The organism is Hymenobacter canadensis (assembly GCF_027359925.1).
GTDB classification, from domain to species: Bacteria; Bacteroidota; Bacteroidia; order Cytophagales; family Hymenobacteraceae; genus Hymenobacter; species Hymenobacter canadensis.
Genome location: NZ_CP114767.1, coordinates 863,127 through 1,093,812, shown reverse-complemented (window position 1 = coordinate 1,093,812; position 230,686 = coordinate 863,127). Strand labels below are relative to the sequence as shown.

General features: G+C 62.8%; 199 protein-coding genes and 3 tRNA genes (2 of these 202 only partly in view). 97 read left to right on the top strand and 105 right to left on the bottom strand.

Going from position 1 to position 230,686, the window contains the following annotated elements; translation table 11 throughout:
- On the bottom strand, window positions 1-77 hold the beginning of the coding sequence (locus O3303_RS04690; protein ID WP_269560909.1) for a hypothetical protein. 169 nt of this gene lie to the left of the window's left edge; only the first 77 of its 246 coding nucleotides appear in the window; its start codon is at window positions 75-77; the stop codon falls past the left edge of the window.
- A 225-nt stretch (window positions 78-302) separates the two neighbouring features.
- On the opposite strand from O3303_RS04690, the gene O3303_RS04685 reads away from it, so the two are divergent.
- From O3303_RS04685 to O3303_RS04670, 4 genes are all read left to right on the top strand, one after another.
- Window positions 303-1,115, top strand: a complete 813-nt coding sequence (locus O3303_RS04685; RefSeq protein ID WP_269560908.1) for a TapB family protein — start codon at window positions 303-305, stop codon at window positions 1,113-1,115.
- 34 nt (window positions 1,116-1,149) lie between these two features.
- The gene (locus tag O3303_RS04680) at window positions 1,150-1,668 is read left to right on the top strand and encodes a DUF4920 domain-containing protein (RefSeq protein WP_269560907.1); all 519 of its coding nucleotides are present in this window, start codon (window positions 1,150-1,152) and stop codon (window positions 1,666-1,668) included.
- 188 nt (window positions 1,669-1,856) lie between these two features.
- Window positions 1,857-3,995 (top strand): NAD-dependent DNA ligase LigA, encoded by a 2,139-nt coding sequence (gene ligA, locus O3303_RS04675; RefSeq protein WP_269560906.1) that lies wholly within the window; start codon window positions 1,857-1,859, stop codon window positions 3,993-3,995.
- A gap of 80 nt (window positions 3,996-4,075) precedes the next feature.
- Window positions 4,076-4,462 (top strand): rhodanese-like domain-containing protein, encoded by a 387-nt coding sequence (locus O3303_RS04670; RefSeq protein WP_269560905.1) that lies wholly within the window; start codon window positions 4,076-4,078, stop codon window positions 4,460-4,462.
- Window positions 4,463-4,597: 135 nt separating this feature from the next.
- Here O3303_RS04670 and O3303_RS04665 read toward each other — a convergent pair whose 3' ends face one another.
- A complete protein-coding gene (locus O3303_RS04665; protein ID WP_269560904.1) occupies window positions 4,598-5,518 on the bottom strand; it encodes a polysaccharide deacetylase family protein in 921 nt (306 codons plus the stop codon).
- Between the two features lie 123 nt (window positions 5,519-5,641).
- Between O3303_RS04665 and dapA the strand changes: the two genes are divergently transcribed.
- Window positions 5,642-6,508: a 4-hydroxy-tetrahydrodipicolinate synthase gene (gene dapA, locus O3303_RS04660; RefSeq protein WP_269560903.1), complete on the top strand. Its 867-nt coding sequence runs from the start codon at window positions 5,642-5,644 to the stop codon at window positions 6,506-6,508.
- 246 nt (window positions 6,509-6,754) lie between these two features.
- Here dapA and O3303_RS04655 read toward each other — a convergent pair whose 3' ends face one another.
- From O3303_RS04655 to O3303_RS04640, 4 genes are all read right to left on the bottom strand, one after another.
- Window positions 6,755-7,489 carry a (Fe-S)-binding protein gene (locus tag O3303_RS04655; protein ID WP_269560902.1) on the bottom strand — a complete coding sequence of 245 codons (735 nt, stop codon included), beginning with the start codon at window positions 7,487-7,489 and terminating at the stop codon, window positions 6,755-6,757.
- A gap of 143 nt (window positions 7,490-7,632) precedes the next feature.
- A complete protein-coding gene (locus tag O3303_RS04650; RefSeq protein WP_269560901.1) occupies window positions 7,633-8,484 on the bottom strand; it encodes a hydroxymethylglutaryl-CoA lyase in 852 nt (283 codons plus the stop codon).
- 78 nt (window positions 8,485-8,562) lie between these two features.
- Window positions 8,563-9,540, bottom strand: a complete 978-nt coding sequence (locus tag O3303_RS04645; protein WP_269560900.1) for a hypothetical protein — start codon at window positions 9,538-9,540, stop codon at window positions 8,563-8,565.
- A 216-nt stretch (window positions 9,541-9,756) separates the two neighbouring features.
- A complete protein-coding gene (locus O3303_RS04640) occupies window positions 9,757-10,524 on the bottom strand; it encodes a helix-turn-helix domain-containing protein (RefSeq protein ID WP_269560899.1) in 768 nt (255 codons plus the stop codon).
- Window positions 10,525-10,656: 132 nt separating this feature from the next.
- Between O3303_RS04640 and O3303_RS04635 the strand changes: the two genes are divergently transcribed.
- Complete coding sequence (locus tag O3303_RS04635) at window positions 10,657-12,000, top strand: peptidoglycan DD-metalloendopeptidase family protein (protein WP_269560898.1); 1,344 nt, start codon at window positions 10,657-10,659, stop codon at window positions 11,998-12,000.
- Between the two features lie 247 nt (window positions 12,001-12,247).
- Here O3303_RS04635 and O3303_RS04630 read toward each other — a convergent pair whose 3' ends face one another.
- From O3303_RS04630 to O3303_RS04620, 3 genes are all read right to left on the bottom strand, one after another.
- Entirely contained in the window at window positions 12,248-12,847 is a 600-nt protein-coding gene (locus O3303_RS04630; protein WP_269560897.1) for a hypothetical protein, read from the bottom strand.
- Window positions 12,848-13,088: 241 nt separating this feature from the next.
- Window positions 13,089-13,805, bottom strand: a complete 717-nt coding sequence (locus O3303_RS04625) for a hypothetical protein (protein WP_269560896.1) — start codon at window positions 13,803-13,805, stop codon at window positions 13,089-13,091.
- On the bottom strand, window positions 13,802-15,550 hold the full coding sequence (locus tag O3303_RS04620; RefSeq protein WP_269560895.1) for a S8 family serine peptidase: 1,749 nt from the start codon (window positions 15,548-15,550) through the stop codon (window positions 13,802-13,804). The genes O3303_RS04625 and O3303_RS04620 overlap by 4 nt, the downstream gene beginning before the upstream one ends.
- Window positions 15,551-15,864: 314 nt before the next feature.
- On the opposite strand from O3303_RS04620, the gene O3303_RS04615 reads away from it, so the two are divergent.
- Window positions 15,865-16,677: an OmpA/MotB family protein gene (locus O3303_RS04615; RefSeq protein ID WP_269560894.1), complete on the top strand. Its 813-nt coding sequence runs from the start codon at window positions 15,865-15,867 to the stop codon at window positions 16,675-16,677.
- A gap of 115 nt (window positions 16,678-16,792) precedes the next feature.
- Here O3303_RS04615 and O3303_RS04610 read toward each other — a convergent pair whose 3' ends face one another.
- The 4 genes from O3303_RS04610 to O3303_RS04595 form a co-directional block, all read right to left on the bottom strand.
- Window positions 16,793-17,338 (bottom strand): 2'-5' RNA ligase family protein, encoded by a 546-nt coding sequence (locus tag O3303_RS04610; protein WP_269560893.1) that lies wholly within the window; start codon window positions 17,336-17,338, stop codon window positions 16,793-16,795.
- Window positions 17,339-17,458: 120 nt separating this feature from the next.
- Window positions 17,459-18,844 (bottom strand): M20/M25/M40 family metallo-hydrolase, encoded by a 1,386-nt coding sequence (locus O3303_RS04605; protein ID WP_269560892.1) that lies wholly within the window; start codon window positions 18,842-18,844, stop codon window positions 17,459-17,461.
- A 96-nt stretch (window positions 18,845-18,940) separates the two neighbouring features.
- Window positions 18,941-19,513, bottom strand: coding sequence for a phosphoglycerate mutase family protein (locus O3303_RS04600; RefSeq protein ID WP_269560891.1), 573 nt, complete (start codon window positions 19,511-19,513; stop codon window positions 18,941-18,943).
- 32 nt (window positions 19,514-19,545) lie between these two features.
- Window positions 19,546-20,538 (bottom strand): DUF1028 domain-containing protein, encoded by a 993-nt coding sequence (locus O3303_RS04595; protein ID WP_269560890.1) that lies wholly within the window; start codon window positions 20,536-20,538, stop codon window positions 19,546-19,548.
- Between the two features lie 254 nt (window positions 20,539-20,792).
- Here O3303_RS04595 and O3303_RS04590 point away from each other — a divergent pair, with 254 nt between their 5' ends.
- The 4 genes from O3303_RS04590 to O3303_RS04575 all read left to right on the top strand — a co-directional run bounded on the left by O3303_RS04590 (window position 20,793) and on the right by O3303_RS04575 (window position 25,742).
- Window positions 20,793-22,169 (top strand): T9SS type A sorting domain-containing protein, encoded by a 1,377-nt coding sequence (locus O3303_RS04590; RefSeq protein WP_269560889.1) that lies wholly within the window; start codon window positions 20,793-20,795, stop codon window positions 22,167-22,169.
- A gap of 189 nt (window positions 22,170-22,358) precedes the next feature.
- Complete coding sequence (locus tag O3303_RS04585) at window positions 22,359-23,378, top strand: ABC transporter ATP-binding protein (protein WP_269560888.1); 1,020 nt, start codon at window positions 22,359-22,361, stop codon at window positions 23,376-23,378.
- The gene (locus O3303_RS04580) at window positions 23,375-24,943 is read left to right on the top strand and encodes an ABC transporter permease/substrate-binding protein (RefSeq protein ID WP_269560887.1); all 1,569 of its coding nucleotides are present in this window, start codon (window positions 23,375-23,377) and stop codon (window positions 24,941-24,943) included. The genes O3303_RS04585 and O3303_RS04580 overlap by 4 nt, the downstream gene beginning before the upstream one ends.
- A 118-nt stretch (window positions 24,944-25,061) precedes the next feature.
- On the top strand, window positions 25,062-25,742 hold the full coding sequence (locus tag O3303_RS04575; protein WP_269560886.1) for a response regulator transcription factor: 681 nt from the start codon (window positions 25,062-25,064) through the stop codon (window positions 25,740-25,742).
- 69 nt (window positions 25,743-25,811) lie between these two features.
- Here the strand turns inward: O3303_RS04575 and O3303_RS04570 are convergent, their stop codons facing one another.
- Window positions 25,812-26,183: a four helix bundle protein gene (locus tag O3303_RS04570; protein ID WP_269560885.1), complete on the bottom strand. Its 372-nt coding sequence runs from the start codon at window positions 26,181-26,183 to the stop codon at window positions 25,812-25,814.
- Between the two features lie 79 nt (window positions 26,184-26,262).
- Here O3303_RS04570 and O3303_RS04565 point away from each other — a divergent pair, with 79 nt between their 5' ends.
- Together O3303_RS04565 and O3303_RS04560 are read left to right on the top strand one after the other, a co-directional pair.
- Window positions 26,263-27,627: a sensor histidine kinase gene (locus O3303_RS04565; protein WP_269560884.1), complete on the top strand. Its 1,365-nt coding sequence runs from the start codon at window positions 26,263-26,265 to the stop codon at window positions 27,625-27,627.
- Between the two features lie 72 nt (window positions 27,628-27,699).
- Window positions 27,700-27,906, top strand: coding sequence for a hypothetical protein (locus O3303_RS04560; RefSeq protein ID WP_269560883.1), 207 nt, complete (start codon window positions 27,700-27,702; stop codon window positions 27,904-27,906).
- Window positions 27,907-28,078: 172 nt separating this feature from the next.
- On the opposite strand, the gene surE is transcribed toward O3303_RS04560, so the two are convergent.
- Window positions 28,079-28,948: a 5'/3'-nucleotidase SurE gene (gene surE, locus O3303_RS04555; protein ID WP_269560882.1), complete on the bottom strand. Its 870-nt coding sequence runs from the start codon at window positions 28,946-28,948 to the stop codon at window positions 28,079-28,081.
- A 141-nt stretch (window positions 28,949-29,089) separates the two neighbouring features.
- Here surE and O3303_RS04550 point away from each other — a divergent pair, with 141 nt between their 5' ends.
- From O3303_RS04550 to O3303_RS04530, 5 genes are all read left to right on the top strand, one after another.
- Entirely contained in the window at window positions 29,090-29,776 is a 687-nt protein-coding gene (locus O3303_RS04550) for a hypothetical protein (RefSeq protein WP_269560881.1), read from the top strand.
- A gap of 101 nt (window positions 29,777-29,877) precedes the next feature.
- Window positions 29,878-30,312, top strand: a complete 435-nt coding sequence (locus tag O3303_RS04545; protein ID WP_269560880.1) for a DoxX family protein — start codon at window positions 29,878-29,880, stop codon at window positions 30,310-30,312.
- A gap of 131 nt (window positions 30,313-30,443) precedes the next feature.
- Window positions 30,444-32,195, top strand: a complete 1,752-nt coding sequence (locus O3303_RS04540) for a M14 family metallopeptidase (protein ID WP_269560879.1) — start codon at window positions 30,444-30,446, stop codon at window positions 32,193-32,195.
- A 167-nt stretch (window positions 32,196-32,362) separates the two neighbouring features.
- On the top strand, window positions 32,363-33,256 hold the full coding sequence (locus tag O3303_RS04535) for an ABC transporter ATP-binding protein (protein WP_269560878.1): 894 nt from the start codon (window positions 32,363-32,365) through the stop codon (window positions 33,254-33,256).
- Between the two features lie 149 nt (window positions 33,257-33,405).
- The gene (locus O3303_RS04530; RefSeq protein ID WP_269560877.1) at window positions 33,406-34,170 is read left to right on the top strand and encodes an ABC transporter permease; all 765 of its coding nucleotides are present in this window, start codon (window positions 33,406-33,408) and stop codon (window positions 34,168-34,170) included.
- 151 nt (window positions 34,171-34,321) lie between these two features.
- On the opposite strand, the gene O3303_RS04525 is transcribed toward O3303_RS04530, so the two are convergent.
- On the bottom strand, window positions 34,322-35,101 hold the full coding sequence (locus O3303_RS04525; RefSeq protein WP_269560876.1) for a hypothetical protein: 780 nt from the start codon (window positions 35,099-35,101) through the stop codon (window positions 34,322-34,324).
- 187 nt (window positions 35,102-35,288) lie between these two features.
- On the opposite strand from O3303_RS04525, the gene treA reads away from it, so the two are divergent.
- A complete protein-coding gene (treA, locus tag O3303_RS04520; RefSeq protein ID WP_269560875.1) occupies window positions 35,289-36,860 on the top strand; it encodes an alpha,alpha-trehalase TreA in 1,572 nt (523 codons plus the stop codon).
- A gap of 17 nt (window positions 36,861-36,877) precedes the next feature.
- Here treA and O3303_RS04515 read toward each other — a convergent pair whose 3' ends face one another.
- The 10 genes from O3303_RS04515 to O3303_RS04470 form a co-directional block, all read right to left on the bottom strand.
- Window positions 36,878-37,438, bottom strand: a complete 561-nt coding sequence (locus O3303_RS04515) for a cupin domain-containing protein (protein ID WP_269560874.1) — start codon at window positions 37,436-37,438, stop codon at window positions 36,878-36,880.
- A 170-nt stretch (window positions 37,439-37,608) separates the two neighbouring features.
- Window positions 37,609-38,856 carry a bifunctional 3,4-dihydroxy-2-butanone-4-phosphate synthase/GTP cyclohydrolase II gene (locus O3303_RS04510; protein ID WP_434086413.1) on the bottom strand — a complete coding sequence of 416 codons (1,248 nt, stop codon included), beginning with the start codon at window positions 38,854-38,856 and terminating at the stop codon, window positions 37,609-37,611.
- Window positions 38,857-39,195: 339 nt separating this feature from the next.
- The gene (proC, locus tag O3303_RS04505; RefSeq protein ID WP_269560873.1) at window positions 39,196-40,008 is read right to left on the bottom strand and encodes a pyrroline-5-carboxylate reductase; all 813 of its coding nucleotides are present in this window, start codon (window positions 40,006-40,008) and stop codon (window positions 39,196-39,198) included.
- 129 nt (window positions 40,009-40,137) lie between these two features.
- On the bottom strand, window positions 40,138-40,566 hold the full coding sequence (locus O3303_RS04500) for a DUF3592 domain-containing protein (protein WP_269560872.1): 429 nt from the start codon (window positions 40,564-40,566) through the stop codon (window positions 40,138-40,140).
- An 8-nt stretch (window positions 40,567-40,574) separates the two neighbouring features.
- A complete protein-coding gene (locus O3303_RS04495) occupies window positions 40,575-41,741 on the bottom strand; it encodes a glycosyltransferase (protein ID WP_269560871.1) in 1,167 nt (388 codons plus the stop codon).
- An 11-nt stretch (window positions 41,742-41,752) separates the two neighbouring features.
- Entirely contained in the window at window positions 41,753-43,000 is a 1,248-nt protein-coding gene (locus O3303_RS04490; RefSeq protein WP_269560870.1) for a glycosyltransferase family 4 protein, read from the bottom strand.
- A gap of 179 nt (window positions 43,001-43,179) precedes the next feature.
- Window positions 43,180-44,199: a potassium channel family protein gene (locus O3303_RS04485; RefSeq protein WP_269560869.1), complete on the bottom strand. Its 1,020-nt coding sequence runs from the start codon at window positions 44,197-44,199 to the stop codon at window positions 43,180-43,182.
- A gap of 167 nt (window positions 44,200-44,366) precedes the next feature.
- Window positions 44,367-46,466: a DNA primase gene (gene dnaG, locus O3303_RS04480; RefSeq protein ID WP_269560868.1), complete on the bottom strand. Its 2,100-nt coding sequence runs from the start codon at window positions 46,464-46,466 to the stop codon at window positions 44,367-44,369.
- 252 nt (window positions 46,467-46,718) lie between these two features.
- Window positions 46,719-47,732: an LLM class flavin-dependent oxidoreductase gene (locus O3303_RS04475; RefSeq protein ID WP_269560867.1), complete on the bottom strand. Its 1,014-nt coding sequence runs from the start codon at window positions 47,730-47,732 to the stop codon at window positions 46,719-46,721.
- Between the two features lie 256 nt (window positions 47,733-47,988).
- The gene (locus O3303_RS04470; protein WP_269560866.1) at window positions 47,989-49,266 is read right to left on the bottom strand and encodes a hypothetical protein; all 1,278 of its coding nucleotides are present in this window, start codon (window positions 49,264-49,266) and stop codon (window positions 47,989-47,991) included.
- Window positions 49,267-49,395: 129 nt separating this feature from the next.
- Here O3303_RS04470 and O3303_RS04465 point away from each other — a divergent pair, with 129 nt between their 5' ends.
- From O3303_RS04465 to O3303_RS04445, 5 genes are all read left to right on the top strand, one after another.
- Window positions 49,396-50,520, top strand: a complete 1,125-nt coding sequence (locus O3303_RS04465) for a sensor histidine kinase (RefSeq protein ID WP_269560865.1) — start codon at window positions 49,396-49,398, stop codon at window positions 50,518-50,520.
- Entirely contained in the window at window positions 50,501-51,673 is a 1,173-nt protein-coding gene (locus O3303_RS04460) for a sensor histidine kinase (protein WP_269560864.1), read from the top strand. Before O3303_RS04465 ends, O3303_RS04460 begins: the two co-directional genes overlap by 20 nt.
- Window positions 51,670-52,368, top strand: a complete 699-nt coding sequence (locus tag O3303_RS04455) for a LytR/AlgR family response regulator transcription factor (protein WP_269560863.1) — start codon at window positions 51,670-51,672, stop codon at window positions 52,366-52,368. Before O3303_RS04460 ends, O3303_RS04455 begins: the two co-directional genes overlap by 4 nt.
- 392 nt (window positions 52,369-52,760) lie before the next feature.
- Window positions 52,761-53,864: an Mrp/NBP35 family ATP-binding protein gene (locus tag O3303_RS04450; RefSeq protein WP_269560862.1), complete on the top strand. Its 1,104-nt coding sequence runs from the start codon at window positions 52,761-52,763 to the stop codon at window positions 53,862-53,864.
- 227 nt (window positions 53,865-54,091) lie between these two features.
- Window positions 54,092-54,388 (top strand): NifU family protein, encoded by a 297-nt coding sequence (locus tag O3303_RS04445; protein WP_269560861.1) that lies wholly within the window; start codon window positions 54,092-54,094, stop codon window positions 54,386-54,388.
- A 131-nt stretch (window positions 54,389-54,519) separates the two neighbouring features.
- Here the strand turns inward: O3303_RS04445 and O3303_RS04440 are convergent, their stop codons facing one another.
- Window positions 54,520-55,062, bottom strand: coding sequence for a hypothetical protein (locus tag O3303_RS04440; protein ID WP_269560860.1), 543 nt, complete (start codon window positions 55,060-55,062; stop codon window positions 54,520-54,522).
- Window positions 55,063-55,346: 284 nt separating this feature from the next.
- Here O3303_RS04440 and fahA point away from each other — a divergent pair, with 284 nt between their 5' ends.
- Window positions 55,347-56,630, top strand: a complete 1,284-nt coding sequence (gene fahA / locus O3303_RS04435; protein WP_269560859.1) for a fumarylacetoacetase — start codon at window positions 55,347-55,349, stop codon at window positions 56,628-56,630.
- Window positions 56,631-56,788: 158 nt separating this feature from the next.
- On the opposite strand, the gene O3303_RS04430 is transcribed toward fahA, so the two are convergent.
- The 9 genes from O3303_RS04430 to O3303_RS04390 all read right to left on the bottom strand — a co-directional run bounded on the left by O3303_RS04430 (window position 56,789) and on the right by O3303_RS04390 (window position 70,440).
- The gene (locus O3303_RS04430; protein ID WP_350356607.1) at window positions 56,789-58,402 is read right to left on the bottom strand and encodes a glycerol-3-phosphate dehydrogenase/oxidase; all 1,614 of its coding nucleotides are present in this window, start codon (window positions 58,400-58,402) and stop codon (window positions 56,789-56,791) included.
- A 59-nt stretch (window positions 58,403-58,461) separates the two neighbouring features.
- A complete protein-coding gene (gene acs, locus O3303_RS04425; RefSeq protein WP_269560858.1) occupies window positions 58,462-60,387 on the bottom strand; it encodes an acetate--CoA ligase in 1,926 nt (641 codons plus the stop codon).
- A gap of 132 nt (window positions 60,388-60,519) precedes the next feature.
- Window positions 60,520-62,781 carry an AMP-binding protein gene (locus O3303_RS04420; RefSeq protein ID WP_269560857.1) on the bottom strand — a complete coding sequence of 754 codons (2,262 nt, stop codon included), beginning with the start codon at window positions 62,779-62,781 and terminating at the stop codon, window positions 60,520-60,522.
- 65 nt (window positions 62,782-62,846) lie between these two features.
- Window positions 62,847-63,233, bottom strand: a complete 387-nt coding sequence (locus O3303_RS04415) for a response regulator transcription factor (RefSeq protein ID WP_269560856.1) — start codon at window positions 63,231-63,233, stop codon at window positions 62,847-62,849.
- 186 nt (window positions 63,234-63,419) lie between these two features.
- Window positions 63,420-66,170 carry a sensor histidine kinase gene (locus O3303_RS04410; RefSeq protein ID WP_269560855.1) on the bottom strand — a complete coding sequence of 917 codons (2,751 nt, stop codon included), beginning with the start codon at window positions 66,168-66,170 and terminating at the stop codon, window positions 63,420-63,422.
- A gap of 143 nt (window positions 66,171-66,313) precedes the next feature.
- The gene (locus tag O3303_RS04405) at window positions 66,314-66,571 is read right to left on the bottom strand and encodes a hypothetical protein (RefSeq protein WP_269560854.1); all 258 of its coding nucleotides are present in this window, start codon (window positions 66,569-66,571) and stop codon (window positions 66,314-66,316) included.
- Between the two features lie 123 nt (window positions 66,572-66,694).
- Window positions 66,695-68,215, bottom strand: coding sequence for an MFS transporter (locus tag O3303_RS04400; RefSeq protein ID WP_269560853.1), 1,521 nt, complete (start codon window positions 68,213-68,215; stop codon window positions 66,695-66,697).
- Between the two features lie 119 nt (window positions 68,216-68,334).
- Complete coding sequence (locus O3303_RS04395) at window positions 68,335-69,876, bottom strand: hypothetical protein (RefSeq protein WP_269560852.1); 1,542 nt, start codon at window positions 69,874-69,876, stop codon at window positions 68,335-68,337.
- A gap of 141 nt (window positions 69,877-70,017) precedes the next feature.
- Window positions 70,018-70,440: an IS1/IS1595 family N-terminal zinc-binding domain-containing protein gene (locus tag O3303_RS04390; RefSeq protein ID WP_269560851.1), complete on the bottom strand. Its 423-nt coding sequence runs from the start codon at window positions 70,438-70,440 to the stop codon at window positions 70,018-70,020.
- A 102-nt stretch (window positions 70,441-70,542) separates the two neighbouring features.
- On the opposite strand from O3303_RS04390, the gene O3303_RS04385 reads away from it, so the two are divergent.
- Window positions 70,543-71,154: a hypothetical protein gene (locus tag O3303_RS04385; protein WP_269560850.1), complete on the top strand. Its 612-nt coding sequence runs from the start codon at window positions 70,543-70,545 to the stop codon at window positions 71,152-71,154.
- Here the strand turns inward: O3303_RS04385 and O3303_RS04380 are convergent.
- On the bottom strand, window positions 71,143-72,078 hold the full coding sequence (locus O3303_RS04380) for a M28 family peptidase (protein WP_269560849.1): 936 nt from the start codon (window positions 72,076-72,078) through the stop codon (window positions 71,143-71,145). The genes O3303_RS04385 and O3303_RS04380 overlap by 12 nt on opposite strands.
- A 127-nt stretch (window positions 72,079-72,205) precedes the next feature.
- Here O3303_RS04380 and O3303_RS04375 point away from each other — a divergent pair, with 127 nt between their 5' ends.
- Together O3303_RS04375 and O3303_RS04370 are read left to right on the top strand one after the other, a co-directional pair.
- Entirely contained in the window at window positions 72,206-74,302 is a 2,097-nt protein-coding gene (locus O3303_RS04375) for a tetratricopeptide repeat-containing sensor histidine kinase (protein WP_269560848.1), read from the top strand.
- Window positions 74,303-74,488: 186 nt separating this feature from the next.
- Window positions 74,489-75,403 carry a flavin reductase family protein gene (locus tag O3303_RS04370; RefSeq protein ID WP_269560847.1) on the top strand — a complete coding sequence of 305 codons (915 nt, stop codon included), beginning with the start codon at window positions 74,489-74,491 and terminating at the stop codon, window positions 75,401-75,403.
- Between the two features lie 16 nt (window positions 75,404-75,419).
- Here O3303_RS04370 and O3303_RS04365 read toward each other — a convergent pair whose 3' ends face one another.
- The 4 genes from O3303_RS04365 to tsaE form a co-directional block, all read right to left on the bottom strand.
- Window positions 75,420-75,920: a hypothetical protein gene (locus O3303_RS04365; RefSeq protein WP_269560846.1), complete on the bottom strand. Its 501-nt coding sequence runs from the start codon at window positions 75,918-75,920 to the stop codon at window positions 75,420-75,422.
- Window positions 75,917-76,429 (bottom strand): hypothetical protein, encoded by a 513-nt coding sequence (locus O3303_RS04360; protein ID WP_269560845.1) that lies wholly within the window; start codon window positions 76,427-76,429, stop codon window positions 75,917-75,919. Before O3303_RS04360 ends, O3303_RS04365 begins: the two co-directional genes overlap by 4 nt.
- 193 nt (window positions 76,430-76,622) lie before the next feature.
- Window positions 76,623-77,849, bottom strand: coding sequence for an alanine dehydrogenase (locus O3303_RS04355; protein WP_187316535.1), 1,227 nt, complete (start codon window positions 77,847-77,849; stop codon window positions 76,623-76,625).
- An 85-nt stretch (window positions 77,850-77,934) separates the two neighbouring features.
- Window positions 77,935-78,357 carry a tRNA (adenosine(37)-N6)-threonylcarbamoyltransferase complex ATPase subunit type 1 TsaE gene (gene tsaE / locus O3303_RS04350; protein WP_269560844.1) on the bottom strand — a complete coding sequence of 141 codons (423 nt, stop codon included), beginning with the start codon at window positions 78,355-78,357 and terminating at the stop codon, window positions 77,935-77,937.
- A gap of 192 nt (window positions 78,358-78,549) precedes the next feature.
- Here tsaE and O3303_RS04345 point away from each other — a divergent pair, with 192 nt between their 5' ends.
- The 7 genes from O3303_RS04345 (at window position 78,550) to O3303_RS04315 (ending at window position 87,408) form a co-directional block, all read left to right on the top strand.
- Complete coding sequence (locus O3303_RS04345) at window positions 78,550-79,005, top strand: hypothetical protein (RefSeq protein ID WP_269560843.1); 456 nt, start codon at window positions 78,550-78,552, stop codon at window positions 79,003-79,005.
- A gap of 20 nt (window positions 79,006-79,025) precedes the next feature.
- Window positions 79,026-79,862 carry a hypothetical protein gene (locus tag O3303_RS04340; RefSeq protein ID WP_269560842.1) on the top strand — a complete coding sequence of 279 codons (837 nt, stop codon included), beginning with the start codon at window positions 79,026-79,028 and terminating at the stop codon, window positions 79,860-79,862.
- A gap of 64 nt (window positions 79,863-79,926) precedes the next feature.
- The gene (locus O3303_RS04335; protein WP_269560841.1) at window positions 79,927-80,646 is read left to right on the top strand and encodes a response regulator transcription factor; all 720 of its coding nucleotides are present in this window, start codon (window positions 79,927-79,929) and stop codon (window positions 80,644-80,646) included.
- Between the two features lie 236 nt (window positions 80,647-80,882).
- Window positions 80,883-82,370 (top strand): sensor histidine kinase, encoded by a 1,488-nt coding sequence (locus O3303_RS04330; protein ID WP_269560840.1) that lies wholly within the window; start codon window positions 80,883-80,885, stop codon window positions 82,368-82,370.
- A 95-nt stretch (window positions 82,371-82,465) separates the two neighbouring features.
- Window positions 82,466-83,722 (top strand): pyridoxal phosphate-dependent aminotransferase, encoded by a 1,257-nt coding sequence (locus O3303_RS04325; protein WP_269560839.1) that lies wholly within the window; start codon window positions 82,466-82,468, stop codon window positions 83,720-83,722.
- A 408-nt stretch (window positions 83,723-84,130) separates the two neighbouring features.
- Entirely contained in the window at window positions 84,131-86,587 is a 2,457-nt protein-coding gene (locus O3303_RS04320) for a TonB-dependent receptor (protein ID WP_269560838.1), read from the top strand.
- Between the two features lie 101 nt (window positions 86,588-86,688).
- The gene (locus tag O3303_RS04315) at window positions 86,689-87,408 is read left to right on the top strand and encodes a tRNA1(Val) (adenine(37)-N6)-methyltransferase (protein WP_269560837.1); all 720 of its coding nucleotides are present in this window, start codon (window positions 86,689-86,691) and stop codon (window positions 87,406-87,408) included.
- An 8-nt stretch (window positions 87,409-87,416) separates the two neighbouring features.
- On the opposite strand, the gene O3303_RS04310 is transcribed toward O3303_RS04315, so the two are convergent.
- The 5 genes from O3303_RS04310 to O3303_RS04290 form a co-directional block, all read right to left on the bottom strand.
- Entirely contained in the window at window positions 87,417-88,127 is a 711-nt protein-coding gene (locus O3303_RS04310) for an ABC transporter ATP-binding protein (RefSeq protein ID WP_269560836.1), read from the bottom strand.
- A gap of 3 nt (window positions 88,128-88,130) precedes the next feature.
- On the bottom strand, window positions 88,131-89,072 hold the full coding sequence (locus O3303_RS04305) for a hypothetical protein (protein ID WP_269560835.1): 942 nt from the start codon (window positions 89,070-89,072) through the stop codon (window positions 88,131-88,133).
- A 253-nt stretch (window positions 89,073-89,325) separates the two neighbouring features.
- The gene (locus O3303_RS04300; protein WP_269560834.1) at window positions 89,326-90,036 is read right to left on the bottom strand and encodes an IS630 family transposase; all 711 of its coding nucleotides are present in this window, start codon (window positions 90,034-90,036) and stop codon (window positions 89,326-89,328) included.
- 20 nt (window positions 90,037-90,056) lie between these two features.
- A complete protein-coding gene (locus O3303_RS04295; protein ID WP_269560833.1) occupies window positions 90,057-90,314 on the bottom strand; it encodes a helix-turn-helix domain-containing protein in 258 nt (85 codons plus the stop codon).
- A 76-nt stretch (window positions 90,315-90,390) separates the two neighbouring features.
- Complete coding sequence (locus O3303_RS04290) at window positions 90,391-91,749, bottom strand: saccharopine dehydrogenase C-terminal domain-containing protein (RefSeq protein WP_269560832.1); 1,359 nt, start codon at window positions 91,747-91,749, stop codon at window positions 90,391-90,393.
- A gap of 281 nt (window positions 91,750-92,030) precedes the next feature.
- Between O3303_RS04290 and cdd the strand changes: the two genes are divergently transcribed.
- Together cdd and O3303_RS04280 are read left to right on the top strand one after the other, a co-directional pair.
- Complete coding sequence (gene cdd / locus O3303_RS04285; RefSeq protein WP_269560831.1) at window positions 92,031-92,522, top strand: cytidine deaminase; 492 nt, start codon at window positions 92,031-92,033, stop codon at window positions 92,520-92,522.
- A 115-nt stretch (window positions 92,523-92,637) separates the two neighbouring features.
- Window positions 92,638-93,297 (top strand): alpha/beta hydrolase, encoded by a 660-nt coding sequence (locus O3303_RS04280; protein WP_269560830.1) that lies wholly within the window; start codon window positions 92,638-92,640, stop codon window positions 93,295-93,297.
- 72 nt (window positions 93,298-93,369) lie between these two features.
- On the opposite strand, the gene O3303_RS04275 is transcribed toward O3303_RS04280, so the two are convergent.
- The 4 genes from O3303_RS04275 to O3303_RS04260 all read right to left on the bottom strand — a co-directional run bounded on the left by O3303_RS04275 (window position 93,370) and on the right by O3303_RS04260 (window position 98,023).
- Window positions 93,370-94,119: an SDR family NAD(P)-dependent oxidoreductase gene (locus O3303_RS04275; protein ID WP_269560829.1), complete on the bottom strand. Its 750-nt coding sequence runs from the start codon at window positions 94,117-94,119 to the stop codon at window positions 93,370-93,372.
- A gap of 102 nt (window positions 94,120-94,221) precedes the next feature.
- Window positions 94,222-95,046, bottom strand: coding sequence for a type IX secretion/gliding motility protein PorT/SprT (gene porT / locus O3303_RS04270; RefSeq protein WP_269560828.1), 825 nt, complete (start codon window positions 95,044-95,046; stop codon window positions 94,222-94,224).
- Window positions 94,995-95,723, bottom strand: coding sequence for a bifunctional demethylmenaquinone methyltransferase/2-methoxy-6-polyprenyl-1,4-benzoquinol methylase UbiE (gene ubiE / locus O3303_RS04265; RefSeq protein WP_269560827.1), 729 nt, complete (start codon window positions 95,721-95,723; stop codon window positions 94,995-94,997). The genes porT and ubiE overlap by 52 nt, the downstream gene beginning before the upstream one ends.
- Before the next feature lie 128 nt (window positions 95,724-95,851).
- Window positions 95,852-98,023 (bottom strand): OmpA family protein, encoded by a 2,172-nt coding sequence (locus O3303_RS04260; RefSeq protein ID WP_269560826.1) that lies wholly within the window; start codon window positions 98,021-98,023, stop codon window positions 95,852-95,854.
- A gap of 530 nt (window positions 98,024-98,553) precedes the next feature.
- On the opposite strand from O3303_RS04260, the gene yihA reads away from it, so the two are divergent.
- The 3 genes from yihA to O3303_RS04245 all read left to right on the top strand — a co-directional run bounded on the left by yihA (window position 98,554) and on the right by O3303_RS04245 (window position 100,356).
- Window positions 98,554-99,171 (top strand): ribosome biogenesis GTP-binding protein YihA/YsxC, encoded by a 618-nt coding sequence (yihA, locus tag O3303_RS04255; RefSeq protein ID WP_269560825.1) that lies wholly within the window; start codon window positions 98,554-98,556, stop codon window positions 99,169-99,171.
- 78 nt (window positions 99,172-99,249) lie between these two features.
- On the top strand, window positions 99,250-99,735 hold the full coding sequence (locus tag O3303_RS04250; RefSeq protein WP_269560824.1) for an energy transducer TonB: 486 nt from the start codon (window positions 99,250-99,252) through the stop codon (window positions 99,733-99,735).
- 30 nt (window positions 99,736-99,765) lie between these two features.
- Window positions 99,766-100,356: a DUF5606 family protein gene (locus tag O3303_RS04245; RefSeq protein WP_269560823.1), complete on the top strand. Its 591-nt coding sequence runs from the start codon at window positions 99,766-99,768 to the stop codon at window positions 100,354-100,356.
- A gap of 94 nt (window positions 100,357-100,450) precedes the next feature.
- Here O3303_RS04245 and fbp read toward each other — a convergent pair whose 3' ends face one another.
- The gene (fbp, locus tag O3303_RS04240; protein ID WP_269560822.1) at window positions 100,451-101,467 is read right to left on the bottom strand and encodes a class 1 fructose-bisphosphatase; all 1,017 of its coding nucleotides are present in this window, start codon (window positions 101,465-101,467) and stop codon (window positions 100,451-100,453) included.
- Between the two features lie 96 nt (window positions 101,468-101,563).
- Here fbp and O3303_RS04235 point away from each other — a divergent pair, with 96 nt between their 5' ends.
- The 6 genes from O3303_RS04235 to O3303_RS04210 all read left to right on the top strand — a co-directional run bounded on the left by O3303_RS04235 (window position 101,564) and on the right by O3303_RS04210 (window position 107,892).
- On the top strand, window positions 101,564-102,844 hold the full coding sequence (locus O3303_RS04235) for an aspartate kinase (RefSeq protein ID WP_269560821.1): 1,281 nt from the start codon (window positions 101,564-101,566) through the stop codon (window positions 102,842-102,844).
- Window positions 102,845-103,012: 168 nt separating this feature from the next.
- Window positions 103,013-103,462, top strand: coding sequence for a Fur family transcriptional regulator (locus O3303_RS04230; RefSeq protein WP_269560820.1), 450 nt, complete (start codon window positions 103,013-103,015; stop codon window positions 103,460-103,462).
- 185 nt (window positions 103,463-103,647) lie between these two features.
- Window positions 103,648-104,286, top strand: coding sequence for a peroxiredoxin (locus tag O3303_RS04225; protein ID WP_269560819.1), 639 nt, complete (start codon window positions 103,648-103,650; stop codon window positions 104,284-104,286).
- A 196-nt stretch (window positions 104,287-104,482) separates the two neighbouring features.
- Window positions 104,483-105,727, top strand: a complete 1,245-nt coding sequence (locus tag O3303_RS04220) for a 3-deoxy-D-manno-octulosonic acid transferase (protein ID WP_269560818.1) — start codon at window positions 104,483-104,485, stop codon at window positions 105,725-105,727.
- Between the two features lie 155 nt (window positions 105,728-105,882).
- A complete protein-coding gene (gene rsgA, locus O3303_RS04215; RefSeq protein ID WP_269560817.1) occupies window positions 105,883-106,809 on the top strand; it encodes a ribosome small subunit-dependent GTPase A in 927 nt (308 codons plus the stop codon).
- Window positions 106,810-107,007: 198 nt separating this feature from the next.
- Entirely contained in the window at window positions 107,008-107,892 is an 885-nt protein-coding gene (locus O3303_RS04210) for an NAD(P)-dependent oxidoreductase (RefSeq protein WP_269560816.1), read from the top strand.
- Between the two features lie 123 nt (window positions 107,893-108,015).
- Here the strand turns inward: O3303_RS04210 and O3303_RS04205 are convergent, their stop codons facing one another.
- Complete coding sequence (locus tag O3303_RS04205; RefSeq protein ID WP_269560815.1) at window positions 108,016-108,657, bottom strand: fasciclin domain-containing protein; 642 nt, start codon at window positions 108,655-108,657, stop codon at window positions 108,016-108,018.
- A gap of 188 nt (window positions 108,658-108,845) precedes the next feature.
- On the opposite strand from O3303_RS04205, the gene O3303_RS04200 reads away from it, so the two are divergent.
- Window positions 108,846-109,307: a peptidylprolyl isomerase gene (locus O3303_RS04200; RefSeq protein ID WP_269560814.1), complete on the top strand. Its 462-nt coding sequence runs from the start codon at window positions 108,846-108,848 to the stop codon at window positions 109,305-109,307.
- A gap of 81 nt (window positions 109,308-109,388) precedes the next feature.
- On the opposite strand, the gene O3303_RS04195 is transcribed toward O3303_RS04200, so the two are convergent.
- Together O3303_RS04195 and O3303_RS04190 are read right to left on the bottom strand one after the other, a co-directional pair.
- Window positions 109,389-110,945: a sigma 54-interacting transcriptional regulator gene (locus O3303_RS04195; protein WP_269560813.1), complete on the bottom strand. Its 1,557-nt coding sequence runs from the start codon at window positions 110,943-110,945 to the stop codon at window positions 109,389-109,391.
- A 151-nt stretch (window positions 110,946-111,096) separates the two neighbouring features.
- Entirely contained in the window at window positions 111,097-112,203 is a 1,107-nt protein-coding gene (locus tag O3303_RS04190; RefSeq protein ID WP_269560812.1) for a vWA domain-containing protein, read from the bottom strand.
- Between the two features lie 185 nt (window positions 112,204-112,388).
- On the opposite strand from O3303_RS04190, the gene O3303_RS04185 reads away from it, so the two are divergent.
- Window positions 112,389-112,670, top strand: a complete 282-nt coding sequence (locus tag O3303_RS04185) for a DUF427 domain-containing protein (protein ID WP_269560811.1) — start codon at window positions 112,389-112,391, stop codon at window positions 112,668-112,670.
- A 395-nt stretch (window positions 112,671-113,065) separates the two neighbouring features.
- On the top strand, window positions 113,066-113,701 hold the full coding sequence (locus tag O3303_RS04180) for a hypothetical protein (protein ID WP_269560810.1): 636 nt from the start codon (window positions 113,066-113,068) through the stop codon (window positions 113,699-113,701).
- A gap of 200 nt (window positions 113,702-113,901) precedes the next feature.
- Here the strand turns inward: O3303_RS04180 and O3303_RS04175 are convergent, their stop codons facing one another.
- Together O3303_RS04175 and O3303_RS04170 are read right to left on the bottom strand one after the other, a co-directional pair.
- Complete coding sequence (locus O3303_RS04175) at window positions 113,902-114,879, bottom strand: acyl-ACP desaturase (RefSeq protein ID WP_269560809.1); 978 nt, start codon at window positions 114,877-114,879, stop codon at window positions 113,902-113,904.
- Between the two features lie 116 nt (window positions 114,880-114,995).
- The gene (locus O3303_RS04170) at window positions 114,996-116,672 is read right to left on the bottom strand and encodes a hypothetical protein (protein WP_269560808.1); all 1,677 of its coding nucleotides are present in this window, start codon (window positions 116,670-116,672) and stop codon (window positions 114,996-114,998) included.
- Window positions 116,673-116,950: 278 nt separating this feature from the next.
- On the opposite strand from O3303_RS04170, the gene O3303_RS04165 reads away from it, so the two are divergent.
- Entirely contained in the window at window positions 116,951-118,633 is a 1,683-nt protein-coding gene (locus tag O3303_RS04165) for a hypothetical protein (RefSeq protein ID WP_269560807.1), read from the top strand.
- 159 nt (window positions 118,634-118,792) lie between these two features.
- Here the strand turns inward: O3303_RS04165 and O3303_RS04160 are convergent, their stop codons facing one another.
- Window positions 118,793-119,701, bottom strand: coding sequence for a glycosyltransferase family 2 protein (locus tag O3303_RS04160; RefSeq protein WP_269560806.1), 909 nt, complete (start codon window positions 119,699-119,701; stop codon window positions 118,793-118,795).
- Window positions 119,702-119,780: 79 nt separating this feature from the next.
- Window positions 119,781-121,097 (bottom strand): MATE family efflux transporter, encoded by a 1,317-nt coding sequence (locus O3303_RS04155; protein WP_269560805.1) that lies wholly within the window; start codon window positions 121,095-121,097, stop codon window positions 119,781-119,783.
- 73 nt (window positions 121,098-121,170) lie between these two features.
- On the opposite strand from O3303_RS04155, the gene corA reads away from it, so the two are divergent.
- The gene (gene corA, locus O3303_RS04150; RefSeq protein ID WP_269560804.1) at window positions 121,171-122,376 is read left to right on the top strand and encodes a magnesium/cobalt transporter CorA; all 1,206 of its coding nucleotides are present in this window, start codon (window positions 121,171-121,173) and stop codon (window positions 122,374-122,376) included.
- A 167-nt stretch (window positions 122,377-122,543) separates the two neighbouring features.
- On the opposite strand, the gene O3303_RS04145 is transcribed toward corA, so the two are convergent.
- On the bottom strand, window positions 122,544-123,656 hold the full coding sequence (locus O3303_RS04145; protein ID WP_269560803.1) for an AAA family ATPase: 1,113 nt from the start codon (window positions 123,654-123,656) through the stop codon (window positions 122,544-122,546).
- 120 nt (window positions 123,657-123,776) lie between these two features.
- Window positions 123,777-126,521 (bottom strand): hypothetical protein, encoded by a 2,745-nt coding sequence (locus tag O3303_RS04140; RefSeq protein WP_269560802.1) that lies wholly within the window; start codon window positions 126,519-126,521, stop codon window positions 123,777-123,779.
- 212 nt (window positions 126,522-126,733) lie between these two features.
- Here O3303_RS04140 and O3303_RS04135 point away from each other — a divergent pair, with 212 nt between their 5' ends.
- Together O3303_RS04135 and O3303_RS04130 are read left to right on the top strand one after the other, a co-directional pair.
- Window positions 126,734-127,342, top strand: coding sequence for a hypothetical protein (locus tag O3303_RS04135; protein ID WP_269560801.1), 609 nt, complete (start codon window positions 126,734-126,736; stop codon window positions 127,340-127,342).
- A gap of 72 nt (window positions 127,343-127,414) precedes the next feature.
- The gene (locus tag O3303_RS04130; RefSeq protein WP_269560800.1) at window positions 127,415-127,942 is read left to right on the top strand and encodes a hypothetical protein; all 528 of its coding nucleotides are present in this window, start codon (window positions 127,415-127,417) and stop codon (window positions 127,940-127,942) included.
- Window positions 127,943-128,068: 126 nt separating this feature from the next.
- Here the strand turns inward: O3303_RS04130 and O3303_RS04125 are convergent, their stop codons facing one another.
- A complete protein-coding gene (locus tag O3303_RS04125) occupies window positions 128,069-128,635 on the bottom strand; it encodes an FKBP-type peptidyl-prolyl cis-trans isomerase (RefSeq protein ID WP_269560799.1) in 567 nt (188 codons plus the stop codon).
- 247 nt (window positions 128,636-128,882) lie between these two features.
- Between O3303_RS04125 and O3303_RS04120 the strand changes: the two genes are divergently transcribed.
- On the top strand, window positions 128,883-130,340 hold the full coding sequence (locus O3303_RS04120) for an APC family permease (RefSeq protein WP_269560798.1): 1,458 nt from the start codon (window positions 128,883-128,885) through the stop codon (window positions 130,338-130,340).
- Between the two features lie 182 nt (window positions 130,341-130,522).
- On the opposite strand, the gene O3303_RS04115 is transcribed toward O3303_RS04120, so the two are convergent.
- The gene (locus O3303_RS04115; protein WP_269560797.1) at window positions 130,523-131,233 is read right to left on the bottom strand and encodes a carboxypeptidase-like regulatory domain-containing protein; all 711 of its coding nucleotides are present in this window, start codon (window positions 131,231-131,233) and stop codon (window positions 130,523-130,525) included.
- Window positions 131,234-131,508: 275 nt separating this feature from the next.
- Window positions 131,509-131,925 (bottom strand): hypothetical protein, encoded by a 417-nt coding sequence (locus O3303_RS04110; RefSeq protein WP_269560796.1) that lies wholly within the window; start codon window positions 131,923-131,925, stop codon window positions 131,509-131,511.
- 304 nt (window positions 131,926-132,229) lie between these two features.
- Here O3303_RS04110 and O3303_RS04105 point away from each other — a divergent pair, with 304 nt between their 5' ends.
- The 4 genes from O3303_RS04105 (at window position 132,230) to O3303_RS04090 (ending at window position 136,454) form a co-directional block, all read left to right on the top strand.
- Entirely contained in the window at window positions 132,230-133,528 is a 1,299-nt protein-coding gene (locus O3303_RS04105) for an NAD(P)/FAD-dependent oxidoreductase (RefSeq protein WP_269560795.1), read from the top strand.
- A gap of 114 nt (window positions 133,529-133,642) precedes the next feature.
- A complete protein-coding gene (locus O3303_RS04100) occupies window positions 133,643-133,870 on the top strand; it encodes a hypothetical protein (RefSeq protein ID WP_269560794.1) in 228 nt (75 codons plus the stop codon).
- A gap of 50 nt (window positions 133,871-133,920) precedes the next feature.
- Complete coding sequence (locus O3303_RS04095) at window positions 133,921-135,300, top strand: 4Fe-4S binding protein (protein WP_269560793.1); 1,380 nt, start codon at window positions 133,921-133,923, stop codon at window positions 135,298-135,300.
- Window positions 135,301-135,464: 164 nt separating this feature from the next.
- Window positions 135,465-136,454 (top strand): formylglycine-generating enzyme family protein, encoded by a 990-nt coding sequence (locus tag O3303_RS04090; RefSeq protein ID WP_269560792.1) that lies wholly within the window; start codon window positions 135,465-135,467, stop codon window positions 136,452-136,454.
- On the opposite strand, the gene O3303_RS04085 is transcribed toward O3303_RS04090, so the two are convergent.
- The 5 genes from O3303_RS04085 to O3303_RS04065 form a co-directional block, all read right to left on the bottom strand.
- Entirely contained in the window at window positions 136,455-137,318 is an 864-nt protein-coding gene (locus O3303_RS04085; RefSeq protein ID WP_269560791.1) for a hypothetical protein, read from the bottom strand. It lies immediately after the preceding gene.
- 90 nt (window positions 137,319-137,408) lie between these two features.
- Window positions 137,409-138,404: an alpha/beta fold hydrolase gene (locus O3303_RS04080; protein ID WP_269560790.1), complete on the bottom strand. Its 996-nt coding sequence runs from the start codon at window positions 138,402-138,404 to the stop codon at window positions 137,409-137,411.
- Between the two features lie 68 nt (window positions 138,405-138,472).
- Entirely contained in the window at window positions 138,473-139,033 is a 561-nt protein-coding gene (locus O3303_RS04075) for a hypothetical protein (protein ID WP_269560789.1), read from the bottom strand.
- 59 nt (window positions 139,034-139,092) lie between these two features.
- Window positions 139,093-139,830, bottom strand: coding sequence for a GAF domain-containing protein (locus tag O3303_RS04070; protein WP_269560788.1), 738 nt, complete (start codon window positions 139,828-139,830; stop codon window positions 139,093-139,095).
- A gap of 55 nt (window positions 139,831-139,885) precedes the next feature.
- On the bottom strand, window positions 139,886-140,347 hold the full coding sequence (locus tag O3303_RS04065; protein WP_269560787.1) for a peroxiredoxin: 462 nt from the start codon (window positions 140,345-140,347) through the stop codon (window positions 139,886-139,888).
- Between the two features lie 222 nt (window positions 140,348-140,569).
- Here O3303_RS04065 and O3303_RS04060 point away from each other — a divergent pair, with 222 nt between their 5' ends.
- The 3 genes from O3303_RS04060 (at window position 140,570) to O3303_RS04050 (ending at window position 144,337) form a co-directional block, all read left to right on the top strand.
- On the top strand, window positions 140,570-141,259 hold the full coding sequence (locus tag O3303_RS04060) for a glycosyltransferase family 2 protein (RefSeq protein WP_269560786.1): 690 nt from the start codon (window positions 140,570-140,572) through the stop codon (window positions 141,257-141,259).
- A 146-nt stretch (window positions 141,260-141,405) separates the two neighbouring features.
- Window positions 141,406-142,875 carry a cellulose synthase family protein gene (locus O3303_RS04055; RefSeq protein ID WP_269560785.1) on the top strand — a complete coding sequence of 490 codons (1,470 nt, stop codon included), beginning with the start codon at window positions 141,406-141,408 and terminating at the stop codon, window positions 142,873-142,875.
- Window positions 142,876-142,918: 43 nt separating this feature from the next.
- Window positions 142,919-144,337 (top strand): MptA/MptB family glycosyltransferase, encoded by a 1,419-nt coding sequence (locus tag O3303_RS04050; RefSeq protein WP_269560784.1) that lies wholly within the window; start codon window positions 142,919-142,921, stop codon window positions 144,335-144,337.
- A gap of 33 nt (window positions 144,338-144,370) precedes the next feature.
- Here the strand turns inward: O3303_RS04050 and O3303_RS04045 are convergent, their stop codons facing one another.
- From O3303_RS04045 to O3303_RS04015, 7 genes are all read right to left on the bottom strand, one after another.
- Window positions 144,371-145,000 carry a TIGR04282 family arsenosugar biosynthesis glycosyltransferase gene (locus O3303_RS04045; protein WP_269560783.1) on the bottom strand — a complete coding sequence of 210 codons (630 nt, stop codon included), beginning with the start codon at window positions 144,998-145,000 and terminating at the stop codon, window positions 144,371-144,373.
- Between the two features lie 216 nt (window positions 145,001-145,216).
- Entirely contained in the window at window positions 145,217-145,783 is a 567-nt protein-coding gene (locus tag O3303_RS04040) for a rhodanese-like domain-containing protein (protein WP_269560782.1), read from the bottom strand.
- Window positions 145,784-145,825: 42 nt separating this feature from the next.
- Complete coding sequence (gene arsS / locus O3303_RS04035) at window positions 145,826-146,875, bottom strand: arsenosugar biosynthesis radical SAM (seleno)protein ArsS (RefSeq protein ID WP_269560781.1); 1,050 nt, start codon at window positions 146,873-146,875, stop codon at window positions 145,826-145,828.
- A 129-nt stretch (window positions 146,876-147,004) separates the two neighbouring features.
- Window positions 147,005-147,343, bottom strand: a complete 339-nt coding sequence (locus tag O3303_RS04030; protein WP_269560780.1) for an arsenosugar biosynthesis-associated peroxidase-like protein — start codon at window positions 147,341-147,343, stop codon at window positions 147,005-147,007.
- A gap of 57 nt (window positions 147,344-147,400) precedes the next feature.
- Complete coding sequence (locus O3303_RS04025) at window positions 147,401-147,949, bottom strand: heme NO-binding domain-containing protein (RefSeq protein ID WP_269560779.1); 549 nt, start codon at window positions 147,947-147,949, stop codon at window positions 147,401-147,403.
- 127 nt (window positions 147,950-148,076) lie between these two features.
- On the bottom strand, window positions 148,077-149,039 hold the full coding sequence (locus tag O3303_RS04020) for an anti-sigma factor (RefSeq protein WP_269560778.1): 963 nt from the start codon (window positions 149,037-149,039) through the stop codon (window positions 148,077-148,079).
- Between the two features lie 2 nt (window positions 149,040-149,041).
- Complete coding sequence (locus O3303_RS04015; RefSeq protein WP_269560777.1) at window positions 149,042-149,605, bottom strand: RNA polymerase sigma factor; 564 nt, start codon at window positions 149,603-149,605, stop codon at window positions 149,042-149,044.
- Between the two features lie 216 nt (window positions 149,606-149,821).
- On the opposite strand from O3303_RS04015, the gene O3303_RS04010 reads away from it, so the two are divergent.
- On the top strand, window positions 149,822-151,225 hold the full coding sequence (locus O3303_RS04010) for an NAD-dependent succinate-semialdehyde dehydrogenase (RefSeq protein ID WP_269560776.1): 1,404 nt from the start codon (window positions 149,822-149,824) through the stop codon (window positions 151,223-151,225).
- Window positions 151,226-151,350: 125 nt separating this feature from the next.
- Here O3303_RS04010 and O3303_RS04005 read toward each other — a convergent pair whose 3' ends face one another.
- The 4 genes from O3303_RS04005 to O3303_RS03990 all read right to left on the bottom strand — a co-directional run bounded on the left by O3303_RS04005 (window position 151,351) and on the right by O3303_RS03990 (window position 155,262).
- Window positions 151,351-152,118, bottom strand: a complete 768-nt coding sequence (locus O3303_RS04005) for a YdcF family protein (protein WP_269560775.1) — start codon at window positions 152,116-152,118, stop codon at window positions 151,351-151,353.
- Between the two features lie 76 nt (window positions 152,119-152,194).
- A complete protein-coding gene (locus O3303_RS04000; RefSeq protein WP_269560774.1) occupies window positions 152,195-152,719 on the bottom strand; it encodes a GNAT family N-acetyltransferase in 525 nt (174 codons plus the stop codon).
- 247 nt (window positions 152,720-152,966) lie between these two features.
- Window positions 152,967-153,323: a thioredoxin family protein gene (locus O3303_RS03995; protein ID WP_269560773.1), complete on the bottom strand. Its 357-nt coding sequence runs from the start codon at window positions 153,321-153,323 to the stop codon at window positions 152,967-152,969.
- A 166-nt stretch (window positions 153,324-153,489) separates the two neighbouring features.
- Complete coding sequence (locus O3303_RS03990; protein WP_269560772.1) at window positions 153,490-155,262, bottom strand: DUF885 domain-containing protein; 1,773 nt, start codon at window positions 155,260-155,262, stop codon at window positions 153,490-153,492.
- Window positions 155,263-155,559: 297 nt separating this feature from the next.
- Here O3303_RS03990 and O3303_RS03985 point away from each other — a divergent pair, with 297 nt between their 5' ends.
- Entirely contained in the window at window positions 155,560-156,063 is a 504-nt protein-coding gene (locus O3303_RS03985) for a hypothetical protein (protein WP_269560771.1), read from the top strand.
- A gap of 124 nt (window positions 156,064-156,187) precedes the next feature.
- On the opposite strand, the gene O3303_RS03980 is transcribed toward O3303_RS03985, so the two are convergent.
- Entirely contained in the window at window positions 156,188-156,604 is a 417-nt protein-coding gene (locus O3303_RS03980) for a hypothetical protein (protein WP_269560770.1), read from the bottom strand.
- Between the two features lie 202 nt (window positions 156,605-156,806).
- Between O3303_RS03980 and O3303_RS03975 the strand changes: the two genes are divergently transcribed.
- The 3 genes from O3303_RS03975 (at window position 156,807) to O3303_RS03965 (ending at window position 160,958) form a co-directional block, all read left to right on the top strand.
- Window positions 156,807-158,237 (top strand): DNA/RNA non-specific endonuclease, encoded by a 1,431-nt coding sequence (locus tag O3303_RS03975; protein WP_269560769.1) that lies wholly within the window; start codon window positions 156,807-156,809, stop codon window positions 158,235-158,237.
- A 395-nt stretch (window positions 158,238-158,632) separates the two neighbouring features.
- Window positions 158,633-159,805 (top strand): MFS transporter, encoded by a 1,173-nt coding sequence (locus O3303_RS03970; RefSeq protein ID WP_269560768.1) that lies wholly within the window; start codon window positions 158,633-158,635, stop codon window positions 159,803-159,805.
- Window positions 159,806-159,908: 103 nt separating this feature from the next.
- Entirely contained in the window at window positions 159,909-160,958 is a 1,050-nt protein-coding gene (locus O3303_RS03965) for an AI-2E family transporter (protein WP_269560767.1), read from the top strand.
- 3 nt (window positions 160,959-160,961) lie between these two features.
- Here O3303_RS03965 and O3303_RS03960 read toward each other — a convergent pair whose 3' ends face one another.
- The 6 genes from O3303_RS03960 to rsmA all read right to left on the bottom strand — a co-directional run bounded on the left by O3303_RS03960 (window position 160,962) and on the right by rsmA (window position 166,782).
- Window positions 160,962-162,608, bottom strand: a complete 1,647-nt coding sequence (locus O3303_RS03960) for a M28 family peptidase (protein WP_269560766.1) — start codon at window positions 162,606-162,608, stop codon at window positions 160,962-160,964.
- Window positions 162,609-162,749: 141 nt separating this feature from the next.
- Window positions 162,750-163,643, bottom strand: a complete 894-nt coding sequence (locus O3303_RS21910; RefSeq protein WP_350356606.1) for a nuclease A inhibitor family protein — start codon at window positions 163,641-163,643, stop codon at window positions 162,750-162,752.
- A 159-nt stretch (window positions 163,644-163,802) separates the two neighbouring features.
- The gene (gene greA, locus O3303_RS03945) at window positions 163,803-164,276 is read right to left on the bottom strand and encodes a transcription elongation factor GreA (protein ID WP_269560765.1); all 474 of its coding nucleotides are present in this window, start codon (window positions 164,274-164,276) and stop codon (window positions 163,803-163,805) included.
- A 186-nt stretch (window positions 164,277-164,462) separates the two neighbouring features.
- A complete protein-coding gene (locus tag O3303_RS03940) occupies window positions 164,463-165,404 on the bottom strand; it encodes an NAD(P)-dependent oxidoreductase (protein WP_269560764.1) in 942 nt (313 codons plus the stop codon).
- A gap of 159 nt (window positions 165,405-165,563) precedes the next feature.
- Window positions 165,564-165,881: a hypothetical protein gene (locus tag O3303_RS03935; protein ID WP_269560763.1), complete on the bottom strand. Its 318-nt coding sequence runs from the start codon at window positions 165,879-165,881 to the stop codon at window positions 165,564-165,566.
- A 112-nt stretch (window positions 165,882-165,993) separates the two neighbouring features.
- Entirely contained in the window at window positions 165,994-166,782 is a 789-nt protein-coding gene (rsmA, locus tag O3303_RS03930) for a 16S rRNA (adenine(1518)-N(6)/adenine(1519)-N(6))-dimethyltransferase RsmA (RefSeq protein ID WP_269560762.1), read from the bottom strand.
- Between the two features lie 255 nt (window positions 166,783-167,037).
- Between rsmA and O3303_RS03925 the strand changes: the two genes are divergently transcribed.
- From O3303_RS03925 to O3303_RS03875, 11 genes are all read left to right on the top strand, one after another.
- Window positions 167,038-168,486, top strand: a complete 1,449-nt coding sequence (locus O3303_RS03925) for a leucyl aminopeptidase family protein (protein ID WP_269560761.1) — start codon at window positions 167,038-167,040, stop codon at window positions 168,484-168,486.
- A gap of 149 nt (window positions 168,487-168,635) precedes the next feature.
- Window positions 168,636-169,688, top strand: a complete 1,053-nt coding sequence (gene pdxA / locus O3303_RS03920) for a 4-hydroxythreonine-4-phosphate dehydrogenase PdxA (RefSeq protein ID WP_269560760.1) — start codon at window positions 168,636-168,638, stop codon at window positions 169,686-169,688.
- Between the two features lie 178 nt (window positions 169,689-169,866).
- Window positions 169,867-170,235, top strand: a complete 369-nt coding sequence (locus O3303_RS03915) for a helix-turn-helix domain-containing protein (protein ID WP_269560759.1) — start codon at window positions 169,867-169,869, stop codon at window positions 170,233-170,235.
- 78 nt (window positions 170,236-170,313) lie between these two features.
- Window positions 170,314-170,856 carry a YceD family protein gene (locus tag O3303_RS03910; protein ID WP_269560758.1) on the top strand — a complete coding sequence of 181 codons (543 nt, stop codon included), beginning with the start codon at window positions 170,314-170,316 and terminating at the stop codon, window positions 170,854-170,856.
- A 53-nt stretch (window positions 170,857-170,909) separates the two neighbouring features.
- Window positions 170,910-171,137 carry a 50S ribosomal protein L32 gene (gene rpmF, locus O3303_RS03905; RefSeq protein ID WP_269560757.1) on the top strand — a complete coding sequence of 76 codons (228 nt, stop codon included), beginning with the start codon at window positions 170,910-170,912 and terminating at the stop codon, window positions 171,135-171,137.
- Between the two features lie 126 nt (window positions 171,138-171,263).
- On the top strand, window positions 171,264-172,208 hold the full coding sequence (gene plsX, locus O3303_RS03900) for a phosphate acyltransferase PlsX (RefSeq protein ID WP_269560756.1): 945 nt from the start codon (window positions 171,264-171,266) through the stop codon (window positions 172,206-172,208).
- A gap of 57 nt (window positions 172,209-172,265) precedes the next feature.
- Window positions 172,266-173,285, top strand: a complete 1,020-nt coding sequence (locus tag O3303_RS03895) for a beta-ketoacyl-ACP synthase III (protein ID WP_269560755.1) — start codon at window positions 172,266-172,268, stop codon at window positions 173,283-173,285.
- Window positions 173,286-173,475: 190 nt separating this feature from the next.
- Entirely contained in the window at window positions 173,476-174,039 is a 564-nt protein-coding gene (gene efp, locus O3303_RS03890) for an elongation factor P (protein ID WP_269560754.1), read from the top strand.
- 22 nt (window positions 174,040-174,061) lie between these two features.
- Entirely contained in the window at window positions 174,062-174,544 is a 483-nt protein-coding gene (gene accB / locus O3303_RS03885) for an acetyl-CoA carboxylase biotin carboxyl carrier protein (RefSeq protein WP_269560753.1), read from the top strand.
- Between the two features lie 93 nt (window positions 174,545-174,637).
- A complete protein-coding gene (gene accC, locus O3303_RS03880) occupies window positions 174,638-175,984 on the top strand; it encodes an acetyl-CoA carboxylase biotin carboxylase subunit (protein WP_269560752.1) in 1,347 nt (448 codons plus the stop codon).
- Window positions 175,985-176,282: 298 nt separating this feature from the next.
- Window positions 176,283-178,082 carry an alpha-amylase gene (locus O3303_RS03875; protein WP_269560751.1) on the top strand — a complete coding sequence of 600 codons (1,800 nt, stop codon included), beginning with the start codon at window positions 176,283-176,285 and terminating at the stop codon, window positions 178,080-178,082.
- Window positions 178,083-178,152: 70 nt separating this feature from the next.
- Here the strand turns inward: O3303_RS03875 and O3303_RS03870 are convergent, their stop codons facing one another.
- Window positions 178,153-178,728, bottom strand: coding sequence for a DUF3109 family protein (locus tag O3303_RS03870; RefSeq protein ID WP_269560750.1), 576 nt, complete (start codon window positions 178,726-178,728; stop codon window positions 178,153-178,155).
- A gap of 120 nt (window positions 178,729-178,848) precedes the next feature.
- On the bottom strand, window positions 178,849-179,994 hold the full coding sequence (locus O3303_RS03865; protein ID WP_269560749.1) for a glycosyltransferase family 4 protein: 1,146 nt from the start codon (window positions 179,992-179,994) through the stop codon (window positions 178,849-178,851).
- Between the two features lie 509 nt (window positions 179,995-180,503).
- Here O3303_RS03865 and O3303_RS03860 point away from each other — a divergent pair.
- The 4 genes from O3303_RS03860 (at window position 180,504) to O3303_RS03845 (ending at window position 186,153) form a co-directional block, all read left to right on the top strand.
- On the top strand, window positions 180,504-182,768 hold the full coding sequence (locus O3303_RS03860; RefSeq protein ID WP_269560748.1) for an ATP-dependent helicase: 2,265 nt from the start codon (window positions 180,504-180,506) through the stop codon (window positions 182,766-182,768).
- A 136-nt stretch (window positions 182,769-182,904) separates the two neighbouring features.
- Window positions 182,905-183,639: a DUF4290 domain-containing protein gene (locus O3303_RS03855; RefSeq protein WP_269560747.1), complete on the top strand. Its 735-nt coding sequence runs from the start codon at window positions 182,905-182,907 to the stop codon at window positions 183,637-183,639.
- A gap of 111 nt (window positions 183,640-183,750) precedes the next feature.
- Window positions 183,751-185,055 (top strand): UDP-N-acetylglucosamine 1-carboxyvinyltransferase, encoded by a 1,305-nt coding sequence (gene murA / locus O3303_RS03850; protein WP_269560746.1) that lies wholly within the window; start codon window positions 183,751-183,753, stop codon window positions 185,053-185,055.
- A gap of 225 nt (window positions 185,056-185,280) precedes the next feature.
- On the top strand, window positions 185,281-186,153 hold the full coding sequence (locus O3303_RS03845) for a DUF4349 domain-containing protein (RefSeq protein WP_269560745.1): 873 nt from the start codon (window positions 185,281-185,283) through the stop codon (window positions 186,151-186,153).
- Between the two features lie 25 nt (window positions 186,154-186,178).
- Here the strand turns inward: O3303_RS03845 and O3303_RS03840 are convergent, their stop codons facing one another.
- The 9 genes from O3303_RS03840 to O3303_RS03800 form a co-directional block, all read right to left on the bottom strand.
- Window positions 186,179-186,709 carry a GAF domain-containing protein gene (locus O3303_RS03840; RefSeq protein ID WP_269560744.1) on the bottom strand — a complete coding sequence of 177 codons (531 nt, stop codon included), beginning with the start codon at window positions 186,707-186,709 and terminating at the stop codon, window positions 186,179-186,181.
- A gap of 88 nt (window positions 186,710-186,797) precedes the next feature.
- Window positions 186,798-187,136, bottom strand: a complete 339-nt coding sequence (locus tag O3303_RS03835; RefSeq protein WP_269560743.1) for a phage holin family protein — start codon at window positions 187,134-187,136, stop codon at window positions 186,798-186,800.
- 121 nt (window positions 187,137-187,257) lie between these two features.
- On the bottom strand, window positions 187,258-188,352 hold the full coding sequence (locus tag O3303_RS03830) for an agmatinase family protein (RefSeq protein ID WP_269560742.1): 1,095 nt from the start codon (window positions 188,350-188,352) through the stop codon (window positions 187,258-187,260).
- A 107-nt stretch (window positions 188,353-188,459) separates the two neighbouring features.
- A complete protein-coding gene (locus tag O3303_RS03825) occupies window positions 188,460-189,092 on the bottom strand; it encodes a chemotaxis protein CheC (RefSeq protein ID WP_269560741.1) in 633 nt (210 codons plus the stop codon).
- A 65-nt stretch (window positions 189,093-189,157) separates the two neighbouring features.
- Window positions 189,158-190,789 carry a chemotaxis protein CheA gene (locus O3303_RS03820; protein WP_269560740.1) on the bottom strand — a complete coding sequence of 544 codons (1,632 nt, stop codon included), beginning with the start codon at window positions 190,787-190,789 and terminating at the stop codon, window positions 189,158-189,160.
- Window positions 190,790-190,792: 3 nt separating this feature from the next.
- On the bottom strand, window positions 190,793-191,863 hold the full coding sequence (locus O3303_RS03815; RefSeq protein WP_269560739.1) for a CheB methylesterase domain-containing protein: 1,071 nt from the start codon (window positions 191,861-191,863) through the stop codon (window positions 190,793-190,795).
- Window positions 191,864-191,946: 83 nt separating this feature from the next.
- Window positions 191,947-192,318 (bottom strand): response regulator, encoded by a 372-nt coding sequence (locus O3303_RS03810; protein WP_269560738.1) that lies wholly within the window; start codon window positions 192,316-192,318, stop codon window positions 191,947-191,949.
- 79 nt (window positions 192,319-192,397) lie between these two features.
- Window positions 192,398-192,904 (bottom strand): chemotaxis protein CheW, encoded by a 507-nt coding sequence (locus O3303_RS03805; protein WP_269560737.1) that lies wholly within the window; start codon window positions 192,902-192,904, stop codon window positions 192,398-192,400.
- 76 nt (window positions 192,905-192,980) lie between these two features.
- Entirely contained in the window at window positions 192,981-197,405 is a 4,425-nt protein-coding gene (locus tag O3303_RS03800) for a methyl-accepting chemotaxis protein (protein ID WP_269560736.1), read from the bottom strand.
- A 346-nt stretch (window positions 197,406-197,751) separates the two neighbouring features.
- On the opposite strand from O3303_RS03800, the gene topA reads away from it, so the two are divergent.
- From topA to O3303_RS03775, 5 genes are all read left to right on the top strand, one after another.
- Window positions 197,752-200,238, top strand: coding sequence for a type I DNA topoisomerase (topA, locus tag O3303_RS03795; RefSeq protein ID WP_269560735.1), 2,487 nt, complete (start codon window positions 197,752-197,754; stop codon window positions 200,236-200,238).
- A gap of 134 nt (window positions 200,239-200,372) precedes the next feature.
- Window positions 200,373-201,272 (top strand): DUF4846 domain-containing protein, encoded by a 900-nt coding sequence (locus O3303_RS03790; protein WP_269560734.1) that lies wholly within the window; start codon window positions 200,373-200,375, stop codon window positions 201,270-201,272.
- Between the two features lie 181 nt (window positions 201,273-201,453).
- Complete coding sequence (locus tag O3303_RS03785; RefSeq protein ID WP_269560733.1) at window positions 201,454-202,149, top strand: SIR2 family NAD-dependent protein deacylase; 696 nt, start codon at window positions 201,454-201,456, stop codon at window positions 202,147-202,149.
- Between the two features lie 113 nt (window positions 202,150-202,262).
- On the top strand, window positions 202,263-202,814 hold the full coding sequence (locus tag O3303_RS03780; protein ID WP_269560732.1) for a metal-dependent hydrolase: 552 nt from the start codon (window positions 202,263-202,265) through the stop codon (window positions 202,812-202,814).
- A gap of 82 nt (window positions 202,815-202,896) precedes the next feature.
- Entirely contained in the window at window positions 202,897-206,625 is a 3,729-nt protein-coding gene (locus O3303_RS03775) for a BamA/TamA family outer membrane protein (RefSeq protein WP_269560731.1), read from the top strand.
- On the opposite strand, the gene O3303_RS03770 is transcribed toward O3303_RS03775, so the two are convergent.
- Entirely contained in the window at window positions 206,531-207,394 is an 864-nt protein-coding gene (locus O3303_RS03770; protein WP_269560730.1) for a DUF8737 domain-containing protein, read from the bottom strand. The genes O3303_RS03775 and O3303_RS03770 overlap by 95 nt on opposite strands.
- Before the next feature lie 138 nt (window positions 207,395-207,532).
- Here O3303_RS03770 and O3303_RS03765 point away from each other — a divergent pair, with 138 nt between their 5' ends.
- Window positions 207,533-208,531 (top strand): Ppx/GppA phosphatase family protein, encoded by a 999-nt coding sequence (locus O3303_RS03765; RefSeq protein ID WP_269560729.1) that lies wholly within the window; start codon window positions 207,533-207,535, stop codon window positions 208,529-208,531.
- Between the two features lie 168 nt (window positions 208,532-208,699).
- Here O3303_RS03765 and ppk1 read toward each other — a convergent pair whose 3' ends face one another.
- From ppk1 to O3303_RS03730, 7 genes are all read right to left on the bottom strand, one after another.
- Window positions 208,700-211,003 carry a polyphosphate kinase 1 gene (gene ppk1 / locus O3303_RS03760; RefSeq protein ID WP_269560728.1) on the bottom strand — a complete coding sequence of 768 codons (2,304 nt, stop codon included), beginning with the start codon at window positions 211,001-211,003 and terminating at the stop codon, window positions 208,700-208,702.
- 162 nt (window positions 211,004-211,165) lie between these two features.
- The gene (gene gyrB, locus O3303_RS03755; protein WP_269560727.1) at window positions 211,166-213,148 is read right to left on the bottom strand and encodes a DNA topoisomerase (ATP-hydrolyzing) subunit B; all 1,983 of its coding nucleotides are present in this window, start codon (window positions 213,146-213,148) and stop codon (window positions 211,166-211,168) included.
- A gap of 193 nt (window positions 213,149-213,341) precedes the next feature.
- Entirely contained in the window at window positions 213,342-214,673 is a 1,332-nt protein-coding gene (locus O3303_RS03750) for a T9SS type A sorting domain-containing protein (RefSeq protein WP_269560726.1), read from the bottom strand.
- 138 nt (window positions 214,674-214,811) lie between these two features.
- Window positions 214,812-215,504 carry a T9SS type A sorting domain-containing protein gene (locus tag O3303_RS03745; protein ID WP_269560725.1) on the bottom strand — a complete coding sequence of 231 codons (693 nt, stop codon included), beginning with the start codon at window positions 215,502-215,504 and terminating at the stop codon, window positions 214,812-214,814.
- A 1,139-nt stretch (window positions 215,505-216,643) separates the two neighbouring features.
- A tRNA-Arg gene (locus O3303_RS03740) sits at window positions 216,644-216,717 on the bottom strand.
- Between the two features lie 47 nt (window positions 216,718-216,764).
- Window positions 216,765-216,841 (bottom strand) — tRNA-Pro (locus O3303_RS03735).
- Between the two features lie 88 nt (window positions 216,842-216,929).
- Window positions 216,930-217,017 (bottom strand) — tRNA-Ser (locus tag O3303_RS03730).
- Window positions 217,018-217,314: 297 nt separating this feature from the next.
- On the opposite strand from O3303_RS03730, the gene O3303_RS03725 reads away from it, so the two are divergent.
- The 10 genes from O3303_RS03725 to O3303_RS03680 form a co-directional block, all read left to right on the top strand.
- The gene (locus O3303_RS03725; protein ID WP_269560724.1) at window positions 217,315-218,190 is read left to right on the top strand and encodes a VWA domain-containing protein; all 876 of its coding nucleotides are present in this window, start codon (window positions 217,315-217,317) and stop codon (window positions 218,188-218,190) included.
- A 17-nt stretch (window positions 218,191-218,207) separates the two neighbouring features.
- A complete protein-coding gene (locus tag O3303_RS03720) occupies window positions 218,208-219,179 on the top strand; it encodes a tetratricopeptide repeat protein (protein WP_269560723.1) in 972 nt (323 codons plus the stop codon).
- A 113-nt stretch (window positions 219,180-219,292) separates the two neighbouring features.
- Entirely contained in the window at window positions 219,293-220,474 is a 1,182-nt protein-coding gene (locus O3303_RS03715) for an acetyl-CoA C-acyltransferase (RefSeq protein WP_269560722.1), read from the top strand.
- 260 nt (window positions 220,475-220,734) lie between these two features.
- A complete protein-coding gene (locus tag O3303_RS03710) occupies window positions 220,735-222,198 on the top strand; it encodes a toxin-antitoxin system YwqK family antitoxin (RefSeq protein ID WP_269560721.1) in 1,464 nt (487 codons plus the stop codon).
- A 679-nt stretch (window positions 222,199-222,877) separates the two neighbouring features.
- On the top strand, window positions 222,878-225,367 hold the full coding sequence (locus O3303_RS03705) for an outer membrane beta-barrel protein (RefSeq protein WP_269560720.1): 2,490 nt from the start codon (window positions 222,878-222,880) through the stop codon (window positions 225,365-225,367).
- A gap of 135 nt (window positions 225,368-225,502) precedes the next feature.
- Entirely contained in the window at window positions 225,503-225,946 is a 444-nt protein-coding gene (locus O3303_RS03700) for a carboxypeptidase regulatory-like domain-containing protein (RefSeq protein WP_269560719.1), read from the top strand.
- A gap of 194 nt (window positions 225,947-226,140) precedes the next feature.
- Window positions 226,141-226,788, top strand: coding sequence for a DUF2459 domain-containing protein (locus O3303_RS03695; protein ID WP_269560718.1), 648 nt, complete (start codon window positions 226,141-226,143; stop codon window positions 226,786-226,788).
- 49 nt (window positions 226,789-226,837) lie between these two features.
- Entirely contained in the window at window positions 226,838-228,241 is a 1,404-nt protein-coding gene (hisS, locus tag O3303_RS03690) for a histidine--tRNA ligase (protein ID WP_269560717.1), read from the top strand.
- 132 nt (window positions 228,242-228,373) lie between these two features.
- Window positions 228,374-229,873: a histidine ammonia-lyase gene (gene hutH, locus O3303_RS03685; RefSeq protein ID WP_269560716.1), complete on the top strand. Its 1,500-nt coding sequence runs from the start codon at window positions 228,374-228,376 to the stop codon at window positions 229,871-229,873.
- A 107-nt stretch (window positions 229,874-229,980) separates the two neighbouring features.
- On the top strand, window positions 229,981-230,686 hold the 5' portion of the coding sequence (locus O3303_RS03680; protein WP_269560715.1) for a T9SS type B sorting domain-containing protein. Its footprint extends 1,244 nt past the window's final position; only the first 706 of its 1,950 coding nucleotides appear in the window; it begins with the start codon at window positions 229,981-229,983; the stop codon falls past the right edge of the window.

The window sequence follows — 230,686 nt, the reverse complement described above, 5'->3', positions numbered from 1 at the left end:
ACGCCGCCCGAGAGTTTGGACAGCAGCGAAGCGGCCGTATCGGCCCAGGAGGCGGGTTGTTGCGAAGAATCGGGCATGAGAAAGGGTGGTTAGGGGAAGTAGCGGCGCACACGGGCCAGCTCTGCCGGAAAAACGGCGCGGCGGCCCGCAAGTTACATGCCCCTGCCGGATTCGGGGCAATGGTGGAGCAGACAGGCAAACACTATGGCCGCACTTTTGCGTAGGCGGCATGGGCCCTGGCAATCAAAATATGCCGGATTGCGTATGTTGGCCCGTTCCATCCTTTGTTGTTCTGCTGGCTTATGCCCTTTTCCTCTTTCCGTTCGCTGCTGCTGATGCCCGCGCTGGCCGCTGCCGCCTCTTCCGTTTCCGCCCAGACCCCCGACGCCCCCAGCCCCGGCCAGCCATTTGGCCTTGCCGATAACATGGAGCTCGTGTACCGCGTCCTCGATGCCGGCGGCAAGCCACTGGGCGAGGTGCGCCAGCGGGTAGTAGATCTGAAAACCGGGGAGCGGGAAGAAAGCAAAGACCGCAAAGTAGCCGAAAACACCATGCTGCTCAAGAGCGGTTACTACGCCCGCAAAAACACCCTGGACCGCATCCAGGACCTCACCTTCCGCGCCCGCCGCGACACCAGCTTCACCGACGGCATGGGCGAACTCAACAACGACGCCCTGCGCTCCTTCCGCGACCGGAAGCTGGCCTACAGCATCGCGCCGCTGGCCTGGCCCAACCAGCCTACCGTGGGCACCGAGCTGCCCGCCGGCGGCGTCAGCATCCAGGTCAGCAGCTCGGTGGTGAGCATTGCCACCGTCAGCACCATGCTGCAGAAGCGGCGCGTGGTGAGCGGGCCCACGGCCCTCACCACCCCGGCCGGCACGTTTCAGTGCTACAAGGTAGAGGCCGAGCGCGAAGAAGCCACCATCCCAAGGCCCGATATGGCCATGCGCAGCAGCAGCAAGCAAATTGATTTCTACGCCCCCGGCGTGGGCATCGTGCGCACCGAGCGCTACACCAAAACCGGCAAGCTCAGCGAAGTGCGTGAGCTGACGTCGCGCACGGCCGCCTCCACCCAGAACTACGACAAGGTGAAGGTCAAAACAAAAAAGTCGTAATTTCCGGGCCGATACCTTTTCATCGCCCATCCCCATGACCATCAAGCAATTCAGCCTGGCCGCCTCCCTACTGGCGCTGGCCGCCTGCCAGACCAATCCCGCCACCGAAACGGCCACTACCACCGCCGCCCCGGCCACTGCGGTGACCCTCACCGGCCAGACTTATGGCGCGGCCATCACGGCCGATGGCGCCCGGCCGCTTTCGGAGCTGAAGCAGGTGTTGGGCACCCAGGACTCGGCACAGGTGAAGCTGGTAGGCAAGGCCGACGCCGTGTGCCAGGCTAAGGGCTGCTGGCTGACCATGAAAACGCCCGAAGGCCAGGAAATGCGGGTGCGGTTCAAGGATTACGCCTTCTTCGTACCCAAAGACATCAGCGGCAAAACCGTGGTGATAAACGGCTGGGCGCACCGCGAGGTAGTGCCCGTGTCGGACCTGCAGCACTACGCCAAAGATGCCGGCAAGTCAGAGAAGGAAATAGCCGCCATTACCACGCCCGAGGAGCAGCTCAACTTCGAGGCCGACGGCGTACTGGTAGCCGACAAAACGCTGTAGCATAGTCTTCAGCCTGTGCCGGGTAGCCCCCGATTCTTACCCGTTAAAAAGCCCGTTTGATTGATTTCAGGCGGGCTTTTCCTGTGGCAGCAACCCATAAAACCGTAGCTTGCGGCGCAGAAGCCGCTCCGCCCGTAAGCCCTGTCCGGCCCGCGGCACAGGCTGAAGCCTATGCTACATTCTTCCCTATGACCACCGACCTCCAGGCCCGCATTACGGCCCTCACCGAGCGCCTGCACCACCTCAACTACCAGTACTACCAGCGCGACATCAGCGAGATTCCCGACCAGGAGTTCGACCAGCTGCTGGCCGAGCTGGCCGAGCTGGAAAAGCAGCACCCGGAGCTGGCCCACCCCAACTCGCCCACCCAGCGCGTGGGCGGCACCATCACCAAGCAGTTCCCGACGGCCGCGCACCGCTACCCCATGCTCAGCCTCGGCAACACCTACTCCGAGGCCGACCTGCGCGAGTTCGATGAGCGGGTGCAAAAAGGCCTGGAAGGCGCCGACTACGCCTACGTCTGCGAGCTGAAGTTCGACGGCGTGGCCATGAGTCTCACCTACGAGGCCGGCCAGCTCACGCAGGGGGTCACGCGCGGCGACGGCACCCGCGGCGACGTGGTGACCAGCAGCGTGCGCACCATCAAGAACCTGCCGCTGCACCTGCGCACGGCCGGCCCGGCTCAGCCGCCGGAGTTTGAGGTGCGCGGCGAAATATTCATGCCCCTGCCGGTGTTTGCGGAGCTGAACGCCGAGCGCGAGGAAAACGGCGAGGCCCTGCTGGCCAACCCGCGCAACGCCGCCAGCGGTGCCCTCAAGCTCCAGGATTCGGCGCTGGTGGCGGCCCGACGGCTGCGCTTCTACGCCTACTCGTTTCTGATGCCGGGCCGCAGCAGCCTGCCCACGCACAGCGCCTCGCTGGAAGCGTTGAGCGCCTGGGGCCTGCCTGTGTCGGACACGTGGCGGCGGTGCGGCTCCATTGCTGAGGTGCTGGATTTCGTGCACGAGTGGGACAAAAAGCGCTTCACGCTGCCCGTCGCCACCGACGGCATCGTTATCAAGATTGACGATTTCCGGCAACAGGAGCTGCTGGGCTACACGGCCAAAAGCCCGCGCTGGGCCATTGCCTACAAGTACCCGGCGGAAGCGGGCCGCACCCGCCTGCGCGATGTGCAGTACCAGGTGGGCCGCACCGGCGCCGTCACGCCCGTGGCCCTGCTCGACCCCGTGCCGCTGGCCGGCACCGTGGTCAAGCGCGCCTCCATGCACAACGCCAACCAGATTGCGGCCCTCGATATCCGCCTCAACGATATGGTGTTCGTGGAGAAAGGCGGCGAAATCATCCCCAAAATCACCGGCGTAGATTTCACGGCCCGCCCCGAAGACAGCCAGCCAATCGTGTACCCCACGGCCTGCCCTGCCTGCAACACACCCCTGATCCGGCCCGAGGGCGAGGCCCACTTCCGCTGCCCCAACGACCGGGGCTGCCCGCCCCAGCGCAAGGCCAAGCTGGAGCACTACGTGTCGCGCAAGGCGCTGAACATCGACGGACTGGGCGCCGAAACCGTGGGCCGCTTCTTCGACCTGGGCCTCGTGACGGACGCGGCCAGCCTCTACGACCTGCCCGCCAAAGCCGAGGAGCTGGCCCAGCTAGACCGGATGGGCGAGAAATCGGTGCAGCGGCTGCTGGCGGGGCTGGAGCAAAGCAAGCTGGTGCCCTTCGACCAGGTGCTGTTCGGCTTGGGTATTCGGTACGTGGGCGAAACCGTGGCCGAGAAGCTGGCCAACCACTACCGCACCATGGAGGCCCTGATGGTCGCTACGGCCACCGAGCTGGCCGCCGTGCCGGAGGTGGGTGGCGTCATTGCCGAGTCGGCGGCGGCGTGGTTTCAAGAGCCGCAGAACCAGGAGTTGGTGGCGCGGCTGCGGGCGGCGGGCGTGCAGCTAGAACTCACCGGCGAGGCACCGCAAGCCATGAGCAACCGCCTCGAAGGCCTCACGTTCGTGCTGTCGGGCGTGTTTGAGCTGCACTCCCGCGACGAACTGCAGGCCCTGATTGAGGCACACGGCGGCAAAATCACGGGCAGCATCAGCAAGAAGCTCAGCTACCTGGTGGCCGGCGACAAAATGGGCCCGGCCAAGCGCGAAAAAGCCACCGGCTTCAAAGTGCCCATCATCAGCGAAGCCGAGCTGCTGGCCATGCTGCCCGCCGGCCCGGAAGCCACTTCAGCTCCCGCGGAAACTGCCGACGCTGCAGAAGACTCTGCTCCGTCAGCGTCAAACCCAACGCCGATCCAAGGCACCGGAACGCAGACTTCGCTGTTCTAGCCCTGTCGGTGTTCCGTTCATGGGCAGGGCAGCCCAACGGTTTGCCCCGCCTATCCTCTCACGAAATCTTTTCCCTGCTTATGCGTCGTTTCCTTTCCACCCTGGCCCTGGCCAGCCTGCTCTCGGGCAGCGTAGCCCTGGCTCAGGCGCCCGCGCCCCCACCCGACGTAGCGCCAGCCAAAGCCACTAAGCTCATCCGGCGCCATAAAGTGGTGGTGCTGGACGTGCGCACGCCGGCCGAATTCGCCACCGGCCACGTGGCGGGAGCCCGTAACGTCGACTTCAAAGCCGCCGACTTCGCCCAGCAGGTCAGCCAGCTCGACAGCACCCAGACTTATCTGGTGTACTGCGCCAGCGGCAACCGCAGCAACAAAGCCGCCACGCTTATGCGCCAACAGGGCCTGCGCAAAGTGGTAAACGGCGGCTCGCTACCCAGCCTCAAGCAAGCCGGCGCCAAAACCGAGTAGCCTCCGCGCTCAAAATCCCGACAACGCAAAACGCCCCGCCTGCGCAAGCAGACGGGGCGTTTTCACGAAAGCATCAGGAAGCGAACCAGCTACAAAATCCGTGCAATCCGCTAAAATCCGTGCTAATCTGTGATCCTAGAAGGATTGCACGATACTGTTGTGGAGGGTGCGGGCGCTCCAGTAGCCGCTGGCGATGATGCGGCGGATGGTGAACAGCGGGTCCTGCTGGTCGCGCTTTTCGGCCAGCACGAAGGCGGCCACCATGCCGCGCTTCTTCAGCTCCGGAATGGCTTCGGGGTTCCAGAGGCCGAAGGGATAAGCGAAATATTTGATGTCTTTGCCGGTGATTTCCTCCAGCGTTTTGGTGGGCTTCTCGATCTGCGTCACCCAGTCCTCGCCCTGATATTTCTTCACGTTGTGGTGGTCCCAGGTGTGCGAGCCGATGACGTTGCCCTCATCTGAGAGCTGCTTTACCTGCGCCTTGCTCATGTAGCGCGGCCGGCCCAGGCTCACGGTCATGATGAAGTACACGGCCTTGAAGTTGTGCTTGTCCAGCTCGGGCTTGGCCACCGTGAACTGGTCGAGGTCGGTGTCGTCGAAGGTGAGCATGATGGGCTTGCTCGGGAGCTTGGCGCCGGTGGTGAGGTAGGCGTAGAGCTGGTCGGGCAGGATGGTGTGGTAGCCAGAGTCGGCCAGCATCTGAATCTGCTTCTTGAACGCATCGACGGGCACGATGTAGTCTTTGGCGCCTTTCGAGTCCTTGGCACGCCAGTCGCGGATCTGGTGGTAGCACAGGATGGGCACCTGTGGCCGGGCCGTGATGGTGGCGGCATCGGCGATGCTGCCGGCCGGAATGGTGCTGGGGTCCGGAGCGGCGGTGCCGGCTTTGGAAGCCGAGTCTTCGGCGGCCGTGGTGGCGGCGGTGCCGCTCATGGCGGTGCTGGCGGGGGTGCTGGTTTCGGCGGTGGCGGCTGTTTTGGCGTCGTTGCAGGAAGGCAGCGTGAGGGCCGAGGCCAGGGCGGCTGCAGTCAGCAGCACGGAGGGGGTAAGCTTCATGGAAAGGGGAAAGCGGCCGGAGAGCCGGCAAATGCTGTATTTTTGCAAAAGAAGGTCCATCAGAACATCGGCGTACCTTCGCCCCCGACCTCCTACCCTACAAAGCAACAGCTAATTCCTCGCATGGACAAGCTTCACGGCACCGGCGTCGCCCTCGTCACGCCCTTTACTTCTGATACGCACGCCGTGGACTACCCGGCCCTGCGCCGCCTCCTCGATTTCGTCATTGATGGCGGCGTGGAATACCTCGTCATCAACGGCACCACGGCCGAGTCGCCCACCATTTCCGCCGAGGAAAAGGCGGAAATCCTGCGCGTGGCGCGGGAGCACACCGCTGGCCGCGTGCCACTCGTGTACGGCATCGGCGGCAACGATACGGCCGCTACCGAGGCCCTGCTGCGCTCCACCGACCTGACCGGCGTTTCGGCCATCCTGTCGGCCTCGCCCTACTACAACAAGCCCAGCCAGCGCGGCATCATTGCCCACTACGAGCGGCTGGCCGACGCCTCGCCCCTTCCGATTATCCTCTACAACGTGCCCGGCCGCACCGCCTCCAACCTCACGGCGGCCACCACGCTGCACCTAGCCCAGCACCCCAACATCATCGGCATCAAGGAAGCCAGCGGCAACCTGGAGCAGTGCATTGCCATTGCCGCCGCCAAGCCCGCCGACTTCCTGCTGATTTCCGGCGACGACATGATGACGACTTCGCTCATCAGCTTCGGGGCCGTGGGCATCATCTCGGTGCTGGCCAACGCCTTCCCGCGCCGCTTCTCCGACATGACCCGCGCCGCCCTCTCCGGCGACTTCCCGAAGGCCAGCCAGCTGCTGTTCGGCTTCACCGACCTGAATCCGCTGATGTATGAGGAAAGCAACCCCGTCGGCGTGAAGGCAGCCCTGGCCGCGCAAGGCATCTGCGGCGGCGCCGTGCGCCTGCCGCTATTGGAGGCTTCGGAGAGCCTGCTGGAGCGGGTGAAGCAGCTGGTATAGGGACACACCAACCGATAGCAAGCCCCGGAGGGGCGGCACATTGGTAGAAAACCACCTCCCTTGAAAGATCAAAGCCCCAGCGGGGCGGCACCTTGCTTATGCGGCTAAGGTGTCGCCCCGCTGGGGCTTTGGTTTTTGGCTATTGCGTATCTGCTACCAACATATCGCCCCGCTGGGGCTCAACAAACTGCGTGTGCCCACGTCGCCGAAATCTGCGAAATCCTTCTAATCAGCACAATCTGTGATTCACCAGCCACTTGCCAGCACATCAGCAATGTGCATCGTCTTAATCGGCTTCTTTTCGCGGCGGATGTAGGCGTCGAGGTGCATCAGGCAGCTGGTGTCGGTGCTGACGATGTAGTTAGCGCCGGTGGCTAGGGCGTGCTCTACCTTCTGCTCGGCCATGGCCACGGATATGGCCTGGAACTTCACGGCGAAGGTGCCGCCGAAGCCGCAGCAGGTTTCGTTTTCCACCATTTCCAGCCGCTGCAGGCCCGGAATGGCGTCGAGCAAACGGCGCGGGCCTTCCTTGATGCCGCACTCTCGCAAAGCGGAGCAGGAGTCGTGGTAGGTGTAAGTGCCGTTGAGGCGGGCCTGCGGCACCGACTGCACGCCCAGCACATCCACCAGAAACTCGGTCAGCTCGTAAATGCGGCGCTGGGTGCCGTGGTACTGGCTCTGCTCGGGGCTGCCATCGAACAGTTCGGCGTAAGCGTTGCGCACCATGCCCACGCACGAGGCCGAGGGGCTCACGATGTAGCGGCCCGGCTCGTTGGGGAAATCATCGAGAAATTTGCACGCTACCTCGCGGCTTTCGGCCTTGTAGCCGGCGTTGTAGGCCGGCTGGCCGCAGCAGGTCTGGTTGCTGTTGTAGTGCACCTCGCAGCCCACGGCCTCCAGCACCTTCACCATATTCATGGCAGTTTGCGGAAACAGCTGATCTACGAAGCAGGGAATGAAGATGTCGACGGCAGTTGGCATGGCGTGTGGAGGGAAATGGCTGTCATCCTGAGCGGAACGAAGGACCTTCTCACGGCTCAGTTGTCATTGAACGATTTATTCAGCCGTGATAAGGTCCTTCGCTCCGCTCAGGATGACAGGGAACTCAAGATGGCAAAGTTCTGCTAATGCCCCGCAAATATCTCCTGATTCAGCTGCATAGCCTCGGCCAGCGCTTCCGTGTTCAGGTGCAGCTCCTCCCCTTTTTCGGTGGCAAACTCAATCAGGCGCTCGGTGGGCATGTTGCCGGTCAGGGCGTCGGTGGCCATGGGGCAGCCGCCGTAGCCGCCTAAGGCGCCGTCGAAGCGGCGGCAGCCGGCCTCGTAGGCCGCCAGCACATTTTCGCGCCAGGTGGTGGGCGTGGTGTGCAGGTGCGCCCCGAACTCGATGTGCGGGAAGGCCGCCGTCAGCTCCCGGAAGGGCGGCGCGATGGTGGCCGGCGTAGAGGCGCCGATGGTATCCGATAAGGCCACGATGCCCACGCCGAGGGCGTCGAGCTTTTGGGTGAACTCGCCCAAGATTTCCGGGCTCCACGGGTTGCCGTAGGGGTTGCCGAAGCCCATGCTCAGGTACACCACCTGCTGCTGCCCGGTGCGGGCGCACAGCTCCTGCATGCGCGTCACGTCGTCGAACGCCTCGGCAATGCTCTTGTTGGTGTTGCGCTGCTGGAAGGTTTCGGACACCGACAGCGGGAAACCGATGTAGCGGATCTGAGGGTGCTGGGCGGCCGTTTCGGCCCCGCGCAGGTTGGCCACAATGGCCAGCAGCCGCGTGCCCGACTGCGCCAGATTCAGCCCATCCAGCACCTCGGCAGTGTCGGTGAGCTGTGGAATGGCTTTCGGCGACACGAACGAGCCGAAGTCCAGCGTGTCGAAGCCCACGCGCAGCAACGCGTTCAGGTAGGCGGTTTTCTGGGTGGTCGGGATGAAGGTGGGCCAGCCCTGCATGGCGTCGCGGGGGCAGTCGATGAGTTTCATGGGCAGCAAGCTGAGTACAGCGCAAAGGTAGACGCCTGCCCGACAACTGCCCGGTGCGGCCCGCCCGGCCTTGGCGGGCTAAGGGCGCACTACGGCGTAGCGGCCGCCTTTCACATCTAGAATAAGCGTGGTGCCCAGAAACGGCTCGTTGCCCAGCATGCCAGCCATCCCCGAAAAGCGCATCAGCGTCGACTGCATCAGGTTCATGCCCTCGATGTACGTGACGGTGCGCAGCGGAGCCTCTATGGCGCCAAAGCGGATTTGGGCATCCGTGGGGGCGGTATGCACCAGCAGCTTTTTGCCCCAGGAATTGGAGGCCGTGGTGCGGGTGGGGGCGCCCGGCGTGGCCAGCTCCTGCCAGATATTTTGACTGGTGATCAAGGCGTTGGCGCTGGAGCCCGAGTCAAACAGCAGCTGCTGTTGCTTCTGCTGCAGCCCGGCATCAAGCAGCACCCGGCGGTTGGTGAAAGCCAACGGGCCAAATTCGGCGCGGCGCGCCAGGCTGTCCGGTACCTGCTGGTCCAGCGTGAACTGGTTGCGGGCGTAGTCGAGCAGCAGCACGCGGCCCTCCAGCACATCCGTGCCCAGCGTCCCGATGACGTAGGGCGCCAAGGTATCGGCGGGCAGTGCCGGGCGGCCATGGGGCAGCACCAGCGTCCGGCGCATGGCTACCGGCGCGCCGCCCAGGCTGAACCGGAAATTACGCACGGTATCCTGCGGCGCCTGCAGCGCGGCAGTGAGTGCCGGGTAGTGCTGGCGCAGCACTACCAGCTGGTGGGCGTAGAGCACCGTGTAGGGCGCGCCGGTATCCAGTTGCAGGTAGAAAGTGCGTGCGCAATTCGGGAGCCGGACGGGCACCAGCAGCGCCTCGTGCAGCACGGCGGGCTTGGCCGTGGTGTCGGCAGTCCAACGCAGCGGGCCGGTGGCGGGCAGGCCGGTGATGGAAAGCTGGTTGGCGGGCGGCGCAAACTTCTGCTTCATGTAGAAGTAGCCACCCAGGCCGCTCAGCACGAGCAGCAGCACTACGGAAAGCAGGATTTTGACGAGGGTTTTCATGGAGAGGAAGTGGAGGTTGGAAGACGACAGCAAACCTACCCGCTCCCCTCGCCCGGCCGTGCGTCATTTTCCCGCCATTTCCCCGCCATTCACCTCATTTACTTACTATTCAATACATTACCAGTTACCCCAACCCCATCAACACCAGTCTAACGGCGTACTTTTCGGCGGCGGCCCTGCTTCAATTCAGCCCGAAACGCGCCATACAACGCGCCGCTACAGCCGCACCGGATAGATATCCAGCCGCCCCTGCCGCAGGCGGCGGGCGTAGTACCCCACCGTCATCACATTGAGCAGGTACGTCGCGACCATCACCAGCAGGAAGCCGCCCTTGATGGGGGTCCTGTGGAACTGCACCGCCACCACCTGCCCCACGGCCAGCAGCACATAAGCAAAGAAGCAGCCCACCTGCCACAGCACCTGAAAGCCCAGCACCCGCCGGCCAACCTCGGCCGCGTGCGCAATGGTGTGCCGCTGCTTGCGCCACAGCACAAAGGGCACCACCAGATTGAGCAGCGGCAACACCAGAAAGCTAAGCGCGCTCAAATTCAGCAGCTGCAAAAACTCGGGGTCGGCGCGCAGAACGGGCGTGGGGGCCGGCGCAGCCGCCGGCACCACAGTGGCCGTTGTGGGGCCTTGATTGGCAGGCAGCGCGGCTGGAATAGTGGCCAGGTTGGCCGGCGAAGCCACGGGCAGCTTTATGGGCAAGGGTTGCGGCGGCGCGGTAGTTTCGGGCAGCAGCGCAATTAGAGCATCGGCCGGGACTGTGGCCGGAGCGTCTGCAGGTGCGGGAGCGGCCTGCAGCTCTTCCAACGGAACCTGCAAGGCCGCCGCCAGCGCCAGCAGCGTGTGGCCGCGCGGGACGGTATCGCCCTGCTCCACCCGCTGGATGGTGCGCAGGCTCACGCCCGACTGCTCAGCCAGCACTTCCTGGGAGAAACCCCTGCTTTTGCGGATGGCAACGATACGGGCGGCGGAAAACATAGAAGCAAGCGTAGTTGGCCTAAAAACGCCCCAAGTATACTGGTTTCCGCAACCGCAGCAGCCCCGCGCCTACGGGTTTATGGCGAACTACGGCGCCGATTTTGGGGTTGAGCAGGAAACCAATTGTTCTTCATGCCACTCCCCGTTCGTTACGCCTTATTCTTCGTGTCCTTTGTAGTGCTTGCGGCCTGCGGCAAGCAGCAAACGCTGCAGGGCATTTTCCAGAAAACCACTCCTCACGAAGCCTATGCCCGCCAGCTGCGCCAGGCTGGCCTCGCCGAAACGGCCCTGGGCCGCGACTGGCTGGCCGCCGCCGACCGCGCCCTGCGCGACTCGCTGGTGGTGACGCTGCCGTTCCAGGAAACCGGCTATTTCGCTGCCGACCGCGCTACGGCCGCCGCCTTCCGCTACCAGGTGCGCGAGGGCGAAACCGTCCGCATCAGCCTCACGCTCGATAAAAACACCGACGCCCGCGTCTTCCTCGATGCCTTTGAGCTGGACCCCGAGCGCCGCGTTACCCGGCCGCTGGCCTCCGCCGATACCACGGCGCTGGCGTTTAGCTACGTAGCCGAGGACGACCGCCAGCACCTGCTGCGCGTGCAGCCCGAATTGCTGCGCACCGGCCGGTTCACACTGCGCATCCAGCGGGCGCCCAGCCTGAGCTTTCCGGTGCGGGGCAAAAACGACGTGGCCGTGGGCAGCTTCTGGGGCGTCGACCGCGACGGTGGCGCCCGCCGCCACGAAGGCATTGACATCTTCGCCAAGCGTGGCACACCGGCCGTGGCGGCGGCCAACGGCTACATCACTCGCGTCAACGAGACGCCACGCGGCGGCCGCGTGGTGTGGCTGATGGACACCGAGCACAGCCAGCATATCTATTACGCCCACCTTGATAAGCAGCTGGTGCAGCCCGGCCAGCAGGTGCGCATCGGCGATACGCTGGGGCTGGTGGGCAACACCGGTAATGCCCGCACTACCCCGCCGCACCTGCACTTTGGCGTGTACCGCGGCGGCCGCGGCGCCGTCGACCCGTTTCCGTTTGTACGGCGCGCGGATACCGACCCCGCTGCCCCGCGCACCGCCCCCGGCCGCCTCGGCGAGTGGGTACGCGTGCAGGACAAGCGCACCGACCTGCGCCGCGGCCCGCTGGCTAAACAGGCTACCGTGGCCGCCCTGCCCCGCAACACCCCCCTGCTGGTGGTAGGCAGCCAGGCCGACTGGTACCGGGTGCAGCACCCAAATGGCCAGATCGGCTACGTGGCGGCCCGCGCCGTAGTGCCGGCCGCCGCCCTGCGCCGCCTGGCCCTCTCCACAGCCACCGACCTTTACGCCACTCCCGCTGCCGGCGCCGCCACCCTCGACTCGTTGCCGGCTCGCAGTTCGGTGGCCGTGCTGGGCGAGTTTGGGGGCTACCGGCTGGTGCGCAGCGCCGCCGGCCGGCTCGGCTGGCTAGCCAGCGCAAGCATGGGCTCCTGATTTCGCTGCTGGCCGGACACGCGCCTGTTCAGGCGCCGAAACCAGGCAGCAACCACTACCAGGATAGCCGCAGCCGCTTCAGGCGTTGCTCATGGGCAGCACAGCAGCTTGCATCGGTGATTGAATAAGTGGCAGCACCTCAGCTGAACTGAGGCCTGCTTAAGAAGCCTCCCAATGGAGGCCGTCCATAGACAAAAAGCCCCGTTCGGTTTCGAACGGGGCTTTTCATTGCTTGCTGGAACCAGCTCTACTGAGCTACAATCACGGCTTTCTGCAGCTTCTTGGCGTAAGCCAGGCGGCGCTCTTTGCCGTTGGCAATGTAGTCGAAGCCATAGGCCTTGGTGTCGGCTTTCACGGCCTGCCAGCCCTCGGCATCCACTTCGGAGGGCTGGGCAGCGGCGCGGGCTACGGCGGGCTGCGTAAACCGGTCTTCGCGGAAGAAGGAGTTCATGCCCTGCAGGATGGCAATTTCCTTGTCGCGAACAGTGGCCGACTGCGGGTCGTCCATCTCGCGCTGGTCAAGCAAGGCAGTAGCGGGCATCGACTCTTTGCGGAGCGTATCGCCGGTGCTGTTGACGATGATAAGATGGGCCTGCGCGCTCAGGATTTTAGTCCCCTGCAGCTGCAGCACGAAATTATCTTTGGTTTTGGTATTAGAGAAATAATGGGCAGCATTCACCGTGCGCAGCACGGTGCGCTCGTTCACGCGGCCACGAGCCCCTTCGGGCGTGGGCGTGAAGGGCCGATCAGGGTTGCGGGAATTGCCCATCTCCTTCTCCGTGTTGAGGCAGGAAGTAGTCTGGAGCAGGATTCCGGTGCAGACAGCGGCCAGTAAGATTTTTTTCATTTGGTGGTGAGAAACCATTAGCAAGTCTGGTCAGCTACGGGCAAAACTTCCTCACATAGGAGAAGATTCTGAAGGCCGTAGCAAACGAATTCTATATCAAAGTTACGGCTCTGCTGCTATCTACCCAAAAAATAGAACAGGGTTGGGCTGGTTTGCTTTTTTCTTTTTCGGCCAACGCTCCAAACCGGTATCTGAGGTACGTAAAAAGGGTTGCCCCGGATTATTATTCAGGCTCAACACATTACAGCCACCCAATTTCCACCCCTACCGTCCAACGAGGCAGTTCCGGAAATTCCGTCGGCGCATCGGCCGTAAACGTATCGGAGAGGCGGTAACGGGCCACGGCGGCGTAGCGGCCCGTGCCCATCCTCACCCCCACCCCGTAGGGCCACCGGCGCAGGTAGGGCAAGCCTGTTTCAGCGGTGCGCACTTTTTTGGCGCCGCTGCCGGGCCGGTCTTCGGTGCGATGGGCGGTGCTCAGGGCCCAGCCGCCCCAGCCGGTCAGGTCCAGGTAGCGGCCAATGACGTTGCCCCGCGCCCCCACATTCAGGCGCACAAACGTCTCAATATGCGCCTCCGACGTTGCCAGCGACTCGCGGTAGTGCAGCACCGGCGTTGGCAGCATCTTGCCGGCCTCCTGGGCCAGGTCGTAGGTGCGGCGCACAAAGCGCAGGTCGAAACCCGCACTCAGCGGCTCACTCAGCCGGAACTTGTTGCGCAGGCCTACCGCCAGTTCCGCCGAGCTGCCATAGCGCAGCGGCGCCCCGCTCCCGGCCGCCGCGCCAACCACCGGCAGGTAACTGAAGTACAGATGGTTGAAAAACGCCCGATTGGGCCCATACTGCTCATACACGGTGTCTTTGGCGACGGTGGACTGCAACAGCACGCGCTGGGCCTGCCCGTAGCGCGGCCACAAGCCAGCAGCAGCCAGCGTCAGAATCAAACAGAACTGCTTCATAAAACCGGATAGCTGTGCGTGGTGCCCAGATAATACACCCGCACGACGTCGCCGGGCTGCAGCGTGCGGCGCGGAATGCGCAGAATGGCCCGTTGGCTGACTTCCACTACCTCGTAGCGCCGCAGCACGCCGCGGGCATCGGCCACATGCCAGTAGAGGTAGCTGGCGGCGGGCAGAACCACCACTCCTGCCTCTCTAGGCGACGCTGCCTGCGTAGATCCGGCCGGGCGGGGCTCCTCGCGCCCTACACCTGGCACACGCCGGGTATCATCGGGCTGCAGGATGAGCGAGTCGGCGTACAACGGCAGCGGCTGCAGGGCCCCCGGGCGGATATTCACGGCCAGCAAGCTGTCAAGCACCACAAAATCGATGGTGGGCGGCGGGCCGGCGGCGTCCGGCGGGGCTTTCTGCAGCAGCCGGCTGGCCTGCGGCAGGCCGTAGCCATGGGCATAGTCGTAGTATGGGTAGAGCGTGGCCGACTGCTGGAGTCGGGCGAAGAGTTGCATGGCCGTGAGGCCGCGCTGCTGCTGCCAGGCGCAGGCCGCCAGCCCGGCCACCAGCGGGCTGGAAAAGGAAGTCCCATCGACGCGGGCGTAGCGGCCGCCGGGTGAGGCCGTCAGGACCGTACCGAAGGCGGCCACGTTGGGCTTGAGGCGACGGTCGGCGGTGGGGCCGTAGGCGCTGAAGTCGAGGTGGAAACCAGTATCGGGGTCGACGCCGCCCACGGCCAGCACGGAGTCGGCATCGGCAGGAGTGCCTACGGTGCGCCAGTCGTCGTTGTCACCGTCGTTGCCGGCGGCACTCACTACCAGCATGCCTTTGCGGGCGGCCAAGCTGGCGGCCCGCGCCACCAGGCTGCGGCGGCCGTTCATCTGCTCCGGGAAGTAGCGGCGCGCCGTGTAGCCCAGCGAGGAGTTGATGATGTCGGCGCCGTTGCGGTCGGCCCATTCGGCGGCGGCCAGCCAGTCCAGCTCTTCGGCATAAATCTCGCGCTGCATCCGCTCGGTGCGGGCCAGCAGGTAGGTGGCGCCCGTGGCTAGGCCCAGCGGCGTGCCGTCGGGCAGGCGGCCGGCCAGGCAGGCCAGCACCTCGGTGCCGTGGCTGCCGCCGTGGAACACGTCGGGCTTGCGCCGAGCGAAATCATAGGTGGCCGCCACCCTATTTTGCTGAAACAGCTCCTGAAACGCCGCGTGCTTATCGGCGCCGCTAAAGCCCACATCGAATACCGCAATGCGCAGGCCCTGGCCATCGAGGCCGGCCTGGCGCAGGGCATCCGCGCCGAGGCTGCGGGTTTGGCGGCGGGCCAGCTGGCGGTCGGCGGCGTTCAGAGGCCGGTCAGCAGTGATGGAAGCAGGCAGCCGGGCAGCGGCCGGGTAGGCAGCGGGCAGCACCTCGGCCCCGGCCAGCGGTAGCACGCGCCGCACACCCGGCAGGTGGGCCAGCGCGGCCGCCTGCGCCGGCGTAGCGCGGCACGCCACGGCATTAAACCAGCGGCTGACGAGCAGCACCGAATCGGCGTGTTGGCGCACGGCGCGCAGGTAGTCGGGCCGCACCGGGAAGTCGGAGCTGTCGGCGGCGGGCAGGTGCTGGCGCTGGCGGCGGGCCTGCGCGGCGGCCATGAAGTAGGTGGTAGGGCTGAATAGCACGCCGGCTTTGTCGCGCAGCTCCACCCAGTAGCCGGCCGTTGGCGGGCCGGCGGCTGTTTGGGCGAAGCTTGCCGGGGCTGCCCACGGCAGGCTTAGCATCCCACAGAATACCGCGGCGCGCCACGGCAAAAACGTCAACTCAATCATGCAGAAATATCCATCGGGTACAGGCCCCTTCTCCCCTGGCAGGCCGCAAACGCCGGGCGCATCGGCACCCGACACACATGCGGAAGGCTGCTGAAACCGGCAGATTTTGCGCCCGGCCCGGGACCTTGTATACCTGCGGGCAAAGTAACGCAGAATCCGGACGCCACCGGGGCCGCAGGCAACTCCCCTGCCGCCGGAGCCGTTTGAAACCCCGATGGCACGGTTGTGCTGTCCATATCCTTCGCCTTTTTATCCCACTCTTGCCCATGCGTACTTCCCTGATTATGCTGTGCAGTGCCGGTTCTTTGCTGCTCGGCGGCTGCAACGCCAAAGAAATCGCCGCTCTGCAGCAGCAGAACGCCACGCTGACGTCTTCACGCGACCAGCTGCAGGCCCAGAAAACGGCCTTGGAACAGGACAAAGCCCGCAACGAAGAGTCTCTGCGTTCCAGCCTGCTCAACAAAAACCAGCAGGTAAACCAGCTCAACCAGAACCTGAGCGGTGCCGAACAAACCAACACCGCCCTTTCCGCCGACCTGCGCTCTAAGGAGCAGCGCATTGCCGAAATGCAGCGCATCCTGGAGCAGAAAGACGCCGCCGTGAAGGCCCTGCGCCAGAAAGTGGGCGACGCCCTGCTGGGCTTCAATGCCCAGGATCTGCAGGTGAACGTGAAAAACGGCAAAGTCTACGTGTCGCTGTCGGAGCAGCTGCTGTTCAAATCGGGCTCAACGAAAGTGGACCCCAAAGGTCAGGAGGCCCTGAAAAAGCTGGCCACTGCCCTGCAGGGCAACCAGGACGTAAACGTGCTGGTGGAAGGCCACACCGACAATGTGCCCCTGAAAGGCGTGGTGAACGGGGCCAAGGATAACTGGGACCTGAGCGTGCTGCGCGCCACCGAAATCACCCGTATCCTAACCAGCTCCGGCCTGCCCGCCGCCCAGGTGACGCCCTCGGGCCGTAGCGAATACATGCCCGTGGCCAGCAACGACACGCCCGCCAACAAGGCCACCAACCGCCGCACCGAAATCATCCTCACGCCCAAGCTCGACGAGCTGTTTCAGATCCTGGAAGCCAACTAGGATCACGGATTAGCACGGATTTTTTGCGGATTACACGGATTTTGTGGACGGCGCTTTCGCGGTCCGCTACAATTGAAAAGGCCGGGTGCTTCTGTTGGAAGCGCCCGGCCTTTTTCTATACTGGTGATAGTGGGAAGGTAGTGAGGCTGTTCCACTGGCGGCCGTCGTGGCGGAAGAGCTCGAAAGAATTGACCGGGAAAGTGGCCTCGTAGAAGCGGGCCGCGAAATCCTGCTGCAGCTCCGGTACCAGGGCGGGCGGCAGGTCGCGGGTGGCCAGCGTCATGTGGGGTGTGAAGGGGCGCGCCTCGGGGCGGATGGTGGGCAAGTGCTGCCCGCACCAGCGCATCAGCGCCGCCTGCAGCTGCCGCAGGGCCGTGGCTTCCGCTACCTGCACGAACAGCGTACGGTCTGTGAACCAGCCAAAATCCTGCAGGCGCACCTCAAACGCAGTTTGCGTAATAGCGAACCGGTGCAGGCTTTCCGTGGCTGCAGCAGCAAACGGTTCAGGCTGCCGGGTAGGCGGCACCAGCGTAATGTGCGGCGGCAGGCCGATGGCGTTGCGGCTGCCGGTACGCTGGTGCAGCTCCTGCTTCAGGGCCCACACCTGCCCGCGCACCGGCTCCGGCGGCACCAGCGCAATCAGGTAAAGATGCATTTGCATAAGGAGTGAACGTCATGCTGAGCTTGTCGAAGCATCTCTACCGCTTCGTTGCAGTAGTAGTTCAACGAAGCGGTAGAGATGCTTCGGCAAGCTCAGCATGACCTAACTCTACCCTCCTAATTACAACCCATACTTGCTCATCAGGTACACAAGAGCGGCCATGCTGGCGCCCCCGAGCTCCAGCTCGCGGCGGTTTACCTTGTCGAAGGTGTCGGTGGCGGCGTGGTGCAGGTCGAAGTAGCGCTGGGAGTCGCAGTCGAAGCCGATGAGGGCTTTGGCCTGGGTTTTCAACGGGCCGATGTCGGTGCCGGCGTGGCCGGCGTTGAACTCGGCGCTGCCGTAGGGGCGCAGCAGCGGCTGCCACTGCTGCACTTTGCGCACGGTGGCCGCATCAGCCTCAATGTTGAAGCCGCGCGGCGTGAACCCGCCCCCATCCGACTCCATGGCGGCCAGATGCTTTTCGTTGGCGGCCTTAGCCAGCTCGGCGTATTTCTCGCCGCCGCGCACGCCGTTTTCCTCGTTCATAAACAGCACGGCCCGCACGGTGCGCTCGGGTTTCAGGCCCGAGGCCTTCAGCAGGCGCAGCACTTCCATGCTCTGCACGCAGCCCGTGCCGTCGTCGTGGGCGCCCTGGGCTAGGTCCCAGGAGTCGAGGTGGCCACCGACGGTGATGATTTCGTCGGGATACTTCGAGCCTTTCAGCTCGCCGACTACGTTGTAGCTCTTCACGTCGGGCAGGGTCTGGCAGCTCATGTCCAGCTCAAACTGCAGGTTGGGGTCGGCTTTGAGCAGCTGGCTGAGCTGGTCGGCGCCGTTGGTGCTGAGGGCGGCGGCAGGCACCTTGGCCACGGCCTCGTCGTAGCGCATGGTGCCGGTGTGGGGGTAGTCGTCGTGGGTGAGCGTAAGGCTGCGCACCAGCGCCCCGATGGCGCCGCGCTTGGCGGCCTCGGATGCGCCGCTGCGGCGCTGGTCGCCGGCTTCGCCGTAGGCCCGGCCGGTTTCCACGTGTACCGGGTTCATCGGGCGGTTGAAGAACACGAACTTACCTTTCACTTTATCAGCGGGTAACGCGGCCAGCTCGGCCATACTGTGCACCTCCACTATCTGCGCCTTCAGCTTGCCGCCGGTGCCCACCGAGCCACCCAGCGCACACACGTTGAAGTCGAGGCCCTTGCCTTTGGCGCCGGTGGCGCGGCCTTTTTCCTTGGCACCGCGCACCCAGTGCGGCACCATCACCTCCTGCAGGTACACCCGGTCGAGGCCCATCTTCTCCATCTCCTTCTTACCCCACTGCACGGCCTGCTCGGCCTGCGGCGAGCCGCTGAGGCGCCCGCCAATCTTTGTGCACAGCTCGCGCAGGTTTTCGTAGCTCTGCCCCCGCATTAGGGCCTCGTCGTAGAGGCGGCGGATGGCCAGGGAGTCGGTGGCGGGGGCCGTCTGGGCGGCTACCGGGGCGGCAGCCAGCAGCAGGCCGGCCAGGGTGAGGCGGCGGAAAGATGAAATCATAAAGAGCAGAGAAACGAGAGAAACTGGCAGCGCCTGGGGTGGCACAGCGCGGCTAAAGTAGCAGGAAAAGCGGGGCGGGTTGCAGCGGCGCGCCCGTTACTGGCCGGCGCTGCGAACTCCGTAGCGCCGGGCGGTGGCGGTAGCGGCGCGGGTAGAGTCCTTCGGAATATGCACTTCCAGCAGGTAGTCGTACTCGTTGTCGCCGACGGCAGGCACCGGGCGGGGGGCGCCCAGGGCTTCCACAGTTTCGAGGATGGTGTTGGAGTGGCCTACTACCAGCACCGTGCGCCCCTGGTAGTCGCGCCGGATGCTAGCAGCCAAGGCAGGCATCTGTTTGGCATCATAGGGCATGATTTGCTGGTTCTTAAGGGCAGCCAGCGGCTCGGCCGTAGTGCGGGTGCGGCTGGTATTGGTCGAGAAAACCACGTCCAGCGGCGTCTTGCGCAGCGTGTCGCGCAGGGCCTGGGCCCGCTGCTGGCCGGCGGGCGTCAGGGGCGGGTCGGCGAGGCCGGGCGTGAGGTCTTTTTCGGCGTGGCGCACCACGTAGACCGTGGTGTAGGAGGCGTTGGTTGCCTGCGTCTGCTTCGAGGAAGCACAACCGCTGCCGGCCAGCCACAGCGGCAGCAGCCAGAGAAGCAAACGGAAAGCGGCAGGGCGGGAAGTGAGCATAGAAAACGGATTCAGGAAGAACAAGACCGGGCTTATTTGAGGCTAAGAATCTGCTTCATTTCCGCGGCACTCACCGTCAGCAAACCCACTTTGGGCAGCCGCTCAGTGAGCACGCGCCAGTTGGGCTCCTGCCGGAAAATCGGGCCCAGCAGCTTCAAAGCGGCCGGCACCTGCTGCTTGTTGGCTAGGCTGATGGCGTGCCAGTACTGCATTTCCAGGTTGTTGGGGAAGAGCTTCTCGGCGGCCTCATACTCGCGGATGGCGCCGGGCACGTCGTTTTTCTCCACGGCCAGGTCGCCGGCGTTCATGTGCTCGTAGGCGCGGTGCAAACTCAGTAGGCGGCGCAGCTCCTTGAGCGGCTCGGCGGCATCGTCCACGCGCAAATCCACGAGCCGGTCTTCCCAGACGCCCGCGCCCGGCTTGGCCCGCACCACCAGCAGCGCCGCCGACTGCCGCCCGCGTACGTCGCCGCCGGCCGCCTGGGCCGCGTCGAGGGCGGCCAGCATCCGCTCGGGTAAGGGCAGCTTGGTGCCGGCCTCAAATGCCTGCTGCATGGCGGCGGGCACCTTCTCGGTGAGCATCATATTGGCCTGCACCGAAAACTGGGTACCCTGCCGGTGCCCGGCAAAGTCGATGCACTTAGCACCGGTGTGGGTGGCCACGTTGCCTTTGCTGTCCACGATGGCCACCTGCCGCACGTCGCGGCCGTCGTCGGTGCTGAGCAGCTCGTCGAGGGTCTGCTGGGCGGTTTTGCCACTGCGCAGCAACGCCAGCCCGCGCGGCCCAAACGACTTGTTGGTAAACGACTGGGTGGCAATGGCCCCCACCCCGGCCTCGGCCCAGCTCACGCTGGTGCCCACCGAAAACCAGTGGCTCTGCACGGCCACGGCCAGGTCGCCGGTGGCTGGGTCGCGGGCCACGATGCTGTAGGTGTGGGCCAGCGGATCGGTGGTGCGGTACACCTGGGCGGCGGCCGGGCCGGCAAAGCCTGCCAGCAGCAGCAGGGCGCAGAAGAGTCGTTTCATGGGCTAAAGCACGCAAGAAATCCGCCGGGGAGCAATTCGGGCGGGGCACAGAATTTCGGCGGCCACATTACCAAGGCAGCGGCAAGGGTCAAGGCAAACTTATTTTTTATTGGTTTATCACAATTTTATCAATATCTGACAGTAGGTTTGTAGCTGAATGGATGTTGGATTCTGCCCAGCTTCTATTAAGACTTTCACACCCTCTCACTTATATGTCACGGAAAACTATTCTGTTAGCAGCCGCAGCAGCCTGCTTGCTTCAAGCCAATGATGCAACGGCTCAGGCGGTTAACAACGTCACGGAAATCATTACCGACTTCGGCGGCTTTTTCCAGAGCGCCACCACCGCCGTCAACCCCACCTTGCCCGACAACTCGCACGATCTGCTGGCGTTTACGCTCAACGGCACGCGCTATTCCACCGGCGTGGACGATGCCCTGCTGGCAACCCGGGGCCTGACCTTCGTGGCCGGGCAGTATGCGGCCCTGCCGGTCAGCGCCATCGGCACCCCCGTTACCAACACTAAAGTAGCCCTGGGCGCCAGCTTCGACGGCGTGCCGAACGGTGCCAGCAACCCCGTCCCGGCCAACAACATCCCGTTCTATCTGCGCGACGGCCGCAACGGCCTTAACCTGGGCACGGGCACGGCCAACGTGACCGGCACCCTCGATCTGTCCATCAGCGGCCTGACGGCCACCGCCGTCGGCGACGGTATTCCCGATATCCTGGTGACGCAGATTGCCGACCCTTCCAACTCGCAGGACCGCTATCAGTTTCTGGATGCCAACGGCCAGGTGGTAGGCCGGGCCGTGGATGTTGCCTTCAACAGCATTGGGGTGGTGGCCAACTGGACCGCCGACTTTTACGAGGCCTCGCAGAGCCCCATGACCCTGGCGGCCGGCTTTACGCGCACGCCCCGGACGATGCGGCTGTGGTCGGCCGACCTGAGTGCATTTGGTATCACGGCCGCAAACGCAGGCAGTGTCCGTAGCTTCCGGATAGCGCTGAGCGGCAGCAGCGACCTGGCGTTTGTGGCCTACAACAGGCAGACCGCCGACTTCGTGAACCCACCGCTGCCCGTGGTGCTGAGCGCCTTTGAAGGCGAGGCTGCCGCCACCGAAACATTCCTGACCTGGCAGACCGCGCAGGAAGTCAACTCGGCCGCCTTCGAGGTGCAGACCAGCACCGACGGCCGCACCTTCCGGACGGTGGGCCGCGTGCAGGCAGCCGGCGCATCCAGCCAGCGCCGCCAGTACAGCTACCAGCACCCCACCACGCAGGCCGGCGTGCGCTACTACCGGCTCCTGCAGATCGACCAGGATGGCACCAGCACCACCTCGCCGGTGCTGGCCCTTACGGCCGGGCGCAAAACCGGCCAGCCGCTGCAGGTTACGGCCGCCCCGAACCCCTTCGGCAGCCAGCTCGTGCTGACAGTAGCCGGCGCCGAGGCCGGGCAGCCGACGACGGTGGAACTCACGACACTGGCGGGCCGCCGCGTCTATCAGCAGGATTTTCCGGCTTCCGCCGGCCAGCTGCTCACGCTGGAGCTGGCGCAGCTGCCGGCCGGTATGTACTTGGCGCGCGTAACGGTGGCAGGCCAGACGACGGTGCTGAAAGTGGTGAAGCAGTAAGCGGGCCGTAGTCCATTGGTTTATTGAAAGGCTCTCCCGGCGACGGGGGAGCCTTTTATTTGTTTAGCTGATTGTTGGTCGGGGCAGGCAGAATACGCCTGAACATCAACAGCAAAATCATCCTTTTTGGCGGCACAACTGCCGCAGGGCCGGTTGTTGCTGCCGTATCCCTCATTACCTTACCGGCCTATGCCCGATGCCATACCCGCCCTGGCGGTACATAACCTTACCAAGCACTACGGCCCGCACGCCGTGGTGCAGGACGTTTCGTTTGCGCTGGCGCCCGGCGAGACGCTGGTGCTGCTGGGGCCGAGCGGCTGCGGCAAAACCACGCTGCTGCGCATGCTCAACCGCCTAGTGGAGCCCGACAGTGGCACCGTGCACCTAACCGGCCACGATGTGCGCCAGCTGCCGCCCGAACAGCTGCGCCGCGGCATCGGCTACGTGATTCAGCAGGTGGGTTTGCTGCCGCACTACACTGTGGCCGAAAATGTGGGCGTGGTACCGGGGCTGCTGGGCCACGCGCCGGCCGCCATTGCACAGCGCACCCACGAGCTGCTTACACGCCTGCACCTGCCACCGGAGCGCTACGCCACCCAGTATCCGCACCAGCTGTCGGGTGGGCAGCAGCAGCGGGTGGGGCTGGCCCGCGCCCTGGCCGCCGACCCGCCCCTGGTGCTGCTCGACGAACCCTTCGGCGCCCTCGACCAGATTACGCGGGCCGGCATCCGCCGCGAGTTCCGGGAGCTGGAGGAGTTGCGCCGCAAAACCATGGTGCTGGTAACCCACGACGTGCAGGAAGCCTTCGAGCTGGCCGACCGGATTCTGCTGCTGGATGCCGGCCGCGTGCAGCAGCTGGGCACCCCGCGGGAGCTGCTGTTCCAGCCCGCCAACGACTTCGTGCGGCGCTTCTTCGAGGCCGAAAAGCTGAGCCTGCAATTCCGCACGCTACAGCTGCAGGACGTGCTACCCGATTTAGCTTCCGAGTACACAAACACCTCATCTTCAAACCACAAAACCCTGCCACTTACAGCAACCATCCAGGAGGCGCTGGAGGCCCTCAGCACACCCGACCCGACTTCAGGCCCCGCCACCGAGCGGGTACTGCTGACCAAGCCGGAAGTTGATCAAGCACCAGCCGTTCCCTTCAACCTGGCCTCGCTGATGAGTGCTTTCGGGCAGGCCATCCAACGTCTGCAACGGCCATGAATACGCTCCACGAACTCCTGGCTTTCTGGCAGACGCAGGCCGGCAAACTCGGCGAACAGACTCTGCAGCATATCGGCCTGACGGCTGCCTCGCTGCTGCTGGGCGTGCTGGTGGGCGTGCCGCTGGGGCTGTGGCTCACGCGCCGGCCCCGGGTGGCGCCGTGGGTGCTGGGCGTGGCCGGCGTGCTCCAGACCATTCCGAGCATTGCGCTGCTGGGCTTCCTGATTCCGCTGCTGGGCATCGGGCCGGGGCCGGCTATTCTGGCGCTGTTTCTCTATTCGCTGCTGCCCATCATCCGCAATACGGTGGCAGGAGTGCAGGGTGTGCCACCGGCGGTGGTAGACGCCGCGCGCGGGCTGGGCTTCACCGACGGGCAGCTGCTGCGTCGCGTGGAGCTGCCGCTGGCGCTGCCGGTGCTCATGGCCGGCATCCGCACGGCGGCCGTCATCAATGTGGGCGTGGCCACGCTGGCGGCCTACGTGGCGGCGGGCGGCCTCGGCGAGTTCATCTTCGGCGGCATTGCCCTCAACAACCCAGTGATGATTCTGGCCGGCGCCATTCCGGCAGCGGCTTTGGCGCTGGCCTTCGACGCGGCGCTGGGTGGCGTACAACGCCTTTCGGGACGGAAGCTGGTGGGTGTGGGCCGGGCGCTGCTGGTGACGCTGCCGCTGCTGGCGGGCCTCTACCTGCTGCCCCGCGCCACGGGCAAGCTGCTGGCCGGCTTCAGCCCCGAGTTTATCGGCCGGGCCGATGGTCTGCCGGGTTTGCGCCAGGCGTACGGGCTGGGCCGCCTGCCCAGCGTGGTGCTGGCCCCGGCTCTGGTGTACGAAGCCGCCCGCAGCGCCAACGTCGACCTCATCGATGGCTACTCCACCGATGGCCGCATCAAGGCCTACCACCTGCGCGTGCTCCACGACGACCGGCACGTGTTTCCGCCCTACTTCGCGGCCCCCGTGGTGCGGGCCGGGCTCCTCACGGAGCATCCCGAGCTGCGGGCCGTGTTCGGGATGCTGGCCGGCCAGCTCTCCGACTCCGTGATGACCGACCTCAACTACCGCGTCGATTACCTGCACGAGGAGCCGCGGGCGGTGGCGCTGGCGTTTCTGCGGCGGCGTGGGCTGTGGCGGGCACCCCGGCCGCTGGCTGCGGGCGCGCCCGTAGTGAAGTTGGGCTCCAAGATTTTTGCCGAGCAGTACATTCTAGCTGAGATGTACGCCAGCCTGATCCGGGGCAATACCGGGCTGGATGTCAGCACCAAAACCGGGCTCGGCGGCACTACCATCTGCTTCGAGGCGCTGCGCAGCGGCGCCATCGATATGTACCCCGAGTACAGCGGCACCGGCCTACTGGTGCTGCTGCAGCCCCCGCCCGCCACCGTCGATTCCTTGGGGGCCGATGCCGGGGCCGTGTTCGGCTATGTACAGCAGCAGTTCCGGCGGCGCTACCAGCTGGAGTGGCTGGCCCCGCTGGGCTTCAACAACACCTACGCGCTGCTCATGCGCCGGCAGCAGGCACGGGAGTTGGGCATCTCCTCTATTTCGGAGCTGAGCGCGTATCTGAAGTAACGCTAAGCTCCAGCTTGGCGACGAGCGTAGCGAATGTCCGGCACCGTGCCAACGTAGGCTACTTCACGTTCTCTTCACCTCGGCGGCGCGTATGTTGCACCACATTTAGTCCGTTTCTATGCACATTCTGCTTGTTGAAGACGAAAAAGGCCTGCACCAGGAGGTGAAGCAGTTCCTGCTGCAGTCGCAGTACCTCGTTGATTCGGCCTTCACCTACGCCGAGGCTTCCGAGAAAATTTACGTCAACAGCTACGATTTCGTGCTGCTGGACCTGGGCCTGCCCGGCGGCGACGGTCTGGACCTGCTGCGCGAAGCCCGCCAGAACGATAAGCAAGAGGCTTCCTTCATCATCCTCACGGCCCGCGGCGCCCTCGACGACCGAATCAAAGGCCTAGACCTGGGCGCCGACGACTACCTGCCCAAGCCGTTCTCGCTGCTGGAGCTGCAGAGCCGGATGCAGGCCATCACGCGCCGCAAGTTTGGGCTGCGGCGCCAGGAAATTAGCTTCGGCCAAGGCTTCGTGATGGACGTGACGGCCCGGGTTCTGCGCCACGGCGCGCAGGAAGTGCCGCTCACCAAAAAGGAGTTCGACCTGCTGCACTACCTGCTGCTGCACAAAAGCCGCGTGCTCACGCGCCTGCAGCTGGGCGAGCACCTGTGGGGCAATGTGCTGGAAGACGACTCCGATTCCAACTACATCGACGTGCACATCAAGAACATCCGCAAGAAGCTCACGGCCTTCGCCCCCGCCGACTTCCTGGAAACCGTGCGCGGCATTGGGTATAGAGTAACTGAGTAATTGAGTAACTGAGTAGGCTGTTCAAATACAAAAACAGTCTACTCAGTTACTCAACTACCCAGTTACTCACTATTTCTCCGAGGCTGTTTTTCGGGCTTTGGTGAGGACTGCCGTGATTTGGCCGTACTCCAATTCCAGAGCAGCCAACCTGGACTTAGGCACGAGTCCGGCATCTCCCAGCATTTCCAGCCATAACTGCGTTTCGTCTGCCTCTTCAACGCAAATACTGAGCTTGGCAAAGAATTCGGCGGCAGAGCGGCCCCGGCACGCTGCCCGATAGTTGGCGGCCACAGAAGTAGCAGACCGTAACAGCTGCCTGGCCAGCACATCAGCCGGCGCAGTTCTTGGCAATTGCTCAACCACCTGGATAACGCGCAGTGCAGCGGCTTTTGTGCGGTTGCGGAATGCTTCATTGTAGGCCGCTTTTTCTTCCCTGGTCATAGTAGGAATAGCATTTGTGAGTTGGTAAGATACCTATCAACACATTTACTCAGCTACTCTACTACTCAGTTACTCTCCCATGCGCCTCGAAGCCAAGCTGGCCCTATTCAATGCGCTATCCAAGCTGCTGCTGGTGCTGCTGGGGGCACTGGTGATTCCGCCCATCGTGAGCCGGGTGGCCGTGTCGCACACCGACCAGCGCCTGCACGAGAAAAAGCGCGAGGTGCTGGCCCTGATTGCCCGCGACGGCCTGACCGCCTTCGTGCGGCAGGAGCAGAACGAGGCCTACGCCGACTACAACATCCTCAAGCAGGAATACATCAGCCTGACGCCGGAGGCCGGCCAAGCCGCGCCGGTGGCCGTGGAGCGCATCTTTGACGAGCAGCGGCAGGTAGATAATGACGTGGAGGACTTCCGGATTCTGAGCTACCGGTTTGCGGCGCAGGGCCGCCCCTACCGCCTGGAAATTGGCTCGTCGCTGGCTACGGTGGAGCTGCTGGAAGCCACGCTGCGGCAGCTGGCGCTGTGGGTGCTGGTGGTGGGCGCCCTGCTCACCATCGTGACGGACGCGGCCTTTGCGCGCTTTCTGCTGCGCCCCCTCAGCGACCTGATTACGCGCAAGCTGCGCAACGTGCGCCACCCTTCGGCCTTCCCCTTCGCCCCCATCAGCACCAGCACCACCGACTTCCGCCGCCTCGACGACAGCCTCAACGAAATGATGCACCAGGTGCAGTCGGCGTTTGAGAAGGAGCGCGAGTTTATGAGCAACGTGTCGCACGAGCTGCTGACGCCGGTCAGCATCCTGCAGACCCGCTTCGAGAACATGCTGCAGGACCCCGACCTCAGCCATACGCACTCCCTGAAGATTGTAGAATCCCAAAAAACGCTCTACCGCCTGCGCAACACCGTCCGGACGCTACTGCTCATCGCCAACATCGAAAACGAGCAGTACCTGCGCGAGGACTCGGTGAGCATGGCCGCGGTGCTGGCCGAAGTGCTCAACGAGCTCGACGACCGGCTAACCCAGCGCGAGCTGCACCTGCGCACCCAGCTTTCCCCCGACCTGGTGCTGCCCCGCGCCAACCACTCGCTGCTGTTTACGCTGCTGTTCAATCTGCTCAGCAACGCCATCAAGTACAACCGCCAGGGCGGCAGCATCACCGTAACCGGCGCGCTGCTGCCAGGCGGCGGCTACCGCCTGGCCGTGGCCGATACCGGGCCCGGCATTGCCCCCGAAAACTTGCCCCACCTCTTCGACCGGTTCCGGCGCTTCAATGCGGGCGGGGCCGCGTCGCCGGAAGGCTTCGGCCTCGGCCTGCCCATTGCCTTAACCATTGCCACCTTCCACGAGGCCACGCTCACGGCTACCTCGGAGCTGGGCAAAGGCACCACATTTGCCCTGGAATTTGCCGGCAGCTCAGTGGCCAGCCCGGTTGCGGTTTAGCGCCTGACCCTCATACAGTCTTCATGCTGAGCGCACTAGCTTAGAGCTACCACTCGCGCCATCCCTACCCGCATGAGCCCTGCCCTGTTTCGCCACAATTCCCACGTCAGGCCGCTGCTTGGCATTTTGCTTCTCCTGGCCGCCCTCGCCGTGCTGCTCTACCTGCCGGTACTACTGAAGCCCGCCCCGCCGGCCGCCATGGCGCACAACGTGCCACTGGTTGTGCGCCACTCCCCCGGGCCGGTGGTGCGCCACGTAAGGCAAGTGTGGAATAGATAGCCCACAGTACTACTCATTAAAAAAGCCGCGTATCGGCGGCAGATTCTGTTTATGAACCTGCCGCCGATACACGGCTTTGCCCCAGAATAGACCGGCTGGCTGCTACAAACCTGCCGCCGCTACGCGGCTACTGCGCATTCTGGGCAGCTTAACTCAGCTGCTCAGTTACTCCCTACCCCAATCCTTCGGCCGACTCGCCGGGCTCAGGGGTGGCGCTGCCCTGGTGCGGGGCCGGGTGCGTGGGCCCGTCGAATTTCGGGCCCAGCTGCCAGCTGGCGTTCAGGGTGCTGATGGCGTGGTGGGCCGTGAGGTCGAACTGGCAGGGCACCACCGATATGAAGTTGTTGGCCAGCGCCCACTCGTCGGTGTCGTTGCCCTGGTCGAGGTTCACGAACTCCCCGATCAGCCAGTAATACGGGCGCTTGTAGGGGTCGTGGCGCAAATCGAACTCTTCCTGCCACTTGGCGCGGGCCTGGCGGCAGATCCGGATGCCCGCAATCGGCTGCTCTGACTTCTTGGGAATGTTCACGTTCAGGGCCGTACCCTGCGGAATGCCGTGCGCCAGCGCCTCCCGCACAATGTGCTCCACCCAGGCTTCAGTGTGCTCGAAATCGGCGTTGTGGCCGTATTCGCAGAGCGAAAACCCGATGGCCGGCAGCCCTTCGATGGCCGCCTCGATGGCCGCCGACATCGTGCCCGAGTACAGCACGTTCACCGAGGAGTTGGAGCCGTGGTTGATGCCCGACACCACCAGATCGGGCTGGCGGTCTTTCAGCACGTGGTGCTTGGCCAGCTTCACGCAGTCGGCCGGGGTGCCGCTGCACTCGTAGCTCTCGATGCCGGGAAAGATGGTGCTGGGGTCGAGGCGCAGCGAGGTGCCGATGGTGATGGCGTGGCCCATGCCCGACTGCGGCGAGTTGGGCGCCACCACCACTACCTCGCCGATGCGGCGCATGACGCGCACGAGCGTGGCAATGCCGGGAGCCGTGATGCCGTCGTCGTTGGAAATGAGAATCAGGGGTTTACGGGCAGTATCAGACACGATGCAAAGAAGTGTGGTGAACGAAAGGACGCACAAAGGTACATGCTTCCCTACGCGCCGCCCAGGCTCCGTGGCCGACATAGCCGGCAAATTCTCTGGTGAGCTGCTTATCAACTACTGCCCGGGTTCTGTCGTATGCCCATGATGCTGAATCGATTTGCTACTCTGGCCCCAGCTCTGGCTGCGGCCCTGCTTACCACCGTCCTGGCCACCTCCTGCGGCTCCCCCACCGACTCGGGGACGCCCCCCTTCCTGCCCGCCGACGGGACCACCGACCCGGCGGCCCTCAGGCCCGGCGCCACCGGCGTAGCCCAGGAGCCCGGCACCGCTGCTGCCGTTGATAACATTGATCTGCAGTATCTTATCAGCCCGGGCCGCGCCGGCCAGCTGCGCCTGGGAATGCGCGAATCGCAGCTCAAAAAAGTGGTGCCCGCCGAGTTGCTGCGCGCCACCACCTACTCCGACAACGGCCGGGAGCTACCTGCCTACGAAATGCGCGACGCCCAGCGGCCCGATGCCCCAGCCAACATCCTGCACATGATTCCGGACTCGGCCGGCGGCTACCGCCTGCGCCGCATCCGCATCTACGACCCGCAGTACCGCACGGCCGAGGGCATTGGCGTCGGTTCGCCGTTTGGGGCGGCCCGCCAGAACCTGGGCCTGACGCGGGTACGCAACACGCCGGCCGGCTTCGCCGCCGTTTCGGGCGAGGTGAAAACCGCCTGGGTTATCGACCCAAACTCGCTGCCCGATAAGCATCCGGAGGAAATGAGCTCGACGGATATTCCGCCGGCCGCACGCATCACCGGGGTATTACTATACCAGTAGCCGGCAAACCCTGCAGATTGTGATGCTGCGTATTTCTTGTACTTTGCCAACGAAAGCACACTCTTTTCTCTGGCCAAGCATTCAGGAATACCGTTTTTCCTATGACTCTGTTTGAAAACCGCTACCGCACCCACAACCTTGGCCTCTTGCTGCTGCGGGTGGGCATTGGCGTCATGTTCACAATCCATGGCTACCCCAAGCTGGTTGGCGGACCCGAGGCCTGGGCGAAAGTGGGCAGCGTGATGAAGGTGGTGGGGCTGGATTTCGCGCCGGCTTTCTGGGGCTTTCTGGCCGCCGTGGCCGAGGCCGTGGGCGGGCAGCTGCTGGCGTTGGGGTTGTTTTTTCGGGTGGCCTGTGCCCTGCTTTTGGGTACGATGATTATGGCTACGGTGCAGCACCTGAGCGCCGGCGACGGGTTCAGTGGCTACTCGCACGCCTTGGAATCGGCGTTTCTGTTTTTGGGGCTGCTGCTGGCCGGCCCCGGCCACCTCAGCCTCGACCAGGTGCTGTTCCCGGCCCGCCGCCGGCTGTACTAGGGATTGGGGATTGGGGATTAGGGATTAGGGATTAGGGATTAGGGATTAGGGAATATACGGGGCCGTTATGCCCCTTTTTTATCCTAAGCCCCAGGCCCTGGTCCCTAAGCCCTAACGCATACCTTTGCCGCATGCTTTCCTTCCTGCTTTCCGCGCTGCTGCTCACGTCGGCGGCGCCCAAAACCGACTGGCGCACGCCCTACGAGCTGGGCAACGGCAATACCACCACCACCCACGCCGCCTGCATTGCCTACTATCAGCGCCTGGATGCGGCCTATCCCGAAATCACGCTGCGCGAGGCTGGCACCACCGACAGCGGCCGGCCGCTGCACGAGGTAGTGGTGAGCCTCGATGGCGACGCCGACCCGGCCTCGGTGCGGGCCAAAGGGCGGCGCGTAGTGTTTATCCAGAATGGCATTCATCCGGGCGAGCCGGAGGGCATTGATGCGGCCATGATGCTGGCCCGCGACTACGTGCAGCAGCCCAGGCTACGCCGCCAGCTCACGGACATTACGCTGGTTATCATTCCGATATACAACGTGGATGGCTCACTGAACCGCAACTCCACCACCCGCGCCAACCAAAACGGGCCCGAGAGCTACGGCTTCCGCGGCAACGCCCGCAACCTCGACCTGAACCGCGACTATATCAAGCAGGACTCGCGCAACGCCCGCGCCTTTGCGCAGCTGTTTCAGCGCTGGCAGCCCGACGTTTTCGTGGACACCCACACCTCCGACGGCGCCGACTACCAGTACACGATGACGCTCATTGCCACGCAGCAAAGCAAGCTGCATCCGGCCCTGCGCAGCTACCTGAATGGGCAGCTGCTGCCGGCCGTGTACGGCGGCATGGCCAAGCGCAAAACGCCCATGACGCCCTACGTGGACTTTGAGGGCCGCACGCCCGACGCCCGCGGCCTGACGGGCTTTATGGAGTCGCCGCGCTACTCCACGGGCTACACCACGCTGTTCAACACCATCGGCTTCGTCACGGAAACGCACATGCTCAAGGCCTACGCGCCCCGCGTGAAGGCCCAGTATGATTTCTTGGAGCTGCTGGTGCAGGCCGTGGCCCAGCAGAAAGCGGCCTTGGCCCAGGCCCGCGCCGCCGCCCAGCAGCAGACGGCCACCCAAACCACGTTCCCGCTGGCTTGGAAGCTCGACACCACGGCTGCCGACAAGGTGACGTTTCTCGGCTACGAGGGCAAACTGAAGCCCAGCGACATCAGCGGCCAACCCCGCCTCTACTACGACCGCAAGGCCCCGTATTCGCGCCAGATTCCGTACTACAACACGTTTCAGCCTACCGTGCAGGTGCAGCGTCCGGTGGCCTATCTGATTCCACAGGCCTGGGGCGAGGTGCTGGAACGCCTGCGCCTCTCGGGCGTGCAGCTGCGTCGCCTGCGCCAGGACACCACCCTCACGGCCGACGTGTACTATGTGCAGGACTACAAAACCGGCCAGCGCCCCTACGAGGGCCACTACGTGCACACGGCCGTGGAGCTGCGCACCGCGCCGCAGCCCGTAGCCTTCCTGAAAGGCGACTACGTAGCCGACCTCAACCAGCCCGCCGCCCGCTACCTCATCGAAACGCTGGAGCCGCAGGCCACCGACTCATTTTTTGCCTGGGGCTTCTTCGACAGCGTGCTGCAGCAAAAGGAGTATTTCTCGGACTACGTGTTCGAGGATGTGGCCGCCGACCTGCTGCGCCGCGACCCGGCCCTGCGCGAGCGGCTGGAGAAGCTTAAGCAGCAAAACCCCGCCTTTGCCGCCAGCGGCGCTGCCCAGCTTGACTGGGTGTACCGCCAGTCGCCGAACTACGAGAAATCCCACCTGCGCTACCCGGTAGTCCGCTGGATGGGCGGCGCGCTGCCAGTGGAGTAGTCTAGCTGATGAAAGGCCGTCATGCTGAGCTTGTCGAAGCATCTCTACCGCTTCGTTGTGAAACCATTTATTAGTTTGAGGTAGAGATGCTTCGACTGCGGCTGCGCCTTCGCTCAGCATGACGGCCTAAAAGCGTTGTAAATCCCTTTATTACCTGCTTCCCACTCATGCCCATCCTCGAACTCGAAAACCTTTCCAAAACCTACGGCAGCACCACGGCGCTGCGAGGCTTGACGCTGCAGGTGGAGCCGGGCAGCGTGTATGGCCTGCTGGGGCCCAACGGCAGCGGCAAAACCACCACGCTGGGCATTGCGCTGGGCGTGCTGCGGGCCTCGGGCGGGACGGTGCGCTGGTTTGGGCAGCCGCCCACGGCAGCCGGGCGGCGGCGCATCGGGGCGCTGCTGGAAACGCCCAACTTCTTCCCCTACCTCTCGGCCCGCCAGAACCTGCAGCTGGCCGCCGACATCAAGCAGGCCGACCCGCGCAGCGTAGATCAGGCCCTCGATACCGTGGGGCTGGGCACGCGCCAGCACGATGCCTTCCGCGGGTTCTCGCTGGGCATGAAGCAACGGTTGGCGCTGGCCTCCACCCTGCTCGGCAACCCCGAGGTGCTGGTGCTGGATGAGCCCACCAACGGCCTCGATCCGCAAGGCATTGCCGAGGTACGCGGCCTGGTGCAACGCCTGGCGGCGGAAGGCAAAACCATCATTCTGGCCAGCCACCTGCTCGATGAAATAGAGAAAGTATGTACACATGTGGCGGTGCTGCAGCGCGGCGAGCTGCGGGCGGCCGGCCCCGTCGGCAACATCCTGGCCACCGCCGACCGGGTGCTGCTGCGCCCCGAGCCGCGGGCCACAGCGACCGTGCAGCAGGCCCTGGCCGCCCTGCCCTGGGTGTCGGACGTGCGCCCCGAAACCGACGGCCAGTTAAGCGCCGCCCTCGCGCCCGGCCACGGCCCCGCCGACCTCAACCGCGCCCTTTTTGCCCAGAACATTGCCCTAGCCGGCCTGGAGCTGCGCCGCCGCAGCCTGGAAGCCCAGTTTCTGGAGCTGACGAAATAGCTGTGTTGATTTTTGATGGGCTGATTGATGTTAGTTGATTGCTGACGTGTTGCTTGCTGACACTGCAACCTAATCATGTCAACGAACAATCAGCTCAATAACAGTCAGCTACCAGCATCCTAATACATTATAAATCAGCACACCAATACATGCTTTTCCGCGCCGAACTTCGCAAGATTCTCCCCTACCGTACTGTCTGGATCAACCTGCTGGCCTACGCCGTGCTGCTGCTGCTGTTTGTATCGGCAGGCGGCAGCCTGAACGTGAACGGGCAACCGCTGGGCCAGTCACTGTATATGTTTCCGGGGCTGTGGGACAAGCTGGCTTTCGTAGCCAGCTACTTCACCATGCTGCTGGGCATCTTGTTCATCATCCTTATTACCGACGAGTTTCAGTTCCGCACGTTCCGGCAGCAGGTGATTGACGGTAGCTCGGTGGCGGGGCTGCTGCAGAATAAGATAGTCGTTTCTGGGCTGCTGGCGGGCTTTGCGATGGTAGTCGTGCTGGGCATTGGCGCGTACTTCGGGCTGACGCGGGCGGCCGGCACGGTGGCGCAGGCCACGACGGGTTTGCCGGCGGTGCTGCTCTACGGGGTGCAGGTGCTGGGCGTGCTGGCGCTGGCCGCGCTGGTGGCGGTGCTGGTGCGCCGCAGCGGAGCCGCCATCCTACTGTTTCTACTGTATCTGTGGGTGGCTGAGCCGCTGTTGCGACTGTCGCTGCCCAACGAGCTGGACCGCTACCTGCCGGCCAAGATCTTCAACAGCCTCACGCCCATGCCCGGCCAGGAGCTGATGGCCACCGTGACCGGCCCCTCCATGGCCCTGCTGCCCAGCCAGGCGCTGCCGCTGGCCCTGGCATATACGGCCCTGTTTTGGGGCTTGAGCTACCTGCTCCTGCGCAGCCGCGATTTGTAGTGGTTGAGTGAATGAAGTCGTTGAATAGCCCCAGCGGGGCGGCATATCGGTAGAAACCCAGCTAGCCATCAAATACAGAGCCCCAGCGGGGCGACACCTTAGCCGCGCGGTCAAGGTGTCGCCCCGCTGGGGCTCGCATCAGATTAAAAACTCACTCCTTCACCAGCGAGTTGGCGTAGTTCACGATGAAGGCCAGCTCGCGGGCGACGGTGAAACTGAGGCGGTTGTCGCGGGCGTACTGTTCCAGCTGCCGGGCTTGGCCCCGGAATACGGCTAGCAGATCCTTCTTGGGGCTTCGTAACGCAATGATGCTGCCGGTGGGCGTGGCCAGGTAGAAATCGTCCTTCTTCTCGGTGTAGGTGCCGAAGTTGCGGCCGCCGTAGCCGTAGCCGCCGTATGGGCCGTTGTTGACGGTGCGCTCCACCAGCGACTCGCGGCGCAGCAGCATGCGGGGGCCGTTGCTGAGCTGCTCGAAAAACGCCGGCGACGTGAAGTCGCTGTAGTCGTTGCCCCGGTTCCAGCGGAAGGAGCGGAACACCCGCACGCGGTTCAGGTTTTCGGTTTCGGGGCGCAGGCGCGGCACGCCATACACGGGGTTGCCATAGTAGTAGCCGTTGCGGGCATCGAGGAAATTGTCGTAGTAGCCGTTGCCGAGGCGGCTGTCAATCTGCTCGCCTTTCACCGCGAAGCTGTTGACGCTTACCGCCGACAGCGTGGTGAGCGTGCCGTCGGGCTGGGCCATGAGCAGCACGTCCTGGTCGCGGCGCAACGTGACGGGGCCCCGGAGCGTGTCGCCGGAAGTCAGCAGAATGGTGCTACCAGCAAACTCCTGTACCAGGGCCCGCTGGTTTTGCTGCGCCTGCACGGTAGGTCCGGCACCCAACGCCAGGCCCGTCAGCAGCGCATATACAACGGTAGGGAGCTTCATCATATCCGGAGAAAGATAGCCGAAAAAATACAGGGCCGCCGCGTGCTGGCGCGGCTTTTTCCAGCTAACTCTGCCTCTGCCCGGCAGGTTTCGCAGAACAGGACACGGCGCGTCTCTTTCCGGATGGTCCGTCTATTGCCGGGCCGGCAGAACCCGTATCTTGAGGCTCACACCGCTCTTGTTCTACGCCATGCAAAAAGCCCTTCTCACCCTCCTGCTCTGCGGCCTCTCGGCTACCTGGGCCGTGGCCCAGCTGCCGCTCACGCCCCGCCAGCTCTACCCTGGCCTGTTTGAGGCGGTGCAGCAGGGCCGTGTGTACCCCGATAATAAGACGTTCGTGGATATGGTGCCACTGGCGCCGCCGGCCCGCATTCTGGCCGACTACGCCCAGCAGCGCACCCAGCCCGGCTTCAACCTGTCCACCTTCGTAAAGGCCCGCTTCCGGCTGCCGACCTCCGACGCCAGCACCTACCGTAGCAACGTAGCAGCCGGCCTGCGTCCCCACCTCGATACGCTCTGGCGCGTGCTGGAGCGCCGCCCCCAGGATTCGGTGGCCCGGTACTCGTCGCTGCTGCCGCTGCCCAAGCCCTATCTGGTGCCGGGCGGGCGGTTCCGGGAAGTGTACTACTGGGACTCTTATTTCACGATGATCGGGCTGAGTGAGGCCGGCCGCACGCCGCTGGTTCGCAGCATGGCCGACAACTTCGCCTTCCTGGTGAACCGCTACGGCTTCATCCCGAATGGCAACCGCAGCTACTACCTCACCCGCTCGCAGCCGCCCTTTTTCGCCCTGATGGTGCAGCTGCTGGCCCAGCAGCAAACCGACTCGGTGCTGCCGCGCTACCAGCCCGCACTACTGCGCGAATACGCCTACTGGATGGCCGGGGCCGACTCGCTGGCGCCCGGTAAGGCCAGCCGCCGCGCCGTGCGGATGCCCGGCGGTGAGGTGCTCAACCGCTACTGGGACAGCAGCACCGAGCCGCGCGAGGAGTCGTATGCCGAAGACGTGGCCGCGGCGAAAGGCCTGGCCAACCCGCGCCAGTTCTACCGCGACATTCGGGCGGCGGCAGCTTCCGGCTGGGACTTCAGCACCCGCTGGTTTGGGCCCGATGGCAAGCTGACGTCCATCCGCACCACCGAGCTGGTGCCCGTGGACCTAAACTGCCTGTTGCTGACCCTGGAACAGACCCTGGCCCGCTCCTACAAAGCCCAAGGCCAGGCCGCTGCCGCCAAAACCTGGGAGCTGAAAGCCACCAAACGGCAGGCCGCCATTCAGCGCTACTGCTGGAACAAAGCCGCCGGCTGGTACACCGACTACGACCTCACGCAGCGCCGCCCGGCCACCATCCGGACGCTGGCGGGCGTGTTTCCGCTGGCGTTCGGGGTGGCCACCGCGCCGCAGGCCACGCAGGTAGCGGCCGGCCTGAAAGCGGACTTCCTAAAGGATGGCGGCCTGCTCACCACCCTCAACACCAGCGGCCAGCAGTGGGACGCGCCCAATGCCTGGGCGCCGCTGCAGTACCTGGCCATCCAGGGCCTGCGCCGCTACAACCAGCAGCCCCTCGCCGACACCGTCGCTACGCGCTGGGTGCGCCTGAACAGCCGCGTGTTTCAGCAAACCGGCAAACTGCTGGAGAAATACAACGTCCAGGACACCCACCTGCCCGCCGGCGGCGGCGAGTATCCGCTGCAGGATGGCTTCGGCTGGACCAACGGCGTGCTGCTCTACCTGCTGAATCACGCCACTACCAAGCAGCCGTAGGCAGCGGTTTTTCGTAATCAGTCCGGCGTGAGGGCCGGGCCCAGGAAACGCATGCCGTGCTTTTCGCCCAGGGCTCTGCGCGCTTCCGGGCTCTGGTCGGGCATGGCGCTGGCCGTGCGGAAATATTCTTCCATGGTGCCGGCCGGCTGGTGCATCACTATTAAGTGCGCCGTTCCTTCGCTGGTTTTCACGAAGGCGTGCGGCATGTTGCGCGGCACAAACAGCGAGTCGCCTGCCTTGAGGCGCATGGTTTCTTCCCCGGCCTGAAACTTGAACTCGCCGGCTTCCACATAGAACCACTCGTCCAGGTCGGTGTGCAGGTGCAGCTGCGGGCCTACTTTGGCGGGCCGGAGCGTATCGAAAATGACGCACCGGCCCTGCGTGTCGCGGCCGGAAACCTTTACCGTGAACAGGGCATCCAGGAATTTGAAGGGCCGGCTGGTACTGTCGGTTCCGGCCCTGACCAGCAGGCTCCTGCGGGGCGGGGCCGCTGGCCCCTGCGACGGGGCAACAAACGACGAAACAACGGCCAGCCCGGGCGCGGCCAGCGACAGATGCAGGAAGGAACGACGCAACATTACTACAGGACTGATGTACAAAGGATAAGCTATTGATTTTCAAAGTACAATCCCACAAAATCACCCATACATGTGATGCCCCAAGTCGGCAGGCATCAAACAGAAAAACGCCCCGTACAAAATTGTACGGGGCGTTTTCAATAATTCTTGTGCAAGGCCGAATGCCTCTTCTATTCCACGCCTACCGCCGAGTCCATGTCGGGGTGCGGGGTGCGGTCTTTGTGCAGGATGGTGTGGCCCAGCTTGTCGCGCTTGGTGGTGAGGTACCGCTCGTTGTGCTCGTTGGGCTCCACCTCAATTCCTACCGATTCCACGATTTCGAGGCCGTAGCCCATCAGGCCGGTGCGCTTGCGGGGGTTGTTGGAGAGCAGGCGCATCTTCGAGATGCCCAGGTCGCGCAGGATTTGGGCGCCTACGCCGTAGTCGCGCTCATCCATGCCGAAGCCCAGCTCTAAGTTGGCTTCCACGGTGTCGCGGCCCTGCTCCTGCAGCTTGTAGGCGCGCAGCTTGTTGAGCAGACCGATGCCGCGGCCTTCCTGGTTCATGTACACAATTACGCCGCGGCCTTCCCGCTCGATGTGCTGCATGGCCCGGTGCAGCTGTGGGCCACAGTCGCAGCGGCAGCTACCGAAGATGTCGCCCGTGACGCAGGAGCTGTGCACGCGCACCAGCACCGGCTCGTCGCCCGAAATGTCGCCTTTTACCAACGCCAGATGCTGGGCGTTGGTGGTGCGCTGGGTGTAGGCAATCAGGTCGAAGTCGCCGTAGTCGGTGGGCAGCTTCACCGAAATTTCGCGGGTGATGAGGCTCTCCTTGTCGAGGCGGTAGCGGATCAGGTCCTGTACCGAAATCAGCTTGAGGTTCCACTTGGTGGCAATTTCGCGCAACTCGGGCAGGCGGGCCATTTCGCCGTCTTCCTTCAGGATTTCCACCAGCACCCCGGCCGGTTCGAAGCCCGCGAGGCGCGAGAGGTCGATGGCGGCTTCGGTGTGGCCGGCGCGGCGCAGCACGCCTTCCTTGCGGGCTCTCAGCGGGAAAATGTGGCCCGGCTTGCCCAGCTCCTCCGGCTTAGTGTCGGGGTCGATGAGAGCCAGGATGGTCTTGCTGCGGTCGGAGGCCGAAATGCCGGTGGTCACGCCGTTTTTCAGCAAATCGATGCTCACGGTGAACGGCGTGGCGTGCAGGGCCGTGTTGCGGCCCACCATCAGCTCCAGGCCCAGCTCTTCGCAGCGCTGCTCGATGAGCGGGGCGCACACCAGGCCACGGCCGTGGGTGGCCATAAAGTTGATAACCTCAGGGGTGGCGCAACGGGCGGCGCAGATGAAGTCGCCTTCGTTTTCACGGTCTTCGTCGTCAACGACTACTACAACTTTGCCGGCGCGGATGTCGGCAATGGCGTCTTCAATGGAATCAAGCATGAATCGCAGATTTTGCAGATTATTGGGATTTCGCGGATAAAGGTTCGGGTGAGAACCGCGCGATGCTGCTGCTACAACCAGCACCAGTGCCGCGAAGTTACGGAATGAGTTATGGAGTACTGTATAAAGAACGTCATCTAGAGGCGCAGCCGAAGCATCTCGCCAGCGTAGCAGACTTCAATTATTGTTGTTACGCAGTAGCCAATAGCCAGTAGTGCGAACTTTGTAGTTCGCGGCCCCGCGCCGTAACAACTGCCTGAATGGCGCGGGGCGCGGACTACAAAGGTCGCGCTACTGCCTGCTGCGGTGCAGCACTTACTCAGTTACTCAACTACTCAGCTACTCTTTCGCCAGCTCGATGGCACGCTGCTGGGCGGCTTTCATGCCAGCTTTCAGGGTGTCGGCCAGGCCGCCGGCGCGGAATTCGCGCAGGGCGGCTTCTGTGGTGCCGCCCTTGGAGGCTACAGCCGCAATCAGCTCGTCGGGGCTTTTGTCGGAGGAGTTGAGCAGGTGGTAGGCGCCCAGCATGGTTTGCTTTACCAGCAGCCCGGCCACCGACTCAGAGAAGCCCAACTCGCGGCCGGCCTGCATCATAGCCTGCACGATGTAGTAGAAATAGGCTGGGCCGCTGCCGCTCACGGCCGTCACGGCGTCGAGCAGGCTCTCATCTTCCAGAAAAATAGAGCGGCCGGTGGCGTTCAGCAGGTTTTCGACCTGGTGCAGGCGGCTGCGCTCCACTTCCGGCGCCGCCGAAAACCCGGTGATGCCCAGCCCCAGCAGCGCCGGCGTGTTGGGCATGGCGCGCATCACCTGCTGGTGGCCCAGCTCGCGCTGCAGCCGCCCAATGGGAATGCCGGCCATGATGGACACCACCACCTGCGTCGGCTGCAGCACGGCCCGCAGCCCGGCCGCTATTTTGCTGAAATCCTGCGGCTTCACGGCCACCATCACCACGTCATAGGTGCCCACGTGCGCTTCGAGCAGGCCGGTGGGCAGGCCCCGGTGGGTGGCATCGAGCCGCTGGCAATGCGCCGCGTCGCGGCCGAGCAGCAGCAAATCGGCGTGCTCCACGAGGTTGTAGTGCAGAAACGCCTTGGCGAAGGCCATACCCATGTTGCCGCAGCCCAGGATTGCAATGCGAAGAGGAGTCATGGGGTGGTTAGTTGAAAAATATGAATTGAGAAGGTAGAGGCGTTTTGAAGGTGTGCTTAACGCAGCCGGTGGCAATCCAGGCAAAGTAAGCAGGCGCTGACGCACTGCTATACAACCATACAATTTGGTTTATCCAACCTGCGCGAGAAGTTCGTGAATTACATAGCCAACTGCCAAAACCACGCATGTTGCCAGAATAACCAGCCCCAGAACAGGCCCGCCAAACAACGCCATGAAACTATCCACTTCTGCCACGCCAGGTGTCAGCGGATCATGGATGACGCGGACGTACGCTCCGACAAGACCGTTCTCGCCATCGCCCAGTTCTGATACAAACTGCCACTGCTTGCCTTGGTACGAAAAGGCTATTATAGGCCTAAACCATCTGTCGCCCTCCTCGTCAACGCGTTCCACAAACCCTATTATTTCCCCGGTTTTATGTACTCCATAACGTTTCAGGCGGATAGCTCTTTTCAACGATGCCAATGCTTCGTTGAAGCTTCGCAACCACATTCTGCTGAGTAAGACCATCAGCAGTATAATCACCAGCCAGTGCATAACGCGGGCTATTTAAACAACGCCTCCAGCTTGTTGGTGGCGGCTTCCCAGTCGTAGTGCTCCTGCACAAACAGGCGGCCCTGACGGCCTAGCTGGGCGGCGGCGGCGGGGTCGTTGAGCAAGCCGATAATGAGGGCGGCCAGCTCCGGGGCCGACTCGCCTACCAGCAAATCATCGCCGGGGCGGCCGCGTAGGGCGTTGTTGGCCAGCGGCGTCGTCACGCAGGGCCGCTCCATGGCCATGGCTTCCAGCAGCTTGTTCTGCAGGCCGGTGCCCACGCGCATGGGCGCCACAAACACCTGCGTGGCGGCGTAGGCGTCGCGGATATCGGGCAGGCGGCCGCTGACCGTGACGGCGGCCGAGGCCAGGGCCTGCACCCGCGCCGCGGGCGTGGTGCCCGCAATCAGCAGGCGGGCTTCGGGGTGCAGCTGGCGCACCAGGGGCAGGATTTCCTCGGCCAGAAACACGGCAGCATCCACGTTGGGGTGGTAGCTCATGTTGCCGCAGAACAGCAGCTCATGAGTGGGTTGGGTGGCGCGGGGCTGGAAAAACTGCGTGTCGATGCCGTTGAGCACCACCTGAATCCGGGCCCGGTGCGGGTGCTCGATGAGCTGGCGGTCTTGGTCGGAGATGATGGTGTGGTGGCGAAACCAGTCGAAGGCCTTCGCTTCGTAGGTGCGCAGCCGGCGGCCTTCGCGCAGCCAGAGCGGCCGTTGCCAGAGCGGCGCATTCTCGGCCCGGCGCAGCATACCTTTCGAAAACACGTCCATGTAATCGAGCGTCATGGGCAGCTGCGGGGCGTGGGCGCGCAGGTAGTGCGCCATCCGGATCAGCTGGCAATACACGTGCTCGGGCCGAAACTGCCGGATCAGGGCATCGAGGTGGCCCTGGGCCGTGCGGTCGTGGAAGTAGCCCACTTGCAGCGGCAGTCCCTGGGCCAGGGCGCGGGTCATGTTCAGGGCAATGCCGGGGCGGCTGAGGCGGTGTACGTGCAGACCGCCGGTGCACAGCGGCTGCACGGCGGCGTAGTCAGCGGCCGTCACTGGTTCATCAGTCAGCGTAAACAAGCAGACTTCGTGACGCCTGGCCAGGTGGCGCAGCTGATGGAAAGCGCGCAGCTTGTCGCCCTTGTCGAGCGGATACGGAAACCGGGACAGCAGTACGAGAAGCTTCATCGGGGGCAAACTTACGCGGTTTCAGCGCGGCGCTGGCGCACTACGCTGTACAAATCCACAAAGCTTTCCACCACGCGGCGGTTGTCGTAGAGGCGCCGAATGGTGCGGGCGGCCTCCTGCCCGATCAGGTCAGCGGCCAGTTCGCCGGCGTAGTAGCGGCCCAGCACGTCCAGCCAAGCGGCGGGCGTGTCGCGCACCACAATATCGAAGTCGTCTTTCACGTGGATGCCTTCGGCGCCCAGCGTGGTGCTCAGAATGCACTTGCCCTGGGCCATGCCCTCGATGATTTTGATGCGCATGCCGCCGCCGCTCAGCAATGGTACCAGCATGATATCGTACTGCTGCATGAAGGCCGCCGCCGACTCCACGAAGCCGTGCACCGTCACGCCGGGCAGCTGCAGCTCGCGGAAGCGGGCCGGCATCTGCTTGCCGGCCAGGTGCAGCTCCAGGCCGGGGAAACGGGCCGCGGCTTGGGGCCACACTTCGCGCAGAAACCAGTCGAGGCCTTCCTGGTTGGGCAGCCAGTCCAGCGAGCCAATCATGAACAACGTCCGGGGCTTGGGCTGGATGGCGGGGTCAGGCTGGAAGCGGCCGGAATCGACGCCGGCCGGAATGAACACAATCGGCTCTACCCCACCCAGCCGGCGCAGGCGCTGCTGATCGGCTTCGGTAATAGCGGCCACGCCATCGAAACGGTGCAGCATCCATTTCTCGAACTGCTGAAGCCGCTGCGCCAGTTTCTGCAGGTACCATTTCTTGAGCGGATTGCGGGTATTCTCAGCCAGCTGCTTCCAGATGGTGTATTCTACGTTGTGGGCCCGCAACACCACGGGCGGCAGGTGTTTCCAGTTCGATGCGTCGCCGAGCGTACTTTCCACCCAATAGCCGGCGTACCACGCCACAAACGTGCCTTCCATCTGCACCACATCATAAGGCTCCGCAGCCAGCAATTCCGCCAGTTTCGCCTTCGCAGTTTCGCTTACAAACCGCTCCACGTTGTACGGCAGCTCACTGCCGAGCAGATTCCGCAGGGCTTTGATGGGTGACAGGCGCGTGTCAATGTCCACCGTAACCAGGCGGAAGTTAGGCCCGAGATGGTCGAGGGCATCGGCGGGCTGGTAGTGCTTGGGCGTATTCAGGGCCAGCATCGTTACGCGGTGGCCGGCCTGCACAAGGCCCGCAGCTACGCCGTACATGGCAATGGCCCCACCATCGGTGAGCGGAAACGGAACGCGCGGACAAAGCTGCAGAATGTGCACTTAGTGGATTTTGGGGGTGGTGGAATGGTGGGTTGTGGTGGAGTGGTCAAAGGCAACTGTCATCCTGAGCGGAGCGAAGGACCTTATCACGCCTAAACGAAACGTTGTTACCATAATCGTTCAACCATGACAAGGTCCTTCGCTTCGCTCAGGATGACAGATAATCCACCAAACCATATCTACGCCTGAAATTGGCGCACCAGGGAGGCAATCTGCTCGTCGGTGCCCAGGAACAGCATCACATCGCCGGGCTGCGGGATGGTGTCGGCGCTGGGGCTCACCAGCAGCTCGCCGTCGCGGTGCTTGAGGCCGATGACGGTGGCGCCGGTGCGCGAGCGGATATCCAGCTCGCGGATGCTGCGGCCGCGCCATTCGGGGCGCATTTCGTCGGGACGCAGCTCTTCCAGCCGCAGCTTGTTGGGGCCCAGGCCCGAAATCATGTCCAGAAACCGGATTACCTCGGGCCGGATGACGAGGTTGGCCATGTGCGAGCCGCCGATTTCGTCGGGCATCACCACCGAGTCGGCGCCGGCGCGCAGCAGCTTGGCTTCGCTGGTTTTGAGGCTGGCGCGGGCAATGATCTTGATGCCCGGGTTCAGCTCGCGGGCCGTCAGGGTCACGAAGACGTTGTCGGCATCCTTTGGCAGGGCTGTGATGAGGGCCCGGGCCCGGGCAATGCCGGCGGCCAGCAGGGTTTCGTCGGTAGTAGCATCGCCGAAAACGGCCAGAATCTTGCCGCCCAGCGAGTCCACGGTGCTTTTAAGCAGGGCTTCACTCTGTTCCACAATCACTACCTGGGCCCCGCCGTCGTGCAGCTCGTGGTAGGCTTTGCTGCCGTTGCGCCCGAAACCGCAGACGATGATATGGTTGGACACATTGCGGATTTCCTGGTCAGTGCGAAGCATTTGAAAGAGGTTGCGCAGCTCGCCATCAAAGATGTAGGTGGTCAGCACCGACACCAGGTAGGCCACCACGAGCAGGTTGAAGAAGATGTAAATAGAAACAAACAGCCGCCCGTCCGGCGACATCGGATGCAGCTCCCCAAACCCCACCGTGGAGATGGTAATCATGGTCATGTAGAAGGCCTCGGCCAGGGTGAATTTCTCAATCCACATGAACCCCAGGATACCGCTGCCGAAACTGACAATGGTGAGCACCACGGCCAAGAAAAACCGACTCAGGTTAAAGCGGTGCCACATTTTTCAGGTAACAATCAAGAAGTAAACGGTAAGCCCATCTGGCATTCAGCAGGCATTCCCATGCTTATCAGGAGGGCCGCCCGACGCGGGCTGCCGGCGCAGCCCATCTACGCAAGATTGACAGGCAGGCCCAATTTTAAATCTTTAATTCTGAATTTATACTTGACCTACGCCCCGCGCGGAATGACCGTGCCCAGCAGATTGGCCAGCTGGTTGTCCATCTGCTTGAGCAGGTGGATGGTTTGCAGGTTTTCCATCATGCTGGCCTCGTCTACGGGATTACGCAGGGCTTCGAGGCGCACGGCCAGCTCGCGCTCCACGTTCACCTTGTTGAGGCGCAGAATGGCGTTGTCGCAGGCCGTTTGCAAGAGGTCCAGCTCGCGGGGCACATGAATCTGGTGGGTGGTCCAGTTGGGGCTGAGCTCGTACTTTTCAGTGGCCAGCTCGGCCACCACGCTGCGGATATCGGAGCGGCCGTGCTGGATGAGCGTGCGCACCTCAGGCCATCGGCCCTGCTCCAACTCCTGCCGGCACAGCTGCATCATATCGGCATACACGCTGGTTTTGAAAGGCGTATCATCCAGCTGCTGCAGCAGGTACTGGGCCACGGCCACCTCGGGGGCCAGCGGCTGGGCCGAGTAGAGCAGCAGCAGGCGCACCACTTCCCGCTCGCACTGCTCCAGCACGTCGGGCACGGGCTCCAGGTCTTCGCGGGTGAGCCCCTGCAGGTCGCCACCGCCACCCATCAGGTCGTCCGGCGACGCGCCGTACATCAGGGCTTCGGCCTCTTCCTCGGGGCTCATGGGCCGCGGGGCCGGGCGCTGACTGGCCCCGCCACCGGGCACCTGCTGGCTGCCGGAGCTGCCGCCACTATAACCGCTGGCGCTGCCCGCCGCCCCGCTCCCACTGCTGCTCTGGCCGCCGGGCGCCTTTTGGGTGGCGTTGCGCACCAGCTTGTTGTACTCCGTGATGAGCACCTGCTCATCGATGCCGAAGGCCTGCGAGGTCTGCTGCAGGAACACCTGGCGCTTGATGGGGTCGGGCACCTTGGCAATGCTCTGGAGCACCTCGCGAATGGCCTCCGCTTTCTTCACCGGGTCGTGGGCCGCCTCCCGGCTTACCAGGTCGGTTTTGAACTGGATAAAGTCCTGGCTGGCGTCGTCGAGGTGTTCCTTGAAGCGCTGGTCGCCGACTTTGCGGATGTAGCTGTCGGGGTCGTCGCCGTCCGGAAACAGCACCACGCGCACGTTCAGGCCGCCTTCCAGCAGCATGTCAATACCGCGCAGCGAGGCCCGGATGCCGGCCGCGTCGCCGTCGTAGAGCACCGTCACGTTGTCGGTGTAGCGCTTGATGAGGCGGATCTGCCCTTCGGTGAGCGAGGTACCCGACGAGGCCACCACGTTCTTAATCCCGCCTTGGTGCAGACTCAGCACGTCGAGGTAGCCTTCCACCAGGTAGCACAGCTCATTCGAGCGGATGGGCTGCCGGGCCTGGTAGAGCCCGTAGAGCACGTCCGACTTGTGGTAAATCTCCGACTCGGGCGAGTTGAGGTACTTGGCGGTCTTGTCGTTGGGTTTAAGCGTGCGCGCCCCGAAGCCGATGACGCGGCCCGACACGTTGTGAATCGGGAACATCACGCGGCCCCGGAACCGGTCGTAGCGGCGGCCGGTGTCCTGGCCGTTGTCGTCTTCGCGGCGCACCACGAGCCCGGTTTTCTCCAGGTACTTCAGCTCAAACCCCGCCGCCGTGGCCGATTTCAGCAGGTCATCCCACTGGTCGAGGGAGTAGCCCAGCTCGAAGGTTTTGATGGTGGTCTGGTTGAGGCCGCGCTGCTTGAGGTAGCTCCAGCCGATGCTCTGGCCTTCCTCGTTGTCGTTGAGCAGTTTGTGGTAGTGGTCCTTGGCCCAGTTCGAGACGATGAACTGGGAGTCCTTTTCGTTCTGGGCCAGCTGCTGCTCGGGGGTCTTTTCCTCTTCCTGAACGTCGATGCCGTACTTTTTGGCCAGGTACTTCAGGGCCTCCACGTAGCTGGTACCCTCAATGTCCATGATAAACTGCACCACCCCGCCGGCCTTGCCGCACCCAAAGCACTTGTATAGGCCCTTGGCCGGGGCCACCGAGAAGCTCGGCGACTTTTCGTGGTGAAACGGGCAGCAGGCCCACATATTCTGGCCCTTGCGCTTGAGGCTCACGAAGTCGCCCACCACCTCCACAATGTCGGCGTGGTGGATAATCTGGTCGACGGTTTCTTTGGGGATACGGGCCAAGGCGGTGTGGGCAACAGGGGTAGCAGCGAAACAGGACCCCAAAGGTAGGCAGGAACCGCCGCGAAGTGGCAGGGTAAAAGAACGTCATGCTGAGCTTGCCGAAGCATCTCGCGTGCTGACGTTGCCAAATCGTTGAACGGCAACCGCTCCGTAGCCCAGGGTTTAAACCCTGGGCTACGGAGCAACCTCAGCACGCGAGATGCTTCGGCAAGCTCAGCATGACGTTCTATTTAAGCGCACAGACTCCTCCACTTACCCCAGCAGCGGCTTCACCCGCTCGCCCAGCAGCTCAATGGCGCGGAGCAGCTTTTCGGGGGCCAGGTCGGCGTTGTCCATCTGGAAGGTGACGCGGCTCACGCCGCCCAGCGACTCGGCGTGGCGCAGAATCTTGGCCGCTACTTCCTCGGGGTTACCCACCAGCAGCGCACCGCGCGGGCCGCGCTGGGCCTCGAAGTGGCCGGGCGTGACGGGCGGCCAGCCCCGCTCCCGCCCGATGCGGGTGAAGGTGCGGGCGTAGCCGGGGTAATAGTCGGCCACGGCCTGCTCGCTGGTTTCGGCCACGTAGCCCAGGGAGTGCAGGCCCACCTGCAGCTGCTCGGGCGCGAAACCGGCCTTCCGGCCGGCCTCGCGGTACAAATCAACCAGCGGCCGGAAGCGGTGGGTTTCGCCCCCGATGATGGCCACCATCAGCGGCAGCCCCATGGCCCCGGCCCGCACAAACGACTCGGGCGTGCCGCCGACGCCGCGCCAGATGGGCAGCTGCGCCTGCATAGGTCGCGGGTACACAACCTGCCCCGTGAGGGCCGGCCGGAACCGCCCCGACCAGCTCACCTGCTCCTGGTCGCGGATCTGGAGCAGCAGGGCCAGCTTTTCCTCGAACAGGGCGTCGTAGTCGTGCAGGTTCAGGCCGAAGAGCGGAAAGGCTTCGGTGAAGGAGCCGCGGCCCACCACCAGCTCGGCCCGGCCGTTGCTAAGCAGATCGAGGGTAGAAAACTGCTGAAACACCCGCACCGGATCGGCGGCGCTGAGCACGGCCACGGCGCTGCCCAGCCGGATGCGGCTGGTGCGGGCGGCCGCCGCGCCCAGAATCACGGCCGGCGCCGAATCGAGGAACTCGCGACGGTGATGCTCGCCGATGCCGAAGAAATCCAGGCCCACCTGATCGGCCCGCTCGATGCGCTCCAGGAGCTGGCGCAGGGCCGTGGCGTTGTCGGAGGAGGTGCCACCCGTGGGGGCCGCGGCGAAGCTGTCGATACCAAGCTGCATGAGGGGGGGAGTTGTCAGTTGTTAGTTGTCCGTTATCAGGGCTAAAGCTACGTCCTGCCTGGCAACGGGCAACTGGCGGTTCGCAGAACGGTGTAGAGACGCAATAGTTGGAGTCTCGTCGTTGCTGACGTTGGGTAAGTCTGCGCGACCCCAGTCGTTCAACGACAAGACTCCAACTATTGCGTCTCTACATCGTTCACCTGCTCACAACGGCAGTAGCGCGAACCGCAAAGTTCGCGCTACTGCCGTTGTGCTGCTAGATATTGTGGCTGGCCGTGGTTTCGGGGATGATGACCACGTAATCGTAGTTCATGATGGTCGTCATCAGCTCAGAGCTGCTGATTTTCAGCTGGTCGCGGAGCAGGGCGCGGCGCAGGGGGCGCACGTCGAACACCTGCCAGGCGGTGCCGGCGGGCGTGGCGGCCACGAAGGGCCGGACCATGTCGGTATCGGCGTTGGAGTAGGAGGCCACGTTCTTGCTGAAATCGGTGAGGTTGAAGCCGCTGGTCTGGGTACCCTGCTTGCCGATGATGAAGATGTGCAGCGACTTCTGGTCCTGCATTTCGGCCAGGTTCAGGGCCAGGTTGCCCACGTCGTACATGCCGCCGGTGAAGCTGGCCCCGCGCCCCACGTGGCCGGCCCCGAACTTGAAGAGCATCTTGGGCAGCGGCTGGCCCGGCTTCTGGTAGGTCGTTAGTTCGGCCATCAGACTGCGGCGCATCAGGTTCACGCGGTCCTGGTGGCTCTGGAAGCTGGTTTTGGGCTGGATGGCCGTCTGGTTGATGTGGACGCTGGTAATGTACTCCTGCACCATGCGCTGCACTTCTGAGCTTTCCTGGCGGGCCAGGGCTGTCAGGCTATCCAGGGTGGCCGGCGTGTGGCGGTACACCATCAGCTGGCCGGGGTCGGTACTCATCACGGCTTGGTTGTGGGCCTGGTAGGCAGCGCCCCGCTGCCGCAGATACGCCGCCGACTGCTTGTTTTTGGTTTTATCAGCCAGCAGCGCGTAGAAGCGGCCCGGCGCGAAAAAGCCCACCTGCTCCAGCCCTACTAGGGCCGTATTCTGCGCCCGCAACGCCCGGGCCAGCTCAAATTCCTCGGCCCAGCTGTAGAAGGAAAGCCCCATCGGGTACTGCCGCTCAACGGCGGTGGGCAGGCCAGGCTGCGCGGCCAGCCGCGTCAGGTCGCGGGCCTGGTACTTATCGATTTCGGCCACGAATACTTTCGGTTTCAGCACCTGGGCCACGGCCTGGGTGAACTGCGGAATCTGGGCCATGCCGTGGTCTTCGCCCAGCAGCACCACCTGGCTTTTCTCGATGTCCTGCCGCAGCTTGTCCCAGCCCGCCCCGGAAAACTGGGTGCCCTTCTGCTCCAGCGCAAACTGGTATTTGTGGGTGAGGCGGGTCAGCGTGCTGTCCTGGGCCTGGGCGGGCAGGCTGAGCAGGCCGGCCAGCGCCAAGCCGGCGGCCAGGCGCAAACGGCGGGCGGCAGTGGCGGTAGTGAGGCAGAGCGGAAGACGGAAGGGAGCGTACATCAGGGAAGATTTAGTTGGCGAGTGGTAGATTCTGGAACAAAGAAATTGTAGAGCTTTAGGCTTCCGAAGTTTCTTCGACCAAGCGCGGGCCCCACACCACCAAAGCCCGACTTGGGCTGCTGTTTTGCTATGCCAGAATCTGTTTTGCGGGCCACCGGGCGCTGGCCGGCCCCGAGTGCCCGCACCACCACGCTGCTGCTGCAGGCGCTGCTGTGGCTGGTGCTGGCCGGGTTCTACTTCGCCTGGAACAACCGCCCCAACTTCCGCTTCGACGGCCCCATCTGGCCGCTGGTAGGGCTGCAGATGGGCTACGCGGTGCTGCTGTTTAATGCCCTGGTGTACCTGATTATTCCGCGCTGGCTGCTGCGCGGGCATTACGGGCGGGCCCTGGCCAGCGGGGTGGCCGCGCTGTACGGGTTCCAGTTCTGGATGTACGCCGGCACCCGGCTGGCCGAAACGTACGTGCCGCTGTCGGGGGTGCTGCGGCGCACGATGCACGGGTTTTACGTGGAAGGCTTCTGGGCCGGGCTCATCAGCCCCGGTCAGCAGCTGAGCGTGTTTTTCGGGCTGCTGGCCATCTGTTTGTTTCCGGTGCTGATCAGCTTTCTGGCTTACGCGCTGGTGGTGGACCGCCGCCGGCTGCAGCTGGAGCGCAACCACCTGCGCCTGGAGCTGGGCTACCTCAAGTCCCAGATCAACCCGCAGTTTCTGTTCAACACCCTCGGCAGCCTGCACCAGCTCACCCGCACCCGCGACGCCCGGGCCGGTGACGTGGTGCTGCACCTGGCCGACCTGATGCGCTACACGCTCTACGAAACCGATACCGAGCTGGTGCTGCTCAGCCGGGAGCTGGAGTTCCTGGGAGATTACCTGGCCCTGGAACGCCTGCGCCGCCCCGATACCGTGCGCCTCACCCACGAAACCACCGGCACGCCCACCCACCAGCAACTCGCGCCGCTGCTGCTGCACCCGTTCCTGGAGCGCCTCTGCGCCGGCCTCGATGCCGCCGCGCCCGGCACCGCCGCCACCCTGCACAGCACCGTGGCGGTGCAGCCCGAGGCCGTGACGTTTACCCTGACCCGCACCAGCGCCGCGCCCCTCACCTACCGCCCCGACGCGGCCGTGGACGCCGCCCTGCGCCGCCTGGCCCTGCTCTACCCCGGCCGGCACACCGTGGCCCTCACCGAAGACGCCCACCGCGTGCACCTGCGCCTCCACCTGCAACTCCCGCCCGATGCGCCGCTGGCTCGCTGATACCCGCACCCGCGCCAGCCGGTTTTTCGCCACGCCGGGCGGCCGGGTGCTGCGGCACGCGGCCTGGTGGCTGCTGTTTATCGGCTTTGAATATTACGTGTTCCGCGGCTTCGGCCAGACGCCGGTGGTAACCTGGAGCTTCGTGCTGAAGGATGCCGTGGCAGCCATCGGCAGCTACTATTTCTTCTCGGAGGTACTGCTGCCGCGCGTTTTGCTGCGGCGGCGCTGGCTGCTCACGGGGCTGGGGCTGGTGGCCATCTACTACTTCTGGGCGCTGTGCTCCTACGCCTGCTACGCCCTGCTGGACCGCGCTGGCCTGATTTCCGCGGACCTCTACAGCTACGCGCACCGCTTCCTCGACGGCAGCCTGTGGGCCGGGGTGTTTTCGTGGCGCAGCGTGAGCATGGGCCTCAACGATTTTGCCGTGACGGTGGTGCCGCCCATTCTGCTGCGCTTCATCCGGTTTCTGCTCCGCAGCAGCAACCACAGCCTGCGCCTGGAGCGCGAAAACCTGCATCTGGAAGTGAATTTCCTGAAAGCCCAGGTGAACCCGCACTTCCTGTTCAACACCCTCAACAACCTGTATATGATGGTGGTGAAGCAGGATGAGCGCGCGCCCGACATGGTGCAGCACCTCACCCGGCTGCTGCACTACACGGTGTTTGAGTCGGATGCGGCGCTGGTGCCGCTGGCACGGGAGGTGGAGTTTCTGGCGGCCTACCTGCAGCTGGAGCGCCTGCGCTACGGCCAGAAAGTGCGCATCGACTACCAGCAAACCGGCCCGCTGGAGGCCTACCGCGTCACGCCCCTGCTGTTCTTCCCCTTCGTGGAAAACGCCTTCAAGCACGGCGTGGATAGCAGCCTCGATGCTTCCTGGGTGGCCATTTCCCTCACGGCCGCCGATGGCTGGCTGCAGTTCGAGGTCCGCAACAGCTTCAGCCCCGATGCGCCCCGGCGCGAGGTGGGCGGCGTGGGCATTGCCAACGTGCAGAAACGCCTGGCCCTGCACTACGCCCTGCAGGACTACCAACTCCACCTCACCCACGACCCCGACGCCTATACCTACCGCGTAACCCTGGCCCTGCGCCTCGCCCCGGCCGCCGCCGATGTTTCCGCCGCGGCTTCCCTCCTGCCCATCTCCCCAATGCTATGATTAACTGCCTGATTATCGACGACGAGCCCTTTGCCCGCGAGCTGCTTCAGGGCTACATTGCCCAGATGCCCGGCCTGCACCTGGTAGCCAGCTGCGAGCATGTCTTCGAGGCCCTGGAGGTGCTCCAGCAGCAGCGCATCGACCTGCTGTTTTCCGACATCAACATGCCCCAGGTGAACGGGCTGGAGTTCATTCGGTCCCTGCACAACCCGCCCTACGTCATCTTCGTGACGGCCTCGCCCCACCACGCGCTGGAAGGCTACGAGCTCGACGCCCTCGATTACGTGGTGAAGCCCGTGTCGTTTCCGCGCTTTATGAAGGCCGTGAACAAGGCGCTGGCCGTGGTGGGCAGCCGCCCGGCCGCCCCGGTGGCAGCCGCGCCGCAGTTTCTGTTCGTGAAGGAGGGACACTCCCTGCGCCGGGTGCTGTTCGAGGAAATCTACTACATCGAGGGCATGAAGGACTACATCCGCATCGTGCTCAAAAACCAGATGATCATCACCTACCTGCGCATGAGCCGCGTGGAAGACCAGCTGCCACCCAGCCGCTTCATCCGCATCCAGAAGTCCTACATCGTGCGCCTCGACGCCATCCGGGCCATCAGCGGCAACGAAGTTGAGCTCTACGACCTGCCCGAAAAGCTGCCCATCGGTAAGCAGCACAAAGAACCCCTGCTGGCCCAGTTCGGGCTGTAATGGTGTTCCAATAGAACGTCATTCCGAGCAGCACGAGGAATCTCGCGTGCTGATGTTTTGGCCGTGGGAACGGTGTAGAGACGCAATATTTTGCGTCTCGTCGTTGCTGACTCTGGGTTCGTAGGAACGATGTAGAGACGCGACACTTCGCGTCTCGTCGTTGAACGACCGGAACCGCGTCACTTAAACAACGTCAGCAACGACGAGACGCAAAATATTGCGTCTCTACATCGTTCAGACCAGCTCAACGTCAGCACGCGAGATTCCTCGTCGCTGGCTCAATGCGCCACATGCTTGGAATGACGTTCTATGGGAACAATGTTGCGCAACCGCCGCCCCGGTTTCCGGGTTATCTTTGCGCTTTGCATCCGCACTTTCTTCGCTGACTATAAATGGAACCCATTACCAAAGAAGCCGTCCTCAAGGCCCTGAGCTACGTGGAGGAGCCCGACCTGGGCAAGGACCTCGTGACGCTCAACATGATTGAGGACGTGCAGATTGACGGCCGCCGCGTGTCGTTCACCGTCGTGCTCACCACGCCCGCCTGCCCCCTCAAACAGCTCATCCACGACGCCTGTGAGCGGGCCATCCACACCATGGTGGACAAGGACGCCGAAGTGGTGATTGTGATGACCTCGCGTGTGACCACCATGCGCCAGAACCGCGACCTGCTGCCCGGCGTAAAGAACATCATTGCCATTGCTTCGGGCAAGGGCGGCGTGGGCAAAAGCACCGTCACGGCCAACCTGGCCATTGCGCTGGCCAAAACCGGCGCCAAAGTGGGCCTCGTGGATGCCGATATCAGCGGCCCCAGCATGCCCCTCATGTTCGGCGTGATGGACGAGCGGCCCCACGTCTTCCAGGGCCCCGATGGCAAAAACCTCATCCAGCCCATCGTGGCCCACGGCGTGAAGCTGATGAGCATCGGCTTCCTGGCCCCGGCCGAGTCGGCCATTGTGTGGCGCGGCCCGATGGCCTCCTCGGCCCTCAAGCAGTTCATCACGGAAGTGGACTGGGGCGAGCTGGACTACCTGCTGCTCGACATGCCCCCCGGAACGTCCGACATCCACCTCACCATGGTGCAGACGGTGCCCGTCACCGGCTCGCTCATCGTGACCACCCCGCAGAAAGTAGCCCTGGCCGACGCCGAGAAGGGTCTGCAGATGTTCCGCCTGCCGCAAATCAACGTGCCGGTGCTGGGCATCGTGGAGAACATGGCGTGGTTTACGCCCGCCGAGCTGCCCGACAACAAGTACTTCATCTTCGGCGAAGGCGGCGGCAAGTCGCTGGCTGAAAAGCACGAGGTGCCGCTGCTGGGCCAGATTCCGCTGGTGCAGAGCATCCGCGAAAACGGCGACCAGGGCACGCCCGCCATCCTGCAGGAAGGCACGCCGGCCGCCGCCGTATTCGCGCAGCTGGCCGAGGAGCTGGCCCGCCAGGTCAGCATCCGCAACGCCGTAGCGCCGAAAACGAACATCGTAGAGATGAAGTCGTAGCCGAGCCCTAGGCCCCAGGGCTGAAGCCCTGGGCTAATCAGCGGGCTCCTTGTTTTTCGCTGCGTAGCCCAGGGCTTCAGCCCTGGGGCCTGCGTTTCCCCTGAACTTCTCCCCGCTCCGGCCGGTTTACTGTAGCGTCGGATGAATGTTCTACCTTTGCTTTCGTATTGCCGACGCTGGCGGGCTCTTTGCCGCCCAGCCAGCGTAAAACCCGTGAAATCCCCGTTATGACCGTATCGCCCGCCGTGGAAACCCATCCGCTCCTGCCCCGCATCGAACAGGCGCTGGACAGCATCCGGCCCTACCTGGCCGCCGACGGAGGCAACGTGCGCGTGCTGGAAATTACCGACGACATGGTGCTGCGCCTGGAGCTGCTCGGCGCCTGCGGCACCTGTCCCATGTCGCCGATGACGCTGAAAGCCGGCGTGGAGGAATCGGTGAAGAAGGCCGTGCCCGAAATCCGCGCCGTGGAGGCCATCAACGTCACGCCCATGAGTGAGCAGCCCGCCGGCCAGGTCCGGTAGGTTCGTTTCTTAAGTAACACAGCAGCGCCCCGCTCCTGCCGGTTTTTCGGTTGGGGCGGGGCGCTGTGGGTTTTTGGGAATTGGCACGAGTGGGTGTAAACCAATAGTCTACAGTCTGCGTCATCACTTTTTTATTTTGGCACGTTGTGTTTATTAATCACCTCTTCGTTTATATAATCCCTAACGACTTCAAAATTATCTATGGGCTCACCATCATATAAATCGTCATTAAAGTCGTGGTCAACTGTCCTGTCCCAGAAAACACGCTGTTCAACTACTGGAAAATATTTGGGAGTCTCTGTAATCCAAAAATTACCATATCCGCCTGAATAAGCACCTACGGGTTTGAAGTAAGCGTTGAATAGCCGTTCATCAACCGATTGAAAGTAGAAACTTCGGATTTTTAATGTATCCAGTGAATATGGATTGATAGCATTAAGTACTACTAACCCAAATACAATCAGTGAACAGATAATATTACTCCCTCTTAGCACCTGTGTTAAAAACCGGTTATCTGTCTCGTTTTTAAAACCTAATCTTAACGCGAATACAGAAAGCAGAATTGAAAAAATCACATCAGTCCAGAAACCTGTCAGTGAAAAATCGGTAAGTAAAACCGTCAGAAGATAGACTATGAAAAATATTGTCGTGATTATTTGCTTTCTAATTTTCATGTGATTGGATTACAGTGATGGCAATTTATCGTACAGTGGAGCATTTTATCATTTCAACTCTATTATAGCCGTTTTTCGAACCGCGTACCGGTCCGGTGGACTGAGCCCGTCGGGCCGGCTGCCGCGTGCGGAAGTTATTGCGTCGTCGTTCCAGTGTGGCAATATGCGGCGGGAGCTACGACACAAGATAGCGGCTGCCCAGTATTTCAGGCCTTTCACCGCCCGTTAGCCGCATTCCGCCGGCCCCGTTACCTTTACCGCTCCTACCACCAACTATCGACCGAATGGCTAACCCCAACGACCCTTCCCTGCACTCCTGGATTGATATTGCCCCCGGCAGCGACTTTCCCATTCAGAACCTGCCCTTCGGCGTGTTCGAGACGGAGGAGCGCGGGCCGCGGCTGGGCGTGGCCATCGGCGAGTACGTACTGGATCTGTACGCCGTGGCGCAGTTCGGCTTTTTCGAGGACCTGGAGCTGGGCGCGAAGATGCCCAAGGTGTTCCGCCGCCGCTCGCTCAACCAGTTCATTGCCCTGGGCCGGCCAGCGTGGCGGGCCGTGCGCCAGCGCGTCTCGGAGCTGCTGCGCCACGACAGTACCGCGCTGCGCTCGGATGAGGTGATGCGCGAGTGCCTGCTGCGCCAGACGGAGGTGCAAATGCTGCGCCCCGTGAAGTCCCACAACTACACCGATTTTTACAGCAGCATCGAACACGCCACCAACGTGGGCATCATGTTCCGCGACCCGGCCAACGCCCTGCTGCCCAACTGGCGCCATATTCCCATCGGCTACCACGGCCGGGCTAGCAGCATCGTGGTGAGCGGCACCGATATCCGCCGGCCCAACGGCCAGCGCAAGGCCCCCGATGCCGCCGCCCCCACCTTCGGGCCGTCGCAGCAGCTGGATTTCGAGCTGGAAGTAGGCTTCATCGTGGGCCAGGGCACGCAGCTTGGCGACACCGTGCCGATTCAGCACGCCGAGGACCATATCTTCGGGCTGGTGCTGTTCAACGACTGGAGCGCGCGCGACATTCAGAGCTGGGAGTACGTGCCACTGGGGCCATTTCTGGGCAAGAGCTTCGGCAGCAGCATGTCGGCGTGGGTGGTGACGCTGGACGCGCTGGAGCCGTTCCGGGTGGCCGGGCCCGTGCAGGAGCCGGAGCCGCTGCTGTATCTGCGCCAGCTGGACAAGCACAACTTCGACGTGAACCTGGAAGTGGAGCTGCAGCCCGAAAACGGCCCCACCACCACCATTTCGCGCTCCAACTTCGGGCTCATGTACTGGAGCATGGCCCAGCAGCTCACCCACCAGGCCTCCAACGGCTGCAACCTGCAGGTCGGCGACCTGTACGCCTCGGGCACCATCTCGGGCGCCACGCCCGACTCGCTGGGCTCGATGCTGGAGCTGGCCTGGCGCGGCACCCGCCCCCTGCCCCTGGCCGACGGCTCGGAACGCAAGTTCCTGCTCGACGGCGACACTGTGACCATGCGCGGCTACTGCGAAAAAGACGGCCTGCGCATCGGCTTCGGCGAGGTGACGGGCAAAGTGCTGCCGGCCCCGGTGGTGTAGAGACGCAATATTTTGCGTCTCCTCGCGTGCGAATCGTTCAATGCCAAGACGCAAAATATTGCGTCTCTACAGCTGTCCGATTACCCCTCGTGTCAATTTCGACAGTTTCCTAAAGCTCGTTTCCCTCTTTTCATAAGTGGGAAACGAGCTTTTGAATTTTAGCCCTGACTTAGGTACCCAGCCGCCAGCTCCCTGAACTCTGCTATCTGCTGCTGCTCCCAGACTTCGGAATGCCCCAACTCGGTGGCAAGCAGCTGCGCTACGGCTGGCGCTGCCGCTTCGGCCGCGGCGGCATCCAGAAACAGCAGCCGCAGACGCCGGGCCAGCACGTCGGCTACGGTGCGTGCCATTTCGTGGCGGGCGGCCCACACTACTTCTGCCCATACATAGGGGAAGCCGGGCGCTACTAGCGCCGCCCAAGCGGGATTTTCGACCAGCAATTGCTGCAGCGCAGGAGCGTCGGAGCCGTACGCGGCCAGCGCGGTGGCGGGGCCGGACGGCACCGGGCCTGCGCCATGCAGGGGAAGCGCGGCGGTGCGGCAGGGCACTGTGTCCAAGGCTGCGAGCTGTTGGGCGCGGTCCACTACGTCTTCGGCCATCTGGCGGTAGGTGGTCCATTTGCCCCCCGTGATGGTGAGCATGCCAGAAGCCGCTACCAGCAGCTTGTGGCTGCGCGAAATTTCCTTGGTGGCGGCCCCGGCCTGCGCCGACGCGGCCAGCGGGCGCAGGCCGGCCCAAGTGCTGAGCACGTCGCTCAGGTGTGGCGGGCGCGTGAGGTAGCGGCCGGCCGTTTCGAGGATGAAGCGTATTTCTTCGGCCTGGGCGCGGGGCTCGGCGGTGGCCTGCGGCACCAGCGTATCGGTGGTGCCCACCACCACCCGGCCCAGCCACGGCACCGCAAACAGCACCCGGCCGTCGGGCGTCTGCGGAATCATCAGCGCTTCGGGGCCGGGCAGAAAGTCGGCGGGCAGCACCACGTGCACGCCCTGGCTGGGGCGCACCAGTGGCGCGGCGGCGGGCGTGTCGAGGCGCAGCACTTCGTCCACGAACACGCCGGTGGCATTCACCACTACTTTGGCCCGCAGGGCGTAGGCACGGCCGGTTTCCTGGTCGTGGGCAGTGGCGCCGCACACGCGGCCGGCGCTGTCTTTCTGCAGCGCGGTTATGGCCATGTAGTTGAGCACCGTCGCGCCGTGGTCGGCGGCGGTGCGGGCCAGCGTGAGGGCCAGGCGGGCATCGTCGAACTGCCCGTCGAAGTAGCGGACGCCGCCGCGCAGGCCCGAGGGCTGCACGCCCGGCAGGTGTTGAGCAGTTTCGGCAGCGTTCAGCGCCCGGGCCCCACCGATACCGCGGCGCCCGGCCAGCAGGTCGTAGAGCTTCAGGCCCAGCAGGTACCAGGGCCGCTCCCACCACCGGTAGCACGGAATGATGAAGGCCTGCCGGTGCGCCAGGTGGGGCGCGTTGTGCAGCAGCCGGGCCCGCTCGCGCAACGCTTCGCGCACCAACCCTACCTGGCCCTGCGCCAGGTAGCGCACGCCGCCGTGCACCAGCTTGGTGCTGCGGCTGCTGGTGCCCTGGGCAAAATCGGTGCGCTCCAGCAGCAGGGTTCGGTAGCCGCGGCTGGCAGCATCCACGGCCACGCCCAGCCCCGTAGCGCCGCCCCCGATGATGAGCACGTCCCAGACCGGCGATTCGGTGAGCTGGGTTAGGTGAGTTTCGCGCAGAAAGTCGGGCATGGGGCTGGGTGCAGCGTCGGGCGGAAAAGCAGGCAAACAAAATGGAGCAGCCAACTTACGTCAGCTGCTCCACATTTGCCGGGATAAGAAAACCGCTATTTGCGGCCCTCAATAATCTCGTCGACCACGGCCGGGTCGAGCAGCGTGGTGGTGTCGCCGAGGCTGCTGATTTCGCCTTCGGCCACCTTGCGCAGGATGCGGCGCATGATTTTGCCGGAGCGGGTTTTGGGCAGGCCACTCACAATCTGAATCTTGTCGGGCTTGGCGATTTTGCCGATCTGGGCCACGATGGTTTCGATGATGCTGGCCTCGATGTGCGCCTTGTCGGACTCCTTCTCGCAGGCGCCCGAGCGGCAGATGACGTAGGCGTAGATGCCCTGGCCCTTCACGTCGTGGGGGAAAGCCACCACCGCCGACTCGATGACGTTGTGGTTCTGGTTGATGGCGTTTTCGATTTCGGCCGTGCCGAAGCGGTGGCCGCTCACGTTTATCACGTCATCGACGCGGCCGATGATGCGGTAGAGGCCCTGGTCGTCGCGGCGGGCGCCGTCGCCGGTGAAGTAGTAGCCTTTGTAGGGCGCGAAGTAGGTTTGCACGGCCCGGTCATGGTCGCCGTAGGTGGTGCGGATGATGCCGGGCCAGCTGTGCTTGATGGCGAGGTAGCCCTCCTGGTCGTTGCCCTCGATTTCGGTGCCGTCCTGGTTGAGCAGCACGGGCTGGACGCCGGGCAGCGGCAGGCCCGCGTGGGTGGGCTTGCTGGGCGTGATGCCGGCCAGCGCCGAAATCATGATGCCGCCGGTTTCTGTCTGCCACCACGTGTCCACGATGGGGCAGCGCTCCTTGCCCACGTGCTGGAAGTACCAGTACCAGGCTTCCTCGTTGATGGGCTCTCCTACCGAGCCCAGCACCCGCAAGGAGTCGAGGGAGTAGCTGAGCACGTTATCAAGCGGCGCGGCCATGAGGCTGCGGATGGCCGTGGGCGCGGTGTAGAAGATGCTGACCGAATGCTTGTCGATGACTTCCCAGAAGCGGCCGGCGTCGGGGTACGTGGGGATGCCCTCGAACATGAGCGAGGTGCTGCCGGCCAGCAGCGGGCCGTAGAGCAGGTAGGTGTGGCCGGTCACCCAGCCGATGTCGGCGGTGCACCAGTAGATGTCGTTTTCTTCCACCTGAAACACGTTGCGGAACGTGTAGTCGGCCCACACCATGTAGCCGGCGGTGCTGTGCACCACGCCTTTGGGCTTGCCGGTGCTGCCCGAGGTGTAGAGAATGAACAGCGGGTCTTCGGCGTCCATTTCCTCGGCGGGGCAGGTTTTGGCCACGCCCTCGGCTTCCTCGTGGTACCACACGTCGCGGCCGTCCTTCATCTGCACGGGCCAGCCGAGGTGCTCCACCACGATGACGCGGCGCACGCCGGGGCAGGTTTCCAGGGCTTCATCCACCACGCGCTTTACCGGAATCTGCTTGGCACCGCGGTTGAGGCCGTCGGCAGTGAGCACTACCGTGGCCTGGGCGTCGTTCACCCGGTCGGAAATGGCCGTGGCCGAGAAACCAGCAAAGATGACCGAGTGCACCGCCCCGATGCGGGCACAGGCCAGCACCGCAATAGCCAGCTGCGGAATCATGGGCATGTAGATGCACACCCGGTCGCCCTTCTCCACGCCGTTGTTGTGCAGCACGTTGGCAAAGCGGCAGACCTCCTGGTGCAGCTCGCGGTAGGTGAGGCGCAGGTGGCGGGTTTTGGTGTCGTTGGGCTCGTAGATGATGGCCAGCTTGTTGCCGCGGGTGGCCAGGTGCCGGTCGAGGCAATTTTCGGTGATGTTGAGGCGCGCGCCCGAAAACCACTCGTTGTGGCCGGTGACCATGTCGGAGTGCAGTACCTTGTTCCATTTGCGGCGCCAGGTGAAGGGCGCGGCCACATCGGCCCAGAACTGCTCGGGGTCTTCGGTGCTGCGGCGGTAGGCATCGTGGTACTCTTCGAGGGTACGGATGCGGGCGTGTCTGACGGGAGCTTCGGGCATGGTATGGGGGGATGAATGTAGCATAGGCTTTAGCCTGTGCCGGGTAGAGAAAAGGTTGATTTTGCTTCGGGTGAGGCAGAAATTCCGGATTGCCGGACGGCGGACGGCACAGGCTGAAGCCTATGCTACAGTTCAGGCAAACGCCTGCCCTATCTGCCTTCGGCGCAGCACCTCCCGGATTTTGTCGAGAATGGCGGGGTCGTCGATGGTGGACGGGATGGGGCAGTCGTCGCCGTCGGCGAGCTGGCGGAGGGTTTTGCGCAGGATTTTGCCGGAGCGGGTTTTGGGCAACCGCGCCACCACGGCCGCGTGCCGGAAGCAGGCCACCGCCCCGATCTGCTCCCGGATCAGGCGCACCAGCTCCTGCTCCAACTGCGTTTCGGGGAGGCTGTGGCCGTCTTTGAGCACCACCAGCCCCACCGGCACCTGACCGCGCAGCTCGCAGGCAATGCCCAGCACGGCGCACTCGGCCACGGCCGGATGGGCGGCCAGCAGCTCTTCCATCTCGCCGGTGCTCAGGCGGTGGCCGGCCACGTTCATCACGTCATCCACCCGGCCCATGATGTAGAGGTAGCCCTGCTCGTCGCGGTAGCCGCCGTCGCCAGAGAGGTAGTAGCCGGGGAAGGTGTCGAGGTAGCTGCGCTGGAACCGGGCGTCGTCGTGCCAGAGGGTGGGCAGGCAGCCGGGCGGCAGCGGCAGGCGCACCGCCACCAGGCCAGTGGTGCCGCGGGGCACGGGCAGGCCGGCTTCGTCAAGAATCTGCACGTCGTAGCCGGGCACGGGGTGGCCGGCGCTGCCGGCGCGGGGCGCGGGCATATCGGGCAGCCCCACCAGCGTAGCCAGCATCGGCCAGCCCGACTCGGTCTGCCACCAGTGGTCTACCACAGGCACGCCCAGCGTGGCGCCGGCCCAGTCGTAGGTGGCGGGGTCGCACCGCTCGCCGGCCACGAACAGGTGGCGCAGGCTACTCAGGTCGTACTGCCTGGCGAGCTGGCCGGTGGGGTCTTCCTTCTTGATGGCCCGGATGGCGGTGGGCGCCGTGAACAGCACCCGTACCTGATAGTCCTGGATGAGGCGCCAGAACGTGCCGGCGTCGGGCGTGCGCACGGGCTTGCCCTCAAACAGCACCGTGGTGCAGCCGTGTAGCAGCGGCCCATACACGATGTAGCTGTGGCCCACGGCCCAGCCCAGGTCGGAGGCGGCCCAGAAGGTTTCGCCAGGCTCGACGCCGTAGATAGCGCTCATGCTGTACTTAAGGGCCACGGCGTGGCCGCCGTTGTCGCGCACTACGCCTTTGGGCTTGCCGGTAGTGCCGCTGGTGTACAGGATGTAGAGCGGGTCGGTGGCATCGAGCGGCACGGCCGCCACGGGGGCAGCTTGCAGCAGCACCTGATAGTCCACGTCGCGCGGCAGCGGCCCGTCATCCTCCGAAGCACTCGGTTGGTCCTCGGAGGACGTCCGGTTATCCTCCGAGGATGTCGAGTTGTCCTCCGAGGACCTCCGGTTGTCCTCCGAAGCACTCAGTTGGTCCTCCGAGGACGTCTGGTTGTCCTCCGAAGCACTCAGTTGGTCCTCCGAGGACGTCTGGTTGTCCTCCGAAGCACTCAGTTGGTCCTCCGAGGACGTCTGGTTGTCCTCCGAAGCACTCAGTTGGTCCTCCGAGGACGTCTGGTTGTCCTCCGAAGCACTCAGTTGGTCCTCCGAGGACGTCTGGTTGTACTCTGAAGACCTCCGGTTGTCCTTGGAAGTAGACACGTTCATTTCCGCTATGCAGAAGTCGCGCTGCAGCACTACCACGTGGGCTGGTTTGTGGGTGGCTTTGCTGATGGCGGCATCCACGAGCGACTTGTAGGGAATGGGCGTCGTGACTTCCATGCCCGCCGAAGCGCAGACGATAACGCGGGGCTGGGCATCGTCAATGCGCACGGCCAGCTCGTGGGGTGCAAAGCCGCCAAACACCACCGAATGCACCGCGCCCAGGCGGGCGCAAGCCAGCATAGCCACCACCGCCTCGGGCATGTTGGGCATGTAGATGATGACCCGGTCGCCGCGCTGCACGCCCAGCTGGCGCAGGCCGCCGGCAAAGCGGCTGGTGAGGTCCAGCAGCTCGCGGTAGGTGTAGCGGCGCACGGTGCCCGTCACCGGCGAGTCGTAGATGAGGGCCAGCTGGTCGGCGCGGCCGTTTTCCACGTGGTAGTCCAGGCAGAGCCAGCTGGTATTGAGCTGCCCGCCCCGAAACCAGCGGTAGAACCCGGTATCGGGGGCCTGGCTGAGCACCGGCCGGGGCGGCTCCTGGAACCAGTGCAGCTGGCTGGCCTGCGCGGCCCATAAGGCTTCGGAGTCCAAGAGGCTGGCGGCGTGCTCGGCAAGATAAGAGTGAGAAGCAGAGTTCATGGGCGGGAGGCTGGATGGCGGGAGGTCGGCGGGCAGGAGGCGGTTGTATCGGAAGCCTGGGGCGGCTAGCCGCTGCGGGCCAGGGGCAGCAGTTCCCGCACTTTTTCCATGAGCTGGCGGGTGCTGAAGGGCTTGGGCAAGTAGAGGTCGGCGCCGGCGTCATAGCCTTTCTGCACGTCGGCCTCCTTGCTTTTGGCCGACAGCATCACCACGCGGGTGGCGGTGCGGTCGGGGCGCTGGCGCAGGTGGCGGCACACCTGGTAACCGTCCACATCGGGCATCATGATATCGAGCAGCACCACGTCGAAGGCGGTGTGGTCGATGGCCTCCAGGGCTTCGGTGCCGTTGCGGGCAATAGTGACCTGGTAGCCACTCTTGCGCATCAGAAATTCCAGCGACATGACGATGTTGGGCTCATCATCGACAATAAGAATGTGCGGGGCCGTGGGCATGGGGCAGTTGGTTTTCGGAGGATGGGGCAGGTGGAGCGGATGGGGCGGAATTGCGGAAGAACGTCATGCTGAGCTTGTCGAAGCATCTCGCTTGCTGACGTTGGAATGGTAATCTGACGTCAGCACGCGAGATGCTTCGGCTACGGCTGCGCCTTCGCTCAGCATGACGTTCTTTTTTAACAGGTATCATACAACCGGCAGCTCAAACGAGAACCGGGCGCCCTGCTCGGGGGCGCTTTCCACCCAGATGCGGCCAGCGTGCAGCTCCACTATTTTTTTGGTGATGGCCAGCCCCAGCCCCGAGCCCTCGGGCTTGCGCATGGTCTGGTTGCGGGCCTGAAAAAACTTGTCGAAGATGAGCTGGTGAAACGCCGGGTCGATGCCCTTGCCGTTGTCCTGCACCGTGATGCGCAGGCAGTCGGCGGGGGTTTCCACGCTCACCAAAATGCGGCCCTCCCCGTCGGCGCGGCACGATTTGACGGCGTTGGAGAGCAGGTTCACCAGCACCTGCATCAGCCGGTCCCGGTCGCCGGAGAGGGGCGGCAAACCGGGCGGCACGGCCAAATCGAGGTGGATGTGCTTGGCGCGCATGAGCTGGCCAATGGCTTCCAGCGCGTCGGTAATGACGTCGGCCACGTCGACCGGCGCCTTTTCCAGCGTGGCCTTGCCCGACTCGTACTTTTCCAGGTCCAGCACCAGCGTAATCAGGCGGCTCAGGCGCTCCGACTCCTTGGTGATGGTGAGCAGAAACCGGTGCTGCTCTTCTTCCTCCAGGTCGGGGTTGTCGGTCAGGATTTCGGACAGCGCCCGGATGCTGGTGAGCGGCGTGCGCAGCTCATGCGTGACGGTGTAGAGGAACTCGTCTTTGTGCTGATCCAGTTCCTGCAGCTGGTCGTAGGCGGCTTGCAGCTCCTGGGTGAGGCGCTGCAGCTGCCGCTGCTGCTTCTGCAGCTGGCGGTTGGCTTCCAACAGCTGCTGGCTTTCTTTGAGAATACCCACCACGTTGTCGAAGCTGATGTCCTCCACTCCTACCGACGAGCGCAGCAGCAGCCGCGCCGAAGCCGGCCCGATGCTGCCGGCCAGCAGCTTCTCGGCGTAGGCCAGCAAGCGCGGATCGGCCTGAAGTGGCACCACCGCGCCGGCTTCCTCGGGCGCGTGGGCGTCCGGAAACCGTTCCTCGAAGGCCCGCAGCGCCTGGTTGGTGCGCTTCTTCCCGAGGAAGCCGGCCAGCAGCTCCCGCACGTCGGGCAGCGCCGCCACGCCCTGCCAGCCCGCCCGCCCCTCGAAGCCGGCACCATGCCGGAACACGTCCACGAACACGTCGGCCTGGTGCAGCTCCAGGGCCGTGGGCTGCCGCTTTAGCGACACACCTACGTACAGCGCCAGGTTGAAAAACCAGCTCCAGAACAGCCCGTGCGACAGGTAATCGAGGCCTTCGAGGTGGAACAAGGCAAACGGCCGCAGCCAATGCAACCCAAACAGCCCCTCGCGCAGCACGGTGTCGGGCAACAGCTCGGGGCCGACCAGCGTGGGCAGCACCAGCGTGTAGAACCACACCACAAAGCCCGCCAGAATACCAGCCGTGGCGCCCTGCCGGGTGCCGCCCTTCCAATAGAGGCCGCCCAGCACCACCGGCACAAACTGCGCCACCGCCGCAAACGACACCAGCCCAATATTCACCAGCGGCAGCAAATGGCTGACCTCCACGTAGTAGCCGTAGGCCAGCAGCAGCACCAGCACCACGGCCAGCCGGCGGCTGTGCAGCGCCACCTGGCCCAGGTAGGCAAACCAGCGCGGCCCCTCGGCACGAGCGGCCGGCACCCGCACCAGCAGCGGCATCAGCAGGTGGTTGCTCATCATCACGCTCAGCGCAATGGTTTCCACGATAATCATGCTGCTGGCCGCCGACAGCCCGCCCAGGTAGATGAGCAGCGCCAGCCACGGCCGACCCGCCTGCAGCGGCAGGGCCAGCACAAACGTGTCGGCATCGAGCTGGCCGGCCCCGTCGAGCAGGCGCCCTCCAAAGGCCAGGGGCAGCACAAACAGGTTGATGACGATGAGGTAGAGCGGAAACAGCCACATGGCCTTGCGCAGGTGGTCCTCGTTGACATTTTCCACCACGGCCACCTGAAACTGCCGCGGCAGCAGCAGAATGGCCGACATGCTCAGCAGCAGCAGCGTAAGCCACTGGCTGCCGCCGGTGCCGGCACCCTGCAGCGTAAACAGCCGGCTCAGGTCGGGCACTTTGGCAGCCCGCTCAAATACGTCGGCAAAGCCGTCGAACAGGCCGTAGGTGACGAACAGGCCGGCCGCCAGAAACGCCACTAGCTTTACCAGGCTTTCCAGCGCCACGGCCAGCACCATGCCCTCGTGCCGCTCGGTGGCCTCGATGGAGCGTACCCCAAAAATGACGGTGAAAAACGCCAGCGCCACCGTAGTAGCAAACGCCGACGACACTGCCACGCTGCCCGAGGCCTGCAGCGTGCCGCCGCCCCCGGTCAGGATATCAAACGATGCGGCAATGGCCTTGATCTGCAATGAAATGTAGGGCACCACGCCCAGCACACACACCACCGTCACGAGGGCGCCCAGCCAAGCACTTTTGCCGTAGCGCGCCGAGATGAAGTCGGCAATGGACGTGAGGCGCTGCAGCCGGCAGATGCGGATGATTTTGCGCAGCACCAGCCACGCCATCGGGGCCATGAGCGTGGGCCCGAGGTAGATGCCCACGAACTCCAGCCCGAAGTAGGCCGCCCGCCCCACCGAGCCGTAGTACGTCCAGGCCGTGCAGTACACGGCCATGCTCAGGGCGTACACATACGGGTTGCTCACTAGGCTCCGCCGCGCCGAGCCGGCACGCCGCTCCGCCGCATACGCCACCCCAAACAGCAGGGCGAGGTAGCCGAACGAAAAGCCAATGACGAGCCAGGTGGGCATGAGTTGAATGAATAATTAAGAAGTAGAAATTAAGAATTCACGGACGGTCTGGGGAGCGGAAAGATGTTGGCTGGGTGATTGAACCGGGCAGAAAAGCGTCTATAACCCGCTTCTACCAACACGGCCCAGTCAATTCTTACTTCTCAATTTTTACCTGACTTCCCTCGCACCAGCCAACCCGTCAGCGCCACTAGGGCGGCCCAGATCAGCAGCACGTAGAGGTAGAGCCCCGGCACCCCACCGATGCGCGTTTCCCGGTCGAAGGTGCCGAGAAACGGGAAGGTGAGCAGCACCCCGAACAGCACGGCCACAAACAGCAGACGCTGGCCGCGGCGCTGCTCCGGCTGGTCGGGCAACGGGCCGGGCGGTAGGGGCGGCACAGGTTTGGTGGGTGCAGACATCAGGCAGGTCAGAAAGCCGCAGAAAATAGGGTGGCCAATACCGGCTGGCCTGGCCGAAACATACAAAATCCGCCGAACCAACGGCCCGGCGGATTTTATAGGTTTCGGCCGGAAACAGGCAGCCTATTTTACATCGCCGGAGTTTTCCTCCATCAGCTTCACGTTGCGCACGTCCTTCATCAGCGCCTGCCCAATAAACCAGCAGATCAGGGCAATGATAACCGGATAGAGCAGGCCGGCGAAGCTGCTGTAGGTTTTGAACAGCGTGCCTTCGGGCTGGGCCGCGGCGCGCAGCGTGAGGGCCGTGGCAATGAACGGCACGAAGCCCCCGAATACGCCGTTGCCGATGTGGTAGGGCAGCGACAGGCTGGTGTAGCGCACCTTCGTGGGGAACAGCTCCACCAGGTAAGCCGCAATTGGGCCGTAGGCCATCGTCACGAACAGCACCAAGCAGAACGTAAGCACCGTCATGGGCACGAGCTGAGGCGTCAGCGCTTTCATCACAGCTGGCACGGCTTTGCCGGTGGCATCTACGGTGGCGGCCGTTACCTCGGTCAGGGGGCCGGCAAAGGCCTTGAGGCCGTAGAAAATCGGGATGGTGAACAGGGCGCCGCAGAGCAGGCCCATCATGATGATCTTTTTGCGGCCGATCCGGTCGGAGAGGCTGCCGAAGTACACGAAGAACGGCGTGGCAATCAGCAGGGCAATGCACAGCACCAGCGAGGCATCCACGAGGTCGAGCTTGAGCGTGTTCTGCATAAACGAGTAGGCGTAGAACTGGCCGGTGTACCACACCACGCCCTGGCCCATGGTGGCGCCGAACAGCGAAATCAGCACGAGGCGGCGGTTTACGGGGTTCACGAACGACTCGCGCAGCGGGTTGGTGCTGGTTTTGCCCTCAGCCTTGGCCTTGGCAAACAGCGGCGACTCGTGCAGCTTGCGGCGGATGTAGTACGAGGCAATTACCAACAGACCCGACAGCAGGAACGGAATGCGCCAGCCCCACTCCTTGAAAGCATCCTCGCCCATGGTTTTGCGGGTCGTGATGATCACCAGGATGCTCAGGAACAGGCCGGCCGTGGCCGTAATCTGAATAAACGAGGTGTAGTAGCCGCGCTTGTTGTCCGGGGAGTGCTCGGCCACGTAGGTGGTGGCACCGCCGTACTCGCCGCCCAAAGCCAGGCCCTGCAGCAGGCGCAGCAAGGTCACGATGATGGGCGCGGCCACCCCGATTTTGTCGTAGCTCGGAATCAGGCCCGTCACGAACGTGGCGCCGCCCATAATCAGCAGCGTCAGCAGGAACGTGTACTTGCGCCCGATCATGTCGCCGATACGGCCGAAGAATACGGCCCCGAACGGCCGCACCACGAAGCCCGCCCCAAACACGGCCAGCGTGCCCAGAATGGTATCCTCAATCTTGCCCGTCGAGCCGAACAGCACCGGCCCGATAATGGCGGCCAACGAACCAAAAATGTAGAAGTCGTACCACTCAATCACGGTTCCCACTGAAGAGGCCGTGATTACCTGCCAGATCTTGCTGGTCGAAACGTCGTTGTTGTCGTGGCTCACGGCTTCGGCTGTGCCAGCTACGGGAGCAGCCCCGGAATACGCTCCGGAGTCGCGCTGCGGTAGGTTTTGGTTCATGATGGACAGAATGAAGTGGGAAGATGAAGTTGCGGGTGAAAACCACGTCCGGCGCAGAAATCAGCCCGTTTTCCGGGGCCGATTCCTGCATTTCTGGCCGTAAGTGGGAAGGGAGTTTCCTACAGAGCGACTTGCGTCTGGAGCGTGATTTCCGGCTTATAGTTCACGTTGTTCACGTCCGTGAAATCGGGACGGGCGCGGTAGTTGAGCGTGAACTTGGCGTTGTGGCCGTCGATGTAGAAGTTGGCGCCCGCATCGAAGATGTTCACGTTTTTCTGCTCACCGTCAGCCTTGCGCAGGCCTTCGTAGCCGGCCAGCAGGTGCGAGGCGTAAGGCTGCACCCGCAGCTTGGGGCCCAGCAAGCTTTTGGGCAGCAGATAGCCGGCCTGCACGTAGCCTACGTTGCCGGTGCCGGAGTGCGGCACGGCGTTGCCGCGGCGGGCATCCGTGCCCCAGCCGGTGTTGGAGGCCCCGATGAAACGGGTGTGGTTGGGGCCCATGTTGTAGTTGTAGTACACGGCGTAGGCCGTGAAGGCCGTGCCGGTTTCCTTGTTGATCGGCGTATCGAAGAACACGTCGGCCGAGAACAGGGCAATGTCGTGCTTCTTGTTAGGCACCGTGTTGAAGGCGCTGGTACCCGCGGCGTTAGTGGCCGCAATGCCGGCTGCATCCAAAACGCTGCTGGCATCACGCGACACCATGCCATCCTTGTTGTAAAAGAAGCCAGCCCCGATGTTGAATACGCGCTTGGAACCCAAATACGTGCCGACGTTGAACGGCAACAGGTTGGACTCCTGGTCCAGAAACTCCCACGCCACGTAGCCCTGATACACATGGTTCGTGCCCTGTGGATTGTACTGCGCCACGTTGCTGCCGCGGTTTACGGCCGCACTCCCCGTGCCGGTGGTAGCGCCCAAGCCCAGCGGCGTGCTCAGGGCGCCAGTCTGGTTGGTCAGGAATGATTCGTTCACCGAAAACGCATAGTCCAGCTTGCTTACGCGGCCTTTGGCGTACACGCCAATGCCCCGCACAAACTGGTCGATGGCTTCAATGGTAGGCCAGTTGGTGAGCGGCGCGTCCAGCGTGAGGAAGTTGATGGTGCTGGAGCGCGTCATCCGCGACAGGCCATTCTGGTAGTGCATGCCGGCACCCAGGTTCAGGTACTTGTTCACCTTGTATTCCACCACGGCCTCGTGCACAAACAGCTGGGGCTTCTTGCCATCCACGGCCGGCGCCGTACCACCGCTTACCGCCGTCTGGTTGTTGATGCCGATGTGGGTGTACACCAGGAATCGCGGATTCAGCTGCGAAAGCACAATGAAACGCGAGCGGCGCAGGGCAAAATCCACCTGGTCGGATTGCGGCTTGCCAGGAGCCCGCAGCGTGCCGGTGTTGTTCTCGGTATAACGGGCCCACACCTGATGCCAGGTGATGAAACGGATGTATTTGGAGCCGTCGGCCGAGATGTTCACCTTCATGCCCGGCCCGTACGGGGCCGATTCAGTGGGTGGCGGCGGCGTGGCCGCTACTACCGGAGCGGGCGCAGCGGGGGCTGGGGCCGCTGGTGTGCTGCTGGGTGGCGGGGTGGGCGTCACCTGAGCGGAAGCTCCAGCGGCCGAAAGCAGGGCACTCAGCGCCAGTGCGTAACGGTTTTTTTGCATGGTAGAGGTGGTGGGAATGGAAGTGGGAGAAGCGCAGAACCGGCAGCTTGTCCCCTGCCGGGGCCAGACTACACCACCAAGTAGTAGAATCCCTGAACAGAAGCCACTTCGTTGCTATACTTCTGCTAATACCTATAGCTCCTACCCCTGCCGGAACCGTTCCCAGCGGATCATCATGTACTTATCGCCCAGCTCTGTGACCATCAGACCAGCCTCTTTCAGGTTTTCGGGTTTCTGAAAAAACTCCGCCAACTCTTTCTGATTAAGAATTTTGTAGGTTGGATGGTACTCCGTCTGCCGCGGAGCCTTGACGCCGTATTTCTTCACCCAGTTCATTACGCTCACGTGGCTCACGCCCAGCAGCCGCTCTATCTCCCGGTAGCTCACGCCCTCTACATACAGTTGTAACGCCTTAATGACGTAGTATGAATTGGTTTCCTTGCCCGTCTTGGCCACCGAGTAGTGGTAGCCGCAGTTGCGGCACTTATAACGCTGCCTGCCGCCCACAATGCCGCTTTTGGTGGCTTCTTTGGATTCGCACTTGGGGCAATTGAACTGGGACATTACGCGGTGAGTAAGTGGTTACTAAATAGCTATAGCTATTTAGTAAAGATATAGTATTTTAGCAAGTATTGAGCGTTATACGGTGATTTACCTTTGCCAGCCATGAACTACGGACGACATAAGAAGATACGCGGCGGCAAACGCCACCTGAAACGCCTTGTGCGGCTAAGCCAAACCGCGGCGTCACTCTCAGAGCAAAGATTACAACAGTCTGGTTACAACTACAAGTGGCTTGGCCTTGGCGTCTGGCACTGGCACCACCGGCAACCGCCGAAACGGGTACGGCAGCTGGCCGCCCGGCACCTGCTCACCACGTTTCGGGCGTGGCAGCGGCAGCTACAGGCGCAGCCCGAGCCATTCTATCTGGCTATCTGGCTGGTTTGTAGCCCTGAGTTTGCACACAGCTCAAAAGTAGTAGCAGCTATCCAAGGGATGCGGGCGCGGTATCGTGACAGGCTTCAGGAAGCTGACCCAGCGGGTCCTCCGCTGCCGCCAGAATATAGGCAGTTGCCCGGGGCCAATCAGCTGACGTGGCACGCGCACCCCTGGGAAATTCTGGTGGATTCGTTTGATTACCCGGATGGCTGGCCAGCCTGGGCCCTGGCAAAACCGCATTACCTCTGCCAGCCGGAGGATAACGATGAGTACCTCATGGTGCAGACCGGCTGGGTGTGGGTTGGGCAGGCAGCCGCTGACTCACCCCTAGCCACGTAGCAGGGTGGCCAACAGGGCATCCACGGCCAGGGCCAGGCGGCGCATGTCCAGGCGGGCCAGGGTGTCGGTGGGCTGGTGGTAGTGCTTGTTGCGGTAGAAGGCCGTGTCGGTGAGCAGCACGGCGGAGTAGCCGAACTGCCAGTAGTTGAGGTGGTCGGAGAAGTCGATGCCGGGTAGCCACGCCGGGGCCTTGAAGCGCCGCACGGGCAGCGTGGCCAAGCCTTTGTAGCGGCGTGCAAACTGCCGCCCAAACTGCCCGTTCCCGAATTTCTGGGCCACCGTCACGTAGTTGCCGCGGCCGCCATACACCCATTTCAGCGGGCCAAACGGATAGTCCTGGCTGCCTTTTCGGTCGTCGTAATAGCCCAGCATTTCCAAAGCCACCATGCCGCGCACCGGCACGCCGGCCTCGTGCAGCGCCCGGGCGTGCACGTAGCTACCCATCTGCGGCGTCCGGAAAAACGGCGGTTCTTCCAGCGTGTAGGCCACCAGCTCGATGCCGTAGGGCAGCGTGGGCTGGCGCCCCAGCAGCCGGGCCAGCTCCAGCAGCGCCGCCACGCCGGTGCCGTTGTCGTCGGCGCCGGGCTGCTCGCCGCACACATCGTAGTGCGCCCCCACCACCAGCCGCGGCCCGGTAGCAGGCCCGAAGCGGCCGATGACGTTGTAGTAGGTGTTGCCCTGCACCTCGTAGGGCTGGCGCACGGGCTGGGCGCCGGCCGCCTGCAGCTGCTGCTCGATGTAGCGCGCGGCCTGGTTGAGGCTGGGCAGGTGCTGATAGTTGCGCGGCTCGGGGGTGCCGACGAGGGCCACCAGATGCTGCCGCAGCTGGCTGGTATCGGCCGGGGCAGGCACGGCAATGGACTGGGCAGCAGCAGGCAGGGGCAGCAAGGCCGCTAGCACCACCGGTAGAATAGCAGATGGCATAGATGTGGCAATAAGCAGACGACAACTAGGCCGGAAAGATAGCCGACTCGTCGAAATGCGGGTGGTATTCGGCGAGTAGCGGCACGGTGGCGCTTGCCACGCGTTGCGCAGGTGTTTACCTTCACGCATGACTATCTGCCGCTGGCTGCCGTTTTGGGGTATTTTGCTGCTGCTGGCCGGCGCGCCGGCGCGGGCCCAAAGCCCCCAGTCGGCCCCGCTGCGGCGCGCCCTGGCCCAGGCCACCTCAGACACGGCCCGCGTGCTGCTGCTGGCCGACCTGAGCGCCACCTACCGCTACTCCCGCTTCGACTCGGTGCGCTACTTTGCCCGACAGGGGCTGCGGCTGGCACGCCGTATCGGGTTCCGCCGGGGCGAAGGGCGCTGCCTGTCCCGTTTGGGCATTCTGATGGGCGAGCGGGGCAACCTGCCGGCCGCCCTGCGCGTGAACCTGCAGGCTCTGCAGCTCAATGAAGACAGCCACGACTTGGCCGGCACGGCCCGCACGCTCAACCAAACCGGTCTGCTCTACTTCGCCCTCGACGATTTCCGGCCCGCCCTGCGTTACTTTCTCCGCGCCCTGCAGCTGTATGAGCAGAGTGGCAGCACCGACGACTCGCAGCTGATCAGCGTGCTCACCAACCTGGGCGCCAGCTACGAGGGGCTGCATAAGCTGGATTCCACGGCCTACTTCCTCAACCGGGCGCATGCTCTCACCATTGCCCCGCACCCGCGCGGCTGGAGCTGCTGGGGCAACCCGCTACCCTACGTATTGCGCGAAATGGGCCTGCTGCATGCCTCACGCGGGCAAACAGCCCAAGCCATTGTGTACTATCACCGCAGCGCAGCAGCCGCGGTGCCCGAAAACGACCAGCGCAGCCGCAGCCGGGCCTATCAGTACATGGCCGAGCTCTACCGCTCCCGCCAGCAGCCCGATTCCAGCATCTTCTACGCCCGGCAGGCCCTTGCGGTAGGCCAGACGCTGCCCTTCACGCTGGGGATTCTGCGCAACAGCGCCCTACTGGCCAATGCCTTCGAGGCGCAGCGCCGCCCCGACAGCACGCTCAAATACCTGCGCATCATGCTCACGGCCCAGGATAGCCTCTACGACCCGCAGCGCATCAAGCAGCTTGACGCCATCGGCTTTGCCGAGCAGCAGCGCCTGCGCCAGCTGGAAGACGAAAGCGCCCAGCTTAATTCGTCTATTCGGCTGTATCTGCTTTGGGCCGGCCTGGGCATTCTGTCCCTGACAGCCTTGCTGCTGGGGGCATTTGTGTGGCGGCAGCGCCGCGCCAACCACGTGCTGCAGCAGCTCAACCAGCAGGTGACGGAGCACAAAACCCAGCTTACCCAGCAGCGCGACCGGCTGGCCCACATGCTGCAGGATCTGCGGGCGGCCCAAAGCCAGCTGGTGCTGCGCGAGAAAATGGCCACTCTCGGCGAGCTGATGACGGGCGTGGCGCAGGAAATCCAGAATCCGATGAGCACCGTGAAAAACCTGGCTGCCATCAGCGTAGACCTGTGCCAGGAAATTCGGGAAGAGCTGGCAAAGCTGCCGCTGGCTTTTGATGAGCAGCAGGACATTGAGGGTATGTTTGAGAACCTGAGCCGCTACCAGACGCGCATCGTGAAGCAAAGCCAGCGCGCCGACGACATTGTGGCCGGCATGCTGGACTACTCCAGCAGCAGCCCCGCCCAGCGCCAGCCCACCGACCTCAATGTGCTGGCCAACGAATACATGCGCCTCGTTTACCACGACCAGCGCCTGAAAAACCGCCTTTTCAACGCGGCCCTGCTGCCGCGCCTGTGGCCCGAGCTGCCGATGGTGCCGCTCGTGCGCCAGGATGTGGGCCGGGTTCTGGTGAGTTTGTTCACCAACGCTTTCTACGCCGTGCAGCAGCGCCAGCGCCTGGGCCTCGACGATGACTATGTGCCGCAGGTAACGCTCGTCACGGAGCTCATCGGCGACTACGTGGAGGTGCGGGTGCGCGACAATGGCCTGGGGATTTCGGCGGCGGCACAGGCCAACGTGTTTCAGCGCTTTTTTACGACCAAGCCCAGCGGCGAAGGCACGGGCCTGGGTTTGGCCGTCAGCTTCGACATCATCACCCGCGGCCACGGGGGCTCGTTGCGCGTGGAAAGCGTGGAGGGCGAGTACACCGAGTTTATCATGCAGCTGCCCGTGGAAGCCAAGCCGCTACCCATTGCCTGGACCACCCCGGCGTAGCGCGGTTCCGGCAGTAGTGAGCCGGCCGGCCGCTGTAGCGGTTGTCGTTCAGGGGCGCGAACTACAAAGTTCGCGCTATGGTATCCGGCGGCCGCAGTCCGGGGGCTTTGTGGCATATTTGCGGCCCGAACGCGCTGTTTTCCTTCCTCCACCCGTCGGCAGCTATGCCGCCTTCCCTCCTGCCCTATGCCTGCTGCCTTCCGCACCATCGTCCCTTCCGAGCTCAGCCCCACCGACTGGCACCCATTTATGGTGGGCGCCGTGGCCCCGCGCCCGGTGGCCTTCGTGAGCACCGTGGCGACAGATGGCAGCGTGAACCTGAGCCCCTACAGCTTCTTCAACTGCTTCGGCTCCAACCCGCCCATCCTGGCCTTTTCGCCAGCTAACCGCGTGCGCGACAACTCGCAGAAACACACCCTGCAGAACGTGCGCGAGGTGGCCGAGTGCGTGGTGCACATCTGCGACTACGCCATGGTGGAGCAGATGTCGTTGGCCAGCACCGAGTATGCCAAAGGCGTGAATGAGTTCGTGAAAGCCGGCTTCACCGAAGCACCCAGCCAGCTGGTGCGGCCACCGCGCGTGTTGGAAGCCCCGGCCGCCTTCGAGTGCGTGGTAGAGCAGGTGATTGAGCTGGGCCAGAACAACGGCGCCGGCAACCTGGTGCTGTGCCGCGTGGTGCTGGCCCACTTCCGCGAAGACATCATCCTGCCCTCCGGCATCGGCATCGACCCGCGCAAGCTCGACGCCGTGGCCCGCCTCGGCGGCGACTGGTACAGCCGCTCGGCCGAAACGCTGTTCGAGGTGCCCAAGCCTAACCGCCGCCTCGGCATCGGCTTCGACCAGCTGCCGGCCTACCTGCGCGAGTCCACCATCCTGACCGGCAACAACCTGGGCCGCCTCGCCAACATCGAAGCCGAAGCCATGCCCACGCCCGAGCAGGTGCAGGCATTCCGCCAGGATCCAATGGTGAGCTACACCCTCAGCAAGCACGCCGCCGACCAGCCCGAACAGCGCCGCCAGCTGATCCTGCTGGGCCAGAAGCTATTGGAAGAAGGCAATATGGCGGACGCCTGGAAGGTGCTGCTGCTGGCCGCGGAGTAGACGCCGCGCACCAAGATCAGGGCAGCTGCAATTCCGGGCGGCACTGCTGCACTTGCTCCAGCAAGAGGGAGTAAATTTGTCGGTGCTGGCGAAAGGAGCCGTAAAATCTCAGAGAATCGTAATAACCAGGGCGCCAGCGGGTATCGTAGAAGGCTCCGACCCGGCGGGTGGAATCGTAAGAATCGTATGCCAGGTACAGAATCGGCCCGCATTGCCCGGCCTGGAAATCAGTGATGCGGGCCAATTCGGTGCTGCCCACCAGCAGGTAAGGCCCGGTCTGCCGCTCGCCGCGGTAGCTCAGTTCATAGTCCACGGCCGTCGTCCAGTCGAACTCGTTGGCTTGATACAAGGTGAACATCCACCCTTCCGGCCCGGCCGGCAGCCGGCCCACGTAGCGGTAGTCTCCCTCAGTCAATAGCGTGCGGCCCAGCACATACAGCCACGTGCCCACCACGGCCACCAGCTCCAGGCGGGTTAACCAGCGGCGCAGCAGGGTCGGCTGAAGCTTGGGGCTCATCGGGCAATAGGCAGCAACCGGAAATACTTCGTTTTCAGCCGGCGCGTCAGGTATGGTGGCAGCGGAGTTCCCTGCGCGTAGGCTTCGGTTACGCGCTGGTACTGCTGCGGCCCGAACCGACTCAGCCGAAACAGGCCGTAACCGGCCATCAGCCCGCCCATCACCAGGTCGCCGTTAGCCTCCTGCTGTTGGTTCTGGTAATAGTGCTTGTCGGCTTTCTTTACGTTTGACACCGCAAGGGCAGTTTTCTTGACGGCGGCGGTGGCCACAATGCCCGCGCCCGCCTGCAGCCAGCCGCGGGTAGCTCCGGAACGCTGCATGAACAGGTGCTGCACCGCCCGCAAGGTATCCGAACGGTCGTAGCGGGCGGTACTCAGCCCGGAATGGACCACGGGTGCGGCAGCAGGTTCAGCGGCCCTGGGCTCAGCGGCAGCAAGGCTTTGCGCGAAACCAACCGTGCCAGCGGCCAGCCACAGCATGGCAGTAGCCGATAAGTAAAGTCTGGTCATAGGAAATAAGGGAGAAGTAGATCAGCAACATTATAAACCAGCCACCGAAAACAAGCAGCGAAAGCAACAAACAGCTCCGTGCAATATTCGCACCAGGTAGCTCTCAAATGAAAAGAGCCCGCGCTTTAGCGCAGGCCCTCAACTTACCGAATCGTCCACAAAATCCGTGAAAAATCTGTGCTAATCCGTGGTCTTAGTTGCGCACGGCAATCATCAGACCCAGCTCCTTATAGCGCATGTTGAAGCGCTTGGCGATGGTGGCGTTGGTGAGCGAGCCTTTGTAGATATACACGCCACTGCGGAAGTGCTCATTCGTGAACAGCACCTCATTGATGCCGCCGTGCTGGCTGATTTCCTGCAGAATGGGTGTGAAAATGTTGCTCAACGCGTTGGTGGCCGTGCGCGGCACACGGCTCGCAATGTTGGGCACGCAGTAATGAATCACGTCGTACTTGCGGAAGACAGGCTTGCTGTGGCTGGTCATCTCACTGGTTTCGAAGCAGCCGCCCTGGTCGATGCTCACGTCGATGATGACCGAGCCGGGCGCCATGCTGGCCACCATGCTTTCGGGCACCATGAACGGCACGCGCCCTTCTTCGGCGTTGAGAGCCCCAATCACCACATCGGCGCGGCGCAGTTGCTGGCTGAGCGCAAACGTGTCGAGGGTGCTGGTGTAGAGCTGGGTGCCCAGGTTTTGCTTGAGGCGGCGCAGCTTGTAGAGGTGGTTGTCGAATACCTTCACCTCGGCGCCCAGGCCGGTGGCAGCGCGGGCGGCGTACTCGGCCACCGTGCCAGCCCCCAGAATCACGACCTGCGACGGCGGCACGCCCGTGATGCCGCCTAGAATGATGCCCTTGCCCTCGTTGGAGCGCGCCAGGTACTCGGCCGCAATCAGCATGACGGTGGAGCCTGCAATTTCGCTCATGGCGCGCACCACCGGCCGGGCCCCGCTGGGGTCCTTGATCAGCTCGAAGCTGATGGCATTCACCTTCTTGCGGGTGAGGGCCATGACATATTCCGAGGTGAGCGTGCCGAACTGCAGGGCCGAAATCAGGGTCTGGTTGGCGTGCAGGAACTCGATTTCGTCGTGGGTAGGCGGGGCTACTTTCAGGATGAGGTCGGCCTCGTAGACTTCCTTCTGCGAGTAGGCAATGGTGGCACCGGCCTCGGAGTAGTTGTGGTCGGAGTACTTGCTGGGCTCCCCGGCCCCGCTTTCCATGATGATTTCGTGGCCTTCCTCCACCAGATGCTTCACGGCCTCGGGCGTGAGGCAGATGCGGTTTTCCTGCAACGACGTTTCGCGCGGCAACCCGATAAAAAGCTTGCGCTTCCGGGTTTCCACAGCCAGCATGGATTCCTGCGTGAAGTAGGCGCGGCCCGTAGCCAGCGACTCGAATCCGGGGGGTACTGCGTCGGGCATAATGATTTAATTAGTAATTAGTAATGAACAATTAGCAATGATTTTCCGACGGCCGGCCCAGGCCAAACCCTCAAATTTCTCATTATCAATTACTAATTACTAATTCCCTTGATGAGGGTCCGGTGACGGTGAGCGTGATGAGTAGTCGTTCGGGTGGCAGCAGCGCCTCAATGCAGCTGGGCCACTCTATCAGGCAAAGATAGCCGGAATCGAAGTACTCCAACGCCCCAATATCTTCGGCCTCGCCGGGGTGGTTGAGGCGGTAGAAGTCGAAGTGGTAGATGGGCTGATTGCGGGCGTCGCGGTATTCGTTTACCAGCGAAAACGTGGGGCTGCTGACCTCGTCCTCAGGCACGCCCAGGCTGGCGCACAGGGCCTTGATGAACGTGGTTTTGCCGGCCCCCATCTCGCCTTCGAAGCACACGATGGAGTGGCCGCGCAGCGCGTCGCGGACCTGGGCGGCGGCGGCAGGCAGGGCCTCCAGGCCAGATATAGTGAGGTGAAGCATCAAGTCAGTGACAACAAAAGCGAGCCGCAAGTTTACGAAACGGCGCCTTGGTTCGCGGCAGACCGCCTCAGCTGGCCTTCAGCCCGGAGCCTAGCCGGCATATATTCAGCGTTCGTGATACTTCTGTGACGGACAGCGGACTTCTTTGCAGCAGAAGGTTTCGTTTTTCATTCACCAACCCGCACACTCATCATGAAAAAGCCTCTTGCCATCCTGCTGCTGTGCCTGGCGCCGACCCTGTTCAGCGCCTGCTCCAACGACGACCCCGAGCCCCAGACCATTTCCACGCCCGACCCGGTAGGCGCCCTGACGTCATTGAAAACCGGCACCATCACGCCCCAGAACGGCACGCCCACCCGTGGCACGCTGGCGCTGGTGCGCGACGGCCAGAACCAGGAATTCGTGCAGCTCAACATGGATTTCACGTCGGATTTTCATACTGGCACCGTCACGATATACCTAGCCAAGGCCGATACCCGCATCGGGGCGCAGCGCACGGCGGCGGCCACCAACGTGAAGGCCGTGGGCTTCGTCAACAAAAACGGCCAGCAGTTTCTGCGGCTCGATGGCAGCTCGGCCGGCTTCTCGCACATCGTGTTCTACTGCGAAACGGCGGAAATCAATTTCGGCGCCGCACCGCTCCAATGAGTTCTGTGCTCCGAAAATGTGTGCTTTCCGTCTGGGCGACGGGCGTAGCCGTGCTGCTGGCCGCGCCCGTGGCCCGGGCCGGCGGCGGCTGGACCCGCGCGCAGGGCGGTGGCTACGCCAAAATCGGGCTTACCACTGTCAGTACCACCAGCTACCACCCGCTGGGCGGCGGCACCATCGAAACGGCGCGGTTCCGGCAGCAGGTGGCCAGCCTCTACGCCGAGTACGGGCTGACGGACCGCTGGGAAGTGGTGCTCAACACGCCCGTGTACCGGCGGGCCGAGTTCGTGACGGCCACCCCCACTCAGGGCTTCGGCGACGTGCAGCTGGGGGTGCGCTACGGGCTGCTGCGCGGCGCGTGGCCGCTGGCGGTGGGCGTGGCCGTGGAGGCGCCCACAGGCAACGCCGATGCCCGCGGCCGCAACCGCCAGGACCCGCGCCAAACCATTGCGCTGCCCACCGGCGACGGCGAGTGGAACGTGTGGGCCCGGGCGGCGCTGTCGCACAGCCTGGCCCCGCGCCTGCCCGCCTACATCACCCTCGATGCCGGCTACAACCAGCGTACGCGGGGTTTCACCAGCCAGTACACCTACGGGGCCGAGGTGGGCTACCAGCTCGGCCACGCTTGGCTGACGGCCGCCGTGCGCACCCTCGACAACGTGCGCGCCCCCAGCCCTGACCGGCTGGCCAGTATCGGGCTGGGCGAGGGTGTGGCGTATTCCTCTTTTTCGCTGGGGGTGAACTACGCGTTCAGCAAGCACTGGTGGGGCACGCTCAACGCGGCAGGTGGCTTCGGGCGGTTGCGCAACGTGTACACCGGCATCCAGCCCACAGCCGGCGTGGCGTTTGAGTGGTAGCGCCGGGCCCAGCTCGCTGGTTTCGTGTTACTTTCCGGTTGGTTCCCCCGTATTCCCCTGCCTCATGCCCGCCGCCACCCGCGCCCTCATCATCGAAGACGACGCCGACATTGCCAACCTGCTGCGGGTGAACCTGCGCGACATCGACTGCGACTGCGAAATCACGCCCAACGGCCTGGAAGGACTGCGGCAGGCCACCGAAGGCCAGTTCGACGTCATCATTCTCGACATCATGCTGCCCGGCCTCAACGGCATAGAGGTGTGCCGCCGCATCCGGGCCCAGCAGGTGAGCACGCCCATTCTGATGCTGACCAGCAAGGCTGAGGAGCTCGACAAAGTGCTGGCCCTCGACCTGGGGGCCGACGACTACCTGACCAAGCCGTTCAGCGTGCGGGAGTTGCTGGCGCGGGTAAAAGCCCGCCTGCGCCGCTCGGCCCCCGACAAGGAGCCGGGCTTCGCGGGCGGGGCCGCCGGGCGCTTCCGGCAGGGCGGGTTGCTGCTGGATCTGGGGTTGCGCCGCGTCAGTGTCGATGAGCGGGCCGTGGAGCTGACGGCCAAGGAGTTTGACCTGCTGGCGCTGCTACTGCGCCACCCCGGCCGCCCCTATTCGCGCACCCAGCTCCTCGACCAGATCTGGGGCTACTCCTACTCCGGCTACGAGCACACCGTCAACTCGCACATCAACCGCCTGCGCATCAAGATTGAGCGCGACGCCGCCAACCCCGAGTACGTGCTGACGGTGTGGGGCGTGGGCTACAAGCTCAACGACCAGCTGGGCCAGTGATTCAGTATCTTGAAGCGGCTTCGACGTGATAGGTGTGCGTACGCTGAACGGTCCGGTCCGGCGGCTTTTTCAGCCGTCGGGCCGGTTGTCGATAGAACGACCTTCGACAAGACGTTCTCGGCAAACAACATCAGCTGGCGAAGACCCGCCCGACGGCTGAAAAAGCCGCCGGACCGGAGCATCTACTGTTCGAGCCTCAATCAGACCACTCTCCACCACAACCCGCCCCCTGCCTGGTGAAACTTCTGAACCTCAATAGCCTGCAGGGGCGGCTGTCGGTGCTGCTGGGCGCGCTGCTGCTGGCCGTGAGCGGGGTCTACGTGCTGCTGCTGGCCCAAAGCACCGACCAGTATCTGGCCGAGGAACTGCAGCGCAACAACCGCAGCCTGGCTGCCTCCGTGGCCCAGGTGCTCCAGATCGACTCTGCCACCAACGAAATACCGCAGGCCACGCTCCAGCGCACTTTTGGGGCCGCTATGGCCATCAACCCCAGCATCAAGCTCTACCTGGTGGGGCTTGATGGGCAGATTCTCACCTCATCGGCGGCCCCCAACGAGGTGAAGAGCGCGCGCGTGGCCATGCCGCCAGTGCGGGCGTTTCTGGCCGGCCGGCAGCCGCTGCCCATCTTCGGCACCGACCCGCGCCACCCGGCCGTGGCGCGCCCCTTTTCGGTGGTACCCCTCGTGACGCGCACCGGCCGGCTGCACTGCTACCTCTACATCACGCTGGGCGGCGGCCCCGCCCCCGACGCCGCCACCTCGTGGCGGCAGAGCTACATCGTGGGCGGCCTGCTCCGGATGCTGGCGCTGGCCGGCGCGGCCACGCTGGTGCTGGGCGTGCTGCTGATTTCGCTGCTCACCAAAAACCTGCACCGCCTCTCGGCCGCCGTGCGCCGCCTGCACGCCGGCGACTACGCGGCCCGCGTGGAAGGCATCCAACCCGGCGACGAGCTGGCTGAGCTGGCCGAGGCTTTCAACGGCATGGCCGCCCGCACCGAGGAGTCGGTGGCGGCACTGCGCCGCAACGACGAGCTGCGGCGCGAGCTGGTGGCCAACATCAGCCACGACCTGCGCACGCCGCTGGCCAGCATCGAGGGCTACACCGAAACCATCCTGCTCAGGCAGCACCTGCTCACGGAGCCTGAGCGGCAAAGCTACCTGCACACCATCCTTAAGAACACGCAGAGCCTCAAGCGGCTGGTGTCGGAGCTGTTTGAGCTGAGCAAGCTGGAGGCCCGCCAGACGGTGCCGCGCCCCGAGCCGTTTTCCGTGACCGAGCTGGTGCAGGACGTGCTGCTCAAGCTGGAACCCGAAGCCCGGGCCCGCACCATCGCGCTGGAAGCCCACTGGCCCACCGCCGTGCCCTTCGCCTGCGCCGACATCGGCCTCATTGAGCGGGTGCTGCAGAACCTGCTCGACAACGCCCTGCGCTATACGCCCGCCGGCGGCCGGGTGCTCGTGACGGTGGCCGCGCCCGATGCCCAGCAGCGCCTGACGCTGCTCGTCACGGATACCGGCCGCGGCATTGCCCCCCAGGATCTGCCCCACGTCTTCGACCGGTTCTACCGCTCCGACCAGGTGCGCGACAAAACACAGGACGGCCTGGGGCTGGGTTTGGCCATTGCCCGCCGCATCGTGCATCTGCACGGCAGCGAGCTAACCGTGCATAGCCGCGAAGGCGAAGGCACCTGCTTTGCTTTCTCACTGCCGGTGTACGGAGGCTGAGTGGCCCGGCAGGTGGGCGTGGGGCAAATTTGGCCGGGCACGGCGCATTTCCCAACGCGACGGTTCTATATTTGGCCGACCAAAACCTTCTTCCTATGCAAGTTTCGCGCATGGCCGACAGCCTCATCGGCTCCGAAATCATTAAGATCGGCAACGAAGTAAACGACATGATCCGCCGGGGAGAGCAGATCTGCAACCTGACCATCGGCGACTTCGACCCCGCCATTTTCCCGATACCGGCGGCGCTCGAAACCGAAATTACGGCCGCCTACCAGGCCGGGCACACCAACTACCCGCCCGCCAACGGCATGGCCGCCCTGCGCGAAGCCGCCACGGCCTTCACAAAGGAGCGCCTGGGCCTCGACTACTCCCCCAACGACGTGCTGGTGGCCGGCGGCTCGCGCCCGCTCATCTACGCCACCTACCTGGCCCTCGTGGACCCCGGCGACCGGGTGGTGTTTCCGGTGCCCAGCTGGAACAACAACCACTACTGCCACCTCTCGGGCGCCGAGCCGGTGATGGTGGAAACCCTGCCCGAAAATAACTTTATGCCCACGGCCGAGGAGCTGGCCCCGCACCTGGCCGGCGCCACGCTGCTGGCCCTATGCTCGCCGCTGAACCCCACCGGCACCGTTTTCACCCGCGACAACCTGCTGGCCATCTGCGACCTGGTACTGGCCGAAAACCAGCGCCGCCAGCCTAGCGAAAAGCCGCTCTACCTGCTCTACGACCAGATCTACTGGATGCTCACCTTCGGCCAGACCGAGCACTTCGACCCCGTGAACCTGCGCCCCGAGCTGCGCGACTATGTGGTGTACATCGACGGCATCTCGAAGTGCCTAGCCGCCACCGGCGTGCGGGTGGGCTATGCGTTCGGGCCGGCCGTGGTGATTGATAAGATGAAGGCTATTCTTGGGCACGTGGGCGCCTGGGCCCCCAAGGCCGAGCAGGTGGCTACCGCCAAGTTCCTGCCCAACACCCCGGCCGTCGATGGCTTCATCGGCGAGTTTAAGGAGAAGATTCAGCGCAGCCTCGAAACGCTGCACGCAGGCCTGCAGGAGCTGAAAGCCGCCGGCTACCCCGTCGATTCCATGGTGCCGATGGGGGCCATCTACCTCACGGCCCGCCTCGACGTGCTGGGCAAAACCACGCCGGCCGGCCAGGTACTCAGCACCACCAAGGAGCTGACTTCCTACCTGATCAGCGACGCCGGGCTGGCGCTGGTGCCGTTCAGTGCCTTCGGCACCGCTGGCACGGCGCCGTGGTTCCGCATGTCGGTGGGCGGGGCCTCGCTGGAGTCAATTGAGGCGGCCCTGCCCCGCCTGCGGGCTGCCCTGGACGCGCTGCGGTAGCCAGCCGCCGTGTACGATCCGGCGGCGGAGTTACCCTCGTTTTACGGCTGCAGTATTTTGCTTTTATAAAGAATCCCTGGCTGCCGCAGCCGGGGATTCTCTTTTTGGGCCGGCCTCGCCTTTTTGCCTGCTTCAGATTAGTTTATCGTCGTGCCTTCAACTACCTGACAATCACTCGTGCTTGCAAGACTAATCCAATTTCTAGAATATTCAATGAATAGTATTTTTGCCTGAAGGCTGTTTGTCGTTATCTTTCATCGTGAAAAGTGGTCTGGCTTCATGTGTCTGCTTTTTGCCCTTATATCTGCTCTCTATACCATCTGATTGACCTGCCTGATTGGGGCAGGTCAGTTAGCCTGACACACCTATTGCACGCTCCGTTTTTCTCACCCCCCGGAAAGTGCACCCATGAATTCAGTTTTTACCGGCGTTCTGCGCCGGATTTCGCGCCTGCTACCGGCGTTGCTTACCCTTGCGGGGCCGCTGGTGGCCCAGGAGCGGCCGGCACCGATACCGGGTACAGTCCGGACGGCCACCGGCACGCCCGTGGAATATGCCACCGTCGTGCTGCACCGCGCCACCGATTCGGTAGCGCTCAAAACCGAGTTTACGGACGCGGGCGGGCAGTTTGTACTGGCCCCGGCCAGTGTGGGCCAGTACCTGGTGTCGGTGGTGCATGCGGGCTATGCGCAGGCCTGGGTGGGGCCGATTACGGTTACGGACCGGCCGCCGGCCATATTACGCCTCACGCTGGCCGCCAGCCCCACGCAGCAGCTGCGCGGCGTTACCGTGACGGGCCAGAAACCGCCGTTCGAGCGCCGCGCCGACCGCACGATCATCAACGTGGAAAACAGCCCGCTTTCCAGCGGCAGCACCGTGCTTGACGTGCTGGGCCGCGCCCCGGGCGTGACCGTGGACGGCAACGATGAGCTGGCGCTACGGGGCAAGCGGGGCGTGCTGGTGCTGCTCGATGGCAAGCGCGTGCCCATGACGGGCACCGAGCTGGCCAACATGCTACGGGCCCTGCCCGCCGAGCAGGTGAGCACCATGGAGCTGATTCCCAACCCGCCCGCCAAGTACGATGCGCAGGGTACGGCCGGGGTCATCGTCATCAACCTCCGGAAAGACCAGCACCTGGGCACCAACGGCAGCCTGAATGCCAGCTACGGGCGCGGGCGCTACGGCAAACATACCTCGGGCCTGTCGCTGAACCACCGGGGGCCGCACGCCAACCTCTACGCCACCTACGCCTACACCGACCGCCAGAACTTCCAGAACCTGGCCTTTTCGCGGATTTACCGGCCCGAGGGCCAGCCCCAGGCCAGCAGCCAGCAACGCAACGAAATGCGCAACCACCTGGTGTCGCACGCCTGGAAGGCCGGCCTTGACTACACCCTCAGCCCCCGGACCACGCTAGGCGTGATGGTGAGCGGCCTGGCCAGCAAATCGCCTTGGCAGGGCACCAACGAGTCCGCGTTTTTTGATGCACAGGACCAACCGGTGAGCAGCTACACCTCCGACAACTTCCGCAACCTGCGCACGCCCAACGTGGCCGCCAACCTCACGTTGCGCCACACGTTCCGGCCCGACTCGGCGGGCACGGCCGAGCTGACGGCCGATGCTGATATGGCCCGCTACGGCATCCGGCGGGTGCTGGATCTGGTAACAATCTATAGCCTTCCCGCCGGGCAGCCGACCACGGCTCTCACCGGCAACCAGGATGGCACGCTGCACATCCAGAGCGCTAAGGCCGACTATGTGCGGCCGCTGCCACGCGGCCTGCGCCTGGAGCTGGGCCTGAAAGCCAGCCAGGTGCGCGCCGACAACGACGTGGTGTTTTATCGAAACGGCAGCCTCCTTCGGGATGCCACCCAGTCGAACCGCTTCCGCTACGACGAGAGCATCCGGGCGGCTTACCTGACGATGAGCCGCACCCGGCCGGGCCTCACGCTTACAGCCGGCCTGCGCGCCGAGCAAACCGTGGCCACCGGCCGCCAGGACATCGGCAACGAAAACTTCGACCGCCGCTACCTGCAGCTGTTCCCGAACCTGAACCTGAGCCGGACGCTGTCGGAAGCCCATGCGCTGGGCTTCACGCTGAGCCGCCGCCTCGACCGGCCCACCTACACCCAGCTCAACCCCTTCCGGTCTTATGTAGATGCCACCTCGTACCGCGCCGGCAACCCCTACCTGCAGCCCATGACCAGCTACAGCGCCGAGCTGACCCACACCTGGCGCCAGAAATACACCACGGGCCTGAGCTACGCGCGCGGCCACTGGCCCATCGTGCCGGTGTACCTGGCCCAGCCCGGCCCCGAGCGGCTGGTGGCCGCTACCGACGTGAACCTGCAGACCCGTCACTACTACGCCTTCACGCTCACGGCCCCGCTGGCCCCCACCAAATGGTGGCAGCTCTACACCGATATCGAGTTGTTCTACATCTACTTCGATGGCCGCCTAAGCAACACCACCGCCCCGGCGGGGCGGCCGGGAGCCATTGCCAGCGCCAACAGCACCTTCGCGCTGGGCAAGGGCTGGACTGCCGACCTGAACGGCAGCTACCACTCGCGCGAGTGGTACGCCTTCCAGGTGGTAGAGGCGTTTGGGCAGCTCGGCGTGGGCGTGCAGAAAAGCTTGCTCGACGGCCGGGCCACGCTGCGCCTCAACGCCACCGACCTGCTGTATACGGCGCCGATTACGGCTACCTCGCGCTACCAGGTGTTTGAGGAACGCTACCGCGCCAGCCAGGACAGCCGGGCGGCCACGGTGTCGTTTTCGTACCGGTTCGGCAGCAACGAGGTGCCGCCAGCCCGCAAGCGGGCCACGGGGGCCGAGGAGGAAAAGCGCCGCGCCGTCAGCCAATAGTCGCGGGATGCATCAGCGCAATTTTTGCTGAAAAACGCTTGCCAGCGCCGGAATGGCCGACATGCTGCGGATCTTTGCCGGCTGTCTGTTTGCTGTCTGCCGTGGCCAATTCGTATTTTCAGTTCAAAGAGTTCCGGATCGAGCAGGGCGCGTGTGCCATGAAGGTGAGTACCGACGCCTGCGTGCTGGGTGCCGTGGCCCCGGTGGCCGGGGCCCAGCGGCTGCTCGATATCGGCACCGGCACCGGCCTGCTGGCCCTGATGGCGGCTCAGCGCAACGCCACTGCGGCCATTGAGGCCGTTGAGCTGGACCCCACTGCCGCCGCGCAGGCCGCCGCCAATTTCCGGGCCAGCCCCTGGGCGGCCCGGCTCACGCTGCACGCGCTGCCGCTGGCCGGCCTGGCCGCCACCCACCCTGCGCCCTTCGACGGCATCGTCTGCAACCCACCTTTCTTCCGCCACTCCCTCCGCTCGCCCGACGCCCGGCGCACCACCGCCCGCCACACCACAGATGATTCGCTGACTTTTGCGGAGCTGGCGCAGTTCGCAGCCGACTTCCTGACCCCAGCCGGCCACCTCACGGTGCTGCTGCCGCCGCCCGAAATGCAGCACTTCGAGCAGGCCGCCACCGTAGTGGGGCTGTGGCCGGTGGTGCAGCTGGTTGTGCGGCACCGGGCCGGCAGCAAGCCGCTGCGCCACATCACCACGTTTGGGCGCCGGCCTGCCCCGCTCCGGCAGCAGGAACTGCTGATAAAAGCCGCCGATGAGCAGTATTCGCAGGCTTTTCGGGAGTTGCTGGGGCCGTTTTATTTAGCGCTGTAACGCCTGGTTCAAAACTCGCCTTCAGATGGAAGTAGCCGGCGCACTTGGGCCAGCTTATCCTGGTAGAACTCGTCCAGCAGATCGACCTGCACCTGCCCGAATTCGGCGGCGGTATAGCGGCGGCGCACGGTGCCGTCGGCCAGCACGGTCAGCTCGTCGCAGAGCTCGGTGAGGGAGCCCAGCAGGTGCGAGGTCAGCAGAATGCCCACGCCCTGCCCGCGCAGCCGCCGCAGAATTTCCATCAGCAGAAGGTTGGCGTTCAGGTCGAGGCCGTTGAAGGGCTCGTCGAGGATGAGGTAGCGGAAGGGCTGCACCAGCAACGCCAGCAGCGCCAACTTCTTCTTCATGCCGGCCGAATACTCCTCGGCGTACTGGTCCAGGGGCAGCTCCAGCAGCTGGTTCCAGCCGTTGAAATCCACCACATTCCGGCCGCGGGCCTGCAGCGTGAACTCCAGGTATTCGCGGCCGGTGAGGCGCGGATAGAAATACGGCTCGTAGGACAGCAGCCCGGTGTGGGCGCGGATAGGCAGGCCGGTACTTTCCACCACGGTGCCCTGGTAGTCGGCGTGCAGGCCGTAGAGGCAGTGAAGCAGCGTGGTTTTGCCGGCGCCGTTGGCCCCCACCAGGCCGTGCAGGGTGCCGGGTTGCAGCGTCAGGCTCACATCGTGCAGCACCGGCTGGCTCCCGAAGGCTTTGCTCAGGTTGCGAATCTCAATCATGCCTCAGTCTTGTCGGAAATTGGAGAGCCGCTGCCGGCTTTTCCAGAGCAGCCCCGCAAACGCCACCAGCAGCAGCGCCGGAAACACCGGCTGCCCGGCCAGCAGCACCAACGACAGGATGGCGCCCTGGGTGAGGCGTACCAGCAGCGTGTCGGGGTAGAAGGCGTAGCGGGCCAGCACCACCATCGTGAGCAGGGCCGCGCCCCACAGCAGCAGCAGGCCCGCCCCACCTACCCCAGCCGGCCCCAGCGCCAGCATCCCGGCAAACGGCGCAGCCGTGAGCAGCAGGTAAAGCAGCGCCAGTCCCACGCGCCGCCGCAGCCACGCCCCCGGCTGCCGGAGGGCCGGCAGCAGCAGCGTCCAGGGCTCAGGCGTGCCGTAGCACCCGGCCAGCAGCAACAGCCAAACGACCAGCGCCAAAGCCGGCACCTCCGGATACTGCCGCCCCCACGCCGCGCCGGCCAGCAGCAGCGGCCACCACACCGCGGCAGCCGTTTGCCGCAGGCCGCTCACCAGCTCCAGCGCCTCACTCCGCACCAAGCTGCGGCGGCGTTTCTTGCTGTCCTGAGGCCGGGCCGCCGGCAGCCAGGCAGCGGCTACGGCCAACCCCAGCGTCAGGAGCGCCGCAGTCAGCTGCCCAAAGGCCAGCAAAGTAGCAGCAGCCGGCAGGCTCCACAGCCCGTATTCCACGGCCAGCCACGGCCGGAACCGGGGCGCGGTAAGCTGCAGAAACCCCAGGTCGAGGCGGCGGCGGTGCTGGCTGCCAATGAACAGGGCCACTGCCAGCGGCACCAGCCACTGCCCGGCAGCGTGCGGCGCCAGCACCACGAAAGCGCGAGCCACCGACAAAAGCAGAAACGGACCCAGCAGCGCCAGCCGCCACCAGCCCAGCTCGGCCAGCAAGCGGCCGCCTATTCGCAGCCGCAGCCACAGATACCCTTTCAAGCGCGCAGAATTGATTGATCCAGGATAGGGAAGCTACCGGGCACTGCCTGATTCGGCCCGTACCTGCAGCTGCCGGAAAAAGCTGTTGCAGTTGCTTTTCGGCTGGGTGAACGAGGTCGAGGCGCAATATCTTGCATCTCGCCGTTGCTGATGTTGTTTTACCGCACAATCCGGCGTCAGTTGTTCAACGACGAGACTCCAACTATTGCGTCGCTACCTCGCCTATTCCTGCCTGAAAAAAGCTGTTAAGTGGTCATGTGAAAGTAATGCGGTATTGTATGCCAATTCCGTGAATTAGTTGGGTGAGACGTTCGTACAAGTGCGCTTCACTGTCGTAGTCATGGGGCCTGAGCCAGTAGTGCTTGCAGCGGTGCCAAAGCCGTTCGATCTGGTTGAGTTCGGGCGAGTAGGCGGGCAGAAACTGTAGACGCAGCCCGCGCCGGGCCCACGCGCGCAGCCGCGCCTGCACGCTGGCGGCCCGGTGGATGCTGGCGTTGTCGAGCACGAGGATCGTGGGCCGCTCAAGCGTGAAGCTGAACTGCTCGACAGCGGCCACAAACAAGTCGGCTGTGAACGCGCCGGCATAGAGCACGCCAGTGAAGGCCTGGGCCGGGTCGCGCGCCTGCCAGAAGCCCAGCAGCGAGTAGCCACCGGTGGGGCCGCGTTCGGCCGGCACGCCGTGCGCCGGCTGCCCGCGCCGCTGCCAGGCATGTGAGACGGGTGCCTGGCGCGAAAAGCGGCACTCATCCACGTAGACGACGGCCACCCCGCCGCTGGCCTCGACCTGATGCAGCAGGGCCAACTCCTGCTGGAAAAAGCCGAACAGCAGGGCATCGCGCCGGGCCCGCAGGCTCTGACGCAGGCGTTTGTAGCAGAAGCCCAGGCGACGGGCCCAGTAGCAGAGGCGGCTCCGGCTCAGGGCTGGTACGGGCAGGGGGCTGTGCCGGCCCAGCGACTGCGGCACCAGGTGGCCCAGATCAGCCGCTAGTTTTTTTGGGCGGCCGCATCCAGGTGGGGTGGCCGGCCCGAGCGGGCCCCTTCGCGCAGGCCGCTCACGCCCTGGGCTCGCCAGCGTCGCAGCCAGCGGCTGACCGTATCGGCGTCCACAGCAAATAAGGCCGCCAAACGGCTGATGCTCTGGCCTCGGCTGTGGCCCAGCACGGCCTGCGCCCGGCGGCGCATGCGGTAGTGCGGGCCATGGGCGGCTGCCTGTTCCAACGTCAGCACTTCTGGGCTAGTCAAATCAGTAGTAGCTCGCATTCAACAAGATATAACTTTATGCCCAGCCGCATTACTTTCGCCTCACCACTTAGCAAGGCTAACGCGCGGTTTCGTGCTCCTCGAACCGGATGCCGTAGTCGGCCGCCAGCTCCGCCAAGATTGGCTGGTAGAGGTCGGCACCGGTAGGAATCAGCACGCCCCGCGCGGCCACCTCGCCCCGCGCCAGCCGGCGCACGGCCATGCCCAGTGGCAACCCCACGGTTTTGGCCATGGCCGTGTGCGTGGCATCGTCCCCGAGCACCACCAGCGAGCTGGTACGGCCGTAGCGCACGCCCGCTAGCTCAAACTCGAACAGGTGCTGCATCACAATCATGTCGTGGTCGGCGGGCTGCAGCTGCCACTTCTGAGTCAGCAGGCGCTCCAGCAGCTGCGCCGGCGTGCCGTCGGCCAGGCCAACGGGCTGCTCTGTGAACAAGCCCAGCCACTGTAGCCGCTCCATCTCTGGCCCGGCCATCGAAAGGCCCAGGTAGTCGGCACAGTGCATGGCCAGGGCGGTTTCGTTGGCGGCGCGCGGCACCAAAACCGGCAGGTACGACTCCAGCAGCTCGCGCCAGGTCAGGTCGGCGGCGTTACCGAGGCGCACGGCATCGTCGGTAAGGCCCAGGCGCACCAGCGCGTGCCAAGCGGCGCAGTAGCCGGCCCGGCGCAGCGTGCCGCGCAGAATCGTGGGGATGTCATCTAGGCCATACGGCGCACGGTAGCTGAGCGAGTCGCGGTTGGCGTAGCCGTCGAAGTCGCCGTATCCAGGCACCAATATCGACTCAGTGCGGGCAAACAGGTGCTGGTAAGGAATGTAGCGCGGATGACCGTTTTCGAGGTATTTGGCCGTACCCTGGCCGGCCAGCACCACGTTGCGGGGGTTCCACGTGAACTTGTATTTCCACGGATTGTTGCCTTCCGAGTCGGGCGCCAGCAGTCCCCCGCAATACGACTTAAACGAGGTAATGCGGCCACCCCGCTCTCGGATTTCCTCAATCACGGCCATGGCCGACATATGGTCGAGGCCGGGGTCGAGGCCGCACTCCATCAGCAGGGTGCTACCCGCGGCCCGCGCCGCCGCATCCAGCCCCCGGATTTCCTCGCTCACATAGCTGGCCGTGGCCAGATGCCGCCCCAGCTGCACGCACATCCGCGCCACCGGCCCGTGCAGCAGCGCCGGCAACATCGAAATAACAATATCGGCACCACTCACCAGCTCCTGCAGCAGCACCTCATTTTCCAGCGCAAACGGCACTGCGCGGGCGTATTCGGTGTGAGCGGCCAGCACCGGCACCAGGTGGGCCGGGTTGGCATCAGCCACGGTGAGAAACCAGTTTTCGGTGGGCGCGTGGCGCAGCAGGTACTCAATCAGCGAGGAAGCCGAACGGCCGGCTCCGAGCAGGGTAATACGGGTCATGCAGGGGGGATTTGCGGGGAATGCCGGCTGGCTCAGGTAGGTCGGCACAGTAAATGAACAGGCTCAAAACAGGGCCAATTCTAACGAATTCCCGTCAATCGGGGCAGGGCACCGGCCCGGCCGGCCAGGGTGGCGTGGTGCGGCCCGGCCGTCACCGGCCGCCAGCCCCAGCTTTCTCCTACCCCCAACGCCGCTACTCCGCCGGATTTGTAGTACATTCACCGCCCCTTCTTCAGCCGGGGCCGCGAGCCGGTACCGGAATATCTATTTCTGCCTATTTCATGGCCCACCCGCTCCACCTCACCATCCACGTCGAGGTTCTCACCGAAACTGAGCTAACGCCCGCCGAAGCCCTCACCTGGCAGGCTGCCCGCGCCGCCACCGACCAGGCCTACGCGCCTTATTCGCACTTCCACGTCGGCGCTTCCCTCCTGCTCGACGACGGCACCATCTTCCGGGGCACCAATCAGGAAAACGCGGCTTTCCCCTCAGGACTTTGCGCCGAGCGCACCGCCCTGTTCGGGCTGGCCGCCTCCCAGCCCGAGCGGCGCATTCTGGGCATGGCCGTCGCCGCCCGCCCCGCTGCCGGCGACTTCGTGCCGGTGTCGTCGTGCGGAGCCTGCCGCCAGGTGATGGCCGAATACGAGCACCGCCAGAAGCAGGCCATTCCGCTGCTCATGCCCGGCCCCGACGGCAGTATCTACCGCTTCCGCAGCCTCTCCGACCTGCTGCCGTTTGGCTTCAGCGCCGACGACTTACCGACCAAGGGCTGATTCTCTTTCCCCTGTTTAGCCCGCGTATTGCCGCCGTTCGTTCGGCAGGCACCGGCTACTGCTGGGTGCTCTGCCCTGACAAGCGGGCGGGCAGCCTAAACTGATTTTGTGCGCTATGGCCCAGGAACACCATATATCGGTTGCGCGCACGGCGCGCTATTTCCAGTTGGGCGCGCTGACCGCCGCCACCCGGCAGGTGTGGTTTGTGTGCCACGGCTACGGCCAGCTGGCGCAGTATTTTATCCGGCACTTCGCAGCCATCAGCGCCGCCGACCCTACGCTGGTGGTAGTGGCGCCGGAAGGCCTGTCGCGGTTCTATCTGCAGGGCACCGGCGGGCGCGTGGGCGCCACCTGGATGACGCGCGAAGACCGCCTGCTCGAAATCGACGATTACGTAGGCTACCTCAATCAGCTGGCCGCCACTCTACTGCCCCAGGCTTCAGCTGATACCCGGGTAACGGTGCTGGGCTTCTCGCAGGGCGCTGCTACGGTCAGCCGCTGGCTGGCGCGCGCGCCCTTCCGGCCGGCCCGGCTGGTTTTGTGGGCCGGCGCCTTCCCGCCCGACATGGACTTTCAGGCGGCGGGCCGGTTGCTGCGCGGCCTGCCCGTCACGCTGGTCTGCGGCGACGAGGACGAGTTTGTTTCTGCTGCTGACGTGGAGAAGCAGGGCGCATTTCTGCGCGAATTCGGCGTAGAGCCCGAATTTCTGCGCTTCGCCGGCCAGCACACCCTGCACGCCGGCCTGCTGCTGCAACTGGCCTCCCGACAGGTCTAAACGCAACACAGCCCGGCCAATCAGTTGGCCGGGCTGTATTTTTGCAGCACGCTGCAGTGCGTTGGCTTTCGGTTATGATTCCCGCCGAATGGTGGCGGCCGCGCCCTGCGCTGTTGGCAGCAGCAGCACCTCGGCCACGTTTACGTGCGGCGGCCGGGTCACCATGAACTGAATGACTTCGGCCACATCCTGCGCCACCAGCGGCTGAAAGCCCTTGTATACCGACTCGGCGCGGGATTCGTCGCCTTTGAAGCGCACCTTCGAGAAGTCGGTTTCCACCGCACCCGGGTTCACCTCTGCCACCCGGATGTTGTGGGGCAGCAAATCCAGGCGCATGGTTTTGGTCAGCATCGACACGGCGGCTTTGGAGGCGCAGTACACGTTGCCGTTGGCATAGGCCTCAATGCCAGCAATGGAGCCGATATTGATAATATGGCCCACCTGTCGGCGCGTCATGGCGGGCAGCACGGCCCGGCTCACGTAGAGCAGCCCCTTCACATTGCCATCGAGCATAGCGTCCCAGTCGTCCGGGTTGCCGTCCTGAATCGGGGCCAGCCCGTGGGCATTGCCAGCGTTATTGATCAGCACGTCTACCTCGGCAAAGGTCCCGGGCAGGCTGGCCACGGCGGCCTCCACGGCAGCCCGGTCGCGCACATCAAACGTGAGGATGTGCGTGGAGATACCAGCCAGCTCCCGGGCCAGCTCTTCCAGCTTCTCGCGGCGACGCCCGGTAATGATGAGCTGAAATCCGGATTGCGCCAGCGCTACAGCCGTAGCGCGGCCAATGCCCGAGGAAGCCCCGGTGATAAAGGCAGTTTTCATACGTTTTTTAGAAGCAGCAGCCTGTCGAACCGAAAAATGGCTGGCCGCCCCAACAACGCGTTGGGCAGCCAGCCATTATCAGTTCAGCTAAGCTTGTGTGGTTTATTCAAAGTTCAGGTACAGCGTTACGGTGTTGCTGCGCAGGCTCTGTAGGCTGCGGCTGTAGATGTTGTCTACGCCCTGGTGCTGATTGCTAAGCCCGTGCGAGAAGCGCAGCTCAGGCGCGAACTTGAAGAACGGATAGAACAGGTCGAGGCCCACCCCATACTCAATGGCCAGGTCGCTGCTGGCTACCGACAGCTGATTGCGCTCCGGGTCCTTGCGGCGGGTACCTACGTTCACGCTGGGCTTGAGGCCACCCACCACATACACGCGCGTGTTGCGGCGGCGCTCCGAGTGAAACTTCACCAGCAGCGGCAGATCCACCTGCGTAGCCCCCACCTCCTGCGTCACGATTTCCTCCGGATCATTGTCTCTGCTCGGGTCAGGCGTGTAGCCGTCGGGCTTGAATTCAATCTGGCGCGTGATGAAGCTCACGCCCGGCGCAAAGCGCAGGTTCAAGTAGTCATTCAGCCGCGCATCGCCCACAAACCCAACCGAGAAGCCGGGGCTTATCTTGGAGTTTGCCGTCACGCCACGCGAAGTACCGAAGTTAGCAATGTACGCCGGCGACTGCTCGATCTTATAGCTCGAAAAGTTAGGAGCAATATAGAAGCCTGGGTGGAACCACTTATCGTCGTAGCCGGGCAGGTTTTGCACCGTAATGGATTTCACACGGCCACCCTTGCCCCGGCTGGCCGTAGCGCGGCTCTTGTTCTGGGCCATTCCGCTAAGCGGCACGGCCAGAGCCAGCAAACCGGCCAGCGCAAACTGGCCTACTTGAGTGCGGTGTAGATGGAGCTGATACCGAAAGTGAGGGGTTGCCATGCGGGAGAAGTAAAGCCAACCTGCCGCAGAATAGCCAGAAAGTCTGGGCCGTCCGGGAAGGCCTGCACCGATTCGGGCAGGTACGTGTAGGCGGCGCGGTCTTTAGAGATGAGTTTGCCAAATACCGGCAGAATATGCCGGAAGTAAAAATTGTAGGCCTGTTTCATGGGGAAAGCCGTGGGCTTGGAAAACTCCAGTATCACGAGCTTACCGCCCGGCCGCAGCACCCGGCGCATTTCGGCTAGGCCAATGGCCAGGTTTTCGAAGTTGCGTACTCCAAACGAAGCCGTCACGGCATCGAAGTACCCATCAGGAAACGGCAGGTTCTCCGAGTCGCCCAACTCCAGCTGGATACGATTGGTGAGGCCCTTTGCCTCCAGCTTACGCCGCCCAACGGCCAGCATCCCTTCCGAAATATCCACGCCCGTCACCTTCGCATCGGGTGAGGCCGCCCGCAGCGTTTCGATGGCGAAGTCGGCGGTGCCGGTGGCAATATCCAGTATTCGGGCCGGCCGTAGCTGCTTCAACTCGCCCACGGCCTTACGCCGCCAATAAATATCGGTTCCGGCGCTGAGGAAGTGGTTGAGGAAGTCATACTTCCCGGCGATGCTGTTGAACATGTGCGCCACCTGCGATTTTTTGTCAGCGGTGTCGTCTTTGTAGGGTACTACGGCCATAGTTCTGGGGCGAACAACGAGAATTCAAGGGCGAAATTGCCCAAACATAACGTGGGTTCGGCCATTATGTTGAAAAAAAACGGGCCGGACAATTTGCCCGGCCCGTTTTACTAGCTGTTAGAAGCGGCTTAGTCGTTGTCCGTCTTCACTTTGGTCTTTTCACCGGTGGCATCTTTGGTCTTGGCATCGATGGTACCGTCTTTGGTAACCGTCTTGCTCTTCTCATCCGAAGCGCCTTTGGTTTTCACTTTTACTTTGTCGCTGTCCTCGTCCACCTTGGTTTTCACCTTGGTACCGTCAGCCATTTTCACCTTGCTTTTGCCGGGCTGCAGTGGCGTAGAACGCACTGGCGTGCCCGAAGTAGGCGTGGCGGGAGGCGTCATGGTTGGCATGGCTTCACCTTCTTTCAGGATCGTGCGGAACTCCACGCGGCGGTTAAGCTGCATGTTCTCCGGGCTGTCGTTGCCGGCCGCCGGACGACGCTCGCCATAACTTACCGTTACCATGCGGGTTTCGCCTACACCCTGCTTCTTCAGGTAGTTGTAAGCAGCATCAGCGCGGTTCTGGCCCAGCACCATGTTGTACTCGTCGGTATTGCGCGAGTCGCAATGGCCTTCGATGGAGATGTTCACGCCAGGGTTGGCAGCCAGGATAGCGGCAATGTTATTCAGCTCCGTGATGCTCTCAGCGCGTAGCTTGTACTTGTCGGTATCGAAGTAGATGGGCTTCATGGCCACACCGGCTACCATGCTCGTGTCTACATAATCCACGTAGAAGTTTTTCTCAATCACCGTCGAATCGTTGGTCGATACAGGTATTGCGAATTCCTCAGTAGCTACGTTCTGGCCGTCTTTGGAAGCGGCTACTTGGTAAGTACGGCCCGAAAGCACGTTCACCTGATAGTCGCCGGTTTCGGGCTTGGTTACGTCGCGGTAGCTCAGGGCCGTTTTATCAGCCTGTGTGCCGCTAAATACCAGCTCCACACCAGGGATTACCGTTGTGCTGTCGCGCTTGCTGAACACTTTGCCCCGGATGATGGCGTTTTTGATGTAGTTGATGGTGTAGATGTCCTTCTCACCGTAGCCACCGATGCGGTACGACGACAGGTAAGCGTACGAGCCATTCGGGCTCAAACGATAGTACGTGTCATCATCAGGCGTATTCACCGGGTAGCCCATGTTCTCCGGGCGGCCCCACTTGTTTCCTACCGAGTCATAGTCCGACTTGAAGATGTCGTAGCCGCCCATCGTGTTGTGGCCGCGCGAGGCGAAATACAGTGTCCGGCCGTCCTTGCTTACATACGGGCTGTCGTCGTCGTATTTGGTGTTGATGCCGGTTACTGGCTTAGCCGTGCCCCAGTCACCACCCTGTTGGCGGGTTGCGAAGTAGATGTCCAGCGTACCGTCTTCTGAATACTTGCCCGTAGAGAAGTAGATGGTGCGGCCGTCTGGCGTGATGTACGCATCCGACTCAAACGCCTTGGAGTTGATGTTGTCGTTCAACTTCTTGGGCTCCGTCCAGTCAGCACCCGACTTCTCGGCATACATGATGTCGCCGTTCTCGTCGTTGCGGTACATCAGCAGCTTGGTGTCGTTATCGAACACCTGGATGGAAGCGTCGTGGCCTTTGCCGTTCAGCACCGTGCTCAGCGAGCGTGGCTTCTCCCAGTTCTCGTCATCAATACGCGTGGCTTCGTAGATGTTTTCGTAGTACTGGCCGTCAGTAGCGAGGTTCTTGTCCTTTTTGTTTTTCGCGTCCTGCGCAACCGACTGGGCGCTCATATTGTCGGAACGCGAGGTAAAGAGCAGGATTTTATCGTCCTGCGAAATCACCGGGCTGTGCTCCGAATACGGCGTGTTGATAGTCGGACCCAGGTTCTTCACGAAAATATCCTTGGGGCTGTTGAACTGCACCTTGGCGTTTTTCGAATGCTGAATCAGCTGAGCCAACTGAGCTTTGCGGGTATCCTTGGGCTTCAACGTGGCGTTATAGGCCTGATAGTGCGTGATGGCCTCGTCGAAGTTGTAGTTGAGGTGGTCAACGCGACCCAGCCAGTACTCTACGTCCTTCGAAACTTTCGGCTTCAGCTTTTGCGCTTTGTAGATATAGTCGCTGGCCTTCTCCTTGTCGAACGACATGTAGGAGATACCAGCGCGGAACAATGCCAAAGCGTTGTTAGGCTCCTTTGACAGTACCTGCTCATAGTAAGGAATGGAGGCCCGGTAGTTTTCTTGGTCGAATAACTTATTTGCAGTCTTAAGCTGCTGGCGCGTGCTCTGGGCCAGCGCAGGCTGGGCCACGGCAGCGGTAAGAGCTAAGGCGCAAGAGGCTTTCAATAACCTTTTGACTAAGTTGTCCATCTGAGGAGGGGTTTGAGGAATAAGGAGTTGCAAGAGGAGTTAACCCTGGTGCGGAGGCTGCAGGTAGCAGTAGTTTTTCGGTAAGATGCCTCTTATACTGAAAACCTGCCCCAGGGTTAAGTAGGGAACTATTTTTTTCACGCTAAAAAGAGCGGAATTTCTTCTTTACGCTACGTATTTTGGGATTTTTACGGATGCAGGACAGAGCAATTTGCGGGCAAAGATAGAAATTTTATAATACCAACTTAGTCCCATCCAATTCATTAAAATTATTGTATTAGCTCCCAAAAAATATAATTCGAAACCCTGTTTGCGCATTGTGCCAGGCTCTCGAACCGCGCAAATATAGGCCTGCTTTACAAAGAACCTTGAATAGCCTACGAAATTTGCCTTTGCCACGGTTTGTCCGGCCTGGCGGGAGGCAATGTATTTCCGGGCGTACCTTTGCCCGCACACCTGTTGATTTTAGTATGCAAATCCGTGACGCTTCTTTCTTAATGAGCAATACGCGGGTGGACCAGTGTCCACCGCCCACGCTTCCCGAATACGCTTTTATCGGCCGCTCCAACGTGGGAAAATCCTCGCTCATTAATATGCTGATGGAGCGCAAAGGCTTGGCAAAAACCTCTTCCCTGCCGGGTAAAACCCAGCTTATCAACCACTTTCTGGTCAACAAAGAGTGGTATCTGGTCGATTTACCGGGCTATGGCTACGCAAAAGTCAGCAAGGATAGCCGCGTGCAATGGGGCCGGATGATCAATTTCTATCTCCGCCAGCGCGAAAACCTGTCCTGCGTATTTGTGCTGATTGACTCGCGTCATTCGGCGCAGGCCGTGGATCTGGAGTTTATGGAAATGCTGGGCACTGAGGGCATTCCGTTTGTGATGGTGTTCACGAAAGCCGACAAACAATCGGGTAGCCGCACGCACCAGAACGTGACGGAATATATGCGCAAAATGAGTGAATCGTGGGACGAGGTGCCACGGCATTTCGTTACGTCAGCGGAGGAGAAAACCGGCCGCGATGAGGTGCTGGCGTTCATTGAGGACGTGAACCGGCAGATGGCCCAAACGGAGGAGATTGTGTAGATTGGCCCCGTAATTGTCTGCGGGTTGGGCCGGATTGTTCCGGCTCATTTTCCTCTCTTTTTCTTGTTTGTTACGTTCATGAAAAAACTCTCCTTCGCGCTGGCCGTGGGCCTGCTGGCCTGTTCGGTACCGGCTTTGGCGCAGAAAACCAAAGTAAAGGTCAAGACCGACGGACCCGCCCCGGAAACGGTGGCTCCGGAAGCGGAGCCGGCCGCAGCCGCCCCGGCTCACCAGGTAGGCAACGTGAGCAAAACCATTCCGGTAGCCGAGTACTACGAAGGCGGCCAGGATGCCCTGTATGCCTTCATCGAGAAAGAAAAGAAGTATCCCATTCTGGCCCGCCGCAACCGCATTCAGGGTACCTGCATCGTGAGCTTTACGCTGAACACGGACGGGACCATGTCGGGCATCAAACTGGTGAAGAATATTGGCGGCGGCTGCGGCGAAGAAGCCCTACGTGTAGTGCGCCTGCTCCAGTTCAAGAAGCCTGATTACGCCGTGCTGACCAGCCTGCCCATTGTATTTAAGCTGCCAGTTCCCGGCCAAGCCGCCGCAACTGAGTAACTTTGCTTTTTCCAACAACTTTTTACCCCTATGCCCTACGACCTGAAGGAAATTGCCGCTATCAGCGGAATGCCCGGTCTGTACCGCCTCGTGAAGCCCACCCGCGCTGGCGTTATCGTGGAAGCCCTCAATGAGCAGGCGACCCGCTCCGTGGCTTCGGCCCGCAACAAGGTGTCGCTGCTGCAGGAGATTTCCATCTACACCCAGGATTACGACCAGACGGTACCGCTGACGGACGTTTTCGACCGGATTTACCAGAAGCACGGCAGCAGCCTGGCCCTCACCCACAAGTCGGATGACCGGGACCTGACAGCGTTCATGGGCGAAATCATCCCCGATTACGACCGGGACCGGGTGTATATGTCCGACATCAAGAAGCTGGTGCAGTGGTACCACGTAGTTAGCAGCCGCCTGGAGTATCAGGCAGCTGAAGAAGCTACCGAAACGCCGGAAACTGCTGACGCCGACGCATCGGCCGCAACGCCAGCGAAGAAAGCAGCGAAAAAAGCCGACGACGACGCTACTGAAGAAAAGCCGAAGGCCAAGAAGAAAGCCGCTGAGCCCGCTGAAGCTGAAGAAACCGAGAAGCCCGCTAAGAAAAGCCCCAAAAAGAAAGACTAGCTCTTTCTGAAAAGGAATAAAAAAGCCCGTCTGCAGTAGTGCAGACGGGCTTCTTTTTATATGTATGCCAGCTGAATACGGCCGAAGCGGCCGGCTACTCTGCCTGAGCCAGCTCGCGGGCCATAAACTCCTCTGCCTGGTTCACCAGATCGATGGAGCCAATGAACAACGGGCTCCGGTCGTGCATGTCGAGCGGCTCGATTTCCATGGTGCGCATGTATCCATTGCTGGACTTGCCGCCGGCCTGCTCCACAATGAAAGCCAGCGGGTTGCACTCGTACATGAGCCGCAACTTGCCCTTCGGCGACTTCTGGGTGGACGGATAGATATAGATGCCGCCTTTGAGCAGGTTGCGGTGGAAGTCGGCCACTAGCGAGCCGATGTAGCGGGCCGAGAAGCCCTGGTCCTTGCAGTGCGCCACGTAGGCGGCCATGCCGGGCGAGAAGGAAGCCGAGCTGCCTTCGTTTACGGAGTACACACTGCCGGATTTCGGCGACTGAATGTTGGGGTGCGAAAGGAAAAACTCGCCCAGGCTGGGCTCGTAAGTGAAGCCGTTGACGCCGTTGCCGGTGGTGTACACCATCATGGTGCTGGAACCGTAAATCACGTAGCCGGCCGCCACCTGGTGGGTGCCGGACTGCAGGCAGTCGGCCATGGTGCCTTCGGTGCCGGTGGGCGATACCCGCCGGTAGATGCTGAAGATGGTGCCGATAGACACGTTCACATCAATGTTGCTGGAGCCGTCGAGCGGGTCGATGGCCACGATGTACTTGCCCTGCACGTTGCCGGTCTGGATGACTTCCTCGTCTTCCTCACTGATGATGGTGCACACCTCGCCGCCGTTGCGCAGGGCTCGGATGAAGCGGATGTTGGCAATGACGTCGAGCTTCTGCTGGTCTTCGCCCTGCACGTTGCGGTTGCCGTAAGCGCCGGCAATATCGATGAGGCCGGAGCGGTTGATTTCGCGGTTCACGATTTTGGCCGCCAGCGCAATATCGCGCAGCAACTGGCTTAGCTCGCCGGTGGCATATGGAAAATCTTCCTGCTTACGCATGATGAAACGGTCCAGAGTAGTGCCTACGGGCAGCGCCAGCTTGTCGTGTTGATTCATAAAAGCCTGAGAGAATGAACGGATGGGTGGGAAGCCAAAATTAACCTTTTTCGGGCGTAGTGGCACGAATATCCGTTCGGCCCTACATTTGGGCCCATGCAGGAATCTCTCCAGTTGAAAGTCTACAAGTTCGGCGGCGCCTCCGTGAAAGATGCGGCCGCCATCCGCAACCTCGGCCGCATTGTGCAGGAATATGGTGCCGGCGCGCCGCTGCTCATTGTGGTTTCGGCGATGGGCAAAACCACCAATGCACTGGAGGAGATTTTTCAGCTAGCCCACAAGGGCCAGGATTTCAGCGGCCCGCTGGCAGTACTGCGCGAGTTTCATGCGGGCGTAGCCACGGAGCTGGGCGTAGCCGACGAGGCAGCGCCGGCCGGCAGCGCCGCGCCGCTGCTGGCTACCCTATTCGAGCAGCTCGGCGACCGGCTGGCCACGCTCCTGCCCGGCGACTACGACCGGCAGTACGACCAGATTGTAAGTTTTGGGGAGCTGCTGGCGACGTGCATCGTAGCGAAGGCGCTGGGTGCCCAGTGGCTGGACTGCCGCCCTCTGATTCGCACGGACCACACCTGGCGCGAGGGCCGTGTAGACTGGCCCACCACGGAGCGCCACCTGCTGGCCGCCCTGCCCGACCTGCTGGCCCACGGCCCCATCGTGACGCAGGGCTTTGTGGGCGGCACGGCCAGCGGCCAGACCACCACGCTGGGCCGCGAGGGCTCCGACTACACGGCCGCCATCTTCGCCTACTGCCTGCAGGCTAAGTCGGTGACGATCTGGAAGGACGTGGCGGGCTTGCTGAACGCCGACCCTAAGTTTTTCCGGGACACGGTGCGCTACCCCGAAATCAGCTATCAGGAAACCATCGAAATGGCGTACTACGGCGCCAGTGTCATCCACCCCAAAACCATCAAGCCGCTGGCCGTGCGCCGGATTCCGCTGCTGGTAAAGTCGTTTCTGGACCCCAGCGCCGAGGGCACCCGCATCCACGACTGCCGCCACGGGCTGCTGGCGCCGGCCTTTATCCGCAAGGATGGGCAGTGCCTGGTGTCGTTTGAGAGCAAGGACCTCACGTTTATCTCCGAAGAGAATCTGGAGGTGATTTTCGGGGCGCTGGCGCAGGTGCGGCTCAAGATTCATCTGATGCAGAATTCGGCCATCAGCTTCTCGGTTTGCACCGACTTCTCGGCTTACCGCCTCGAAAAGCTGCTGGACTTGCTGCGCAACCAGTTCACCATCCATTACAACACAGGCCTGGAGCTCTACACCATCAAAAACTACGACGCGGCCAGCATCCAGCGCCTCACCGAAGGGCGTGAGCTGCTGCTGGAGCAACGCACGCGCCAGACGTTTCAGGTAGTATGCCGCGGGCAGGCGTAAGGAGTTGTTTGTTGTTCGTTGTCAGTTGTCAGGCAAAATGCACCTGCAGCGTGCGGCTTCTAACAACGAACAACTGACAATTAACAACTCCCTTCCAACGGCCTGACTGAACATTTTTGGGACTGGCGGGCTTATAGCCTTATCTTTGCGGAGAAGCATTCTTATATAGTGACCTTTCATTCCGACCATACGCCGCCCACTCCGGGCCAACTGCGCGACCGGCTGGCCAAAGCTGGCCTGCGGGCTACCCGGCAGCGCCTTACCATTCTGGAGTGCCTGCTGCAGCTGCCTGGGCATCCCACTGCCGAGCAGGTGCATCGACAGGTGGTGGCGCAGGTGCCCAACCTCTCGTTGGGTACCGTGTACAAAGCCCTCGACTCGTTTGTGGAAGTGGGGCTCACGCGCCGCGTGGCGTCGGCCGAAGGCTCTTCCCGCCGCTACGACGCCGACTGCTCAGCCCACCATCACCTGATCTGTACCGACACGCAGGAAATCATGGATTTCCACGATTCGCAGTTGGACACGCTGCTGCAGGAGTTCTTCGCGCAACGTAACATGCCCGGCTTTCAGGCCCATACCTTTTCGCTGCATATCACCGGCGAGAAGGTGGCAGGGTAAGCATCGGCAGGCCGGTAGCTGAACGCCAGCAACTGGCGCTATACAGTGCAAACGACTGATCAGGTTTGCTGAAACCAGCCGGCCACCTGCCTGGCCACTCTTCCCAATTTCTTTTTTTCGACCCGGCTATTTGCTGGCTTCACAACGCTCAATCACCTCATTACCCAACACTTAATCACCCCAAAATGGCAGTTCTCGTAGGCAAGCGTGCCCCTTCTTTCAAAGCTACCGCTGTTATCGACAGCGAATTCGAAGAGGATTTCTCCCTCGACCGTTACCTGGGCAAGAAGCACGTTATCTTCTACTTCTACCCCGCCGACTTCACGTTCGTTTGCCCTACCGAAATCATTGCCTTCCAGGATCGTCTGGCCGACTTTGAGGCCAAGGGTGTAGCCGTGGTGGGCTGCTCGACGGACACGCACTTCTCGCACTTTGCCTGGCTGCAGACGCCGCGCGACAACGGCGGCATCGAAGGCGTAAAGTATCCGCTGGTGGCCGATGCTACCAAAACCATTGCGGCTAACTACGACGTGCTCGGCGGCCACTACGACTACAATGAGGCCGGCGAAATGACCTTCGTCGGCTCGCCCCTCGCCTACCGCGGCCTGTTCCTGATTGATAAGGACGGCATCGTGCGCCACCAGGTAGTAAACGACGGCCCCCTCGGCCGCAGCATCGACGAAGCCATGCGTATGGTGGATGCCCTGCAGTACTTCGAGGTGAAAGGCGAAGTCTGCCCCGCTAACTGGGAAGAAGGCAAAGAGGCTATGTCGGCCACCCGCGAGGGCGTAGCCAACTACCTCGGCAAGCAGGCCAACCACTAGCAATTAATGCTTTGTGCATAGTGCACAGGGCTTTTAAAAGGCTCCGGCGGATACGTCGGAGCCTTTTTTAGTTCGCCTGCAGGCAAAAGCCTATTTTTGCGGACTCTCGTCTGAACGAATGCTCGTTTGGGCTTCTGAACACGCTGCTACCATTTCGTTGTCTAAGCACGAAGCGCCAAGCACTAAGCACTGACAATTGCCTTTTCTCTATTCCATCGTTCTGCGCCTGTATGCGTGGCTGCTGCAGCTGGCAGCACCTTTTGTGCCCAAAGCGGCCCAGTGGGTGCAGGGGCGGCAGGGGCTGCTACCCCGGATTCAGGCGGCTCTGCAGGCCGAAACTGCGCCGCTGGCCTGGTTTCACTGCGCCTCGCTGGGCGAGTTTGAGCAGGGCCGCCCCCTGATGGAGGCTTACGCCGCCCGCTACCCCGGCCACAAAATCGTGCTGACGTTCTTTTCGCCCTCCGGCTACGAGGTGCGCAAAAACTGGCCCGGCGCCCACTACATTTTCTACCTGCCGCTGGACACGGCCGCCAATGCCCGCGCCTTCCTCGACGCGGTGCAGCCGCAGCTGGCCGTCTTCGTGAAGTACGAATTCTGGTATTTCTTTCTGGCCGAGCTGCATCGGCGGCACATTACCACCCTCTGCGTGTCGGCTATTTTCCGGCCCGAGCAGCTGTTTTTCCAACCCTGGGGCGGATTCTTCCGCAAAATCCTGGGCTGCTTCACGCACATCTTCACCCAGAACCAGGCCTCGGCCGAACTGCTGCGCGGCGCCGGCATCCGGCAGGCCAGCGTGGCCGGCGACACCCGCTTCGACACGGTGGTGCGCACCGCCGCGGCCGCGTCCCGGCCGTTGCCGCTGGTAGACGCCTTCACCGACGACTGGGTGCCGGTGTTCATCATTGGCAGCAGCTGGCCCGAAGACCTGCCGGCCCTCACGCCGCTGATGCGCCAGTACGCCCCGCAGATACGCTTCATTGTGGCACCCCACGAAATCAGCGACACTACCCTGCGGCTGGTGGAGGACGTGCTGCCCGGCCAGGTGGTGCGCTACTCCCGGGCCGAGCCCGCCACCGTGGCCCAGGCCCGGGTGCTGCTCATCGACAACGTGGGGCTGCTCAGCCAGCTGTACCGGTTCGGGCATTTTGCCTATGTAGGTGGCGCTTTCGGCAAGGGCCTACACAACACGCTGGAAGCCGCTGCTTTTGGCCTGCCGCTGTTTTTCGGGCCGACCTACCACAAGTTTCAGGAAGCCGAAGATCTGGTGGATCTGGGCTGCGCCTTCCCGGTGACGTCGGCCGAGGAGCTGCTGCGGGCTTTCGGGCTCCTGTTTCACGAGGAAGAGTCGCGCCTGAAAGTGCAGGACCTCAGCCTCGACTATGTGCACGACCACAGCGGCGCCACGCACAAAATCATGCAGTGGCTTGAAAAGAATAGCTAAGCAGCTGTCATTCTGAGCTTGCGAAGGATCTTCCCACGCCTGAACGATAAGAGTATTAGTACCTCGTTCCCGTGCTATAAGGTCCTTCGCAAGCTCAGGATGACAGTATCTTTGTCGTCACTGCACCTAACAATTATTCAAGTCCCTGACCTTTCATGACTGGTACTATCGTAAGATCCACGGGCTCGTGGTATGTGGTGCGCGAAACCGGCACGGGGCAGCTGCACCGCTGCCGGCTGCGGGGCAAGTTCAAAATCAAGGGCCTGAAGGTGAGCAACCCGCTGGCCGTGGGCGACGAGGTGGCCTTCACGGTGGAAGAGCAAACCGAGGGCGCCGGCGTGATTCACCATATCGAGCCGCGCCGCAACTACATCATCCGGCGCTCGGTGCACAAGAGTGAGCACGCCCACATTGTGGCCGCCAACCTCGACCAAGCCATGCTGGTCGTGACGCTGGCCTCGCCGGCTACCTCGTTCGGCTTCATCGACCGGTTTCTGGTGACGGCCGAGGCCTACCGGATTCCCGTGACGCTGCTCTTCAACAAAACCGACCTCTACGACGAAGACCTGACCGATTACCAGCAGCAGATCCTGGACATGTACCAGCGCATCGGCTACCCGGGCATGCGCTGCTCGGCGCACACCGGCGAGGGCGTGGCGGAAATCGACGCCCAGCTCAACGGCAAAACCACGCTACTTTCCGGCCACTCCGGCGTCGGCAAGAGCACGCTCATCAACGTGCTGGTGCCCGATCTGGACCTGAAAACCGCCGAAATCAGCCAGTTTTCCGACAAGGGTGTGCACACCACCACGTTTGCCGAGATGCTGGAAGTGCGCCCCGGCACCTTCCTCATCGACACGCCCGGCATCAAGGAGCTGGGCTTGGTGGATATGAAGGCCGGCGAGCTGGCCCACTATTTCCCCGAGATGCGCGCCCTGCTCAACCAGTGCCGCTACCACAACTGCCAGCACCTGCACGAGCCCGGCTGCGCCGTGCGCGAAGCCGTCGACAAAGGCCGCATTGCCCTGCCCCGCTACGACAGCTACGTGAGCATGCAGCAGGCCGACGACAACCGGAAATAGGTGTCTTTTGGTGATGAGGTGACAAGGCGTAGAACGTAAGAACGTCATGCTGAGCTTGTCGAAGCATCTCGCGTGCTGATGCCTGACTACTATTGCAACATCAGCACGCGAGATGCTCCGACAAGCTCAGCATGACGTTCTTCGTTACCTGTCACCTCAACACCCCATCACCCCATCACCTCATAACTTCATTCTCCTTTGACACAGCATAATGTAGCCTTCCTCGGCCTGGGAAATATGGGCGAGGCCATGGCGAAAAACCTCTTAAAGGCCGGGCATCGCCTCACTGTCTATAACCGCACGGCCAGCAAAGCCGCCGACCTTGAGAAACTAGGCGCCACGGTGGCTGCCACGCCCGCCGCCGCCGTAGCCGACGCGGCCTTCGTGTTCTCCATGGTCACGGATGATGCCGCTCTGCAGGAACTGTGCCTGGGGCCCGATGGGCTGATTGCCGCCCTGCCCGCCGGCGCCGTGCATGCCTCCTGCAGCACCGTGGCCCCCGATACCAACCGCCGCCTGGCCGAAGCCCACGCCCGGCACGGCAGTACCCTCGTGGCCACGCCCGTATTTGGCAAGCCCGATGTGGCCGCTGCGGCCAAGCTCTGGCTGGCTGCTTCCGGCGAAGCCAGCGCCCGCCAACGCCTCGCGCCGCTGCTTGAAGCCCTAGGCCAGGGCGTCCACGATTTCGGCGACGACCCCGGTGCGGCCAGCACCGTCAAGCTCTGCGGCAACTTCATGCTGGGCGCCGCCATTGAGGCCATGGCCGAAGCCTTCACGCTGGCCCAGAAAAGCGGCCTCGACCGGCAGCAGGTGTACGAGTTCTTCACATCTACCCTTTTCAACACGCCCATTTATAAAGGCTACGGCAAGCTGGTGGCCGAGCGCCACTACCAGCCTGTGGGCGCGGCCCCGGCCATTATCCGCAAGGATATGCGCCTGGTGCTGGATGAGTCGCGCACGCACCTGGTGCCCATGCCCTTCGCCAACATCCTCCACGACCACCTCTCCACCACCGTGGCCAAAGGCGAGCAAGGCGACTGGGCTGGCTTCGCCGAGCGCATCACCGACGGCGCCGGGCTATAAGTCCGGACTGGCCCGGCGGAGCAAGTCCTCAAGCCGGCACAACACCAACAAAAAAGACCCAGCCATTTCGGCTGGGTCTTTCTGTATTCATCTGACGCGCTTACAAAGCGCGCCAACAAAATACTACTCCGCCGTCGGCAGCAGTACGCCGTCGATAACGTGCGTCACACCGTTGCTGGAAATAACATCAGCAATGGCCACGTTTACCGGGGCGTCTTTGCCGTTGCTGAGCATCACCTTGCCGTCTTTGGCCATTACGGTCAACTGCTGGCCGTTCACGGTGGTGAGCTTCTGGCCGTCTTTCAGGTCCTGGGCCAGCAGGCGGCCGGCAATTACGTGGTAGGTGAGCACGCCTTTCAGCTTCTCTTTGCTTTCGGGCTTCAGCAGGCCATCAAGGGCGCCAGCGGGCAGCTTGCCAAAGGCATCGTTGGTGGGCGCGAACACCGTGAACGGGCCGGGGCCGCTGAGCGTGCCATCGAGGCCGGCAGCCTGCACCGCCTTCACCAGCGTGGTTACGCTGCTAGCCTGCACGGCATTCTGCACGATGTTCTTGTCGGGCGTCATGGCCACGCCATCCACCATTACGCCTTCAGCGCTGCCCATGCGGGCCGAGTCGCCCATCATGGCCGTCGAATCGACGATGGTGGCCGTGTCGGTGGTGGTGGCAGTTTCGGTAGTGGCGGTATCGCCGCAGCTTGCCAGGGCAAACGAGAGCAGACCGGCCGACAGAACACTCAGGGAAGCAGTGCGCAGGTTCTTCTTCATAAAAAAAGGAAATGGGTTGGTTGGGATGCAACGCCTCCATCCGGAGGGCGCCGTGATGTTGTGCTTACGAAACTGTTGCGGCACTCGGATGTTTATGCGGCAGCCGAATTGGTTACCTTTGCACCTGGTTCCGCAGCCGCGGGGCCAGGCACCACGTACAGGTGCTGCTAACCCTAATTTCCTTCCTTATGAAGACTGCCGAAATCCACACCAACAAGGGCGTGATGAAAGTGGAGTTCTACGAAAAAGATGCTCCCAAGACCGTTAAAAACTTCACCGACCTGGCCCAGCAGGGCTTCTACGACGGCCTGAAGTTCCACCGCGTCATCCCTAACTTCGTGATTCAGGGCGGCTGCCCCAACTCGCGCGATGGCGCCAAAGGCATGGCCGGCACCGGCGGCCCCGGCTACAAAATCGACTGCGAGCTGAACGGCGAGCACCAGTACCACGAGCGCGGCGCCCTGAGCATGGCCCATGCCGGCCGTAACACCGGCGGCAGCCAGTTCTTCATCGTGCACGACCGCCAGAACACCGCCCACCTCGACCGCAACCACACTGTGTTCGGTAAAGTGGTAGAAGGCCTCGACATCATCGAGCAGATTCAGGCCAACGACGAGATTCAGAAAATTGTGGTAACCGAGCAGGCGTAACTTGCCGCTAGCCAAACACAAAAAAGCCCCGCGCACCTTTCGGTACGCGGGGCTTTTTCGTGTCATACCGCTTGCAGGAAGCTACCGTTTCCGGCCGCGCTGGGGCTTTTCGTCTTCGTCGTCCTCGTCGTCATCCTCGCCGAAGCTGGGCATGGTGAACATGCTGCTGAGCAGGTCCTTGAACTGGGCGCCGGCGGTGAGGCGGTTGCGAGAAATCAGGCTGTACTCGCTCAGGCCGTGGAGCAGGAACTCCATCAGGAAGTAGGTGTGCTCGGGCGTCTCGGAGGGGTGCAGCTCCGTCACGATGTCGCGCAGGCCGGGCACCTGGTCCAGCACGGCGCGGTAGTCTTTGGTGCTGGCATCGTGGAGCAGGTCCACGGTGTGGCCGTTGCCGAACCACTCCTGCACCGTTTTGTAGGGCGAGGGGCGGCCTTTGAGCTTCTTGGCCTTGTCGGGGTCGGGGAAGTAGTTCAGGAACAGCGTACGGATGGCTTTGCCCATCAGCTTCTCGGCCACGATGCCGGCTCCCTCCTGCTCGCCTTCGTACACCAGCTCCACCTTGCCCGTCACGGCCGGCACCGCCGAAATGAAGTCACCGAGGCGCACGTAGGTGGTGGCTTCGCCGTTGATGAGGGCGCGGCGCTCAGCCCCGGCCACCACCTGCTCGTAAGCCGAGATGGTGAGGCGGGCCGATACGCCCGACTTGGCATCCACGAACTCCGAGGCGCGGGCCTCCACGGCCACCTGCTCCACGAGGTCGTGAATCACTTCATTGGTGGTCACCATGCCCTTCTGCTCGTCCTTGATACGGGCTTCCTGCTTGGTGATGCGCTTACCGATTTCGATGGATTTCGGGTAGTGCGTGATGATCTGGGCGTCGATGCGGTCCTTGAGGGGCGTCACGATGGAGCCGCGGTTGGTGTAGTCCTCGGGATTGGCCGTGAACACAAACTGCAGGTCCAGCGGCAGCCGCACCTTGAAGCCCCGGATCTGAATGTCGCCTTCCTGCAGGATGTTGAACAGCGACACCTGGATGCGGGCCTGCAAATCGGGCAGCTCGTTGATCACGAAAATGCCCCGGTGCGCCCGTGGAATCAAGCCGAAGTGAATCACCCGCTCATCCGAGTACGGCAGCCGCAGTGTGGCCGCCTTGATGGGGTCGGCGTCGCCGATAAGGTCGGCTACGGATACGTCGGGGGTGGCCAGCTTCTCGGTGTAGCGGTCCTGGCGGCCCATCCACGTCACGGGCGTGTTGTCGCCGTGCTCAGCCAGCAGGTTTTTAGCAAACACCGACAGCGGCTGCAACGGGTCGTCATTCAGCTCGGAACCAGCCACTACCGGCACCCATTCATCGAGCAGGCCGATGAGCAGGCGGGCAATGCGGGTTTTGGCCTGGCCGCGCAAGCCCAGCAGGTTGATGTGGTGGCCGGCCAGAATGGCGCGCTGCAGCTCGGGAATCACGGTTTCCTCGTAGCCGAAGATGCCGGGAAACACGTCCTCTTTGCTTTGGAGTTTCTTGATCAGGTTGTCGCGCAGCTCCTGTTTCACGGAACGCGGCTGGTAGCCGGACTTCTTCAGAGCACCAAGGGTGGTGATTTGCTGGAGCTGGTCGGCGGAGAGAGAATCGTAAGAAGGCATGAAGGGAGAATAGAATGAGCGAATGGATTTGATTTGTCATCCTGAGCTTGCGAAGAACCTTATCACGCTGGAACGAAACTATTCGGTCGTCGTGCTGATGTAATAAGGTCCTTCGCAAGCTCAGGATGACAAGTGCGAGGCCGTTCAGCCGTTACACGTTTTTGCGGCGGTTGCGCTTGTAGTCCTCGAAAATCATGTGGCCCAGGCCCTTGAGCGACGAGTAGTACGCCTTGCCCTGGTTCACCTCCGTGAACTCCTCCACGAAGCGGCGCAAATAGGGGTCGTCGGCAATCATGAACGTGGTGATGGGCACTTTCAGGCGGCGGGCCGAGGCGGCCAGGTTCAGGGTTTTGTTGACCACTTTGCGGTCGAGCCCGAATGAGTTTTTGTAGTAGCCGCCGGCTTCCTTCAGGCAGGTGGGCTTGCCGTCGGTAATCATGAAGATCTGCTTGTTGGGCGTTTTGCGCTTGCGCAGCAGGTCCAGGGCCAGCTCCAGGCCGGCCACGGTGTTGGTGTGGTAGGGGCCCACCTGCAGGTAGGGCAGCTCCTTCACCTCAATCTGCCAGGCGTCGTTGCCGAATACGATGACGTCGAGGAAGTCCTTGGGGTACTTCTGCTTCACCAGCTCGGCCAAGGCCATAGCTACTTTTTTGGCCGGCGTGATGCGGTCCTCGCCGTACAGAATCATGCTGTGCGAGATGTCAATCATGAGCACGGTGCTGGTCTGGCTTTTGTGCTCGTTTTCGCGCACTTCCAGGTCGCCCTCGGTCAGCATGAACTCGTCGCCATCCATGCCGTGGTTGAGTTGGGCATTGCGGATGCTCTCGGTCATGGAAATCTGGTCGAGCGAGTCGCCGAAGCGGAACTCCCGCATATCGGTGCTCTGCTCGTCGCCCTGGCCGGTGTGGGGTGTACGGTGGTTGCCCGGCCCCGATTTCTTGAGCTTGCCGAAGATTTCTTCCAGCGCCGACTTACGGATTTTCTGCTCGCTCTTGGCGGTGATGGTGAACTCGCCTTTTTTCTGCTCGTCCTCATCGATGTAGCCCTTCTTCTTGAGATCCTCGATGAAGTCGCCCATGCCGTAGCCATCCTCGGTGAGGCCGTACTGCTTATCCAGCTCATTGAGCCAGGAAAGCGCCTCGCCCACGTCGCCGCTGGTGATGGTGACCAGCTGCATGAATATCTTAAAAAGGGAGTCGAAGCCTTTCTCAGTCGACTCCTCGGGCACGAAATCCCGAAAACGAAAGCCTGCGGACATAATAATTGGGGGAGTGAGCTCTCAGAACAACAGAAGCCGGTTTTTAGTTGTCGGGGAGTAATTGGGAGTTGTCAGGTAGTGGTTGTCGGGTGTCAGGACTAGATGTTTTACTGACATTACCTGATAATTATCAACTAAAAACCGACAACTACCACCCAGCAACTGACAACTAAAACCCACTCCCCATGAAAGCCATCTGGAACAACACCGTCATTGCCGAAAGCGACGAAACGGTCGTCGTTGAAAACAACCACTATTTTCCAGCCGACTCTATCAAGCGGGAGTTTCTGGAGGAAAGCATTGCGCATACCTCCTGCCCCTGGAAAGGCCGCGCCAGCTATTATTCCCTGCGCGTAAACGGCGAGCTGAACAAAGACGCCGCCTGGTTTTATCCCGAGCCAAAGGAAGCGGCCCAGCAAATCAAGGACCGGGTGGCGTTCTGGAAAGGCGTGCAGGTGCAGCCGTAAGCCTGCGCCGCTAGCGCTGGCCCAATGCGGGTACCGCAAGCCGGGAGTCGATGAAAACCCATATGGGTTGCTCATCGGCTCCCGGCTTTTTCTTATCCCAACTGATTGGCCCCGAAAAATTTGCCTTGGGAAGCATAGCCCTGAGATTCAGGGTAAATCCGGGTGGTTTGTTTGCTTCGTACGCAGTTATATGGCGCTACCTTTCCTGGCATTTGTCCGTTTTTAATTTGTATTTGACCGAGAACACAGTACCTTGCGTATACATTGCGCATTCTTTGCGAAGCCCGCTGGTAATGGCTGACTTGCTTGAACTGCTCTTTTTGCCGGCCTTACGGGGCTGCCTGCCGGTCATCGGACCGGGCCAACCACTGTACCACTCTTCCTAACATTTTTTTATGAAAGCACCCATTTTTGCCCTGCTCGGCACTGCCCTGGTTACTGCCACCGCCTGTGATTCGTCGCGGACGGCAGTGGAAGACACTTCTTCCAGCACTCCTACAGTAGAAAACACGGCTTCTACCGAGCCGGTAAGCTTCACCCGCGAAATCACCCAGGGCGACTCCCGCTTCGAGGTCCGCACCACCGGCGAAAGCGCCCAGCGTCAGCTCACCATTCGCGCCTACCGTGGCTCGGCCCTTTCCGCCGACCCCGTACGCGTTGACATCAACGGAGCCGTGCGCGACGCCGTTTCGGCCGACCTGAACGGCAACGGCAAGCCCGAGCTATACATCTTCACCGACAATGGCTCGGCCAACGGTGGTTTCTACGGCTACGAGTTTGGGGAGCGGGGCTACACGCCCGTAGCTTCGCCCGGCATGATTTCGGGTACCGCTGCCACCGGCTACAGCGGCAAAGACACGTACATGCTGAGCAACGGCATGCTGAGCCGCTCGTTCCCGGTAACTACTGCCACCACTGCATCTGCCGACAGCACCACGCCGGCCGCTACCACCCCCACCAGCCGCACCATCACCTACAAGCTGGGCGCCGATGGCAAGTGGACGATGGGCCAGGTAATGGACGGCCAATAGTAATCACGGATTTTTCCGGATTAGTCGGATGAGTCGGCTTTTGTAGCTGACTTCATCACGTAACCGGAAAGCAAAAAAAGGAGGCTTGCCGAATGGCAAGCCTCCTTTTTTTATATGCTCAGTTGGTTGACATGAAGCCGGATCAGCGCCGACTACGAAATCCGACCAATCCGCTTAATCCGGAAAAATCCGTGATTAGGTTAGTCGATCCACTTGAAGCGGTATTCCAGCTTGGGTACCGACATCCGGTCGGCAACGCGGCGCAGGCGGTTGGGCAGGGCCATAACGTAGTCGCGAGCTTTTTCGGCGGGGCCGGTGAGGCCGGTTACCTCGGCTACTTTCCAGTCGGTGATGAGCGTTTCGAGGATGTCGGTGTAGTCCTGGCTGGTATACACGCCGAGGCGCTGGGCGGCGTCGGTGAAGTGGCCGAAGGTTTTGCCCATTTCGATGCCCATTTCACGCATGTAGTGCGCCGGCATCACAATCTTCTTGCGCATCATGTCTTCGAAAGCCAGCATCATTTCCGAAGGGTCAACTTCGAAAATCTTCTCCACGAACGTCTTGTAGACGCGGGCGTGGCGGTTTTCGTCGCCGGCAATCATGCCGCAGATTTTGGAGAGGCCGTCATCGCCGACTTTGCGGGCCAGCTGGCCCACGCGGCGGTGCGAGAGGTTGGTGGCGGTTTCCTGGTAGCTGGTGTACACGAAAGCGCGGTACGGATCGTGGGCCGTGCCCAGGTCGAAACCGTCGGCAATCAGGTACTGAGTGCTGACCTCGAACTCGCGCATGTTCACGCGGCCGCTCAGGTAGAGGTAGCGGTTGAGCAGGTCGCCGTGGCGGTTTTCCTCGGCGGTCCAGCCGCGGATCCACTGGCCCCAGCCGCTGTTGTGGTCGCGGCCCAGGTCGTCAAGCTGATGAAACCAGGCTTCGTAGTTGGGCAGGGCTTCTTCGGTGATGGTGTCGCCGATGAGCACGGCCAGCAGGTCGTAGCTGAGGCCCTGGGCGCTTTCACGCAGCAGCTTCACTTCATCGAAAAAGGTGTCGCGGCGCGGGTCCGGCAGGTAGTCAGAGGGTTGCCAGCTTTCTTCCACGCTCTTGAGGAAGGTGCCCATGTTTTCGCGCAAAAACGGTTCGAGGTGTTGCAAAACCTCTCCGCGGGAAATGTTAGTAGCAATCATGGTAGTGGGACTAGGCGGTAGGGAAAGAAGGAGAGCGGCTCAAAGGTATATAACCACTACCCGGTATTGCACCGAATAAGTCCAGAACCCCGACTATAAAATTTTGGCCTTTTCGCTTATTCCACTGAATCCACCCATGGTTTGTAGGCCTGCGCTTCGCCGGATTGAGCGTGCCGGGCCTGAATTTCACCCGTTGCACGCCCCAGCGCCACCGGCAGAATTGGTACTAATCGAACACGCGGGCCCGCCAGCACGGCCAGCTGCCGATTGAGGATGGCGGCCGTGGTGGGCATGAGGATCCAAGCTACATCGGGCCGGGCAGCCAGGCGGCGCAGGCTTTCCGGGAAATAGCGCGTGCCCGTGAGCTGCTGCCGCCACGCCGCCTGCGACGGGTGTAGCGTAATCCAGCCCGCCACGGGCAGGTAGCGGGCTGGATTACGCTGCGAAACAGAAGCTATGCCCTCCGTGAACGGCGACCCGGCTTTGTAAGTGGCCTCAAAGGCATCCGATACGATCAGGCGCGGGACGGGCGCTCCGGTTTGCCGCGTGAGATGGGTGAGCTGCTGCCGTAGCAGTTGGTTTTGCTGCCGCTCCTGCCCAAGCACAGCAGCCCGGTGTACGGTTTTGTAGGCGTAGGGCCCGGCCACCAGCGCCAGCACGGCCAGCAGCACCCATGGCGCACGCCGCCCAGCCGTGGGCAGCACCGCCGCCAGATTGCCCAGCAGCCAGATATCTAGCAGGGGCAGCGCGATGCGCGGCGGCAGCTTCAGCGCTGCCGCCAGGGCAAGCAGCAACCCCGCAAACAGCCCCTGCACCAGCCAGAAGCCGCGGGGCCGGCCAGGGGCGGTAGTCAGCAGCCAGCCACTGACGGCCAGCAGCAACAACAGCGGAAAATAGTCGCGCAGGAGTTGCGGCAGCGCCAGCCGGAGCTTGGCGGGCGCTATGGTGCGCAGGAAGTAGCCGGGTGCCGGCAGGGGCGCGGCGCGGGCGTAGAAAGCCTCATTCACGAGCGTGGAATCGGCCAGTAGCCAGTGCTGGGCGGCGGCCAGCCCGAGGCTGTCCGGGGGCGTGAGGGCGGCGGCGGGCTGGTAGAGCTGGAAGTCCAGCAGGTTGGACTTCAGCACGTCGAGGCGGCGGAAGGTGGCGGCGGCGGGGCTCCAGGTCAGGTTCAGCCACAGCGCCCCAGCTACGGCCCAGGTGGCCGCGCCACCCAGTATCGGCAGGGCCCGCCGGCCGCTCAGCCACCACGCGCCCGGCACGGCCGCCAGCAGCCCCAGCACCGCCGCGCTGGGCCGGATCAGCCAACCCAGCCCGAACGCCAGCAGCCCCAGCCACAGCGCGGCGCGGCTGGCGGGGCGCTGGGCGGCCGTCAGCACGCCCACGCCCGCCAGCAGCAGCGGGATTCGCACGTAGTTGAACCAGAAGCCGTGCTCCAACCAGGCCACCAGAAAAAACAGCACCAGCAGCCCCACAATCCAGGGGCCCGGCAGCCGGCCCAGCAGCAGCCGGTCGAGGACGGTGAAGGCGCCTACCGTAGCGGCGTAGAGCAGGCCGTAGAGCAGCAGCGCGTACCAGGGCACGGCGGGCGCCACCTGATAGAGCCAACTCAGCCCCGCACCCAGGCCGTGGAAATACAGGTAAAGGTCGGTGACGGGAACCGCCGCGGTGGTGCCGCGCAGCAGCTGGATGATGGCTGTGTCGTCGTTGGTTTCAAAGTACGCCCCCAGCCCCCACCCCACGGCCAGCAGCAGCAGCGCCGGCAGTAGCACTCGTCGGAATAGCGTGGCAGGCATTGCGGGGTGATGAGGTGATGAGGTGAGTAAAGGTAGCTGTCATCCTGAGCTTGTGAAGGACCTTCCCACGTGAGAACCAACCGGTGTCACGAAATTTCCGAAGAGGTAGGCTGATTTGCTCCAGGGCCAGTTGTACAGCTATGAAAAGGTCTTTCGCAAGCTCAGGATGACAGCGCCCCACTTACCTCATCACTTCATAACCCCATTGTCTTTTCACCTCATCACTTCATGACTTCATCACCTTTTCACCTCATCACTTAATCACCATCTTTGCCGGCGTGAATCACCGCTTGCTTTTCCGCTTTCCCACGCTGGCTCTGGTGCTGGTGCTGGTCGTGACCGTGGCCTTTTTCGGACTGGCCCACGAGGGCCTCTACGACCTCGACGACTACCTCTACGCCCGCTACGCGCAGGCCCTGGCCAGCGGCACCTACTGCCCCCTTCCCGACCCGCAGCACCTGCTCCACGACCCGCTGCAGGAACGCCTGCTGATTTTCGGGCCGGTGGCGGCGCTCTACCGGTTGTTAGGGGTGAACATCATCAGCACCACGCTTTGGCCGTTGCTGTGTACGCTGGGCTGCGCCGGCATTATCTGGCAGCTGTATCGGCGGCGTGAGCCGCTGGTGGCGGCCGGCGCCCTGCTGCTGCTGGGGCTGCACTACTTCACGCTCAACCTGAGTACCTACCTCTACCCCGACAACGTGCTGATGTTCTGGTGCCTGGCCGGGGCGGCGGCGCTGCTGGCGGGACGAAGGGTCGGGCAGCGCCGGCCGGCTGCCTGGGGCGCGGGCTTCGCGGCGCTGAGCTTCGCGGCCCTGCTCAGCAAGGAAACCATCGTGTTTTACCTGCCCTTCTACCTGGGCCTGTTGGCGCTGGATACCTGGCGGAAGCAGCACGGCCGGTTCTGGCGCACGGCGCTGCTGACCGGCGCGGGCCTGCTGGCGGCCTACCTGCTCTACTATCAGCTGCTCACCGGCGACGTGCTCTACCGCTACCACATCATCGAGCAAACCAACGCCTACATGCGCGACGGCAACTACGTGCAAGGCCACGCCGACGCCCTGCTGGGCCGCGTAACGTGGGAGCCACTGGCGTTTTTTGTGGCCCTGGGCATGGGCGTGATGCTGGTACTGGCCGTAGCTGCCGGCTTCGGCCGCCGCCGCCCAGGTGGCCCGGCAGATGCGGCCACGTCTGACGATGAGGCCGGATTCTGGGTGGTGCTGGCGGCCAGCACACTGGCCTTCTACTGGTGGGGCAGCACCTCCCTGCACGAGTACAACCCGATTTCATTGCAGGCCCGCATGGTGACGCCGCTGCTGCCGCCGCTTGCGCTGGCGGCCGGGTTTGGGCTGCGCAACCTGTGGCAAACCGGGCGCGGAAGCTGGCTGATCGGGCTGGTGCTGCTGGGCTTTGCGGGCTGGCTGCACAACGGTGTATCGGTGCTGTATGGTGGGCTGGGCCTGCTGCTGCTGGCTGTAGCCGGCCTGCGCTACGTACGCAGGCTGCCCGGCTGGCTGACGCCGGGCACCTCGGGCTTCGGGGCGCTGCTGCTGGGTGCGCTGGCGCTGCTGCTGCTGATTCGGCCGGTGTACTACATGCGCAAGCCCAGTGTATCGGCCCATTTTGCGCAGGCGCGGCTCCTGAAAACGCACCTACCGGCCAGCCAGCGCGGGGTGGTGTTCACCGATGATATGCTGCTGCGCCACGCCGATTTCTACTACGGCTTCCGCCCCACCCCCAGCCTGCGCTACGAGCGGTTCGCCCGGCGCGACTCCGTGGCCCGCCGCCCCGGCGACAAGTCGTGGCTGTTGCTCAACCGCGCCACCCTGCAAAACGACGAACTCACCCGCACACTCATCCGCTACTCCGCCGACTCGATGCTCACTTGGTTCCCGCGCCGCCGCCTATTGGCGCAGGATGGCCCCGTGGAGTTGTATGAGGTGGTTTTGGGTGACAGGTGACAGGTGACAGGTGACAGGTGACAGGTAAATAAAGAACGTCATTCCGAGCGGAGCGAGGAATCTCGCGTGCTGACGTTGCAATGGTAATCCAACGTCAGCACGCGAGATTCCTCGCTCCGCTCGGAATGACGTTCTTAACGTTGACCCCTCATCACCTCATCACCCCCTCACCTTCAGATACACCCCGATTCCGTGCTCAATCAGCCCGGCGCCGCCCAGCTCGCGCAGCAGGGCGTACAGGTCGCGGGCCTCGGGGAGGTTGCCCCAGCGGGCGGCCTGGCGCAGCTCCCAGCGCACCCGCTCGGCCAGCGCCTGGCGCTCGGGCGCGGTGCGGCAGAGGGCGGCGGCTTTGTGGCAGATGCGGATGGTGGAGGCCACCAGCGGGTCGCCGGGGCGGTAGCCCTGTGCCGACATGGAACGGGGATGCAGGCGCTTTTCGGTCAGGATTTCATCCTGGTAGCTGAACTGCCAGCTGCGAGAGGCGCGCACCCAGAAATCGAAGTCCTCGTAGGCCAGCGTTTCGTCGTAGCCGTTGAGCTGCTCCAGCGTGGCGCGCCGCATCATCATGGACGGCGCGCTGATGAAAAACCGGCGTAGCACGTCCTCAAACACCCAGCCCGATGCGGGAGCCGGCTGCAGCGCACCCGTAGGGCCGGGAGCGTGAAACAGCCGCTGAAACTCCCCGGCCTCGGTGTGCAGCGCCACGTTGCCGTAGAGCATGCCGTAGCTGACATCCAGCTCCTGAAACCGCGCCACCTGCCGCGCGACCCGCTCGGGCAGCAGGATGTCATCGGTAGCAAAGTCGATAAGAAATTCTCCCTGGCTCTGGAAGAAAGCCCGGTTGAAGGCCGCGCAGTTGCCGATGTTTTCGGGCAGAAACACGGTTTTCCACTCCGGATGCGCGGCGGCGTACTCGTGCAGTATCGCTACGCTGTCGTCGGTGCTGCCATCGTCCACCAGAAACACCTCCAGCAGCGGGTACGTCTGGGCCAGAATGGAATCCAGCGCGGGCCGCAGGAAGCGGGCGTGGTTGTAGCAAAGCGCTACGATGGTAACCAGAGGCGTCATTATTTTTTGGTGATGAGGTGACAGGTGATGGGATGACAAAGTAAGAACGTCATTCCTCGCTCCACTCGGAATGACGTTCCTATCTAACCTCCTCCCTCACCCAAAACCGCCGGAAATACCAGCCGCACCAGAACAGTAGCAGGCCGTGGCGCAGTGCCGAGGCCCACACGGCCCCAAGCAAGCCCAGCCGCGGCAGCAGCAGCGCCAGCGCCGCCGCGTAAAGCACCGCCGAGGCGGCCTGCAGCGCCACGTAACGTCCCACGCGGGCCTGCGCTGTGAGCACCATCACCAGGGGCCACGCCACAAACCGCAGCCAGTCGCCGAGCAGCTGGGGGCCCAGCAGTCCGGCCGCCGCCCCGAAGCGGGCCTCGAACAGCACCGGCAGCAGCCAGTGGCGCAACACATAGAGGAGGCCCAGGCCGGCGGCCAGCAGCGGCACCAGCATCCGTAGCACCGTGCGCACCCAGGCCCGCTGCGCGGTTGGCTGAGGCGCCAGCGCCGCCAGCCGCGGGTAATACACGCTGCTCATCACGGCCGTCATCACCATAGTATAGTTGTCGGAGAGCTTGGCCACGGCCTGCCAGAGGTCGGTTTCGGCGAGGCTGAACTGCCGGATCAGCAGCTCCCGCACCGCAAAGTCCACGGCTTTCCCGAACAGCAGCAGACCCACGGCCATCAGAAGGAAGCGGCCCAGGCCCCGCAGCGCGGCTTTGCTCAGGCGGCCCGGCCACAACGCTGGCAGCAGTCCGGCCCGGTGCGTCAGCCACAAGGCGGGAAGCAAGGTGGCTCCCTGTGCCAGCAGATACGCCAGCAGCGCCGTGGTAGCCGCACCGCCGCCAGCCAGCACCGCCGCCACGGCCGCCGGCCCCAGCAAGCTCAGCGCCACCGTCAGGCCAACGTAGGCGCGCAGCTGCCCGGCGGCCAGCAGCACGGCGCCCAGCAGCGCATAGGCCGTGAGCAGCGCAATGCCCAGCCCAAACAGCACCACCCAGCCCACCGAGGGCTGAAACACTCCCACCAGCGGCCCCGGAGATAACAGCAGCGCCAGCAGCCCCAACAGCAGCGCGGCCCCGTTCAGCAGCAGCGCCGCCCCCAGCCACGCCCGGTAGCGGCCGGCGCGGGCCGGCAGCGGCGCCAGGTATTTCACCAAGCCCACGTGCGTGCCGTCGTTGGGCAGCGTCGTGAACAGGGCCATCAGGTTCTGGAAGTGCGCCAGCAGCGTGAGGCCGCCGGGCCCGCCATACACGGCCAGCAGCTTGTTGAGCAGCAGCGCCCCCGCCGCACGCGCCACCACGGCCACGCCCGAGCCCACCGAGCCTCGCACAAACTGCCGGGCAGCAGGCGGCGCGGCGGGCGCGGGAGGCGGCGTGGCGGCGGATGGGCGGGCAACTGACATGGGGCCCAAAAGTACGCCGGCCAACTTTCTCCCCGCCTTCCGCCGTACATTGGCCTCAATCCGCCTCCCTCCTATGGAACCCGCTTCTCCCACAGCCGCCGCCCCGCTGCTGCCGCCCCCCGATGCCTCCACCGAGCCCACGCCCGAGCGCCGGCATTCCGTGGCCGACCGCGCCGATACGCGCCTGGCCCGCGAGGCCGACGTCGGCCAGCGGCCCGGCACGCTCACCATCCGCGAAGGCTCACTCACGCCCCGGCTGTTTTTGATTTCCTACGACGAAAATTCCTGCGTAGAGCGCGAATACGACGACTACCAGGAGCTGCTGGCCTACTTCCAGGGCCACCCCGAACTGCGCCACTGGATTGATGTGCGCGGCTACAACAACCTGGAGCTGATGCAGCAGCTGATGGCTGACTTCGAGCTGCACCCGCTGCAGATGGAAGACGTGCTGGGCGACTACCAGCGGGCCAAAGTGGACGTATTCGGCGACAACCGCCTGTTTCTGGTGTCGCGCATGACGGAGTTCACGCAGCTGCTGGAAATCGACGACGACCAGCTCTCCATCTTCACCGGCCCCAACTACGTGCTCACGTTTCAGGACGACTACGTGGACTGCCTCGACACCGTGCGGCAGCGCATCCGGTCGGGCTTCAGCCAGATCAAGCGCAAGCCGCCGCTGTACCTGGCCTACGCCCTCACCGACGTGGTGCTCGACCAGTACTACCCCACCATGGCCGCCATCGGCGACTATATTGAGAAGCTGGAAGACCGGATTCTGCAGGACCGCCCCGACCGGCGCGTGCTGGGCCGCATCCTGCGCATGAAGAAGGACATCATCCGGTTCCGGCGCTTCGTGTACCCGGAGCGCGAGAAAGTAGCCGAAATCCTGCGCATGCCCGACGAGATAGTGCCCGAGGAAATGAAGGTCTATTTCCGCGACTGCTACGACCACGCTATCCAGGCCCTGGACCTGGCCGAGAGCTACCGCGAATCGGTGACCAGCCTGGTGGAGCTGTTCATGAGCAACCAGAGCAACCGCATGAATGAGGTGATGAAGGTGCTGACCATCATCAGTTCCATCTTCATCCCGCTGAGCTTCGTGGTGGGGCTCTACGGCATGAATTTCCAGCGCGAAAACCCCAACGGCGGCGTTAACCGCCTCAACATGCCCGAGCTGTACAGCCCCTGGGGCTACCCAATATTGATTGGGGTACTGGTTACTATTGTGGCGTTCCAGTTGGTGTATTTCTACCGCAAAGGCTGGCTGACGAACAAGTGATTTTTGGGGTTGGCGGGTTGGTGGAGTGATGTCATCCTGAGCTTGCGAAGGACCTCATCACACGTACACGAGCCGTTACGGCATTAATCGTTCACGCGTGATAAGGTCCTTCGCTTTGCTTAGGATGACGATAAATCCACCAACCCACTACCCCACAAACCCACCACCTAGCCCCACTTGCGCGGGTCGGTGGTGAGGGCGGAGGCCAGCACGTTTTGCGGCTCGCCGAGCACGGCATATACCTGCTGCAGGCGTTCCTCTACAGAGCCGGTGAGTAGCGTGTAAGGGATTTGCAGCATATCCAACTGCATAGCTACCATACCGTGGTGGAAGTCGCGCAGGGCTTCCGGGTCGCGCCAGCCGTCGTCTTCGTACGGAATGTCGGGGGCGCAGAGGAAGGTGTGGAAGTAGCGCTGCCGGCACTCGGCGGCCAGGGCCATCAGCTCGGGCGCGCAGCGGGCGTAGTAGAAGTAGGAAAACTGCGCCGTGGTGGCGGCATTGGTATCCACGAACAGGAAATGGCGGGCGTGTGGCACGGCCTCGTCTTCCAGCTCGCGGTGGCGGTGCGCAATGTAAAGCAGGTCGTCGAAGTCGGTGGCGCCGTTCTTTTCCTCGTGCAGCGTGCGGCCGTACTCGTGCACCCACACGGTGCCATACGCCGCGGCCAGCGCCTTGCTGAGCGTGGATTTGCCGGTGCTTTCGGCGCCCATCAGCACAATCTTGCGGATAAACTGCGGCGAGTGAAAATGCGCCTGTACCACCGGATGCAGGAAGGCATTGTGCCCATACAGGTCGGCGCGGATCTGGGTGCCGCTGATGGGCACCACCGTGCGGGGAGGGTCGACGGCCACGTATTCGGCGCCGATATGGGCCGCGAAGCCCGGCCCGTAGTCTTCGGAGGCAAACACCACGTCGGGCCGCAGGGGCTGTTGCCGCAGCCAGCGGCGCACAAATTCGCGGTGCGAGTGGTCGTCGGCTTCGTTGGGGGGCACGGGCAGCTGGCCGACTGGCATGGCCACCACGTGCAGCACCGTAGAGCCAATGCGCGGCGGCGCGCCCGGCTCGGCCCCGGCCGGCGTGTAGATCTGTCGGATCCAGGCGGCGCGGGTTTCGGCATCCATCGTGGCCGGATCGGGGTTGGAGTAGACCAGCACGTAGAGGTCCTGCACGCGGGCGGCGGCCTGCTCCAGCAGCCACTGGTGGCCGGTATGAAACGGCAGGAATTTACCCACCACCAGCCCGATAGGCCAGGAAGCAGCAGTAGTAGAGGTTGGGTTCAAGCGCAGAAATGTTGAAGCCAGCGCGAAAAAGCGGGCGGCGGAGCAGGCAATATATTCAGTTTTACCCAGCCTATCGGTCCGACGGCGGCCCCTTTCTCACCGGAAAACTCTGCGCTCCGCCTATTTCAACTCCAGCCCCATGCGGCGCAGCTCCGGCCCGGCCGTGCGGTAGAGGTGGTAGATTTTGGTGGCCGCCTCATATTCCAGCCCGATTTCCGGGGCACTGCTCTCGAAGGGCTGCCCGCCCAGCAGCCGGCCCTGGCTGTCGTAGAGGTAGGCCTTGCCGGGGCCAAGCTCCGTAATGGCATACACGCGGCGGCCACTACCGAAATCGAAGAACTGCACCGGCTTGGTGCCCGACGTAAGAAAACGCTGGCCCAGCAGGCGCCGCCCGGTGGCCTCAAACAGGTCCAGCTGCCCGCCTTCCTCGCGGGCCACCACGTAGGAGCGGCGCTGCTGGTCGGGGATGAGGCGGAAAACCGAGGTGCGGCTCCAGGTGGCTACGCGGCGGCGGCTCACGATGTCGCCGGCCAGCGTAAACGTCACCTGCTCGCCGTGCTGGTTAACCACCGCCAGGCGGGTGCGGCTGAGCGTAGGGCCGGCCGTTTCCACCAGCGCCTCGCTCTGCAGCCGTGCCCCCATGCTGATGGGGAAACCCGGGTAGGCCGCGCCCTGCTGATCGAAGGCGTAGACGTAGCCGTTTTCCAGCAGCACCACCAGCACATCGCGCCCGCCTACCACCAGGTACAGGGGCTGGGCCGCCAGGTTGAAGTCCAGCCGTTTGGGCTGCCAGTTGGGGTAGGCGTTGCCGTTGGTATCGTACAGAAACAGGTTGCCGCCGCCCCCGGCCACCAGCAAACGCGGCGCCGCCCCCGCCCCTTCCGGCGACACACTCAGGCCCGTGGCCCGCACCGAATCGGGCAGGTTGAGCGGAAACTGCGGCGCCGGGCGCCCCTGCTGGTCCAGGAAATGCAGCTGGCCGGCCGTGGCCAGCAGGTAGCCGGCGCGGCCCGCCACCGTACGGCGCTGCAGCCGCCCCACCAGCGGCCCCGGCAGCGAGTCGGACCAGGCTACCACGTTTTCGGGCGTTACGTAGTGCAGCACTTGGCTGGCATCCTGCACCAGCACCCCGGGCCGGGCGGCCCCGGCCACTGGCACCAGCAGCGGAGCCCCGGCCAGCGGCGTCTTGAAGGCCAGCACGCTGCCCGTGCCAGTACTGCCCTGCGGCCGCGCCACGGCCGGACCCACCAGCGGATGGCGCAGCAGCAACTGGCTGAAATACTGGGCACCGTCCTCCTGCTCGTTGGCGGCAGGCACCAGCTGCAACGCCACCTGCGGAAACCGCTTAAACAACGACTCATTGCGCAGCAGTCCGGCCCGGCGCTCCTCCACCAGGCCGCGCAGCAGCAGGTTCCAGGCATTGCGGGTATCCAGCACCACGCTCAGGCGGGCCAGCGGCTGGGTATCCTGCAGGAACGCTACCTGCGTGGGCGAGCGGGACCATACGTTTTCGGCGGCCACATCCTGCAGCCAGGCCCGCAGCGCGGCGGCATCATCGCCGAACACCAAGTAGCTGCCCACCACGGCCACCACCGGCGCGCGGAAACCGGCAAACAATGGCCCCACCAAACGGGCCGGCAGCTCGGGCACACCAGTCTGGTGAATCTGGTAAGGCCCCACCCGCTCAAACGACGGGCTGGCGCCCACCACCCGGCGCAACTGGCCCAGCAGCAGCGCCTGTTGCGCAGGGCGGGCGCACCACATCAGGGCCAAGCGACCGGGCTTCACCCGGGCCGTGGGCGGGGCCAAATAGGCTAGGGCCACTTCTTGGCTCAGGCCCGCCGTGAGGCTGTCGAGCAGCGGCAGCACGGCTGGGTTGAGCGTATCGGGGCGCGGGGTGGCGGGCCGGGCGCCGCGCAGGATGCCGGCCGGGCCCAGGCCCAGATGCACCAGCAGAGCCGTGCGCAAACTCAGCACTTCGGCCATGCGCAGGCGCTGGGCGGGCTGGCCGCGCAGCCGCTCATGCAGGCTGCCGGCCGTAGTTTCAGGGTTTACGAAGCCATTGAGCACCACTTTGTTGCCGGCCAGCTTCATTTCCAGCTGGCCGTTGCGGGCTAGGTTGGTTACAGCCCCAATCCCCAGCACCACATCAGACCGAAAAAACACGCCCAGCAGCTGCGGCAGGCGCCGGTAGTTCACCAGCAACGTGGCATCCACGTCGCGCAGCCGGAAGAAGTCGGTGCCCTGAAAATCGGCGGCCACGGTAGGTTGCTTAGGGCTGGCCAGGCGGCGTACCACGGCTTCCACCAGCAGCGAACTGGGGCTGAATACCAAGTGGTTGCGGTGGTTAATGAACGTGAGGCCGCGCCCGGTGCCGGGCTCGCTGATTTCAGTGAGCAGCGTGCCCTCATAGTCGCGGGTGCGCACCCGAAACTGCGGGTCGCGGGCCAAGGCGTCTACCAGGCTGCGCACCTGCCGGTACTCGCGCACGCTACCCACCGGCACCTGCAGCAACACATCGAAGCGGCCAGGCCCGGTGACGTGCACCGACGTCAGCACGTTTTTGCGGCCCAGAAAGCGCAGCACCACGTTGCGGCCGCCGGTGAGGCTGTCGATCATCGCCACGGTGTTTTCGAGGCTCTGGAAGTAGCTGACGGTGGTGAGGTTGTCCCAGATCTGCGTTTCCTTGAGGTGGCGCACCAGCGTGGGCTGGTCGCGGGTGGCCGTCACCAGCACGGCGTCGTCGGGCACCAGCGCCCAGGGGTCGACGGGTACGGCCGCTACCGTGCGCCGGTAGTACACGTACGACGCCAGCGCCGCCAGCAGAAACAGACCGGTAAGGAATACGAGCAGCTTTTTCGACATTGGGACACCGGGAGCGGACGGCAAAAATAGCTATTCAACCGTAGCCAACCGATTTACTGCCCGTCATACGGCTCAGGCCGGCCGGTGGCTGCTATGCCGGGGCTGCTTCCACGCTACGTGCTCATCTGTGGTGCGATAGAATTTGCCGGGCTGCGCGGCCGGCAGCGGTTCAGGTTCGCCGCCCACCGCCGAAATCTACTTATCTTCAGCGCATGACTTTTCGCGGCAGATTTTTCGGGTTTCAGAGCGCAGCAGCGCGGCTGAAAGCAGGCGTGGCGGTGGTGCCGCTGGTGCTGTTGGCGTCCTGCTTTCAGCTGCGCGAGCCCGAGCCGGCGGGCGCGGCCAGCGACTGGCTGCCGCCCACCCAGATTGATATCTTGCTGGCCAATTTCACGACGGCCGTGCAGACCCTGAACGTGGTGAACTACGAGCGCACGTTTGCGGGGCCGCAGTACCGCTTCCTGCCCGACCCCACGGCGGCCGGCACCGCCACCACGCTGTTTACCAACTGGAGCGTGAACGAGGAGCGTGACTACCTCAACGGCCTGCGCCGCCGCTCCGCCGTCACCACCCAGAACCAACTCACGTTCAGCGGCCGCCGCGACCAGTTTTTCACCGCCGACTCCGCCGAGGTTTCGGCCCTCTACCAGTTGAAAATTGTGCAGTCGGACACGGCGTTTCGCTCCACTATGCTGGAAGGCAACATCCGACTGCTGGTGCGGCGTCGTAATAATGAGTGGAAGATAGCCAGCTGGCGCGACCAGCGTACATCCAGCGCCCTGAGCTGGACCGATCTGAAGAAGTATTTCATCCGCAACTGAAGAGTAGCTGAGCAGTTGAGTAGCTGAGTAGCTGAGTAATTTATTTTACCTGTCACTGCCGCGTATCCGCCTATGCCCCGACTCACTCAGCTACTCCGCTACTCAGTTACCCTCTGCGCCGTGGGGGCCGCGGGCTGCAACCCTTTCGCCCCCGGCCTCGACGACCAGCCCACCGACCCCAACCAGCTGTTGGGCAACCCCGTGACGGTGCGCGGCTTTTTCGAGCGGTTCCGCAGCGCCTACCAGCTGCGCGACTCCACGCTCTACGGCCAGCTGCTCGACCGGCGCTTCACGTTCACGTACCGCGACTTCGCGGCCAACGTGGACCGCACCTGGAACCGCGACGTGGAAATTGCCACCACCTACCGCCTGTTCCGGGCCTCGCGCACCGCCAACCTGCAGTGGACCCAGTACCTGCCCACCACCGACACGCTGTTTTCCGACACGCTCGTGTACGTGGAGCGGGCCTTCCAGCTCAGCATCGAGCAGCGTGACAACCAGCAGTTCAGCGGGGCCGGCTCGGCGCGGCTGGTGCTGGTGCGCCGCCAGAAAGGCGACCCGTGGCGCATGCGCAGCTGGTACGACCGCAGCGAGTTTTAGGGCTCTATAAAGGCTCTCAGGAAGCCTTTGCCCGTTCCCACGGCGCATATATCCTGCCCCCCCAAAACCAAACGGGGCGGCCACCGAAAATTCCAGCAGCCGCCCCGTTTGGCTAGACTTCAATACTTATTGGATGTTGGTCAGCTCGACGTCGAAGCGCAGGGGCGCGTCGGCCGGGATAACGCCGTTGGCCCCGCTTGGGCCGTAGGCCAGCTCCGAAGGCATCAGCAGAATGGCCTTTTCGCCTTTGCGCATCTGCGCGATGCCCAGCTCCCAGCCCGTAATTACCTGGCCGCCGCCCACGCGGTACACAAACGGCACCGGCTGGCCGTCGGCCCCGATGCGCGACTTGTCGAATACCTGGTTGTTGCTGATCAGGCTTCCTTTATACACCACTGAAGCCTGCTGGCCGGCAGTGGGCAGGTTGCCGGTGCCGGGTCGCTTAGTGATGATGTACAGGCCCGATGGCTGGCGGCGCGCCGTGGTGAAGCTGCTGTCGGCAATGTACTTGGTGATGGCCAGCGAGTCAGCGGTGCGCACCTGCTTCTGGCGCAGCAGCGCCTGGGCATTCAGGGCGTCGATGTCGATACCGGAGTCGTTGCAGGCCGTGAGCAGGGCCGCCGACGAGAGCAGTACGCTGCCGGCAAGGGCATATCGGGCAAAGGAAACGGTGCGAAGAAAGGAAGGCAGCATATGGGAAAGAAAAGGTCTGATCAGGAGTAAGAGGCCGGTCAGGCGCCAGGGGTTGCAGGCGGGGCCCGCTGAGCGGCCACCAAAAGTAAGCACATTCCCCGACCGGGCACTTCCTGCTGGCTAGTACAGCACCGGCCGCCCTTATGGTTCCGGGCAGTGGATTTCCGGCACAGCCACCGGCCCGAATTGTATTCGGTGCTCAGAATCCTTCTATCTTCCCGGCCCAAATCCTGTTTTCGCTCTTTTTATGTCTGAGAAACAAGGCCATTTTCAGCGGGCCATTACGCTGTTCGACGCCATCATGATTGTCACCGGCAGCATGATTGGCTCCGGTATTTTTATTGTCTCGGCCGGCATTGCGCGGCAGGTCGGCTCGGCGGGCTGGCTGCTGGTGGTGTGGCTGATTACGGGCTTCATCACACTGGCCGGCGCCGTGAGCTACGGCGAGCTGGCGGCCATGTTCCCGAAGGTAGGCGGACAGTACGTGTATCTGCGTGAAGCCTACAACAAGCTGGTGGCCTTCCTCTATGGCTGGTCGCTGTTTCTCGTGATTCAGACCGGCGTAATTGCGGCCGTGGCGGTGGCATTTGCGCGGTTTGTGGGCGTGCTGGTGCCGTGGTTCAGCGAGCAGAACGTACTGTTTGAGCTGGGCCCACTGAAGTTCTCCACCGTAATGCTGCTGGCCATTGTCATGCTGGTGGGCCTCACCTGGGTGAACTCGCGCGGGGTGCGCGGCGGCAAGCTGATTTCCAACATCTTCGGCAGCACCAAGCTCATTGCGCTGGCGCTACTCATCCTGTTCGGGCTGGCCCTGGGCATCAGCGACCAGGCCGTGAGCCTCAACTTCCACAATATGTGGGAGGCCGTGAGCTACGACGCCGCCGGCCAGGGTACGCCCCTCACCACTTGGAGCCTGGTAGGCGCCATCGGGCTGGCCATGACCGGCTCGCTGTTCAGCTCCGACGCCTGGAACAACATCGGCTTCTCCGGCGACGAAATCGTGCGGCCCGAGCGCACCATTGTGCTTAGCATGGCCATCGGCACCGGCATCGTTACGGCGCTGTACCTGCTCATCAACCTAGTGTACTTGCTGGTGCTGCCCCTGCACGGCGACCCGGCCGCCGCCGCCTCCGACCTCATGAGCCGGGGCATCATGTACGCCGCCGATGAGCGGGTGGGCACGGCCGTGGCGGGCAGCATCCTGGGCAAAGTGGGCGCCGGCTTCATGGCCGTGCTCATCATGATCAGCACGTTCGGGGCCAACAACAGCATCATTCTGAGCGGAGCCCGCGCCTACTACGCCATGGCCAAAGACGGCCTGTTCTTCCCCGGCATGGCCCGCCTCAACAAGGCCGGCGTGCCCGGCGTTGCGCTGTGGGCGCAGTGCATCTGGGCCTGTGGACTGTGTTTGTCGGGTTCCTACGGGCAGCTGCTCAACTACGTGATGTTCTCGGTGATTCTGTTCTACGTCATCACCATCATTGGCATTTTCATTTTGCGGCGTACCCGGCCCGATGCGCCGCGCCCCTACCGGGCGCTGGGCTACCCCGTCATTCCGCTGCTATATGTGGTGCTGGCCTCGGCCTTCTGCATCATCCTGCTGGTGTCGCCCACCACGGCCCGCGACGCGGGTCTGGGGCTGGGGCTGGTGGCGATGGGCGTGCCGGTGTACTACCTGTTCGGCAAGCGCTTCGGCGGGCAATAGCCGGCTGGTTTCCTGTGCTTCCTTCCAACGACAAGGCCTCCCCGGATATCCGGGGAGGCCTTGTCGTTATCACGGTAGTGAGTATTGAATCCTTGGTAGTGAGAAAGTTGTGTAGGTGTTGAAACTCAGCCAAGCCTCCTCTTAACTCTCATAGCAGCTTACTCAATACTCTAAGTACTCAATTATTTGCGGCGGCGCTTGGTGCCTTCTGAGGGCAGCAGCGTCACGTTGACGGGCTGGGAGCCGCGGGTGCGCACTTCCTGGTCCTGGTAGCCACCGTAGCCGTACACGAGGGCGTTTTCGCCGGCCGGCACTTCCATCGTGTAGTTGCCGTTGGCGTCGGTGCCGGTGCCTTTGCGGGAGCCTTTCAGCAGCACGGTCGCGCCGGCCATCGGGCGGCCATCCTCGTCCAGAATGCGGCCCGACAGCGTAATGGTGGTGGGGGCAGCCGGCGCGGCTGGAGCAACTTCAGCGGCTGGAGCCTCTTCGGCTACCGGTGCTGCAGCAAACGCCACCGACTCGGTGGTGCGGGCGGCCAGTCCAGCCTCGGCGGCCGGGCGCACTACTGCGGGCTTCTTGGCGTCGGTGGCGGCCAGCTTGGCGGCATCTGCCGCGGCTTTTTCTTCGGCGGCGGTTACGTCGGCGGCCGCAGCCGGCGCAACCTCTTTGGCGCCCGTCACGCTGGCTTCACCCAGCGTCACCGAAGGAATGATGGTAGTGACTACGCGGCGGCCGCTGGAGCCCGGCAGTAACATGTAGCCGATGACAGCCAGCAGGAGAATGGCACCTACTATCAGGCCCAGCCGGCCGTTGCCGGAAGAATAATCCTCTTCTTCGCTCAGCAGCGCGTTTTCGTCGGTTTCAGGCTCAGGAACAGTAAATTTAGTGGGCATAGGGATGGATTGGAGTGTTGAGAAAAAACCGGAGCAGACCGTGGCGAACAAACCTACCTGCTTCGCAAAAAAAGCAGCTGGCAGGCGGGTTCACCACGGGTTCCTAAAGATATGGGAACTGTTACATTCTATCCTAATTATTGCGACTACCGGGCCATACAGAGGCTTTTTTTTCCATTCTGGCAAAAGAATCTTCACCGCTGGCATTAGGCACAAAAAATCCCCGCTTCTTCCGAAGCGGGGATTTTTCTGTGGAGGTAGCCAAGGCTATGCGGCTAGTCGTGGGCGGGCTTGGCCGGGCCGCTGGGGGCGTCGTCGCCGAACTTCTGCTCGCGCGACCGGACGGCATTGCCCATATCGTAGCTGCCTTCCGCCTCAAAACCAGGTCCCTGGGCCTGCTCACCGGCATTCTGGTGGTCGTTGCCGCCCTGGGGCTCGGTTTCGCTGCCACCGATGTGCAGGTTGTCGAGCTGGTTTTTCTGGTCGCTGCGCTGGGTGTAGCCGTTGGCGCCGGTGTTGCGCTGCGCCGAGGGGTCGTTGGCTTCCTTGCCGTTGCTGAGCAACGATTTGAAGTCCTTTTCCTTTTCCAGCTGCTCGTTGTGAGCCGTGCCGCTGTTGTCGGTAATATCCTTGTTTTCCTGGTCGTTTTTATTGACATCGTCGCCGCTGCCAAACAGACTATCTAGTGCCATGTTGGGGAAGTGTAGTGGGTGAGGAATTGTAACCAGTAGGTACGCGCCGCAACCCACGAAGTTGTGCAGATAGGGGTACCCGGCAGGTTGCCTATTCTAAACCGCCCCGAAGCCAATCTGGTTTATCTGCCGGTGCGCCCGGGCCAACAGCCAGCCGCAGCCCATACCGCCTGCTGCTCCGGCCAGCCACCGCCCCGATCCGGCCCGTATACCGGGCGGGTGCCCCAGGCAACTCCGGCCGGTTTTGCCCGACATTGACGATGTTTGCCGCCGGGCATTCTCCTTTCCTCTCTCCCCTTCCGCTATGCACCTGGTTATCATCGGCAACGGCATTACGGGCGTGAGCTGCGCGCTGGCAGTGCGGCGCCTCTCGCCCGAAGCCCGCATCACGCTCGTGTCAGATGAGACGCCGTACCACTACTCCCGCACCGCCCTCATGTACGTGTACATGGGCCACATGCGCACCCAGGACATCAAGCCCTACGAAGACTGGTTCTGGCTGGAAAACCGGCTGGAACTGGTGCACGCCACCGCCACCGCCCTCGATGCCGACCAGAAAACGCTGCACCTCAGCAACGGCCAGCCGCTCGCCTACGACAAGCTGCTGCTGGCCACCGGCTCGGTGAGCCGGCTGGCGGGCTGGCCCGGCCAGCACTTGCCGGGCGTGCAGGGCCTCTACTCCCTGCCCGATCTGGAGCAGATGCACCGCGACACGAACGGCGTGCGACAAGCCGTGGTGGTAGGCGGCGGCCTGATCGGGATTGAGCTGGCCGAGATGCTGCACTCCCGCGGTATTGGCGTGACCATGCTCGTACGCGACACGCACTACTGGGGCTCGGTGATGCCCCCCGAAGAAGCCGCCCTGATTGGGCAGCAGCTGCGCGAACACCACATTGCGGTGCACTACGGCACCGAGCTGGCCGAAATCCTGCCCGACGAGGCCGGACGGGTGCGCGCCGTGCGCACCACCCAGAGTGTAGAGCTGCCCTGCCAGTGGGTGGGGCTAGCTACCGGCGTGGCGCCCAATCTGGCGCTGGCCGGCACCTGCCCCGGCCTGGAAACTGACCGGGGCATTCTGGTGGATGCGCACCTGCAAACCAGCTTGCCCGATATCTATGCCGCCGGCGACTGCGCCCAGCACCGCCAGCCGGCGGCCGGAGAGGTGCCCATTGAGCAGCTTTGGTACACCGGCCGCATGCAGGGCGAAACGGTGGCCTACACCATCTGCGGCCAGCCAACACCCTATCAGCGCGGGCCGTGGTTCAACTCGGCCAAGTTCTTCCAGCTCGAATACCAGACCTACGGCCGTGTGCCGGCCAGGCCCGAAGCCGGCGAGCAGACCTGCTACTGGCAGCACCCCAATGGCCGCCACGCCCTGCGCATCAACTACCGGCCCGACCAGGGCAACGCCGTAACGGGCGTCAACGCCCTGGGTATCCGGCAGCGCCACGACGTATGGGAAGGCTGGCTACGGGCCGGCACGCCGGTGCAGGAAGTGCTGCGCCAGCTGCGCCGCGCCAACTTCGACCCCGAATTTTTCCGCCGCCACGAGCCCGCCATGCTGCGTACGTTCAACGACCAGCTTCTTTCAAGGAGTAACTGAGTGGGCTGAGTAGCTGAGCAATCATTCTGCTATCCGCGCAATTGATGTCCTCAGAACAACTACTTAGTTACTCACTTTACTCAGTTACTCAACAACTCAGCTACTCTTTTTCCTGTGGATTTCTCCAAACTCTACCGACCCAGCGCCCTCAACAGCTTCCAGTTCATTGCCGTTACGGGCCTGATTATGAGCGGTGGCGCGCACCTGATTCTGCATTTCTTCGCGCACCACTCGCTGCCCGGCTACAACTGGCTGTATGTGTGCTGGCTGGCGCTGTACGTGGTGGGCTCGTTGCTGAACCTGTTCGGCAAACCCAGCGAAGACCACCATCACCACCACTAGGCGCGGCCTGTTGCCAGCTTTTCTTTTCCGCTTGTTTTCCGCTGTCTGCCATGGCTTTTGACGCTAACCTGACCCTGCCCCGCCCACCCGTACCCGACACCTCGGCTACTGAGAAAACCCTGCTCACGGTGGTGGGCCTGGGGCTGCTGGCGCTGCTCACCGTGGCCTTCGATGCCGATGCGGGCCGGGCGCGTCTCAGCTTCTGGGCCGGCGTGCTTCTGCTGAGCGCGGGCACGCTGGGCTGGGCGTGGTACAAGTTTGGGCGCCAGCCGGCCGGCGTGCTCCAAGACAACCTCTGGCTGCGCGCCAGCAGCAGCCGCGGCGCCGTAGCCTGGCTCACGGCCGTAGTCCTGACCGGGTTCTACGTGGTGCTGTACTGGTTCAGCAACGACGACGGCCAGGGCAATTTCGGACCGCTCAATCAGCTCATTCATGCCCTCGACCCGTTCAGCCAATGGCTGCGCCACAAGCCCAGCGACCAGTGGTTTTTGTACGGCACGTTCTACACGCTGGCCGTGCTGCTGATGGGCGGCCGGGCGCTCTGGAAGTACCGCCACTCGCCTTACCAGCGTATCCGCACGGCTTCGGTGATGTTCTTTCAGCTGGGGTTTGCGTTTCTGCTGCCGGGCTTGCTGCTGGCCTTTCAGCGGCCCGAGTACTACTTCTCCTACTTCTGGCCCCTCAAATACGATTACCTGTTTCCGGGCACTGTGAGCTACCTGCTCAAGGATGGTGGCCCGGCGCTGGGCGTGTTCATGGTGTTCTGGGGCGTGGTGATGTCGTTTGTGGGCACCCCCGTACTCACGTATTTCTTCGGCAAGCGCTGGTACTGCTCGTGGGTGTGCGGCTGCGGCGGCCTGGCTGAAACCGCCGGCGACCCCTACCGCCACCTCTCCGACAAAAGCCGCACCGCCTGGCGCTGGGAAGTCCGCATCATTTACACCGTGCTGGTACTGATTGTGGCCCTCACGGCCCTGCTGTGGCTGGGGGCCTCGGGCGCGGTGCCGGCCCTGCAGGCCGTTACAGAGCCGCTGTCCAAAGCCTACGGCTTCGCCATTGGCTCGGTGTTTTCGGGCGTGATTGGCGTGGGGTTCTACCCGCTGATGGGGGCCCGGGTGTGGTGCCGGTTCGGGTGCCCGATGGCGGCGTATCTGGGGCTGCTGCAGAAGCACTTTTCGCGCTTCCGCATCACCACCAACGGCGCGCAGTGCATTTCCTGCGGCAACTGCTCCAACGTCTGCGAAATGGGCATCGACGTGAAGCAGTACGCCCAGCGCGGCGAGCCCATCATCCGGGCTTCGTGCGTGGGCTGCGGCATGTGCTCCACGACCTGCCCACGCGGCGTGCTCAACCTCGAAAACGGCCCCACCGAAGGCCGCTACCAAGGCAGCCAGCTCATCCACGCCGATTCACTCCGAATCCTAAGCTAAATATGCACCGTGTTCTTCTGGGCGCAGCCAGTATGGTGGCGCTGCTTCTTGCCGGCTGTTCAGCTGTTTTTCCTAGCAGCGTGCGGCCAGGCCTCTACAGCCCTTACACTGGGCTACCGTTTTTGGGGCGTGGCCTAGACGCTTGGCCTGATTCAAAGCCGCCAATGCCTGTTACTGAGTCAGGGCTGGCGGTTGTAGTAATAGATAACTACCCTGCGCCAGCCTACCGGGGATTTCCTGACTATGCAACGCTTCAGCAGCTTCTGCCCTGCCCGGTACCGGCCACTGATACTCTGGCGTCACCGGTTGCCAAAGCCCGCGCCGCTGGCAACCAGACACTACTCCTTCCCGGCAATATCCTGCTGCCCACTGTGGATTTCCGGCCCGACCAAGCCGAAGTCAGCAACTTGGAATGGCAGCAGTTTATCCGTTACCTGGAATTCAATGGCGACTCCGCCATTGCCGCCCGCATGTGGCCCCGACGTGAAGCGTTGCCAATCCCCGAATATTTCCTCCATCCTTTTTACCACTTCTATCCGGTAGTAGGGATAGAATATGAACAGGTGCAGGCCTACTGTCGGTGGCGCAGCCGGCAAGTAACGGCAGCTGTCTGGCAGGGCCAACCCGGCCGGGCGGCATCGGCCCCGGACACACTGGCCGCAGACTATGTACGCGTAGTCTACCGCCTGCCCACCGAGACTGAATGGGAGTACACGGCCGGCAGTGGTGTAAAGGGAAATCCGTATGGTGCTTCCTGCTTGCAGCAAAAGGCCCGCATAAACCCTGGAGCCGCAGCCTATTTCAAAACTCGTTCAGGCAGTTCACACTCTGTTGCTGCCATCAAAGATGACATCGTAGCCTTCAATCGTCAGCAAACTCCCCTGCCAATGCTGCACTACAGGCACGAAGTCCCGGATTTTCTGGCGTTGCGAACCCCCGACTACGTCTATAGCTTGGCCCCCTCTGCCTTCGGCCTGTATCACATGCTCGGCAACGCGGCCGAAATGGTGCAGGAAAAAGGAGTCACGAAGGGTGGCAGCTACCTTGACCCACTGGAAGCCTGCACTGTGCAGGCCCGGGGCCGCTACGAGGGCCCGGCACCGCACATCGGGTTTCGGTGCGTATGTGAGGTTTCGTTTCCCAATCGGCGCTAACTAACGCCTGAACTCCAGCGGGCCTTTCGGTTTCAGCCAGGCTTTGAGGTCGGCGTAGGGAAACAGGTAGTCGGACTCGGGCTGCAGGGCCTGGATGACGTGCGGAAAGCCGAAGTCGTAGTAGAGCGTGAGGCCGAAGGGCGTGAGGGCGAAGTCGTAGAAGCGCGGGTCGTTGGCTTCGAGGGTGGCGGTGCGGGTGCTGTCGTTCCAGTGCAGGCGCTGGCGCACGTCGGCCAGCATGGCGGTATCCAGCTCCGGGTAGCTGGCGGGCAAAGCGGCGAGGTGCGCCCCGATGCGGCGGTTGATGGACTGCTGCCAACGCTGGCGCAGCGCCAGCGTGTCGGCCAGCAGGTCGCGCACCTGCAGCAGGCGGCCGGTGCGCAAATCGAAGGTGGCATGTCGCACCGACGACGACGGATATGCCCCCATGTACTCCGCCGTAAACTCCATGGACAACAGGAAATGGTCGTTGTAGAGCACCTCGTAGCTGGCTCTCACAAACCCACTCTGCCCGTTCGTCTCATACTCGGCCAGGGCCTGCCGGATGCCACTGGCCGCCGTCAGGGTATCGGGCAGCACTTCCAGGTCTTCGCCCAAAGCCGCATCTATCATATACTGATTGATGCGGGCCGCCGCTGCCGGGATGGTCAATTGCACCTGCGGCACAACAAACATGCTTTTTCCGGTGTCGCCGACGCTCACTATCAACGCCTGCGGGCTGGCCGCAACCAAGGCCGGCTTCTTGGCCGGCCGGCGAGCTAGGGCGCGGTTTTTCTTGGTTTGAGCGGCTGTGCGCTGTGCCAGCGCGGGCGCAGTCGTCAGCAACAACGCCGGCAGCAGCCAACGCAGATAGGTATGAAGCATAAACAGGCTGGATTCAACCGCAACTTACAGCTGAATCCAGATATCTGCCCGTGGGCGCCTGCTACTCCTACGCATCCAGAGCCAACCACCTTACGGCTTCACGAATGCCAGCAGCGCCGCCAGAAACTGCGGGGTGGCTTCCAGGTGCGGAATGTGGCCCACGCCGGCCAGCGGCACCAGCCTGGCCCCCTTGATCTGGGCGGCCACGCGCTTGCCCAAGGCCGGATACTGGCCCATAGCGGCCAGCACCTGCGGATCTTTGATGAGGCCTTTGCCCACCACCGTGCGGTCGTCCTGCCCAATAATCAGCAGCGTGGGCACCCGCACCTGGCCGAACTCGTAGCAGAGCGGCTGCTGGTAGATCATGTCGAAGGTGAGGGCGTTGGCGCGGGCCACCTGCCCGAAATCCGGACTTTTGGTCTGGGCGGCCAGCGGCAGCAGCCACTGGTCGTGGGCGGCGGGGTAGCCGCGCGGGTAGTAGGTGGCGTGGTATTTCCGGATGCTGGCTTCGGTGCTTTTGCGCTCGGTGGCTTCGGCCTGGTCGACGGACTGAAACGGCACCCCCACGCGGTAATCCTCCAGCCCGATGGGGTTTTCGAGCACCAGCTTTTCGGTGGTTTCGGGGTAGAGCAGGGCGAAGCGCGTGGCCAGCATACCGCCCATGCTGTGCCCCACCACCACGGCCTTCTTCACCCCCAGCGTATCGAGCAGCTGCCGGGTGTTGCGGGCCAGCTGGTGAAAGGAATAGTGAATATCCGGCTTGTCGGACTTGCCGAAGCCCAGCTGATCGGGCACCACCACCCGGAAGCCAGCGGCCGTCAGCGCCCGGATAGTTTCCTCCCAATAGGCCCCGAAGAAGTTTTTGCCGTGCAGGAGCAGTACCGTGTGCCCGTTGGCCCGTGAAGTGGGTTGCACGTCCATGTAGGCCATGCGCAACTGCTGCCCTTCCAGCTTCAGAGGAAGCACACGCACCGCAAACGGATAGTCGTAGCCGGAGAGGGTGGCATTGAGAGTAGCGGGCACCGACTGGGTAGCCCCGACGCGGGCCAGCAGCAATAGCAGCACCAGAAAGCAGGAACGCAGCATCAGCAAAGCAAAACAGGTGAACTCCCGCTTACGCAGAACTGCTGGCGTAGTCTGACCACGCGGGGCGGCTAGCTGCCGGCGGCCTGGTCGCGCTGGCGCAGCAGCAGCTCGATGGTGCGCGTGTCCTCGTCGCTCCAGATTACGCTGCGCACGTCGTCGAGGCTGAGCACGGTGTGGCCGTCGGCCTCGCCGTACTGGGTGTACACTTCCAGCATCAGCTCTTCTTCCGTGAGCCGCACCACGTAGCCGTAGAAGTCATGGTCGCTCTGGGTTTCGATCAGCAGTAGCTGGTGCGTATCGAGGGCGTGCTGGAGCAGCGCGGGCACCGTGTGGTAGGTGGTATCGAGGCCGTCGGGGGCGGCAGCTTGGCCGTAGGCTACTTCGGGGTTGTTTTCCTTGAACTCAATCAGGCGCACGTACCGGTCATCAAAATGCACTTCCGACACAGTATCCAGGCTGAGCGTCCGGACGCCCGTGAGCAGGCCCTGCCGCGTGATGGTGCGCAGCACCAGCAGCTCGGGGTTGATACTAAGCACGTATCCCAGAAACAGCGTGCCGCCAGTTTGTACCGACACAATGCGGCGGCTGCGCTGGGCCCGCTGCAGCATATCAATCAATAAAGCTCCCATTGTAGTACACAGCTAAAGGCCGCAAATATAGGCCGCTGCCTGCTGCCGATGCCAGCAGTCTACTGATTTTCCTGGTTGGCCGAAGGACTCAGGCGGGCCACTTCCGCCATGTGCCGGTCGAGGCTGCGGTGCAGCACCTGCAGCCGCTGCTGCACCCCGCGCAGATCCACCTCATTGGCCGACACAGTACCGGTGCGACTGGTGAGGTAGCGCGCCAGCGCCGAGTTGTCGTGCAGCAGCTCCTGCAGCTCGGCCTGCACCTGCTGCCACTCCCGGAGCTGGCCACTGTCCAGCATCAGCTGGCGCAGCTGAATGGTGCGGCTGGCCAAATCGGCTAGGTCCATCAGCAGGGCTTCTTCACCAGCCGTAATGGCACGGGGCTCGCGCCCAATCACGCACAACGACCCGATATTGTCGCCGTTGGGCATGCGCAGGGCCGCGCCAGCATAGAACCGCAGCCCGGCCGACTGCGCCATGTAGGGGTTGATCAGCTGGCAGCTGTTAGCCGACAGGTCTTCAAACGACAGCACCTTATCCTGCAGCACGGCGGCCGAGCACAGACTGTCGGGCCGGTCAACTCGCTCCAGGCCCGGCATACCGGTATTGGCTTTGAAAAACACTTCCTGCTCATTTACCAACGAAATCAGCGAGATGGGCAGGTTGAATAGCTGCGCCGCCAGCGCCACGTATTCGTCGAATACGGGCTCGGGTGTGGTGTTCAGAATCCGGTACTGATGCAGGGTCCGCAGGCGGTGCGCATCATTGGCAGGAATCAACTCGTCGGGCAAGGTATCCATAGGCCCAAAAGTATCAGCCAGGCAGCAGAAAGGAAAATATTTATTATATTATATATTAAACCTGGCTCAATTCAGCCAGCACTTTTTTGGCCGTTTCCACGTGGTCGGTGGCCCGGTTCATGGAGTTGAAGATGTAGCGGATGGCGCCTTCCTTGTCGATGACGAACGTGACGCGGCCGGGCAGCAAACCCAACAGGGCGCGGGGCACTTCGTAGAGCTTGCGCACCTGCCCGCCGGCATCGGCCAGCAGCGGAAAGGGCAGCCGGTGCTTCTGGGTGAACTTCTGGTGCGAGGCTTCCGAGTCGGAGCTAATGCCTACCACTTCGGCCCCGAGGTCCTGGAAATCCTGGTACTGGTCGCGGAACGAGCAGGCCTCGGCGGTACAGCCGGGGGTGTCGTCTTTGGGGTAGAAATACAGCACGATGGCGCGCTGGCCGTGCTGCTCGCTCAAGCGGAACGTGTCGCCGGTGGTGGTTTTGAGGGTGAAGTCGGGAGCCTGGTCGCCTATCTGAAGCATATGCGGGGCGCGCAGTACGCGCGAAGAATTTGAGGAGAAACCTGGACCCCAAACAATAAGCCGGGGCGCCAGGGCACAAAAGTAGCTGGAAACCGGCAGCCCAGGCCGAATGTTGCGCCCGCCGGGACCAGCCGTAGGCGCCAACCGGGTCCAAGTCTGCATCTTTGTAGCCTGTAATTTTCTCTGCCCTCCAAAAGCGGGCGGCTATGTGCTGCCCCTGCCATGCTGATTGACGTCATTATTCCTGCCTTCAACGAAGAGCAGTCCATTGCGCAAGTGCTGCGCGAGATTCCGGCCGGTCTGGTGCGGGAAGTCATTGTAGTCGACAACAACTCCTCCGACCGTACCGGCGAGGTGGCCCGTGCGGCCGGCGCCACGGTGCTGCGCGAAAACCGCCCCGGCTACGGCCACGCCTGCCTGGCCGGCATGGCCCACGCCTTCGCCCGCCCCCTGCCCGAGCAGGCCGACATCATTGTGTTTCTGGACGGCGACCATTCCGACTACCCCGAGGAAATGCCGATGCTGGTGGCGCCTATCCTGCGCGGCGAAGCCGATATGGTGATTGGCTCACGGGCGCTGGGCGAGCGGGAAGCCGGCTCCATGATGCCCCAGCAGATTTTCGGCAACTGGCTGGCCACTTCCCTGCTGCGCCGCCTCTACGGAGCCCACTTCACCGATCTGGGCCCGTTTCGGGCAATCCGGCGGGAGGCGCTGCAACGTATTGGCATGGCTGACACCACCTACGGCTGGACGGTGGAAATGCAGCTCAAAGCCGCCAAGCTGCGCCTGCGCAACACCGAAGTACCGGTGCGCTACCGCCGCCGCATCGGCACCAGCAAGGTGTCGGGCACGGTGCGCGGCACGCTGGGCGCCGGCTACAAAATCCTCTGGACCATTTTCCGGTATCTGTAATGAGTTGATCTTGTGCAAGTAAGAACGTCATGCAGAGGCGCAGCCGAAGCATCTCGCTTGCCTACTCAGGATTAGTAACTCAACCTCAGCACGCGAGATGCTTCGGCTCCGCCTCTGCATGACGTTCTCTTTAGTCATTTTTTGAAATGCTTTTCCTCGAAATCACGCTGCTGGTCGTTTATGGGCTGTGTCTGCTGTTTGTGTTGGGCTTCAGCCTCACGCAGTTTCAGCTGACGCGGCTGGCCCGGCGTGCCTACCGGCAGGGGTTGGCGCCGGAGCCGCCCGCGCCGGCCGTGTGGCCCCGCGTGACGGTGCAGCTGCCGCTCTACAACGAGGTGTTTGTGGCCGAGCGCCTGCTGGATGCCTGCGCCGCCCTCGACTACCCCACCGACCGACTCCACATCCAGGTCCTCGACGACTCCACCGACGAAACCGTGGCCCTGGTGGCGGCGCGCGTGGCCTACCACCAAGCCCGCGGCCTGCACATCGAGCAGGTGCGCCGGCCCGACCGCCAGGGCTACAAGGCCGGCGCTCTAGCCTACGGCCTGACTCATTCCGAAGCCGAGCTGGTGGCCATCTTCGACGCCGACTTTGTGCCGCAGCCCGATTTTCTGCGCCGCACGGTGCCCTACTTTCAGCACGAGCCGCGCCTGGGCGTGGTCCAGACGCGCTGGGGCCACCTCAACGAGGAGTACTCGCTGCTCACAGAGCTGCAGGCGTTCGGGCTGAACGCGCACTTCCACGTGGAGCAGCTGGGCCGCAACGCCGGCGGGCACTTCATCAACTTCAACGGCACGGGCGGCGTGTGGCGCCGCAGCTGCATCGAGGATGCCGGCGGCTGGCACGCCGACACGCTCACCGAAGACCTGGACCTGAGCTACCGGGCCCAGCTGCGGGGCTGGCGCTTCCACTACCTGCCCCACGTGGTGGCCCCGGCCGAGCTGCCCGCCACCCTCGATGCGCTAAAGTCGCAGCAATTCCGCTGGACCAAGGGCGCCGCCGAAACCGCCCGCAAGCACCTGCGCAACGTGCTGCGCTCCGGCCAGCCGCTCTCGACTAAGCTCCATGCTACGTTTCACCTGCTCAACAGCTCGGTGTTTGTGGCCATTCTGGTGATGGCGCTGGTGAGTGTGCCACTGGTATTCGTGCGGGCCGATTTGCCGGAGCTGAAACCGGTGCTGCGGGTGGCGTCGGTGTTTTTGCTGGCCTTCGTGCCGCTGGTGTACTACTACTACACGGCCTGGCGCCTCGACAAGCCCACCGCCCCGCGCTGGCGCTTCGCGGCCGACTTCCTGCTGTTTTTGTCGGTGTCGATGGGTTTGACGCTGCACAACGCGCGGGCGGTGCTGCTGGGCTACCAGGGCCGGCAGTCGGCGTTTATCCGCACGCCCAAGCTGGGGCTGGTGAAGCGCACCGGCGGCTGGCGTGGCCGCCGCTACCGCACCGGCGACCTGCTCGACGGCCTCACGTTCACGGAAGGGCTGCTCACGCTGTACTTCGCTTTCGGGGTGGGCGCCGGCCTGTACCTCGGCGACTGGGGCCTGCTGCCTTTCCACCTGATGCTCACGGTCGGCTATGGGATTGTCTTCCTGTATTCCGTCCGGCACCGGGCCTGATACCGGTTGTCGGCTTCTTCATCCAACAGATCAGCTACCCGGCATGAACAGCCTGACGGACACCCACTCACCCGAACCGCTTGCTAACGATTCGCGGCCGATAAGCGGCCGGCAATTGCTGGCGCTGCTGGTTTCCGGCGGGGCGTATGCGGGGCTGGCCTACGCCACGCCACGGGCAGAATTCGGGCAGCTGCTGGGCCTGTTTGGGGTAGCGTTTGGGGCGTATGCGTGGCTGCTGCACTCGCGGCTGCCGCTGCGGGCGGGCCTGCTGGCGGCGCTGCTGCTGCGGCTGCTGTGGCTGCCGGCCCTCCCCGCCCTCTCCGACGACTACCACCGTTTCCGCTGGGACGGCCTGCTGGTGGCCGCCGGCCTCAACCCTTACCTGTTCAGCCCGGATGAACTCGTAGCGGATGATTCTGCGGCTGGGGTCCAGGCCAAGCCGACCTCGCCCCGGCCGGCAACCACCTCGCCCCTACCCGCCACCAAGGAACTCCGGACACTCTATCCGAAGCTGAACTCGCCGCACTACTACTCCGTGTATCCGCCGGTGTGCCAGGCGGTATTTGGGGTGGCTTCGGGAATCTTTCCGCACCACGAGCGAGGAGCGGTACTGCTGATGCGGCTGGTACTGCTGCTGGCCGAAGCCGCCACGGCCGGGTTGCTGCTGGCACTGCTGCGGCAGCTGGGGCTGCCCCGGCAACGGGCGTTGTGGTATCTGCTCAACCCGTTGGTACTCGTGGAGCTGACCGGCAACCTGCACTTCGAGGCCTTGGTGGTGACGCTGCTGCTGCTGGCGCTGTGGCTGCTGACGCGCGGGCGCTGGGCAATATCGGCGGGGGCGCTGGGGCTGGCGGTGGGCACCAAGCTGCTGCCGCTGCTGCTGCTGCCGCTGCTACTGCGCCGGCTGGGCTGGTGGCGCACGGCAGCCTACGGCACCCTCACGCTGCTGACTGTGGCGCTGCTATTCGCGCCGTTTGTATCGGCGGAGCTGGCCCGCAATATCGGCCGCAGCCTCGACCTGTATTTTCGCAGCTTCGAGTTCAACGCAAGCGTGTATTACCTGCTGCGCGCCGGCGGTTACTGGCTCACCGGCTACAACCAGATTGCCCGCATCGGGCCGGCGCTGGCGCTGGGCAGCGTGGCCTGGATTCTGCTGCTGACCTTCGGCGAGAAACGCCCAACCTGGACCACGCTGCCCGCCACGCTGCTGCTGCTGCTCACGGGCTACTACCTGCTGGCCACCATCGTGCACCCGTGGTATCTGACGCCGCTGCTGGCCCTGAGCGTGTTCACGCGCTACCGCTACACCTTCGTGTGGTCGGGGCTGGTGGTGTTGTCGTACGCGGCCTACCAGACCACGGCCTACACTGAGAATCCGTGGCTGCTGGCGCTGGAATACGGCGGGCTGCTGGGCGCAATGCTTTGGGATTATCGGCAGCGGCTGGCGCGCCCGGCTGTTTAGCTGCTGTCCGACGCTTGAATCCGGCCCCGGCTTCTACGCGCCGGAGATGGCGCGCCAGGCGGCCAGGTCGGCGGCATCGTCTACGTCGCGCAGCGTGGGCAGCTGCGCGACGGTCAGGCCCAGCCGGTCGGCGTCGGCCAGGGTATGGGCCAGCACGGAGTCGGTGCTCCAGCTTTTCCCCAGAAAAATGTCCTCACACAACTCTTTCATTCCCAATAGGTAATACCCTCCATCCTCAGCCGGCCCTACAACCAGGTCGTGCGTAGCCAGCGCGGCGTACGCCTGCTCCAGAATAGCCGTGGACAAACCCGGGCAATCCGTCCCAACGATGAGTACGGCGCGGGCACCCTGGTTGAAAGCGTGGGCAAATGCTGTGAGCATGCGAGTGCCCAGGTCACCGGAAAACTGCAGTTGCTGCTCGTAATCCGGCCAGGCGTCGGCGCTGTCGGGGGTGGTCGTGGGGGTTTCGGCCAGCCACACGGTTTTGTGGGCGGGCAGCTCCTGCGCCACGGCGCGGGTATGGGCCAGCAGCTCCCGGTACACGGCCAGCGCTGCTTCATTGCCGATGCCGGCGGCCAGCCGGGTTTTCACCTTGCCTAGCTCCGGATGACGGGCAAAAACGAGCAGGTGCTGGTGAGCAGGGTTGGCACTGGTGGCAGACATAAGCGGAAGAAGATTCAAAAGGAATAATTGAGAAGCTGACGTGACGTCGCTGCGTGTAGCGCGAACTTTGTAGTTTGCGCCCCCGCGCCGCCCGGACGATTTCGTTTCAGCGGCGCCGGGATGCGAACTACAAAGTTCGCGCTACATTCAGAGCCGTTCCAGTGGCGCGGGGGCGCACTACAAAGCTCGCGTTACACAACACCAAGGCCGGCGCGCCTACTCGTATACCTTACGGCCTTTTTTCAGCCACGGGCTCCACAGCACCGAGTATGGGTGTACTTCGTCGGTGCGGCCCTGGGCGTTGACCACCGGATAGCCGTCGTTCACCCACTGGAAAATGCCGCCGTAGAGGTTGCGCACGTCGCGGAAGCCGAGGGCGCGCAGCCGCTCCCCTACCCGCTCGCTCCGGTAGCCCACCGAGCAGTACACCACTACTGGCCGGTCGCGGGGCACGTCGCGGAACTCGGACTTCTCGAAGGTGCCGAAGTCCACAAACCGGGCGCCCTGCAGGTGGCTTATGCGGTATTCGTCGGGCGTGCGGGTGTCCAGCAGCACCACGCCGCCGGGCTTGGCCTGCAGGGTGGCGGCCAGCTGGGCTGGCTGCATCAACGGCACCGTATTGCGGTACAGCGTTTTCAGCAGCTGGTCGTAGGCGGTAGTGGTGCGAGCCGGCTCGCCCTGCCGCTCTCGCCCGCAGGCTCCCAGCGCCAGCAGCCACAGGCCCGACGATACAAGGCTCGTGCGGCGAAGCCAGGCCAGCTTATGTACAAGGCGGTTCAGCATACAAAGTGGTGCGGTTAACGGCAGTTACGGCGGCTGAGCAGGCTACGTGGTGGCACCGCCGCAGCTGGAACCCGCGCCAGCCGTGCAGCCAAAGCAGTGCTGGTTTACCACGATGGCCCGGGCATTAAGCGCCGCCTCGTCGAAGTCGCGGATGTGCTGGGGGGCGGGGGCGGCCACGGGCAGCTCCAGCATCTGGTTGAAGTCGCAGTCGTAGAGCAGCCCGTCCCAGCTGACGCTGAGGGTGCTGCGGCACATCACGTTTTCGGCCGCCGTGGGGTTGTAGGCCGCCACCAGCTTCTCCATGTAGCTCTCGTAGTTGCCGCTTTCCAGCAGATATTCCAAGAAGCGGCTCACGGGCAGATTGGTGATGGCCAGTAGGTTATTGAACACGATGCCATGCTCGCGCAGCAGCCGCTGCTTGAACTCGCGCTCCAGCGAGGCCTGGCTGCCGGGCAGGAAAGCACCCGACGGGTTGAACACCAGGTCCAGCAGCAAACCCGAGCCTTCCACGCCATAGCCCACCTCGTTCAGCATCTGAAGGGCCCGGATGGAACGTCCGAACACGCCTTCGCCCCGCTGGGCATCGGTGCGGGCCGCCGAGAAGTGCGGCAACGACGACACTACCTGCACTTGGTGCTTGGCAAAAAACTCCGGCAGGTCGTGGTACTTCTTGTTGGCCACGATGATGGTCAGGTTGCAGCGCACAATGGTCTGGCGGCCCAGAGCCGAAATCTGCTCCACCAGCCAGCGGAAGTCCGGGTTCATCTCCGGTGCCCCGCCGGTCAGGTCCACCACCTGGATATCCGACTGCGCCAGCGCCGCCAGGCACTCCTGCATGGTTTCGCGGGTCATGATTTCGGTGCGGTCGGGCCCGGCGTCTACGTGGCAGTGCTTGCACACTTGGTTGCACATCTTGCCCACGTTGATCTGCATCACGCGCAGACTGGTAGGGCGCAGCGGCAGCAGGCCGGTTTCGCGCAGCTTGTGCGCAAACGCCGGCAGGTGCGCCCCGGCAGCATCAGCCTGGGAAAGTACCGTCAGCTGGTAGCCGGTATCGGCCAATAGCGCGTGGCGCGCCTGGAGAGACTTCATAAATCGCTGATTTACGCTGATTGAATTGATTTCACTGATCGTTGGTCACCAGAAGTTGCTACTGAAAAGGCCATAAGGTCTGACCAAAGGAAATCAGCGGAATCACCTCAATCAGCACAAATCAGCGATTCACATCGATAGTTCCTTGGCCTTGTTCATCATCTGAACGCCGTGCACCAAAGCGGCTCCGCCCTTGATGGCGGCGGCAACGTGCACGGCCTCCATCATCTGGGCTTCGTCGGCGCCTTTCTGCAGCGAGTCCGACGTGTAGGCATCGATGCAGTAGGGGCATTGCACGGCGTGGGCCACTGCCAGCGCAATCAGCGCCTTTTCCCGCTCCGAAAGCGCGCCTTCCTTAAACACCTCGGCATAGTAAGCGAAAAACTTGTTGCCCATTTCGGGCTGCCACTCGGTGATATTGCCAAATTTGGCCAGATCGGCGGGGTTGTAATACGTTGACTTTTCCATGGAAAGAAACAGAATGTGGTGGAAGAGAATCGATACTGATGGACGGGCCGATTGACCTCAGGCCGCCGCCACCCGGCGGACCCGAATGCGGACCTGCTCGCCGTCCTCGCTGGTTTCGGGCTCTACCAGGATGCGGTCAGCCTCGTCGTAGTAAGTGGCAATACCGCGCACGATGCCCACAGCCAGTGCCCCCATGCGTCGTTTCGATACGTAGTTGATTTCCAGCTCGTCGGGCGAGAGGCGAGTGACCTGCAGCACGGGCGGGGCGTTTTCGGCGTGCTCCTGCCGAACCTGCCGGTGCATGGTGTTTTCGGTATGCTCCAGCATGTCCAGCGTAGTCCAGTTGGGCTGCAGCAGCTTCTGGTACATGTACATCAGGTCGGGCACCAGATACTCCCCGAACTTCTCGTGCAGCTCCTGCGCCGAGAGGCCGGTCATTTCGGCGGCGTGCCCGACCAGCGCATACATGTGCTCATCAGGATACACGTTTTTATGATCGAAGCTGGTGGCGCTCAGGCCCGCCGCTTCCATCAGCCGCACCCACGTGCTGTGGTCGTACTGCGTTTGAACGTAGCGTTTTAGGAGTGTGAAGATGGTACCGTGCACCGCAGTAAATTCTAGTGGAGAAGGAATTGCCAGCCTAAATAACAGCAATCCGGCAAAAACAGACCGACAAAAAAGGGGCGTGAAGAAGTTTTCCTCCTCACGCCCCCTACTGCGCCATTGCGCTTTTCTAAAGCATCTTGCCCAGCACCGTCATCGTGGAGAGCGTAGGCGAGGCGCTGCCGCCCGCATCTTCCACCGTCATGGCGAAAGCCTGGGCACTGGCAATGTCCTTCATCTGCTGCAGGCTGTCGCCGGCGGCAGTGGTAGCGGCCAGCACGCCAGCATCCACGGGCTTGCCGTTGTCGAGGGCCCAGAGCTGGTATTGCTTGCCGGCGGGTGGCGCGGGCAGGCTGCGCACGTTCACGTACACGGCCTTGGTAGTGGGGTTGTAGAGCACCCGCGCTTTGGCCGAAGGCGCGGCCGGCGTTCCGGCCAGAATCACGCTCTGGTACTGCTCGTCGCGGAGTACGGCCAGCTCGCGGTCCTGGGTGAGCAGGCGCTTCTCGGATGCCTGCTGGGTGGCGGCAAAACGTCCCTGTTCATTCTGAGCAGCAAACAGAGCCGTTTCCGTGTTCTGCCAGCGGCTATACAGGATGTAGTTGCCGGCCAAGCTCAGCAGCAGTGCTACCGAGGCCGCCATCAGCCAGCCATAGCCAGCGCGGGGCGCCGCCTCATAGGCGGGCTCCGGCGCACTGCCGATGGACCGTACTACCGACTCATCCTTGGTGACGGGGTCGGGCACGATGGGGGCCTTAGGCACACCCAGCGGGGCAGTAACAGGAGTTTCCGGAGTTGCTACCGGGGTGGCGGGCGCCAGCGGCACTACGGGCGTGTCGGCGGTGGCATCAGCGGACGTGCTGCGGATGGCTTGCTGCCAGCCCGCCAGCACCCGCTCCCGCATGGCGGGCGGCGGCGTAATGGCATGGGCCTGAGCGTACTCATCGAGGCCGCCAATAATGGCCTGCAGCTCGTGCTGTACTTCCGGATGCGTGGCAGCCATCTGCTCTACCTGGGCAGAGTCAGTGGCGGAGAGTACGCCTAGAGCGTATTCTTCCAGAATGCCTGATTCGATATATTGCTGAGTATCCACGGCTATCGGATCAGTTTAGAGAGTACCTTGATAGCAGCGCGGGCGCGGGTTTTCACCGTGCCCAGCGGCAGATTCAGCTCGTCGGCCACCTCACTCTGGGTGTAGCCGCCGAAGTACAGCATATCAACGACCTGCTGTTGGTCAGGGGAGAGTTTTTTGGTCATTTCCTGCAAACCGATGTGCTCGGGCCGGAACGTGGGCGAAGCGGGCTCACGTACTGCGGCGCTGTCTTCAAGCGGCTGGGTACGAGTACCTACGCGGTACTGTCGGGAGCGGATTTTGTCGATGGCTAAATTCCGGCTCACGTTCATCACCCACGTAAACAGCCGGCCTTTGCTAGCATCGTAGGAGGCGAAAGAGTTCCAGATTTTGACCATGCTTTCCTGCAGCACGTCTTCGGCTTCTTCCTCTTTCTTGACGACGCGCATGATAACGCCGTAGAGGGCAGCCGAATACCGGTCGTAGAATAGCGTCATGGCCGCCTCGTCCCGGTCACGCAGACGCTGCACCAGCAGGTCTTCGCCATCGGCTATCGGGGGCATGGCTTCGGGGGGAATGACATTCACGGGCAATGGGATATAGTACGAGTGAGCAATGAAGCAGAGCTTACCGACAAGCGAAAGTACACTTCCCGGGCAATTGTTCGCGCTGGGGAGGCGGTAAATTTGCTATAGCTCCCGGCAACGGCATGACAACCCGCGTGCTACGGCTGCGTTTGCCTATAAGTTGTTCTGTGGCCGAGCCTTTCCGCCGGCCGGTTTCTCTCCCTACCCGCCCTTACCATGCCTATTGAGTCCCGCAACCCCTACACCGGCCGCGTAGAGCGCCGGTTCCGGGCTTTTTCCTGGTCGAAAACCGAGCGTATTCTCACCCAAAGCCACCGGGCTGCCGCCACCTGGCGCACCACCCCGTTTGCCGAGCGCACCCGCCTCATGCGCCGCGCCGCCGAGCTGCTGCGCGAGCGGCAGGACGAGCTGGCCCACCTCATGGCCGTGGAAATGGGCAAACCCATTGCCGATGGCCGCGCCGAAGCCGTGAAGTGTGCCCTCTGCTGCGACTACTATGCCGAGCACGCCGAGCAGTTCCTGGCCGACGATATTATCAAGACTGAAGCCCGGCGCAGCTTTATCAGTCACGAGCCCATTGGGGTGGTGCTGGCCATCATGCCCTGGAACTTCCCGTTCTGGCAGGTGGTGCGCTTCGCGGCCCCGGCCCTGATGGCCGGCAACGTGGGTTTGCTCAAGCACGCTTCCAACGTGCCACAGTGCGCGCTGGCGCTGGAAAAGATTTTTCATGATGCCGGCTTCCCTCCTGCCACGTTCCGCACGCTGCTCATCGGCTCCGACCTGATTGAGCCGCTCATTGCCGACGACCGGGTGCGGGCCGTGACGCTCACCGGCTCGGAAGCTGCCGGCGCCCAGGTGGCCGCTACGGCCGGGCGCTACATCAAAAAAACCGTGCTGGAGCTGGGTGGCTCCGACGCCTTCATCGTGCTGGCCGACGCCGATATTGAGGTGGCTGCCAAAACGGCCGCACAGGCGCGCATGATCAATGCCGGCCAGAGTTGCATTGCGGCCAAGCGCTTCATTGTGGAGAAGCCGGTCCTGAAGGAGTTTATCTCGAAGATGAAAACCCACCTGCTGGCCTTCCGGCCCGGCGACCCGCTCTCGGAGGGCACTCAGTACGGCCCCCTCGCCCGCCCCGACCTGGCTGACGAGCTGACTGAACAGGTGAACGACTCGATTAAGCAGGGCGCCAAAGTGGAGCTGCACGGCGGCCAGAGCCAGCCCGGCACGGCCCTGTTCCGCCCCATGATCCTGAGCAACATCCGGCCCGGCCAGCGCGCCTACGACGAGGAGCTATTCGGGCCGGTGGCGCTGGTGCTGGAAGCCAAAGACGCCGACGACGCCGTGCGCCTCGCCAACGACTCGCGCTTCGGCCTCGGCGGCTCCGTCTGGACGGCCGATGTGGAGCGGGGCGAGGCACTGGCCCGGCGTGTGGAAGCCGGCGCCGTGTTCGTCAACAGCCTCGTGAAGTCGGCCCCGGAAATGCCGTTCGGCGGCGTGAAGAAGTCGGGCTACGGCCGGGAGCTGTCGTATCTGGGCATCCGGGAGTTCGTGAACCAGAAGTCTATTTGGATAGCGAAATCTGAAAAACCGGCGGCTGGTAAGAAGAAGGTAGAGTAGAAGCCCGTCATGCTGAGCGGAGCGAAGCATCTCGCTAGTGTGGTAAATGATTCTACCACACTAGCGAGATGCTTCGCTCCGCTCAGCATGACGGGCTTACTTATTAACCTTGTCAGGCCGCCACCTCACGCGTAGCCCAGCACCTTATACACCACGTACCCGCTGATTTCGTGCAGCAGCAGACTCCAGCGGCTCAGGGCCTGCGGGTCGGGCATGAGCCAGTAGTCGGGCGTGGCGGCGCGGTCGGTGCTGTAGTAGCCGGCCGGGAAGGGCTGCGGGTGCAGGCCCACCTGCGCGAAGCAGCCCAGCGCCCGCCGCTGATGAAACGCCGACGTCACCAGAATGAGCGTGTCCAGCTCGGGCCGGGCCTGGGTGATGCGCCGCGTGAACAGGGCATTTTCGCGGGTGTTGCGGCTCTGGTCTTCTTTGATGATGACCGAATCGGGCACGCCGGCCAGGTGCAGCAGCGTGATGAGGTCGGCGGCCTCGGTGTGGGCCTTTTGTAGCATGGCGCCCGAGCCGCCCGACACCAGAATGTGGCGCACCCGCCCGGCCCGCCACAGCCACAGGGCATTGGTGAGGCGGTCGGCGCCTTCGTGCAGGTACACCCGGTCGTGCGGCGACTTGCTGACGCTGGTGATGCCCGTGAGCAGCACGGCCGCGTCGGCGCGGGGCGGCAGTTGGTGTAGGCGCACCGGGGGCAGCTCCCAGGCTAGCAGCGCCTCGTTGATCAGGCCGGGGTTGGTGAGCAGCAGCAGCAGCGCCAGCGTGGCCAGCAGCAGCTGGCGGCGGCGCGCCGTCTGCCGCACCAGCACCGCCGCCAGCAGCAGCAATACCAGCCACACGGCCGGCGACAACAGAAAATCGAGGAGCTTGGAAAGAATGAAAAACACTGCGGAAAGTTGAAAACCGGCTTCCGGGAGTAGCAGCCAGGCCAAGCAAAGGTAGCCTCAACTCTCAGTCTGCGTTTCAGCCCCCCATACTCTGCCACTCTGCTTTCAGCACCGACATGATGATCTTGTCGTGAAACAGGCCGTTTCTTTTACACGCCTCCCGCATCCGGCCCTCTTCCACAAAGCCAGCTTTGGCATACGCCTTCAGGCCGCCAACGTTGGTTTCCGAAACCGTGAGCATGATCCGGTTGAGCTGATAGGTTGCAAAGCCAACGGCCAGTACCTGCCGGGTTACGGCGGTGCCCACGCCCTGGCCCCAGCAGGCTTTCTGCCCGATGAGAATGAAATACTCGGCCGACTGATTGGTCCCGGAGATGCCCGACAGCCCGGCATAGCCAATCAGCTCGTTGGTATCGGGGAGGAAGATGCCCAGGTTAAGGCTTTTCTGGTCCTGTAGCGTAGCCGAATACCATTGGCTGATCTGCTCGTCGGTCTGCATGCGTTGGAAAGCCGACAACGAATACTCAATCACCTCCGGGTCACGAATCCAGCGGTAGAAGCTGGCCACGTGTTCCTGTTTGAGCGGGGCTAACGTTATCATAGAGTATCTGCTGCACGGGAGCCGGAGCCGTACGTATTGCCCGAACAACTTCTGCCGCTCCGGCTCGGCGGGCCGCAAGTTCAAAAAAAGCCCGCTGCTTTCGGTCAGGCCGAAAACAACGGGCTTTGCTATGCGCCCCAAAACGGCGCTGCAGCCTGCGGCCGCTACCGGAACAGCAGCAGCATGAATAGCAGCGAAACTACCAGGGCCACCAGCGCCCACACGTCTTTGTGCAAGCGCAGCCCACTCATGAGGTTTGAGGCATAAACTCTTTTAGGCGCTGCAACATACCCAGCACGGCGGCTTCCGTCGTCAGCATGTCGCACTCCAGCAGGCGCCCCTGGCAGTACGACACGAAGAACGGGGCTATTTTTTCCTGCATGATTTTTTTGGCGACTGGGTTTTCATCGGAGTTCAGCCGCACAAACAAGATAGTCTCAAATTCCTCGTCGTCCGAGAATTTCACAAACGGCGGGGCCAACTGCTCGCAGACATCACAGTTCTCTGATGTGAACTTGGCAAACACCTTGAGGTGCTCGTGCGTGAGCTGGCGCAACTGCTCATCGCTTACATCGTGTACCCGCTGTCGTTCAGCAACTTTCATACGGCAAGAAAAGTGTGCACTACTAGCAAGCAGCGCCATGATTTAGAGAAACCTAACTTCGAAGATACACCGCCACCGCCATACTTCCGGCAACGCCCACAAAAAAGCCGCCCCGGAAATTCCATTCCGGGGCGGCCTCCTCATAACCGGACAATCTGCCAGCGGCTTAGGCTTTCTTCAGCATCATGGCCCGGATGTAGCGCACCGGGGCGCTGCCGTAGCTGAGGAACTGCTCGTGGAAGGCTTTCAAGTCGAAGCCCGCGCCCTGCTCCTTCTTCAGCTCCTGGCGCAGGTCGTAGATTTCGGTGTAGCCGGTGAAGTAGGAGCTTAGCTGCACCTGGCTCAGGGTGGCGCGGCGCCACTTGTTGCGGGCCTCGGCCTCTTCCTGAAATCCGTCGCGGCGCAGCATGGCCACGGTGGCGGCCTCGGAGGCATTTTTCACGTGCACTTCGTGGTCGAGGATGGCGTTGAGCGTCACGCGCATGTTCCATTTGTCCCACATCAGCCACATTTCGTCGGTGTTGCCGCCGTAGCCGCTTTCCAGCATCATGCGCTCGGCGTACACGGCCCAGCCCTCCACCATGGCTCCGTTGCCGAAGATGGACTTGATGAGCGAGGGGCTGCGGTTGGCGTACACGAGCTGCGTATAGTGCCCCGGAATAGCCTCGTGGATGTTGAGGATTTGCAGCGTGTAGGTGTTGTACTCGCGCAGGTAGCTCTGGGCCTGGGCCTCGGGCTGGCCCGTGAGCGGCTCCACGTTGTAGTAAGTGTTGGCGGCCTTGTCGTAGGGGCCAGGGGCCGAAATGCTGGCGCCCGCGCCGCTGCCGCGCATATACAGCGGCGTTTCGCGCACCACCAGCGGCTTGCTGGGGTCCTGGGTGAGCAGCTTGTGGTCATCCACCCACTTCACCAGCGTGGGCATCTGGTCTTTCACGGCCTGCACGAAGCCGCCCGGCGTGGCGTGCTTCTCCGAGAGCTTGCCAATGACCTGCTGCACGGTAGCCAGCGAGTCGGTGGGCAGCGGCTGGCCCGGGAAATACTTCGGGTAGAGCCGGGTGGCCCGCGTCTTCATGTCGCGCAGCAGCTCCTGCTTGTGCGTGAGGGCCTTCTCGTATACCTGCCCGGCCGAGTACGTGCTCTGAATGTCGTAGCTGAACTTGCGGGCGAACAGGTCCTGGCCCAGCCGGAAGCTGCGGAACTTGCCGGCCGGCAGCACATCGGCTTTCAGGAACCGCAGGTAGCCCTCGATGCTCAGGCGCGTGGTAGCCAGCCGGTCGGCAAACTCCTGTTTCTCCCGCGCACTCAGCCCAGAGCGGGCCACGGAGTCTTCCAACGCTTTACCGAACACCTCCAGCCCGCCCTGGTTCTGCAGAATGGCCAGTTCGGTGTGCTCTTTGGTGGGGGTGCTGATGTTTTGCGCGGCGGCGGCGTAGTAGTCGGTGGCACGCGAGATTTTCAGGCTGATGGCCCGCAAGCGCCGGTCCAGCGGCCAGTAGCGGCCGTTGAGGATTTCGCCCACCGAGGCGCCCAGGTTGTAATTGGCTGGGTTCCACTGCCAGTCGCGCAGCGTGTCGGCGTAGAAGCCGCTGCTGCGCACGTAGTTCTGCATCAGGCGCCAGTCGGTCTGGTTGTTGACGCTCAGCTCCTCGGGCTTGAACGTGGCCAGCTCGGTGGCGCGGCGCCGCAGGGCCTTGGCCTCGGTGCGGCGGCGCCCCTCGTTGGGCACCACCAGCAGCGAGTCGTAGCGGTGGTAGCCGGCGCCGCTGGCCCACTCGGGGTTGTAGTACCACAGCGAGTCGATGAAGCGCGACTTGTAGCGCTCAAACGCCACGTCGGGCTGAGCATCGGCCTCGGCCGTTTTGCGCCCCGGCGAGTCGGAGCAGGCAGACAGGTAAGCAGCGGCCGCCAACGTGGCAGCCAGGAGTAGCGGGTGTTTCATGTAGTGAAGCGGTTGAAGCGGCAAGGTAGCGGGCAAGGACGGGGTTTGGTGCGGGGCGTTGCGCCAGCTACCGCCCCCCAAACTCCTCTCCCAAAACGAGGGACTCTGATTTTAGCTTTCTACTACTTTCTTAAATCTGGTTCCCCTCCCCTTTTCATGCTGAACTTCGAGCGGCGCAGGGGCTGGGGCATGAGGCGGCTACACCAAATTTTTAGTCTCCATTTTATGGCTATACTGCCGTCTCTGGCGCAGCGTTTGTTATTGCCGCGCGGCACCGGTTGCCCTTCTTTCCCTTGTATGAAACTCCTGCTTGCCTCTCTGCTCTGCCTGCTGCTCACCCTACCAGCCCGCGCCCAGTCCATTGCCCGCCTCGATGTCGCCAACGGCTTCCGGGGGCTCACCTTCGGGTCGCCGCTCACCGAGGCGCTGCACCTGAATCTGGTGCAGGACAAAGGCGACGTAAAAATCTATGAGCGCCTCGATGAGCAGTTGCGCGTCGGGAGCTTCACGGCGGCCCGCATCCACTACAAGTTCTTTCGGGGGCAGTTTGCGGCCGTCACCATCATCGTGAAGGGCGCCGCCGACGCCGGCAAGGTGCGCCCCACCTTCGAGTCTCTCTACGGGCCGGGCCGCCTCGAAGGCTTCAGCTGTAAGTGGCAGGGCGCGCTGGTGGCCCTCTCCTGCGCCTCCCTCTCCAGCGACCAGGCCATCCTGGCCATGAGCAGCCTGCCGCTGGCCGCCCAGATGCAGCAGGCCCAGGCCCCCACCAGCACCACCAAGCTCAAAGTCAAGCAGAAGTAGGAGGCGCCTGCTCCCCCGCGTGTAGCACGGACTTCAGCCCGTAGCCCGCACCGTTGCTCCTGCTTGCACAGATGCCCCCGCGCAGACGGGCTACGGACTAAAGTCCGTGCCACAGCCCCGCACCCTACTCCGGCGCGACCGAAGTGGTGTAGCGCACGGTACCGCCCAGCTGCTGCCCAATAGCCTCCAGCTCCCGCCATTGTGAATTGTCGCCGCCGCGGCGGCGTCCTCTGATGTTGATTTCAGGATTGCTATCATTTTGGCTAACCGAGTAGGTCCGCACCGTCAGCTTCTGCCCTTCCACCATACCACTCACGCGCACCGCCGAGTTGTCCACGCTTAGCGGGTACGTGGTCAGCGTCAGCAGCTCCGGGCTGCTGTGCTCGATGGCGTAGCCGCGCGCCACCAGCACCTGCGCCAGCCGCCGCCAGGCCACCGCCGGCGCATCGGTCAGCTCAATGACCATGGTATCGTGCTCTTTGGTAGCCGTGGCTTCCAAGACGGACCCGCGGGCCGGGGCCGGCACGGGGGCAGGAACCATACGGAGTTGTGCATATGTCAGCGAAGGGGCACCGGCCAGCAGTAGCAGACAGCATAGTTTTTTCAGCATCGGAAAGGAAATAAAAGGTTTAACGTAGTTTTCAGGCCGGTTTGCAGGGCGAAAATCCTGCCGCCAGCTCCGGCCCGGGCTCGTGTCAAACTTCGCGCCACTCCCTATCTTCCCACTGCCCTGTTTCGCTGTTATGCGCTTCTTTCCTCTGTTTCTGCTCCCGCTGCTGGCTTGCTCGCAGGCGCCCGTTGAGAATACCCGCCCGCCGCTGCCCGAAGGGCCGCCGGCCATCCCGGTGGAATCGGGCGGCCGGCAGGTGGCGCAGGCCGCCGCTTTCCCCGAAACCTTCGAGGCGGGCAGCAAAGGTGCCTACACGGCCGCCGCCGAGCCGCTGGGCACAGGACTGTGGTACTTTGAGGATGCCCTGATCGGCTCGTCGGAGCAGGACCACAAGCACGGCGAGCACGCTGCCCGCCTGCGCGGCAAGGGCCGGGTGCGGATGAATTTCGATGCTCCGGCCGGGGTGCGCACCATCCGGGTCAGCAGCGCGCTGTATGGGCAGGACGCCGCCGCCACCTGGGAGCTGTGGGGCAGCGTGGATGGCGGCCGCACGTTCCGCCGCATCGGGCAGCCGGTGCGGGTGCAGAGCCCGCGCCTGCTCAGCACCACCTTCCAGGCCGGCCCCACGCCCGCGCCACTGCGCCTGGAAATCCGCAAAACCGACGGCGGTGCCGGCCGCCTCAACATCGACGATATTGCCCTGGAAGCCGCCAACGGTGCGGCCATCAGCGGCGGCAGCGTGGCTACCGTGCCTTCGCCCACAGTTCCACAACCCGCCAACCCGAGCCAGGCCGTGGTGGTAGGCCGCGACGACAACATGGCACTGGGCAACCCCAGCGGCGCCACCGCCGACGCCAACAACCCCACCAACTACCTGCTCACCAAGCCTCAGTTCACCATCGGCTACAACGCCCAGCGCGGCACGCCCACCTGGGTGAGCTGGCACCTCAACCGCGCCTGGATGGGCGCGGCCCCGCGCCAGGACGACTTCCGCCCCGACCCGGCCCTGCCACGGCAGTTCTACGCCGTCACGCGCAACAGCTACTCCGGCTCCGGCTTCGATAAAGGCCACAACTGCCCCAGCGCCGACCGCACCACCGACCTCGACGACAACTCGGCCACGTTCCTGATGACCAACATGATTCCGCAGGCGGCCAACAACAACCAGCGCACCTGGGGCAACCTTGAGGAATGGACCCGCGCCCAGGTGCAGCGCGGCCAAGAAGTGTACGTGGTGATGGGTTGCTACGGCAAAGGCGGCACCGGCCTCAACGGCCTGAAAACCACCATAGACCAAGGCCGCGTGACGGTGCCGGCCCGGGTCTGGAAGCTGCTGGTGCTGCTGCCCGAAGGCGCCAACGACCTGCAGCGCATTGCCGCCGGCCAGGCCCGCATCCTCGCCATCGACACCCCCAATGACCAAGCCGTGAGCCCCGACTGGAGCCGCTACCGCGTGAGCGTGGACGCCCTGGAAGCCGCCACCGGCCTCGACCTGCTCAGCAAGCTTCCCCTGGAAGCCCAGACCCGCCTGCAGAAAACGGTGGACACGGGCCCGGTGCGGTAGAACTTCTTAATAGACCGTCATGCTGAGCTTGCCGAAGCATCTCTACCGAGGCTAATCAATTGGCACTACAACGAAGCAGCAGAGATGCTTAGGCAAGCTCAGCATGACGTTCATACACAGCACGGCTTTGCTTCCCACCTTGCTCCAGCTTTCATCCGGGAACCAATAGCGCCGTAAAGTGCTTTTCTGCCATCTTCCCCCTGATGGGCGGCGGGGCATTTCTGCGCTGCCTGCAACTTCCTGATTGAGTGGTATCTTTGTGGCGGCTGCGCCCTGGCGCAGCTGCCGCCCCTGTCCTCCCTCTCCCGCCCATCATACCCCGCCACAAGGGTGTAGTGGGCTTTTTTGTGGGCTATGGCGGCCCGGTTTTCCTGTTGGTTCTTCTGCCCGATTCTATGCTTACGCTTCGCCTTCCGCTGGTTGTTTCCCGCCCGCCCCGCCAGATTTACCGGGCGGCCGTCGGGGTGTTGTTTTTCCTGATGGGCCTCACGTTTGCCACCTGGGCCTCGCGCATTCCTACCATTCAGCAGCAGCTGGGTATTTCGGAAGCCCAGCTGGGGCTGCTGCTGCTGGCGGCGCCGGTGGGCTCGATGGCGTCGTTGCCGGTGGCGGGATGGCTGGTAGCGCGGCTGGGCAGCCGCCGGGTGGTGCTGGGCGGCATTGTGGGCTACGCGCTGGGACTCGTGGCGCTGGGGCTGGCGCAGTCGGTGCCGCTGCTTGTGGCGGGGCTGGTGCTGTTCGGCTTCGTATCCAACCTCTCCAACATTGCCGTGAACACCCAGGCTGTAGGCGTAGAGCAGCTGCACCGCAAGTCCATTATGGCGTCGTTTCACGGACTCTGGAGCCTAGCGGGCTTTGCCGGGGCGGCGCTGGGCACCCTTATGATTGGCCAGCGGGTGGCGCCGCTGCCGCACTTTGTGCTGGTGGCCGTGCTGGTGGTAGCGGGCGTAGCAGCCTGCAGCACCTCCATCCGCCCCCGCGACGCCAGCCTCGGCCCCGATGTGAAGGTGCCCCTGTTCGCGCTGCCCGACAAGTCGCTGCTGCTGCTGGGGGTGCTGGCGTTCTGCTCCATGATCTGCGAAGGTGCCATGTTCGACTGGAGCGGGGTGTATTTCCGCAAAGTGGTGCACGCCGATGCCGCCTGGGTGGGCGCCGGCTACACGGCCTTTATGTGCACCATGGCTGGTGGCCGCTTCATTGCCGACGGCTTTGCGCACCGATACGGACTGCGCCGCACCTTGCAGCTGAGCGGCCTGCTCACGGCCGCCGGGCTGCTGCTGTCAGTGGCGCTGCCGGCGCTGCCCACGGCTATTCTGGGCTTTCTGCTGGTGGGGTTCGGGGTGTCGTCGGTGGTGCCGCTGGTGTACGGGGCGGCGGGCCGCTCCACCACCATGCCGGCCAGCGTGGCGCTGGCGGCGGTTTCCACGGTCGGATTTCTGGGATTTCTGTTCGGGCCGCCGCTGATTGGTATTGTGGCGGGTTTCACCAGTCTGCGGGTGTCGTTTACCATCATTGCCGGCCTGGGGCTGTGCGTGGCCGTGCTGGCCAGCCGCATCAAAACCGAGTAGTCTGCCAACTGGCGCACCAGACCACTGTCATCCGGGAGCCACGGCTTCCGGATGACCGTTTTTTTATGGTATACTGTCCTGTTCACCGCCCATTCCCGCCGCCATGTCGCACTCCATCTATACTCCCCGGCAGCAATACGTGCTGCTGATTGTGTGCCTGCTGGTGCTAGCCGGGCTGGTGCTGTTCGGGTTGGGCAGCTATATCACCGGACTGTTTGGGGCGGGCATCCTATACGTGGTATTCCGGCCGTGGTGGGCGGCGCTGGTGCACCAGCGCCACTGGAACCGGCAGCTGGCCAGTGCCGGGCTGCTGACGTTTGCGCTAGTAGTCATCATTCTGCCCTTCACAGCCCTGATTCTGATGCTCGTCAACCGCCTGCAATTCTACGCCGTGCACACCGACACCACCCAGCTGATGGCGGTGCTGCACACGCTGGAACGCCGCATCGGCGTCAGCTTCACGGCCGACCAGAACGTGCAGACGCTCATCCGGCAGGGCCTGGGCTGGCTCAGCCAGCGGCTGCCTTCCCTGGCCAGCGGGCTGCTGCACTTCGCCATCGTCATCGGCCTGATGCTGTTCACGCTCTACTTCATGTTTGTGCAGGAAGAAAGGTTTCTGCACGGCCTGCGCCGCTACCTACCCTTCCGCGACGCAACGCTGCAGGAGCTGGGCGAGGCGCTCCGCAACAACGTGCACGCCAACGTGCTCGGCCAGGCCCTGATTTCGCTGGTGCAGGCCACCCTGACGGGGCTGCTGCTCTGGGTGTTTCAGGTACCTGACGCCCTGTTCTGGGGCATGGTGTCGTTTTTCATGGCCTTCATTCCGGTGCTGGGCACGCCACTGGTGTGGGGGCCGGCGGCGCTGGTCAAGCTGGCGCAGGGCCACACCGGACAGGGCGTGGGCATTCTGCTGATTGGGGTGGTGGTGGTGATGAACATCGACAACCTGCTGCGCATCGTACTGGCCCGCCGCATCGGCGACATTCACCCGCTCATCACGCTGGTGGGCGTGATTCTGGGGGTGGAGATTTTCGGCATCCTTGGCCTGGTGATCGGGCCGCTGCTGCTCTCCTATTTCATGGTGCTGATGCGGGTGTTTGAGCGCGAAAACCGCCTCCGCCCCGCCCCTGCCGACACGGCGGCCCAGCCGTAGCCGCTACTTGCCAAACCGTTCCCCGAAGAAGTTGCCCGGGTTCCAGGCAGGCCGCTGCGCGGAATTGGCCACCAGATAGCCCACCAGAAAGTTCAGCTGGGCGTAGGTTTTGCCGGCCTCGAAATCAAACTGACCGTTGATATCGTCCTGGGGCTTGTGGTACGTGACGGCGCGCCACTTCTGCACCTGCTCGCTGAGGTTGTTGCGGCCGTCGGCCGTTTTGTTGCCGTACTTGATGTGCAGCGCTGGAATGCCCTGCGTCACGAAGCTGTACTGGTCGGAGCGGATGAAGCGGTTCTGGGCCGGCTCAGGGTCGGCTTCCACCGTGAGGCCCAGCGTCCGCGCCGCCTCCGCCACCGGCGCGGCCAGCGTGGAGTTTTCGGCCCCTAGCGCCACCACCGACAGCAGCGGCGCAATGATGGTGGGCATATCGGTGTTGACGTTGGCCACCAGCTTTTCGCGGGGCACGGTGGGGTTGCGGGCAAAGTACGCCGAGCCCAGCAGGCCCAGCTCCTCCCCCGTCACCACCGTCAGCAGTACCGAGCGTTTCGGCCGCTGCTGTGGCTTCAGCTGCTGATACACGCCCGCAATTTCCAGCAGCGTCGCTACGCCGGTGGCGTTGTCGTGGGCGCCGTTGTAGATGGAGTCGCCGGCCACGGGGGCGCCCACGCCGAGGTGGTCGAGGTGAGCGGTGTGCACCACGTACTCCTGCCGCAGCTGCGGGTCGGCGCCTTCGATTTTGCCCACCACGTTGTAGCTGGTCACGTCCTGGTAGCGGCTGCGTTGGGTGGCGGCCAAGCGCGGCAGCAGCGCCACCGAAGCCGGTTTGCCGGCCCGCAGCGCAGCCATGGCCCGCGCGGTATCGGTGGCCGCCCCCGCAAACAGCCGCTGCAACGTGGCCGCGCTGATGGAGCCCGCCACCTGAATCTGCGGCTGGAAGCTGCGTGACACCGCCACTTTTCCATCGGGCCCCAGCACGCTCACGAGGCCTTTCGGCGGATCGGGCAGCTTCATCGTGGACTTGGGAGCGGCCAGCAGCACGCCCACGGCGCCGTGGCGGGCGGCGGTTTGCAGCACGGTCAGTAGGTCGGTGTTGTAGAGGCGCACGGCGTCGGGGAAGCGCGTGGGCTCCAGCCGCGTCAGCACCACCACCTTGCCTCGGGCATCGAGGCCGGCGTAGTCGTCATACCCCAGCTCTGGCGCGCTGATGCCGAAACCGGCAAACACCAGCCCGGCCTCCACGGTCGTTTCCGGCTGTACGGGGTTGGGGTACAGCGTGAAGTCAGTGCCATAGGCCAGCGTGCTAGCCGGGCCGGCCGGTATCAGGCGCAACGTGGCCCCCGCTTCCGTGATGGCGCGCCGCAGTTGCACAGTTTGCAGGAACGTGCCGTTTTCGCCGGCCGGCTGCACGCCGCGCTGCTGCAGCTGCGCCACCACGTAGTCGACAGCCATTTTGTAGCCCGGCGTGCCCGGCTGCCGCCCGCGCAGCTGGTCGTCGGCTAGGAACTGCACGTGGGCCTTGAACCCGGCCGGGCTGATGCTGCTCAGCGGTTTGCGAAGGGGTTTGGGCAGGTTTTTACCGGACTGGCTGTGGGCCGCGCTGCTTAGCAGAAGCAGCGCGCTCAGCACGGAGGCAGTTAGTGGCTTCATAATCATGCAATCAATTCACAAAAAAGTGGTGCCGCCCCGAAGGAGTGCGGCACCACAAAGTATCTGCATAGTAGGATTCCCCATTGGAGCATAGCTTGTGCGATGCCGGGTGGCTACGGACTGAAGTCCGTGCCACATTTCCTACGTTTCCGTCAGCACGGTTTTGAAGCCGGCCAGCTTGCCGCTTTCGGTGCGGCCGAGGGCGTAGGCCTGCACCTGCGGGCCGGTACCTACGCGGTACACTTTCACGTCCTGCAGCTCCTGCTTCAGGTACATCTGCAGCGCCTTGAAGCGGTTTGCCTGGGCCGGGTCGCCGAGCACGCCGTCGTCGGCGGTGTGGTTGCGCAGAAACAGGGTCAGCTCCTGGGTTTCCACTTTGCTGCCGGCTTCGGCCCCTACGGCCTGCAGCAGCGCCGCATCGGTCAGCGGGCCGGCCGGTGCGTCGTAGCTCACTGGCTCCAGCGCCGCATCCGACTCACTCAGGAACAGCAGCCCCTTCGTGAGCTGCTGCAGCTGCGCCGTGCTGCTGTCGGCCGGGGCGGCGTCCGCAGCGGAAGCAGCGGGCTCGTTGGCCGAGGCGGTTTCACGGCCGCCTTTGGTGTCCAGGGCGTCTAGTGAGGCGGTGCGGCTACCGGCGGCGGCGGGCACCTGCGCGGCAATGGCGGCGGCCAGCTCCTTCATCCGGTCTTCGGCCACCTTGATTTTGGGGTTGGCGAAGTTCATGTCCGCCACCTTGTTCATCGGAATCAGGTGAATGTGGGCGTGCGGCACTTCCAGCCCGATAACGGCCACCCCAATCCGCTTGCACGGCACGGCGGCCTGCACGCCCTTGGCCACACGCTGCGCAAACAGGTGCAGCGCCGCCAGCTCCTCGGCTGGCATATCAAAGATGTAGTCGATTTCGCGCTTCGGAATCACCAGCGTGTGGCCTTCCACCAGCGGCGTGATGTCGAGAAACGCCAGGTGCTGGTCGTCCTCGGCTACTTTATACGCGGGCAGCTCGCCCGACACAATACGCGAGAAAATGGAAGCCATTGGGGTGGTTGGTGATGAAGTGATGAGGTGATAGGTGGGCCAAAGTAAGGCAAAAAGCCAGACGGCGAAGCAAGGTGCTTCGCCGTCTGGCTTTCTACGGGTTGGTGGCGGGGCGGTTTATCTGTGACCTATAACCTGTCACGGTTCACCTCATCACCCTTAACGACTGATTTCCAGAATCTCGAACTGCAGCTTGCCGGCTGGAACAGTAATCTCGGCCTTGTCGCCGGCCGACTTGCCCAGCAGGCCTTTGCCGATAGGCGACTTCACGGAGATTTTGCCGGCCGCCAGATTGGCTTCCTCTTCGGCCACCAGGGTGTAGTCGAGCACCATATTATTTTTCAGGTTCTTGAGCTTCACCTTGCTCATGATGAGCACTTTGGTGAAATCAAGACCGGCTTCATCAAGGATGCGGGCGTTGCCAACCACTTCCTCAAGCTTGGATATTTTCAGTTCCAGCAGACCCTGAGCTTCCTTGGCGGCGTCATACTCCGCGTTTTCGCTCAGGTCGCCTTTGTCACGGGCTTCGCGCAGCGCTTCGGCAGCCTCAGAGCGGCCACGGATTTTGAGGTCCTGCAGGTCGTCTTTGAGTTTCTGAAGGCCTTCGGCGGTATAATAGTTGATGGTGGCCATGGGAAGGTGATGGTAAGCTAAAAAACAAGGAGAACGGCCGGCACTGCCGACCGTTCTCCAACACGGGTTCATGACAAATATACGAATCTATGGGGAATGATGCCAGCCGCCGGCCCCGGGACGGCGCAGCATGGTGGGCACAGCCGCAGGCTGACCTATTGTGCCAGAGCACGGTAGGCAGCCGGCTCAACGGCGCAGAAATGCCGCAATTTTGCCCGCCAGCACCTCATTGATCCGCTCGTAGCTCTGGTAGCTCCAGCCACCCACGTGCGGCGACAGCACCACCTGAGGCGCAGCCGCCAGGTACGCAAACCGGGCCTGCTGCTCGGCCGTCAGCGCCGTTAGCTTCTCGTTTTCCAGCACGTCGAGGGCCGCGCCGCGCACATGGCCGGTTTGCAGGCGCTGCACCAGCGCCGCATGGTCGAGCACCTCGCCGCGGGCCGTGTTGAGCAGCCAGATGGCATTGCGGAAACCCGCCAGCAGCTCCTCATTCACGAAGTGGTGGTTGGCTTTCGAATACGGAATGTGCAAGCTCAGCACCTCGGCCCGGTCCTGCAGCTCAGCTAGGCTCACCAAGGTGGCGTGGGCGTCGGGCAGCACGGCCGGGTCGTGGTCGTGGGCCAGCACCGTGCAGCCGAACGCCTGCAACCGCCGCGCAAAGGCCCGCCCCATGTGGCCGTAGCCAAGAAGCCCGATGGTCTTGCCCCCAATTTCCTCGCCCCGGTTGGCCTCGCGGCGCCATTGCCCGGCGCGCACCTCATGGTCGGCGCGGGCAATGTTGCGGAACAGCGCCAGCAGCAGCCCCACGGCGTACTCGCCCACCGCGTCGCGATTGCCTTCAGGGGCGTTGAGCAGCGTAACGCCCGCCGCCGTCAGCGCCGCCTCGTCGATGTTATCGACGCCGGCGCCGGCCCGGGCCACGTAGCGAAGCTGCGGGCCGTGGCCGAGCAGCTCGGCCGTTACGCGCAGCTTGGAGCGTACCATCAGGCCCTCGTAGGGGTGAGCGGCCAGGGCGGCGGGCACTTCGGCCACGCTCAGGTCGGGCCGGTAGTGCAGCGTCACCCCGATGGCATGCATCAGGTCGGGCAGGCTGGGGTGCATTTCGTCGATGACGAGGCAGAGAGACATATAGCTTGAACGGTTAGAAAGGGCCTACTTCGTGCAGCACAGTGTCGCCGGATAGCTGCTTCAGCGTCTGGTGTAACTCCTGCCTGGAATAAGGCCCGCATCATCAAAAGCAACTACAGGACAGCGGGGCTGGACATTTACGTTAATACAGATGATGAATTAGTGGCTTTCATCGGCAGGATATTTTCTACGCAAATATCGAATTGCAGCTACGCACACAGCTGACAGAATTGACGTTACCAGCCACGATTCCTTAATTTCTGCCTTCAATGTCCAACCGCTCCACTTACCGCAAGCCAACGCAAGCCAACCCATCAGCGCCAGGAAGACAGCCACAAAATCATACAGCACCATCTGAACCTTAGCTGCTGTTCGCTTCGCATTATCCGATAGATGTTGACTTAGCTTTTCGCTGATCAATGGCCCGAAAAAAGCGGAAAGGAGCATATACAGCCCGAGCCAGTACCTAGTTTTCATAGCGAGTCAGGATAACAGGTAGCAACCGGGCCGCAATAGCACGGTACCATCATGTCAGAAGCGAAACTGATTCAACATTGGCCGGCGGCGCCATTCTTCGCTGCAGTTTATATTAATCGACTTTGTTTCCCGCTACGTGCTGCGTCAGCCCCACGAAATCGGCGACGCTGAGCTGCTCGGCGCGCTTGTCGAAGATGGGGTCGGTGGTGGCTTCGGCGGGCATACCGAAGGGCTTGAGGGCGTTGCGGAGGGTTTTGCGGCGCGTGGAAAAGGCCTGCTTCACCACTTTAAAGAACAGCACCTCGTCGCAGTCCAGCTTTTTGGTGGTGTTGCGCGTGAGCCGGATTACGGCCGACTGCACCTTAGGCGGCGGGTTGAACACGTGCGGCGGCACCGTGAACAGGTACTCAATCGTATAGAACGCCTGCAGCAGCACGCTCAGGATGCCGTAGGTCTTCGAGCCCGGCCCTTCGGCCAGGCGGTCGGCCACTTCCTTCTGAATCATGCCCACACTCTCGCGCACCTGCTGGCGGTGGGCCAGAATCTGGAAGTAGATCTGGCTGCTGATGTTGTAGGGAAAGTTGCCGATGATGCTGATCGGCTGGTCCGGATACAACGTGGCCAGGTTCATCTTCAGGAAATCCTGGCTGTGGATGCGGCCTTCCAGCGCCGGAAAGTGCTTGCCCAGATACACCACCGACTCCCGGTCGATTTCCACCACCGACGTGCGGTACTCCGCATGCTGCAGCAGTGTGCCGGTCAGCACGCCCATCCCCGGCCCGATTTCCAGTACTTCCTGCACGCCGTCGGGCAGGCGCAGCGCCTCCACGATCTTGCGGGCAATATTGGAATCGGCCAGAAAATGCTGGCCCAGGTGTTTTTTGGCTTTAACGGAATCCATGCAGTCGGAAGGAATGAAGTGACAGGTGATGGGGCAATGAAATAGTGCGCAAACAGAGCGAGGGGTGAAACAGCGAAACCAGGATAACTGCGGAATCAAAACGCCGCCTGCTACCTGCTCCCGGTCATCACATCACCTCTACTTATAGCACTTCTACAAAAGGCCTACCTTCACGGCCGCAAAGGTACGGTCCCGCTTGCTGAATCCGGCGCTGGCGTGCTTTTCTGGTTTGTTCCGCTCTAATTCCCTGTTTCTATGTCGCTGCTCCTTCGTTACGCTGCCGATTTCTCCGCCTCGGCCGATACCGTGTTTATCCTGCCGGCTGGCACCACCGAACTGCCCGTAACGGCCGCCGCCGACCTCTCTGAGCCGGCCCGCCAGTACGTGGCCGCCGAGTTGGCCGCCGACAGCAAGCTGATCCGCATCAACCACTATGCCCACCACCACTACTACGTGGTAGCGGCCGACAAAAAGACGCCGGCCCTGGCGGCGGAGGCCCTGCGCAAAAGCGGCCACCAGCTGCACGCCCAGCTCAAGGCCGATAAGGTGCGGAACCTGTTCATTCAGGACCTGACCGACGGCGGCGCGCTACCGCTGGCCGAGGGCTTGGCCCTCACCGCCTATCAGTTTGAAGGCTACAAAACCGGCGAGAAATCCCGCCAGGCGGCCGCGCTGGAAAGCGTAACGCTGGTGGGCCCACACCTCAGCGACGAGCGGGTGCAGGAGCTGCAGCACGTGCTGGACGGCGTATTCCTGACCCGCGACCTGGTAAACGCGCCCCTCAACAAGCTCAACGCCCAGCAGTTTGCCGAGCGCATGGCCGAAGCCGGCGAAGAAGCCGGTTTCCACACCGAGATTCTGGATCTGGTGCGGATTGAGGCCCTGCGCATGGGCGGCCTGCTGGCCGTGAACCAGGGCAGCCCCGAGCCGCCCACGTTCACCATTATGGAATACAAGCCGGAAGGCGCTACCAATAAGAAGCCCTACGTGCTGGTCGGCAAAGGCGTGGTGTTTGATACCGGCGGCCTGAGCCTCAAGCCCACGCCCGCTAGCATGGACATGATGAAGTGCGACATGGCCGGCGGTGCCGCCGTGGTGGGCACGCTCTACGCCCTGGCCAAAAACCAGGTGCCGCTGCACGTTATCGGCCTGGTGCCCGCCACCGACAACCGCCCCGGCGGCCTCGCCTTCGCCCCCGGCGACGTGATTACCATGTACAGCGGCCTCACGGTGGAGGTGATGAACACCGACGCCGAAGGCCGCCTGCTGCTCGGCGACGCGCTGGCTTTCGCCAAGAAATACGACCCTGAGCTGGTGCTCGACTTCGCCACCCTCACCGGCTCAGCCGCCCGCGCTATCGGCAAGGAAGGCATCGTGTGCATGGGCACCGCCGACGAAGACACGCTCAGCGCCCTGAAAAAGGCCGGTAATGCCACCCACGAGCGTCTGGTGGAGTTTCCGCTCTGGGATGAGTACGCCGACCACATCAAGTCCGACATTGCCGACATCAACAACATCGGCAAGGCCGAAGCCGGCGCCATTTCGGCCGGCAAGTTCCTGGAGCGCTTCACCGACGGCTACCCCTGGGTGCACTTCGACATTGCCGCCCCCGCCTTCCTCACCGCCCCCGACTCCTACCGCGGCAAAGGCGGCACCGGCACCGCCGTGCGCCTCACGTATGAGTTTCTGAAAGGCAAGGCCTAAGAACGTCCTGTAAAAGGCCGTCATGCAGAGCGGAGCCGAAGGCGTAGTGAAGCATCTCGCTAGTATGGTAATCACTACACTAGCGAGATGCTTCGGCTGCGCCTCTGCATGACGTTCAAAGCCACCTCAATCCCCAAGCCCTAACTAACATGCTTCCACGCATTGGTATTTCCGTCGGCGACCTTGCCGGTATCGGCCCGGAAATCATCTATAAAACCTTCCTCGACCAGCGCCTGCTCAAGTTCTGCACGCCGGTCGTGTACGGCACCGCCACGGTGCTCTTCGACGACTTTCCGGTGCCTGCCGATGGTGAGCCGCTCACGTTCCGGCAGGTGCGCGAAGCCGCCGACATTGCGCCCGGCAAGCACAACGCCGTGACGTGCTGGGAAGACGATTTCCACCTCACGCCCGGCCAGCCCAGCGCTGCCAGCGGCGCGGCGGCCCGCCAGAGCCTGCTCGCCGCAGCCCGCGACCTGAAAGCCGGCCTGCTCGACGCCCTCGTCACGGCGCCCATCAGCAAGGAAAACACCCAGGCCGACGACTTTCGCTACCCCGGCCACACCGAGTTCCTGACGGCCTTCTTCGACACCAAGGAGAGCCTGATGCTGCTGGCCGCCGACGAGCTGCGCGTGGCCACCGCCACCGGGCACATCCCCCTCAAGGACGTGCCGGGCCGCGTGACCAAGGAGCTGCTGAACGCCAAGCTGCGCATTCTGCTTAAGTCGCTAAAGCAGGATTTCGGCATCGAAAAACCGCGTGTTGCCGTGCTGGGCCTCAACCCCCACGCCGGCGAAAACGGCCTGCTCGGCACCGAGGAGCGCGACGTAGTGACGCCCGTGGTGCAACAATTGCTGCACGATGGCCACCTCGTATATGGCCCCTACCCTGCTGATGGCTACTTCGGCACTGGCCAGTACCGCCAGTTCGACGCCACGCTGTCATTGTACCACGACCAGGGCCTGATTCCGTTCAAAACCCTGGCTTTTGAGCGGGGCGTAAACTTCACGGCCGGCCTGCCCGTCATCCGCACCTCCCCCGACCACGGCACCGCCTACGGCCTGGCCGGGCAGTTCAAGGCCGATGAAACGTCGTTCCGGGAGGCGCTGTATATGGCTTGTGAGTTGGTGCGCCAGCGCCAGCTGCTGGCCGGCATCAAGCCGCTGATACCCGGCCCGCCATTGCGCGGCGGCCGCCACGAATAAGCTTCCGCCGGCTTTCTGCCTGCTTAAAAGCCGCTTTCTGCCTGCGTGGCGAAGGCGGCTTTTTATTTCTTAACTGAAACATTCTTTTCAAAATCGAAATTTTGTTTGGCCTTTCGAAACATGCACCGTAGCTTTGCAGCACAGTCAGCCGGTACCCGGTTGACGTTCTGTTTTCTGCATGCTGCTTCTCACTCCGCCTGACTACCGTACTGCCCTGCGCCGCCTCGACGCGTTGGTAGCCGCCGGCGTGGAAGGCAACGCGGTGCTGGAAGCCGAGCTGCGGGAGCTGATTGCAGCCCTCGACACCTACGAAGGCAAGCTGGGCCTGCTGCCGATTCCGAACCTGCCGACTTCACTGGCTGAGATGATTGAGCTGAAGCGCCAGCAGATGCGGCTCAAGCAGAAGGATCTGGCGCAGCTACTGGAAGTGCCCGCCGGGCGCCTCTCCCAGATTCTCAGCGGCAAGCGGCGCGTTACCCTCGACCTGGCCAAGCGCCTCTACGAGCGGCTCGGCATTCCGCCGGATTTCATCCTGAAATACGCCTGACCGCCCGCCAAACACTGTTATCAGCTTTTACAAAACGGGGAAAACTTGTTACTTTTGCCCCCTGCTACTTACTAAATCGTGAAGAAGGACTCGCAATACGACCTCAATATTGCCAAGCTGGCCGACAAAACGCACCACTTTGCGTTTGAGCTCGACCGTGCCTTTTTCGAGCAGTTCGACCAGCAGCTCATTCCCGATGGCACGGTGCACGCCGACGTGACGCTGCACAAAACCGACCGCCTGCTGACCCTCGATTTCGACATCAAAGGCACCGTACGCCAAGTCTGCGACCGTAGCCTCGACGACTACGACCAGGAAATCGACACGCAGGAGCAGTTGCTCGTGCGCTATGGCGACCGGGAAGTGGAACTCGACGACAACGTGCTGCAGATTACGGCCGACACTCAGGTGCTCCCCCTAGCCCAGCACCTGTTCGACTACATCGGGCTGGCGCTGCCCATGAAGAAGCTGCACCCGCGCTTCCAGAACGAGCCCGACGAAGACCCCGACTCCGCCACCAAGCTCATCTTCACCACCCGCCAGGACGGCGACGCGGGCTCAGATGACGAAGGCGACGACGATATTGACCCGCGCTGGAATGCGCTGAAGAACCTCAACTAAGCTTCGGCTTCGTTTCATTTCCTGATTTCAACTTTTCTTTTTTTAACTGTACCATGGCTCATCCTAAACGGCGGACCTCGTCCGCAAAGCGCAACAAACGTCGTTCACACGATAAACTGACTCCGAAAGCTGTAACGCTGTGCGCTACCACCGGCGACCTGCACCTGCGCCACAAGGCCTACGTAGTTGACGGCGACCTGTACCTGCACGGCAAAGTAGCCATCAAGAACTACGCTCCGGTAGCTGCTCCGGCTGCTGCCTCCGACAACGACGAAGAATAGTCGCATCGCCGCTTTTCCCGCGGCTACGCCCCTGTTAGTGGCCCCGGCCTGTGCTTCTGAGCGCAGGACGGGGCCCAGGGGTTAGCGGTGGGTTTCTCTCCCAGACTCCTCTTTGATACTCCGTACATGAAGATAGCCCTGGACGCTATGGGGGGCGATTTTGCGCCCCAGGCAGCTGTTGACGGTGCTGTGCTGGCTGCGCAACAGTTGGCTGGCAAGGCACAGATTGTGCTAATCGGCCAGGAAGATGCTGTTCGCCCGTTGCTGGAAAAGCATGGTGCGGCCGCAGCTACGCTGGAGCTGGTACCGGCCTCGCAGATTATTGAAATGGGCGAGCATCCGGCCAAAGCCTACCAGCAGAAGCAGGACTCCAGCATCGCCGTCGGCTACCGCCTGCTGCACGAAGGCCAGATTGAGGCCTTCTGCTCGGCTGGCAACACGGGCGCTATGCTGGTGGGAGCCATGTTCAGCGTAAAGCCGGTTCCCGGCGTGATGCGCCCAGCCATTGCCAACTTTGTACCCAAGCTGCACGGCGGCCTGGGTATTCTGCTGGATGTGGGCGCCAACGCCGAGTGCAAGCCCGAAATGCTGGAGCAGTTTGGTGAACTGGGTTCCCTCTACGCGCACTACGTGCTAGGCATCGACAAGCCAAAAGTGGGCCTGATGAACCTGGGGGAAGAAGAAGGCAAAGGCACTTCCATCACCCAGGCCGCTCATCAGCTGCTGAAAGTGAATCCGCACCTCAACTTCATCGGCAATATCGAAGGCCGCGACCTGTTCAACGACAAGGCCGATGTCATCGTCTGCGACGGCTACACCGGCAACGTGATGCTGAAGATGGCCGAGTCCATCTACGAAATCATGGTGGACAAGAAGATGCAGCAGGATCCGTTCTTCGACAAATTTAACTACGAAGCCGTCGGTGGGTCGCCCATTCTGGGCATCAACGACAACTCCATTATCGGGCACGGGGTCAGCACGCCGCTGGCTATCTGTAACATGCTGCTGCAGGGCTACCAAATGGCCCATTCCGGTATTGCCGACCAGATAAAAAACACTTTCAAGTCCTAGCGACTAAGTCCGGCCCCGGCCGGATTTTTTCTTGCCGCGCTCCCCGACCTTTCTTCAATGAGAATTACCGCTGCAATTACCGGAGTGGGCTCCTACGTGCCCGATTACGTGCTTACCAACCACGAACTCGAGAAGCTGGTAGATACAACCGACGAGTGGATCACCACCCGGACGGGCATTAAGGAGCGCCGTATCCTGAAAGGTGAAAACCAGGGCACTTCGGTGATGGCCATTAAGGCAGTGCAGCAGCTGCTGGAGAAAACGGGGACCAAGGCTGAGGACATCGACCTGCTGATTTGCTCGACTACCACGCCGGATCTGGTATTTCCGGCCACGGCCAACATCATTTCGGCGGCCGTGGGCACCACCAAGGCATTCAGCTTCGATATGCAGGCGGCCTGCTCGGGCTTCCTGTTTGCGCTGGCTACCGGGGCGCAATACATCCAGACCGGCACTTACCAAAAAGTAGTGGTGGTGGGCGCCGACAAGATGTCGTCCATCATCGACTATACAGACCGCGCCAACTGCATCATTTTTGGCGACGGCGCCGGGGCCGTGCTGCTGGAGCCCAATACCGACGGCTACGGCGTGCTCGATCAGGTGCTCCGCTCCGATGGCAACGGCGAGCAGTACCTGCACCAGAAAGCCGGTGGCAGCCGCCGCCCGCCTTCCTCCGAAACCGTGGCCAACCGCGAGCATTTCGTGTACCAGGAAGGCGCTACGGTGTTCAAGTTCGCCGTCACGAACATGGCCAACGTAGCGGCCCAGGTGATGGAGCGCAACCATCTCACCAACGAGGAGGTGGCGTGGCTGGTACCGCACCAGGCCAACAAGCGCATCATCGACGCCACCGCCAACCGCATGGGCGTGGGGCCGGAGAAGGTGATGCTCAACATCCACCGCTACGGCAACACCACCAACGGCACGATTCCGCTGTGCCTGGCCGACTACGAGCAGCAGCTGCGCCGCGGCGACAACCTCGTGCTTGCCGCTTTCGGCGGGGGCTTCACCTGGGGTTCCATCTACCTGAAGTGGGCCTACGACCCCAAACCCGATCCGCAGGCGGCCCTGGCATAGCGGCGCGAAAACGGAAAACCTCTATACTTGCACTCCCGTCGTGCCGCCCCGCCACTACTGCCGGGACGGCACTTCTTTTTTCAATTAAGAATTAAGGATTAAAAATTGGCTCGTTGCTTTCAGACAGATTTCCAGCCAATTGATAATGCTCATTTCTTAATTCTTGATTCCTAATTCTTAATTCCCACCCATGGCAACCACTGCAGATTTTCGCAACGGGCTCGTTCTGAACTACAACGGCGACTTGCACGTCATCACCGAATTCCAGCACGTGAAGCCCGGCAAAGGCCCGGCCTTCGTGCGCACCAAGCTTCGCAACATCAAAACCGGCAAAGTGCTCGACAACACGTTCAACGCCGGCGTGAAAGTGGAAACGGCCCGCGTAGAGCAGCGCCCGCACCAGTACCTGTTCAAAGACGACTACGGCTACACGTTCATGGACAATGAGTCGTTTGAGCAGGTAGTGCTGCCTGAGGCCATGGTGCCCTTCGCCGATATCATGAAGGAAGGCCAGGTGGCCACCATCCTGTTCCACGCCGAAACCGAGCAGCCCCTCACGGCCGAGCTGCCGACCACCGTGGAGCTGATGGTGACCTACACCGAGCCCGGCCTGAAAGGCGACACTGCTACCAACACGCTCAAGCCGGCCATCGTGGAAACTGGCGCCCGCATTCAGGTGCCGCTGTTCATTGATACCGATACCAAAATCCGCATCAAGACCAGTGATTACTCCTATGTCGAAAGAGTCAAGTAAGCAGCCCCTCAAGCCTTCCTCCATGAAAGCCAAAGAACTCCAGGAACTCATCGACTTCATCGCCAAGTCGGGCCTCAACAAGGTCAACATCGAAACCGAGGAATTTAAAATCTCGGTTCAGCGCGAGCCTAACACCCGCCAGGTAATGAGCGTAGCCGCGCCAGCGCCGCAGGCTGCTCCCGCTGCTGTGGCTGCTCCAGCCGCCGCTCCGGTTGCCGCCGCACCAGCTCCAGCTGCTGCTCCGGCCCCAGCCGAAGCCAGCAACATGGTTCCGCTGAAATCCCCGATGATTGGCACGTTCTACCGCAGCAGCGGCCCCGAAACGCCCGCTTTCATTCAGGTAGGTGACTTGGTAGAGAAAGGCCAGGTGATTTGCATCATCGAAGCCATGAAGCTCTTCAACGAAATCGAAGCCGAGCAGAGTGGCCGCGTGGTGAAAGCCCTGGTAGAAAACGCCTCACCGGTGGAATACGACCAGCCGCTGTTCCTGATTGAGCCGATGTAATTTCAGACATGAGAAATGAGAAGTGAGAAGTAAGAACCCTAAAACGGACCTGTCTTACTTCTCGCTTCTCATTTCTCACTTCTCACTAGAGCTGTGTTCAAAAAAATACTGATTGCCAACCGGGGCGAAATTGCCTTGCGCATTATCCGCACCTGTAAGGAAATGGGCATCAAGACGGTGGCCGTGTATTCGACCGCCGACAAGGAAAGCCTGCATGTGCGCTTTGCTGATGAAGCGGTGTGCATCGGGCCACCGGCTTCGGCCAAGAGCTACCTCAGCATCCCGACGCTGATTGCCGCCGCCGAAATCACCAACGCCGACGCCATCCATCCGGGCTATGGTTTCCTGAGCGAAAACGCCGAATTCTCGCGCGTATGCCACGAAAACGGCATCAAGTTCATCGGGGCCTCGCCCGAGATGATCAACCAGATGGGCGACAAGGCTTCGGCCAAAGCCACGATGATCAAGGCTGGCGTGCCCTGCATTCCGGGCTCGGTGGGCTTGCTGGAGTCGGTGGAGCAGGGCAAGAAGATTGCCGCCAAAATCAAGTACCCGGTGATTCTGAAGGCTACGGCCGGTGGCGGTGGGCGCGGCATGCGCATCATCAACGCCGAAGACGAGTTCGAGAAGGCCTGGAACGATGCCCGCACCGAGTCCAAGGCTGCTTTCGGTAACGACGGTATGTATCTGGAGAAGTTTGTGGTGGAGCCCCGCCACATCGAAATCCAGATCTGCGGCGACCAGTTCGGGCGGGTGTGCCACCTGTCGGAGCGCGACTGCAGCATTCAGCGCCGCCACCAGAAGCTGGTGGAAGAGGCACCGTCGCCGTTTATGACCGACGAGCTGCGCGAGAAGATGGGCGCCGCGGCCGTAGCCGGCGCGTCGGCCATCGGCTACGAGGGCGTGGGCACGATTGAGTTTCTGGTAGACGCTAACCGCGACTTCTACTTCATGGAGATGAACACCCGCATTCAGGTGGAGCATCCCGTGACCGAGGAAATCATCAACTACGACCTCATCAAGGAGCAGATCAAAGTGGCGGCTGGCATCCCGATTTCGGGCGACAACTACTACCCGCGCATGCACGCCATGGAGTGCCGCATCAACGCCGAAGACCCCACCAAGGACTTCCGCCCCTCCCCCGGCAAAATCACGACCCTACACATCCCCGGCGGCCACGGCGTGCGCGTGGATACGCACGTGTATGCGGGCTACCAGATTCCATCCAACTACGACTCGATGATTGCCAAGCTCATCACCGTGGCCCAGACCCGCGAGGAGTGCATCGTGAAGATGAAACGCGCCCTGAGCGAGTTTGTGGTGGAAGGCGTGAAAACGACGATTCCGTTCCATTTGAAGCTCATGGACAACGCCGACTTCAAGGCCGGCAACTTCACCACGAAGTTCCTGGAAACCTCCTTCGACTTCTCGGAACTGTAAGCTCCACCAGCTTCCCGCTTTTCTTTCAACGCCCGGTTTGCTTTGCAGACCGGGCGTTTTCGTGTGGCACATCTACCAAACAGAGCAACACAGCACCGGCTTTGATCAATATAGTATTATTACAAGCACATCATTCAGCACCTGTATAAACAGAACATGGGCATAAAGCCCAAAAACAGCATATTCAAGATGTCGCCCCAAATTCTGCACGTAAAAATTATTGGTCTTCAATTGAATAATTCTCATAAAATGAATAGTATTGTTTCGTTCTTTCTTACCACAACCAACTCCCACTTTTATGAGAAAAATGAACGCGCTGGCCCTATGGGGGCTGGCTGCCGCAGGACTGCTTGCGCAAGCCTGCACCAAGGATGCGGTGCAGCCCACGGCAGCCCCAAGCGCCGCCCCGGCCACGCAGAGTGCCGTGGTGACCAATGGCGTGATGATGCAGGCCTTCTACTGGGATGTCCCCATTACCAACACGCAAGGCACCTGGTGGCAGGTGCTGGGCTCCAAAGCCGCCGAGTTGAAAGCAGCCGGCATCACAGCTTTATGGCTACCCCCGGCGTACAAAGGCGGCAGCCAGAGCGACGTCGGCTACGGCGTGTATGACCGCTACGACCTGGGCGAGTTCAACCAGAAAGGCACCGTGGCCACGCGCTACGGCACCCTCGGGCAGTTGCAGACTGCAATTGGGGCCATGAAGGGCCAGGGCCTGCAGGTGTACGAGGACATGGTGATGAACCACATGACCTGGGCCGACGCGCAGGAAAACGTGAACGGCAACCTGGTGTACACCAAGTTCAACTTCCCGGGCCGCGGCAACACCCACAGCAGCTATAAGTGGAGCTTCAACAACTTCACCGGCACGCAGCAGGCGCCTAACAACGGCTGGTACCAGTGGAAAAGCTGGGACTTCCAGCCCTACGCCAACAACGACGCCTACGACAACCTGCTGGGCTCGGAAATCCAGTACAACAACAACGCCGCCAACCAGACTGAAACCATCAACTGGGGTAACTGGATTACCACCAAGATGAGCCTCGACGGCTACCGCCTCGATGCCACCAAGCACATCTACACGCCCTACGTGAACCAGTGGCTGGACGCGGTGAAAACCAACGGCCGCTTTGCCGTGAGCGAGGCTTGGTTCCGCAACCTGCAGGACCTGAAAAACTACGCCGCCGCCACCGGGGGCCGCACCAGCCTCTTCGACGTGCCGCTGCACTACACCTTCCAGGACATGAGCAACGGCAACGGCGCCTGGGACATGCGCGGGCTGCAGTTCGCCGGTTTCACCGAGTCGAACCCGACGCTGTCGGTGAGCTTCGTGGACAACCACGATACCGACCACCCCGGCGCCCTGTACTCGCCCGTGACCAACCTCAAGATGCTGGCCTACGCCTACATCCTGACCCGCGCCAACGGCTACCCCTGCGTGTTCTACAAGGACTACTACAACTACGGCCTCGGCAACCAGATCAAAACCCTGAACGGCATCCGCCAGGCCAACGCCTACGGTGCCGCCGCCGAGTACACCAGCATCAACGACGCCGACGTGTACGTGTACTCCCGCGCCGGCGACGCCACCCACAAGGGCCTGTTGATGCTGCTCAACGACGGCAGCACGGCCCGTACCAAAACCATCACCACGCCCTTCAAGAGCGCCACCCTCACCGACAAGACCGGCAACAACACCGGCACCGTGACCACCGATGCCAACGGCAACGGCAACTTCCCGGTGAATGCCCGCAGCTACTCGGTGTGGGTGCCCGGCGGCACCGTCACGACGCCTCCCTCCACCACTACCACGGCTGTTTCGTTTAACGTGACGTACAGCGGCACCACTTCGGGGCAGGATGTGTACGTGCTGGGCAGCACCGCCCAGCTCGGCGCCTGGAACGCGGCCAACGCCATCAAGCTGAGCGGCACCGCCTATCCGGTTTGGAAAGGCACCCTCAACCTGACCAGCGGCACCAGCGTGCAGTACAAGTACATCCGCAAGGATGCGGCTGGCAACGTACTGTACGAAGGCGGCGCCAACCGCACCTTCACGCCCACCGGCACCAGCCAGACGCGCACCGAAACCTGGCAGTAAGCTGGTTTCGATAACCTAAAAAAGAAAAAGGCCGGCTGCTTAGCCGGCCTTTTTCTTTATGCAGGAAGCATTATTCGGCGGGGCTGCCGTGCTCAATTTCGTGCACCAGTTCGCCGTACCAGTCCTCGCCGTACTTGCGGATGAGCGGTTCCTTCAGGAACTGATAGACGCGCACGCCCAAGTTAGCGCCGAAGCTGCAGGCCGGTGAGCAGATGCTCCACCGGTCGTAGTTGAGGGCCTCAAAGCCGTCATACTTGGTGATGCGGATGGGGTACAGGTGGCAGCTGATGGGCTTTTTGAAGCTGGTGGCGCCGGCCAGGTAGGCCTGCTCGATGCCGCATTTCAGGATACCCCGCTCGTCGTAGAGGGCGTAGGCGCACTCCCGGTCGTTGATGGTGGTGGTGCTGAAGTCGCCTTCCCAGTCCTTGATATACAGACCCTGCGCCTCGATGGCCTGCTGGCCGGCCTCGGTAAGGAAGGGCTTGATGTTGGCGTATTCCTGCTCCAGGATGGCCAGCTCGGCGTCTTCGAGCGGCGCGCCCAGGTCGCCTTCCACGCAACAGGCCCCCTTGCAGGCTTCGAGGTTACAAACGAAGAAATTGTCCCGAACGTCGTCGGAAATCAGGGTGTTCTGGATCTGGATCATGGGAATGGGGTTCCGCAGCACATGCCGACGGTTTTGCAGCGGAGTCAGAGGACAGCCTGGAACGGTAGTAAAACCGTCGGGGCCCGCGACAGGAAATCGGCAACACAAAGATACCCGCTTTTACCCCAGCCGCCACAGCACTTGTTCCGTTAGCTCGCACTGCCGGGTGTGGGCGTACGTGGCCAACGCCTCGGCCTGCCCTGCCGCCCCCAGCCGCTCGGCCAAACCGGGCTCCGTCAATAGCCGCTCGATGCAGGCGGCAAACGCGGCTTCGTTGCGCAGTTCGAACAGCAGGCCGGTGCGGTTGTCGGCCAGCAGCTCCCGGGTACCGCCGGCCGCCGCGCCCACCACCGGCCGGCCGGCTGCCAGGGCCTCAATGGTCACCATGCCGTAGGTTTCATTGGTAGAAGCCGTGATGGAAACGTCGAGGGCGCGGTAGGCGACTTCGGGCTGGGGCGTGAAGCCGCGCAGGTGCACGGCATCGGTCAGGCCCAGCTCCCGGATGCGGGTGAGCAGGGCCTCGTAGTAGGCAGTGCCTTCATTGCGGGTGGGCTCCCCGACGAGCAGCAGGTGCAGCTGCGGGAACCGGGGCCGTAGCCGGGCCAATGCCTCCACCAGAAAATCCTGCCCCTTGCCATCATCAAACCGCCCGATTAGGCCCAGCAGCACGGCCCCGGCGGGCAGCTCCAGGTGTAGCTGGCGGCGGGCTTCGGTGGTGGTTAGCTGCTCGTCCATAAACTTGTCCAGCTCCACACCCAGAGGCACTACGTGCAGCTTTTCGGGAGCCAGCCGGGTTTTCTCGAGCACCTGTCGGGCCAGGCCGGGCAGCGGCGCGAGCCAGGCGGCCAGGGCCTTGTAGCGCAGCGTGTGCACCAGCCCGCGCTTGGCCAGCCCCAGCTGCATGTGCTGCTGATACACCAGCGGCATACCGGGACTGTACAGCCGTTTGGCCAGCACGGCCACGCCCAGATCGGCGTTGCGGGTGATGAGCAGGGCGCCGGTGCCGAATGCGCGCAGTACCCCGACCAGCCGGCGGGCGGCGGGCACGTCGAGGGCTTTCCAGCGGTTCTCGAACGGCACTACGAGCAGGCCCAGCTCGGCGGCCCGGACGGCTAGCGGGGAGCCGGCGCGGGTGATTACCTGCACGGGCCAGCCCCGCTGCTGCATCCAGCCGGCAAACCGAGCCGTATTCAACTCCAGCCCGCCCCAACTATCCGACAGGCACAGAATGGACAGCGGAAACTTGGTTTTGACGGAAGTAAGCACGGCAGGATTCACCGGGCTAAGATACGGCGTGTAGTTCCTGCGTTGCTGCGTATGCTAGCTTATTTGTAGCTGAAGCTAACTCAAGCCATATCCCACCCAATACTAGAATATGGCCAACGAAGTACCCTACGATAAATCGGTTGTGGTTGCGCGTCAGCAGTATAATCAGCACAACTAACACTTGTATAGCCCCAATAGCTACTAGTAAAGCGCCAACTCCCAGAGGTAAACCCGGATTACACATATCGGCTACAGGCATGAATTGCGCCAATCCGAAGCAGATTCCGAACCCAAACCCATAATAAGCTAGCGCGGCAACAGCTCCAATCGGAGCGTTGTTGCGCCAAGATGAATGTATATAAGAGGTATCCATCCGTGATGGTTGTTAATAGCCACCGAAGATACAACCTCAATCTATCCGCTGTTAGTATCATTTCCTTCCCCCGCCTCAAAGCCCTACCTTTGCTAACAAGCCAACCGGCTTAGTTTCCGATTCTGACTTACCACGCATGGGACTCGATTATCACTCGTTACTGAACCCCTCGCAGGCGGCCGCCGTGATGCAAATCGAAGGCCCTTGCATGATTATAGCTGGCGCGGGCTCGGGCAAAACCCGGGTGCTCACCTACCGCATTGCCAATCTGTTGGAGCAAGGCGTCGATCCGTTCAATGTGCTGGCCCTCACCTTCACCAACAAGGCCGCCAAGGAAATGCGCGCCCGGATTGAGAAGGTGGTTGGCACGAACGCCAAGAACCTGTGGATGGGCACCTTCCACAGCATCTTCGCGCGTATTCTGCGCTCTGAGGCCGACAAGATGGGCTACCCCCGCTCCTTCACCATCTACGATACTCAGGACAGCAAAACCCTCATCGGGCAGATTCTGAAGGAAATGGAGCTCGACGACAAGCTCTACAAGCCCAATATGGTGCTGGGGCGCATTTCGTCGGCCAAAAACAAGCTGATTTCGGTGCAGCAGTACCTCAACGACCCCGTTATCCGGCAGGACGACGAGGCGGCGCTGCGGCCCAAGCTGGGCGCCATCTATCAGCAGTATGCCGCTCGTTGCTTCAAGGCCGGGGCCATGGACTTCGACGACCTGCTCTACCAGACCAACGTGCTGTTCCGGGAGCACCCCGACGTGCTGAACAAGTACCAGAACATGTTCCGGTACGTGATGGTGGACGAGTACCAGGACACCAACTACTCCCAGTACCTGATTGCGCGCAAGCTGGCCGCCAAGGAGCGCAACATCTGCGTGGTCGGCGACGACGCGCAGAGCATCTATGCCTTCCGGGGCGCCGACATTCAGAACATACTGAATTTCGAGAAAGACTACCCTGAGCTGCAGGTGTTCAAGCTGGAGCAGAACTACCGCTCCACCAAGAACATCGTGTGGGCGGCCAACTCGGTTATCAAAAACAACCAGGCCCAGTTGCGCAAGGACGTGTTTTCCGACAACGAGGAAGGCCCGCTGATTGAGGTACTGAAGGCCGCCTCCGACAACGAGGAAGGCAAGCTGGTGGCCCAGAGCATCTACGAGGACAAGATGAACCAGCATCTGTCGTACGACGACTTTGCCATCCTGTACCGCACCAACGCCCAAAGCCGGGCCATGGAGGAATCGTTGCGCAAGCTCAACATCAAGTACAAGATTGTCGGTGGCCTGAGCTTCTACCAGCGCAAGGAAATTAAGGATTTGGTGGCCTACCTGCGCCTCACGGTGAACCCCAACGACGAGCAGGCCTTGCGCCGCGTGATAAACTACCCCAAGCGCGGCATCGGCGACACGACCATTGCCAAGCTCATCAACGCGGCCGAGGAAAGCAACCACACCATCTGGGAAGTGGTGGCCAACGCCGACCAGTTTCTGCCCGCCCGCGCCGCCAACCCGATTGTGGACTTCGCCGAGAAAATCAAGGCCTACACGGCCGTGGCGGCCAAGGAAGACGCCTTCGAGGCCGCCAAGTTCATTGCCAAGAACTCGGGCATGATTGAGGAGCTCTACGCCGATAAAAGCATTGAGGGCCTGAGCCGCTACGAGAACATCCAGGAACTATTGAACGGCGTGAAGGCTTTCGTGGAAGACCCCGAGCGTGAGGAAAAAACGCTGGGCGCCTTCCTGCAGGACATTGCCCTGGTGACCGACGCCGACACCAAGGACGCCCAGGCCGAGGGCGAGCAGGTGACCATGATGACCATTCACTCGGCCAAGGGCCTGGAGTTCCGCAACGTCTACATCGTGGGCATGGAGGAAAACCTGTTTCCGAGCCAGATGATGATAACCTCCCGCGCCGACCTGGAGGAGGAGCGCCGCCTGTTCTACGTGGCCATCACGCGGGCCGAGAAAAAACTGACGCTCAGCTACGCCACCTCCCGCTACCAGTGGGGCAACCTGCGCAGCTGCGAGAAAAGCCGCTTCCTCGACGAAATCGACCCGAAGTATGTGGACTTCAAGTACTCGGCCGGCCCCGGGCCCGACCGCGCCGGACCGGGTGAGTCGCCGTTTGGGCACGTATTTGAGCGCCGCTCGAACCTGATTCCGCCGGCGCCGCGTAAGACAGCCGCCACCAAGTACGTGGCACCGGCTGATTTCGTACCTTCCGACACCAGCAACCTGCAGACCGGCCAGCGCGTCGAGCACCCCAAGTTCGGCTTCGGCCAGGTAACCAAGCTGGAAACCGTGCAGGGCTCCACCAAAGCCATCATCAACTTCGACGAGGTCGGCGAGAAGACGTTATTGCTGAGTTTTGCGAAATTGCGCGTGCTGGGCTAACCGTTGTTCCGGGCCGCACGCCGGTAGCCAGGCGCGCCTACCCACCGGCTAACGCTGCTTTGCTGGTACAGATCCGGAACAAAAGCCTCCTATTTTTGCACTGCCGCCGGCCTGCGCCGGCGCTTATTTTCTTAGAATGCCCCTTCCCATCTTACATAAACACGAGCTGCTCCAGCGCGAGTACGGCCAAACCACTTTCCAGCTCATCCAGGGCCTGCGCGAAGTGGAAGACAAGGCCGAGCGCACGCGCCGCGCCACGCAGATCGTGCAGCTGATTTTCCGGCTGCAGCCCAGCCTACGCGACCAGCCCAACTCCCAGGAAAAAGTCTGGAACCACCTCTACGAGATGGCCGACGAAGACCTGGACATTGACGCGCCCTTCCAGTTGAAAGGCCTGAAAGAGCTGCACCAGCAGCCCAAGCCCCTGGCCTACCCCGAGAAAAACCTCAAGCTGCGCGCCTACGGCCGCGGTGTAGAGCTGATGGTGGAAAAGGCCCTCACGCTGGAAGACCCCACGGAACGCGAGCAGGCCACCATCACCATCGGCCGCACGATGAAGTTTCTGTACCGCTCGCACAACAAGGAAAACGCCAAGGACGTCACGATCCTCAAGCACCTGAAAGACCTGTCCGGCGGCCAGCTCACCCTGGACCCGGCCACCGTGGAAGCGCAGAGCCTGTTTGAAATGGCCGCCGCTCCGGCAGCCACAGCCGGTGCCCGCCCGGCTCCGTTCATTGTGCCCCAGCCGCGCCAGGAGCGCGAAGGCCGCCGCGGCGGCAACGGTGGTAGTGGCGGCAACGGCAACCGCCGCGACAAGCAGCGCCGCGGGGGCAAAAAAGGCCGCCAGGAGCAGCAGCAGCCCCCACAATAGTCTAAGAGCTGCAAGCCGTACGCTACAAGCTGCACGCTTGCTGTTGCTCTGTCTTTATCAACCATACACAGCTTGCGGCTTGTAGCTTACGGCTTGCAGCTTACTCAACACATGGCTTCATTTGAAGTAATCGGCGGGCATCCGCTGAAGGGTGAAATTGTGCCGCAGGGCGCCAAAAACGAAGCCCTGCAAATCCTCTGCGCCGTTCTGCTTACGCCGGAGGCCGTCACGATTTCCAATATCCCCGACATCCGCGACGTCAACAAGCTGATTGAGCTGCTGCGCGACATGGGCGTGAAGGTGGGCAAGCTGGCTTCCGACACCTACCGCTTCCAGGCCGACGCCGTCAACCTCGACTACCTCGATACACCTGAGTTCATTGCTCAGGCCGGCGCGCTGCGTGGCTCGGTGATGATTCTGGGCCCGATGCTGACCCGCTTCGGCAAGTGCCAACTGCCCAAGCCCGGCGGCGACAAAATAGGCCGCCGGCCGATGGATACGCACTTCCTGGGCCTGGAGAAGCTGGGCGGCAAGCTCACGCTGGAAGGCACCGACTTCTACCGCATCAAGGCCGACAACGGCCTGACCGGCGCCTACATGATGCTGGACGAAGCCTCGGTAACCGGCACGGCCAACATTTTGATGGCCGCCGCGCTGGCCCAGGGCACCACTACCATCTACAACGCCGCCTGCGAGCCGTATCTGCAGCAGCTGTGCAAGATGCTGGTGCGCATGGGCGCGAAAATCAACGGTATCGGCTCCAACCTGCTCACCATTGAAGGCGTGCAAAGCCTCGGCGGCACCGAGCACCGCATGCTGCCCGACATGATTGAAATCGGCTCCTTTATTGGGCTGGCGGCCATGACGGGCTCGGAAATCACCATCAAGGACTGCCAGATTCCGGAGCTGGGCATCATCCCCGACACATTCCGCAAGCTGGGCATCAAGCTGGAGTTCCGCGGCGACGACATCCACATTCCGGCCCAGGACCACTACGAAATTGCCACCTACCTCGACGGCTCCATCCTGACGGTTTCCGACCACACCTGGCCCGGCTTCACGCCCGATCTGCTCAGCATTGTGCTGGTGGTGGCCACCCAGGCCAAAGGCACGGTGCTCATTCACCAGAAGATGTTCGAGTCGCGCCTGTTCTTTGTCGACAAGCTCATCGACATGGGCGCCCAAGTGATTCTCTGCGACCCGCACCGCGCCACCGTCATCGGCCTCGACCAGCGCCAGAAGCTGCGCGGCATCAGCATGACCTCCCCCGATATCCGGGCCGGCGTGGCCCTGCTGATTGCGGCCCTCTCCGCCGAAGGCCGCAGCGTGATTGAGAACGTGGAGCAGATTGACCGCGGCTACCAGTACATCGACCAGCGCCTCACGGCCCTCGGCGCCAAGATTCGCCGGCTGTAGTCTGTTCGCTTTTCCCGCGCACTAATGCCCAGTTGCCGCTTTGGCAGCCGGGCATTTTGCGTTTCAGCTGGCTGGCTTAGGTGTATTTGAAAGCGGCTATACTGTTTCAGTTGGCGGCAGCGTTTGCATGGTGAAGGGTTGGGAGTGGCGGCGGGCAGGTTGATTGTTTCACCTATTCCATTCCGTGCTATGCGTATCAGGCCACTTGCCCAGCTGCTGTTTGTATTGCTTGCAACATCTTGCGCCGACCACCCCGCCGAACCGGCCGGAGAAGTGGAAGCCGCCGGTGAAGCGCGGCCCGCCGTGATGATGGCACCTTCCTCTGCTCAGTACGAAGAATCGGTGGACAAGCTGGAAGTGGCGCCTGAAGCACCCGTTCCACCACCGCCCGGCGGCCTAGGCGCACCTGCTACCAATGGGGCCACTCCCGCGGCCACCCGCAAGCTGGTGTACCATGCCGAAGTCCAGATAAAAGTAGCCGACCTGGCCCTTGCCAATCAGCAGGTAGATAGCCTCATCCGCGCGTTTGGGGCCTACGCGGAGGAAATATCGGAAACCCGCGTAGACGAACGGTGGCAGCACGAGGTGAAGCTTCGGGTGGCGCCGGCCCGCTTCGAGGCCCTGCTCAGCGGCCTCAACCGCCTGGGCACCCTCCGCCACAAAGAGCTCAGCACTGACGACGTAACCACGCAGCACGCCGATATATCGGCGCGGCTACGCTCCAAACGGGCACTGGAACAACGCTATCTAGCCTTGCTGGGCCAGGCGCGCAAGGTGGCGGACATTCTGGAAATCGAGGAGAACATGGGCGAAATCCGGGAGAACATTGAAGCCACCGAAAGCCGCCTGCGCACCCTCGACAACGAGGTGGCCTACTCCACCATCACGCTGAACTACTACCAAGAACTGGCGCGCCCTACTCCTGACCAGCCGGTACTGTCGTTTGGAAGCCGGTTGCTGGAATCTTTCTACAGCGGCTGGCAACTGCTCACCAATCTGGTGCTGGGCGTGGTAGCCAACTGGCCGCTGGTTGCGTTGCTGGGGCTGGCCGTGGCAATGCTGCGCGTATGGCGGCAGCGGCGCCGAGGGGCAGCCTGACTGTTGGACTGCCCGGCGGCGGGCCTCAGCTCGTCGTCACGGTCTGCATATAGGCCTTAATGGGCGCCATCAGCAGCGGCAGGATGCTCTCAATAGCGGCCCGCTCGTCGGCGGTCCAGGTGCGGGGCTGCCCGAACAGGCAGGGCTGCAGGATCCCCCACAGCTGGCCGTGCTCGGTGATGTGCGCGTGAATGAGGGCCCGATGGCCGAAGGTTTTGTGCTCGAAGGCGCGGTTGAGCACCGTGGGCGGCGCGGTTTCCACGTCTTCCACGAACACCGAGGGCTTGGCCGCCAGGGCCGCCCGAAACAGCGGGTCTTCCTGCGGCAGGTCGGTGGTATCGTCTTGCCAGTCGTGGATGGGGTTGGGAATGTCGGTGTGGCGGCGCCAGCAGAGCGCAATGCGGCCGCGGCCAGCTGCCGGGTCGCGCACGTACAGAAAGCAGCGGTCGGCGGCCAGCGCCTGCCCGACGAGCTCCAGCACCTGCGTGAGGGCAGCAGCCGGCGCGGTTTCTGCCGCCAGCGTCCGGCGCACGTCGGTAAGTAAGGTAGTGGTCATGCAAATCAAGGTTATGCGTGAGGATGAGGCATAAAAAACCCCGGCTGCCTGTGCAGCCGGGGTTGTCTACGCTAACAGGCGCCGGACGTTAGTCCACCACCATGTCCACGATGGACGTCACGACGGACAGCACGACGCTGAAGAGCAGCGCGTACAGGAAATTGTCCACGGAAAAGCCTGCCAGCAGCGCATCGGCAATCATGACGATGGCCGCGTTGATGACCAGCAGGAACAGGCCCAGCGTGAGCACCGTAATCGGGAAGCCGAGCAGCTTGAGAATGGGCTTGAGCACGGCGTTGAGCACGGCCAGCACAATCACCAGCAGAATAGCGTCGCTGAAGCCTGCAATGTGGGCGCCGGGCAGGAAGTTGGCCAGCACATAGGTGATGATGGCCGTGAGCAGGAATTTGAGAATGAAACCTACCATAGGAAAGTGTGGTGTGAGGGAAGTGAAGGAGAGAAAATCTGGTCGGTGTACGCACCGGCGCAAAAAAGGATAAGCCCGGCGCTATACTTCCCTTACCTCCCACTGCCGACCGGCATTACGGCTACTTGTCGGCGCCCCGGTCCTGCAGGCGGCCCTGCGACACGCCCATCCAGTTGGCCATGCTGTAGAGCAGGCGGGCACCCACAATGGCGTTCCACTCGGTGTCGCCGGGGCCTACCTCGTTCAGGTCGCAGCCGATGATGGTGCGGCCCGAGCGCACCACGGCCCGGATCAGGTACAGCGCCTCCTCAAACTCCAGGCCGCCGGGCACGGGCGTGCCGGTGCCGGGGCACAGCTTAGGGTCGAGGCCGTCGATGTCGAAGCTCAGGTACACTTTCTGGGGCAACTGCGCGATGATTTTGCCGCACACCTTCTTCCACGACTTCTTGGCGAACCGCTCGTCGCTCAGAAACCGGTTGTGGAACATGGTGATGCGGCCCTTGCTCTGCTCCACCATTTCGGCTTCCTGCTGGCACAGGTCGCGGATGCCTACCTGCACCAGCTTCTTCACCTGCGGCAGCTTCAGGGCATTGTACATGATGGAAGCGTGCGAAAACTCAAACCCCTCGTAGGCGGGGCGCAGGTCGCAGTGCGCATCAATCTGCAGAATGCCGAACTCCTCATGGCGCTCGGCCAGCGCGTGCAGGTAGCCCAGGGGCGTGCTATGGTCGCCGCCGAGCAGGACCACGCCTTTGCCGGCGTCAAGGTAGGCACCGGTTTTCTGCTTGAGATACTGCAGCAACGCTTCGCCGCGCTGGTTGATGTGGGCCGGAGCCGTCGAATACTTGGCGTGGTCTGCTTCCGGCTCGCCCTCTTCCAGCCAGCCGATGTAGGCTTCGGCGCGGGGGCGCAGTTCCTGGCTTTCGGCCGCTACTTTTTCGTCGTTTTCTTCCATCGCCAAGCCCATGCGCCAGGCTTCGGGCAGGTCCGGATCGAACAAGTCTACCTGCAGCGAAGCGTCGCGGATAGCTTCTGGACCTTCGGCCGTGCCTGCGCGATACGACACGGTCACTTCCCACGGCACGGGCACAATCACCACTTGGGCCTCTTCTATGCTGAATGGCAGGCCATACACGCCACCCTGCGCATCGCCAAGAGCATTGGGGTCGAAGGAGGCAAGTTTTTTCTCAAGACTGGTTGGGGTCGAATGGGCCATACTACTGGGGAAACAGGGAAAAGATGGGCGAAAATAAATAACCACTCCGTAAGGGCCACCAAACGGCGACCTACAGAGTGGTTACAAAACAGGGAAATCGGAGTCAGCTAAGCCGGCGTGCCACCCAGAAAGTCGTACGTGCGGATGATTTCCAGGATCTTCATAAACGTCGGCCGGTCGAAGAACAGCATCAGCGGCAGCTCCACCGAGTTTTCTTTGTCGGAGAACTGCGTGATAACCGAGAAAATCATGGGCTGCACCGGCGGATGCGTTTCCAGCAGGTTTTGCAGGGCGTCGGCCATGTCGCCGTGGGGCGCGGATGGTGGCGCGCCGTAAATCTGGGCCTTCAGGATGTTGGCCAGCTGCGTTACCAATGCCCCGGTGATGATATTGCTGATTTCTAGCAGCAACGACTCCTGCATCTCGTCGATATCTGTCGAGGCAGTAGTATTCATCCGCAGGCAGACTTTAGATAACCGTTGCACATGCTGTCCGGAAAAGAACATCAGCGTGGTCCCGTTGAAGTCGCCGCGAATATCAGACAGGATGGGCACGTTGGTTTTCTGGATTTCCCGCACCATGTCCAGCATGCCGTTACCGGGCATCAGATCAAGGCTGGGAACTTCCAGCAGTACTTTTTCCTGAGCAATTATCGCAAACGAGTCGGCAGCGCGGGCCAGTCCTATGTTCAGAATCTCACGGACGACGTCGCGCTCCATCTCTGTCATGTGCAAGTCCATATGGTTCAGTCAGTTGGCCAAAGTTTACCGCGGAGCGGCTGCTTCGGAGTCAGCATTACGTATTTTCAGACTCGTCGGGCTAGAAACAGACGAGTTAAAGCCGGAACGTCCAGCACCAGACACACCTGCCCGCTTCCGAGCAAGGTGACGCCGCCGAACAATTCAATGGTATCCAGAGGTTTGCTCATGGGCTTGATGACGATATTCTGCTGACGCAGAAACCGGTCGACGATCAGGCCCAGTTTGCGGTTGTTGTAGGCAATGATGATGATGTCCTGGCGGCCTTCGAGCTCGGAGCGGTTAGCCGGTGGCAGCGGGCCGTCGCCGTTGTGCAGCAGGCGCCGCAGGCTCACTACCGGCACGTTTTCACCCTGTACTTCCGCCATCAGCACGCCCCCCACCACGTGCAGCACGTCCGGCATCAACGATACCACCGAGTCGGTGTGCATGAGCGGGATGGCGTAGTTACGGGCATCCAACTCGAAAAGCAGCGCGCCCTTTACGGCAATAGAGGTCGGCAGCACCAGCGTAAACGTGGTGCCCTGCCCAAGCACCGAATCTACCCGCAGCTGCCCGCCCAAAGAGTCGATGGCGAGTTTCACTACGTCGAGGCCCACGCCCCGGCCGGAAATTTCGGTTACCTCTTTGGCCATCGAGAAGCCCGGCTCAAACAGGAAGGCCCGCACGGCGGCATCATCGAGGTAGCGGGCAGACTCTTTGCCGACCAAACCACGCTCCACGGCCTTGCGGCGCACACTTTCCACATCAATACCACGGCCGTCGTCGGCCACCCGAATCAGCACGTCGTCGCGCTCGGTCTGCGCCGAAAGCACCAGATTGCCCTGGGCGGGCTTGCCGGCCTTTTCACGGTCGGCCGGGGTTTCGAGGCCGTGGCCAATGGCATTGCGCACCAAGTGCAGCAGCGCATCGGTAATGATTTGCAGGATGTTGCGGTCAATCTGGATGTCCTGGCCGCTGAGCGTCAGCTCTACCTGTTTCTGCTCGGTGGTAGCCACGTCGCGCACCACCCTCGGAAACTTGTTCAGCAACGAGCCCACGTTTACTAGGCGCGCATCCATCACGGAATACTGCAGCTCGTCGGTGATACGGAACAGGTGGGCGGCGGTGCTTTGCAGCGCCGGATGCCCGATTTCCTGGCTCAGCGTCAGAATCCGGTCCCGGTCGATAATCAGCTCCCCTACCAGATTGAGCAGGTGGTCCAGCTTCTTGATCTGGATATACACCAGGTCCGACAGCTCCAGCTTACGGTTAGCATCCTCGTCGTCCTGCTCTTCTTCGGCCAGAATGGGCTCTTCGCCGTTCACAAGCCGGTCCAGATTGTCCAGCAGCGCCGCGCTGTCGGGCATGGCCGACTCGTCTTCCACCGCCCGGATCATAGCCCCCAGCACATCAACGCCCATAAAGAGCACGGTGGCCAAGCTGCCGCTAAACTCCCGGTCCTTGCTGCGGATCAGGCCGAAGATGGTTTCCATGTTGTGGGCCACCTCCCCCACCTGCACAAATCCCATAGCCCGCGAGTTGGACTTGAGGTTGTGCATGAGCCGGAACAGCTCGTTCAGGGCCTGCTGATCCTGCGGGTTGCGCTCCAGCTCACTGATGTGGCGGCTCATGCCATCGTAGGCTTCCAGCGCCTCGGCCATGTAAATTTCCCGGTATTCCTGCTCGCGTGATTTCATAGGTTAAAAAGCGCGAGCTGAAGTAAGACGGGACAGGCGCGCTTCCGCGGAGGCCTGCTTAAACTGGGACACATGCCGCCCAATGGCTTTGGGCAGCTCATGAAGCGGAAGCACAGCATTGGCCCACCCGGCCTGAATCACCGATTTCGGCATGGAAAACACGGCCGATGAAGCTTCATCCTGCACCAGCACCGTGCCGCCATGCTGCCGGATAGCCTGGGCGCCCAGCGTACCGTCGCGGCCCAGGCCCGTGAGCACCACGCCGAGCACATTGCGGCCCACCGTGCGCGCTGCCGAGCGCATTATCACATCCAGCGAGGGTTCGTCGCCCGATGGGCTGGGCTCGGCAGTGAATTCCGTGTGCCACGCTTGCCAGGGACTGTTGGAGGCCGCCCTGACCAGTGTATTGCGCCCCCCGGGGGCCACTACAATCTGCCCGGGCTGCAGCAGTACCCCGGCCCCGCCCGCTACCACCGGCAGGGCAGTTGCGCGCCGCAAACGGTCGACAAAAGACGTAAGAAAAGAGGCCGGCAGGTGCACCGCCACCAGCACCGCACAGGCCAGCGTGGTAGGCAGAGCCCGCACCAGCTGTTCGACAGCCAGCGTGCCACCCGTGGAGCCACCTACTATCACCAGCCCGGTAGCAATACCCGGCACAGCAATGGAGGCCGTGGGCTGTGCTAGTGGGCGCGGCGCGGCAGGCATTGCCTGGCGCACTTTGCTCAGCAACTCAGCCGCCCATAGTGGCTGGCCGGAGTCGGGCTGAAAGTAGCCGTATACGCCCCAGGCAGCTACTTCGCGCAGCATACCCGGCAACGGCGGCGTTTCACCAAAAAGCAGCACTGGTATGCTGGCCGAACGGCGCAGCTGCTCAATATCGCGCAGCTGGTCCTGTGCTACAATGATCAAGCCCGGGCGTAGCCGGCGGGCCGTTGTCAGCAGGTTCGTATCCCCTTCTCCACTACTTACCACGTGCCAGTCAGGCTGGCCCTGAAACAGGCGCAACAGCCGTAGCCGCAGAGCGGTGGGCAGAGTGCCTAGCAGAATGGTGAAGGTAAGAGAGTGGTTGGACACGGAGAAATAACTAAGCAGATGGGTAACTGGCAACGGTTAGGGGTTACCAGATACCCACCAGAAAAGGCAATTCGGTAATCAGACTATTCGGCAGCCTGCAGGGCAGTGCTTACGATTTCCAGCACCTTCTCTTCGGAGAAAGGCTTGACGATATAGGCCGATGCCCCGCTTTCCAGCGCTTCGGTCACGATAACCTCCTGCCCTACAGCACTGCACATCACCACTTTCACGTCCGGGTCATTCAGGCGGATGCCTTTCAGCACGTCCAGCCCGGTGTTATCGGGCAGAATTACGTCCAGCGTAATCAGGTCGGGTTTGGTGGCGGCCGCCATTTCAAGCGCCTGCTGGCCGTTGGCGGCTTCTCCTACTACCTCGTAGCCGGCATCGGTGAGCATGTTCTTGAGCATCGTACGCATGTAAAAAGAGTCGTCGACGATGAGAATGCGGTTTTTCATAAGAAGCAATTCAGAAAACGGGAAGAATGGGGGCAAAAGGGAAAGCCGAGCTTTGTACGGCTAAGCGTCAGCAAAGATGTTAGCGCGTTTGCAGCTGCATAATCTCGGCGGGCGTCAGCAGCTTCATCATGTCGAGCACAATGATGATGCGGCCGTCTACCTTCACGATTCCCTCAATGTATTTGTCGTTGATGTTGATGTCTTGGATGAATTCCGGGGCTTTTTCGATGCTGGAAACCGGAATGGACAGCGGCGTAGGCACCTCCCGCACCACAATACCGATGGTGTAGTCCTTGGCTTCGATAGCCAGGGTGTAGGACAGGGCCGGCAGGTCCTCCTCGAAGCTTCGCAGGCCAAAGCGCTGCTCCAAGTCGATGATGGCAATGATGTCGCCGCGCAGGTTGGCAATGCCCTTCACAAAAGGCGGGGTTTTGGGCATGCGCGCAATTTCCGGCGTCAGCGTCACCTCTTTCACCTGCTCGATGCGCAGGCCATACTCCTCGCTGCCGAGCCGAAACACGATGAGCTGGATGATGGGGTCGGACTTCGGCGTTTTTTTCTCGCTGGCTTGTTCAGCTTCGGCCATATGGCAAAGATGGTCCTGGTTGGGGCTGACTTTCGACAGAAAAATCAGCCCTTCCGGGAGTTAACAGTTCAAGTGGCTATTTCGCTTCTTTGCGGCTACGGACGCGCGCAGGCTTGGCAGCCGGTACCTCGGCAGGAGCCTTGCCGTTAGAAGTCGCTGCTGCTGCTGGTGCCGCATCCGCTTTGCGGCGGCTGGCCTTGCGGCTACGCTGCGCTTCGGCCTGCTCGGCATTGGTTTGCTTGCGCACGGGTGCCGGGGCAGCAGCCGTAGCGCGGGCGTCGCCCCGGCGCGTGGTCGTGAGCGGACGGTTGGCTACGGCCTGGGCATGCGCGGCATCGGTAGCCGCATCGGCGCGGCGCACGGTGGCCCGGTCGCGCTCCGGCGTGGCCGAAGCCGGCTGGTGCGCCATGCGGCGCGACCGGTGACGGACAGGCTCCGGCTCCGGTTCCGGCTCGATTTCCTCCAGCAGCTGGAAGTTCGACAGCCCCAGCTGCAGGTCGTCGGCAATGTCGGTGAGGCGCTGGCTGGAAACGGTCAGCTCGTGCATGCTCGAAGAGAGCTGCTTGGCTGTGCCGGCTACCTGCTGCGTGCCCGAGGCCGTCTGCTCGGCAATGGCTACCACTTCTTCCACGTACTTCACCACGTCACCGATGGACGTTTTTTGAATCTCGGTGGCCGTGAGAATGTCGCGGGAGGTGCGCAGGGTTTCGCCCGAGCTGGTAGCAATGTTCTTAAAGGCTGAGCTGGCCTCGAAGGTGGCATTCTTGCCTTTCAGTACCCGGCCTTCCATGGTGCTGATGGCGGTTGCGGCCGAGGTAGTATCCTTTTTCACGTCGTCTACCAGCGTGCCGATTTCCGAGGCCGAGCGGCGGGATCCTTCGGCCAGCTTGCGGATTTCTTCGGCTACCACGGCAAAGCCGCGGCCGGCCTCACCGGCCCGAGCGGCCTCAATGGCAGCGTTCAGGGCCAGCAGGTTGGTTTGCGAGGCAATGTCGGTAATCACGCTCAGCGACTTGCTGATGTCCTGGGAGCGGGCCGACAGAACTTCGATGGTTTTGGCCGTCTGGGCCGCTGCCGCCGAAATTTCCTCCATGTTTTTCACCACTTCCGCCACGGTCTTAAGGCCGAGCTGCGAGGTTTGCTCACCCAGGATGGCCGCCTTGATGCCCACATCGGCTTTGCCGGCGGTTTCTTTGGTGGCCTGCATGATTTCTTCGATCAGCTTGAAGGCCTGGTCGGTCTTGAGAGCTTGGTTCTGGGCCCCTTCGGCCATTTGCTGCATGGCCAGGGCCACGTCAACCGTCACCCGGCTCATCTCCTGTCCTTTCGCCGCCATGTCTTCCGACGACGTGCCTACCACCTGCGACGACTCGTTGATTTCGGCCAGCAGGTCGTTAAGGTTGTCCACGGCCAGGTTCAGGGCGTCAGCCATCGACTTGATGTCGCCGGCCGTCTGGATTTCCACTTGCTGGGTCAGGTCGCCTTCGGAAATGGCCCGCACTACGCGGCTCACTTCCAGTACCGGCGAGGCAATGGATTCGAGCAGGTCGTTGAGCGTATCCACGATTTCCTTCCACGAGCCGCTCACGCCGCCTACCGTGGCGCGTTCGGTCAGCTTGCCTTCCACGCCGGCCACTTTGGCCACGCGGCTAACTTCCTGCGCCAAGCGGTTCAGGTCGTCCACCATGCGGTTGATGGTGTCGGCCAGCTCGGCTACTTCGCCTTTGGCCTCCAGCGTTAGCTTCTGGGTCAGGTCGCCCTGCGATACACCGGTTACCACCTTGCCAATGCCCCGCACCTGGGTGGTGAGGTTGGTGGCCATGGTGTTTACGTTGTCAGTCAGGTCTTTCCAGACGCCGCTCACGTTCGGCACGTCGGCTTGGCCGCCGAGCTTGCCCTCGGTGCCCACTTCCTGCGCCACGCGGGTTACTTCGCCGGCGAAGATGTTGAGCGAGTCCACCATCCGGTTGATGTTGTCCTTGAGGTCGAGCAGCTCGCCTTTTACATCTACCGAAACCTTCTGGCTTAGGTCGCCGCGGGCTACGGCGGTGGTTACGTTGGCAATGTCGCGCACCTGGCTGGTAAGCGAGGCGGCCATAAAGTTTACGTTATCGGTGAGGTCTTTCCAAGTACCGCGCACGTTCGGTACATCGGCTTGGCCGCCGAGCTTGCCCTCGGTGCCTACTTCGCGGGCCACGCGGGTTACTTCGTCGCCGAAGGTGTTGAGCGAGTCCACCATCTGGTTGAGGTTTTCCTTCAGCTGCAACAGCTCGCCGCGCACGTTTACCGTCACTTTCTGGCTCAAGTCGCCTTTGGCTACGGCCGTGGCCACGTTGGCAATGTCGCGCACCTGAGAGGTCAGGTTCGAGGCCATCGTGTTTACGTTGTCGGTCAGGTCCTTCCAGGTGCCGCTCACGTTCGGCACCGACGCCTGGCCGCCCAGGATACCCTCGGTACCTACCTCGCGGGCCACGCGGGTTACTTCGCCGGCGAAGATATTGAGCGAGTCCACCATCTGATTGAGGATGTTCTTGAGGTCGAGAATCTCGCCTTTCACATCCACCGTCATCTTCTGGGTCAGGTCGCCTTTGGCTACCGCGCTGGCTACGTTGGCAATGTCTCGCACCTGAGAGGTCAGGTTGGAGGCCATGTAGTTTACGTTGTCGGTCAGGTCTTTCCAGGTGCCCGACACGCGCGGCACGCTGGCCTGGCCACCGAGCTTGCCTTCGGTGCCTACTTCGCGGGCCACGCGGGTTACTTCGTCGCCGAAGATGTTGAGCGAGTCCACCATCTGGTTGAGAATGTTCTTCAGCTCCAGGATTTCGCCTTTCACATCCACGGCCATTTTCTGGCTGAGGTCACCGCGGGCTACGGCCGTGGCTACGTTGGCAATGTCGCGTACCTGAAGCGTCAGGTTCGAGGCCATGTAGTTTACGTTGTCGGTTAGCTCCTTCCACACGCCGGCCACGTTGGGCACAAGCGCTTGGCCGCCGAGCTTGCCTTCGGTGCCCACTTCCAATGCCACGCGGGTTACCTCGCCGGCAAACAGGTTGAGCGAGTCCACCATCTGGTTCAGGTTCTGCTTGAGCTGCAGCAGCTCGCCCTTCACGTCAACCGTGATTTTCTGCGACAAGTCGCCTTTGGCTACGGCCGTCGCTACGTTGGCAATGTCCCGCACCTGAAGCGTCAGGTTCGAGGCCATGTTGTTCACGTTGTCGGTCAGCTCCTTCCACACGCCGGCCACGTTTGGCACGTCGGCCTGGCCGCCGAGCTTGCCTTCGGTGCCCACTTCCAATGCCACGCGGGTTACCTCGCCGGCGAACAGGTTGAGCGAGTCCACCATCTGGTTCAGGTTCTGCTTGAGCTGCAGCAGCTCGCCCTTCACGTCCACGGTAATCTTCTGCGACAAGTCGCCTTTGGCTACGGCCGTGGCTACGTTGGCAATGTCTCGTACCTGAAGCGTCAGGTTCGAGGCCATGTTGTTTACGTTGTCCGTCAGGTCTTTCCACACGCCGCTCACGTTCGGCACCAGTGCCTGGCCGCCGAGCTTGCCTTCGGTGCCCACTTCCTGCGCCACGCGGGTTACCTCGCCGGCAAACAGGTTGAGCGAGTCCACCATCTGGTTCAGGTTCTGCTTCAACTGTAGCAGTTCGCCCTTCACGTCCACGGTGATTTTCTGGGTCAGGTCGCCTTTGGCTACGGCCGTGGCTACGTTGGCAATGTCCCGCACCTGAGAAGTCAGGTTGGAGGCCATGTAGTTTACGTTGTCGGTCAGGTCTTTCCAGATGCCGCCCACGTTTGGTACCGAGGCCTGGCCGCCCAGTTTGCCTTCGGTGCCTACTTCCTGTGCCACGCGGGTTACTTCGCCGGCAAAAAGGTTGAGGTTATCGATGGTCTTGTTGATGGTTTCGGCCATCACCTTGAAGTCGCCGGAAACCGGAATCTGGAAGGTTTCGTCGAGGTTACCCTTGCTGATGTTCTTGAGCACTTTGCCTACCTCCAACACCGGCACGGCAATGCTGTCAACCAGCCCGTTGATGTTGTTGATCATGTCGCGCCAGAAACCGGCGGCATTCTCAGCGGAAGCGCGGGCCTTCAGGTTGCCTTCCACCCCGGCTACCTTGGAGATGCGCGACACCTCGCCGCCTACCCCGCCAATCATTTCCACCATGGAATTGTAGGCCTCGGCTATTTCGGCGAAGATGTCGTCGTTCTGCTTGGTCAGCCGCACCGACACGTCACCTTTCTTGAAGGCGTCGAGGGCGTACAGCACCCGGTTGAGCTGCTCGTTGACGTAATCAGTATTTTCCAGCGTCCCCGTGCCGCGCAGGTTAGAGCCTTTGGCACTACCGCTGCGGCGGGCAGCGTCGCCGACGGCGGCCAACTTGCCATTAGCAGGCTTGGCAGCCGCTACGGCCGTGACGGCCGGAGCCGAAGAACTGTCGGCCGGGGCGGAAGCGGCAGAACGACGGGCGGGAGAGGGTGTCTTACCTGATGCCATATAGCAAGGAGTATCGGGGCTTCGGAGGGCAGCTGAACCGGGTGCAATGCACGCCCGGCAAGGGTTGCCCATGCTGACAAAGGTAGCGAATACGCCTGTTTCCCCTAGAAGGATTCTACACCAATTCGCCCCACCTCAGAACTGGCTTTTGGTGAACCAGTTGGACTGCTGAATTTGTTGCCTGCACACGTCCCCGGCCCTGGCTGGCTGGCCGCCATTCTGCCGGGCAGCAACGGCGGGCCGGATTATTCCAGCATCTTTGCGGCAAAATTCAACTTCTTGCCCGCGGGCCCGTTTTCTATTGGAAAGCGCGCTAGCTTGCCTCCTTCCGTCTCCACCTTCCCCCATGGTTAAAAATCTAGTCATCGTCGAATCCCCCGCGAAAGCCAAAACCATTGAAGGCTATCTGGGCAAGGATTTCGTCGTCAAATCGTCTTTCGGGCACGTCCGCGACCTGCCCAAGGACAACAATGCCATTGACGTAGCCAATAACTTCAAGCCCACCTACGTGGTGTCGGCCGACAAGCGGGAAATTATCAGCCAGCTCAAGAAGCTGGCCAAGGAGGCCGAAACCGTCTGGCTGGCGAGTGACGATGACCGGGAGGGCGAAGCCATTTCTTGGCATCTGGCAGAAACCCTGAACCTGACCGGCAGCCCTAAGACGCGCCGCATCGTGTTCCGCGAAATCACCAAGAATGCCATCCTGCACGCCATCGACAACCCCCGGGAAATCGACCTGAATCTGGTGAATGCCCAGCAGGCCCGCCGTGTCCTCGACCGGCTGGTAGGCTTCGAATTGAGCCCGGTGCTCTGGAAAAAAGTAAAAACGGGCCTTTCGGCCGGCCGCGTGCAGAGCGTGGCAGTGCGCTTTGTGGTGGAGCGCGAGCGGGAAATCAACCAGTTCAACGTGTCGTCGGCGTACCGGATTACGGCCCGCCTAGACGCCGGCAAAGGTGCGGTGCTGGAAGCCGACCTGCCCACCCGCTACAAAACCCGTGAAGAGGCCGAATCCTTCCTGGCCCGCTGCGCCGGCGCCGAGTACCGCATTGAGAACCTGGAGAAAAAGCCCGGCAAGCGCAGCCCGGCGCCGCCCTTCACCACGTCTACGCTGCAGCAGGAAGCCTCGCGCAAGCTGGGTTTCTCGGTGGCCCAGACCATGAGCGTGGCCCAGAAGCTGTACGAAGCCGGTAAAATATCCTACATGCGGACCGACTCGGTGAACCTCTCGCAGGATGCCCTGGCCGCCGCGCAGGCAGAAATCAGCCGCGCCTACGGCCCCGAGTACGCCCAGACCCGTCTGTACAAGACCAAGTCGGCCTCGGCGCAGGAAGCTCACGAAGCTATCCGCCCCACCGACTTCGCGCTGCTGAAAGCCGGTTCCGACTCGCAGGAGCAGCGCCTCTACGACCTGATCCGGAAGCGGGCAATGGGCTCGCAGATGGCCGATGCCCAGATTGAGCGCACGGTGGCCACCATCGGCATCAGCACCCAGCCCGGCGTAACGCTCACGGCCAGCGGCGAGGTTATCACCTTTGAGGGTTTCCTGAAGGCTTACAGCGAGTCGAAAGACGAGGATGAGCAGGACGAAGCAGCAACCGAATCGTCGTTTTCGCGCGGTTTGCCACCTTTGGCCGTGGGCCAGCTGATGCCGCTGCTACAGCTGCGCGGCGTGGAGCGCTACGCCTCCCCGGCCGCCCGCTACACGGAGGCTTCGCTGGTGAAAAAGCTGGAGGAAATGGGCATCGGCCGGCCTTCTACCTACGCGCCTACCATCAGCACCATTCAGAAGCGCGGCTACGTGGAAAAAGACACCCGCGAAGGCAAGGAGCGCAAGTTTCATGTGCTGACGCTGGAAGGCCACGAGGTGAAGACGGAGGTAAAAACCGAAACCTACGGCGCCGACAAAGCCAAGCTGTTCCCCACGGACACGGCCATGGTGGTGAACGATTTCCTGGTAGAGCACTTTCCCGTGATTGTGGACTTCCAGTTCACGGCCAAGGTGGAAGGCGAGTTTGACCGCATTGCCGATGGTGAAGAGCAGTGGACGGACATGCTGGCGGGCTTCTATGGCACATTCCACGAAACCGTGGAGCGCGGCAAGGACATCGAGCGCAACACGCTGGGCAGCAACCGCGAAATTGGACTACACCCCGAAACCGGCCAGAAGCTGACGGCCCGTCTCGGCCGCTTCGGCCCCTACGTGCAGATCGAGCCCAAGGAAGGCGCGCCTGAGGACGAAAAAGCGGTGTACGCCAGCCTGCGCAAAGGCCAGTTCATTGAAAATATCACGCTGGAAGAGGCGCTGGAGCTGTTTAAGCTACCCCGCGTGGTCGGCGAGTTCGAGGAAAAGTCGATGACGGCCGCACTCGGCCGCTTCGGCCCCTACATCCGCCACGACAGCAAGTTCTACTCACTCACCAAGGAGCAGGACCCGCACACCATTACGGCACCCGAGGCGGTAGAGTTGATTGAGAACAAGCGCAAAACCGACGCCGAGCGCCTGATCAAGACCTTCGAGGGCCGCGACGACGTGCAGGTGCTGAACGGTCGTTTCGGGCCGTACATCGTGGTGGGCAAGAAGAACGTGAAGATTCCGAAAGGCGAAGAGCCGGCCGACCTCACGCTGGAGCGCTGCCTGGAGCTGGGCGAGCTGACGCCCGACAAGCCCGCCAAGGGCGGCCGCTTCGCCAAGAAAGCCCCCGTGGCCGACAAGGCTGATGCCGCCGATAAGCCTGCTAAAAAAGCAGCGGCCAAGAAGCCGGCTGCCAAAAAGCCTGCCGCGAAGAAAGCAGCCGGCACTACCGCCAAAAAACCGGCTGCCAAAGCCAAGTAGCCGATTCGACTACCATACATCAAAGTCCCCGACCTTTCCAGGCCGGGGACTTTTTTTTGTATTATTGGGCTTGAAATACCGCTCGCTGAATATCGTTATGCGGCTATTCTACTTGGTGCTATCTATTGCTTGACATGCTGCCAATTCCGTTTTCCTTCCTGCTGCTCAGCTATGCCGCTTCTATGGGCGCGGCTTCCGCCCGTAACTCCCCGCCTGCTCCGCCACTGACTCCTGCCGTAGCCGCGCCGACGGCGGTCAACCCCTATGCATGGCTGCCGGCCGGGGCTTACGATGCCCGCCGGAGTCTGGCGGCCCGGTTTGCGCCGCCGCGCGGCTGCGTGCGGGTGGCGGTGGCGCCGGGCTCGTTCGGGCAGTGGCTGGGTGGGTTGCCGCTGCTGCCGGCCGGCACGCCCGTGAAGCTCTATAACGGCCAGCTGAAAGATCCACAGGACGTGCACGCCGCGGTGGTCAACATTGATGTGGGCACGCGGGATTTGCAGCAGTGCGCCGATGCCGTTATCCGGCTGCGGGGCGAGTACCTGTTTGCGCAGAACCCGGCCCAGGTGCATTTCCACCTCACCAGCGGCCACGATATCCGGTTTGCCGACTGGTACGGTGGCAAGGGTTTCCGGGTGAGCGGCAACGAGGTGCTGCCGGCGCCCCGGCCCGTGGAAGCGCCCACCCACGCCACATTCCGCCGCTACCTCGACCAGATTTTCACCTACGCCGGCACCCTTTCCCTGGACCGAGAGCTTACGCCCACGCCGCTGGCAGCGGTGCAGCCCGGCGACGTGCTCATCCGGGGCGGCTCGCCGGGCCACGCCGTGCTGGTACTGGACGTGGCCGAGCAGGCTGGCAGCGGCCGGCGCTACGTGCTGCTAGCCCAGAGCTACATGCCGGCCCAGCAGATTCATGTGCTGCGCAACGCCTGGGGCGACCCGGCTTTGGGGGCCTGGTTTGCCGTGGACCCCAGCCAGGCCCGATTCAGCACGCCGGAATGGACGTTTCGGCGGGAAGAGCTGAAGCGGTTTTGAAGTGAGTTCAAAGCGGCAAGCTTTGAGCTGCAAGCCACAAGCTGTATGAACATGGCTATATCCTGTGTGCTATGAGCTGTAGCTTGCCTCATGCAGCTTGAAGCTTATAGCTTGCAGCTTTGAACCCTTGCAGCTTCAGTCATGGCACAGGCTAAAGCCTATGCTACATTATATTTATACTATGAAAAAGAAGAAGATTGTCGCCCTGACCGGCGCGGGCATCAGCGCGGAAAGCGGCCTGGCTACTTTCCGCGGCTCCGATGGACTGTGGGAAGGCCACCGCATTGAGGACGTGGCCACGCCGGAGGGCTGGGCGGCCAACCCGGAGCTGGTGCTGGAATTCTACAACCAGCGGCGCGCCGCGGCCCGGGCCGCCCAGCCCAATGCGGGCCACCTGGCGTTGGCCGCGCTGGAACGGGAGTTTGAGGTGGTCGTAGTGACGCAGAACGTCGACGACCTGCATGAGCGGGCCGGCTCCAGCCACATTATCCATCTGCACGGCAAGCTGCTGGAAGCGCGCAGCTCCCGCTTCGAGCATCTGGTGTACCCGATGGCTACCGACCGGATTGAGCTGGGCGAGTTGTGCACCAAAGGCCACCAGCTGCGGCCCAACATTGTGTGGTTTGGCGAGGCCGTGCCGCTGATGGAGCACGCCATGGAGGAAGCCGCTACGGCCGATATTTTTCTGGTGGTGGGCACTTCGCTGCAGGTATATCCGGCGGCCGGCCTGGTCAGCTACGCCCCGGCCAGCTGCCCGGTGTACATCATCGACCCCAGCCGCCCCCCGGTTTCGGCGCGCCGCAACCTGCATTTCATCACCGAGCCGGCCAGCACCGGCGTGCCCCGGCTGGCCACCGAGCTAATGGGCCATCAGTAGCGCGAACTTTGCAGTTCGCGCCCCCACGCCGTTCGGTTGGTTCTGACGGCGCGGGGGCGCGGACTACAAAGTTCGCGCTACTGCCCCGCTTCTTACCTTCTTCACTCTCACAAATGGCGTCCATTTTCGGACATTGCGCCCTGGGCGCCACATTGGGCAAGCTGCTGCTGCCGGAGCGCCGACACTGGCGCTACTGGCTGCTGGCCGCCGCCTGCGCCTTCCTGCCCGATGCCGACGTTATCGGCTTCAAGTTTCATGTGCCGTACGCCAGCCTCTGGGGGCACCGCGGGCTTACGCACTCGATTCTGGCCGCCGCAGTGGTGGCGTCAGCGCTGGCCGGGCTGGCGCACGTTCGCCGCACGCCCGGCACCCCGCCGGCCGGGCGGCTGTGGCTGCTGCTGTTTCTGGCCACCGTCTCGCACGGCGTGCTCGATGCGCTGACTACCGGCGGGGAAGGTGTAGCATTTTTCAGCCCTTTCGAGCAGCAGCGCTACTTTTTCCCGTGGCGGCCGCTGCAGGTTTCGCCTATTGGGGTGAAGAAATTTGTGGGCGAATGGGCGGCGCGGGTGCTGAAATGTGAGTTGCTGTGGGTAGGTCTGCCGTGTCTGCTGGTGTTGGCTCTGCGCCGGGTGCTGGCCCCACGCCAGCGGCCCGCGGCGGCGTAAGCAGCGAGACTGTCTTCAAAATTAAATTTAGGTTAAATCGACTTGCACGTTTCTCCGTATGGTGGTGTCTAGCTCTCTTTCTATGCACTCACTCTACCGCCGTCTGCTGCTGGCCTCTCTGGGACTGACTCTGACGCAGCCCCTGCTGGGCCAGACTGCCTCCTCCCCGGCCCACACGGTTTACCTGCTCGGCAACACCGCCACCGCCGACCTCCCGACGGCCCGCCTGCAGGCCCTGCGCCGCACGCTGGAGCAGCAGCGCGGCGCCTTCACCGTGGTGCACCTCGGCGACATTGTGGGCCACGATGGCCTCGGCACCAAGACCGATTCCAGCCGCGCCGGCGAAACGGCCCGCGCTGATGCCCTGATTGCGCTGGTGCAGGGTTTGCCCAACGGCAAAATCTACTTCGTGCCCGGCGACCGGGACTGGGCCAACTCCGGCCCCGATGGCCTGAAGCGCGTGCGCCGCCTCGAAGACTACATTGAGAAGCGCCTACCCGGCCAGAACGCTTTTGCGCCCACCGGCGGCTGCCCCGGCCCCGAGGTCATCGACGTCGCGCCCAACGTGCGCGTGGTGGCCATCAACTCGCCCTGGTTCACGCATCCCTTCGACCGGCCCGAAGCTCCCGACACTGACTGTAAAACCCTCACTCAGCAGGAATTCCGGGAGCAGCTCCAGGATCTGCTGGACGATACCAAGGGCAAAAACGTGCTGCTCGTGGGCCACCAGCCCGTTATCAGCAACGGCGTGTATGGTGGCAAGCAGCCGCTTAGCCGCCACCTGCTGCCCCCGGTGCTGGGCTCGGTGTACGCGGCCTACCGCCAGAACGTGGGCACCCCGCGCGACCTGGCTAATCCGCAGTACCAGGAGTTTCGCAAGGAGCTGCTGGGCACCCTCAAAGACCACCCCGGCGCCGTGTACGCGGCCTCGCACGACTACAGCCTGCAGCTTACTCGCTTCGAAGACAACTACCACCTCATTTCTGGCTCCTTTGCTGAGAAGGAGCACGTTGGGGCCGATGGTAGCGCGCAGTTCAACCGCTCTGAGGAGGGCTTTTCCAAGCTGGAATATTTCGCCGACGGCACCGTGAAGGCCTATTTCTACGCCTTTGGTTTGGCGGATGCGGCAGTAAATGAAACCTACAATGCCGTGCTGTTTCAGTCGGCGTGCCAGGAGCCGCGCCTGCCCAACGTGCCCGTGAACAGCTTCATTCCGGAGTGCCCGTCGGCGCCGAAAGGCGTGGCCGACGTGAAGCCGGACGCGCCGTTTCAGCCCACCCAGACGCTGGCCGCCGGCAAGCAGTACGCCGGCTCGGGCGCATCAAAGTTCTTCCTGGGCGAAGGCTACCGCACTTCCTGGACCCAGCCGGTGCAGGTCCGTACCCTCGACCTGGCTGCCGAGAAAGGCGGCCTGCGCGTATTCGGGCGCGGCGGCGGCCGCCAGACCACCTCGCTCAAGCTGATTGCGGCCGACTCGTCGGAGTACGTGTTCCGGTCCGTAGACAAAGACGTAACCAAGATTCTGCCGCCGGAGCTGCGCAACTCGGTGGCGGCCGACGTGCTGCGGGGCATCACGCCCACGGCTCACCCCTACTCGGCGCTGGTTATCACCTCGCTGCTCGATAAGACCGACATTCTGCACGCCCGGCCGCGGCTGTTCGTGCTACCCGACAACAACCAATTGGGTGCCTACCGCCAGGAGTACGCGGGCCTGCTGGGCACCCTGGAAGACCGGCCCAGCGACCCCAAGGCCAACCTGCCCGGCTTCGGTGGGGCCGACGACGTGCGCCGCTCGTTCAGCTTTTTCCGCCAGCTCTACAAAGACCACGACAACCGCATCGACGCCCAAGCCTTTGCGCAGGCCCGCGCCTTTGATATGCTGGTGGCCGACTTCGGCAAGCACGAAGACAACTGGAAGTGGGCCGGCTTCAAGCAAGGCAAGAACACCGTGTACAAGCCCATTCCGCGCGACCGGGACCAGTCGTTTACCCTCTGGAACGGCCTGCTGACCTACCTGGCCAACCGCGAATGGGCCGTGGGCAGCATCGAGGATTTCCAGGGCGAATTCCACGACCTCAAAAGCCTGAACTGGCCAGCCAGGGACCTTGACCGGTTCCTGTTACAAGGCCTCACGCGGCCGCAGTGGCAAGAGGTGGGCCAGTATATGCAGGCCCGTATTACGCCGGCGGCCATTGATGAGGCCATGGCCCAGCTGCCGAAGGAGCTGATGCCCCTCTCCGGCAATGATTTGAACAATAAGCTGAAGCAGCGTATTCAGGAGCTGCCGAAGGTACTCGACGACTACTACCTGATGCTGGCCAAACGCGTGGACGTGGTGGGCTCCAACAAGGCCGAGGTATTCCAGGTAGACCGCCAGCCCGACGGCAACATGCGCGTGCGCATGTTCGATAAAGGCAAGGACGGCGACGCGCCCGAAGGCGAGCCGCTGTTCGACCGGACTTTCTCACCCAAGGAAACCGAAGAAGTAAGCCTCTACGGCCTCGACGGCAAAGATGTATTCACGGTGACCGGCACAGCCAAAAACAGCGTGCTGCTGCGCATTATCGGCGGCGACGGCAAAGACCGGATTGCCGACGACTCGCGGGTGAGCGGCCTGCGCGCCCTCACCAAAGTGTACGACGTACCCGACACCGACCTGAAACTGGGTTCGGAATCCGACAACCGCACTTCCAGCGCCCCCGACGTGAATTTGTATGAGCGGGAGTCGTTCCAGTACAACAGCTACGCGCCCCGCGTGACGGTTATTTTCAACAGTAGCGACGGTATCGGGGCCGGAGCGGGCGTGGATTTTGTACGGCAGGGCTTCCGCAAGCTGGGCTATAAGAACCTGTACAGCTTCGATATTCAGGGTACTGCTAACGGCAACTTTCAAGTGAGTCTGGCCTCGCGCCACCGCCATGCCATCGGCCTGTGGGATATTGGGGCCCGCGCCGAGTACGGCAACTTCTTCCAGTTCTACAACTTCTTCGGGCTGGGCAACAACACCTCCAAAGACGACAACCTCTACGATAACAACTTCTATAAAGCGCGCTACAAAGGCTACACGGCCGGCTTGTTTACGGAGCGGGTATTCTTCCAGCGCAGCCTCATCCGGCTGGGCGGCGGCTACGAGCAGTACAGCACCAACTTTGCCGGCACCAGCTACTTGGGCCGCCTGGAGCAGGACCCCACCGCCAGTGACCTGCGCCCAAACACCGGCTTTCAGCGCCTGGTGGGCCTGAACGGGCTGTTTGACCTGGACCTGCGCGACCGGCCCCGCTTTGCGCGCCGCGGCGTGCGCCTGCGCGCCCAGCACGACACCTACTTCCAACTCAACCGCGACAAAAGCAACTTCGGCCTCTCCCAGGGCTTTGCCGAATACTACGGCACCACGCGCCTGCTCATCCCCGTTACGCTGGTACTGAAAGGCGGCGGCGCCAAAACCTACGGCCCCGACGACGAAATTCCGTTCTACAAATTCGCCAACCTTGGGCAGCGCGAAAACCTGCGCGGCTACGTGCGCAACCGCTTTACCGGCGACGCCAGCCTCTACCTGAACACGGAGCTGCGGCTAGCCCTGGGCCAAGTGAAAACCAACTTTTTGCCCTTCTCCTACGGCGTGTTCGGGTTCTTTGACCGGGGCCGCGTGTATTACAAAGGCAGCTCGCCCGATGGCTGGCACGATGGCTACGGCGCCGGCTTCTACCTGGCCCCCGTCACCGACCAGCTAGCCCTATCGGTTTCCTATCAGATTTCGCCCGAAGAAAGCGGCCTAATACAGCTCGGCCTCGGCTTCCGGATCGACCAATAAACCACGGCTCCAGGTGCCACTCGCCCGCCCTGCTACTTGGCTGTAGCGGGGCGGTTTTGTGTACCGAGCCCAGCAGCTGCCGCAGCGCCGCCACGTGTGAAAACAGCACCAGCGGCACAATGAAGGTGGGCAGCCACACAAAAGGCCAGTGCAACACCGCTACGTTGGGCTGCGAGAACCCTACCTGCTGCCACGGTGTGGGCACACTGCCGGCCGCCAGCACCACCACGTTCAGCAGCAGCACCAGGCTGCCGCCGTGCCAGAGCAGCAGCAGTCGGCGCCCCATCAGCCGGGTCCGGAACCAATACGCGGCCAGCGGGGCCGTGAGGCCGGCGGCCAAGTCGAGGTTGCGGTCGGCGAAGGTGATGAGGTCGGGCACCAGGTGGTGCAGCGCCAGCCCGTATAAGCACAGCTCCACCGGAATTCGCACTACACTCAGCCACGTCAGGTCCACCAGATCAAAGCGAGCGAGCAGGCAACGGCCGGAACCGGTGAGCAGCAGCCCGGCAATGCCTATCAGCGGCGGCCCCACTCCCAGCACCAGCAGGCGCGGCGGCAGCGCGTAGAGATTATCATAGAACCCCAGGTAAACCAGCACACTCTGCAGCAGCAGCCACCAGCCCAGCAGCAGCGCCGGCGGCAATAGCCACAGGTCGGCGCAGTAGCACAGGTGCAGCAGTTGGCCTGCAGCCAGCAGTACGATGCCCAGAAACAACGCTACCAGCCACAGCGGCGCCTGGGCATCCAGATAAGTCAGGTCCGAAAGCATGAGCGGGCAGATTGATATAATTCAATTTACTATATATTTAGTTACAATGCATGCCGTTTTCCTATTTGCGGCCTCATGAATGGCCTGTTTTGCTCAAACGGCTATCTTTGCCCTCTCTCCTCGCCAACTCCACTGCCTGTGCAATATCCTCTGCTGAAGCTTGCCGCCATTGATATCGGTTCCAACGCTGTTCGTTGTCAGATTTCAGCAGTTCTCCACTACGGCGACCGATACCGGCTCAAGCGGGTGGAATATGTGCGCTTTCCGCTGCGTCTCGGCGAAGACGTATTTGCCACCGGCACCATCTCGGAGAAGAAGCAGGAGAAGTTCATCAAGTTTCTGCACGCGCTGAAGCTACTGATGGAGGTGCACGACGTGGCGCCCAACCACTATCTGATCTGCGCCACCTCGGCCATGCGCACCGCCACCAACGGCGCCGAGGTAGCGGCCCGCATTCAGCAGGAGCTGGGCATGACGGTGCAGGTGATTGACGGCCAGGCCGAAGCGGCGTACATCAACCGCGTGATTGAGCATTTGCTCGAAGACAAAAAGCACTACCTGCACATCGATGTGGGCGGCGGCAGCACCGAGTTCAACATCTACCACGACCGCCGCAAGGTGGCCTCGCAGTCGTTTGAGATTGGCTCGATTCGGCGCATGCAGCAGGAAGAAAGCGGCCTGGCCAGCACCGACGCCCAGGCCAGCCTGTGGCAGCGCATGGAAGAGTGGGTAAAGGAAAACGGCCGCCGCTACCACGTCACGCGGGCCATCGGCACGGGCGGCAACATCAACAAGCTCTACAGCATGGCCCAGCCGCAGCAGCTCGACAAGTCCGTGACGCGCCGCCGCATTGCGGCCGTGCTGCAGAATCTGACCGACATGAGCATGGACGAGCGGGTGAACGTGGCCATGCTCAACCCCGACCGCGCCGACGTTATCGTGCCGGCCGGCCACATCTACCTGTCGGCCATGGAATGGGCTAATATCAATCAGATGATTGTGCCCGACATCGGCCTGAAAGACGGCATGCTGCAGACGCTGTTCGAAGAGCATTTCGACGAGATTCGTGCCCGCGACGACCACTCCAGCCGCACGCCCATTCCCACCATGCAAAGCCGGCCCACCGAAGTGGAATAGCGGCAGCTTGCAGCACTAGCGGCATACAGTTGCCCGCAATACGCATCAACTTAAATGAAAAGCCCTCCGGCTTCAGGTAATGAACCTGCTGCCGGAGGGCTTTTCATTTAAGTTGATGTGGCGCACAAAACGAAAGCACGGCTTCGCTTCCGCCGGACTGACTAACAGTTAGGCGTTGGTGCGCGCAGCTTCTGCCTTGTCTTCAGCTTCGGCCACGACAATGTATTCCACCGTCTCGGTTTCGGGCTCTTCGGCCGCTAGTTCTTCTTCGGGGCCGCAGGCTTCCACGGGTTCTTCGGCGGCGGCGAGGGCGGCGGCTTCAGCATCCTTGGCGGCCGTCAGCAACACCAGCATGCCATCGGGCGTGGCGTTGGCGAGGCGCTCTTCGTCGCGGCGGTAGAAGTCTTTGTGTACGTTCACAATCACCTCGTCGGGCTGCGGCTGGCGCCGGATGTAAGCGCCGTCCTCGCGCATCACGTAGCTGTTCTGGTTGTCGAGCAGGTTCAGCATCAGAATGCCGATGGCTTCGCGCTTGAGCTGCGGATTCACAATCAGGAACAGCGCCTCGATGCGGCGGTCGAAGGAGCGCACCATCACGTCGGCGGAGCCGGCATAGAGGCGCGGCTGCCCGGCTTGGTGGAAGTAGAACAGGCGCGAGTGCTCCAGCAGGTCACCCACCACGCTGCGCACCTCAATATTCTCGCTCAGATTGATGCGGCCCGGCCGCAGGCAACAGATGCCGCGCACAATCAGGCGGATAGGCACGCCGGCCTTCGAGGCCTTGTACAGTTCATCAATCACCTCCTTGTCTTCCAGAGAGTTGATTTTGATGACAATGCCGCTGGGCAGGCCTTTTTTGGCGTTGCGCGCCTCCTCTCGGATCAGGTGCACCAGCTGCTGGCGCATGTCTTTGGGCGCCGTGATGAGGTACTCATAGTCGTCGGGCTGCGAGTGGCCGGTGATGACGTTGAAGAACTCCGACACGTCGTGGCCATACACGTCGTTGGTCGTGAGCAAACTCACGTCGGTATAGAGCTTACTGGTTTGCTCGTTGTAGTTGCCGGAGCCGATGTGCACGTAGCGCGTCACCTTCTCGCCTTCCTTCCGGATGACCATCAGCATCTTGGTGTGCGTCTTGTACTTGCTCACGCCATAAATGACGAAGCAGCCGGCTTTTTCCAGCCGCGCGCCCTCGCGGATGTTGCGCTCCTCATCAAAGCGGGCCTTTATTTCGAACAGCACCGATACGTGCTTGCCGTTTTCAGCCGCCTTGAGCAGCGCTGCCGTCACGCGGGAATCGTCGGCGAGGCGGTAGATGGTTTGCTTGATACCCAGTACCTGCGGGTCTTCGGCGGCCTGCTCCAGCAGCCGCACCATCGGCTCGATGCTGTTGTAGGGGTGGTGCAGCAGCACGTCGTGGTGCTTGAGGTATTCAAACAGGTTCTCGTCGGCGCCTTCGGGCAGGCTCAGCGGCGCAATCGGGGCGGGCTGGCGGGAGGTTTTGCCGCGGAAGTTGGGGTGCTTCAGAATCTGCAGCAAACCCTTCAGGTCAATCAGCGAATTGATAACGAACACGTTGCCATTATCAATTTTCCAGCGCTCCTTAAGCACGGTCATCAGCAGCGCCGAGGCGTTGGGCTCCACTTCCAGGCGCACCACGCGGCCGCGCTTACGCGTCTTGAGGCCCTGCTGCAGCTCCTTGATAAAGTCGGTATCGATGTCCTCGGATTCTTCCAGCGTGAAGTCGCCGTTGCGCGTGATGCGGAACAGGTCGGCCGACTCGATTTCCACGTTGCGGAACAGCTTGGGCAGGTTGGCCCGCACGATTTCCTCAATCGGCACGAACAGCACTTTTTCCTTGCGCGTGAGCTCAAAGAAGCGCGTCAGGTTTTGCGGAATCTGCACGAATGTGAGCCGCTCCTGCCCTTTCTCAGTTTCCAGGTCGCCGGTACCGGTGCGCGTCACCACGCCCAGAATCAGCATCTGGTTCATCATCAGCGGGAAGCCGTGGTACGAGTCGTACACCATCGGCGTGAGCAGCGGGAAGATGGTGTTTTTGAAGTAGCCGTCGGCCTTTTTCAGCTCCAGCTCCGTCAGCTCATCCATGCGCAGGATGTTGAAGCCGTTCTTTTCGAACTGCGGCTTCAGCTCGTTCAGGTACGTCATCGACTGGTCGTTGACGAAGCGGTGGGCGAAGTCGAGCAGCTTGCGCCGGAAGGGCAGTTCCCGCAGCCCCGAGTAGTCCACCCGCTCCTTGCCGTAGTCGAGGTAGTTGTAGAGCGAGCCGACACGAATCATGAAGAACTCATCCAGATTCGACGAGGTGATGGCCAGGAACCGCAGCCGGTCGAACAGCGGCCGGCCGGCATCCTTGGCCTGGTCGAGCACGCGGTAGTTGAAGCGCAGCCAACTCAGGTCGCGGCTGATGTATTTGCTTTTGCGGATAAGGTCGGCAGACTTGAAGAGTTTCATAACAGAAGAAAGGCATCCAGAAGGCAGTACGGCAAGATACACGCTAGTGCCGGACCTTCTGCAGCGCTTTTAATAAATGTAGCTGCTTCTACGTGGTTTGCTGGTTGGCAGACATCCATAAAAAAGCCCGCTTACTCAGCGGGCTTTTTTATTCTCAGAACGTTACACGTCCAGCTTGGCGTACTTGGCGTTTTTCTCGATGAAGTCGCGGCGGGGGGCTACTTCGTCGCCCATCAGCATGGAGAAGAGGTGGTCGGCTTCCACACCGGAGTCCACATCCACGCGCTTCAGGGAGCGGGTGGCGGGCTGCATGGTGGTGGTCCAGAGCTGCTCGGCGTTCATTTCGCCGAGACCTTTGTAGCGCTGCACGTTCACCGTTTCGGGCTTGCCGCGGCCCAGTTCCTCCTGGGCGTTCATGCGGTCCTCTTCGGTCCAGCAGTAGCGCTCTTCCTTGCCGCGCTTCACCAGATACAGCGGCGGCAGCGCAATGTAGATGTAGCCTTTCTCGATCAGCTCCGGCATGTAGCGGAAGAAGAACGTCAGGATCAGCGTCCGGATGTGCGAGCCGTCGATGTCAGCATCGGTCATGATGATGACCTTGTGGTAGCGCAGCTTGTCGAGGTTCAGCGAGCGGGTAGTGCTGCCGTCGTCTTCGTCGGTCTTCTTTTCGAAGCTCACGCCGAGGGCCGTAATCATGTTCCGAATTTCCTCGTTTTCGTAGATACGGTGCTCCTGCGCCTTCTCCACGTTCAGGATCTTGCCGCGCAGCGGCAGAATCGCCTGGAACGCGCGGTTGCGGCCCTGCTTGGCCGTGCCACCGGCCGAGTCACCTTCCACCAGATACAGCTCGCAGATGGCGGGGTCCGATTCCGAGCAGTCGGCCAGCTTGCCCGGCAGCGAGTTGGAGCCCAGCACCGACTTACGCTGCACCATTTCGCGGGCCTTTTTGGCGGCCACGCGGGCCTTGGCGGCCAGAATCACCTTCTCCACGATAACGCGGGCCTCCTTGGGGTTTTCCTCCAGATATTGGTTGAGAATCTCGCCCACTACCTGGTTCACCGCGCCGCTCACTTCGGAGTTGCCCAGCTTGCCCTTGGTCTGGCCTTCGAACTTGGGCTCAGCCACCTTCACCGAAATAACGGCGGTGAGGCCTTCGCGGAAGTCGTCGCCCTGAATCTCAATCTTGGCCTTGGCCACCTCGCCCGATTTCTCGGCGTAGGCTTTCAGCACCCGCGTTATGGCCGAGCGGAAGCCCGCCACGTGCGTGCCACCCTCGTGGGTATTGATATTGTTGACGTAGGAGAAGATGTGCTCCTGGTACGAGTCGTTGTACTGGAACGCCACTTCCACCGGAATACCGCGCTCCGTAGCCACGTACACAGGCTTGGTCATGAGCACGGTGCGGCTGCTGTCGAGATACTGCACGTACTCGGCCACGCCGCCTTCCGAGTAAAACTCGGTGCGCTGCGGCTGCCCGTCAGCACCAACGCCCTGCTCACGCAGGTCGGTGAGGATGATGCGGATGCCGCGGTTGAGGTAGGCCAACTCCCGCAAACGGGTGGAAATCCGCTCGTAGGAGTACTCCAGCGTTTCGTCGAAGATGGTTTCATCGGGCTGAAACCACACGTAGGTACCGCGGCCGTCAGCAGGCCCGATTTCGCGCACGTCGTACTGGGGCACCCCGATGGTGTATTCCTGCTCGTACATGCGGCCGTCGCGCTGCACCTTCACGTGGGTGTGGGTGCTGAGCGCATTCACGCAGGACACGCCCACGCCATGCAAACCGCCGGAAGTCTTGTAGCTATTCTTATCAAACTTGCCGCCGGCGTGCAGCACGGTCAGGGCAATTTCGAGGGCTGATTTGCCGAATTTCTGGTTGATGCCAACGGGGATTCCGCGGCCGTTGTCTTGGACCGAGATGGCGTTACCGGGGTGGATACTCACCTCGATTCGGTCGCACTGGCCGGCCAGCGCTTCATCGATAGAGTTATCGACCACTTCCCACACCAAGTGGTGCAGGCCCTTGGCGCCAGTGTCGCCGATGTACATGGAAGGACGCTTGCGTACCGCTTCGAGCCCTTCGAGTACCTGAATGCTATCCGCGGAATAGTCCGAGGCACCGATTATCTCTTGTGTTTCGCTCATGTTTCGGGCGTAAGTTCAGCTAGGATGCTATCCTACAAAAGTACCGAAAATATCCCGTTTTTGCTAGCGCCAGCCCCGAATAAGCCTGCCGGACAGCTGGCTAAAACCCCGCCTCCGGCAGCCCCGAAAAAGGCCTATTCCGCTAAGCAGAACAGGCCTTTGAATAATCCGATATTGTTGACGTGCCGGGCGTTTAGCGCACTACCAGCTTCTGGCGCACCAGGCCGTCGGGAGTGGTCAGTTCCAGCACGTACACGCCCGCTGTTTGCTGGCTCAGATCCAGCGCCAGCGGGGCCAGGGCGGGCGAGGTCCAGGTTTGGGCCAGCACAGTACGGCCCAGGCCGTCGAGCACGCGGGCCGGAGTGGCGGCCTTCAGGCCGGCGGCCCGCACCAGAAAGCGGCCATCGGGCGCCGGGTTGGGGAAGGCACTAATGCCCAGCCGCGCCGCCAGCGCCGCGTTGGTGGCCAGCGTAATGCCCGTGTACTTGTTCATGCCGTTGCCGCCGTCGGCGTCGCCGTTGGCATCTACCCGCAGCCCACCCGACCAGCCCACGCTCGGGCTGACGAAGTCCACCAGCACATGATTGACGGTGGACTCAATAGCCACCCAGGTCTGACCGTCGTCGGTGGAGTAGGATGAACCGGGACCATAAGCGCCAAACCCCGTGGACACGTAGGTGCGGGTGCCGGGCACGTTGTCGAGGCCGATAGTATGCACGGGGCCGGTGGGGCTGATGCGGGCCCAGGTGGCGCCCCCATCCGTCGTACGAACGTAGTTGCCGTCCTCATCCAATGCCAGGCCGTTGAGTGCATCGCGGAACGCCACAGCCTCCAGAAATTCCAGCCCGGTGGCAGCCACGGTCCAGGTCAGGCCGCGGTCGGTGGAACGCAGGATCCGGCCCTCATCCGTTCCGACCCAGATGCTGTTGCCGGCCTGCGCTATCACCGGGATACCCGGCACCAAATCCTCCACCCCCTGCGCCTGAGGAGCATTGGCGGCCGGAATGGTCGTCCAGGTAGCGCCGGCGTTGGTGGTGGTATAGATTTCAAATCGGCCATTGTTGGGGTTGCCTACGGCCACCCCGTTCAGCGCGTCAAAGAAGCGCACTACAGTCGGAAAGCTGTTGTTGCCGGCGAACTGGGTAGCCGTGGTCTGGGTGACCCAGTTCGCACCGCCGTCGGTGGTGCGCAGAATGCGGCCGGGCCCTACGAAATCTGCTGCCACCGTCACCCAAGCCGTAGTGGCGCTCTGGGCATAGATGCCGGTTACGAGGTCGTTGGGCGTCAGACCCGGAATGGCCGTAGTGGTCCAGGTGGTGCCGCCATTGATGGTGCGGCTGAACAGCTGGCTATAAAACTCTTCTCCCCCAGCTACAGTGGTCCAGGCCACGTTGGCGTCGACGGCCGAAATGGCCAGATTAACGTGGTCAGGAGTGGAATTGGTAACGGGTTGGTTTACCCATTGCGCCTGGGCAGTGGCGCCCACGGCAAGAAATGCGGACAGGAATAGTAATTGTTTGTGCATGATAAAAGAAGAAAGTGAAGGAAGTTGACGATAAGAGCGCAAGGATATAAAAATGGTTGGTTGGCGGCACGTAAATAGCAAAAAAAGCCCCCATTCGACGTGAATGAGGGCTTTTTGGTAAGCGTATGTCGCTAGATGCTATTCCACCACCAGCTTCTGCTGCGCTACACCTGCTTCGGTGCGCAGCTCCAGCGTGTAGATGCCGGCCTTCTCGCTGCTCAGGTCTACCGTGGTAGATTTAGCGGCTACGGCCGTGGCATTCAGCGTCTGAGTAGTAACCTGGCGGCCTACCACATCAAATACGCGTACCGTAGCACCCGATTTCAAGCCCGAAGCGAGCTGTACCGTGAATACACCAGTTGAGCTAGGGTTAGGATAGACGGCCAGCGCCTGCTGCAGTTCGGCGTTGCGGTTAGCCAGGATATTGCTACCCGTGTACTTACCGATGCCACCGCCGCCGGCAGGAGCCGTGAAGCCACCAGCCCAGCCCACCGTGCCAGAGGCAAAGCTAACCGACAGATACTGCGCCCGGTTGTCGATTGTCGCCCAGGTAGCGCCATTGTCGCGGCTGATGGACGTACCGATATCAGTAGCAGTAGGTGCTGCCACACGCGCATCAAGACCAACTGCCACGTACGTGTTGCTGCCGGGAATTGCCGTTACGTCGGAGTCACGGAAAGGCGTGGTGTATGTCTGGGTTGCCCATGAGGTACCGCCGTTGGTCGATACGCTCAGATTCTCGGCATTCCACATGAGGCCGTTGGTAGCATTGGAGAATACCACGCCCGACACCCGGTTGGAGATATTGCTGTTAGAGGAAGTCCAGTTCAAGCCACGGTCAGTTGATTTGAATACGCGAGCCGGCGACGTGATAGTTTCCGGATCGTACAATGAGGTGAACCAAATTGTATTACCTACGACACTATACTGGTTGGTTACCCCATACTCGTTGCCATTGCTGGTCAGGCCCGCAGTACGGTCAACACGTGTCCAAGTGGTACCACCGTTAGTAGTGGTATACACTTCAAAAAATTTGGTCGAAGCAGCAGCAGTCCTGTTAGGGTCACCCATGCAGACTCCGTTATTAGCATCCCAGAAATACACCCAGTTAGCAAAGCCATCCGGCGCCGTAAACTGGCGTGCCCCGGAAGCAGAAGGGTCAGTTTGGGCCACCCAGGTAGTACCCCCGTTCGTAGTTTTAGCGATTACACCACCCCCGCTAGGACCATACATAGCCGTCCAGGCAGTAGTGCTGTTGAGGGCAAAAAGATTACCCGCATTATAGCCGGTAAAGTTTGGGACTGCAATTGAGCCACCTTGCCAGGTAGTACCACCGTTAGAAGTCCGCAAATACGTGTTGGCATCGATGCTGGTACCAGCTGCACTCAACGTGCCAGACAACCCCCAAGCTGTATTGGCATCAATGGCCTGAATACCTACAATACGATAATCAGCAGGCAGATTGGAATTTTGTGCGGTAAAGGAAGTGATAGCCGGGGTGCCCTGGCTATAGCCCTGTAGGCCTAGACCTAACAGAAATGAAATGCCGAGTAATGTTTTCTTCATGGTGCGGTGGTGTTGGAGTTGAGAATATGAGAAAAACAGAAGTTTTCGCAGCTCAATGTAACGGTTTTCCTGTAATCCGGCCAACTCCAACGCAGTATGCTTCCATTTCACCCTTTTAGCGCTACATACACCTAATACCTCTGCTTACCGTTTATCACCACTACCAGCCGGTGCTACTCAACATTACGAGATGCTGCAGGCAGCGACATACACAACCAACAGCCATCAATTATCTAAAGCTGCAGTATCCCGTGGAACGTACTGCAATGGCCAATATGCGGAGTAAAAGGCTCCTATTTGTACCGGATATTTCATCCGTCTGAAAGCAATGGAGCACTGCGCATCATAAAGAACGCAAACAAAAAAGCCACTCAGCTATTAAGCTAAGTGGCTCATTATCAACGTGGCCCCGATGTGATTCGAACACATGACCGGCTGCTTAGAAGGCAGCTGCTCTATCCAGCTGAGCTACGGGGTCAAAAACAAATAGCCGCCCGCCCCAGAGGTGGGCTGACGGCTATTCGATGGTCGGGGTGGCAGGATTCGAACCTGCGGCCTCCTGCTCCCAAAGCAGGCGCGATACCGGGCTACGCTACACCCCGAAAAAAGAATGAGGAACTGAGAGTGTGAGATTTGCATCTCGAGAGCAATTGGTATTGCCTGTTCTCAATTCCTCATCTTAAAGAATTGTGGAGAGGGGGGGATTCGAACCCCCGGTAACCTTTAGAGCTACGGCAGTTTAGCAAACTACTGGTTTAAGCCACTCACCCACCTCTCCATTGGTGGTCCCTTCCGGTTGAAGAGTGTGCAAATATACTAGGAGAACCGATAAACACCCCTTTTTCAAAAAAAATATCTTCAACTTGATGAGGCCAACGCCTACCTATCGGGCTGCGCTAACGGCTATCTTTGCCCACCACTACCTCACCCGTCGCGGCGCTTTTCGCATGATTTTCATTTCGTTGCCCACTCTTCTGACATGTTAAACTGGGCTTATTCTGTGTCGTGGAAAGAGGTGGCGGCGCTCAGTATTTTTTTTGCGCTTTACCTCGGATTTATTTTCCGAACCCGTCGATTGGCAGCTCCGTTTGCCCAGAAGGGCTGGCGACTGGGCTGGAAACTGACACTTCGTTTCCTGTACATAGGCTTGCTGGGTGCGGCCTTGCTGGGCCCGGCTTATGGCCTCACCCGGCAGCCCGTGCGCACCACCGGAAAAGATGTCTGGCTGCTCGTCGACCTGTCGCGGTCCATGGATGCCCCGGATATAGCGCCGACCCGCCTGCAGAAAGCCAAAGCGGAGCTGGCTCAGCTGGCCAGCCGCTTTCAGGCCGACCGCATCGGGCTGATTGTGTTTGCGGCGGAAGCCTACGTGCAATGCCCCCTGACCTACGACCAGAGCGCGCTGCAACTGTTCCTGAGCACCCTGCAAACCAACCTAGTGCCGGGAGGCACCACCGACCTGACGCCCCCGCTGGAACTGGTGCTGGCGCGCCTCAATAAGCTGCCAGCGGCTACCTCCCCGCGCGCCACAGCCCTGGTCCTCGTCAGCGACGGAGAGGATTTTGGGGACAACCTGGAGCCTACCCTGCGGCTGCTGGCCCGCTCCGGCGTGCGGCTGTTTGCGCTGGGGGTTGGCACGCTCGATGGCTCCCGGCTACCCCGCGAAAAAGGCGGTTTCGTGCGCGACGCCCGGGGCCGCGACGCAGTGAGCCGCCTCTCGCCTGCCCCACTGCAACGGCTGGCCGAGCAGACCGGCGGGCGGTACTTTGAGCTATCCGACCGGCGCGACGAGTTTTCATTGCTGGTGAATGCGCTCAACCGGCTGGAAGGCCAGACTGAGCAAGTGCGCACCGTATCCGTGGCCGACAACCGCTACCGCTATCCGCTAGCCCTGGCCCTGGCCCTAATGGCGCTGGACATTCTACTCACCGTTCGCGTAATCAAGTTATGAAGTACGCTGGGGTTCTTTTGCTGACGGTCCTGGGAGGCTGGGGCAGTTTGAATGGCATCCACGACCGGAATGAAGCGGTGCGGCAGGCACAGAGTGCTTACCGGCGCGCCGATTTTGCGCAGGCGGCCCAGCTCTATAGGAAAGCGGTGCAGGAACTCGGGGCCACGGACGAAGCCATTGTGCTCAACCAGGGTCACGCCAGCGCCCGCGCCGGCCAGACAGCCTTAGCCCGCACTGCCTATGGCCAGCTGCTGACCAGTCGCTCGGCGGTGGTGCGTAGCATCGCCCAACAGCAGCTGGCCGTGCTGGCCACCCGCAAAGGCGACTATGCGCAGGCGCTGGGGCTGTTGCGGCAGGCGCTGCAAACCAATCCCGCTAATGCGCTGGCCCGCTACAACTATGAGGTAGTGAGCGACTATCTGCTGCGGCGCGAACAGGACCCCACTATTCCGCCGCCCGCTCCGGCCGAGGCTCCGCCCGGCACCGATGGCCAGCCGGATAAGTCGGCGGGGCCGAGCCCCGCTCCGCAGCTCCGCGCCGGCCAGGACCAGCCGGGCCAGCTCGATGACCCCTCCCGGCCGCAGGACCAGCGCAATCCGGCGCAGCCGCGCCCCGACCAGAACGGCCAGCGCGACCCCAGTCAACCCAGTACCCAGCCCGGCAGCAGCGCCGACGGCAACTTCCGGCCGGGCCAAGGCGCGCAACGCAACGTGGCGCAGGGCAGCCAGCCCGGCAATACCCGTGGCCTCAGCAGCGCCCCCGATGGCCCGAGCGCCGCGGGGGGCGCCAACGGCCAGCCCGGCACCGAAATGGCTGCTCCCGACGAGGCCCAGCTGCAAACCCAGCGCGCCCGCCTGCAGCAGATGAACCTGAGCAGCGGCCAGGCCCGGCAGATTCTGGACGCCCTCAGTGCCGCCGAGCAGCAGTACCTGCAGCAACTGCCGCGCCCGGCCACCACCCGGCCCGACCCCAACAAGCCCACTTGGTAAGCCGGCGCCAGGCGGCACGCACCTGAAACGGGGCTGCTGGTCGCCTGCAGCCCATTCCCTAATCACTCGTACCTTTACCCATAGATTCCAACCACTTCCCCACCCCCTGTTTTATGCAAATCAAAGAAGTAGTAATTGTATCGGCCGTGCGCACGCCCATCGGCTCGTTCGGCGGCAGCCTGGCTTCGCTGTCGGCTATTGAACTGGGCGCCATTGCGCTGAAAGGTGCGCTGGACAAGGCTGGCGTTGATGCCTCCGAAGTGCAGCAGGTGATTATGGGCAACGTTATTTCGGCCAATCTGGGCCAGGCTCCGGCCCGCCAGGCGTCCAAAAAAGCCGGCCTGCCCGATACCGTAGAGTGCACTACCGTAAATAAAGTATGCGCCTCGGGCTCGAAGGCCATCATGTACGCCGCCCAAGCCATCATGCTGGGCCAGGCCGACGTGGTGCTGGCCGGCGGCATGGAAAGCATGTCGAACGTGCCCTATTACCTCGATAAAGCCCGTTTCGGCGCCAAGTACGGCCACGGCCAGATGATTGACGGCCTGATGAAGGACGGCCTCTGGGACCCGTACCACGACTTCGCCATGGGCGTAGCCGCCGACCGCACCGCCACTCACTACGGCATCACGCGTGAGGAGCAGGACGCCTTTGCACAGCAGAGCTACGAGCGGAGCGCCGCCGCTGCTCAGGCCGGCAAGAAAAAAGACGAAATCGTGCCCGTAACCATTACGGTGCGCGGCAAGGAAACCGTTATCAGCGACGACGAGGAGTATACCAAGGCTGATTTTGCCAAGTTTGCCGGCCTCAAGCCCGCGTTCGGCAAGGAAGGCTCCGTGACGGCCGCCAACGCTTCTACCCTCAACGACGGTGCCGCCGCCGTGCTGCTGATGAGCCGCGAGAAGGCCGAGGCCCTGGGCGTGAAGCCGCTGGCCATCGTGCGCGGCTTTGCTGATGCCGAGCAGGCGCCGGAGTGGTTCACCACCACGCCGGCCCTAGCCATTCCGAAGGCCCTTAAGCACGCCGGCCTGGATGCTTCGGAAGTGGATTTCTACGAAATCAACGAGGCTTTCTCGGTGGTTTCGCTGGCCAACAACAAGCTGCTGAACCTGGAAGGCAAAAACGTGAACGTGTACGGCGGAGCCGTGAGCCTGGGCCACCCGCTCGGGGCTTCCGGCGCCCGCATCGTGACGACGCTGCTGAACGTGCTGCAGAACGAAGGCGGCAAAATCGGCGTGACCGGCATCTGCAACGGTGGCGGCGGCGCGAGCAGCATCGTGCTGGAGAAACTCTAAATCACGGATTTAACCGGATTATTCGGATTTCGCGGATTTTACACTCGATTTCCGGAGTAAATCAAGCCCTGCTGCACTGGTTGCGGCAGGGCTTTTGTTTGGTGGGCCGTACGGCATTGCCCTAGTGGCTATCTGTCCGGTGCTAACTTTGACTTCCTTCTTTTGCACCGATGGCGGGAACTACGACGTTGTATCTCACAGCCGCGAATCGTCCATAAAATCCGTGAAATCTGCTCCAATCCGTGCCAATCCGTGATCCTATGAAAAGAATTGCCTTTGCCCTACTCCTGCTCACGGCCGCCACCACGGCCCGGGCCCAGAAGATGCGGCGCTTCACCACCTACTACGACTCGACCAACACCCGCAAGCGCGAAATCTACTCAGCCGTAGTGGCCGGTGATACGGTGATGGAAGGGCCCTACAAGCGGTTTTACCGCTCCGGCAAGCTGGAGGCCCAGACCCGCTACGCCGGCGGCAAGCGCGACTCGGCGTACGTGGAGTTTCACCCCAGCGGCCAGCGCCGACTGGAGGTAACCTACCAGCAGGGCGTGCGCCAGGGGCCGTTCAAAACCTACTACGACAACGGCAAGCCAGCCCAGGAAGGCACCTACGACAACGACCAGCCCACCGGCACACTGCGCTATTATCACCCCAATGGGGAGGTGAAACTGGAAACCACTCTCGCCAACGGCCAGCCCGCCGGCGCGGTGCGCGAGCTGTACCCGTCGGGCAAGCCCAAGGTGGAAATCACCTACCAGAACGGGCAGGCCAACGGCCCGGCCAAAACCTACTACCCCAACGGCCAGCTCCAGAGCGAAGCCACGTACAGCCGCGGCCTGCTGGCCGGCCCCTACAAAACCTACTACGACAACGGCCAGACCGAAACCGAAGTGCTGGCCGATAAGTCGGGCAAGGGCAGCTACCGCAGCTACTACCGCTCCGGCAAGCTCCAGACCGAGGGCAGCTACGTGGCCACCACCTTCGCGGGCCGCGCCGTGAAAAACCCGCTCGGCGACGACCTTACTAAGCAGGCCCGCAGCCTGGCCGGCGGCACCTCCAACCTCGAAGGCCCCGCCAAAGCCTACTACGAAAGCGGTGCTATCAAAAGCAAGATGACCTACCGCCAGGGCGTGCTGACGGGCACGCAGGAGGATTTCTATGAGTCGGGGAAGCCGGAGCAGAAGGTGGAGCACGCCAACCAGGGCCGCGACCGGAAAGTGACGGCCTACTTCGAGGATGGCACCCTGAAGGCCGAGCAGCAGTTCAAGGCCGGGCAGCCGGCCGGGCAGTGGCGCACCTTCCACCCCGGCGGCAAGCAGCCTGCCACCCAGGAAACCTACCTCAACGGACGCCTGGCCGGCGAAAAGCTGAGCTACTCTCCTACCGGCACAGTACTCAGCAAGATGCTCTATGAAAACGGTAAGCCCACCGGCCTGGGCCAGGAGTTTTATGAGTCGGGCAAGCTGAAAGCGGAAACCACCTATGTGAAGGGCCTCAAAACCGGCGCCTTCCGCCAGCTGCGCGAAGATGGCACCCCGGAAACCACTGGCTTCTACCGCAACGGCAAGCAGTCGGGCGTCTGGACCACCTTCGGGCCCGATGGCAAGGCCGTGCAGCAGAAAACCACCTACCGAAACGGCCAGGTAGTGCCCGAAGGCGCAGCCTCGCCCACCGCCCCCAAAGTCCCGGCCGCCAAGCTGCCAGCCAAGGCAAAGCCCCGGTAGTTGCCGGTGGGCCGCTGTGTTTGGCGGCCAGTAATTTCTACCTGATTAATAGCGCCCCGCCGGGCCCGAAACAGCGTGCCAGTAAATGGGCACGCCGCCGGGCCCGGCGGGGCGCCGTGCGTTCGGGCGGGCTCCAGAGCTACCAACCAACGACTTAGGGCGGTGAGGGAAATATTTTTTCAGCCCCAGGCTGCCCTTTGCGCCGGCGGCGCATCTGATTACCTGGATGGCTACAACTGTGGCCTGTTGAGCGGAAATCAACCTTTTCTGGTTGATTGGCAATGAACGGCACTGGTCATCAACCTGCTTATCTGCAACTCCACAACGGCGTAACACAAAAATAATCTATCCAGTACCTTGCGTCGCATAGTACCTTTAGTTACCTTTGGATCATTAAGTAGCAAATCTCTCAGCCGCCTGTGCTGCTCCTGAACCGGAGCCCACCCGCGGCCACCGCCAGACACCTCCGCGCCAGCCGGGCCGGTAGTGAGCAGCTTGCCAGAAACCTACGTTTCCGGCCGTTAGCCTCGTGTTTTGGTTTCTTTGGTACCTCAGGTAAGGCCTGAGCGTCGCCCCTCTTTTTCGTGCCTTTGTCACGGGCAAACAGCCTCCCAGCGGAACCGCGGCCGCCTGGAACGGCTCCCCTTTGCCTAGTTTGTTTTCCAACTCACCACTCCCCATGACCTCCTCTACTTCTTTCAGCCAGGCCCTCAAAGGCCTGGGGTTCCTCGCTATGCTCGCTCCCCTGACCGCAGCAGCCCAACAGCCCTCCGGCGCGGTTTCCGGCACTCTCCTCGATCAAACCAGCGGGCAGCCACTGCCTTTTGCCAACGTGGTGGTGCTGCGGGCCCAAGATTCTACGTTTGTGAGTGGCGCCCAAACCGGCGAAAACGGCACCTTCGAGCTGGCCTCGCTGGGGCTGGGCTCCTACCTGCTGAAGGCCTCGGCCATCGGCTACCAGGGATTTCGCCGGACGGTGGCGCTGAGCAGCGCCGCGCCCATTGTGCGGCTTGGGGCCCTGAAACTGACTCCAACGGCCACGCAGTTGAAAGGCGTGACGGTAACCGGCGAGCGGGCAACCGTGCAGAATGAGCCTGGCAAACGCATCATCAACGTGGAGAAAGACCTAGCCAGCGTGGGCGGTATGGCCACCGATGTGCTGCGCAACGTGCCCTCCGTGGCTGTGGATGCCAACGGCACCGTGAGCTTGCGCGGCTCGTCCAACCTTACGATTCTGATTGACGGCAAGCCCGCCGGCGGCTCCAACGGCAGCCCGGGGTTGCGCCTCGACCAGATTCCCTCGTCACGCATTGCCCGGATTGAGGTTATCACCAACCCTTCGGCCAAGTATGACGCGCAGGGCACCGGCGTGATTAACGTCATCATGAAGAAAAACGGCAAGGACGGCATCAATGGCCAGGCCAGCGTGCTGGGCGGCACCGGCGACAAGTACAACGCCAGCCTCAACCTGAGCCGCCACCACGGCCCGCTCACCGTAAATGCCAGCTACGACCGCCAGGACGAAAACTACCGTGCCCGCACCAGCAGCGACCAGACCGCCCGCGTCGGCTCCGACCTGGTACGCACCAGCCAGACCGGCCGGGGCCTCGAAAACAACCACTCCCACAGCCTGCGCCTGGGCCTTGACTATGAGCTGAATAAGGAGCAAAGCCTGAGTGTGAATGTGTCGCCGACGCTGCAGGGCGAGGTGGACTCCAACAACCTGCTGCTAAGCACCGAGCGGCCTGGTTTGCCGGCTACGTCGCAGCAGGGCACGCAGTTGATGAAGGTGGATGTGCGGGTGCTGGAAAACACGGCCAGCTACCGCCGCACCTGGGCTGCCCACGAAGGCCGCGAGCTGACGGCCACTGCCGGGGCCGTGTTCGTGGAGGCCAAAGTGCCCGTGACGCAGACGCTGAGCGAAGGCGACCTGCGCGGCTGGCGCCAGCAGATGGACGTGAACCTGGGCGTGCAGTTTGCGCAAATCGACTATGTGCACCCGCTGGCCGATGGCAAAGGCAAGCTGGAAACCGGCCTGAAAGCGCAGCGCCAGACCAGCCGCGGCATTGCCGACCTGCTCACCCAATCCAGCGACAATCCCACTGAATACGTGCGCGACCCGGCCCGCTCGCTGGCTTACAACTTCGAGGAATGTGTGCCTGCTGCCTACATCACCGGCCAGCGCCGCTGGGGCAAGGGCTGGAACGCCGAGGGCGGCCTGCGCACCGAGTACACCAACACCAGCGGGGCCGTGGAGGGCGGCGCCGGCAGCTTCCAGCTCGATTACCTGGCCGTGTTCCCGACGGCTAGCCTGAGCAAAAGCCTGGGCCGCGCCGACTCGGCCAGCGGCGGCGAGCAGCCACAGCGCCTGCAGCTCAGCTACGCCCGCCGCCTCGACCGGCCCAACTTTATGCAGCAGTTGGCCGTGCCCCTCTACCAAGATCCGCGCTCCTACCGCCTCGGCAATCCGTCCCTGCGGGCGCAGTTCAGCCACAACCTGGAGCTGGGCCACCAGCTGAGCTTGCCCGGCGGCGCCGAAATCACCACCACGCTCTTCGGCCGCTACACAACCCAGGCCATCCAGCGCCTGCGCTTCGTGGATACGGTGGCCACGCGCCTCAACCCCGCCGCCGGCCTGGTGCTGGCCGAAACCTACCGCAACTCGGGCACTACCACCAACGTGGGCCTGGAAATGACCTGGAGCCAGCCCCTGACGAAGTGGTGGCGCGTGCAGGCCACCGGCTCGGCCTACCGCACCCAGCTGCAAACCAACGCCTCCAACATCGGGGCCCGCCGCGCCCTCATCGGAACCGGCCGCCTCACCCAGAACTTCACGCCGCTGCCGACGCTGGATGTGCAACTCACAGGCTCCTGGGAATCTGCGAAGCTGACGGCCCAGGGCCGCAGTCAGGCCGTGGGGGCCATTGACGTGGCCTTGCGCCAGCGCCTGTGGCAGAACCGCGCCGCCCTCACCTTCCGCGTGTCCGACGTGCTCAACACCAAAGTGTACCGCACTGTCATCGACTCGCCGGAGCTGACTTCCAGCTACTACTCCAAGCCTGAAACCCGCGTGGCCTGGCTGGGCTTCACCTGGTACGTGGGTGCCAGCAAAGCCAAAGCCGGCCGCATTGAAGGCGCCCCCAAAGGCGGTGGCGGCTTCGGCGGCTAGACCTCCGCAGTACTGCAATAAGTTGTCAGTTGGTAGTTGCTCGTTGTCAGCCAACTAACCAATCAAGACTAACAACCGACAACTATCAACTGACAACTATCAACGAACACACGCATTCCAACCTTTCTGAGCATCATGAAAACTTCCTTTTTGAACCGCACCCTTGTTGGCTTCATTTCTTCGCTGGCTGTTCTGCAGCTCTCGGCCCAGGTGCTGGGCCACGGCACCGTCAGCGGCAGCCTGCGCGACGGCGACACCCAGGAGCCCATTCCGTACACCAGCGTGGTAGTGCTGCGCGCCGACAACCACCAGCTGGCCGCTGCCGGCACCACCGATGCCCACGGCGACTTCCAGTTCAAGTACCTGCCGCTGGGCCGCTACATCGTGCAATCGACGGCGCTGGGCTACCAGCCCCTGCAGCCCACGGTAGCGTTCCGGCCTTTGCACAACCGCCAGCAGCTGGGCACGCTCACGCTGCAGTCGTTGCCGAGTCAGCCGGCAGTGGGTGCCCGCCGGGGCGTGGCTCAGCGCAGCAGCAGCCAGCCGACCAACGTGCTGGCGCAGCGCCTGGGCTCCTAGCCTACAAAAAACAGCTACACTAGTCCATCTAGACGATGAAATACGGTAATTAGCTATAGCTATAGTACATTATGCCAGTGGCACCACGGCATACGGAGCAGTGGTGCCACTGGCATGAGAGGTTGGCCAGGATGGATGGCCATTGCGTGCAGGAAGACACGGTCAATCCCAAGTCACCTCCGAACTTGCGGGCTATGTCAGCTGCTTTTACCGCCTTTATCTTGTTGCTGATGACCGGCGCGCTGCTGCCCGTCAACCGCCGGTTCCGGCAGACGCCCGATGGCGTGCCCGTGTTTGTGGTATCCAACGGCACCCACACCGACGTGGTGCTGCCGCTGCAGGAGCCGCGCACCGGCATCAGCTGGCTGCCCCACCTACCCGATTCCACGCTGCGGGCCCGGTTCGGCGGCTACCCCTACGCCGCGTTCGGCTGGGGCAGCGAAGGATTCTATCTGGCCTCCTACGGCCACCAGCTGCCGGGCCCCGGCGTGGTGCTGCGGGCCGTGGTGCCGGGCCCCACGCTCATGCACATGCGGTTTCTGCGCCAGGCCCCGGTGGCTGGGCCCCGCGTGGTGCCGCTGCGCATTTCGGTGGCTCAATACCAGGCGCTGGCCGCTCAGGTGGCCGCCTCGTTTCAGGCCGACAGCCTGCAGCACTATCAGCTGCGCAACGCTGCCGGCTACACGCCCACCGACTTCTTCTTCCGGGCCACCGGCCGCTACCACGCCCTGCGCACCTGCAACGACTGGACGGTGCGCAGCCTGCGCCGGGCTGGGCTGCGGGTGCCGCTGAAGTCGCCGCTGGCGGCGCCGGTGCTGATGCAGGCGCGGCGGGCGCGCTAAGCGGGCGCCCATTTGCTTACCTTCGCGCCATCAATCCGCCCCGTTTCTGATGAGCGTTCAAAAACCCAGCATTCCCCGCGGTACCCGCGACTTTGGCCCGGCCGTAGTGGCCCGCCGCAACTATATTTTCGGCGTTATTCGCCGTGTGTTCGAGAAGTTCGGCTACGCGCCGCTCGAAACACCGACCCTGGAAAACCTGTCGGTGCTGACCGGCAAATACGGCGACGAAGGCGACCAGCTGCTGTTTAAAGTCCTGAACTCCGGCGACTTCGCCAAGGACGTGACGGCCGACGACCTCGGGGCCGATAATCGCAGCAAGCGCCTGCTGCCCAAAGTGGCCGAGAAAGGGTTGCGCTACGACCTCACAGTGCCCTTCGCGCGCTACGTGGTGATGAACCGCGGCACGCTCACGTTCCCGTTCAAGCGCTACCAGATCCAGCCCGTGTGGCGCGCCGACCGGCCCCAGCGCGGCCGCTACCGCGAGTTTTACCAGTGCGACGCCGACGTGGTGGGCACCGACTCGCTGCTCTGCGAGGCTGAAATCGTGCTGATGATGAGCGAGGTGCTGACCACGCTGGGCCTCACCGACCACACCATCAAAATCAACCACCGCCGCGTGCTGGGCGCGTTCTATCAGGCGCTGGGCGGCGAGGGCACCGAAACCGACCTGTTCGTGGCCATCGACAAGCTCGACAAGATCGGGCGCGAAGGCGTGGAAAAGGAGCTGGCCGAGCGCAACTTCTCGGCGACGGCCATTGAGCGGCTATTTGATCTGCTGGGCGTGGAAGGCAGCTTCGAGGAGAAGCTGGAGCGCCTGCTGGCCGGCTTCGTGACGGCCGGCGTGGCGCCCGACAACGCCACCGCCGACGGCTACAAAGGCCTGCAGGACCTGAAGCGCGTGCTAGACTACCTGCGCGGCTTCGGCTTCGAGAAGTGGGACAACCTGGAGTTCGACGTGACGCTGGCCCGCGGCCTGAGCTACTACACGGGCTGCATCTTCGAAATCAAGATCAACAACGTGAACATGGGCAGCGTGAGCGGCGGCGGCCGCTACGACAACCTCACCGGAGCCTTTGGGCTGCCGGGCGTATCGGGCGTGGGCTTCTCGTTCGGCGTCGACCGCCTCTACGACTGCCTGGAGGAGCTGCAGCTGTTCCCGGAGGCAGTAGCCACCACCACCCGCTGCCTGCTCACCAACTTCGACGCCGATAGCGAAACGGCCGTGCTGCCGGTGCTGCGCGCCCTGCGCGAAGCCGGCGTGGCTTCGGAGTTGTTTCCGGAGGCTGGCAAGCTGGGCAAGCAGTTCAAATACGCCGACGCCAAGGGCATTCCCTACGTGCTCATCCAAGGCCCCGAGGAGCGCGCCGCCGGCCTGTTCAAGCTCAAAACCCTGGCCAGCGGCGAGGAGCGCACCGTTTCGCTGGCCGACGTGCTGGCTGAGCTGGCGCAGTAGCCGGGCCAGCCGGAGCATCGTCCAGATCAAAGCCCGTTATGCCCCGCCCGGCATGACGGGCTTTCTTGTTGCGCGGGAAAACCTCACTTTTACTCTCCACCCCAGCCCACCCGCTGCTTTTCGCCACCCATCATGCCCGACGACTACGTTCTTTCGCCCGCCACCCACCTCGACCTCGCCACCCTCGACCAGCTGCTGCGCACCAAGGCCCGCGTGATGCTCGGCGACGACGCCCGCCAGCGCATCGACACGTGCCACCAGTACCTGCGCAACCGTCTGGAGCGCACGCCGGAGGCCGTGGTGTACGGCATCAATACCGGCTTCGGCGCTTTGTGCGGCCAGGTTATTGCCCCCGAACAGCGCCAGCAGCTGCAAACCAATCTGCTCATGTCGCACGCCTGCGGCACGGGCGAGGAGGTGCCGGCCGAGCTGGTCCGCCTGATGCTGCTGCTGAAAGTGCAGAGCCTGAGCTACGGCCACAGCGGCGTGCAGGTGGCCACGGCCCAGCGCCTGCTCGACTTCTACAACCGCGGCATGCTGCCGGTGGTGTATCAGCAGGGCTCGTTGGGTGCCAGCGGCGACCTGGCCCCGCTGGCGCACCTGTGTTTGCCGCTGCTGAGTTTGGGCGAAGTCAACTATGAAGGCTACCGCCTGGCCGCGGCCGACGCCATGAGCCTGTTCAGCTGGGCGCCGCTCACGCTGGAAGCCAAGGAAGGCCTGGCGCTGCTCAACGGCACCCAGTTTATGCTGGCCTACGCCGTGCACGGGCTGCTGCGGGTGCAGCGCCTGCTGGCCGCCGCCGACGTTATCGGGGCGCTTTCGCTGGAGGCGTTTGATGGGCTGGCCGAGCCGTTTGATGCGCGCCTGCACCAGCTGCGGCCCCACGCCGGGCAGGTGGCGGTGGCGGGCCGCGTGCGGGCGCTGCTGGCCGGCTCCGAGCTGCAGCGCCAGCCCAAAACCGCCGTCCAGGACCCCTACTCGTTCCGGTGCATGCCCCAGGTGCACGGCGCCTCCCGCGACGCCGTGGCCTACGTGCGGCAAACCGCGGAAACCGAGTGCAACGCCGTCACCGACAACCCCACTATCTTCCCCGCCGACGACCTTATCCTGAGCGGCGGCAACTTCCACGGCCAGCCCTTGGCCCTGGCCCTCGACATGCTAGCCATTGCTACGGCCGAAATCGGCAGCATCTCGCACCAGCGCACCACCCAGCTCATTGGCGGGCAGCGCGGGCTGCCGCCGTTTCTGGTGGCCGAGCCTGGCCTGAATTCGGGCCTGATGATTCCGCAGTACACGGCCGCCGGCATCGTGAGCCAGAACAAGCAGCTCTGCACCCCGGCCTCGGTGGACAGCGTGGTGAGCAGCAACGGCCAGGAAGACCACGTGAGCATGGGCGCCAACGCCGCCACCAAGGCCCTGCGCGTGGTGCAGAACGTGGAGCAGCTGCTGGGCATCGAGCTGCTGAATGCCACCCAGGCGCTGGAATTCCGGCGGCCGGCCCGCACCTCTGAGGCGCTGGAACAGGTGGTAGCCGCATTCCGCGAGAAAGTATCCTTCGTGAGCCAGGACCGGGTGCTCTACCCCGACCTGCACGCCGCCGCCGACTTCGTGCGCAGCTACCCGTGGCAGTAGCGCGCTGAGCACGCGGCCAGGTCCGGCGGCGCAGGCGTATGCCGTTTGTGGGTATCTTGGCGTTAGGGTCTGGCCTGGTTCCGCTCCGTTTCATCTGCTGCTATTCTATGCGTTCCGTGAAGTTTCTCTACCTCTGGTTGTTGCTGGGGGCGCTGCTGGCCACCAAGGCGCCGGCCCTGGCCCAGCCCTGCACCTCGTCGCCGAACCCGCCCGCCTGCACCTTCGTGGCCGTGGATGTGCTGACTAATCGCATCGTGGAAAAGCTGTGCGTGGGCCGGGCCGTCCGGTTTGACCTATGCGCGGGCCGGCCGCCGCTGGTATACTTCTACCAAGTACTGCCGGGCACCAACACTTACCCTAACCCCTGCGGCCCCGGCCTGCGCCCCTCGCCTTTCATCTACACGCCCACCGCTGCCGGCCCCGTCACGGTCACCGAGAACGGCCAAGCGCAGGCGGGCGGCGGCGTTTCCACCATCTATTTCCGGGTATTTGAAGTCTACGACAACCCGATACCGGCCTTCACGGCGGCGGCCTGCTCGCCGGGCTTCGTGCAGCTCACGCTCCCTGGCGCACCTTACAACAGTTACTCCGTCCAGATTGGCAGCAGCACGTTTGCGGCCCAGCCCGGGCAGGTGCGCACGTTTGCGGTGCCAGCCGGCGCCACGTCCATCACGGTGGCCGGCGTCTACTCCGACAGCGACCTGTGCACCCGCTCGGCCACGCAGCCGCTGCTGCAGCTGGCCGCGCCGGGGCCGCTGGTTATTCAGCGCCTGAGTGTGCAGGGCAGTTCAGTGGTTCTGGAAACCGCGCCGC

Coding starts and splice junctions, on each gene's coding strand:
- O3303_RS04685 (WP_269560908.1), top strand. CDS start 303: ATGCCCTTTTCCTCTTTCCGTTCGCTGCTGCTGATGCCCGCGCTGGCC.
- O3303_RS04680 (WP_269560907.1), top strand. CDS start 1,150: ATGACCATCAAGCAATTCAGCCTGGCCGCCTCCCTACTGGCGCTGGCC.
- ligA (WP_269560906.1), top strand. CDS start 1,857: ATGACCACCGACCTCCAGGCCCGCATTACGGCCCTCACCGAGCGCCTG.
- O3303_RS04670 (WP_269560905.1), top strand. CDS start 4,076: ATGCGTCGTTTCCTTTCCACCCTGGCCCTGGCCAGCCTGCTCTCGGGC.
- O3303_RS04665 (WP_269560904.1), bottom strand. CDS start 5,518: ATGAAGCTTACCCCCTCCGTGCTGCTGACTGCAGCCGCCCTGGCCTCG.
- dapA (WP_269560903.1), top strand. CDS start 5,642: ATGGACAAGCTTCACGGCACCGGCGTCGCCCTCGTCACGCCCTTTACT.
- O3303_RS04655 (WP_269560902.1), bottom strand. CDS start 7,489: ATGCCAACTGCCGTCGACATCTTCATTCCCTGCTTCGTAGATCAGCTG.
- O3303_RS04650 (WP_269560901.1), bottom strand. CDS start 8,484: ATGAAACTCATCGACTGCCCCCGCGACGCCATGCAGGGCTGGCCCACC.
- O3303_RS04645 (WP_269560900.1), bottom strand. CDS start 9,540: ATGAAAACCCTCGTCAAAATCCTGCTTTCCGTAGTGCTGCTGCTCGTG.
- O3303_RS04640 (WP_269560899.1), bottom strand. CDS start 10,524: ATGTTTTCCGCCGCCCGTATCGTTGCCATCCGCAAAAGCAGGGGTTTC.
- O3303_RS04635 (WP_269560898.1), top strand. CDS start 10,657: ATGCCACTCCCCGTTCGTTACGCCTTATTCTTCGTGTCCTTTGTAGTG.
- O3303_RS04630 (WP_269560897.1), bottom strand. CDS start 12,847: ATGAAAAAAATCTTACTGGCCGCTGTCTGCACCGGAATCCTGCTCCAG.
- O3303_RS04625 (WP_269560896.1), bottom strand. CDS start 13,805: ATGAAGCAGTTCTGTTTGATTCTGACGCTGGCTGCTGCTGGCTTGTGG.
- O3303_RS04620 (WP_269560895.1), bottom strand. CDS start 15,550: ATGCTAAGCCTGCCGTGGGCAGCCCCGGCAAGCTTCGCCCAAACAGCC.
- O3303_RS04615 (WP_269560894.1), top strand. CDS start 15,865: ATGCGTACTTCCCTGATTATGCTGTGCAGTGCCGGTTCTTTGCTGCTC.
- O3303_RS04610 (WP_269560893.1), bottom strand. CDS start 17,338: ATGCAAATGCATCTTTACCTGATTGCGCTGGTGCCGCCGGAGCCGGTG.
- O3303_RS04605 (WP_269560892.1), bottom strand. CDS start 18,844: ATGATTTCATCTTTCCGCCGCCTCACCCTGGCCGGCCTGCTGCTGGCT.
- O3303_RS04600 (WP_269560891.1), bottom strand. CDS start 19,513: ATGCTCACTTCCCGCCCTGCCGCTTTCCGTTTGCTTCTCTGGCTGCTG.
- O3303_RS04595 (WP_269560890.1), bottom strand. CDS start 20,538: ATGAAACGACTCTTCTGCGCCCTGCTGCTGCTGGCAGGCTTTGCCGGC.
- O3303_RS04585 (WP_269560888.1), top strand. CDS start 22,359: ATGCCCGATGCCATACCCGCCCTGGCGGTACATAACCTTACCAAGCAC.
- O3303_RS04580 (WP_269560887.1), top strand. CDS start 23,375: ATGAATACGCTCCACGAACTCCTGGCTTTCTGGCAGACGCAGGCCGGC.
- O3303_RS04575 (WP_269560886.1), top strand. CDS start 25,062: ATGCACATTCTGCTTGTTGAAGACGAAAAAGGCCTGCACCAGGAGGTG.
- O3303_RS04570 (WP_269560885.1), bottom strand. CDS start 26,183: ATGACCAGGGAAGAAAAAGCGGCCTACAATGAAGCATTCCGCAACCGC.
- O3303_RS04565 (WP_269560884.1), top strand. CDS start 26,263: ATGCGCCTCGAAGCCAAGCTGGCCCTATTCAATGCGCTATCCAAGCTG.
- O3303_RS04560 (WP_269560883.1), top strand. CDS start 27,700: ATGAGCCCTGCCCTGTTTCGCCACAATTCCCACGTCAGGCCGCTGCTT.
- O3303_RS04550 (WP_269560881.1), top strand. CDS start 29,090: ATGATGCTGAATCGATTTGCTACTCTGGCCCCAGCTCTGGCTGCGGCC.
- O3303_RS04545 (WP_269560880.1), top strand. CDS start 29,878: ATGACTCTGTTTGAAAACCGCTACCGCACCCACAACCTTGGCCTCTTG.
- O3303_RS04540 (WP_269560879.1), top strand. CDS start 30,444: ATGCTTTCCTTCCTGCTTTCCGCGCTGCTGCTCACGTCGGCGGCGCCC.
- O3303_RS04535 (WP_269560878.1), top strand. CDS start 32,363: ATGCCCATCCTCGAACTCGAAAACCTTTCCAAAACCTACGGCAGCACC.
- O3303_RS04530 (WP_269560877.1), top strand. CDS start 33,406: ATGCTTTTCCGCGCCGAACTTCGCAAGATTCTCCCCTACCGTACTGTC.
- O3303_RS04525 (WP_269560876.1), bottom strand. CDS start 35,101: ATGATGAAGCTCCCTACCGTTGTATATGCGCTGCTGACGGGCCTGGCG.
- treA (WP_269560875.1), top strand. CDS start 35,289: ATGCAAAAAGCCCTTCTCACCCTCCTGCTCTGCGGCCTCTCGGCTACC.
- O3303_RS04515 (WP_269560874.1), bottom strand. CDS start 37,438: ATGTTGCGTCGTTCCTTCCTGCATCTGTCGCTGGCCGCGCCCGGGCTG.
- O3303_RS04510 (WP_434086413.1), bottom strand. CDS start 38,856: ATGCTTGATTCCATTGAAGACGCCATTGCCGACATCCGCGCCGGCAAA.
- proC (WP_269560873.1), bottom strand. CDS start 40,008: ATGACTCCTCTTCGCATTGCAATCCTGGGCTGCGGCAACATGGGTATG.
- O3303_RS04500 (WP_269560872.1), bottom strand. CDS start 40,566: ATGCACTGGCTGGTGATTATACTGCTGATGGTCTTACTCAGCAGAATG.
- O3303_RS04495 (WP_269560871.1), bottom strand. CDS start 41,741: ATGAAGCTTCTCGTACTGCTGTCCCGGTTTCCGTATCCGCTCGACAAG.
- O3303_RS04485 (WP_269560869.1), bottom strand. CDS start 44,199: ATGTGGCACCGCTTTAACCTGAGTCGGTTTTTCTTGGCCGTGGTGCTC.
- O3303_RS04475 (WP_269560867.1), bottom strand. CDS start 47,732: ATGCAGCTTGGTATCGACAGCTTCGCCGCGGCCCCCACGGGTGGCACC.
- O3303_RS04470 (WP_269560866.1), bottom strand. CDS start 49,266: ATGTACGCTCCCTTCCGTCTTCCGCTCTGCCTCACTACCGCCACTGCC.
- O3303_RS04465 (WP_269560865.1), top strand. CDS start 49,396: ATGCCAGAATCTGTTTTGCGGGCCACCGGGCGCTGGCCGGCCCCGAGT.
- O3303_RS04460 (WP_269560864.1), top strand. CDS start 50,501: ATGCGCCGCTGGCTCGCTGATACCCGCACCCGCGCCAGCCGGTTTTTC.
- O3303_RS04455 (WP_269560863.1), top strand. CDS start 51,670: ATGATTAACTGCCTGATTATCGACGACGAGCCCTTTGCCCGCGAGCTG.
- O3303_RS04450 (WP_269560862.1), top strand. CDS start 52,761: ATGGAACCCATTACCAAAGAAGCCGTCCTCAAGGCCCTGAGCTACGTG.
- O3303_RS04445 (WP_269560861.1), top strand. CDS start 54,092: ATGACCGTATCGCCCGCCGTGGAAACCCATCCGCTCCTGCCCCGCATC.
- O3303_RS04440 (WP_269560860.1), bottom strand. CDS start 55,062: ATGAAAATTAGAAAGCAAATAATCACGACAATATTTTTCATAGTCTAT.
- fahA (WP_269560859.1), top strand. CDS start 55,347: ATGGCTAACCCCAACGACCCTTCCCTGCACTCCTGGATTGATATTGCC.
- acs (WP_269560858.1), bottom strand. CDS start 60,387: ATGCCCGAAGCTCCCGTCAGACACGCCCGCATCCGTACCCTCGAAGAG.
- O3303_RS04420 (WP_269560857.1), bottom strand. CDS start 62,781: ATGAACTCTGCTTCTCACTCTTATCTTGCCGAGCACGCCGCCAGCCTC.
- O3303_RS04415 (WP_269560856.1), bottom strand. CDS start 63,233: ATGCCCACGGCCCCGCACATTCTTATTGTCGATGATGAGCCCAACATC.
- O3303_RS04410 (WP_269560855.1), bottom strand. CDS start 66,170: ATGCCCACCTGGCTCGTCATTGGCTTTTCGTTCGGCTACCTCGCCCTG.
- O3303_RS04405 (WP_269560854.1), bottom strand. CDS start 66,571: ATGTCTGCACCCACCAAACCTGTGCCGCCCCTACCGCCCGGCCCGTTG.
- O3303_RS04400 (WP_269560853.1), bottom strand. CDS start 68,215: ATGAACCAAAACCTACCGCAGCGCGACTCCGGAGCGTATTCCGGGGCT.
- O3303_RS04395 (WP_269560852.1), bottom strand. CDS start 69,876: ATGCAAAAAAACCGTTACGCACTGGCGCTGAGTGCCCTGCTTTCGGCC.
- O3303_RS04390 (WP_269560851.1), bottom strand. CDS start 70,440: ATGTCCCAGTTCAATTGCCCCAAGTGCGAATCCAAAGAAGCCACCAAA.
- O3303_RS04385 (WP_269560850.1), top strand. CDS start 70,543: ATGAACTACGGACGACATAAGAAGATACGCGGCGGCAAACGCCACCTG.
- O3303_RS04380 (WP_269560849.1), bottom strand. CDS start 72,078: ATGCCATCTGCTATTCTACCGGTGGTGCTAGCGGCCTTGCTGCCCCTG.
- O3303_RS04375 (WP_269560848.1), top strand. CDS start 72,206: ATGACTATCTGCCGCTGGCTGCCGTTTTGGGGTATTTTGCTGCTGCTG.
- O3303_RS04370 (WP_269560847.1), top strand. CDS start 74,489: ATGCCTGCTGCCTTCCGCACCATCGTCCCTTCCGAGCTCAGCCCCACC.
- O3303_RS04365 (WP_269560846.1), bottom strand. CDS start 75,920: ATGAGCCCCAAGCTTCAGCCGACCCTGCTGCGCCGCTGGTTAACCCGC.
- O3303_RS04360 (WP_269560845.1), bottom strand. CDS start 76,429: ATGACCAGACTTTACTTATCGGCTACTGCCATGCTGTGGCTGGCCGCT.
- O3303_RS04355 (WP_187316535.1), bottom strand. CDS start 77,849: ATGCCCGACGCAGTACCCCCCGGATTCGAGTCGCTGGCTACGGGCCGC.
- tsaE (WP_269560844.1), bottom strand. CDS start 78,357: ATGCTTCACCTCACTATATCTGGCCTGGAGGCCCTGCCTGCCGCCGCC.
- O3303_RS04345 (WP_269560843.1), top strand. CDS start 78,550: ATGAAAAAGCCTCTTGCCATCCTGCTGCTGTGCCTGGCGCCGACCCTG.
- O3303_RS04335 (WP_269560841.1), top strand. CDS start 79,927: ATGCCCGCCGCCACCCGCGCCCTCATCATCGAAGACGACGCCGACATT.
- O3303_RS04325 (WP_269560839.1), top strand. CDS start 82,466: ATGCAAGTTTCGCGCATGGCCGACAGCCTCATCGGCTCCGAAATCATT.
- O3303_RS04320 (WP_269560838.1), top strand. CDS start 84,131: ATGAATTCAGTTTTTACCGGCGTTCTGCGCCGGATTTCGCGCCTGCTA.
- O3303_RS04310 (WP_269560836.1), bottom strand. CDS start 88,127: ATGATTGAGATTCGCAACCTGAGCAAAGCCTTCGGGAGCCAGCCGGTG.
- O3303_RS04290 (WP_269560832.1), bottom strand. CDS start 91,749: ATGACCCGTATTACCCTGCTCGGAGCCGGCCGTTCGGCTTCCTCGCTG.
- cdd (WP_269560831.1), top strand. CDS start 92,031: ATGGCCCACCCGCTCCACCTCACCATCCACGTCGAGGTTCTCACCGAA.
- O3303_RS04280 (WP_269560830.1), top strand. CDS start 92,638: ATGGCCCAGGAACACCATATATCGGTTGCGCGCACGGCGCGCTATTTC.
- O3303_RS04275 (WP_269560829.1), bottom strand. CDS start 94,119: ATGAAAACTGCCTTTATCACCGGGGCTTCCTCGGGCATTGGCCGCGCT.
- porT (WP_269560828.1), bottom strand. CDS start 95,046: ATGGCAACCCCTCACTTTCGGTATCAGCTCCATCTACACCGCACTCAA.
- ubiE (WP_269560827.1), bottom strand. CDS start 95,723: ATGGCCGTAGTACCCTACAAAGACGACACCGCTGACAAAAAATCGCAG.
- yihA (WP_269560825.1), top strand. CDS start 98,554: ATGCAAATCCGTGACGCTTCTTTCTTAATGAGCAATACGCGGGTGGAC.
- O3303_RS04250 (WP_269560824.1), top strand. CDS start 99,250: ATGAAAAAACTCTCCTTCGCGCTGGCCGTGGGCCTGCTGGCCTGTTCG.
- O3303_RS04245 (WP_269560823.1), top strand. CDS start 99,766: ATGCCCTACGACCTGAAGGAAATTGCCGCTATCAGCGGAATGCCCGGT.
- fbp (WP_269560822.1), bottom strand. CDS start 101,467: ATGAATCAACACGACAAGCTGGCGCTGCCCGTAGGCACTACTCTGGAC.
- O3303_RS04235 (WP_269560821.1), top strand. CDS start 101,564: ATGCAGGAATCTCTCCAGTTGAAAGTCTACAAGTTCGGCGGCGCCTCC.
- O3303_RS04225 (WP_269560819.1), top strand. CDS start 103,648: ATGGCAGTTCTCGTAGGCAAGCGTGCCCCTTCTTTCAAAGCTACCGCT.
- rsgA (WP_269560817.1), top strand. CDS start 105,883: ATGACTGGTACTATCGTAAGATCCACGGGCTCGTGGTATGTGGTGCGC.
- O3303_RS04205 (WP_269560815.1), bottom strand. CDS start 108,657: ATGAAGAAGAACCTGCGCACTGCTTCCCTGAGTGTTCTGTCGGCCGGT.
- O3303_RS04200 (WP_269560814.1), top strand. CDS start 108,846: ATGAAGACTGCCGAAATCCACACCAACAAGGGCGTGATGAAAGTGGAG.
- O3303_RS04195 (WP_269560813.1), bottom strand. CDS start 110,945: ATGCCTTCTTACGATTCTCTCTCCGCCGACCAGCTCCAGCAAATCACC.
- O3303_RS04190 (WP_269560812.1), bottom strand. CDS start 112,203: ATGTCCGCAGGCTTTCGTTTTCGGGATTTCGTGCCCGAGGAGTCGACT.
- O3303_RS04185 (WP_269560811.1), top strand. CDS start 112,389: ATGAAAGCCATCTGGAACAACACCGTCATTGCCGAAAGCGACGAAACG.
- O3303_RS04180 (WP_269560810.1), top strand. CDS start 113,066: ATGAAAGCACCCATTTTTGCCCTGCTCGGCACTGCCCTGGTTACTGCC.
- O3303_RS04175 (WP_269560809.1), bottom strand. CDS start 114,879: ATGATTGCTACTAACATTTCCCGCGGAGAGGTTTTGCAACACCTCGAA.
- O3303_RS04170 (WP_269560808.1), bottom strand. CDS start 116,672: ATGCCTGCCACGCTATTCCGACGAGTGCTACTGCCGGCGCTGCTGCTG.
- O3303_RS04160 (WP_269560806.1), bottom strand. CDS start 119,701: ATGACGCCTCTGGTTACCATCGTAGCGCTTTGCTACAACCACGCCCGC.
- O3303_RS04155 (WP_269560805.1), bottom strand. CDS start 121,097: ATGTCAGTTGCCCGCCCATCCGCCGCCACGCCGCCTCCCGCGCCCGCC.
- corA (WP_269560804.1), top strand. CDS start 121,171: ATGGAACCCGCTTCTCCCACAGCCGCCGCCCCGCTGCTGCCGCCCCCC.
- O3303_RS04140 (WP_269560802.1), bottom strand. CDS start 126,521: ATGTCGAAAAAGCTGCTCGTATTCCTTACCGGTCTGTTTCTGCTGGCG.
- O3303_RS04135 (WP_269560801.1), top strand. CDS start 126,734: ATGACTTTTCGCGGCAGATTTTTCGGGTTTCAGAGCGCAGCAGCGCGG.
- O3303_RS04130 (WP_269560800.1), top strand. CDS start 127,415: ATGCCCCGACTCACTCAGCTACTCCGCTACTCAGTTACCCTCTGCGCC.
- O3303_RS04125 (WP_269560799.1), bottom strand. CDS start 128,635: ATGCTGCCTTCCTTTCTTCGCACCGTTTCCTTTGCCCGATATGCCCTT.
- O3303_RS04120 (WP_269560798.1), top strand. CDS start 128,883: ATGTCTGAGAAACAAGGCCATTTTCAGCGGGCCATTACGCTGTTCGAC.
- O3303_RS04115 (WP_269560797.1), bottom strand. CDS start 131,233: ATGCCCACTAAATTTACTGTTCCTGAGCCTGAAACCGACGAAAACGCG.
- O3303_RS04110 (WP_269560796.1), bottom strand. CDS start 131,925: ATGGCACTAGATAGTCTGTTTGGCAGCGGCGACGATGTCAATAAAAAC.
- O3303_RS04105 (WP_269560795.1), top strand. CDS start 132,230: ATGCACCTGGTTATCATCGGCAACGGCATTACGGGCGTGAGCTGCGCG.
- O3303_RS04095 (WP_269560793.1), top strand. CDS start 133,921: ATGGCTTTTGACGCTAACCTGACCCTGCCCCGCCCACCCGTACCCGAC.
- O3303_RS04090 (WP_269560792.1), top strand. CDS start 135,465: ATGCCTGTTACTGAGTCAGGGCTGGCGGTTGTAGTAATAGATAACTAC.
- O3303_RS04085 (WP_269560791.1), bottom strand. CDS start 137,318: ATGCTTCATACCTATCTGCGTTGGCTGCTGCCGGCGTTGTTGCTGACG.
- O3303_RS04080 (WP_269560790.1), bottom strand. CDS start 138,404: ATGCTGCGTTCCTGCTTTCTGGTGCTGCTATTGCTGCTGGCCCGCGTC.
- O3303_RS04075 (WP_269560789.1), bottom strand. CDS start 139,033: ATGGGAGCTTTATTGATTGATATGCTGCAGCGGGCCCAGCGCAGCCGC.
- O3303_RS04070 (WP_269560788.1), bottom strand. CDS start 139,830: ATGGATACCTTGCCCGACGAGTTGATTCCTGCCAATGATGCGCACCGC.
- O3303_RS04065 (WP_269560787.1), bottom strand. CDS start 140,347: ATGCTTCAGATAGGCGACCAGGCTCCCGACTTCACCCTCAAAACCACC.
- O3303_RS04060 (WP_269560786.1), top strand. CDS start 140,570: ATGCTGATTGACGTCATTATTCCTGCCTTCAACGAAGAGCAGTCCATT.
- O3303_RS04055 (WP_269560785.1), top strand. CDS start 141,406: ATGCTTTTCCTCGAAATCACGCTGCTGGTCGTTTATGGGCTGTGTCTG.
- O3303_RS04050 (WP_269560784.1), top strand. CDS start 142,919: ATGAACAGCCTGACGGACACCCACTCACCCGAACCGCTTGCTAACGAT.
- O3303_RS04045 (WP_269560783.1), bottom strand. CDS start 145,000: ATGTCTGCCACCAGTGCCAACCCTGCTCACCAGCACCTGCTCGTTTTT.
- O3303_RS04040 (WP_269560782.1), bottom strand. CDS start 145,783: ATGCTGAACCGCCTTGTACATAAGCTGGCCTGGCTTCGCCGCACGAGC.
- arsS (WP_269560781.1), bottom strand. CDS start 146,875: ATGAAGTCTCTCCAGGCGCGCCACGCGCTATTGGCCGATACCGGCTAC.
- O3303_RS04030 (WP_269560780.1), bottom strand. CDS start 147,343: ATGGAAAAGTCAACGTATTACAACCCCGCCGATCTGGCCAAATTTGGC.
- O3303_RS04010 (WP_269560776.1), top strand. CDS start 149,822: ATGCCTATTGAGTCCCGCAACCCCTACACCGGCCGCGTAGAGCGCCGG.
- O3303_RS04000 (WP_269560774.1), bottom strand. CDS start 152,719: ATGATAACGTTAGCCCCGCTCAAACAGGAACACGTGGCCAGCTTCTAC.
- O3303_RS03995 (WP_269560773.1), bottom strand. CDS start 153,323: ATGAAAGTTGCTGAACGACAGCGGGTACACGATGTAAGCGATGAGCAG.
- O3303_RS03990 (WP_269560772.1), bottom strand. CDS start 155,262: ATGAAACACCCGCTACTCCTGGCTGCCACGTTGGCGGCCGCTGCTTAC.
- O3303_RS03985 (WP_269560771.1), top strand. CDS start 155,560: ATGAAACTCCTGCTTGCCTCTCTGCTCTGCCTGCTGCTCACCCTACCA.
- O3303_RS03980 (WP_269560770.1), bottom strand. CDS start 156,604: ATGGTTCCTGCCCCCGTGCCGGCCCCGGCCCGCGGGTCCGTCTTGGAA.
- O3303_RS03975 (WP_269560769.1), top strand. CDS start 156,807: ATGCGCTTCTTTCCTCTGTTTCTGCTCCCGCTGCTGGCTTGCTCGCAG.
- O3303_RS03970 (WP_269560768.1), top strand. CDS start 158,633: ATGCTTACGCTTCGCCTTCCGCTGGTTGTTTCCCGCCCGCCCCGCCAG.
- O3303_RS03965 (WP_269560767.1), top strand. CDS start 159,909: ATGTCGCACTCCATCTATACTCCCCGGCAGCAATACGTGCTGCTGATT.
- O3303_RS03960 (WP_269560766.1), bottom strand. CDS start 162,608: ATGAAGCCACTAACTGCCTCCGTGCTGAGCGCGCTGCTTCTGCTAAGC.
- O3303_RS21910 (WP_350356606.1), bottom strand. CDS start 163,643: ATGGCTTCCATTTTCTCGCGTATTGTGTCGGGCGAGCTGCCCGCGTAT.
- greA (WP_269560765.1), bottom strand. CDS start 164,276: ATGGCCACCATCAACTATTATACCGCCGAAGGCCTTCAGAAACTCAAA.
- O3303_RS03940 (WP_269560764.1), bottom strand. CDS start 165,404: ATGTCTCTCTGCCTCGTCATCGACGAAATGCACCCCAGCCTGCCCGAC.
- O3303_RS03935 (WP_269560763.1), bottom strand. CDS start 165,881: ATGAAAACTAGGTACTGGCTCGGGCTGTATATGCTCCTTTCCGCTTTT.
- rsmA (WP_269560762.1), bottom strand. CDS start 166,782: ATGGATTCCGTTAAAGCCAAAAAACACCTGGGCCAGCATTTTCTGGCC.
- O3303_RS03925 (WP_269560761.1), top strand. CDS start 167,038: ATGTCGCTGCTCCTTCGTTACGCTGCCGATTTCTCCGCCTCGGCCGAT.
- pdxA (WP_269560760.1), top strand. CDS start 168,636: ATGCTTCCACGCATTGGTATTTCCGTCGGCGACCTTGCCGGTATCGGC.
- O3303_RS03915 (WP_269560759.1), top strand. CDS start 169,867: ATGCTGCTTCTCACTCCGCCTGACTACCGTACTGCCCTGCGCCGCCTC.
- rpmF (WP_269560757.1), top strand. CDS start 170,910: ATGGCTCATCCTAAACGGCGGACCTCGTCCGCAAAGCGCAACAAACGT.
- plsX (WP_269560756.1), top strand. CDS start 171,264: ATGAAGATAGCCCTGGACGCTATGGGGGGCGATTTTGCGCCCCAGGCA.
- O3303_RS03895 (WP_269560755.1), top strand. CDS start 172,266: ATGAGAATTACCGCTGCAATTACCGGAGTGGGCTCCTACGTGCCCGAT.
- efp (WP_269560754.1), top strand. CDS start 173,476: ATGGCAACCACTGCAGATTTTCGCAACGGGCTCGTTCTGAACTACAAC.
- accB (WP_269560753.1), top strand. CDS start 174,062: ATGAAAGCCAAAGAACTCCAGGAACTCATCGACTTCATCGCCAAGTCG.
- O3303_RS03875 (WP_269560751.1), top strand. CDS start 176,283: ATGAGAAAAATGAACGCGCTGGCCCTATGGGGGCTGGCTGCCGCAGGA.
- O3303_RS03870 (WP_269560750.1), bottom strand. CDS start 178,728: ATGATCCAGATCCAGAACACCCTGATTTCCGACGACGTTCGGGACAAT.
- O3303_RS03860 (WP_269560748.1), top strand. CDS start 180,504: ATGGGACTCGATTATCACTCGTTACTGAACCCCTCGCAGGCGGCCGCC.
- O3303_RS03855 (WP_269560747.1), top strand. CDS start 182,905: ATGCCCCTTCCCATCTTACATAAACACGAGCTGCTCCAGCGCGAGTAC.
- murA (WP_269560746.1), top strand. CDS start 183,751: ATGGCTTCATTTGAAGTAATCGGCGGGCATCCGCTGAAGGGTGAAATT.
- O3303_RS03840 (WP_269560744.1), bottom strand. CDS start 186,709: ATGACCACTACCTTACTTACCGACGTGCGCCGGACGCTGGCGGCAGAA.
- O3303_RS03835 (WP_269560743.1), bottom strand. CDS start 187,136: ATGGTAGGTTTCATTCTCAAATTCCTGCTCACGGCCATCATCACCTAT.
- O3303_RS03830 (WP_269560742.1), bottom strand. CDS start 188,352: ATGGCCCATTCGACCCCAACCAGTCTTGAGAAAAAACTTGCCTCCTTC.
- O3303_RS03825 (WP_269560741.1), bottom strand. CDS start 189,092: ATGGACTTGCACATGACAGAGATGGAGCGCGACGTCGTCCGTGAGATT.
- O3303_RS03820 (WP_269560740.1), bottom strand. CDS start 190,789: ATGAAATCACGCGAGCAGGAATACCGGGAAATTTACATGGCCGAGGCG.
- O3303_RS03810 (WP_269560738.1), bottom strand. CDS start 192,318: ATGAAAAACCGCATTCTCATCGTCGACGACTCTTTTTACATGCGTACG.
- O3303_RS03805 (WP_269560737.1), bottom strand. CDS start 192,904: ATGGCCGAAGCTGAACAAGCCAGCGAGAAAAAAACGCCGAAGTCCGAC.
- O3303_RS03800 (WP_269560736.1), bottom strand. CDS start 197,405: ATGGCATCAGGTAAGACACCCTCTCCCGCCCGTCGTTCTGCCGCTTCC.
- topA (WP_269560735.1), top strand. CDS start 197,752: ATGGTTAAAAATCTAGTCATCGTCGAATCCCCCGCGAAAGCCAAAACC.
- O3303_RS03790 (WP_269560734.1), top strand. CDS start 200,373: ATGCTGCCAATTCCGTTTTCCTTCCTGCTGCTCAGCTATGCCGCTTCT.
- O3303_RS03785 (WP_269560733.1), top strand. CDS start 201,454: ATGAAAAAGAAGAAGATTGTCGCCCTGACCGGCGCGGGCATCAGCGCG.
- O3303_RS03780 (WP_269560732.1), top strand. CDS start 202,263: ATGGCGTCCATTTTCGGACATTGCGCCCTGGGCGCCACATTGGGCAAG.
- O3303_RS03775 (WP_269560731.1), top strand. CDS start 202,897: ATGCACTCACTCTACCGCCGTCTGCTGCTGGCCTCTCTGGGACTGACT.
- O3303_RS03770 (WP_269560730.1), bottom strand. CDS start 207,394: ATGCTTTCGGACCTGACTTATCTGGATGCCCAGGCGCCGCTGTGGCTG.
- ppk1 (WP_269560728.1), bottom strand. CDS start 211,003: ATGAAACTCTTCAAGTCTGCCGACCTTATCCGCAAAAGCAAATACATC.
- gyrB (WP_269560727.1), bottom strand. CDS start 213,148: ATGAGCGAAACACAAGAGATAATCGGTGCCTCGGACTATTCCGCGGAT.
- O3303_RS03750 (WP_269560726.1), bottom strand. CDS start 214,673: ATGCACAAACAATTACTATTCCTGTCCGCATTTCTTGCCGTGGGCGCC.
- O3303_RS03715 (WP_269560722.1), top strand. CDS start 219,293: ATGCAAATCAAAGAAGTAGTAATTGTATCGGCCGTGCGCACGCCCATC.
- O3303_RS03710 (WP_269560721.1), top strand. CDS start 220,735: ATGAAAAGAATTGCCTTTGCCCTACTCCTGCTCACGGCCGCCACCACG.
- O3303_RS03705 (WP_269560720.1), top strand. CDS start 222,878: ATGACCTCCTCTACTTCTTTCAGCCAGGCCCTCAAAGGCCTGGGGTTC.
- O3303_RS03700 (WP_269560719.1), top strand. CDS start 225,503: ATGAAAACTTCCTTTTTGAACCGCACCCTTGTTGGCTTCATTTCTTCG.
- O3303_RS03695 (WP_269560718.1), top strand. CDS start 226,141: ATGTCAGCTGCTTTTACCGCCTTTATCTTGTTGCTGATGACCGGCGCG.
- hisS (WP_269560717.1), top strand. CDS start 226,838: ATGAGCGTTCAAAAACCCAGCATTCCCCGCGGTACCCGCGACTTTGGC.
- hutH (WP_269560716.1), top strand. CDS start 228,374: ATGCCCGACGACTACGTTCTTTCGCCCGCCACCCACCTCGACCTCGCC.